Here is a 215,047-nt window from a genome sequence, read left to right on the forward strand (position 1 = left end):
ACAGCGGCGATCCGCGCCGCTTCACCCGCAGCTGGTTCGCCTGGGCCAATGGTCTGTTCGGCGAACTGATCATCGACATCGCCGCGCGCCGGCCCCGGCTTTTGGAGACGCCCCTGTGATCGACGGCCTTTCGCTCAGCCGCCGCGCCCTGCTCGCGGGCGTGGCGGGCGCCGCGCTGCTGCCGCGCGCCGGCCTCGCCCGCGCCCAGGCCGCGCCGGCGCGTGTGGCGCCCAATCTGTTCGTCGGAACGGGCGGCCACGGCCATACCTATCCCGGCCCGAGCCTGCCCTTCGGCATGGTGCAGCTGGGGCCGGACACCGATGTCGAGCGCTGGGACGCCTGCTCCGGCTATCATGCCGATGACGGCTCGATCATGGGCTTCAGCCACACGCATCTGTCCGGCACCGGCTGCGGCGACATGCTGGACGTGCTGGTGGTGCCGGCGCGCGGCCCGGTGCGGCTGCTGCCCGGCGATCGCGCTCATCCCGAAAGCGGCTATCGCCAGCGCTACAGCGACGAACAGGCCCGCCCCGGCGCCTATCAGGTGCGGCTGGAAAACGGCGTCTCGGCCGAGCTGACGGTGACGGCGCGGACCGGCTGGCACCGCTACCGCTTTCCCGCCGGCCCCGGCCATGTGCTGATCGACCTCTCGCATCTCGAAGCCGATACGCCGGGCGCGCAGCCGCTGATCGACGAGGCGCTGCTCGCGCTGGACGCGGACGGCACGCTCACCGGCAGCCGCCGCGTGTTCCGTTGGGCGATGGGCCGCCGCATCCATTTCGCGCTCCAGCTCTCGCGGGCGCCGGACCGGGTGACCTTCTATGGCGATGGCGACGCCGAACAGCCGGCCGGGACGCGCCGGGTCGCGGGCAAGCGGCTCAAGGCCGTGTTCCACTATGACGATGCCGGCGCGGCGCCGATCCTGATCCGCTGCGGCATCTCGGCGGTGGATATCGCCGGCGCGCGCGCCAATCTCGCCGCCGAGGCGCCGCACTGGCGCTTCGACTCGATCCGCGCGGCGGCGGCCGAGGCGTGGCGCGGCGCGCTCGAGGCGGTGACGGCGGAGGGCGGCAGCGCCGATCAGCGCGTGGTGCTGGCGAGCGCGCTCTACCATGCCCAGCTCGCGCCCAGCCTCTTGTCCGACCGCGACGGCCGCTATCCGGGGCTGGACGGACAGATCCACAGCGCGCCCGCCGGGGCGAGCGCCTATAGCGCCTATTCGCTGTGGGACACCTATCGCGCGCTGCATCCGCTGCTCACGCTGATCGCGCCCGACCGCGCGCAGGCGCTCGTCGCCGACCTGATCCGGCAGACGCAGCAAAGCCCTTATGGCCCGCCGGTCTGGCCGCTCCAGGGCAAGGAAACGGGAACGATGATCGGCTGGCACGCGGTGCCGGTGCTCGCCGAGGCGCAGGCCAAGGGCATCAAGGCCGACTATGCCGCCGCCTGGCCCGCCATCGCGCGGCGCTCCTTCGATTTCAACGCGCCCGATCTCGCCAGTTCGCGCGGCCGCGATCTGTACGACGCGCGCGGCTATATTCCGGCCGATCTCTGCAACGAAAGCGTCAGCCGGACGCAGGAATATGCCTATGACGATTGGGCCTCGGCCCATATCGCGCGCGCCGCAGGCGATGGCGCGGCGGCGGACCGGCTGCTGCGGCGCGCGGGCAATTGGCGCAACGTGATCGATCCCGCGATCGGCTTCGCCCGGCCGCGCTTCGCCGACGGGCATTGGTGGAGCCCCTATGATCCGATCCAGCTCGGCCATGATCCCAAGCGCTGGCGCGATTATACCGAGGCCAATGGCTGGCAGGCGACGGTGCTGAATCAGCACGATATCTACGGCCTGATCGCGCATCTGGGCGGCGATGCCGCGTTCGAGGCGAAGCTCGACGCGCTCTTCACCGCGCCCTCCACCCTGCCCGCCGACGCGCCTCCGGATATCTCCGGCCTGGTCGGCCAATATGCTCATGGCAACGAGCCGGACCAGCACGCCGCCTATCTCTACGCCTATTGCGGCGCGCCGTGGAAAACCCAGGCGATGGTGCGCCGGCTCTGCACCGAAATGTACAAGAATGACCCCGACGGCATCATCGGAAACGATGATTGCGGCCAGATGAGCGCCTGGTTCATCTTCTCCGCGCTCGGCTTCTACCCGGTCGATCCGGTGGAAGCCGTCTATGTGCTGGGCGCGCCGCTGTTCGAGCGCGCGCGCATGCGGCTCGGCGGCGGCCGCCATCTGGAGGTGCTCGCCCCCGGCAACCGGCCCGATACGCCCTATGTGCAGTCGGTGCGCTGGAATGGCCGGCCCTGGGCGCGGGGCTGGATCGGTCACGCCACGCTCGCGCGCGGCGGCCGGCTGGAATTCACCATGGGGGCGGCGCCCAACCGCGCTTTCGCCAGTGCCCCCGCCGCGCGGCCGCCCTCGTTCGGCCGCCGCCCCGCCTGATCGAGGAGACCGCCATGACCGCCATCAGCCGCCGCCATCTGATCGGCGCCAGCCTCGCCGCGGGCGCGATGCCCGGTTTCGCGCGCGCCGGCGCCGACAGCGCGCCGCCCCGGCCCTGGGGCGCCACGCCCTCGCCCCGCCAGCGCATCTGGCACCGCCGCCAGGCCTATGCCTTCGTCCACTTCTCCATCAACACCTTCACCGGGCGCGAATGGGGCTATGGCGACGAGAGCCCGGCGCTGTTCAACCCCACCGATTTCGATCCCGACCAGATCGTCGGCGCCGCCAAGGCCGCCGGGCTCAGCGGCATCATCCTCACCGCCAAGCATCATGACGGCTTCTGCCTCTGGCCGACGCGGCTCACCGAGCATTGCATCCGCAACAGCCCCTACAAGAATGGGCGGGGCGATGTGGTGCGCGAGATGGAGCAGGCCACGCGGCGCGCGGGCCTCGCCTTCGGCCTCTATCTCTCGCCCTGGGATCGCAACCATCCGGATTATGGCCGGCCTGGCTATATCGACTATTATCGCCGCCAGATCGTCGAGCTTTGCACCGGCTATGGCGAATTGTTCGAATTCTGGTTCGATGGCGCCAATGGCGGCGATGGCTATTATGGCGGCGCGCGCGAGACGCGGAAGATCGACGCGCCCGCCTATTACAACTGGCCCGCGCTGATCGCGCTGGTCCACCAGCACCAGCCCATGGCCTGCACCTTCGATCCGCTGGGCAGCGACATACGCTGGGTCGGCAATGAGGACGGGGTGGCGGGCGATCCCTGCTGGCCCACCATGCCCGATCATCCCTATGTGCAGGCGGAAGGCAATAGCGGGGTGCGCGGCGCGCCGCTCTGGTGGCCGGCCGAGACCGACGTGTCGATCCGTCCGGGCTGGTTCTACCATAAAGACGAGGACGCGCGGGTGAAGACGCCCGAGCAGCTGCTCGGCCTCTGGGATACGTCGGTCGGACGCGGCACCAATCTCAACCTCAACCTCCCGCCCGATCGGCGCGGGCGGCTGGCCGATCATGACGTGGCGGTGCTGCGCAGCTTCGGCGCCGCCCAGGCCGCCACCTACGGCCACGATCTCGCGCGGGGGGCACACGCCGCCGCTTCGGTCGAACGCGCCCCCCGCTTCGCCGCCGCCGCGGTGCTGGACGGGCGCGACGACAGCTACTGGTCCACGCCCGACACCGTCACCACGCCCAGCCTTACCCTGACCCTCGCCGATCCGGCCGCGCCCTTCGATCTGATCCGCCTGCGCGAATATCTGCCGCTGGGCGCGCGCGTCACCCGCTTCGCGGTCGAGGCCGAGCAGGCGGGCGGCTGGACGCGGCTGGCCGAGCATCAGGGCATCGGCGCGCAGCGGATCATCCGCCTGCCGCGCCCGATCACGGCGCGGCGCGTGCGGCTGCGCATCCTCGAGGCACCGGCCTGCCCCGCCATCCAGGAAGTGGCGCTGTTCCGCCAGGCGCGCCCCGCCGCCGTGCCCTTCGCCGCCACCGCCGATACCGGCATCATCGATCGCAAGGGCTGGCGCATCGTATCCGCCTCGTCGCCCGGCGCCGAGGCGCTGATCGACGGCGATCCGGCGAGCAGCTGGTCCGCGCCCGCGCCGACCGCGGCGGCCCCGGCGCGGGTGGTGCTGGATCTGGGCGAGGAACACCGCCTCGAGGGCTTCAGCCTCACCCCGCCCCGCACCGGCGCCCCCGGCACCGCCCCCCCGCGCGACTATCGCTGCGCCACCAGCCTCGACGGGACGATCTGGACCGAAGCCGGCGCCGGCGAATTCTCCAACATCGCCTATGCGCGCGCCACCCAGCGCTTCGGCTTCTCGTCGCCGCGTCGCGCGCGCTTCGTGCGGCTCGTCTTCACCGCCCCCGCCGTGCCGGCGGATCGGCTGACGGTCGCCGAGATCGGCTTCTTCACCGATCCCGCCGCGCGCTGACCGCCTGCCCAGGAGACGCTTCGACGATGATCCGCCCCGCCCTGGCCCTGTTGGCCCTCGCCGCGCCCGTGCTGGCCGCCGCCGCGCCGCCGGCGACGCTGCCGGCGCTCTTCCCCGCACCCGCCGCCGCGCGGCTGACCGGCGGGCAGGTGCGACCGGGCGCGGCGGCGGTGCTGGTCGCACCGCCCGGCGTCGACGAGGCGACGCTGTCGGTGGTGCGCGACGCGCTGGCGCGGGCGGGGGTGACGACGCTGCGCGTCGCCCGGCGCGCCCCCGCCCATGCCGCGACGGTGGTGACGCTCGCGATCGGCGCCGACCCGGCGACGACGCGCGCGCTGGCGGCGCTCGGCGCGCACCCGGTCGCCGCGCGCGAAGGCTATGCGCTGGCGATCGGATCGGCGGCGGGCGGCGTTCGGCTGCTGCTCGCGGGGGCGGACGCGGACGGGCTCTTCCACGCCGCGCAGACGCTCGCCCAGATCGCCACCGGCCCGGCGCTGCCGGCTCTCGCGGTGGAGGACCAGCCCGCCATGGCGATCCGCGGCACGATCGAGGGCTTTTACGGGGCGCCCTGGTCGCAGGACGATCGGCTGGCGCATCTCCGCTTCCTCGCCAGCGTCAAGGCCAACACCTATGTCTACAGCCCCAAGGACGATCCCTTCGCCCGCGCGCGCTGGCGCGAACCCTATCCGGCGGCCGAGCGGGCGTCGCTGGCCACGCTCATCACCGCCGCGCGCGCGGCGCATGTCCGCTTCACCTACGCGATCTCGCCGGGCCCCTCGATCTGCTATTCCGATCCGGCCGATTTCGCCGCGCTGACGCGCAAGTTCGACGATTTCCGCGCGCTGGGCGTGCGCGCCTTCTACATCGCCTTCGACGATATCGAATATACGCGGTGGAATTGCGCCGCCGACGCGGCCGCGCTGGGGCCGCCGGGCGAAGAGGCGGCCGGTCGCGCCCAGGCGATGCTCGTCAACCGCGTCTATGCCTGGCTCGCCGCGCGCGACGGCGCGGACGCCGAGCTGATGATCGTCCCCACCGAATATTACAACACCACCGAGAGCCCCTATAAGGCGGCGCTGCGCGCGGTGGATCCGCATGTGCTGGTGCAATGGACGGGCACCGATGTCGTCCCGCCCGCGATCGCGGTGCGCGATGCCCGCGCCGCGACCCAGGCGTTCGGCCGCAAGACGCTGCTGTGGGACAATTACCCCGTCAACGATTATGGCGAATCCACCGGCCGCCTGCTGATGGCGCCCTATCGCGATCGCGAGGCGGGCCTGTCGGACGCGCTGAGCGGCATTCTCGCCAATCCGATGAACCAGGAGGCGCCGAGCCGGGTGGCGGTGTTCGGCACCGCCGCCTTCGCCTGGAACGATCGCGCCTATGATCCCGATCGCGCCTGGACGGCGGCGGCGCGCCAGCTCGCCGGCGGCGATCCCGCCGTCACCGAGGCGCTGCTGACGCTGTTCGATCTCGAGCATCTCGCCCCCACCTTCGGCGCCCAGCCCTGGCAGCCCCAGGCGCCGCGGCTGAAGCCGGTGCTCGACGGGGTGGAGGATGCGCTCGCCTCGGGCACGGCGGCCGATCGGCGCGCGGCGCTGACCCGCCTCCACGCCGCCGCCCAGGCCATCGCCACCGCGCCCGACCGGATCCGCGCCGGCGTGCGCGATCCCGGCTTCCTCGCGCAATGCGCGCCGTGGCTGGCGGCGATGCAGCTGTGGGGGCGCGCGCTCGCGACCACCGCCGACGCGCTCGACGCCGCGCTTGCCGAGCGGCCCGACGCGGCCGGCGCCTTCGCCTATGCCGCGCGGTTGGCGGAGGAGGCCGGGCGGATCCAGACGCTGCCCAACACCACCCGCCCGCAGGGCGCGATCCGGCTGGGCGATGGCGTGCTCGACCGCTTCATCGCCACCGCGCCGACCTTGGTCGCGACTCCCGTTCCACCCCAGAGCGGGGCGGCGCAGGCCCGGCGCTGAGCGGGATCGCGCCGCGTCCATTCGCCTTTGGTACAATCTGCTCCGATCTGGTGTGTGCAAGCCCGGCGGCTCGGTTAAGATCGTCCGTCGGGAGGGAGCGGCGCGCGATGGGAGTGTCGAAGGGGTTCGGGCCGCTGCCGGACGATGGCGCCGGTCCGCTCTATCTGCAGCTTCAGGCGGTGCTGCGGAAGGCGATCGACGAGGGCGCGCTCGCGCCCGGCGACGCGCTGCCGAGCGAGCGTGATCTGTGCGAACATTATGGCATCTCGCGCATCACCATCCGGCGCGCGCTCGGCGGGCTGGTCGGCGAAGGCCGGCTTGTGCGCCGCCAGGGCGCGGGCACCTTCGTCAGCGATCGTCGCGCCGCGCCCGAGCGGGTCGAGAAAAGCTTCGCCAACCTCTCCTCCTTTTCCGAGGATATGGAATCGCGCGGACTGGTGCCCTCGAGCGAATGGCTGAGCCGCACGCGCGGGCTGGTGACGCCCGACGAGGCGCTGGCGCTGGCCTTGTCGCCCGGCTCGCCCGTCTACCGGCTGCATCGGCTGCGTCGGGCGGATGGCCGGCCGATGGCGATCGAGCACAGCACCATCCCGGCCTATTGCCTGCCCGAACCCGCGCTGGCCGAGCGCTCGCTCTATGTCGCGCTCGCCGCCCATGGCTATGCGCCGGACCGCGCGCTGCAACGGCTGCGCGCGGTCAATTTCGGCCCCGAGGAGGCGGCGCTGCTGGCGGTGGACGAAGGCGCCGCCGGCCTGCTAATCGAGCGGCGCAGCTTCCTGCGCGATGGCCGCGCGGTGGAGCTTACCCGCTCCTTCTACCGGGGCGACGCCTATGATTTTGTGGCCGAGCTGAGCACCGGCTGAGCGGCCGCCGCCGACAGGGCGACGGTGCCGACGGCATAGGCATAGGCGGTGGGCGGCGCGGTGAAGCGCAGGCAGAGATCGGCCCGTGCCCCGGCGGCGGGCAGATCCGCCTTGAGGGTGAAGCGGTTGGGCGCGGTGGCGGGATCGGGCAAGGCCAGGGTCGCCGCGATCGGCCCGTCGCAGCCCTTGACCCGCACGATCAACTCGCCCCAGGCCGTCGCCGCGAAGGGGCGCTGCACGCCCGCCTCGTCATGCGCGAGCGCGAAATTGCGCGCGAGCCGCGCGACATCCACGGTGAGCCGGCGCGGCACGGTGAGCGGCGCGGCCGGCGCGATCACGCAATGCTCGAACAGGTCGAGTGCATAGATGGGGCCGTCGCGCGCCTCGCTCGTCAGCGGCACGCGCAGGCCGAGCGCGCCCGGCGCGCACGCGGTGAAGGCGCCGCGATCCCAGGTCAGCAGCGCCTCGGCGCGCGTATCGAACCGCTGTGCGGGCGCGAGCGGCGCGCCATCCGGGCCGAAGGCGGCGGCGCGCACGACGCGCCCGAGCGGGACGCGGATCGGCGCCGTGTAGAGACGATCCTTCGGCCCCGGCGCGCGCCCGTCCAGCGTGTAGCGCAGCGTACCATAGCCGCTCTGGGTGGTGATGCGCAGCTGCGCCGCGCCGCTGGCGAGCGCGGTCGCGCGGTCCTGATCCAGCCGGATATCGGCGAGAAAGGCGCTGTCGGCCGCCGCCACGCCCTCGCGCCGCCACCGCTGGCGCTGCGGCTGGAGCCGCGCGAGGAAGCCCGGCCAGTCGCGCGCCGCCTTGGGCGACCAGCTCAGCTCCGCCAGCGCCGCGACGCGCGGGAAGAGCGCATGGTCCAGCGCGGCCGGGGTCACCAGATATTCGGAAAAGGCCGTCATCTCGGCGCCGAGCACATGGCCCGCCGCCGCGCCGTCCAGCGCCGCCGGCACCGGATCATAGCCATAGACCCTCTCGAGCGACATGACGGGCACGCGCCCCGGCCCCTCGTCCGCGCGCGCGCTTTGCAGGCTGTCGAGATAGAGGGTTGGCGCGGGTGCCAGCACCACATCATGGCCGCGCCCGGCGGCGGCGACGGCGCCGGCCTCGCCCCGCCACGACATGACCGCCGCCGAGGCGGGGATGCCGGCTCCCAGAATCTCGTCCCAGCCGATCAGCTGGCGGCCATGCGCGGACAGATAGGCGGCGAGCCGCCCGATTAGCCAGCCCTGCAGCGCATCCTCCGAGGCGAGCCCCAGCGCCTTGATCTGCGCCTGCACCTTGGGCGCGCGCTGCCACTGGTCCTTGATCGCCTCGTCGCCGCCGAGATGGATCATGCGCGAGGGGAAGATCGCCATCACCTCGTCGAGCACATGCTCGACAAAGGCGAGCCCCTGCTCGTCCGGGTCGATGAGATAGGGGTTGATGCCCCATGCGTTCGACACGGGGGGCCGATCGCCGAGCACGCCGCGCTCGGGATAGGCGGCGACCAGCGCCTGGGCATGGCCCGGCAGATCGATCTCGGGAACGATCGTCACGCCGCGCGCGGCGGCATAGGCGACCAGCGCGCGCAGTTCGTCCTGGCGATAGAAGCCGCCGACGGGCGCGGCCGCCGCCGTCTCCGCCGCGCCGCCTATGGCGGGCGGCGTGCGCCAGGCGCCGATCGTCGTGAGCTTGGGATAGCGTTTGATCTCCATCCGCCAGCCCTGATCGTCGCTGAGATGCAGGTGGAGCGTGTTGAGCTTGAGCGCGGCCATCTGGTCGATCACCGCGCGGATCGCCGGCAGCGGCAGGAAGTGCCGCGCCGTATCCAGCATCACGCCGCGCCAGGCGAAACGCGGCGCGTCCGCGATGGCGAGCGCGGGCAGCGTCGCCGCGCCGGATCCGGCATCCCGCGTGGCGAGCTGGGCGAGCGTCATCACGCCATAGAGAAGGCCGGAATCGCCCGAGGCGCGGATCTCCACCCCGTCCGCCGCGACGCGCAGCCGATAGGCCTCGGCGCCCGCCACGGCGGGATCGCGGACGAAGCGGATCGCCGCCGGCCCGGCGCCGTCGCCCACCGCCAGCGTCAACGCGCGATCGGTGCGGAGCTTGGCGAGGAGCAGCGCCGCCGCCCCGGCGGCCCCGCCGTCCCCGGCGGGCACCGCGATGCGCGCGCCCGGCGCGAGCCGGAACGCGCCCTGCCCGGGCGTGATCGCCGCCGGCAGCGGGAGAAGCGGCAGCGGCGCCGCCGGCAGCGCCGCGCCCGCGCCCGCGCCCAGGCCGGCCAGCACCCCCGCCAGCGCGATCCGCCACGCCCCCGCCGCCACGTTCCGCATCGCCCCGCCCCTCCGATCAGCCAAATTGGTATGAGACCATTGCGTCGCCGCGGCTGTAAAGCGAAAAGGCGGGCGCACCGGCAGGGACGGCGGGATGACACTGGAAATCTGCGTGGAGGATGCCGCCGGGCTGGCGGCAGCGCTGGCCGGCGGCGCGGATCGGATCGAGCTGTGCGCCGCCTTGGACACGGGCGGGGTCACCGCCTCGGCGGGGCTGATGCGCGCGGCGGCGGCGCTGCCGCTGCCGGTGGTGGCGCTGATCCGTCCGAGGGTCGGCGATTTCGTCTATGATGCCGCCGAGGCCGCGATGATGGCGGCGGACATCCGGATGGCGGCCGAGGCCGGGCTGGCGGGGGTGGCGATCGGCGCGCTGCACGGCGAGACGCCGCGCCTCGACGAAGACCTGCTGGCGGCGCTGATCGGCCATGCGCGCGCCGCCTTCGGCGCGACCCCGCCGCTGCTCACGCTGCACCGCGCCGCCGATCTCTGCGCCGATCCGGACGCGCTGGTGGAGGCGGCGGTGGCGCTCGGCTTCCAGCGCATCCTCACCTCGGGCGGGGCGCTGCGCGCGATCGACGGGCTCGCCCGGCTGCGGCGCATGGCCGCGCGCGCCGGGCCCCGGCTGGTGCTGCTCCCCGCCGCCGGGATCGATGCCGATGGCGTGGCGCCGATCGTCCATGCCGCGCGGACCGGCGAGGTCCACGCCTCGGCGCGCAGCCCCCGGCGTGCGCCCGCCCCGCTCGGCTTCGCCGCCGCCACCGGCCGGACCGACGCGGGCAAGGTGGCCGCGCTGAAGGCCGCGCTGGCCGAGGCGACGCGCCGCTGACCAGGCCCTGCGGCGATCGATCGCGCGCCGCCGGCGCCGCGCTCAGCCGTCGAGATGCGGCGCGGGATAGACGCGGGTGCGGCCTTCGGCATCGGTCACGGCATAGGTGAAGCCCGGCAGCAGCGCATGGGCGCCGACCGTGCCATCCGGCGCCAGCGCCAGGAAGCCGACCTGCACCTCCTTGATCTTGGGGCCGCGCAGCCGCCGGATATGCTCCACCGCCTCGCGGCAGGCGGCACCCGGCGACAGGCCCATCCGCATCGAGGCGACGACGCGCGCGGTGCCGGCGATCCGCACCACCTCCTCGCCCAGCCCGCTCGAGGTCGCCGCGCCGACGCCGCGCTCGACGAACAGGCCGCATCCCGCCAGCGGCGAATCCCCCACGCGGCCGCGCATCTTGAACGCCATGCCCGAGGTGGTGCAGGCGCCCGCCAGCCGGCCCCCGGCATCGCGCGCGAGCAGGCCCAGCGTGTCATGGTTGCGGATCGACCCCAGCGGCTCCGAGCCCGCCGGCCCGACCTGGTTCTCGCTGTTGGCGACGGGCCGATATTGCGCCGTCTTCAGCCATTCGCGCCACGCCGTCTCGGCTTCGGGGGTCAGCATCTTGGTTTGCGGGAAGCCCTGGTCGCGCGCGAAGCGGGTGGCACCCTCGCCCACCAGCAGCACATGCGGCGTATGCTCCATCACCGCGCGCGCCACCGAGATGGCGTGGATCACATTCTCCAGCGCCGCGACCGCGCCGACATTGCCGGCATCGTCCATGATGACCGCATCGAGCGTGACATGGCCGTCCCGATCGGGATAGCCGCCATAGCCGACCGAATGGTTGCTGGCGTCAAGCTCGGGCACATGCGCGCCCGCCTCCACCATGTCGATCAGCGAGCCCCCCGCGCGGCCACGCGCAAAGGCGGCCTGGTTGGCGGCGGCGCCGAAATCCCAGGTGGAGACGATCATCGCCGGTGCCTGCGCCGCCGGCGCGGCGCGCGCCCCCGCCGCCGCCGCCATGCTTCCCGTGGCCAGCACCGCCCGCCGCGTCACGCCCTCGCTCATTCTGCCCCGCCCCGCCTGTTCCGTGAAGAGGCCCTGCAGGCTAGCGGCCGCGCGCGGGACCGCAAGCGCCGCTTCGTCTTTCCCCGCGCGCGATCCGCGCCTAGCGTGGCGCCATGATCGCGCGACTCCCCCTGCTGCTGCTCGCCGCCGGCGCCCTGGCCGGCGCCCAGCTTCCACCCGCCGCCCCGGCGCCCGCGCCACCCGCGCCGCCGCCGGGGCCGCCGCCGACGCTCGTCACCCTGGTCACCGATCAGGGCCCGGTGGTGATCGCGCTGGACAGCAGCAAGGCGCCCGTCACCAGCGCCAATTTCCTCCGCTATGTCGATCAGCACCGGTTCGACGGCAGCAGCTTCTACCGCGCCGTCAAGGTCGCGCCGGGCTATGGGCTGGTGCAGGGGGGCGTGCGCAACGCACCCAAGAAGGTGCTCCCGCCGATCCGGCACGAGCCGACCAGCACCACCGGCCTCACCCATAAGGATGGCACCATCTCGATGGCGCGCGCCGCGCCCGGCACCGCCAGCGGAGACTTTTTCATCGTCATCGGCGACATTCCCTCGATGGACGCGGATCCGTCCAAGCCGGGCGACAATCAGGGCTTCGCCGCCTTCGGCCAGGTCGTGCAGGGCATGGATCTGATGCGCCATCTGCTGGACGCGCCGGTCAGCGCCGATGGGCCGGCGGGCATGAAGGGCGAGATGCTCGCGCAGCCGGTGAAGATCCTGTCCGCGCGGCGTGGCGGCGGCTGATCCGCTGACCCCGGCGGTGCGCGCGGGGCTGGCGGCGGCGGCGCGGCTGCTCTCCCCGGCGCGCGCGCCCTGGTGGGTGATCGGCAGCGCCGCCGTCGCCCTGCACGGCGCCGACCCCGGCGCAATCGCCGATATCGACATTCTGCTCGATCCGGACGATGCCGCGCGGCTGCTGCCCCCGGCGGGCATCGCGCTCGCCGCCGGCACGGCGGACGGATTGTTCCGCTCCGCCCTGTTCGGCCGCTGGACCGAGGCTCCGTTGCCCGTGGAGTTCATGGCCGGGCTGGCGGTGCGCACCGGAACGGGCTGGCATCCGGTCCGGCTCGATCCGCCGGTGCGGATCGCGCTGGGCAACACCGAGCTGCCGCTCCCCGGTCGGGCGGCGCTGCACGCGCTGCTGCGCCTGTTCGGCCGGCCCAAGGATCATCGGCGCGCGGCGGCGCTCGCCGCCACCGCCGGTCCGCCCGTCGCGTCGTCCGGAACCCCGCCGCACGCCTCCGGTTGAGCCGCGGGCGGTAGGTCTCCGGGAGAGGTACGATGGACTATATCAAGCTCGGGAACACCGGCCTCGACATTTCGCGCCTGTGCCTGGGCTGCATGACCTTCGGCGATCCGGACCGGGGCAATCATGGCTGGACGCTCGACGAGGCGGCGAGCCGGCCGCTGATCCGCCAGGCGGTGGAGGCGGGCATCACCTTCTTCGACACCGCCAACGTCTATTCCGATGGCAGTTCGGAGGAGATTGTCGGCCGCGCGCTCAAGGAATTTGCGTCGCGCGACAGCATCGTCATCGCCACCAAGGTGTATAACCGGATGCGGCGCGGCCCCAATGGCGCCGGCCTCAGCCGCAAGGCGATCCTGGCGGAGATCGACGCCAGCCTGAAGCGGCTCGGCACCGACTATGTCGACCTCTACCAGATCCACCGCTTCGATCACGAGACGCCGATCGAGGAGACGCTGGAGGCGCTCCACGATGTCGTGAAGGCCGGCAAGGCCCGCTATATCGGTGCCTCGTCCATGTACGCCTGGCAGTTCGCCACCATGCTCCATGTCGCGGAGGCCAATGGCTGGACGCGCTTCGTCAGCATGCAGAATTATCTCAACCTCCTCTATCGCGAGGAGCAGCGCGAGATGCTGCCGCTGTGCGCGGCCGAGGGGATCGGCGTGATCCCGTGGAGCCCGCTGGCGCGCGGCCGGCTCGCGCGGGACTGGCGCGAGACCACGCGGCGCGGTGAGACGGACCAGTTCGCCAAGACGCTGTTCGCCGCCACCGAGGAGGCGGATCGCCGCGTGATCGATGCGGTGGCCCGCGTCGCCGAGGCGCGGGGCGTGCCGCGCGCGCAGATCGCGCTCGCCTGGGTGCTGGCGCAGCCCGAGGTCTCGGCGCCGATCGTCGGCGCGTCGCGGCCCGGCCATCTCGACGACGCCATCGCCGCGCTCGCGATCAGCCTCGAGCCCGATGAGATCGCCGCGCTCGAGGCGGCCTATGTGCCGCACGCCGTGGTCGGGTTCGGCTAGAGCCCGGCGCGGCGGCGCTCAGCGCGGCAGCGGCGCGGGCGTCTCGGTACGGGCGATGCCGAGATAGGCGCTCGCCACCAGCACGCTGCCGCCCAGCACATTGCCGAGCGTCACCCACAGGAGATTGTGCGCCGCGCCCGCGAGATCGACGGGATGATCGGGCGAGAGGCCGGCCAGGGTGAAGAGCGTCATGTTCGCGACCGAATGCTCGAAGCCCGAGGCGACGAAGGCGAGCAGGCACCAGGCGAGCGCGAGAATCTTCCCGGCTTCGCTCCGGATCCGCGCCGGCGTCCAGATCGCGAGGCAGACCAGCCAGTTGCAGAGGCTCGCCCGGGCCACCAGCGCGCCCGCGCCGACATGCACCTTGTGCGCCACATAATCGTGCAGGAAGGGCTCGGGCGCGGCGAACACCGCGCCGCCGCCGCCGGTGGCGAAGACCCAGGCGAGGATCATCGATCCGATGAGATTGCCAAGCCAGACCCAGAGCAGCATCACCAGCACCGAGGGCAGCCGCACCGTGCCGCGCGCAAGGCCGAAGGCGGCGTACATCACCGATCCGGTGAACAACTCCGCCCCCGCGAAGGAGACGAGCAGCAGGCCCAGGCCGAACACGCTGCCGGCGGCGAGCGGGCGCACGCCGGCGGGGAGGCCGGAACTCACGGTCAGCGCCAGCACCAGGGCGATGCCGATATAGGCGCCGCCGAGCATGGCGGCGATGGTGAAGCCGAGCGGGGACCGCCGCATCGCGGCGATCTTGTGCGCGCCGGTTTGGCTGAACCAGGTGCAGGTTTCGTCAACGGTCACGGCAGGCCCCTCTATGGCGAAGCCTCCTCCTTCCCGCGCGCGGCGGTGCGTGTCGAGCGGTTTGGCTCGATCGGAGGCGGCAAGATTTTCAATCAGTAAGGCGAAAGCGGCCGGGGATGCGCGCCCGGCAGGCCCGGCCGGGCGTTCGCGCCGGCGATGATCCTCCGCTCTCTGCCCGCCGCCGCGCTCCTCGCCCTCGCCGGCTGCGCCCCGCACGAACCGCTGCCCGCGCTGCACAGCCCCGCGCCGCTGTTCGATCCCACCCGCTTCTTCGCTGGCGCCTCCAGGGGCGAGGCCGAGCTGCACATCCTCTTCCACGCGCCCCGCGCGGTGCGGGTGGAGAGCCGGGGGCATTGGCAGGACGGCACGCTCTTCCTGCTCGATCAGCGCATCCGCGCCGCGGGATCGCCCGCGCGCGATCGCCAGTGGCGCCTCCGCCGCACGGATGCGCGCCACTTCACGGGGACGCTCAGCGATGCCGCCGGCCCGGTTCGCGCCGAGGTGGACGGCAACCGGCTGACCATCGCCTTCAAGATGCCGCACGGCCTCTCGGCGCGCCAATATCTCTACCTCGCCGCCGATGGCCGAAGCGCCGAGAACCGCATGATAGTGCGCAAATGGGGCGTGACGGTCGCCACGCTCGACGAGCATATCCGCCGCGACTAGCGCTCAGGCGCAGGGATTGCCGCCCGCCATGGCATCGGCGATGCGCGCGTCGAGCGGTCCGCGCAGATCGGCCTGTTCCTGCGCGCCCATCGTCTTGAAGGCATCGCTCGCCAGCAGCTTGGCGAGTGCCGCGCGGCTTTCCTGAAGGCTCTGGCAGGCGGCCGCCCGGTGCGCGGCCGCCTCGGCGGGCGCGGGCGCGGGCGCCGGCCCGGCGGCGGGCGGTTCGGTGGGCGCGGCGGCGGCCAGCAGCACCATCATCAGCTTCTCACCAGCCACCTTCGGCTCCCTGCTTAGGACAGGCGCTTGTACGGCCGGTGCGTGCGAAGTAAAATAAACTACGGCAGCCCATCAGAAATCTTCCGCAAGACGGGCGGCGCGCGCGGCACGCGGGCGGCCTGTGCCGCCCCACTCCCACGCCGGTGCGGGGTGCGCCCGCCGCCTTGGCGCTTCCCCTTGGTTACGCACTCGCAAACCCGGCCAGGGGACTATCCACAAGTTGCGACGAGCAACGGGCTTCTTCTACAAACACAACGTCAAATCCGTCGGCCCGTATCTCGGACTTGCCCTATGCCTTGGCTGCGCCCGATCGATTGCTGGCTCCTGCAGGAAATCCTCCCCCATGAGCCACGGCTGCTCGATCAGGCGCGTCGCTGGGTCGGACGCGAGGAGGAGGCGCGCGCGCTGGTGCAGCAGGTCTATCTTCATCTTCTTACCCTGCCTTACTGGGCCAGCATCGTGGATCCGGCCGCCCATGCCAGCCGGGCGTTACGCAGCGCCGCGCTGGCGCGGATGCGGCGGCAGCGGATCGTCTCGATCGCGCAATGGACCGCCTGCGAGGCGGAGGCGCCGGTCGACGACGCATCCGCAAGCCCCGCACAGACCGACGGCTGGGAGGAACTGCGCCGGCTCGAGGCGGCGCTTTCAGCGCTGCCGCTCGCCTGCCGCCATGTCCTGACGCTGCGCAAGATCAAGCGCCTGTCCTGCGCGCAGATCGCAGCGCAGCTCGGCCGCAGCCAGGCGCGTGTGGAAAAGCAGCTGGCGCGCGGGCTGGTGCGGCTCGCCGCCGCGCTTGCCCGCGCGCGAGCCGGCGCAGCCGCGCCTCCCGATCCGGCGCCGGGCCGCCTCGCGCGATGAGCGCGACCCCGCCCGCCCCGGCCCGCTGGCGGCCGATCCGAGCGCGCTGAGCATGTGCGCGATGCGCCCGCTCGTGCTGCCGCATCTCGATCTGCCCGAAACTGTGAGCGCGCCCGCCGCCGCCTGGCTCGTCGCGCTCGAGACCGGCGCCGGCGCGGCCGCCGCTTTCCACCGCTGGCGCGCGGCCAGCCCGCTGCACGCGCTCGCCTTTGCGCGCGCGGTCGCGCTGTGGCGCGCGCTCGATCATCTCGAGCGGCCAGCCGGCGCGGCGGCGGGCGATGACGGGCGGGATCAGGGCGCCGCGCCCGCCGCGCGCGACGGCCGGGTGTGGCGCCGGCACCTGCTCCTTCTGGCCGCCTCCGCGGCCGCCGCCGCGCTCGCGCCCTTGGGGCTGTGGCGCGCCGCCGCGCACGCCCAGCGGCTGCAGACCGAAATCGGCGAGCGCCGCCGCTGGAGCGTGGCGGGGATCGCGGTCGAACTCGACACCGCGACGCGCCTCGTCTGCCGCCCGACGCGACGCGGCTGGACGCTGGAGCTGCTGCGCGGCGCAGTGGCGGTGACGCGCGACGCCGGCGCGCCGCGGTGCCGCCTCACCGTCGCCGGCGCCCGCATCGCGCTCGCGCCCGGCCGCTATGATGCCCGGCACGAGGGAGAGGCGGGCCTCCGCCTCGCCAGCCTGCGCGGCGGCGCCGAGATCAAGACGCGCGGATCGCGCACCCTGCGGCTCGCCGCGGGCTATCAACTCGCGCTCGCGGGCGAGACCGCGCGGGTCCGGCCCCTGTCCGCGGCCGAGCGGCGCGCGCTCGCCGCCTGGCCCGAGGGCGAGCTTGTCTTCGAGGACGCGCCGCTGGCGCGCATCGTCGGCGAATATAATCGCTATCTCCGCACGCCGCTGCGCCTGCTCGGCAGCGATCTCGGCACGCTGCGGCTGGGCGGACGCTTCCTCAGCCGCGATCCCACCGTGCTGCTGCGCGAACTGGCGCTCAACTTCGAGATCCAGTGCGCGGCCGTGGACGGCGCCCTGCTGCTCTATCGCGCGCGCGCCGGCGCGCCGCCGCTCGAGGCGTCCTGACGCGCGCGCGACCCGCCGCGCTTTACTTGGCCCAGGCGGCTTTCTATGCGGCGGATCGGCACCGGGGGGCGCCGTTCAGCGAGCCGGCGCCGCCGGCGGAAGGATCCTGATGACCAGATGGCCCGCGCGCGCCGCCCTGCTCGCCGCCGCTCTCGCCGCCCCCGTTCACGGCCAGACCAGCATCCCCAATGATCCCTATGCCGACGATCCCACCGGCATCACCGACACGCCGTGCCGCGCCCATCCCAAGCCGGGCGACGCGGCCGGCGGCGCCATGTGGAACCTGCACATGATCGCGCGCGATTTCGGCCAGCTCTGCCGCTATGCCGAGGCCAATCGCGCGCTGCGCGCCACGGGCGAGCGGCCGCGCGTCGTCTTCATGGGCGATTCGATCACCGACAATTGGATCAACCTGGATCCCGGCTTCTGGAGCGAGGGCCGGGTGGATCGCGGCGTGAGCGGGCAGACCACGGCGCAGATGCTGGTGCGCTTCCGTCAGGATGTGATCGATCTCAAGCCGCGCGCGGTGCACATCATGGCGGGCACCAACGATATCGCCGGCAATACCGGCGCCGCCACGTTGGAGACGGTGGAGGAACGGATCGAGACGATGGCGGAGCTGGCGCGCCTCCACGGCATCACCGTGATCCTCGCCTCGGTGCCGCCCGCGGCCGCCTTTCCGTGGAGCCCGGACAAGCAGCCGGTGCCCGAGATCCTCGCGCTCAACCGCTGGCTGCGCGGCTATGCCAAGGCCAACCGCTTCACCTATGTCGATTATTACGCCGCGCTCGCGACCGCCGACGGCGCGATGCGGCCGGGCCTGGCGAGCGACGGCGTGCACCCCACCGCCGCCGGCTATGCGGTGATGGCGCCGCTCGCGCGCGCCGCCATCGCCCGCGCGCTGGGCCGCTGAGGCGGGGCCGGGCTCAGCGCGCCCGGCCCGTCACCACCCGCAGCAGCACGGGGTGCGCGGTGAAGGTCAGGCCATAATCGGTCTGGTCCCCGTTCCACACCCGATCCATCACGAAGCGACCCTGCACCAGCCGCCCCTCCTCGACGCGCAGGATCATCAGACCCTGCGGCGCGCCGGCGCGCGGCGCGAAATCGAAGCGGACATGATCGCCCGCGACATAATAGGTATCGGGCGCGACCTGCGCGACGACGCCGCCGCCCACCGCCTGATCGGCCCAGGCGGGCGGCTCGGACTTGATCCAGGTGTCGCTGCGATGGCCGAACTGCCACTCGCCATAGGAGGCGGTGATCGTCCAATCGCCCATGGTGGTGGTTTGCGGCGCGCCATCGTCCGGCTTGGCGGCGCCCCAGGTGGGATGGTGGAGCGCGATCGCGGCCCAATCGCGCGCCATCGGCGCGAACAGGGCATATTTGGCGCCAAAGGCGTCCAGCGTGGCGGCGTCGAGCGTCTTGGCGCCGAGCGGATAGTTGACGTAATCGGTATCATCCATGCCGAAGGGCGAGAAGCCGATCGCCCCGCGCCCGATCGCCGCCCAGAAATAGCGCGCATATTCGGCGGCGTTGCCGATTTCGGGCACGGCCAGCGCATTGTCCGGCCGGCGAAAGGCATCGAGATAGGCAAAGACGCTGGCGCTCTTGCGCTCGTAGATGTCGGGCGCGGCATAATCGATGGCGGGCGCCGCCGCCTTCCAGATATCCAGAACGTCCTGCTGCGGGCCGCCGCTTGCCACCGCCGTCGGCGCGGGCGTCTTGAACGGGTCGGCGAGCGCTGCGTTGACATACATGGGCAGCGGCTTGATGCGCTTGCCTGCCTCGGCCAGGGCGTTGCAGTAGCGCGCGACATACCAGCTGTTGAAGGCGCGGTCGGCCTGATCGCCAAAGGCTTGGGCCCAGTTGCCGCGCCGATGCAGCGCCGCCGGCACGGGCGCCTCGAACAGCTTTTGCGCCGCCGCGCCAAAATCGCGCGGGCTGCGATAGCTGCCCGTCTCATTCTCGACCTGGACGAGGATCACGCTGTTCTGCGGATCATGATCACGCAGATAGGTCATCAGCTGGACAAAGGCGCGCCTGTCCGCCTCCAGCGTGGCGGCGCCATGCGGAGAGAGGACATAATGATCCGCGCCGGTGCGCGTCTTCATCGGCGGAAAGCGCTTCGGGTCGAGCTTCACCCAGTCGGGCGCATAGCCGGGCCCGGTATTCTTATAGGCGCCGAACCAGAGCAGGACGATGCGCTTGTCATGCGCGCGCGCGCCATCGAGCAGCGCCTGCACCCAGCTGAAGTCGAACTGGCCCTCGCGCGGCTCGAGCTGCTGCCAGGCGACCGGCGCCTCCACCGTATTGGCGTGGATGCGGTCCAGCATCGGCCAGATGCGGGGGAGCGCGGCGGGATAGTTGCTCGAATTGTTGACCTGGCCGCCCAGCATCAGAAAGGGCTGGCCATCGACGATCAGGGCGTGGCGTCCGGCCTCGGCGACGAGATGCGGGACGCCGCTCGTGGCGCCCGGTTGCGCGCCGGCGGCGCCCGCCAGCAAGAGCGTGGCGGCGGCCGCCAGGCTGGTCTTCCTCATATGTGTCTCTCCCGAACCCGATCCCCGGTCCGGGCCCAAAGTCGCCCTTGCCGAGACGCTTGCATCTATGAATGTTTAGATCATATGGAAACAGCCTTCTTCTCCGGCCAGGGCCGGAGCACCACCGGTCCGGCTCTCAAAGCGGGGCGAAATCAACGATGTGCGGGGCCATCCGGCGCCCGCCGGACGCGGGAGACGAATGGGATGGGCATGCGCAGGATCGCGGCGCTGGCGATGGGGGTCGCCACCGCGACGCTGGCGGGGCAGGCCGCATGGGCGGCGCCGATCGCCACGCTGGATCGCAATGGCAGCATCGTCTCGATCGAGCCCTATGCGCCCAATATCGTCCATGTCACGATCGCGATGGACAAGGCCGAGGCGGCCCAGCCCGCCGGCCCCGGAATCAGCGGAACGGCGGATTCGAGCGGCTGGCAGCACAGCCAGGCCGCCGAGGGCGATGTGTTCCGCTCCTCGGCGCTGAGCGTGACGGTCGCGGCGCAGCCCTGGCCCGCCGCGCCCACGCAGATGCAGCGCTATTTCGCCCCCGCGCTGCCGCCGGTGGCGATCGCCATTGCCGGGGCGGACGGGCGGCCGATCACCCGCATGACCGGCTGGGAGATGGCGCCGCAGACGGTCGCCGGCGAAAAGACCTTCCGCGTCGGCGCCAGCTTCGCCGATACGCCGGACACACATTATTACGGTCTGGGCCAGAACCAGGAGGGGATACTCGATCTGCGCGGGCGCACGATCGACTGCCGCCATTATTACGACGCCCCCGCCGGCGAGCAGGTGTGCGTGCCCTTCCTCGTCACCGACAAAGGCTATGGCATCGTCTGGGACAATCCCTCCGCCACGCTGGTCTCCCCCGGCCTCAACAATGCCACGCATTTCCAGAGCCAGGTGGGCGAGCGCGTTTCCTTCTTCCTCATCACCGGCGCGACCGCAGACGATCTCTACGCCGGCTATCGCCGCCTCACCGGCGTCACCCCGCTGCCGCCCAAGGCGGCGTTCGGGCTGATCCAGTCCAAGGCGCGCTACGAAAGCCAGGACGAGCTGCTCGGCATCGCCGATGGCTATCGCCGGCGCGGCTATCCGCTGGATATCATGGTGCTCGACTGGTTCTACTGGACGCGCATGGGCCAGCTCGACATCGACCATCGCTATTTTCCCGATCCCAAGGCGATGAACGAGAAGCTCCACGCCATGGGCATGCGCTCGATCATCAGCGTCTGGCCGCGCTTCGAGCGGGAATCGCGCTACTATAACGAACTCGCCGCCAAGGGCTGGCTGCTGCGCGACAAGGACGGTCAGGTGGTGGACGGCCTGCCCTTCCGCTCCGACCGCGCCGGCGCGCTGATCGATTCCACCAATCCCAAGGCACGGGAATGGCTGTGGGATCATGTCCGCGACAATATCCTCAGCCAGGGCTTCGACTATCTCTGGCTCGACGAGACCGAGCCCGATCTCGTGCCCGATGGCTATTTCTATTCGATCGGCTCGGGCGATCGCTACCATAACCTCTTCCCGCTGGTGCATACCGCAGCCGCGGCCGAGGGTTCGGCGCGCGACCGGCCCGGCTTCCGCAACCTCATCCTCGCGCGGGCCGCCTATCTCGGGGCACAGGCCAATGGCGCGATCTTCTGGTCGTCCGATGTCAACGCCACCTGGGAGACGCTGAAGCGTCAGGTGCCGACCGGGCTGGACATGACCGCCTCGGGAATCGCCTATTGGTCCAGCGATACCGGCGGCTGGCAATATCCGAGCGGGCCCAAGGCGGCGCATCCCCCGCTGGTGGATCCCGCCGGGGCGACCGCGATGGGCGCCGATTACCCGGATTATCCCGAGCTGTTCGTCCGCTGGTTCCAGTACAACACGCTCACCCCGACGCTGCGCATCCATGGCCAGCGCCCGGCCACCGCGATCTGGGACTATGGCAAGGCCGCCGAGCCGATCCTCGCGCAATGGCTGCGGCTGCGCTACGCGCTGGTGCCCTATCTCTACGCGCTCGGCCATCGCACCTACGAGACCGGCGCGCCCTTCATGCGCGCGCTGTGGATGGATTTCCCGGCGGACGCGGCGGTGCGGAGCATCGGCGATCAATATATGCTCGGGCCGGCGCTGCTCGTCGCTCCGGTGACCGAGCAGGGCGCCACCCATCGGCGCGTCTATCTGCCCGCGGGCACCGACTGGTATGATTGGTGGAGCGGCCAGCGCCTCGCCGGCGGCCAGAGCATCGACGCGCCCGCGCCGATCGATCGCATCCCCGTCTATGTGCGGGCCGGATCGATCGTGCCGATCGGCGCGCAGGTGCCGAGCACGGCGACCGCGCAGAAGCTGGAGAGCATCCGCGTCTATCCCGGCCGCGACGCCAGCTTCACCCTGTACGACGATGACGGCACCACCAACGCCTATCGCACGCAAGGCGGCCGCAGCGCCACGCTACGCTGGGATCAGGCGAGCGGACGGCTGACCGCCTCGGGCAAATTGCCGAGCGGGCAGGATGTGGCGGGGCTGGTGACGGTGATCGGACGATGAGCGACACGGCCGCGCCCACCCGCCGCGCGGCGCTGATCGGCGCCGCCGGCCTGCTCGCCGCCGGGGCCGCACGCGCGCAGATCGCGCCGGGCGACGAGCAGGTACGGCTCTGGCCCGGTCGCCCGCCCGGCGACACGGGCGCGCGCATCGTCCGGCGCGTCGACGATCAGTCCAAGACACCGGGTCATCCCGATCGCTGGGTGCGCGGCATCGCCGATCCGGTGCTGGTGGTGCGCCGCCCCGCCCGCCCCAATGGCGCCGCCGTGCTGGTGATGCCGGGCGGCGGCTATGGCTTCCTCTCCTATGACAATGAGGGTCTGAGCCAGGCGGCATGGCTGAACGCGCGCGGCGTCACCGCCTTCATCCTCCTCTATCGCCTGCCCGGCGAGGGCTGGAACGAGCGCGCGCTGGTGCCGCTGCAGGATGCGCAGCGCGCGATGCGGCTGATCCGCGCCGGGGCGTCGCGCTTCGGCATCGATCCGCGGCGCGTGGCGGTGCTGGGCTTCTCGGCGGGGGGTCATCTCGCCGGATCGCTGGCCACCCGCCATGGCGAGCGCGTCTATGCGCCGGTCGACGCGGCCGATCGCCTATCCGCCCGGCCCGATCTGGCCGGCCTGCTCTACCCGGTGGTAACGATGGTCGCGCCCTTCACCCATGAGGGCTCGCGCGATGCCCTGCTCGGGCCGGACTCGTCCGAGGCCGCGCGCCGTGCCGCCTCGGTGGAGCTGCGCGTGGACGCGACGACGCCGCCCTGCTTCCTGGCGCATTGCGGCGATGACGGGCTGGTGCCCGTCGCCAACAGCCTCAGCCTCTATTCCGCGCTTCAGGGCGCGGGACGCCCGGCCGAATTGGCGGTGTTCGACGAGGGCGGCCACGGCTTCGGCGTGCGCCTGCCGGCCGCCATGCCGGCCGCGATCTGGCCGAGCCTGTTCGCCCGCTTCGCGGCGCGGCGCGGCCTCTTCCCCGAAGCGGCCGCGTCCACCTGACCGATCAGCGGCGCGGCAGCGGGCCGTTCGCCACCGGCTCGCCGAAATCGGGCACGCCCTCCGCCGTATAGCCGAAGGGCTGGACGCGCGTGTGGCGATTGGGATCGAACAGCGGATCGCCCTTGATCTCGGCATAGTCGCGCGCGTGGTAGACGAGCATGTCGCGGCCCCGCCCATCCACTGTGAAGCTGTTGTGCCCCGGCCCGAACACATGGTGACGCGGCGAGGATGCGAAGACCGGCTCGGGCGATTTGGTCCAGGCGGCCGGATCCATGATGTCGGCATCGTCGCGCACGCTCAGCATGCCCATGCAATAGCGCGCGTCGGTCGCGCTCGCCGAATAGGTGAGGAAGAGGCGGCCGTTGCGCGCCAGCACGGCGGGCGCCTCGTTGACCTTGAAGCCGCGTGTCTCCCAGGGCAGCGTCGGCACCGACAGGCGGCTCGGCTTGGCGGCGAGCGTGAGCGGCGAGGCCATCGGCGCGATATAGAGGTTGGAGTTGGTGTCGATGCCGGGCTCGCGCTGCGCCCAGGCGAAATACCGCTGCCCGCGATGCACGAAACTGGTCGAATCCAGGTTGAAACTGTCCCAGGCCATGCGGAATTGGCCCAGAATCGACCAGTGGCCGGTCATCGGATCGTCGCCGTCGCACACCACGGCATGGGTGCGGATGCGGAATACATCCTCGCCCCCGCCGCTCGGCCCGGCGGCGAAATACATGATCCAGCGATCACCGATCCGGTGCAGCTCGGGCGCCCAGAGAAAGCCCGAAAGCGGCCCCTTGTCGAGGTGCCGCCACAAGACCCGCTCCGCCGCGGTGGACAGGCCCGCCAGCGTCCGCGCGCGGCGCAGCACCAGCCTATCATATTCGGGCACCGATCCCGTCATGTAATACCAGCCGTCGCTGTGCCGGAAGATCTGCGCGTCGGCGCGCTGGCGCACCAGCGGGTTGAAGATCAGGCCCGTGTCTATCGCCATGCCGGCGCCAGAGGCGCGGCCGGACAGCGCCGGCAGCGAAGCCGCTCCGGCCAGAAACAGGCGGCGATCCAGCAGCGACATGATCCTCTCCCTCGTCATATGTAGGACAAATGCTTAGAGGTCTTGCTCGCGGATCACAACCGGCGCCGCGCGCGCGGTGGACAAGCCCCGCCGATCGGGCCAGAGCGGCAGCCTGGCAGCAGGGCGATGCGACATGGCGTTCACGGCGAAGCTTCTTCTTCTCGGATCGGGCGAATTGGGGCGGGAATTCACCATCTCGGCCAAGCGCCTGGGCTGCGAGGTGATCGCGTGCGACAGCTATGCCGGCGCGCCGGCGATGCAGGTCGCCGATGCGAGCGAAGTCTTCTCGATGCTGGATGGCGATCGGCTGCGCGCGGCGATCCGGCGCCACCGACCCGACTTCGTCGTGCCCGAGGTGGAGGCGATCCGCACCGAGGTGCTGGCCGAGCTTGAGGCCGAAGGAGTCGCGATCGTGCCCTCGGCGCGCGCGACGGTGATGACCATGAACCGCGACGGCATTCGCGACGTCGCCGCCGACGCGCTCGGGCTGCGCACGTCGCGGTATCGCTATGCGGAAAGCCTTGATGCGGTGCAGGCGGCGGCGGGCGAAATCGGCCTGCCGCTGGTGATCAAGCCCGTCATGTCCTCCTCGGGCAAGGGCCAGAGCCTGGTGCGCGACGCGGAGGGCCTGGCCGCCGCCTGGGATCATGCGGTGTCCGCGATGCGGGGCGATCGCCGCCGCGTGATCCTCGAGGAGTTCATCGACTTCGATTACGAGATCACGCTGCTGACGATCCGCACGCGCACGGGCGTGCTGTTCTGCCCGCCGATCGGGCACCGCCAGGAGCGCGGCGACTATCAGGAAAGCTGGCAGCCGGCCGCCATGTCTCCGGCCGCGATCGCCGCCGCCGAGGCGATGGCGCGGACCGTGGTCGATGATCTGGGCGGCTATGGCCTGTTCGGCGTGGAATTCTTCGTCCACGGCGAGGAGGTGATCTTCTCCGAACTGTCGCCGCGCCCGCACGATACCGGGATGGTGACGCTGATCTCGCAATCGCTGAGCGAGTTCGATCTCCACGCCCGCGCCATTCTCGGCCTGCCGATCCCCGCGATCGCGCAGCGCGGGCCTTCGGCCTCGGCGGTGATCCTCGCCGATCGCGCGTCCGACACGCTCCGCTATGCGGGGCTGGCGGAGGCGCTGGCGGTGCCCGGCGGCGAGGTGGATGTGCGCCTGTTCGGCAAGCCCAGCGCGCGGCCCTCTCGACGCATGGGCGTGGCGCTGGCCCGCGCGGAAAGCATCGAGGCGGCGCGCCGGCTCGCGGCCGAGGCGGCGGGCCGTATCCGCATCCACTATGGCGATGCGGCGGTGGCGGGGACAGACGGCGACGCCTGAGCGCGGCGCCCGCCCCCACCGGAGCGGGCTCAGGCCTCGGCGGCCTCGGCCTCTTCCTTGGTCTTGTGGTGCACGCCTTCCTCTTCGGCGGGCGGCGAATAGACGGTGAAGAGCTTGAGCGGCTCCTCGCCCTTGTTGATGATATTGTGCTTGGCACCCTTGGGGATGATGACCATGTGGTTCGCCGTTACCTTGGTGCGGCTGCCATCGACCACGGCCTGACCCTCGCCGGCGACGAAGAAGGTCGTCTGGTCGGCGTCATGGGTTTCCTCGCCAATGTCCTCGCCGGGTTCGATGCTCATCAGCACCACCTGGCAGTTCTCGTCATAATAGACTTCCTTCTGGAAGTCTTTGTTCTTGGTGGCGAGATCGATGATGTCCTTGTTGAATACAGCCATTGTACATCCTCACGTCGTGGTGAAATCCGCGCGGACAGAACGTCCGGTCACCCGAATGGCTCCGCCCGGTCGCCCTCCGGCAGCATCGCGCGGCGCCATGCGACAAGACGGAGCAAAGGCCAGAATTCGGCGTTCATCCGCGCCGGCGCTGTGCGTCCGGCGCCTGTCCGGTAGGGGGACAGATCAGGAGGAGGACCGCGACAAGCCATGACATCATTCAAGCAGCGCGTTGATAATACTGGCCTTTTCCTGTTTCTCGCGGCGATCACCATTGGCCTGGTGCTGGTCGTGTGGAGCTTTCTCGGCGCGCTGCTCTGGGCGAGCCTGGCGGCTTTGCTGTTCCAGCCCCTGTTCCAGCGGCTGCTCGATCGCTGGCCGGACCGGCGCAACGCCGCCGCCGCGGTCACCATCCTCATCATCACCGTCGCGGTCGTCATTCCGCTGCTGGTGCTGGCCAGCCTCGTGGTGGAGCAGGCGGCCGGGGTCTATACTCAGCTGCACGATGGCCAGATCAACATCGCTGTCTACTTCCAGCAGGTCCACGACGCGCTGCCGGAGCGGCTCCAGCGGCTGATCGACCGCGCTGGCTTCGACAGTTTCGAGCAGGCGCAGGCGCGGCTGTCACAGGCGGTGGCGAGCAGCGCCAGCCAGCTTGCGCGGCGCGCCCTGTCGATCGGCGCGAACGCCGCCGCCTTCCTGCTGGCCTTCGGCGTGGGCCTCTACGTCACCTTCTTCCTGCTCCGCGACGGCGATCGGATCGGGCCGGCGGTGGTGCGCGCGCTGCCGCTCGATCCGCAGGTCGCGCAACGGCTCACGGACAAGTTCGTCACCGTCGTCCGCGCCACGATCAAGGGATCGGGCGTGGTGGCGCTGGCGCAGGGCGGGCTGGGCGCCATCACCTTCTGGATCGTGGGCCTGCCGGCGGCGCTGCTCTGGGGCATGCTGATGGCGATCGCGGCGCTGCTGCCGGCGGTGGGGCCGGCGATCATCTGGGCGCCGGTGGCCCTGTATCTGGGCGCGACCGGCGCGATCTGGCAGGCGCTGGTTGTGGTGGGCTCGGGCGTGCTGGTGATCGGGCTGGCGGACAATATCCTGCGCCCGATCCTGGTGGGGCGCGATACCGGCCTGCCCGACTGGATGGTGCTCGTCACCACGCTCGGCGGCATCGATCTGCTCGGGCTGAGCGGTATCGTGGTGGGTCCGCTGGTCGGCGCGCTGTTCCTGACGGGATGGCGTATCCTCACCGAACAGCGCGGCGCCGAGCACCAGCCGGTGCACCTGCCCGCCGAGGGCGCCGACCCCGACTGAGCGGCGCCGGCGCCCACCCTCACCACTCGATGCCGACCTTGCCGAAATGTTCGCCGGACTGCTGATGCGCGAAGGCATCCGCCAGGAGATCCAGCGGGAAGCGCCGGTCGATCACGGGGCGGATGCCGGTGGCCTCCAGCGCGCGCACAAAATCGATCTGCATCGCCCGGCTGCCCACGATCAGCCCCTGTAGCCGCGCCTGCTTTGCCATAAGCGCGGCGGTCGGCACGTCGCCCGCCACCCCGGTCAGCACGCCGATCAGCGCGATATGGCCATCCACGCGCACCGCGGTGATCGATTGGGCGAGCGTCGCCGGGCCGCCGACCTCGACGACATGATCCACGCCGCCGCCGCTCCACTCGGCCACCGCCGCGCCCCATTCTGGGTGGCGGCGATAGTTGATCGTCCATTCGGCGCCCAGCGCGCGCGCCTGTTCGAGCTTGGCGTCGGAGGAGGAGGTGATCGCCACCCGCGCGCCCATGGCGCGGGCGAGCTGAAGCGCCCAGATCGATACGCCGCCGGTGCCGAGCAGCAGCACCGTGTCGCCCGGCTTGAGCCCGCCTTCCACCACCAGCGCGCGCCAGGCGGTGAGGCCGGCGGTGGTGATGGTCGCCGCCTCGACCGCGTCATAGCCCTTCGGCGCGCGGGTGAAGGCGTCGGCGGGACGCACCGCGAACTCGGCCGCGAAGCCGTCCACGCCGTCGCCTGGCGTGTGCGCGAAATCGGGGATGTGCGGCGGCCCGTCCTGCCAGGGCGGGAAGAAGCAGGACACCACCAGATCGCCCGGCGCCAGCGCGGTCACGCCCTCGCCCACCGCCTCGACGATCCCGGCGCCGTCCGCCAGGGGCACGCGGCCATCGGCGCTCGGCATATTGCCCGTAACGATGCCGAGATCATGATAGTTGAGCGAGCTGCCATGCAGCGCGACGCGGATCATGCCCGGCCCCGGCGCGCCCGGATCGAGGCGCTCCTCCATCGTCAGCCGGTCCAGCCCACCCGGGGCCTTCAGCGCCATCACCTTCATCGTCGCCTCCATTCTAGCCCGCCGCCAACGCGCGGGAGCCATGATCCTCTCCCTTGCGCCTGTGACCGGCTAAGACTTTGAGGCCCGCGCCTTTTTCGATCCGGCGCCGGAGCGGGCCGGTCAGCCGCGGCGCGGCAGCAGGCGCGCGGCGAGCCAGCGCCGCGCCGGCTCGTCATAAAGCTTGAGGCAGGCATAGGCGAAGAGCAGCGCCGCCACGAAGGTGGCCACCCCCACCAGCGCGCCCTGGGCGGGCGGGATCTTCCGGTCCACCACCCAGCCGGTGAAGATGTAGATCAGCGGATAATGGGTAATGTAGAGCGGATAGGAGAGCCGGCCGAAAAAGCGCGCCAGCCGGATCGAGGGGCCGTCCACCGCCTGCTCCCCCGCGCCGATCGCGACGATCACCGGGAAGAGCAGGATGATGCAGGCGGATTCGTACAGGCCGTTCACCCATAGCCGCTCCGGTCCGCCCATGCGGGGCAGCGCCAGCGCCAGCACCAGCAGCGCGCTGCTGACCGCGAAGCTGTGCGGCACGCGGATGCGCCCGCCGATCCGCATCAGCAGCACGCCCGCGAAGAAGGGAAAGAGCACGCGGCTGAGGCCGATGCGGATGCCCGTCGAATCCAGTGCCCAGCCGCCGATCACATCGCCGCGCGGCCCCCAGACAAGAAGATGGACGAGCGCGGCGCCGAACAGCGCCACCAGCAGCGCCAGCGCGCCGTTGGGCAGGCGGCGCAGGCCCAGCGCGTAGAGCGCGTTGGCGACATATTCGTAGAAGAGCGACCAGGCCGGCCCGTTGAGCGGATAGATCTCGTCCCAGCCGCGCAGATCGGCGCTCTTGGGCAGCGGGATCATCAGGCAGCCGAGCAGCATCACCAGCAGCACATAGGCCGGCGTCGCCGTGCCGGCCTTGGGATAGATGGAATAATGCTGGAAGGCGAAGAGCGCCGCGCCGAACAGGCTGCCCACCACCACCATCGGCTGGAGCCGCACCACGCGGCGCAGGAAGAAACCGCCGACCGACAGCCGATCCCACCGGTCGTCATAGGCATAGGCCAGCACGAAGCCGGACAGGAGGAAGAAGAAGTCCACGGCCATGTAGCCATGGTTGATGATCTGCTTCTGCGGATCGTTGGCGGCATAGGCCTCGAACAGGTGGAAGGCCACCACCATCAGCGACGCGACCCCGCGCAGACCATCGAGCAGGACGAAGTGGCTTTTCGGGGGGCCGGCGACGGGGGGGAGCGGATCGGTCATGCGGCCTGTCTGTGCCGGGTGCGGCCAGGGGTGGCAAGACCCGCCCCGCCCGCGCGCCCCCGGGGCACGCGCCCCGGGAGCGGCCTGTGATCAGAAGCGCGTCGTCGCCGAGATCGCGATCTGGCGGCCGAGCGAGTCGTACCGCTGCGGGAAGGTGTTGGCGTAGGAGAGGCTGTAGCCGTAGGAATTCGGCACCAGCGGCGGCTTGCGGTCGAACAGATTGTTCGCCGCGATCTGGATCGAATAGCCCTTCTTGAAGTGAATCCCGAGCGCGAGATCGAAATAATCGTAGGACGGGATGCGATAGTAGCTGCTCCGCGCCGTATCCGCCGTTCCGCCCAGCGCCGGATCGTTCGAGTTGCTCACGTTCGTCATCGAACTCAGATGGCGCCAGTTGAACGACGCGCTGAAGAGCTGGTCGCGCGTGGTGTAGGTGGTGCGGAGGCTGTGCGTCCATTTCGGGATGAGCTGGCCGCAGCTGCCGCCATAATAGCCGGCGCAATTGTAGCGCGGCAGGATCGGCGAATCCTGCCCGCCGGCGAGCGTGGTGAGCGAGCCCGAAAAGTCGAAGTCGAGCCGGCCCAGCTCGCGCAGCCGCAGCGTATATTGGCCCTGCAGATCCCAGCCATAGGATTTGCTCTTGTAGTAATTGGTCGTGCCCTGGCGGATGAAGCCCGTGCCCGGATTGCTCGCCGGATCGCTGTACAGCGTGCCATCGGGATTGCGGACGAACATGTCGCAGAAAAAGGCACTACCGGTGGCCGCGCAGCCATTGGAGAAATAGCTGGTGTCGTTGTAGCCGATCGAATCGTTCAGATCGATCATGAAGCGATCCACCGAGACGCTCAGCCCCGGCAGGAAGCGCGGCCGCAGCACGACGCCGAACGTCTTGGTATACGCCGTTTCCGGATTCACCGTGAAGCCGCCGCTGCGATAGGTGCAGCCGACATCGGTGGGACAGAGCAGGGTCGGGCTGCCATAAAGATTGGCGGCGAGCCCCGTCGCCGCGCAGGCCGCCGCCGACGCCGCCGGCGCGCCATAGACGTTGGACTGCTGGCCCGTGCGCGGATCGACCGTGGTGCCGACGATGCTGGGCGCGCAGATATCGTTGTAGGTGTTGGTGATGCGGCCATAGCCGATATTCTTGCCCTGGAACGCTTCCACCACCGTGGGCGCGCGCTGCGCGCGGTTGATCGAGGCGCGGAAGGTGATGTCGCGCACCGGCGCCCACAGGGCCTCGGCCTTCCAGGTCGAGAATGTGTCGGGATTGCTACTATATTTGGAGGCGCGATAGGCGCCGTTCACCTGGAGCAGCTCGGCATAGGGGCGATGTTCGATGATCGGCGCCTGCACCTCGAGCCCGCCCTCCCAGGCGTGCTGCGCAAGGCTCTGGTTGCTGCCCCCCGCCAGCGCGATCCAGTTCTGGTCGACAAAGCTTTGCAGCGAATCCCGGCGATATTCGCCGGTCAGCGCGACGGCGACACCCTGCTCGGCCCAGGGGCTCTTGATGCCATAGGTGCCGAGATCGCCCTGCACCGTGGCGAGCACGTCGTACAGCTTGTTGACGGTGATCTGGTGGCCATAGGTGCCGTTCAGGATATAATCGAACAGCGCCTGGTTGTTGGTGCTGGAATAGGCGCTGAAGGGATCCAGCGGCACGCAGCCATTGGCGGTGTCGTTGACGCAGCTGATCGTGCCGTTGGTGCTGACGCTGTTCAGCGCGTTGTTGATGCGGTCGATGCTCGGGCGCGCCCAGGCATATTCCTGACGGTTGCGCGCATAGACGCCGCCCACGTCATAGCGCCAGCCCTTGGCGAATTCGCCCCGCACGCCGCTCGATATGCGCAGGCCGTTGTTGAGATAGCGATCCTCCTGGTCGCGCACGCCGGTGAGGCGGTAGCGCAGATCGACGGGCACGGTGGTGGCGGTGCCGGCGGCCGCCCCGCAAATGGCCTGTGCCTGGCTGGCGGAGAGATAGGGATTGTTGCAGCCGACCGAATAGACGCCGTTGGTGTAGTTGGCGGAACTCAGGATCCGCGCCGGGAAGTAGTTCTGCGACTTGTCGCGGAACCACATGACGTTGGAATAAAGCTCGGCGGCGTCCGAGATCTTGAACGAGGCGAAGCTGCCCGCATTCCAGCGCTCGTCGGCGCGCTGGAAGGAGATGGTGCTGTAATAATTGTCCGCCAGCGCGTCCGAATAGGGCACGAAGCCGCGGCTGCCATCGGGATTGTTGATGAAGCCCGCGCCGGCGTTCGGCCCGGCCTGCGGCGAGACATAGCCGGTGGCGGTGTACATGGTGGTGGAGCAGCCGAGCGGCCCGTCTTTCACCGTCTGCGTCAGATTGCAGCCCGAGGTCTCGCGCGCGGAGAGCGGCACATATTGGATCTTGCGATAATCGACATAGGCCGAGATGTGGAAGCGGTCGTCCAGCAGCTTCTTGCCGACCGTCAGCGTCAGATCGGAGCGGCCGCCATCGGCGGTGTCGCCACGCGCCGGCTGCGCGAAGCCATATTGGCTGGCGACCTGCGAGACGAGGCCGGGCGAGTTCTTGTGCGCGTAGAAATTATAGTTGCCGTCGATCCTGATGCCCTGGAAATCATCGTCCATCACGAAGTTGACGACGCCCGCGATCGCGTCCGATCCATAGACGGCGGAGGCGCCGCCGGTCAGCACGTCGATCCGCTTCAGCAGCGTGGTGGGGATCATGTTGACGTCTTCGCCATTCATCGATCCCAGGCGCTTGCCGTCGACCAGCACGAGCGTGCGCTCGAAGCCGAGGTTGCGCAGCTTGATCCGCTGTCGTCCGTCCGAATCCTGATAGTTTTGCTGGCTGTCCGGCGCGATCTGCGGCACGCGGTTGAGCACATCCTCGACGTTGACGGCGGCCTGCGCCCGGATCGCCTCCGATGTCACCGAGGTGATCGGCGCGGCGGCGGTGGCGTTGGGTCGCGTGATGCGCGAGCCGGTGACGACGATCGATCCCGCGTCATTGCTGTCGCTGACGCCGCGCGCCTGGCTGGTGGCGCCCTCGGGCGCGATCGGCGCGCCGCTGGGATTGGACTGGCCCTGGGCCAGCGCCGGCGCGGCCATGACGGTGGAAACGCATACGCCGGCAAGCAACATGGTTTTGGTACGCAGCATACTGGGCCCCCTTCTAACCCTGAGAACCGATCACACGCGGCACGGCCTTGCGGTGCCCCGAGATGAGCGCGCCGCCCTAACCGGGCGGTGTCGATTGGCGGCGGTGCCGGAGCATCGCCGCGCCACGAGTTTGTCACAGGAATAGGCCCAGTTCAATACAAAGGCTTGATTGGTATTGAAAGAAAGCTGCGCGACGTGGATTTCCGCCACGTGCCGCCGCCGCCAAGCCATGGCCCGCGGCGGCGCGCGCGATCAGGAGGCGCCGTGCGCGCTGTCGCCGCCGGTCACGCCGAAGGTGCCGCCACTGATCATCCGCGCGGCATCGGAGGCGAGGAAGACGACCATCGGCGCGACATCCTCCGGATCGATCCAGGGCACGCCGAGCGGGGTCTTGGCGAGCATCGACTCGCGGGCGGTCGCTTCGTCTTGCGCGGGATTGCCGCTCGGCGTCTTGCCGCTCTCCTGGATCGCCTGGGCATAGCGATCCTCATGGCGCGTCAGCACCGTGTCGATCAGGCCGGGGATCAGCGCGTTGACGGTGATGCCATGGGCGCCGAACTCGAGCGCGGCGGATTTCACCACGCCGATCAGGCCCCATTTGGAGCCCGAATAGGCCGCGCCGAACTTGGTCCCATGTTGGCCTTGCGTGGAGCTGGTGACGATGATGCGCCCCTGCCGCGTCTTCTCGGCCCGCGTCTTGATCAGCGGTGCGAAGGCGCGCAGCACATTCATCGTGCCGGTGAGATTGACGTCGATCTGATCGTGCCAATCCGCATCCTCCATCTCGAGGATCGGACGGAAGGCCTGGATGCCGGCATTGGCGAAGAGGATGTCGCAGCCCCCGTATTCGGCGCGCACCTGATCGGCGGCGGCGCGCAGTGCGCCGAGATCGCGCTGATCGAGCTGGATCGCCAGCCAGCGTCGTCCCGCCGCCGCCACCGCCGCGCCGGTCGCCTCCAGGTCCGCCGGTCGGGCGGGGGCGAAATCCAAAATGGCGCTGACCGGGCCGGCGATGTCGATCCCGACAATGTCGGCGCCGGCCTGCGCCAGCGCGACCGCCGCCGCGCGGCCGATGCCGCGTGCCGCGCCCGTCACCACCGCCACCTTGCCCGACAGCGCCGCCGCCGCCGCGCCGCTCATGCGCCCCGCTCCCGGCCGGGCGCATGATCCCTTTGTGCATCGCTTCGCATCGCCTGCTCCTGTCCCACGCGCGCATCGTGCCGCGCGAGGGTCGGAACAAGCGGCGGCCGCCCGGCTTTCCGCCTCGGCTGCGCCCGGCGGGCCAGGATGGTGCAGCGCTGCGGCGACACCCGGGCGGCGGCGACGGCCGCCCGCCCGCCCCGCCTTACAGGCCGCGCAACTCCCAGCGCCCGGCCTCGCTCTTCGGATCGAAGCGCGCCAGCGTCGGCGTGCTGGCGCCGGCCGCCACCAGCGCGAGCGGCGCCGCGCCGCGCGCCTGGCGCGGCATGATGCGATAGCGGCCATCGGTGAGCTGATCGATCCGCCACAGCTGCGCCGGGGCGCCGGTGAAGGCGGGCACGGTCGTCACCTCCCCCGCCTCGGTCGCCGCGAGCGCGCGATCGGTGCCGGCGATCAGGATGCGGTAATAGGGCGCGCCAAAGGCGCCGCCGGCCTCGGGCACGGGCTCGATCCGCCAGCGCTGGTGCGGCCGCACCATGAAATCGCCGAGATCGACCGGCGCCGCGCCCTTGGGCCAGGTCGCTTCATTGTCCGCCAGGCTCTGATTGGGCAGCGGGGCGACGGGCGCGTCGGGCGGCGCGAAGAAGCTGCGGCGCACATCGAAGGGGATGCGCACCGCGTCCACCGCCAGCTCGAGCGCGCCACCGCTGCGCGCGGAGCGGATCTCGTAGCTGCCGGCCTTCACCGTCTCGCCGGCCACGGGCCAGCCATCCTGCCAGAGCAGCGGCTCGATGCCGAGCACGCTGCGCCCGCTGCGATCCATATCGGCCTCATAGTGCAGCGACATTTTCTCGACGCCATCGCCCAGATCGAGCAGGCCGAAATGACCGGCGCCGATGGAGCGGCCGTGCGCGCCGATCACCAGCGTGCCGCCGCCGCGCAGCAGCGGCACGCCCATGCGATCCACATAGGGGCCGGTCGGCGCGCGCGATCGGCCGACGCGGATATTGTAGGTGGAATTGGGCCCGTCGCAGCAGGTGCCGTGCGTGCCGAGCAGATAATACCAGCCGTCGCGGTAGAGCAGCGCGGTTGCCTCCATATCGATCGCAACATTGACGGGCTGGTTGCCGAGCTTGCGCGCGCCCGTCGCCGGATCCAGCTCCACCATCCGGATGAAGCCGAAATAGGTGCCATAGCTCAGCCACAAATGGCCATCGGCGAGGAGGAAGGCGGGGTCGATCGCGTCGCAATCCTCGATCCCGTCGCTGCGCGCCACGGTGCCGACCTCGTGATAGCCGAAATCGGGCGCGGCGGGATCCAGGCTCTTGGTCCACATCACCTTGATGTCGCTCGCATGGCCTCCGTTCATGCCGCCGCCGCCCACGGCATAGGCGACATAATAGCGATCGCCGATATGGATCACGTCGGGGGCGACGCCGCCGCCGGGGCGCACCCCGCCGGGCTGCCAGGTCCAGCCATCCTCCGAGACGAGCCCGCCCTTGCCGGTGCCAAAGGTCCAGTAGCGGCCGTTGGAGAAGGCGATCGTCGAGGGATCGTGGATGAAGGGCCGGCCGGCGAGCTGGGCCGTCGCCGGACCGGGCAGCGCCAGCAGCGCGGCGAGGCCGGCGGTGAGAAGGGCGGAACAGCGCATCATGTCTCCGGGGTCAGGAGGAAGGCGGGATGGGCGGCTCAGAGCGTCCGGCTGGCGAGGCCGGGCACGGGCCGGCCCTGCTCGTCGAGGAAGCGCACGCAGAAATCGCTGAGCCCGGGGCCGTTGATCACCGCGCCGCGAAGAATGTTGCGGCCCTTGCGCAGCGTCAGCCGGGGCGAGACGACATCGTCCGCCACCATGCGCCGGTCCCCGAACAGGCCGGCCGCCTCGACGCCGTTGAGCCACCATATCGACGCCGCGTTGGAACCGACCGCGAGCCGCACGTCGCGCATCGCGCGCGGGCTCTCGACGATCGTCTCCACCCAGAAGATCACGCCATAGGTCGGTTTGGCGAAATCCTGCGCGAAATTGAACAATTTTACGTCGAAATCGCGCGCATCCAGCGCATGCCAGCGCTGCGGACCGCCCGCTTCGCGCACCACATCGCCCGCGCGCGCCATATAACTCGCGCCGCCGAGCGAAGCGGGCGGCACCAGCGCCGCGCGAACATAGCTGGGCGTGAAGCCGGCATTGCTGCGATTGGGCTTGAGGATCGGCTCCAGCAGCAGCCACCGCCGCAGAAAGCCATCCTCGTCGGCGGGCAGCGCGCCCGCCGCCGCCGGCTGGAACCAGGCGCCGGGCGCCGCGCCGGCGGGCGTGGCGGCCAGCGCGGCCACCGTCAGAAACCAGCGCGATACCGGGCGCCAGCGGGACTTTGGCCGGATCATCCTCATCTCCTCGGGCCGGGGGCGAAGGCCGGCGGGGCGTGCACCCCGCCGGCATCGGGCTAGAAGCGGTAGTGCGCGCCGAAGACGAAGCGACGGCCATAATCGAACACGTCCAGCAGCTGGTTCTTGAACCGGCCATGCGTGCTCTGCTGGTTGTTATTGACGTTCTGGATCTCGCCGAACACGCTGAAATGCTTGTTGATGTCGTAGCTGGACGTGAGATCGAGCTGGAGGCTCGCATTGACGAAGGTCGGCTCCGATCCGAACTGGCCGGTATTCTGGTTCTGGCCGAACTGGAGCAGATACTCGTCGCGCCAGTTGAGCGCCGCGCGGAACTGGAAGCCATATTTGTCATAGAAGCCGACGAAATTGGCGGAATTCGCAAGCCCGGTCACGGCGAAGCCGGTCTGCGAGATATTTGCCTTGTCGTAAGGCTTGTTGGTGGTGACGAAGGTGGCGTTGGCCTGGAAGCCGAAGCCGGTATCGCCGAACACCTGCTGCCAGGCCAGCTCCACCCCCTTCACCGTGGCGTCGGGGCCGTTGATCTGCTGCGAGACGGCGAAGCTCGCCGGCTGGCCGGTGGTGGGATCGACCACGCCGTTGATCTGCTGCCGCGTCACGCCGCCGACGATGAAGTTGCTGACGTTCTTCAGGAAGAAGTCGACCGACAGATAGGAGTTGCGCTTGTAGTACCATTCCGCCGCGGCATCGAAATTGTCGGCGAGATAGGGCTTGAGATTGGGGTTGCCGCCCGATGCGGTGAGCGCGTTGACGCGCTGGCCGCTGCCGACGCTCACCACCGGCGTCAACAGGCTCAGCCCCGGCCGCGTCAGCGTGCGCGACGCATCGAAGCGGAGCTGGAGCCGGTCCGTCACCTCGAGCCGCGCATCGACGCTGGGCAGCAGATAGGAGTAATTGCTCTTGGCGGTGATCGTGCTGGTCGGTCCGAAGCTGACCGAGAGCAGGGTCGGATCGGCGCTGCTCGTCGCGATCGACACGGGGAGCCGGCCCTGGCCGCCGGAACGCAGATGCGTGTTCTCGTTGCGCAGCCCCGCCGCGAAGTGGAAGGGCATGCCGCCGATCTCGGTAGTGTAGGCGACACTCATATAGAGCGACCAGGTCCGTTCGCGGATATCCTGGATGCTGCCCGGATCCACCATCTGGTCGAAGCTGCCGGTGAAGCCCGGAATATTGTTGAAGCCCGGGATGTTGGTGGTTTGCGGGTTGCCCAGGCCGGAGAGGAAATTCTGATAGTCGATCGGGCTGTAGCGGATCAGCGACGGGGGCAGCGCGCCCTTGAAGCCGGGGATGAAATTGTTGAGGCTGATCGTCCCCTGATACAGGCTGGCGGGCAGCGGCGCGATGCCCGTGGTGCGGCCCGAAGGCGCGCCATAGCCCGCATAGGCCTGCCAGAAATTGTTGGTGAAGGTGCTGGTGTTCAGCAGCTTGAACCGATCCTCATAATATTGGCCGCCGATCTTGACGGTGAGATCGTCCTGCTTCCACGACGCGGTGAGGCGCGCCTGCTTCAGCGCATCGGTGTTGCGCTGCGTCTGATTGACGGTGACGTGCGATCCGATCAGCGCGGTATTGGTATAGTCGGCGGCGCTGCCATTGGGGCCATAGGTGGTCAGCGTGGGGAAGCTGCTCGAGCTGTTCCCGTTGATTTGCAGGCCGGTGACGTTGCTCAGCGATCCGCCATAGCCGATATCGCCATTCTGGCTGCCGATATTGCCGTTGGGATTGAGCCAGCTCTTGGCATAGCTGACATCGCCTTCGACATGCAGCCGCTCGGTCGGATCCCATTTGAGATTGCCGCCGATCTGATTGGTCTGCAGAACCTGCGTGTTGATCGCCGAGGTAAAGTCGGTCGGCGAGCCGGCCTGGGTGAAGTTGAGCACCTGGCCGTTGCTGTCGAGCTGGACGTTGCGCAGATCGCCCTGATTGAACCAGACGCCGACGCCATAGATGTCGGTCACGATCTTCTGGCGCGAGTAATTATCGTCCACCGTCAGCATCAGCGCGTCGGACGGGTGCCATTGCAGCGCGATCCGTCCGTCGATGCGACGATCCTTGGTGAATTCCTGGTCTACGACATATTGCTGCGGATACCAGCCGACGATCGTCTGCTTCTGATCGGCCGGCGCGTTGGCGGCGCTGGTGGGTGTGCAGGTGGCGGCGGTGCTGCCCTGCAGCTGGCACGGCGCGTAGAAGCCGCCCGGCCAGCCCGACACCGAGACGCGGTTGCTGGTGGTATCGCGATGCGTGTAGATCACGTCGGCGAGAACGCCGATCGTATCGTCGGCGAATGTGTCGCTCAGCAGCAGCCCGGCGGTGGGCACCACCTTGCCGGAGCGGTCCTGCACCGAGCCCGACGCGCTGGCCGCCATGCGGAAGCCCGGATGATCGAAGGGCTTGGGAAAGCCGATATCGACGGTGGCGCCGATCGAGCTGGAGCTTAACGTCACGTCCGGGGTCTTGAGCACGCTCAGCTGACCGATGAAGTCGGAGCCGACCGTGGAAAAGTCGATCTGGCGGCCGCCGGTGCCGGTGGAGATGCGGCGACCGTCGTAGAGGGTGGTGTTGAAATCGCCTCCGAAGCCGCGCACGGTGATGCCCGTCGCCTCGCCGCGATTGCCAGAGCGCTGGATCGAGACACCCGGCAGCCGCTGGAGCGAGGCCGCGACGTTCGAGTCCGGGAATTTGCCGATATCCTCGGCGGAGATGGCGTCGATCACGCCGACCGAAGAGCGCTTGATATCGAGGTTGCGCTGGAGCGAGCCGCGCAGGCCGGTGACCACGATCTCGCCATTGCCGCCGCCCGCGGGCAGCGTGTTGGCCTTGTTGCTGTCAGGCGCCGTCGCCTCGTCCTGGGGCTGGCCCGCCTCCTGCGCGCCGATGCTGTTGGCCGTGCTCGGCACCGCCGGCTGGACGCCGGGCGCCGGCTGGCTCTCGCTGTTCTGCGCGCTGCTCGGATCGGCGCTCTGGCCATGGGCCGGCATCGCGATCGCAAGCGCGGCAAAGCTGCACGCGGCCGCCAGTCCTATTCTTGCGCGATTGTTGCGATGTTTTGCAGACGAGTTTCTACGATCGTGCACTGCCATGCCCGTCATCCTTCTCCCTGCTCCGGAAAACCCGGAGTTTCATTATCTACCGGTAGGTGAAGGCCGATGCGGCGCACGGCTAAGCGCGCGCGGGACTGCCCCCATCTCCAATAGTTAGCGCTACCTTATCCGGCACATGACGATCCTGCAATATTGAATTGTAGGGGTAATGGGAAAGCCTTTGCCAAAGCCGGTGCGCGGGCTATGAGCTTGGCCAAGCGCAGGCGCGATCCGGCCACAAAGCCGCCGGAACAAGGGGACGAGGATGGGCACGTGGCAGATGCTGGATTCGCGCCTTCATGCTGGCCTGCGCATGCGGCGCCCGACAGCCGAAGGGCGGCATTTCGTTCAAGTCGTCCCCGCTGAATTCGACTCGATCGCCGCGCGCTGCCCCCTTCTCCTCACCAAGAGCCCCGATACGGGGCAGTTCTACTTCGGCGCCGTCTTCGGTTTCACCGCCGGCGAGAATCTCCTGATCGACGAGTCGGGCGCGCTCGACGCGGCCATGCCGCTCGACTTGGTGCGCGAGGGATTTTTCGTCGGTGACGGCGCTGTCGTCATCGATCGCGATCATCCGCGCTTTGTGTCGGATCGCGGCGTGGCGCTGTTCGATGAAAATGGCGCGCCGACCGATGGCCTGCGCGAGGCGCAGCGTGCGCTCGCCCTGATGGACGCCGGGCTGCGCCAGAGCGAGGCGCTGATCCAGCGGCTGCTGGCGCTGCGTCTGGTCGAACAAATCGACATCAATCTTGCGTTCGACAGCGGCGAGGCGATCACGCTCGAGGGGCTTTACACGATCAGCCGCGACGCGCTCGCCGCGCTCGATCCCGGCGAGATCGCGACGCTGTTCGAGACCGGCGCCCTACAGTCCATCTATGCCCTGCTCGGCTCGCTCAGCCAGATCGGCCTGCTCGCGCAACGCCGCAACCGACGGCTCTAGCGGCACGCGCCAGGCGCAAGGAGAGACGCGGTGGATCAGGGCACGGTCAGCCGACGGATGTTTCTGGGCAGCGCGGCCGGCCTTGCCTGCGGCCCCGGCATCGCCCGGGCCGGGGCCGACGCAGCGCCCGATCGCGACACGATGCTCTGGTATGATCGACCCGCCTCGGTCTGGACCGAGGCACTGCCGATCGGCAATGGCCGGCTCGGGGCGATGGTCTTCGGCGGCACGGCGCAGGAGCGGGTGCAGCTCAACGACTCGAGCCTGTGGAGCGGCGGCCCCTATGATCCCGTCAATCCGGAGGCGCGCGCCGCCCTGCCCAAGGTGCGCCGGCTGATCGCGGCCGGCCGCTATGCCGAGGCCGAGGCGCTCGCCAATGCGCGCCTGATGGCGCGTCCCTTGCAGCAAATGTCGTATCAGCCGGTCGGCGATCTTCGGCTCGCCATGCCGGGCCTTCCGCCGGTGACGCCCGGCAGCTATCGCCGTGCGCTCGATCTCGACAGCGCGCGCGCCACCACAGACTTCACCGCCGGCGGCGTCCGTTTCCAGCGTGTCATGCTCGCCTCGCCCGGCGATGAACTGATCGGGATCGAACTCCGTGCCGACCGGCCCGACGCGATCGATCTCGATGTCGCGCTCGAGTCGTCGCATCCGGCCACCATCGCCGCCGCGGGCGACGCGATCCATCTGGCGGGCCGCGCGCCGGCCGAACATGGGGTGGCCGGGGCCTTGCGCTTCGCGGCCGAACTGCGTGTGCGGGCGAGCGGCGGACAGATGCTCGCGGGGCCGGACGGGCTGCGCGTGCGCGGCGCCGATCGCGTCACCATGATCCTGGCGATGGCGACCAGCTATCGCCGCTTCGACGATACCACAGGCGATCCCGAAGCCGCCGTCCGCGCCACGCTGGACAAGGCCGCGTCGCGAAGCTTCGCACGCATCGCCGAGGACGCGACGCGGGCGCATCGCCGGCTGTTCCGCCGGGTGCGGCTCGATCTCGGCCGCGGCGCCGCCGCCGACCGGCCGACCGACGCGCGCATCCGGGCCGACAATGCCGCGGGCGATCCGGGCCTCGCCGCGCTCTACTTCCATTATGGCCGCTATCTGCTGATCGCCGCCTCGCGCCCCGGCGGCCAGCCGGCGACGCTGCAGGGGCTCTGGAACGACAGCGTGAAGCCGCCCTGGGGCTCCAAATACACGATCAACATCAACACCGAGATGAACTACTGGCCGGCCGAGTGCACCGCCCTGCCGGAATGCACCGAGCCGCTGATCGCGATGGTGCGCACGCTCGCCATCACGGGCGCGCGCACGGCGCGGGACATGTATGGCGCGCGCGGATGGGTGGCGCATCACAATAGCGACGCCTGGCGCGCCACCGCGCCGATCGACGGGGCGCAGTTCGGGCTGTGGCCGATGGGCGGGGCCTGGCTCTGCACGCATCTCTGGGATCGCTACGATTATGGCCGCGATCCCGAAACGCTGCGCGCCATCTATCCGCTGATGCGCGGCGCGGCGCTGTTCTTTCTCGATACGCTCCAGACCAACGCCGCCGGCCATCTGGTGACCAGCCCCTCGCTCTCGCCCGAGAATGTTCATCCCGGCGGCGCCTCGCTCTGCGCCGGGCCGGCGATGGACCAGCAGATCCTGCGTGACCTCTTCGCCCAGACCGAACGCGCCGCCACCCTGCTCGGCATCGACGCGGCCTTCGCCGCGAGCCTAAGCGCGGCGCGCGCGCGGCTTGCGCCCGATCAGATCGGACGGCTCGGCCAGTTGCAGGAATGGCAGGAGGATTGGGACGGCGCCGCGCCGGAGCCGCATCACCGCCATGTCTCGCATCTCTACGGCCTGTTTCCGAGCGGCCAGATCGATCCGCTGCGCACCCCCGCGCTGGCGGCGGCGGCGCGCCGCTCGCTGGAGCTGCGCGGCGACGAGAGCACCGGCTGGGCGACCGCCTGGCGCGCCAATCTCTGGGCGCGGCTGGGCGCGGGCGATCACGCGCACCGCATCCTCGCCTTTCTGCTCGGCCCGGAGCGTACCTATCCCAACATGTTCGACGCGCATCCACCGTTCCAGATCGACGGCAATTTCGGGGGCACCCGCGCCATCGCCGAGATGCTGATGCAAAGCATCGAGGACGAGATCAGGCTGCTTCCCGCCCTGCCCGCCGCCTGGCCCGAGGGCCGGGTGACGGGCTTGCGCGCGCGTGGCGGTTGCGGCGTGGACCTGGCGTGGCGGGACGGCCGCCTGACCGAGGCCGTGCTGCGTCCGGACCGGCCGCTCGACATCCTCGTGCGCGCCGGACCCATTGCGGCGCGCCACCATCTCCAATCCGGCCGGCCGCTGCGGCTGCTCGGCCCCGCGCTGCGGAAGGCCTGACGATGACGAAATTCTGGCGCGCGCCGCTGGCGGCGATGCTGGCGATGCTGGCGGCGGCGCCCGCCGGAACGGCGCCCCCGCCCGCCCCGCTCGCCACCGAGATCCAGGTCGATCCCGCGCGCACCATCGCCGCGCTGCCGCCGATCTGGCGCTTCTTCGGCGCCGACGAACCCAATTACGCGACCCGCCCCGATGGCGATCATCTGCTCGCCGAACTGGGCGCGCTTCGGCCCGGCCAGATCTATTTCCGCGCGCACAATCTGCTCACCAGCGGCGACGGCACCCCCGATTTCAAATGGGGCAGCACCAACGCGCTCACCATGCGCGGCGGCAAGCCCGTCTATGACTGGCATATCGTCGATGGCATTCTCGATCGCTACCGCGCGCGCGGCATCCATCCCTATCTAGAAATCGGCTTCATGCCCGCGGCCCTGACCTCGGCGCCGGCGGGCGTACCCTATCGGCGCCCCTGGCACCCCGGCAACAGCTATGCCGGCATCACCGCCGGCTGGTCCTATCCGCCCACCAAGTACGAGCAATGGGCCGAGCTGATCTACCAATGGACCCGGCACAATGTGGCGCGCTACGGCCGCGCCGAGGTGGAGCGCTGGTATTTCGAGGTCTGGAACGAGCCCAATCTCGATTTCTACTGGTCCGGCGACGTGGAGCAATTCCTCAGGCTGCACGATACCGCAATCGCCGCCGTGCGCCGCGCGCTGCCGACGGCGCGGGTGGGCGGCCCGGACGTGGCCGGCGCGGGCGGCGCCTTCATGGACCGCTTCCTCCACCATGTGACACAAGACACCAACTACGCCAACGGCGCGCGGGGCACGCCCACCGATTTCCTCTCCTTCCACGCCAAGGGGCAGCCCGTGCTCGTGGACGGCCATGTCCGCATGGGCATCGCCGACCAGCTCCGCACCGCCGACCAGGGCTTCGCCAAGATCGCCGCCATCCCCGCGCTGGCCGCCAAGCCGATCGTGATTGGCGAGAATGATCCGGAAGGCTGCGCCGCCTGCCCCGGCCCGGCGAACGCCTATCGCAACGGGCCGCTCTATGCGAGCTATACGGCGGCCAGCTACGCGCGGCTCTGGGAATTGGCGCGGAGGCGCGGCGTGACGCTCGACGGCGCGCTCTCCTGGTCCTTCACCTTTGTCGGCCAGCCCTGGTTCGCCGGCTATCGGCAGCTGGCGAGCAATGGCGTCGATCTGGCGGTGCTGAACGTGTTCCGCCTCTTCGCCCGGCTCGGTCCGCGCCAGATCGCCGCCAGCAGCGATCGCGCGGTGCCGCTCGATACGCTGTTGCAGGCGGGGGTGCGCGCCGCGCCGGACGTGGGGGTGCTGGCGACCCGCACCGCCACCGGCGGCAGCGCGATCCTGCTCTGGCATTATCATGATGACGATGTGCCCGGCCCAGAGGCGGCGATCCGGCTGCGGGTGGCGGGCCGCCACGGCTTGGCGCGCGCGCGGCTCTGGCGCGTCGATGCCACCCACGCCAACAGCTTCGGCGCATGGCAGGCGATGGGCAGCCCGGCGCGGCCGGATCGCGCGCAGATCGAGCGGCTCAAGGCGGCGTCGCGGCTGCGGCCCGAGGCGCTTCCGATGGTGGACGGCACCGCCACGCTGCGCCTGCCACGCCAGGGCGTCGCCCTGATCGAAATCGGCGCCTGAGCGCCCCTATTATAGCGAGGAACACGCATGGTCCCGATGTCCCGCCGTTCGCGCACCCTGCCCGCGCTCTTCCTGACCGGACTGGCGCTCGCGCTGGCCGCGCCGGCGCTTGGCCAGGCGATCACCGACACGCCCCCCGCGCTTGCCAACGCGCCCGCGCTCACCATTGAGCGGCGTCTCGTCCATGGCGCCGCGCTGGAAGGCAGTTTGGAGGGAGATTCGGCGGATCGCACCGTCTTCGTGGTGCTGCCGCCCAGCTATGCCCGCCAGCCGCACCGCCGCTACCCGGTGCTGTACGCGCTGCACGGCTATTCCATCGGCGCCGAGCAATGGATGAAGGAGATCCATGCCGAGCGGGCCATCGGCAACGCCTATGCCCGCGGTTTGCCCGAGATGATCATCGTCTTCCCAGATGCCAAAACCAAGCATAACGGCTCGCTCTATTCAAGCTCGGTCACCACGGGCGATTACGAGACCTTCATCGCCCGCGATCTCGTCGTCTATATCGACCGCAGCTACCGGACCCTGCCCCATCGGGAGAGCCGCGGTCTCGCCGGCCATTCCATGGGCGGCTATGGCACGGCGCGCATCGGCATGAAGCATCCCGACATGTTCGGCGCGCTCTACATGATGAGCCCCTGCTGCCTCGCGCCGCGCACCGCCGACCAGATCGATATCGCCTCGGCCGCGCAGCTGGAAAAGGTCGTCACCGAGGCGGATTCGGCGCGCCTGCCCTTTTTGCTGCGCGCCCAGCTCGCCAGCGCGGCGGCCTGGTCGCCCAATCCGCGCAAGCCGCCGCTCTACAGCGATTTGCCGGTGGAGCATGGCGTGGTGCAGCCGGACGTGCTCGCCAAATGGGCGGCCAACGCGCCGCTCGCCTTTGTCGATCAATATGTCGGCAACCTACGGCGCTACGCGGCGATCGCCATCGATGTCGGCGATCAGGACGGGCTTCGCGACGACGCGCGGCGCCTGCATCAGCGGCTCGACGCCTACGGCATCGCCAACAGCTTCGAAATCTATCCGGGTACGCATGTCAGCCATGTCGCCTTCCGGTTCGAGGACGCGCTGCTGCCCTTTTTCGGCCGGGCGCTGCGCCACTGACCGCGCGCGGGCGGCGGCTCAGCGCGTCTCGCGCACCGCCAGCACCGTCACCGCATGCGCCGGCATCCGCAGCGTCAGCACGCCCCCGCGCGCCGTTGCCGCGAACGGCGTCGGGCGCACGAGATCCGGCGCGGCGAAGCTGTTGAACGCATCCACCCGCGGCGCGGTGAGGATCTGGCCCGCGGCATCGGCCGCGCGCAGGCCTTCGAGGCGAATCTCGGCCGGCGCGGCGGGATCGAGATTGGTCACCGCCAGCCACAGCCGGCCCGCCGCATCGCGCGCCGCCACCGCATCGACGCGCGGAATGGCGGGATTCGCGGCCAGGCGCGGCTGGCCCTGGACGGCCACCGGCACCAGCCGCGCGTCCTGGAAGGGCACGAACATCTTGTAGACGTGATAGGTGGGGGTGAGCACCATCCGGGGCCCGTCGGTCAGCACCATCGACTGGAGCACATTGGCCATCTGCGCGATATTGGCCATCCGCACGCGGTCGGCGTGGCGGATGAAGATGGCCAGCGTCTCCGCCGCGAGCAGCGCGTCGCGCAACGAGTTCTGCTGCTGGAGAAAGCCCGGATTGCTGCCGGCATTGGGCTTGAGCCAGGCGCCCCATTCATCGACCACCAGCGCCAGCTTCTTTTCGGGGTCGTAGCGATCCATGATCGCGCTCTGCTTTGCGATCTTGCCGTCCATCGCCATGCCGTCCGCGAGCAGGCTGAGATAGTCGCCCTCGCCAAAATCGCTGCTGGCGAGATGCGGCGGCCAGCCGCCGGTCGCGTAATTGTGGAGCGAGACGCCATCGATGTCCCAGCTCCAGGCCTTGCTCTTCCAGGCCTTCATCACGGCTTCGGTATAGTCCGCGTCGAGCCCGTCCCAGCCGACCGCGATGCGGCGCATCGCCTCGCCTTTGGGCCGGGCGGTATCGAGATCGCGGGCGTAATGGGCATATTGCTTCATCTGCTCGACATAATGATCGGCGGACATGGCGCCGCCGCAGCCCCAATTCTCATTGCCCAGCCCCAGATATTTGACGCGATAGGGTGCGGGATGGCCGTTCGCGGCGCGCAGCGCGGCGAGGCTGGTGGGCTTGTCCGCCGTCATATAGTCGAGCCAGTCGGCGGCCTCCTTGGGGCTGCCGGAGCCGATATTGACCGAGACATAGGCGTCGGCGCCGATCTGCTGCAGGAAATCCATATATTCATCAGTGCCGAAGGCGTTGGGCTCGATCACGCCGCCCCAGCTGGCGTTGAGCGTGCGGGTCCGCCCCGCCGCCGGGCCGATCCCGTCGCGCCAATGATATTCATCGGCATAGCAGCCGCCGGGCCAGCGAACATTGGGTACGCGGAGCGCGCGCAGCGCCGCCACCACGTCGCTGCGGATGCCGCGCACATTGGGAATGGGCGATTTCGGGCCGACCCAGACGCCGCCATAAATGCCGGTGCCGAGATGCTCGGCGAACTGGCCGAAGATATCGCGCGCGATCACCGGCCCCGGCGCGTCCCGCGCGATGCGCAGCGTCACCACGGGCTCGGCCAGACCGGGCGCGGCGACGGCGAGCGCCAGCGCCGCGACGACCAAGCGTCGCAGGCGGCCGCCCCGATTTGGCCGGGTGTCCGAGATCGCCGCCATTCCATCCTCCTCGCGCCGCGGCCCGCGTGGCGCGGCGTTCAGCCTGTCTTAGGGGAAGGCGCGCGTGGCGAAAGGAAAATCATGTCCGGTCAGACGCTTCGGTTCAGGCGGCGACGCGGGCGCGAAGCAGCGCGTGGAATAGGCGTTCGTAGCGGGTTCCGGCGTCGTCGATCTGGAAGCGGTCGACCAGCGCGGCCAAGTGCGCGGGCGGCGGCGGGGGCGCCGCGAGCAGCGCCTCGATCCCGGCCGCGAGCGCCGCGCAATCCTCGATCGGCACCGCCCGGCCCGCCAGCGGATCGCGCAGCAGTTCCTCCGCCGCCGGCGTCGCCCGGGTCGCCACCACCGGCCGGCCGGCGGCCAGCGCCTCCACCACGACCGCGCCATAGCCCTCGAAGCGCGAGGGCAGCACCAGCAGCCGCGCACGATCGAGCCAGGCGCGCGTGTCCCCGGTGTAGCCTGGCAGGCTGACATCGGCGCCGATCCCCAGGCGCGCGATCTGCGCCTCGAGCGCCGGCCGCGCCGGCCCCTCGCCCAGGATCACCAAGCGCGCGCCGTGTCGCGCACGCAGCGCGGCAAAGGCATCGAGAAGCAGATCGAATCCCTTTTCGGGCACCAGCCGACCGATGGCGAGCAGCAGCGGCGGCGCCCCCTCGGGCACGGGCGCGGGGGCCGGCCTTTCCTCGTCGAGCGCGGGCAGCGGGATCGTCACGCAGGTCGCGTGGCGAAGGATGCGCATCGCCTCGGCCTGGGCGGAGGCGCACAGGGTGATGACGGCATCCGCGCGGCGGAGCAGATGGCGCATCCGCCACTCATAGCCGATCTGCCGCACCGGGCCGCGCTGCGGCTTGCTGAGCGGCGCGCTCACCTGCACCGCGATGCGCGGCCGCACCTCTGCCGGCAACCGGCCCAGCGCCGCAGCAATCGGCCAGTGGTAATTGCCGGGCACGAAGCAGAGATCGACCGGAAAGCGCGCGAAATAGCGCGCCGCCGCCGCCGCCAGGCGCGGCATCGAGCCGGGCCCGCGCGGGATCGCCACGGCCGGCTCGACCAGATCGAGCCGCGGGTCCAGCAGTGGCTCCAGCGGGCCCTGCGCCGCGCCGGCGAACAGCGTCACCGCAGCGCCGCGCTGCGCCCAGTGCCGCGCGAGCCGCAGCGCGATCCGCTCGGTTCCGCCCAGGGCGAAATCCTGCAGCGCCACGCCGATCCGCAGACCGGATGGCCCGCTGACATAGGCCGATCCATGATGAAGCCGATCGTGCATCCCCCCGCTCCCCCCAAGCTTGGATCAAGCTCGATAGCGGGATTTCAGGATATTTCACCTCCGATATAGTCCTGACATGATCGGGTCCGACTGCAACATTCATGCTCGACGGCGAGAATGGTCGTCGATGGGGCTGAAAGCCGGCGCGCCGATCGTCCTCAGCCCGCGGCGGCACGCTTCGGCGCGATCCGGGCGAGCAGTTCGTCGGCGGGCACCGGGCGGCCGATATGCCAGCCCTGCGCCGTGTCGCAGCCAAAGCCGGACAGCATCCGCAGCACGGCCTCGGTTTCCACGCCCTCCGCCACCACCTTGAAGCCCAGCTCATGAGCCAGTTCGATGGTTGAGCGCACCATCGCCTGGTCGCTCCGGCTCTTCTCGAGCGTGAGGACGAAGCTCTTGTCGATCTTGATCTCGCGTGCCGGCAGCCGCTTCAGATAGCTGAGCGTCGACTGGCCGGTGCCGTAATCGTCGATCGACAGCGCCACGCCCAGCGCGGCGAGCCGGTGCAGCGCCTCCACCGCGCGCTCCGGATCGGTCATCGCCGCGCTTTCGGTGACTTCGAGCGTGAGGTGCGGCACCGCGTCCCGATGGCGGCGCAGCACCGCTTCGAGCCGCAGGACGAAGGCGGGATCGGAGGGCAGAAGCGCGGAGAGATTCACCGCCACCGCCAGCGGCGCGCCTGCCGCCGCCCAGGCTTCGCGATCGGCCAGCGCGCGTTCCAGAACGAAGAGGGTGAGATCGGCGATGCGTCCGCTCTCCTCCAGCGCCGGGATGAAGGCATCGGGCGGGATCATGCCGCGTTCGGGGTGACGCCAGCGCACCAGCGCCTCGGCGGCGGTGATGCGGGCGGCGCCGATATCGAGCTTGGGCTGATAGGCGACCCAGATATCGCCCGCCGCCATCGCCTGATCGAGCTCGGTGGCGAGCCCGAGCCGCCACGCGCTCTCCTTCTCCATATCGGCGGTGTAGCGCATCCAGCGCACGCCGCGCGCCACCGCCTGATCGGCCGCCTTGCCGGCGCGGGTGAGCGCGTCGCGATCTTCCGCCGGCGCGAGCCCGAAGCCGTGCTGCAGCTCCACCTGGCGCCCGGCGAGATCGAAGGGCAGGCGCAGCATGGCGGCGGCGGCATCGATCCGCTCGATTTCTTCTTCGGCGTCGCCGGCCAGACACAGCCAGGCGAGCATCGTCTCGTCGCTTCGATGGACCGGCGAATCGCCCGCCTGGGCAAGCCGCTCGGCGATGCGCGTCACGAACTCGACCGCCCGTTCGCGCCCCAGCACATTGGCCACGTCCGCAAAATTGGTGAGCCGCAGCGCCACCACCTTGGCCCCCGGCGTGGCGGCGACCAGCTCCTGGAGCGAGCGGCCATTGGCCAGACCCGTTTCCGCGTCGAAATGACGCGCCTCGCGCGCGGCGCGCAGCGCGCCGTGGAAGAGCAGCGCCGCGCCACCGCCGAACAGGGCGAGCAGCGCAGGCGCGATCCGGAAGGTGCCGAGCCGCGCCGCCTCCCCGGCGAGCGGCAGGAGGAGGATCAGCACGGCCGCGATGCCTGGCGCGAAGGCACGGCGCAGCGGGCCGCCGCGCACCATCAGCGCCACCGCCACGACCGCGACCAGCAGCGGAAGCGCCGGCCCATGATCGGTCGGAATCGAATTCTGGCGCAGCGTCTCGGCGGCGAGCAGCTGGATCACCGGGCCGGGGATGATGCCGCGTCCCGGCACCGAATAGCGGTCGCCCAGTTCGATCGCGGAGGCGCCGATCAGCACGCTCCGTCCCGCCAGCTGCGCCGCCGGGACGCGCCCGGCGAGCAGATCGAGAATGCTGACATGCGGGATGGTGGCGGGATCGATCCAGCCATCGATCGGAAAGCCGCCGCCCGCGCGACCCGGCGCATCGGCGAGCATCGCGCCGATCGACGGACGCGGCACGCCCGCCGTGATCACGCCATAGAGATAGGAGCGCACCACCCCGTCGGGATCGGCGAAGATGTTGACGGCGGCGAGCTGGGCCTTGTCGCGCAGGATCGGGATGGGCAGATTCTCCACCTCCCGGCGCGATCCCTCGGAACTCGCCTGGCGGAAGGTGGGCAGCAGCACCGGCGCGCGCGAACGCGCGATGGCCTGCGCCAAAGCCGCATCCTGCGCCGGCTGCGAGGGCGAGGAGAAATCCACGTCGAAGGCGATGGTCTGCACGCCGGCGCGGTTCAGCCGCGCGATCGTCTCGACATAGCGGTCGCGCGGCCAGGGCCAGTGGCCGAAGGCGGCGAGCGAGCGCGCGTCGATATCCACGAAGACGAGCGCGCCCGAGGCGGCGCGGGGCCGCAGCCCGGCGCGCCAGCCGCTCAAGCCGCGCTCGAGATCATGGCCGATCGCCAGCCCCCAGGCGCAAAGCCCGATCACCAGCGCGACGAGCACCGGCAACCAGCGATCCACGCGGCGCCAGTCCGCCAAGAAGCCGGGCCGGCGGACGCGCGCCGGTCCGCCAGACGCGCGGCCCATCACTTCGCGCCTTTGAGACCCTTCAGGCCGGCAGCGGCAGCGTCCTCGCCAGCGCCAACGACCTTGCCGACCAGCCCGGGCGGACCGTTGCCGTCGGGACCCTTGCCCTTGCCCGGCCCGCCGCCCGCCTGGCCCGGCGGGCCATTGCCGTCGGGGCCGTTACCCTTGCCCGGGCCGCCGGCCGCCTGGCCCGGCGGGCCATTGCCGTCGGGCCCATTGCCTTTGCCGGGGCCGGCGTTCGCCGACGCGCCGGTATCGACCGCGGCGCCATTGCCCTTGCCATTGCCGCCCGCATTGCTGTTGGCTGCGCCATTGCCGTTGCCGCCTGCGTTGCTGGTGGCCGCGCCATTGCCACCGGCGTTGCCGTTGGCGGCGCCATTGCCGTTGCCGCCTGCGTTGCTGTTGGCGGCGCCATTGCCGTTGCCACCCGCGTTGCTGGTGGCGGCGCCATTGCCATTGCCACCGGCGTTGCTCGTGGCCGCGCCATTACTATTGCCACCGGCGTTGCTCGTGGCCGCGCCATTGCCGTTGCCACCGGCATTGCTGGTGGCGGCGCCGTTGCCGTTGCCGCCGGCGTTGCTCGTGGCCGCGCCATTGCCGTTGCCGGTCACGGCGCCAGTGCCGGCGCCCGCCGCGTTGCCGGTCGCGGCGCCGTTGCCATTGCCGCCGGCGTTGCTCGTGGCCGCGCCATTGCCGCTGGTCGACGCGCCCGCGCCCGTCGCACTATTGCCAGCCGCGTTCCCCGCCGCGCCGGCGCCATTTCCGCCCGACAGACCCGCCCCGCCACCCGTCGCCACCACGGCGGCGGGCTTCTGCGTCGCCACCGCGACCGCGAGATCCGCGCCCGAGGACGAGGCGGTGGCGACCGCCACCTGCATCGCGCTCTGGCCGGTGACGAGGCCGCCGGTGAGATTGGCGAGCGGCGCCGGCCCCTCTTCCACCGCCGCGATGGCGCTGGGCTTGGCGGCGTTCCCCATCACGCCCGTGCTCACCGAACCGGTCTCGGTCCGCTCGGCGCTGGCCGGGATCGCGGCGACGGGCGCGGGGCTGATCGTCGCCGGGATCGCGGCGATGGCGGCGACGGGCGCCACCGGCGCGGCGGCGCGCGCCGTCGGGGCCGCGGCGGTGGTCCGCGCCGGCGCGGGCGCGTTCGGCGAGCGGATGGTGCGCGTGGTGCTGCCCTGGATCGTCAGCGCGCCGACATCGCCCGCGCCGACCGAGGCGATCGCGCCGGGGCGGAGCATCTCGCGCGCGCCGCCATCGCGCGTCGCCACCTCGACCGCGCCTTCGACCACCTGCACCGACGCGCCGGCATCGTTGACCGTGACGCTGAACGTCGTGCCCTTCACCACCGCCGCGAGATAGGGTGTCTGCACCCCGAAATGCGGGTTGGTCATCTTCTTCACGCTATAGACGACGTTGCCGATCTTCTCGAGAAACTGGGTGAGCCCGCCGGTCGCCGCCGGATCGGCCACCTGCAGCCGCGAATTGGGCGCGACCACGGCATATTCCTCGCCCCGCACCAGCACGGCGCGGGCGTTGGGGCCCGTGGTGACGACATCGCCGATCTCGGCGCGGCCACCCCGCGCGGCGGCCTTCACCAGCCCGGCATGGCTTATCATCACCCCGGGCGAGGCTTCGGAGATGATCCAGATCGGCGTGCCGGCGCGGGCGGCCCCGGCCAGCGCGGTGGCAGTCAACAGGCCCAGCAGCGCGCGTCGCATCCTCACTCCTCTAACCCGACGCCGAAGCCTTAAGGGGTCGGTCCGTCGCGGCCATCTAAGCGGCGCTTCGTAAAAGCTTTCTCAACAACCGTGCCGCTAAGCCGCTGACCTGAAATCAGGAAAGGGGCTTTGTGCGGACTCGTTGGATGCTTTGGCCGGCGCTGGCCCTCTGTGCCCCCGCGGCCGCGGCGGTGCAGGTCCCGCTCGACCTCACCGATCCCGCGCTGGCCGCCAAAGTCGCGCCCGCCGCGCCCTTGGCCGCGCCCCCGCGCCCGACGCTCGCGCCCGGCGCGGCGGTGGGATCGGGCGGGCTGGTGCTGCCCGGCGTGGCCGTCGCGTCGATTCGCGTCGCCGGCGGCGAGGATCTGCCCAAGGCCATGCTCGACGCCGCCATCGCCCCCTTTGTCGGCCACCGGCTGACGGTCGACGATATGCGCGATCTGCTCGCCGCCGTTTCGGGCGTGGCGCGCGCGCAGGGCTATGTCTTCGCGCGCTCGACCGCGCCGGCGCAGACGCTTCCCGCGGGCCTGCTCACCATCGCGCTCGACAAGGGCCATATCGACGACGTGCGCCTCACCGGCGCGCGCAACGCCGCCGCCCAGGCCATTCTCGATCGGTTGCGCGGCCATGCGCCCAAGCGCGCCGAGCTGGAGCGGGCTTTGATGCTGGCGCAGGATCTGCCGGGCGTCCGGCTCGGCGAGGCGCGGTTCGCGCGCGAGGGCGACAGGGGCGTGCTGATCGTGCCGATCGCCTATGATCGCGTCGCGGGCCATGCCTGGACGGACAATTGGGGCAATCACGCGCTCGGCCCGCTGCGCGCCTCGGTCGCCTTCGACTTCAACGGCGTGTTCGACGATCGCGATCAGCTCAGCGTCTCGGATCTCGCCACCCCCGCGCAGCCGCGCGAATTGAACGTGATCTGGGCGCGCTATGCGCACCAGCTCAACGCCAGCGGCACCGAGCTTGCGGTGTTCGGCGCCTATGGCCGCACCCGCACGGGCGGCATCTGGCGGCAATATGATGCCAATGGCCGCTCGATCACGACGGGCGCCTCGCTCGCCCAGCCGCTGGTGCGCGGGCGCAGCGTTTCGCTCTGGCTGAACGGCGAGTTCGATTATCTCGCGGTGGACCAATGGTTCGCCGGCGCCAAGGTGCGTCGCGACCGGCTCGCCACCGTCAATGTCTCGATCAACGGCTTCGCCCCGCTGGCCGGCGGCCGGATACGGGCAGGGCTGGGCGTGATCCAGGGGCTGGACGTGTTCGGCGCGACGGATCGCGGCGATCCGCTCGCCTCCCGCCCCGACGCCGGCGGCCGCTTCACCACCGCATCGCTCTGGAGCAATTGGACAGGCGACATCGCCGGACCGTTCAGCGCGCGCCTCGCGGTCGCGGCCCAGCTTTCGACACGGCCGCTGCTCGCCGTGGAGCAGCTTTCGATCGGCGGCCCGAGCTTCGGCCGCGCCTTCGATTTCAGCGAGCGCTCGGGCGATCGCGGCGTGCTCGGCTCGGCCGAACTCCAGGCCAAGCTGGTGGATCGCACGCACGGGCTGCTGCGCTGGGCGCAGCTCTATGGCTTCGCCGATGCGGGAACGGTCGGCAATCTGCGCAACGCCTATGGCACCGGCACGCTCTATTCGGCCGGGCTCGGCGCGCGCGCGCTGGTCTCCCGCTCGCTCCGGCTCGGTTTCGAGGCGGCCTTCCCGATCGGAACCACGCGCTACGAAACCGGCGATCGCACGCCCCGCCTCTCGGGAAGCGCCTCGATCAGCTTCTGACGGGCGCGCCCGGCAGAGATGACGCCGCGCGCGCGGTCACGCGGTCTGCGGCTGGAGCGGCCAATAGGTCGCGTAGCGTTCGTGCGCGATGCGGTGATAGGGGATCAGCCGGATCGGCTGCCCGTCCGCCGCGCGCAGGGTAAACTCCAGCGGTTGCGCGGTCGGGCGGATGGCGGCGGCCAGCGTCGCCGCATCGCCGGACAGGGCCGGCGGCGTGAAGGGCGTATCGTTATAGCCGCCATAGTTGCGCTCGTTCACGACGAGATCCGCGCCCGGCGCCAGCCCTGCCCGGCCCAGCGCGCCGGCCAGCACCAGCGGCCCATAGGTGAAGGCGACGATATCGGGCGATGCGGGCGCCTGCGACAGACCGACATGCATCGCCATCCGCATCTCGATCAGGTCGCCGTCCCGCCAAGTGCGGGCCAGCGTCAGATAGGAGCCGGGCGCGGACGAGCGCGCGACGCGCGCGTCATTCACCCATAGTTCGAGCTGCGGGCTCCAACGGGGATGGCGGAGCTTGAGCGTCAGCGCGGTGGGGCGCTTGAGCGTCCAGCGCAGCCGCGTCACGGGCTCGTCCGGAAAGCGGGTGGTCTGGGCGAGCACCGCGTCCTGCGCCGTCCAGCGCAGCGTGGAGGGGATGAACAGATTCACCCACAGCGTCTCAGCACCATCGTGGAAATATATGGAATCTCGGTATTTGACATGGTTTTCCATGCCCGTTCCGGTGCAGCACCAGAAGGAATGTTCGGGCGTGTGGTAGAGCTTCATATAGCCCGGCCGCGCGCCCTGGAAATAGGTGGCCATGCCCGTGTCCGGATCCTGCGAGGCGAGGATGCCGTTGTAGAGGGTGCGCTCGTAGAAATCGGCATAGGCCGCCTGCGGATCCTGCAGGAAGAGCGCGCGGGTGAGCTTGAGCATGTTGTGCTGGCCGCAGGTTTCCGACCCCTTGGCCGAAAAGACGTGGCGGCCGAAATCCGCCATGGGGAAGAAATGCTCGTTGTCGCCATGGCCGCCCGTGGCGAAGGAGCGGGTGAGCGCCACCGTCTTCCAGAAAAAGCCGGCCGCGTCGCGGTAGCGCGTGTCGCCGGTCGCCGCATAGACGCGCTCGAAGCCGATCACCTTCGGGATCTGCGTATTGGCGTGGAGGCCGTCGAGCCGATCCTGCCCCGCCGCCAGCGGAACGAGCAGCGCCTTGTGCGAGAAGCGCCCGGCGAGCGTGCGATACGCCTCGTTCCCCGTCATCAGATAGAGATCGGCCAGCACCTCGTTCATGCCGCCATGCTCGGTCTCGAGCATTGTCTCGAAGGCGGCGTCGGAGAGCGGCCTCGTCGCCACCACCGCCCAGTCCGCGAGCCGGATCAGGACGGCGCGCGCGGTGTCGCTGTCCGCCAGCGTCGCGCCGTCGCGCAGGCCGGCGAAGATCTTGTGCAGCGTGTACCAAGGCACGCCGCCGATCGGCTCGCCGCGCAGATGCGCCGCGATCAGCGCGGGGCCTTTGGGAAAGGCGCAGACCAGGCCGGTACCCGACGCCGCCTGACAGGCGGCCAGTTCCTGCGCGATATAGTCGACCCGATCGCGGTAGCGGGGATCGTGGGTGGACCGCCAGGCGAGCGCGCAGGCCGAGAGATAATGGCCCAGCGTATGGCCCTGGCAGGCGATATCCTCCCAGAGCGGCTCCGATTCCCACCCGCCATAGACGGGGGCCTTGGGCGGCAGCCCGGCATTGACCCGGAAATTGTGGAGCATTCGATCGGGCTCCAGCCGCAGCAGATAGGCCTCGGTCCGGCGCTGCGCATGGAGGAAGGGACTCTCGTCGAGCGTCACCTCCGCCAGATCGAAGGGCTGGAGCGGTGGCGCCGCCGCCGCCCGGCCGGGCGCCGCGCGCGCGGCCGAGCCCCAGGCGATCGGCGCGGTGCCCGCCGCGATCAGCGCCGCCGCCGAGCCCAACAGCGCGCGGCGGCTATGGGCGACCCCAAAAACCCGCTCGGTCACTCGCCTCTTCTCCCTCTCCGCGTCGCCATCTTCCACCGGCACCGCCATCGATCAACCATTAACGTGCGCGCGGGCGGCGCGCCGGCCCGTCGGCCCGGCCCCGCTCAGTCGCGGAACAGGAGCGGCGCCATCTCGTGCAGACTGCGCCGCCAGGTGAGGAATTCATGGGCGGTGTCGGGCGAGACATAGAAGACGCTGTTGATGCCCGCCGCCTTGAGCGCCGCCGCATTGGCGCGCGGATCGCTGGGCGGGGCACCGGGCGGCAGCATCGTCCTGCCCCGATCCAGCTCGCGGCTGCCGAAGCTGACAAAGACGAGCCGGACCTTGTCCTTGAAACCGGGCCAGCGCGCGACATCGTCCATCGAGATGGTCCCGCCGCTCAGAAGGCCGATGGCGCCGAAGCGGTCGAGATGCGTCGGCGCGATCAGCTTGGTTTCGAAGCCGCCCATGGAGAGCCCCGCCATGGCCCGGTGCCGCGCATCGGCCAGCGTGCGGAAGTGGCTGTCGACATAGGGGATGAGTTCGTCCAGCAGCACCGTCTGGAAGGGCTTGATGTCGAAGCTGGCGAGGCCGCCGGGCTGGCCGGGATGGACGGTGTTGGTCATCCCATAGGTCATCACGATCAGGAAAGGCCGCGCCTTCCCCGCCGCGATCAGATTGTCGAGGATGAGATTGGCATGGCCCTGGTTGGACCAGGCCGTCTCGTCCTCGCCCCAGCCATGCTGGAGATAGAGCACGGGGTAGCGGGTCGCCTTGTTCGCGTCATAGCCGGGCGGCGTATAAACAAAGGCGCGGCGCTGCGTGCCCGTGCTGGGCGAGTTGAACAGGATCTGCTGCACCTGGCCGTGCGGCACGGGCTTAAGCGCGTAGAAATCGGCGTCGCTGGCCGGGATCTCGATCCCGCTCTCCCACCGCGTCGATCCGTAGAAATTGAGCGTGCCGGGATCGTTGAAGGTGCCTCCGTCCACGCTGAGATGGTAATAGTGAAAGCCCTGATCGAGCGGCCCTTCCGATGTGCCCATCCAGCTGCCGTCGGCAGTTTTGGTCAGCGTGGTGCCGCCCCGCCCGCCCAGGCCCAGGCTCACCGTCACCGACTTCGCCTCGGGCGCGACGACGCGAAAGCGCGCATAGCCCTGCGAATTGACCTGCGGATAGTCCTGGCCCGGCTGGTTGAGCGAGGAGGGCTTGAAATCCTCCGCCACCGCTCCGTTCGCGGGCTGGGCGGCGAGCGGCGTGGCGATCAGGCTGGCGGCGACCAGCGCGTACAGGCTTGTCTTCATCTCAGGCATCCTCCCAAAGGCCGCCGCGACCCTTGGTGGGAGCGCTAACGCCGTTGCGTTAGCGTTATCGCACCGCCTCCGCCGTCCCGCAACGAGGATCCGCGCCAGGCGCGTCGCTAGGTCATCAGCTGTTCGGGCCGGATCGGCAGATCGCGCAGCCGCACACCGGTGGCGTTGAACACGGCGTTCGCCACCGCCGCGGCGACCCCGATAATGCCCAGCTCGCCCAGCCCTTTCACGCCTTCGGGATTCACCGCCGGATCGTCGTCGGGCACCAGCACCACCTGCTGGCCCTGGATGTCGGCGGCGCACGGCACCAGATATTCGGCGAGGTCGCGATTGACATAGGCGCCGGTACGCGGGTCGATCTCGGTCTTCTCGAACAGGGCGGAGCCGAGGCCCCAGGCCATGCCGCCCAGATATTGGCTGCGCGCGGCGAGCGGATTGAGGACGCGCCCCGCCGCGAACGCCCCGACATGGCGCACCACGCGAAGCGCGCCGGTCGCCTGATGGACGTGCAGCTCGATCATGTGCGCGCCAAAGGCCCAGCCGATCCGATCGCCCGGCGCGGTAGCGAGCGTGATATGGCCCTGCGCCAGATCCTCCAGCACCGTCCCCTCGCTTCCGGGCGGCCGATAGCGCACCACCGTCTCCCGCGCGCCGGGCGGCTGGGCGACCAGGGCGGCGCAGGCCTCGCCCAGCGCGTTGGCGAGGCTGGTGGTGGTGGAGGATCCGCCCGAGATGCCGGCGGCCGGCAAAAGGGTGTCGCCCAGCGCCACCGTCACCCGGCCGATCGGCACACCCAGCCGCTCGGACGCGATCATGGCGAGCAGCGTATAGAGGCCGTTGCCGATCTCGTGATGCGCCGTCTCGATCCGCACCGCGCCCGCTTCGTCCTGGCGCAGGCGGAGCATCACCGGGCTGATCTTCACCGGCCGCGCGGCCGAGGCGCAGCCAAAGCCGATCCACCAGCCATCGCGCGCCAGCGTGCGGGGGCGGCTCGGCCGGCGCGACCAGTCGAACGCCTCGGCGGCGGCGTCGAAGCAGCGGAGCAGCGGACGCGTGGTGAAGGCCTGGCCGGTGACGGGATCGACCGCCGTCTCGTTCCGTCGCCGCAGCGCGATCGGATCGCACGCGAGCGCATGCGCCAATTCGTCCATCGCGCTCTCCAGCGCGAAGAGAAAAGGCACTTCGGGCGGCGCGCGCATCGGCCCCGGCGTATTGCGATCGACCCGGCCGAGCCGCTCCTGCGCCGCCACCGCCTCGGCGCCATAGAGCGCGGTGGAGACATCGCTGCCCTCCATCACGAAGCGATCGAAGCGCGAGCTGACCGAGGCCGCGTCATGGCCGATCCCGAGCAGCCGACCGTCCGCCGCCGCGGCGAGCCGCACGCGGTGCGCGGTTTCGCTGCGATGATTGGCGATGCTGAACTGGTCGCGGCGGCTGATCTCCAGCCGCACTGGCCGCCCGAGCCTGCGCGCCGCCAGCGCGCAGAGGGCGCTGTGCTGCGACAGAGCGAGCTTGGAGCCGAAATGGCCGCCGAGAAAATGGGCGACCACCCGCACCTGCGCCGGCGCGAGGCCAAGCTGCGCCGCCAGCCCGTGCTGCGCGGCCACGATGTGGCGGCTGGGCTCGAACACGGTCAGCTGGTCGCCCGCCCACACACAGGTGGTGCTGGGCAGTTCGATGGGATTATGGTGCTGGACGGGCGTGGTGTAGCGGCTGTCGATCGACACCGCGGCGGCGGCGAGCGCGGCCTCCAGATCGCCCCGGCGGCGATCATGATGCGCGGGATCCAGCGACGCCAGCGGCCTCGTCTCGCAGCGCGGATCCTCGAGATGCGGCACCGGCGGCCGGCTGGCGTAGCGGATGCGCAGCGCCGCGGCGGCCGCGCCCGCCGCCTCGCGCGTGTCGGCCACCACCAGCGCCACGATCTGGCCGGCATAGCGTATTTCCGGCGACGCCAGCGGCCGCCAGCTGCTGTTCGCCCAGCCGCCCGCCATGAGGTGATCCACCGGCCGGATCGCCTCCCCCACATCCTCGTGCGTCAGGATCAGGCGCAGGCCAGGCACCGCCATCGCCGCGTCGCGCGTGATCGACAGGATCTCGGCATTGGCCATGGGGCTGAGCACCACCACCGCATGCGCGACGCCCTCGGGATAGACATCGCCGGGATAGGCCGCCGTGCCGCACACCTTGAGCGGGCCGTCAATGCGGGTCTGCGGCGTGCCGAGCCGCACCACCGCCGCGTCGCGCGGCGCGGTGACGTCAAAGGGAGAAGCCGCGATCCGCCCGTCCATCCGCGTCTCCCTCCGGCCTCGGCTGGCCACCGGCCCTCAACGCGCGGACGCTACGGACCGCTCCACCTAAAGCATTGTTTCTGAGGCGCTTGCCGGCGGGGACTGATGCAAGCCTCGGCGCCCGAGCAATGTGCGCCGACGCGAGACGGCGCCAGGCGGCCGGGGAACAAGCATCCCGCCCGCGCGCTGCGGGCGCAGGATCGGCATGTCGGCGAGATCCGGCGGGCCGACCCGCTCTTGGACAAGGTGGGGCGCTTGGAAGACACGATTTTACTGCTGGTCGTCGGCGTCGCCGTGGCAGGCGTGTTCGGACAGTGGCTCGGCTGGCGGCTGAAGCTGCCCGCCATCATCCCGCTGCTCGTGATCGGCGCGATCGCGGGGCCGATCGCCGGCATCGTCAAGCCCTCCGACGCGCTGGGCGAGGTGATGCGGCCGGCGATCGGCATGGCGGTGGCGATCATCGTGTTCGAGGGCGGGCTCAACCTCAATCTCCGCGAGCTGCGCTCGGCCGGATCGGGCGTGTTGCGGCTGGTAGCGGTGGCGCTTCCGCTCAACTGGCTGTTCGGCACGCTGGCGGCGCATTATGTGGCCGGCCTGTCCTGGCCCGTCGCCATCCTGGTCGGCGCGATTCTGGTGGTGACCGGCCCGACCGTCATCATGCCGCTGCTGCGCCAGGCCCGGCTCGAGCCCCGCTCCGCCGCCTTCCTGAAGTGGGAAGCGATCGTCAACGATCCGATCGGCGCCACCATCACGCTCCTCGTGCTGAGCTTCCTCACGCTGTCCACGACGATGAGCAGCGGCGACGCGGCGCTCCAGCTGGCCTGGCGGACGCTGCTGGGCGGCGGCATCGCGGCGGCACTGGGCCTGGCGGTGCCGATCGGCATCCGCACCCTGTTCCGCCGCGATCTGGCGCCCGAATATCTCAAGACGCCGATCCTGCTCGCCGGCGCGCTCGGCGTCTATGCGGCGGGCGAGGCGATCCAGCCGGAAACCGGGCTGGTCGGCGCCACGCTGTTCGGCGTGGTGCTGGCCAATATCGACGTCACCGGGCTGCAGGAACTGCGCCGCTTCAAGGAATCGCTCACCGTCTTTCTCGTCTCGGGCCTGTTCATCCTGCTCACCGCCAATATCGATCGCGAGACGGTGATGATGCTGAGCTGGCCGATCGCGGCCACCACGGCGGCGATCCTGTTCATTGCCCGTCCGCTCGCGATCGGCCTCGCCACGCTTGGCGCGCGGGTCAGCTGGGCGGAGCGCCTGCTGGTGGGCTGGATCGGGCCGCGCGGCGTGGTCGCCGCCGCCATCGCGGGCGTGGCCGGCGAGCGGCTGGCCAAGGCCGGCTATCCGGATGCGCGGCTGGTGCTGCCGCTCGTCTTCGCGGTGATCGCCTCCACCGTGCTGCTCCACGGCCTGTCGCTCGCCCCGCTGGCGCGTCGGCTCAAACTCGCCAGCGGCGGCCGCGGCGGTCTGCTGATCGTCGGCGCCTCGGCCTGGACGATCGGCCTCGGCGAGGCGCTGCAAGGCAGCGGCATTCCGGTGCTGATGGTGGACCGCTCCGCCAATGCGCTGCGCGCGGCGCGGCTCGCCGGCCTGCCGACGCTGCGGGTGGAGGTGCTGTCGCTGGTGGGCGAGGAGGTGATCGACCTGCGCGAGTTCGAGCATCTGCTCGCCGCGACCCCGGACGACGCCTATAACGCGCTGGTCTGCACCCGCTTCGCCCCCGAACTGGGGCGCGAGCGCGTGTATCAGATCGCGCCCGACGAAAGCACCGGCCGCCACGCCGCCGCGCGCGAGTGGCGCGGCAAGATCGCGATCGGCTTCGATATGGTGCATCAGCGCCTGTCCGATCTGATGCAGGGCGGCGCCGCCTTCCTGGTCGAGCGCGCCGACCAGCGCGCGGTGTCCGAGGAGCCGAGCTGGCCGATCGCCAGCATCAGCGCCGGCGGCGAGTTCGCGATCGTCAGCCCCGAGCAGGATATGGCGCTGCCCAGCGAGGGCGCGATCATCGTGCTGCACCAGCCGGTGCTCGCCTCGGCGGCGCCCCGCTCGCGGCGCGGGCTCGCCCGCCTCCGCTGGCCGCGCCTCAAGGCTCGCGCCTGACACCGCCCGCGCACCGCGCAGCCGCCCATCCCATCGCCGGAGAGAGACAGGATGACCGATTTCGACCGCAGCGATAACCAGCACCGCCCGCCGCTGGCGCCGACCCAGCCCGCCCCGGCCACGCCGCTAATCGTGACGCCCACCTTTGTCAGCCGCGTCGACGACACGCCGCACGCGGCGCGGCCGCACGATCGCGGCGCGTCCAAGAGCCGGCACGGGCACGAGGTCCATTTTCCCGATTGGCACGCGGGCGCGCTGGCGCTGGAGGGCGATCCGAACCTCGCCTTCGAGCATTGGGACGAATATTGGCGCAAGGTGCATGGGCCCAAATTCGCGTGGGACGAGCCCGGCTCCTCCTCCGCGCGGGTGCTGCGCTACGATCAGGTGCATCGGATCGCGTCCGGCCCCTCCTCCGCCTTTCCGCCGCCCTATCGCGCCATGATCGACGAGACGGGGCATCTGCCCGCCGATCCCTGGCGGCGCGTGCCCGCCTTCAAGCGGCCGCGCTGGGACGGCCTCGCCTATATCGCCTATGCCGATGAGGCGGCGCTGCGGGAGACGCTGGCCCAGGACAAGTTCGCCCAGCGCATCATCGCCGACGAGCAGACCGCCTTCCGCATGGTGACCCGCGAGATCACGCGCGAGTTCATCCTGATCCCGAGCGCGCGCCATCGCGATCCGATCAGCCTCGTGCTCATCCACCAGCGCCGCCCCGAACACGCGCGCGAGGCCTTTCAGGAGCAGCTGCTGCACGTCCATGCCCCGCTGGTGATGGCGCAGGAGGCGACCCGATCGCTGGTGCGCCGCTATGCGCAGCTGCACACGATCGGGTCCACCCAGGCGGACCCGGAAGGCGCGAAGATCGACGCGGTGTCGATCCTGGCCTTCGCCTGCATGAACGATGTCGAGGATTATCTCGTCAGCGCGGATCACCGCGCGATCGCGGCCTCGCAGGATGCGCTCTGCGGGCCGGGATCGGAATGGTGGACCGCGATCAACTACAGCGTCATCAATCGCTTGGCGCCCGAAGTTGCGACCCCGCTCGGCTGACGCGGCGAAGCGCGCCCCGCACAGTCCGCGCGGACCCGCATGTCGGTTTGCGGAGTTTCGGTCAGGTCTGGCGGGTGCGACACCGCCGCATGAGGCGCTGGTGGCAGATTCCCCTTCCGATTTGGTGCGCCCAATCCGGGCCGGTTCGAGCGCGATCGAGCGACCGCGCGGCCGCTGGCGGCGGCGCGCCTGCGCGCCGTTGGCGCTGGCCCCGCTGCTCGGCGGCTGCGCGGCGCTGCGGCTGGGCGTGGTGAACCATGCCGGCCCCGTCGCGGCCGAGCAATGGCATCTCTACCTCATCGTCGCGGCGGTGCTGGTGTTCGTCGCCGGTCCGGTGCTGATCCTCGTGCCGCTCTTCGCCTGGCATTATCGGCTCTCCAACCGGCCCAACGCCTACCGGCCGGACTGGGGCTTTTCCTGGCCGCTGGAAATCCTGATCTGGGTTCCACCGCTCGGCATCGTCATCGGGCTGGGCTTCCTGCTCTGGTTCTCCACGCATCGGCTCGATCCGTACCGGCCGCTGCCCTCCACCCAGCCCCCGCTGGAGGTGCAGGCGGTCGCGCTCGATTGGAAATGGCTGTTCATCTATCCCGACCAGCGGATCGCGACCGTGAACCAGCTCGCCATCCCGGTGGGGCGCCCCGTCCATCTCAGCCTGACCAGCGGCACCGTCATGCAATCGCTGCTCATTCCCCAGCTGGCGGGCCAAATCTATGCGATGGCGGGGATGCGCACGCAGCTCAACCTCGCGGCCAGCCGCGCCGGCGTGTTCCGCGGCGAGAATACCCAGTTCAACGGGGAGGGATTTCAGGATGAAAGGTTCGACGTGCTGGCGCTGAGCCCCGAGGGCTATGCGCGCTGGATCGCCCACGCCCGCGCCGTGGGGCGTCCGCTGGACGAAGACGCGCTGCGACGGCTGCGGCAGCGCGCGGTCGAGCCCCGGCCCCGCGCCTTTTCGGCGGTGCCGCCGGATCTGTTCCGGCGCATGATGATCGCCAGCACCCGGGCGCCCCAGCCATGAGCGCGCCCGTTTGGCCGGCGCTGCTCGGTCGCTTCAGCTGGGACGCGCTGCCCTTCGTGCGCGCCTGGGCGCATCCCGACGCCAACGAGATCATCGGCGCCGGCGCCGGGGGGATGGTGGTGGCGGGCGCGCTGTTCGCGGTGGCGCTGCTCACCTATCTCGGCCGCTGGCGCTGGCTCTGGCGCGAATGGATCACCAGCCTCGATCACAAGAAGATCGGGATCATGTATGTGGTGCTGGCCTTCATCATGCTGGCGCGCGCGCTGATCGAGGCCAATCTGATGCGGCTTCAGCAGGCGAGCGCGATCAACGCGCCGGGCTTCGTGGCGCCGGAGCATTTCGCCGAGCTGTTCAGCACCCATGGCTCGATCATGATCTTCTTCATGGCGATGCCCTTTCTCACCGGGCTGATGAACTATCTCGTCCCGCTCCAGATCGGCAGCCGCGACGTGGCCTTCCCGCTGGTCAACGCGATCGGCCTGTGGCTGACCGCCGCCGGCGCGGCGCTGATGATGGCCAGCCTCGTGATCGGCCGCTTCTCCACCGGCGGATGGAGCGGCTATCCGCCCTATACCGAGCTGGCCTTCAGCCCCGGCACCGGCCCCGATTACTGGATCTGGGCGGTGACGCTGGGATCGGTCGCGTCGACACTCGCGGGGCTCAACATCGCCGTCACCCTCTACAAGATGCGATGCCCGGGCATGAAGCTGATGCGCATGCCGCTCTTCTGTTGGACGAGCCTGTGCACCGCGATCCTGATGGTGTTCGCCATGCCGCCGCTGACCGTGGCGACCGCGCTGCTCGCCCTCGACCGCTATCTCGGCTTCCATTTCTTCACCAACACGCTTGGCGGCAATATGATGAACTACGCCAACCTGTTCTGGATGTTCGGCCATCCGGAGGTGTATATCGTCATCCTGCCCGCCTTCGGCATCTATTCGGAAGTGGTCTCCACCTTCTCCGGCAAGGAGCTGTACGGCTATATCTCGCTCGTGATCGCGACCATGGCGATCGCCGTCCTCTCCTTCACGGTGTGGCTGCATCATTTCTTCACCATGGGGCAGAGCGCCGACATCAACGCCATTTTCGGCATCGCGACGATGACGATCGGCGTGCCGACCGGGGTCAAGATCTATAATTGGATCTGGACCATGTTTCGCGGCGAGGTGCGCTTCACCACGCCGATGCTCTACGCGCTTGCCTTCATGATGACCTTCGTGCTCGGCGGCCTCACCGGCATCATCCTCGCCTTTCCGCCGCTCGATTATCTGGTGCACAATACGCTGTTCCTGGTGGCGCATTTCCACAATATGCTGATCCCGGGCACGCTGTACGGGCTGGTCGCCGCCTACACCTTCTGGTTTCCCAAAGCCTTCGGCTTCCGCCTCAACGAGTTTTGGGGCCGGGTGGCGGTGGCGTGCTGGGTGATCGGCTTCTATCTCGCCTTCATGCCGCTCTACGTGCTGGGCGCGGCGGGGATGACGCGGCGCACCCAGGCGGTGCACGAAGCCGCCTACCGGCCGTGGCTCTACATCGCCGAGGTCGGCGCGGTGATCCTGTTCTGCGGGCTCGCGGCGCTGATCGTCCAGCTTTGGGTGAGCATCCGCGATCGCGATGCCAACCGCGTTCCGGTCGGCGATCCCTGGGATGGGCGGACGCTCGAATGGTCGATCGCGGCGCCCCCGCCCGAGTATAATTTCGCCCACATTCCGCATGTGGAGCGGCTCGACGCCTTCTACCACGACAAGCGCAGCCACGCGCCCTATGCCGCGCCGCCGCACTACAGCGCCATCGAGATGCCGCGCAACAGCCGCACCGCGCCGGTCCTCGGCCTGGCCGGCGCCGCCACGGGGTTCGCGCTGGTCTGGTATATGTGGTGGCTCGCCGCGGTCGGGGCGGTGGCGATGGTGGTGACGGTGATCGCGCGCAGCTTCGTCCGCGACACCGAGCGGACCATAACCGCCGAGGAGATCGAGCGGACCGAGCGCGCCTGGCTGGCGGAGGTCGCACGCGCCCGGCCGATCCCGCGCGAGATCGAAAACAGCACGGCCAATCAGGGCCTCGCCAAGGTGCACGCATGAGCATGGACGCGACCCGACACGCGGGACTGCCCGTGGATCATGGCGACGCCGAGGCGGAGATGGACGCTTCGCGCGATCTGTTCGGCTTCTGGGTGTTCCTGATGAGCGACGCGGTTATCTTCGCGCTGCTCTTCGCCACCTATGGCGTCATGCTCCCCGCCACCGCCGGCGGCCCGACGCCGGCGAGCGAATATAAGATCGGCCCGACCTTTCTGGAGACGCTGGTGCTGCTGACGAGCAGCCTCACCTTCGGCATGGCGACGGTGGCGCTGAAGCACGCAGCGCAGCGCCGGGCGTTGCTGGCCTGGATGGCGGTGACGCTGGCGCTCGGCCTGCTCTTTCTCGGGCTCGAGCTGCACGACTTCGCCGATATGGCCGCGCATGGCGCGGTGCCGGCGCGCAGCGGCTTTCTCTCGGCCTTTTTCGGGCTGGTGCCGCTGCACGGGCTGCACGTGCTGGCGGGCTGCCTGTGGATCCTGGTGATGATGGCGCAGCTCCTGATCTTCGGGCCGGATCCGCGCGTGCGGATCAACATCCAGAGGCTCGGCCTGTTCTGGCATTTCCTCGACATCATCTGGATCGCCATCTTCTCGACCGTCTATCTGCCGGGGCTGATCCGATGAGCGCGCCCGACGCGGCAAAGCGGCGGGCGATCCGCACCTATCTGATCGGCTATGGCGCCGCGCTGCTGCTGACCGGGGCCGCCTTCGCCGCCGTGCACTGGCCGGTGGTGGGGCCCCGCGCCAGCTTCGCGCTGATCCTGGCGCTGGCGCTGGTGCAGATCATCGTCCAGTTCCGCTGCTTCCTCCATATCCGGCTGAACCGCACGTCGCGGGACGATCTCCAGCTGATCCTCTTCTCGGCGCTGATCGTGGCGCTGATGGTGGGCGGCACGCTCGTCATCCTGTTCAATCTGCGCGGCCGGATGATGTAGCCGCCTGCGGCATCGAACCGGGGCCCCCTGCGTTTAGGCCTAAGCCTTTCAGGTGAGGACAGGATCATGGCCGAGCGGCACGAACTCAAGGGCAGCACCCATCCGGCGCCACGCGGCATGCGGCCCGTGGGCAAGGTGGCCGGCGACGAGAAAATCACCGTCAGCCTCTATCTCAAGCCCCGGAGCGACGCCGCGCCGGCGGGCGACGGAGTGGCGCCGCGCGCGGCGATCCGCCAAGCGCGCGAGGCCGCGCATGCCGAGGATTGCGCGGCGATCCGCGCATTCGCCGCCGAGGCCGGTCTCGCGGTGGTGGAGGAAAGCGCGGCACGGCGCCTCGTTAAGCTGAGCGGCCCGGCGGCCGCGCTGGAACAGGCCTTCGGCACCGAGCTTCGCTGCTATGAGGGCGACGGGCAATCGGTGCGCGGGCGCGAGGGCCCGCTGCACCTGCCTGCGTCGCTCGCCGATCGCGTGATCGCGGTGCTCGGGCTCGATACCACGCCGGCGGCAACCCCCAAGATCGTCCCGCATCGCGGGCCCACGCCGCCCTCCGGCTTTCTGCCGAGCGAGGTCGCCAGCCTGTACGGCTTCGCCGGAGCCGAGGCCAAGGGGCGGTGCATCGCGCTGATCGAGCTGGGCGGCGGCTTCACCCAGGCCGATAACGAAGCCGCCTTCCGCGCCATGGGGCTTGCGCCGCCGGAGATCGTCGCGGTCGGGGTCGATGGCGGAACCAATGCTCCGGGCGACGGGAGCGGCGCCGATGGCGAGGTGGCGCTGGACATTCAGGTCGCGGGCGCGGTCGCGCCGGGCGCGCGCATCGCCGTCTATTTCGCGCCGAACACCAGCCAGGGCTTTGTCGACGCGATCAGCCAGGCCGTGCATGACGAGCAGAACAAGCCCGACGTGCTGTCGATCAGCTGGGGGTCGCCCGAGGATGGCTGGAGCGGACAGGCGATCGCAGCCATGTCCGCCGCCTTCAAGGATGCGGTCAGCCTCGGCGTGACGGTGACGGCGGCCTCGGGCGATTCGCTCGCCACCGACGGCGAGACGGACGGCCAGCCCCATGTCGATTATCCCGCCTCGGATCCGAGCGTGCTCGGCTGTGGCGGCACGCGGATCACCGCCTCGGGCGATGCGATCGGCGAGGAAGTGGTGTGGAAGAGCAATGGCGGCGGCACCGGCGGCGGCGTGAGCACGCTGTTCGCGCGGCCCGATTATCAGTCCGGCGTCACCATTCCCGCGCCGGCTTCGGCCAAGGGCGGGCGCGGCGTGCCCGATGTCGCCGGCAATGCCGATCCCGATAGCGGCTATCGCATCGTAACGGGCGGACAGACCGGCATCATCGGCGGCACCAGCGCGGTGGCGCCGCTCTGGGCCGGCATCGTCGCCGTGCTCAAGGCGCGGAGCGGCCGCGCGCTCGGCCAGCCCCATGCCCGGCTCTATGCCAGTCCGGACGCGCTGCGCGACATTGTGCGCGGCGACAACAAGTCCGGCGCGATCGGCTATGCCGCCGGGCCCGGCTGGGATGCCTGCACCGGCCTCGGATCGCCCGACGGCGCGAAGCTCGCCAGCCTGTTCGGGGGCGATGCCGCTTCGGCCCGTCCGGGCCCCGCGGCGCGCGCCGCGCTGCTGACGGTGACCGGCCTCGATGGCAGCGCGATGCTGATCGACCCGGCTTCGATCTTCCGCATCCGCGCCTCGATCCCCAGCGAGGGGCCGACCGCGACGCGGATCGAGTATGGCGCGGGCTATCTCTTCACCCCCGAAGCGATCGACGCGCTGCTCGCCCGCATCGGAGCGGCGGCGCATTTCGTGCCGCTGACGACACGCGCGGGCACGCCCGTCTATCTCAACGCGGCGGCGATCTCGTCGGTCCGTCCGGCGCTGCCGGCCAATGGCCCGGGCACGGAGATCATCATCGCCGGCCAGTATCAGCATGTCACCGAGAGCGTGGCCGCCGTGCAGGCGCTGCTCGCCTGACCGCGCGATCCGCGATGCACCCCGCCTCCCTCCTCGCCGTCATCAGCGTCTTCGCGCTCGTGCTCAGCGGTCTCAACTGGCTCCTCTTCGTGCTGATCACCTTCCTCTACGACCTGCCCGCGCTGGCCAGGGCGACCGCGCGGGCCGACGAGGAGGGCGTGGCGGCGCCGCGCGGGCTGGCCGAGGGCGCCCGGCTCCTGGAGGGCGCGGGCGTGCTGGCCGGCGCCTTCCGCCGCGCGGGAGCCGGCCCGACGGCCGCCGCCATGTCGCTGCTCTGTCTTGTGCTTGCGGCGGTGGCCGCGGGCATTGCGAAATTCTGACGCCGCCGCCGATCTCGCCCGTGCGTGTGGAGACTTATCGCCGGGGCGCAGCGCCGCGCGGATAAACCCTGATTGCGGAGCGGCCCCGACTAAGCCAGACTGCGCAAGGCAGCGCGCGTTAGAGGCGCAAGGGAGAGACGATGCGACCAAAATTGAGCGTTACGCGCGGCCCCGCCTTCCTCCTGCTGCTCCTTGCCGCGCTGGCGCTCATCCCGACGCACCGTGCCTCGGCGGCCCCGGTCGAGGCGGGAGCGCCCTTCCTCATCGAGCGCGAGGGTCGCACCATCGCGGTGGAGCCCTATGGCCCCAACATCGTCCGCATCACGCTCAGCACCCGCCGCGCCGACGCGCTCGGCGCGCCTGGCTACGGCTTCACCGGCCGTCCCTCCGCCAGCGGCTGGAGCCAGGCGACGGACGCGAACGGCTATACGGTGCTGCGCTCGGACCGGATGGTGGTGCGCCTCGCCCCGGAGGCGCTCTCGCGTCCCGAGCCGATGCCGCTCGATCCGCTCAACCAGGCGCTGCGCAACACCTATTTCGGCGGCCCGCCGAGCCCCGGCCGCTTCACCGACATGCTCGCCATCGAGACCGCCGCGGGCAAGCCCTTGCTGACGATGCACCGCTGGTCGATGATCGCCAACGCCGCCGCCAACCCCGCCGCTAACCCCGCCGCCGGCGGCGCGGCGCCGGCGGGCGATGCCGGCTATCGCGTCGCCGCCACCTTCGATGCGCCCGCCGACGAGCATGTTTTCGGCCTCGGCCAGCACCAGGCGGGGCTGCTCGATCTGCGCGGGCATCAGATCCATTGCTGGCACGATTATGGCGCCATCGGCGGCGAGACGGTGTGCGTGCCCTTCGTGGTCTCGACGCGCGGCTATGGGCTGATCTGGGACAATCCATCCAAGACCACGGTCGATCTGGCGATCAACCAGCAGAGCCAATGGTCGTCTGACATTGGCGAGCGCGTCTCCTTCTTCGTCATCGCCGGCGCGCGCAGCGACGAGATCTACCAGGGCTATCGCCAGCTCACCGGCGCCACGCCGCTGCTCCCGCGCGGCGGCTATGGCTATATCCAGAGCAAGGCGATCTACCCCACCCAGGATCAAGCGCTGGCCGTGGCCAAGGGCTATCGCGACCGCGCGCTGCCGCTCGACACGCTGGTGGTCGATTTTCTGAACGCCACCCGCCAGGGCGAGCTGGATCTCGATCCCGCCCGCTGGCCCGATCCGGCGGGGATGAACCGGACGCTCCACGCCATGGGGGTGCGCTCGATGCTGAGCGTGTGGCCGCATTTCGCGCCCGGCACGCGCTATTACGACATGCTGCTCCAGAAGGGCTGGCTGATCCGCGACGTGAACGGCGTGCCCGATCATGGCGGCTACAAGCCGGACGCCATCGGCCCCAATATCGACACCACCAACCCCGACGCGGCGCGCTGGTGGTGGGAGGCGATCCGGGATCGCTACATCAAGCCCTATGGCTTCGACGACATCTGGCTCGACGAGACCGAGCCCGACATCGATCCCGCGAACGATATCTTCTCCATCGGATCCGGCAAACGCTATTACAATGTCTATCCGCTGTTCCACACGGCGTCCGTCTATGAGGGCAATCGCCGCGACTTTGGCGACAGCCGCCGCATCATGATCCTGGCGCGCGCCGCCTATCTGGGCGCGCAGCGCAATGGCACCGTCTTCTGGTCGAGCGACATCGTTTCCAACTGGGATATGCTCAAGCGCTCGATCCCGGCCGGTCTCAACTTCTCGGCGAGCGGCATGCCCTATTGGGATACCGATATCGCCGGCTTCTTCTCCCCCTCGCTGCCCGCCACCTACCGCCCCGAGCATCCGCCGCTCATCGATCCCTCGGACGTGCGCGACAATGTTGGCCGCTTCACCGACTATCCCGAGCTGTTCGTGCGCTGGTTCGAGTGGGGCAGCTTCCAGCCGATCATGCGCGCCCATGGCGAGCGGATGCACAATGAAGTCTGGTCCTATGGCAAGCAGGCGGAGCCCATCCTCTCGTCCTATCTGCGGCTGCGCTACCGGCTGCTGCCCTATATCTATTCGCTCGGCTACCGCACCTATCAGAGCGGCGCGCCGATCATGCGCGCGCTGTTCATGGATTTTCCGGAGGATCCGAATGCGCTCGACCTGAAGGACGAATATATGTTCGGACCGGCCTTTCTGGTGGCGCCGGTGGTGGAACAGGGCGCGACCAGCCGCAAAGTATATCTGCCCGCCGGGGCCGACTGGTATGATTACTGGACGAACAGGCGCTTCTCGGGCGGCCAGTGGATCGAGGCGGCGGCGCCGATCGAGACCATCCCGCTGTTCGTCCGCGCGGGCTCGATCGTGCCGCTGGGCTCGGCGATCACCGGCGCGAGCAAGGACCAGGTGATCGAAACGCTCCGGGTCTATCCGGGCGCCGACGCGGCCTTCACCCTCTTCTCCGACGACGGCACCTCCTACCGCTATGAACATGGGGCCGGATCGGTCACCACGGTGCAATGGGACGATCGCGCGCAAAAGCTGCGCTATTCGGGCACGCTGCGCCAGCCCAAGCAGCCCAAGGTCGAGGTGGTAAGCCACTGAGCCGGCGGCGCGCCGGCGTGCCGCTTCAGGCGAGCGCGTCGGCGTCCGTCGACACGCGGCGCGCGCGCGCATCCTCGCGATAGCGTTCGATCCAGGCCAGGCTTTCCGCGTTCGACAGCTTGGCCAGCGCGGGCGCGACGACGCGGGCTTCGGGAAAGCCCAGGAAATCGAGCACGACGCGCATCACCTCCTCGTAGCGTTCGGACAGGATCTCGTACCAGATCGTCAGCGCCGGAACCCGGTGCCGCCTGAGATAGCCGTCCCATTGCCGCTCGTAGCGCAGGCAGAGCCGCCGCAGCCGGTCGATCTCGGCGAAATCATAGGCGATGCGCGCCTCGGCGTCGGGCGTGCCCGCCGGCGCCGCCACGCGCCGATGCCACACGCGCGATCGCGAGGCGCGATAGAGCGACACCGCCTGCGCCACCTTGTCGCGGCGCCGCAGCCACAGGCAGCGCGCCGGGCCGAGCAGCGCCAGCCGATAGTCCTCCCGATCGCCCGCCCCCGCACCGGCGGCGGCATGGCTGGCGACCACCATCCGCTCGAACACGGGCAGCTGGTGCCAGTGGATCTTGAAGCCGGCGATGCCGTTCGCCGTGGTCGCGGCCGCGATGGCGCGATCGAGATAGTCGACATCGTCGGCCGCCCCCAGCGCCGCCTTGTAGCGGGCATCGACCTGTGGGCGATCGTCGAACCGCTCGATCGGGCGCCCCACGACGCCGGTGCGGCCAAGGCCGTCGCACAGCAGCGTGCTGCCGGTGCGCGGGCTGGCGCAGACGAAATAGCTGGCGCGCGGGCGCGGCGGCGCCGCCGCCACCTCAGTCGCCCCCCTTCACGGTCACGCCCGAGACGAGATCGCTGCCGGGTGCCTTGCGCAGCGCCAGCGCGACCTGGGGCACGCTTTCCGCCGCCGCGCGCGACTGGCCGATGGTGACGCCGAACACGCGATGCGCCTCGTCATCGACCATGAAGGAGAGCGGCAGCGGATCATAGCTCGCTTCGTCATGCGATCCGTTCCAGCGGCGCGGAGGCCCATAGGCGCGGATCATCGCGGCGAGCGGCGTGCCGATCCCGAAGCCGCGCGCGGCGAAATCGGGCACCAGCCCGGTGCCGGCGGTGAGCGCCATGCCCGCCACCTTGCCCTGCCGATAGGCGATGACCAATTCGCTGTGGCGCAGCGCCGCCGCCTTGACCGGCCTGCGCGCGAGCGCCGCGTCGAGATGGCGCGGGAAGAGATAGGCGGCGGCGCCGCCATCGGCGCTGCGATAGTCCGGCGCGCCGAGCGCGGTCTGCACCGCCGCCGCGCTCATCCCGAGCGCGACCGGCCCGATCCGCCGGCAGGCCTCCGGCAGGCTCTGCGCGCCGGGCGCGAGCGCCGCCGCGCATGAGGGCGCCGGCTGCGCCGCGACGGGGACGGCCGCCATCAGCAGCAGCGGCACCAGGAGAGCGACCCTCTTCATCCTTCCTCCGGAAGCTGATCGAACCAACGGATCAGGCCGGGCTCAGTGGCCCGGCTTGAAGCCTTCCTCCTTGCCATAGGCCTGGATGAAGCTGTCCCGCTGCGCGCCCGTCAGCGCGCTCCAATGATCGTCGGCCCCAAGGCCCGAACTGGCGGTGATGTCGCCGATCATCCGCTGCGTGGGGTTCTCGCTCGGTGGCGACCAGGTGCTGATCAGATCCGACAGCGTGGCGTTGCCGCCATAGCTGCTCGAATTGTTGATCCGGTTCATATTGTCCTCGGCCGCCTTAAAGCCGTCATCGGGATTGGCGAAAATCGCGAAGCCCTTGTCGCCGCCGATCGCGCCGTGATTGTCGGCGAAGCTGCCGGAGCGGATGTTGAGCGGGTTATTGTCCCGATTGGGATGGGTGCCGGTCTTGGTCGTGTCGCCATCCGGCCCGTGATAGGTGACGGTGTTGCCATTGGCGTCGGCCGAGGTCGGCTTGCTGCCGCCGGTGCCGCCACTGCTGCCGAAGCTCCCGCTCGAGCCATCGCCGCCGCTCGAGCCCCAGCTGCCCGAGCCGAGACCGCCACTCGATCCGCCGCTGCCGCCGATCGAGCCGCCGCTGCCGCCGATCGAGCCGCCGCTGCCGCCCGAGCCGCCACCGGAGCCACCGCCCGAGCCATAGCCGCCCGAACCGCCGCCGGAGCCGCCACCCGAGCCATAGCCGCCCGAGCCACCACCGGAGCCACCGCCCGACCCAAAGCCGCCGGAACCGCCGCCCGAGCCGAAGCCGCCCGAGCCGCCGCCGCCGCCATCCTCGACCGGGCTGATTTCCTCATCGGGCTGCGCTGAAGGGATCGTCTGATACGAACGCGAAACAACCGCATCGGCCATACGTACCTCCCACAAGAGTGAGACATCGTCACTATCTGGCAAGCACCGCCTAACAGCATCGGACACACTCGAGAAATAGTCTGCGATGGAATGAGCCTGAGTGCCGGTGAAAGCTATTGCGGGAGCATGGCCTTATTAGAATATCGAAGACGGGCTTTTCTTTTGTTGCGAGGCGTGACCATGGCCGAGTCGGATTTTCTTGAGGCCGGCGGCGGCGCGGCGCCGGCGCCCGGAGAAGAGCTTGCGGGCCTGCGCGACTGGATCCGCACCCATTGCCTCATCTCCGGCAAGGACGAGCCCCTGCGCGATTCGCGCGGGCGGCCGCAGGGCTGGGCCTTCGATCTGCGGATCGCGTTGCTCGAGCCCTGGATCGCGGTGCGGATCGCCGAGCATTTCTGGGACGCCACGGCCGATCTCGGCGCGTTCCAGCCGGCCGCGGTGGAGCTTGCCGGCGTGTCGCTGCTCGGCGCGATCCTCGCGGTCGGGCGCGCGCGCGGCCGCGAGGTCGGCGGCCTCATCGTCCGCCGCGAGCGCAAGACGCATGGCCGCGCCCGCGCGATCGAGGGCCGCGTCGCCGGGCTTCCCGTCGTCCTGATCGACGACATGCTCAACAGCGGCGGCACGCTGCTGCGCGCGGCGGTCACGCTTCAGGAGGAAGGCGTGGCGCTGGCCGGGCTGTTCACCGTGCTCGATTTCGGATCGCCGCTCGGCCGCGCCCAGGTGGAAGCGCTGGGGTTCCGGGCCACCTCCATGTTCCGGCTCGAGGAATTCGGCCTGGATATCGCCGTTCCGGATCGCACCCCGCCCGCCGCCGCGCCGCTTGCGGTGCGCTGGCGCTTCATGCCCGGCGAGCGGCGCTTCACCCATGTCGCCCGCAAGAGCGCGCCGGTGGTCGCGGGCGATCTGGTGCTGCACGCCAGCGAGGATGGCTGGCTGCACGCGATCGAAACCGGCAATGGCGCGATCCGCTGGGGCGTGGAGCTGAGCCGCCACAGCCGCAAGGGCATATGGTCGACGCCGCTGGTCGCCGATGGCCATGTCTTTGTCGGCAGCTATGATGGCGCGCTGCTCAAGCTGCGGCTGGCGGACGGCGCCACCGTCTGGCGGTTCGACGGTGCCGAATGGATCGGCTCCTCGCCCTGCCTCGATGCGGCCGCGGGCGCGATCTATATCGGGCTCGAATGGGGCCATGAGGGTGGCCGCGGCGCGATCGCCCGGATCGATGCCGCGACCGGCGCGCTCGTCTGGGCGTGCGAGGTGCCGGCGACCGTCCACGCCTCGCCGGCGCTGCTCGCCGGCGGCGACATCGTCTGCGGCGCCAATGACGGGCTGGTCCGACGGATCGGCGCCGATGGCGCGCTGCGCTGGGCGGCCGCGGCGGATGGCGAGATCAAGGGCGGCGTCGCGATCGCGGAGGATGGCGGCACGCTGTTCGTAGCCGCCGGCGACGGCGTGACGGCGCTGGCGGCGGAAAGCGGCGCCCGACGCTGGCGGCTGCCGCTACGCGGTTTCGCCTTCGGCGCGCCGGTCCCGCGTGATGGCCACCTCGCCATCACCGCCACCGACGGCATGGTCCGCGTCGTCACCCAGGCCGAGGGCAGGCTTGTCGCGGAACGCAGCCTGCGCGGCAAGATCTTCGCCAGCCCGGTCTTCGTGGCGGGCGATCTGGTGATCGGCGCCGCCAATGGCCGGCTCGCGCGGCTGAGCTGGCCCATGCTCGCGCCGATCGAGACGCATCAGTTCGCCGAGCGCATCGTCTCCGAGATCGGCGCCGATGCCACGACGCTGTTCGTGCCGACCTATGACGGTCAATTGTTCGCGGTGGAGCGGCGCTGACGCTCACTCGATCATGTGGAGCGGCATGGCCCGGCGCGCCTCGGCGCCGCGCCGGGCGAGCACCCGCGCCGCCTTCTCCTCGCGATAGCGCTCCGCCCATTCGGCCGAGCGCGCGCCCGACAGACGGTTGAGCCCGGGCGGATGGATCACCGCATCGGGGAGCCCGAGATGATCGAACACGCCGCGCATCGTCGTTTCATAAGCAGCGACGAAATCCTCGTACCACAGCACCAGCGCGCCGATGCCATGCGTGCGGAGATAGCGCGACCAGGACTGGTCGTAGCGGAAGCAGGCATGGACCAGCCGGTCGATCGCGCCGAAGTCATAGGGCACCTCGTCATCCTCGGTGCGGCGCGGCTTGGCGGCGGGATGATGCCAGACATGCGAGCGCGAGGCGCGGTAAAGCGACACCGCCTGCGCCACCTTGTCGCGCCGCCGCTGCCACAGCCAGCATACCGGCCCGAACAGGCTCCGCTGATAGGCGTCGAAGGTCAGATCGGGGGTGTCGCGGAGGCGCGCGGCATGGCCGGCGCGGAGGATCCGCTCCAGCGTGCCCAGCTGATGCCAATGCACCTTGAGGCCGCGCATGCCGTTGGCGCCCTGCGCGCGCCGCAGCACTTCGGCGAGATAGCCGCTATCGTCGTCGGCGGCGATGCCGAGCTGCGCCTTGTAAGCCTGGTCCACCTCGGCGCGATCATCGAAATTCTCGCGCGGAAAACCGGCCAGCCCGCTGCGGATCAGCCCGTTGCACAGCAGCGTGCTGCCCGTGCGGGGGCTGGCGCAGATGACATAGGTGCGGGGCGCCGGCGCCTCGCTCATGACGCGCGCAGCGCCGCGAGACAGGCATCGCGCGCCGGGGCCAGCGCCGGATCGCTGACGCGATGCAGCGCCGCCTGCGTATCGTGCGTGAAGCGGCGGACCTGGTCCCCGCTCGGCTCGATCGCGCGATCATGGCACACATCGGCGGCCCGCACGCCCTGGCCGAAGGTGCGCAGCACACCCGCCGGATTGCGCGCGATCGCTTCGCTGAGCGCGCCGTCCAGCGCCTCGCTGTCGCCGGCGTCGCTGCCCCGGCGGAGCCGCGCGGCAAGCGCGAGCCAGCGCGCGTCGCCGCTGCCGATGCGGCTGAGCGTGGCGTCCCATTGATGCCGGGCGGCCAGCGTGCGCACCGCTTCGGCGGGGCCGCGCTGGTCGATCGTGCGCGCGATCGCGTCGGGGCTGGGCGCCTCGGCCGCCCGCACGGCCCCGGCCGCCGCCGGCACGCAGAGCGTCAGGCCGATGATAAGCGCTGCTCGCATAGTCTGAACCTCCAGTTCGTGGTTCGTCATGAATTGGGAGCTAACGAGGTCATGGTAAGAAATTCGCCGATGAGCGGCAAGCCGGGCCGGATCGTGATAAATTCTGGAGTAGATTTACCTCGGGAGAAGGTGGAATCCTCCAGAATATCGACGCTCAACAAGGGTCTTCCATTTCGGGGCCGTATTTTCTGACCATATTGTAATCTTTTCGACTCGCCCGCATCGCGGAACGCCTCGCCGCTGTCACCTATCCAGCCATTCGCGAAGTCGGCACGTCTGTATCCGCAAGTTCACTACCTTTCATCGACTCGATTCGGAGGTAATTGTGGCGAGCGCTTCAGTCTTCACATCACCCTCTTCAGTCCCGGCGGTCCGCTCGGACGAAGAAATCAGTCCCGTCGAGGATGGCGGCGGCGGTGGCGGCTCCGGCGGCTATGGCGGTTCGGGTGGCTATGGCGGATCGGGCGGTGGCTCGGGCGGCTATGGTGGATCGGGCGGCGGGTCCGGCGGCTATGGCGGATCGGGCGGCGGCTCCGGCGGCGGATCAGGCGGCGGCTCCGGTGGCGTAGGATCGGGCGGTTCCGGTGGCTCCGGCGGCTCGGCCGGCGGTTCCGGCGGTGGCCTGGGCGATGGCAATAGCGGCAGCGGCTATGGCTCGGGGTCCTACGGCAGCGGCAGCAGCTTCGCGAGTTCGGGCGGCACCCCCAGTTCGGGCGGAACGCCGAACACGCCGCAACATCCCTCCACCGGCGACACCAGCCATCCCTATGGCAACGACGCCCAGCACTATGAATATAGCCAGTCCACCGGTCAGCTGAAGCTGGTCGACGACACGACGGGGCAAAGCACCGTGGTGGGCACCGGCTATGCCGGCAAGGATAGCGGAATCAACAATCCCGATGCGCAGGGCCAATCAAATGTCGGCCCAATCCCGCAGGGCACCTATTCGATCGGCCAGGCCGCCGATGGCGGGCATCTCGGCGCCGAACATATGAGCCTGACACCCCAGGCCGGCACCGACATGCAGGGCCGGTCCGGCTTCTACATGCACGGCGACAATTCGGCCGGCAATTTCACCGCGTCCAATGGCTGCATCATCATGGATCGCGCGGTGCGGGATTCGGTCTCCTCCTCGGGCGTCACGACGCTGACCGTCACACACTGAGGCGAAGCAGGCGCCATCTCCGCCCGGCTGGCGATCGCCGGCACGGGCGGGGATGGACGGCCCGAACCATCGGGGGCGCATGGATCAAATCGTCGGTGATCCGCCGGTCGGCGCGCGCCGCCCGGTGTTCCAGAGCGGCGCCCTGTGGGCGCTTGCCCGCGTCGCGCGCTACCATCGCCGCGCCGCCGATCCCGCCGTGCTGGCGCACGAGCTGGCGGTGGGCCGCCGTCCCGCCGCCGGTCGCGATATCGTGCGTGGCGCGCGGCTGCTGGGGCTGCGCGCGCGCGTGCTGAACGGCCAGACGGCGGCGCGGCTCGAGGCGGCGCCGCGTCCGCTCGTCATCGGCCTGCGCAACGGCCGCTACGGCGTGCTGCGGCGGATCCGCGGCGAGGATGCGCTGGCGCTGCCCGGCGGCGGCGGCCCGAAGCGGATCGGCAGCGCCGCGCTCGCCGAGATCTGGTCGGGCGAGATGATCCTGATCGCGCCCGAACGCGAACCGCTGGAGCCGGGCGATCGGGTGGACTGGCGTTGGTTCGGCGGAACGGTATGGCGCTATCGCAGGCCGCTGGCGCAGGTGCTCGTCGCCTCGCTGTTCGTCCAGCTGTTCGCGCTGGTCACGCCCCTCTTCTTCCAGATCATCATCGACAAGGTGCTGGTCCACAAGGCGTATGACACGCTCATGTTGGTCGGCGGCGCGCTCGTGGTGATCAATGTCTTCGATGTGCTGCTGCAATGGCTGCGCAGCTATGTGCTGACGCACACGTCGAGCCGCATCGATGTGGAGCTTGGCAGCCAGCTCTACCGCAAGCTGCTGCGGCTGCCGCTCGGCTATTTCGAACAGCGGCCGACCGGGCAGACGGTGGCGCGGGTGCGCGAGATCGAGAATATCCGGAGCTTCCTCACCGGCCAGGGCCTGACCTCGCTGATCGACTGCCTCTTCACCATCATCTTCCTCGCCGTGCTCTTCCTCTATTCGGTGAAGCTCGGGATCATCGTGACGGTGATGGTGCCGGCCTATATGCTGGTGGTGATGCTGATCCGGCCCTGGCTGCGGCGGCGCGTCAACGAGCGCTTCAACCGCAGCGCCGAGAGCCAGCAATTCCTGGTGGAATCGATCGTCGGCGCGGCCACGCTCAAGGCGGCGGCGGTGGAGCCCTTCGCCGCGCAGCAATGGGAGGAGCGGCTGGCCCTTTATGTCGGCGCGGCCTTCCGCACCCAGATGCTCGGCACCACCGGGCAGATGCTGATCCAGTATCTCACCAAGCTCTCGACCGTGCTGATCCTCTTCTTCGGCGCGCAGGAGGTGATCGAAGGACGGCTGACGGTCGGCGGCCTGATCGCGTTCAACATGATCGCCAACCAGATGACCGCGCCGGTCCTGCGACTGGCCAATCTCTGGCAGGATTTCCAGCAGGTGCAGGTCTCGGTCGAGCGGCTGGGCGATATTCTGAACACGCCGGCCGAGCCCGAGGGCGGCACCGCCGGCCAGACGCCGCCGCCGCTCAAGGGCGCGATCGCATTTCGCGGCGTCACCTTTCGCTACGCGCCCGAGACCAAGCCCGTGCTGCGCGACATCGATCTTGCGATCGCGCCCGGCGAGGTGATCGGCGTGGTGGGCCCCTCGGGCTCGGGCAAGTCCACGCTCGCCAAGCTCATCCAGCGCCTCTACCTGCCCGAGGCGGGGCAGATCCGGCTCGATGGGCGCCCCGCCGAGGATGTCCACACCGCCTGGCTGCGGCGCCAGATCGGCGTGGTGCTGCAGGAGAATCTGCTCTTCAACCGCACGGTGCACGAGAATATCGCGCTCGCCGCGCCAAAGATGCCGCGCGCCAAGGTGATCGCGATGGCACGGCTGGCGGGCGCCGACGAATTCATCCGCGCGCTGCCGGAGGGCTATGACACGCGCATCGTCGAGCGCGGGGCCAATCTTTCGGGCGGCCAGCGCCAGCGCCTCGCCATCGCCCGGGCGCTCGCGCGCGATCCCCGCATCCTCATCTTCGACGAGGCGACCAGCGCGCTCGACTTCGAGACCGAGGCGATCATCCAGGCCAATATGAAGCAGATCGTGGCCGGTCGCACGGTCATCATCGTCGCCCATCGGCTGGCGGCGGTGCGCGACTGCGATCGCATCATCGGCCTGCGCGACGGCCGCATCGTCGAAAGCGGAAGCCATGCCGAGCTGCTCGCGGCGGGCGGGCTCTATGCCGGGCTGTGGGCGTTGCAGGTGCAGGGGGCGGCGGCGTGAGGCTGACCGATCCGGCGCTGCGCGCGCGGCAGCGGCGCGCGCGCGACGTGCGGCTCGATCGCGAATTCCTCGCCCCCGCGCAGGAGATCCTCGCCTCCCCGGCCTCGCCGCTCGGCCATGTCGTGGCGGGCGCGATCTGCGCGCTGTTCGCGATCGCGCTCCTCATCGCCGCCCTCACCCATATCGACATCTACGCCGTGGCTTCGGGTCGCATCCAGCCGCTGGGCCGCAGCAAGGTGATCCAGCCGCTCGATACCGGCCGGGTGGTGGCGGTGCACGTCGCCAATGGCAGCGCGGTGCGGCGCGGCCAGCTGCTCGTCGAACTCGATCGCACCGAACCCTCCGCCAATGTCGTCGCCGCGCGCGACCAGCTCGCCGCGCTCACCGCCGAGATCGCGCGGCGCCGGATCGAGATCGCGGCGGTGGCCGCGGGCCGGCCGACGCCGATCCCGCGCTTGCCGGCCGCCGGGCTCGATCCCGCGCACCGGGCGGATCAGCAGGCGGTGCTGGCGGGCGATCTGGCCACCCTCGCCGCCACGCTCGCCGGGCTGCGCGCGCGGATCGCCGAGAATGACGCGCAGCAGCGCGCCGCGACGCTCGCCGCCGGCGCCTCGCACGGCGTGATCGGCACGCTGCGGCAGCGCGTGGCGATGCGGCAGTCGCTGCTCGCCCAAGGTTGGGAATCGCGCGCCAATGTGATGGACGCCTCGGAGGATCTGCTCAAGGAACAGTCGGTGCTGGCGCAGGCGCAGGGCGCGCTGCTGCAATCGCGCGCGGCGCGCGGGACGCTGGAGAGCCAGATCCGCGAGACCACCGCCAAATTCATCGACGATGATGTGCAGGCGCTGAGCACGGCGCGCGAGAAGCAGGCGCAGGTGGCGCAGCAGCTCGTCAAGGCGGCCGCGTCCGAGCGCCACACGCGGATCGTCGCGCCGCTCGATGGCACGGTGCAGGAACTCGATGTCACCACGCTCGGCCAGGTGGTGAGCACCGGCCAGCAGCTGATGACGGTGGTGCCCCGCCACGCCCCGCTCGAAATCGAGGCGATGGTCGCCAATCAGGATATCGGCTTTGTCGCGGTCGGCCAGCGCGCGGTGATCAAGCTCGATGCCTTTCCCTTCACCCGCTACGGGACCGTCGCGGGCGAGGTGACGCGCGTCTCCCGCGATGCGGTGGCGAGCAGCGAGGCGGTGCAGGAGACCGACGCCACCGCCCAGCCCATCCCCGCCCACGCCGCCGCCGCCTCGCCCGATCCCAAGACGCGCAACCTCGTCTTCCCGGTGACGGTGCGGCTCGATACCGACAGCATCGCGGTGGACGGCCGGCCGGTGCCGCTCAGCGCCGGGCTGAGCGCCACCGTGGAGATCCGCACCGGCGCGCGGCGGGTGCTGGAATATATCCTGTCGCCGCTGTTCGAGGTGTTCGCCAATGCCGGCCATGAGCGCTAGGGCCGCGATCCGCGCGGCGGTGCTGGCGCTGGCGCCGCTGCCGCTTGCCGCGCCCGCGCATGGCCAGGCGCTGCGCGACGCGCTGGCCGCCGCCTATCGCACCAGCCCCGATCTCGTCGCCGAACGGGCGCGGCTGCGCGAGACGGACGAGCGCGTGCCCCAGGCGCTGGCAAACACGCGGCCGGTGCTCCAGGCGTTCGGCAGCGGCGGGCTTTCGCACCAGAACACCAATCTGCCGGTCAACAGCGTCTCCAATGTCGCGGTCGGCAGCGAGGGCGGCACGCTCACCGTGCCGATCAACCTGTCCCGCCTCACCTATGGCGTCTCGATCTCGGAGCCGCTGTTTCGCGGCGGCCGCACCCGCGCGGAGCTGCGTGAGGCGCGCGATCTGGTCGCGGCCGGGCGCTGGCGTCTGCTCTCGGTAGAGGCGCGGGTGCTGCTGGACGCGGCCACCGACTATGCCGAGCTTGCACGCGCGCAGAGCCAGATGGCGCTGGTCGGCGATCGCGAGGCGACGCTCGCGGCGCAGCTGCGCCAGGCGACCGGCCGGTTCGCGGCGGGCGCGCTGGTGCGCACCGACCTGCTCGCGACCGACGCCGCGCACGATGAAGCGGTGGCCGCGGTGGCGACGGCGCGCGCGCAGCTGGCGGCGGCGCGGTCGGCCTTCGCGCGGGACATCGGCACCGCCCCGCCCGCGCGGGCGACGCTCGAGGAGGTGCCGCCCCCGCCCCCGCCCAGCCTTGCCGACGCGCAGGAGCTGGCGATCGCCCGCAATCCGCAAATATTGAGCGCGCAGAAGCTGGTCGAGGCGAGCCGCCAGCGGGTGCGCGACGTGTTCGGGGAAGGCCTCCCCAATGTCGCGCTCCAGGGCGTGGCGCAGCACGAGGATGGCGTCGATTTCCGCGGCGAGCATGCCGATAGCCAGGCGCTCCTCGTGTCGGTGCGGGTGCCGATCTATACCGGCGGCGTGCTCTCGTCGCGCGTGCGCGCGGCGCGCGACGAGGTGGAGGTGCAGGCGGCGACGCTGGATCGCCTCCACGCCGAGATCCGCGCCTTTGTCGAGAGCAGCTGGGAAGCCTATGCGGCCGCGCGCGAAGCGGTGCGCCTCTATGCGCGCGAGGCCGCCACCGATCGGCTCGCGCTCACCGGCGTGCGCGCCCAGGCCGCCGGCGGCGAGCGGACGCAGCAGGACGTGCTCGCGGCACAGGATCTCGTCGTGGTCGCCGAGGCGCATCGGCTGGCGGCCGAGCGCGACGCGCTGGTCGCCGCCTATACGCTGCTCGCCGCGACCGGCGGCCTCAGCGCCACGCGGCTGGCGCTCGACGTTCCCCGCTATGATCCCGAAATCGCCTATCGCCGCGTCCATTACGGGCCGGGACGGTGACGGCGCCCGGACAGGAGCGACGCCTGATGAGAAAACGTCCCCTTCTCGGCCTTTTCCTGATGCTCGCGGCAGCGCCGCTGCCGGCGGCCGCCGGGCTGCGGCTGGTGCGTCCGTCCGCCGCCGATCCCGGCGTCATCCGCTTCGATGATCCCAATGTCGTGATCGCCGAGGGCGCGGCCGATCGCGGCGCGCCGCTGCTCGTCTTCCTCCCCGGCACCGATGGACGGCCGCAAAATGTGGTGCCGCTGCTGCGCGTCGCGGCGGCGCAGGGCTATCGTGTGATCGGCCTCAGCTATGATGATGTCCCCGCGGTCGAGCAGCGCTGTCCGGGGGATCCCGATCCGGGCTGCGCCGCCCGCTTCCGCGCCGCGCGGCTGTTCGGCGCGCCGGGTGGCCCCGTCGCCAATCCGCCCGCCGAGGCGATCGTGCCCCGGCTCACGGCGCTGCTGCGCCTGCTCGCGGCGGAGCGGCCCGATCAGGGATGGCAGGATTATCTCGACCCCGCCGGCGCGCCGCGCTGGCCGATGATCGCGCTTTCGGGCTTTTCGCAAGGGGCCGGCATGGCGGCTTTTCTCGCCAAGCGCGTGGCGGTCCGGCGGGTGGTGCTGTTCTCGAGTCCCTGGGACACGACCGGCCCGGAGCGCCGGCCCGCCCCCTGGCTCGCGACGCCGTCCGCCACGCCGCCCGATCGCTGGTGGGCCGAACGGCACCGGCGCGAGCGCACCACCACGCTGCTCCGCGCCGCCTATGCGACGCTCGGCATTCCCGAGCGGCAGATCCTGCTGATCGACACCGAACCCCGCGGGCCCGGGCGTGGGCCCAATCCCTATCACGGCTCCACCGTCGCCAATCCCGACAATGAAGACGCCTGGCGAATCCTGTTCGGCCGCGCCTCGCCCTCGTGACGCGCGCGCGCCGGCTCCCACCGGCCCAAGGCTTGACGCGCGGGGCCGATCGGCCTTTCGGCTGGTGCGGGCAGAGGAAGGATCGGAGCAGCGGATGAGCATGAACGAACGGTCGCTGCGCCTGGAGGCGCGCAGCCTGGCCTCGCCCGTCTCCATCAGCGCCGAGGCGCGCGCCGCGCTGGAGCGGCTGATCGGGCCCGACGGCGTTCCGCTCAATGCGCTTTTCACCCTGCCGGCGCATGACGACGTGGCCGGGTGGGAGGCGGTGAAAGGGGCGGCGGACGCCAATTACGCGCGCATGCTCGCGGCCGCGTCCCAAGCGCCCCGCGCGGCGGTGACGACGACGCGGTTCGCCGACGCGACGGTCCATGTCGCGACGCCGGACGCAGCCAGGGTGGCGGACGCGGTCTATCTGGACCTGCACGGCGGCGCGCTGGTGTTCGGCGGCGGCGCGGCCTGCCGGCACGGCGCGGGCGTCCAGGCCGATCAGCTCGGCATGACGGTCTGGAGCATAGATTACCGCCTGCCGCCCGCGCACCCCTATCCGGCGGCGCTCGATGATTGCCTCGCCGTCTATCGCAGCGCGCTCGCCGCGCATGCCGCGGACCGGATCGTCATCGGCGGCCGCTCGGCGGGGGGTAATCTCGCGGCGGCCATGCTGGTGCGCGCGCGGGACGAAGGCCTGCCGATGCCCGCCGGGCTGGCTTTGCTCTCGCCCGAGGTCGATCTGACCGAAAGCGGCGACAGCTTCGCCGTCAATGCCGGGGTCGATGCGATGCTGCCGGGATCGCTGATGGCGCCGAACAGGCTCTATGCCGGCGGCGCGGATCTGGCCCATCCCTATCTCTCCCCGCTTTTCGCCGATCTGGCAGGGTTTCCGCCGAGTCTCCTGCTGACGGGCACGCGCGACCTGTTCCTGTCGAACACCGTGCGCATGCACCGCCGGCTGCTGGCGGCACGTGTTCTGGCCGAGCTTCATGTGTTCGAGGCCATGCCCCATGGCGGCTTTGGCGGCGCCCCCGAGGATCGCGAAGCCGCCGCCGAGGTGACCCGCTTCGTCCATGCGCGGCTCGGCCGACAGGCGGGCTGATGCGCGGCGCCGCCGGGGCGGCAGTGGCCCTCTCAGGTCGCGACAGCGCCCAGATAGATTGCCGTCATGGCGAAGCCGTCGAGCAGCGCGTGCAGGATGATCCCCGCCCAAAGCGTGCGGCCCGCGAGGAGCCATGTCAGCCCCAGCGCGAGCCCGGTCGCGCCCGCGACGATCATCCCGCCGGCGCCCTGGTAGAAATGGAGCGCGCCGAAGATCAGCGCCTGCAGGACGAGCGCGGCCATGATCGCCGCGGTCGCTGATCCGCCGATCAGCCGTTGCAGCGCGTCCATGACAAAGCCTCTGAAGAGCAGCTCCTCGCCCAGCGCGGCGGTGCCGAGCGTGACGGGTAGCGCCCAGAACAGATATTCGCCGAGCCGGCCCCGGATCGGCGCGAAGGCCGCATAATCCGGCGCCGGAAGCCCCAGGCTCAGAATGACGGCGCGGGCGACCGGCGAGACCAGCATGACCATCGCCAAGCCCGCCGCGAGCGCGATCACCAAGCGGCGGCCGTCCGGGCGGCGCAGCCCGACGTCGGACCAGCCCCGCCCCTGCGCGCGCAGCATGCCGTGCGCCAGCCCGACAAGCGCCACCACGCGCGCGAGGAACAGCAGCTTGATCCAGGCACCGCCGGAGACGGCGTCGGCCGGGGTCACGGCCGGGAGGAGGAGCGCCGCCGCGACCAGGAAAAGGGCGAGCTGGATGGCGATCGAGGCCCGCGTCCCCCGCGCTTGTCCTGATGGCATCACGATCCGATCGACCCTCCCCGTCCCCGCGCAAGCGCAGCCCGACGCTGTGTTATCGGATTGATACACCTGTGGCTAGCGCGAAAGACGAGGGTCCGCCCTATCGCGGCAGGTCAGGCCGCGAGCTGGCGCGCCGCCTCCCGCGCCGAGGCGATCGCGGTGTTCCGCACTTCGGGCAGGTTGAGCCCTTCGGCCACAATTGTTTCGATCTCGGTCACGCCGATAAAGCCGAGCAGCGTGCGCAACAGCGCCTCGGCATGTTCGAGTCCCGCAAGCGGCGTTCCGGCGGCATAGACACCCCCACGCGCCACCGCGAGGATGACCCGCTTGCCGCCGACCAGCCCGATGGGACCGGTGTCGCCCTTGCGGAAGGTCGTCCCCGGCACGATCAGCCGATCGACCCACGCCTTGAGCGCCGAGGGAATGGTGAAATTATACATCGGCACGCCGATCACGATGATGTCGGCGGCGAGGAATTCGGCGAGGATCGCGTCGCTGGTCGCGCGCTGCGACTGCTGCGCCTCGTCGAGCGCGGGCGCCGCCTGCGCCAGCGGATGCGCCGATGGCGCGGTCGCCGCCGTCAGATGCGGCAGGGCGTCGGCGGCCAGATCGCGGTAGGTCACGTCCTGCGCGCCGGCGGCGACGAGCCGCTCGACGACCAGCGCGGAAAGCTCGCGCGAGACGGAGTGCGCGCCGGTGATGCTGCTGTCGATGTGAAGGAGTTTCATGGGACCAGTTCCGATTATTGCCTCGGTTATGCTATGTGCCTGCCCAGGATGCCCCGCAAGAACGCACAAATTTGATACCGAAGGCACATGGATGTGACCGAGATTGCCGCCGACCGCCCCTCGGGGCGCCACGACATGCGCTCCTGCCTCAAGGTCACGCAGGTGCTTAGCCGCATCGGCGACAAATGGACGGTGCTGATCATCATCCTGCTGCAAGAGCGCGGCTACCGCTTCAACGAGCTGAAGCGCGGGATCGACGGCATCTCGCAGCGCATGCTCACCCTGACCCTGCGCAATATGGAGCGCGACGGCCTGGTGACGCGCACCGTGACTCCCTCGATCCCGCCGCGCGTCGACTATGAGCTGACCGACGTCGGCCGCTCGCTCGCGGGCCCCGTCAAGCAGCTGGGCGACTGGGCGTTCGAGCATCTCGAACGGATCGGTGCGGCTCAGGCCATGTTCGACGCCAAGACAACCGACTATTGAAGGCGTCGGTGCGAAGGCGTCGGCGTTCCGGGCGGCGCGGGGCCTGCCCGGAACGGACCGATGCACGCCAAGGCGCGCGGCCCGGCGCGGCCGGGGGCCGATCGGCCTAGCTGGTCGCGCGATAGGCCTCCGGTATGACGAAGACCTCGTCGGCGCGGCCATAGCCGCCATCCGGCACCTCCTCGATTAGCACCATCGTGTGCGGCCGCGCCGCTTCGCTCAGATATTCGACGAGAAGATCGGTCATGCGGTGGATGATCTCGGCCTTCTGCGCGGTGGACAGCGCGGCCTGCGGAACCTTGATGTTGACAAAAGGCATGGTCGTTCTCCGGAACAATCGGCGGAGCGAAGCCCGCTCAGCCCTCGCGCGCCTTGGCCGCGAATTCGTTGACCTGACGGAGCGTCTCGTCGAAGCGCCCTTCGGCCTCGGCGCGGCGAAGAAAGCCGACCCGCTCCACCAATATTTCAGGCGGAGTCGGGACGTGCGACAGCAGCGCCATCACCTCGTCGGCGAAGGCGTCGAGCGGCTGGTAGCCGGGGCGGGTCTCCTGGCCGGGGGTGAGCCCCGTCTGCACCGCCGGCGGGGCAAGCTCGATCACCTCGACGCGGCCGCGCAGGGCCTCGCGCAGCGCGATGGTGTAGGAGTGGATCGCCGCCTTGGTGGCATTGTAAGTGGGCGTGACCAGCAGCGGCACGAAGGCCAGCCCGGAAGTCACGTTGATCACGGCGGCATGGGGCTGCTGCACGAGATGATCGATCAGCGCGTTGGTCAGCCGGATCGGGCCGAGCAAATTGGTGGCGATCGTCGCTTCCGCGTCGGCCAGATCCCGCGCGCGATCCAGCGCCTCGAAGCGCATGATCCCGGCATTGTTGACGAGTATGTTGACGCTCGGATGCTCGGCCAGCAGCCGTCGCGCGAAATCGGTGACGCCGTCCGCGCTTTCGACGTCCAGCTCGAGCGCGTGCATGTTGGCGCGCCCGGCAATGGCCTTTTCCAGCGCGTCGCGGCGCCGTCCCGCCACGATGAGCGTGTTGCCCGCATCGTGGAGCCGGTGCGCGAGCGCCTCGCCAATGCCCGAGCCGCCGCCGGTGATGAGGATCGTGTTTCCGCTTGTCTTCATGGGTCTGCTCCCGCTTGGAGCCGCTGATCTAAAGCGTTAGGCTCGAACAGAAAGAAGGCACCGGAAATATCCATAGTTACCGGAAGGAAAGTGACCCGTGTCGAGCCTGCCGTTCAGCGATGCCACCATCCGCAAGACGCGCCGCATCGCCGAGACACCGCCGCCGGACGATTGCGATCCCAAGGTGGAGGCCTTGGTCAACGAGCTGATCGGCCGGGTGGCGGACAAATGGACCATGATCATCCTCGAGGTGCTGGCCGAACATGGCGAGCTGCGCTTCACCCAGCTCGCGCGGCTGGTGCGCGGGGTCAGTCAGAAGATGCTGACGCAGACGCTGCGCCAGATGGAGCGCGACGGCATGGTGACGCGCACCGTGCATCCCGTGGTGCCGCCACGGGTCGAGTACCGGCTGACCGATCTCGGTGCGAGCCTGGGCGCCGCCTTTTGCGGTGTCTGGCTATGGGCGGAGGATAATCTCGCGCGTGTCGAAGCCGCGCGGACACGGTTCGACAGCCGGTAAGACCCCTGCCGGCCCGATCGACCTGCGGCCTCGTCGATCTGCGCGCCAGCGGCTCAGCCCGCTTCCTCGACCAGCCAGTCGCGGAGCGCCACGATCGTCGGTTCGTCCGCATCCTGGGGTCGGCAGACGACATGATAGGCGAGCGGACAGGCGAGTTCGGGGCCGAACGGACACACCAGCCGCCCCTCGCGCAGATCGTCCGCCACCAAGGTCGTCCGCCCCATGGCGACACCATCGCCCGCGATCGCCATGCGATAGGCGGCGGCGGAGTCGTTGATCCGTAGCCCCTGCCCGCTGGCCGCAGGATCCAGACCGGCGGCTTCGTACCATGTGCGCCAGCTGGGAAAGGCGGGTGTCGCCGCCATCGACGTGTCATGGATCAAGGCGTGCTGCTTGAGATCCTCCGGTCTCCGCAAGCCGTGCGGACCCGAGACAAGCGCCGGGCTGCACACGGGAAAGAAGGCATCGCGCGCGAATGGAACGGCGACGAGCCCCGGCCAGGATCCCGCGCCGTAGCGGATGCCGACATCGACAGCGCGGGCCGTGAAATCGACCAGCGCCGTGCTGGTGTCGATCTGGAGCGCGCACTCGGCATGGCGCCGGTAGAAACGGGCGAGCCGCGGCAGCAGCCATTTGTCCGCGAACGCCATCGGCACGGTGACCGAAAGCGCCGGACGCATCCGCGCGCCCCGCAGCCGGTCCATCGCCGCCGCGAGGGAGGCAAAGCCTGCCCGTAGGTCGGCCATCGCCGCTGTCGCCGCCTCGGTCGCCACGAGCCGCGCCGGCCCCGCCTGGGCGCGGTGGAACAGCGCGACGCCGAGCGTCTCCTCCAGCCGCCGCACGAGCTGGCCTATCGCCGCCGGGGTGACGTTCAGCTCCTTGGCGGCGAGCGCGAAGCTCTGGTGCCGCGCGGCGGCTTCGACCGCGCGTAACGCATTGAGATGATCGGGCGCGCGCATCCGCTAAACACTATCTATTCCGGCGGCCGAGATCATCCCATTTGTGCGCGCGCCACGCCCCCGCCATATCGCGCTCACGGAACGCGCGCTCCGACGATCCCCCTCACGGTACGTCAGGAGAAAGACAATGAAGCTCAACGGCCAGATCGCCCTCGTCACGGGCGGGACCTCCGGCATCGGCTTGGCCGCCGCCGATCTCTTCCGGCGCGAGGGCGCTCGGGTGATCGTGGTCGGCACGGACGCGGAGCGGCTCGCCGCGGCCGAGGCGCGGCTCGAAGGCGGCGGCTTCGCCATTGCCGCGAACCTGCGCCGCGCCGAAGACATTGATCGCGTGATGACGGCGGTACGCGCGCGCTACGGGAAGATCGACATTCTCTACGCCAATGCCGGCCTCGGCCGCGCCGCCCCGCTCGAGGCGGTGACCGAGGACCAGATCGACGAGCAGTTCGAGGTCAATTTTAAGGGCCTGTTCCTCACGATCCAGAAGGCGGTGCCGCTGATGGCGCGGGGCGGCGCGATCGTGCTCACCACCTCCTTCCTCAACAGCAAGGGCACGCCCGGTCTGTCGATCCTGTCGGCGACCAAGGCGGCGGTGCGCTCGCTCGCGCGGACGCTCGGCGCCGAGCTGGCCCCGCGCGGCATCCGCATCAACGCCGTCAGCCCCGGCCCGATCAGCACGCCCTTCGCCGGCAAGCTCGGGCTCAGCGAGCCGGAGCTGAAGGCCTTTGCGGACGGCGTGGCGGGCCAGGTGCCGCTCCAGCGCTTCGGCGAAGCGGACGAGATCGCGCGCGCCGCGCTGTTCCTCGCCAGTTCCGACAGCGGCTATGTGACCGGGACGGAAATCGTGGTCGATGGCGGGCTGTCGCAATTCTGAGGCGGGCCGAGCACGGCCCCGGTCGGATCCGGCGACCGGGGCCACGCAAAGTTTCTCAAGCGCAGAACGGCGAGACGGATCCGCCGCCGCCCGACCGAAGACCCGCCCATCTCCCGATCAGTCGTGAAACTCCAGCGCGGCGTAGAAGGCGTATCGTCCCGTCGCGGCGCGATGCTCGATCAGCGGGCCGCCCGAGCCGATCAGCGACCATTTCGGCGCGAACTGCCAGCTTGCCCCGAGGTCCAGGCCGGTGCTCGAGCGGGCATCGAAGGTATCGGCGGTCTGGTGGTAGATTTCGGTGCCGAGCGAAAGCGACGGCGTCACCGCGCGCGTGACGGCCAGCCCGCCGAAGCCGTAATCGCGGTTGCCCAGACCGGGGTTGCGCGTCCAGCCGCCGCCACCGAACAGCGACCAGGCGCCGATATCCTTCTGCGCCCAGATCGGAATGGAGAAGCCGGCCCTGCCCGAACCGAAGCGCCGCCCGGCGGTGGGCAGCTCGATCTTGGGGAAGAGGCTGATATCGGGCAGCCAGCTTCCCGCGCGTTGATGGACCAGGCGGTATTTGGCGCCTAGTTCGGTGTCCGCCACGCCGACATGCGTTCCGGCGCCCGTCTGGCGAGCATAGGCGAGCGACACCACGGCGCTGAGCTGGAGATCCTTCGCACCGCCATAATTGATGTCGAACCCGCTGCCGCCCTGCTCGCCGCCGCGCACTATCGTGCCCGATACGAAGGCATAGCTTTCCCACTTGCCGCGGTCGGTGGGCTCAGGATCGTCCGTGACATAGGGCGGCCCGGCCCGTGCGGGGACACAGGCCGAAACGGCCAGGGCGACCGCGCCGAGACGCTTCAGGCGTATCGGCACGCGCCTGATCGACGGACAGGCGCCCCCCTGTCCGGACCGCCCGGGCCCGGGCCCATAAGGGACTGAACCCACCCGATCTCTCCGCATCACCCGCCGGCACCGCCCGATTTCGACCTAGCGCGGCCGGCTACAAGATTTCGCAAGGCCATGCCACCACGCATGGAATGGCGCGCGTTCACAAGACGTTGGCGCCGGCCTTCTGACATCAATCTGTCACGCAAGGCGACAAAGAAGCGGTCGAAGGGATCGCCACCCATGCACGTGCTCATCGTCGAAGACGATCAGGTCATCGCGGACCATATCGTATCGGGTCTCGGCCATGTCGGCTACCAGGCCACGCTGGCGCGCAGCGGGGCGGAGGCGATCAAGGCCTGGGCCGCCGGATCGCATCAGGCCGTGGTGCTCGATCGCATGCTGCCCGACATCGACGGCATGGCGGTGATCGATCATCTGCGCGCCGGCGGCGCCGACGTGCCGGTGCTGATGCTGAGCGCGCTGGGATCGGTCAAGAACCGGATCGAGGGGCTGCGGCGCGGCGCCGACGATTACCTCGCCAAGCCCTTCAGCATCGACGAGCTTGCCGCGCGGCTCGAGGCGATCGTCCGGCGCGCGTCGCAGCGGGGCGGCCGGAGCGGCCTCAGCATCGGGATGCTCGCGCTCGATGCCAGCAGCCTGCGCGCCACCTATCGAGGCGCCGCCGCGACGCTCAACCGCAAGCAATATTCGCTGCTCGCGCATCTCATGGGGCATGCCGACACGATCGTCACGCGCGCGATGCTGCTCGAAGCCGTCTGGTCCTATTCCTTCTCGACCGCGACCAACATCGTCGAGAGCAATATGAGCCGGCTGCGCACGGCCCTGCAGGAGATCGGCTGCGATCCCATCGAGACACGGCGCGGCGCCGGGTATGTGTTGCGCTCGGATCGATGCGCCTGACCCGTGGAGGCGCGCTGCCGCAGGCACCGCTCGGTCGGCTGGCGATCCAGTTCGGCTTCGCCTTCGCCGCCGCGATGATCGCGATCGGCCTGATCGGCTTCGGCGTCGCGGACCATTGGGTGTCGCGCCGGATCGACCGGTCGCTCGCCTATCACGCCGACAAATATGTCTCGCGGGTCCGGAACGATCCGGCGGCGGACCAGCATCTGCGCGCCGCGATCGACGAATGGCAGCATCGCAAGGTGCTCAGCGAGCGGACCTATGTGCTGTTCGATCGGCACGGCCGACGGATCGCCGGGCGGTTGGACATCGCCCCGCCCCCACCCGGCTTCTCCTCCGTCCGCTTCACGGGCGGCGGCCGTCATCTCGAGGAAGGGCGCGCGCTCGCCAAGACGCTGCCCGGCGGCGGGCTGTTCGTCGTCGTCCAGCACAGCGAGGCCGCCGAGGGGCTGCACGCGATCCTGCCGACGGCGGTGGTGGCGATCTGCCTCGTGGCGCTGCTGCTCGGCGTCTCGGCGACGCTGTTGTTCGCGCGGCTGACCGCACGCCGCCTCGCCGAGACCCAGGCGGCCGCGTCGGCGATCGCGGCCGGCGATCTGAGCCGCCGGATCGCGACCGACCGGCTCGACGGGATGTTCGCCGTCCAGGCCGAGAGCCTGAACCGAATGCTCGATCACATGGAGGATCTGGTGCGCGCGCAGCAGCTCTTCTCGAGCAACCTCGCGCATGATCTGCGCACGCCGCTGATGCGGCTGCGCAGCCTGCTGGACGCGGCCTCGCGCGACGACCGGGCGGCCATCGCCCCCTTGGTGGAGCGGGCGGAGCGCGAATGTTCGTCGATCATCGCGATCTTCGACGCGCTGCTCCGGCTCGCCGAGATCGAGACCGGGCAGCATCCGACCGCCATGGCCCCCGTGGCGCTCCGCCCGCTGCTGGAGGATATCGCCGATACGATGGAGCCGGTCCTCGCCGATCGCGGCGGCGGGCTCGACATCGGGCATATGGCCCCTGTCACCGTCATCGGCGACCCCGATCTTCTCTCCCAGCTGCTCATCAATCTGCTCGAAAATGTGGCGACGCACACGCCGCCCGGAACGCGGGTCACGCTGTCGCTCGAACGCGGCGGCGAGGATGCCGTCATCACCGTGCGGGATGACGGACCCGGCATGGCGTCGGTCGAGTTCGCGCGCGTGACGCGCCCCTTCGAGCGCGGCGCCGCCGCCTCCGACCGGAGGGGCAGCGGCCTCGGCCTGGCGATCGCCAGCGCCATCGCGCGCTTCCACCAAGGCCATCTGACACTCGTCGACGCGGCACCCGGTCTGGCGGTGCGGATCAGCCTTCCCGCCGTAGAGCCCTCCGTGCGTCGCGACGCCATGGCAGCGCTGCAGACCGCCTGATCGCACGCGCCCAACATTACGGATTGGCAACCTCGCAGCCGTGCAATGTTGGCGGCGCTTTTCCACCACAAATGTCACGTGCCGTTCCTACCGCCAGGCCAACAGCTAACGGACTGTCAGGGGAACTCACAAGATGACGGCCTTTACCGGGCAGCGGCCCGTCCGCCTCTTCGCGTCCGCGCTCGCCATGGCGGTTGCGCTCTCCAGCGCGGCGCACGCCGCCGACGCGCCGCCCGCGGCGCCGGACAATGGCATCGCCGAGGGTTCGGATATTCTGGTGACCGCGACCAAGGCGAACCAGATCGCCCCCGTCACCGCCTCGCTTCAGGAAACGCAGCCGGCCTCGATCGTGTCGCGCTCCTTCATCGAGGATTCGCTGCCCGCCAGCGCGGACTTCAACCAGATCGCGCTGATCGCGCCCTCGGTGAGCAATTCGGGGGCGACGAACGGCGTCGGCCTCAACGAATCCAAGACGCAGATCCGCGGCTTCCAGGACGGCGAATACAACATCACCTATGATGGCGTGCCGTTCGGCGACACCAACGATCCGACGCACCATTCCAACACCTTCTTTCCCTCGAACACGATCGAGACGCTGGTGGTGGATCGCGGCCCCGGCAATGCCAGCCAGCTCGGCCAGGCGACGTTCGGCGGCAACATCAACATGTTCTCGCGCGAAACGCGCGCCGATCCGTCGCTGGAGCTGAAGGGCAATTACGGCAGCTTCAACACCTATCTGCTCCGCGGCGTCGCCCAGTCCGGCGCGATCAACCAGCTGGGTGGTGCCGAATTCGCCCTGTCCGGCCAGTATATCAAGACGGATGGGCGGCTGACCTATTCGGGCTACAACCAGAAGAATATCTTCGGCAAGGCGGTGGTCCCCATCGGATCGAGCGTCAAGCTCACGCTATTGTCCACCTACAACAAGAACCATTTCAACCAGCCCGATAAGGATGGCTCGACCCTGCAGGAGGTCGCGGCGTTCGGCAAGAACTACAGCCTGAACAACGATCCGACGAACCTCAGCTACTATAAATACAACGTCACCACCAAAACGACCGATTTCGAGATCGCCAAGCTGGATGCGGAGATCGCACCCAATTCGGTCTTCACCAATACGGCCTATACCTATTATTACGACAATGAGACGCTGAGCGGCGCCAATGCCACGACGCTGCCGACCGGGGTGGTGAACCCGACCGGCGTCGTCCTCGCCGACGGCAAGACCAAGGCGCCCGGCGTGCCCGGCTACACCAAGACCAACAAATATCGCGTCTGGGGCGACATTCCGAAGATCCGGCTGGACTTCGGCTTCGGCGCGCTGACCGCCGGCATCTGGCTGGAGCATAGCGATACCTTTCGCCAGCAGACCGACGTGAACCTGCTCAGCGGCGCGTTCAACTATTCGGAGAAGGTCGTCACCAACCCGGTGACCAAGGCCAAGACGCCGCAATATGTCAAGTTCAACCAGAATTCGCAGGGCAACCACAGCGAGGAATTTGTGGAGCTTGATCTGCGCCCGATCGAGGGCCTGACGATCACGCCCGGCTTCAAGCATGTCGATTTCGAGCGCAAGGTGGATGCGCTCTACAACCAGACGACGCGCTACGCCGAGAATTTCGGGCACGACTACCGGAAGAACCTGCCGTTCGCGACGATCAACTATGCGGTGACGCCGCAGGTCTCGGTCTATGGCGAATATGCCAAGGGCTTCCTCGCGCCGTCGCTGACCGTGCTCTACGTCGCCAGCCCCAACAATTCCACGGTGAAGCCGCAGACCTCGACCAACTACCAGGCCGGCGCGGTCTTCCACGGCTCGCGCCTCAGCCTCGATGCCGATGCCTATTACATCGACTTCAACAACAAGTTCCAGAGCCAGACGGTGACGCTGGCCGACGGCACCACCGACACCGCCTGGTACAATCAGGGTGGCGTCATCTACAAGGGCGTGGAGGGGCAGGCGACCTATGTCCTCGGGCACGGCTTTGCCCTGTTCGCCAATGGCTCGCTCAATTACGCCAAGGAAAAGACCACGCATATCCAGGTCGCCAACGCGCCCAAGGGCACGGCGGCCGGCGGCATCCTCTACAAGGCCGGCCCGATCCGCTTCTCGCTGATCGATAAGTGGACGGGGCCGCAATATGCGATCGCCGAGACCTTCAATCCGGCGACCGGGCTCAACTCTCTGGATCGGCAGGTCAAGATCTCTTCGTACAATACCGCGATCGTGGCGGCGAGCTATGAGTGGCGCAACCTGCGTGTCGGCGTGCAGGTGACGGACCTGTTCAACTCGACCAAGATCACCAATCTCGGCCTCTCCGGGGCGGGCCCGACGGCGACCAGCCTGAACGCCAATGCCGATCAGCTCTATTTCCAGCCCGGCCGCCAGATCAGCGGCGACATCACGGTGCGCTTCTGATGCGTCGCCTCCTGCTCGTCGCCGCGGCCACGATGCTGGTCGCGGCGAAGCATGCACCGGACGGGCCGCTGCTGCTCGGCCCCGCCACGCTCGATCCGGCCTTGCTGCTGCCGCCCGCGCCGCGCGACGACAGCGCGGCCGGCCGCGCGGAGCTGGCCATGCTCCACCAGATCGACCGGACCCGCACGCCGGAGGAGATCGCGCACGCGAAGGCGGATGGCGAGACCAAGAATGTCACCATCTTCGCCGCGGTGATGGGGCCGGGCTTCGATCCCGAGCGGCTGCCCGCGACCAAGGCGCTGTTCCACACGGTGCGCGAGGAGGAGAAGGCGGCGGTCGACCGCGCCAAGGATCATTTCCGGCGCAACCGGCCGTGGATCACCGATAGCACCCTCCATCCCTGTTCCACCAACGACGAGCCGCAGAGCAGCTATCCGAGCGGCCATACCTCGATGGGCTATGCGATGGCGGCGATCCTGGCCCGTCTCGAACCTTCCAAAGCGCCCGCGATCCTGGCGCGCGCCGCCGATTATGCGCACAGCCGGCTCGTCTGCGAGGTGCATTTCCCCGGCGATATCGCGGCGGGGCAGGCCTATGGTATGATGATCGCCGAGCGGCTGATGGCGCAGCCCGCCTTCCGCGCCTCCTTCCAGGCCGCGCAGGCCGAACTGCGCGCCGCGGGCCTCTAAGACGGCATCGGCGGGGTCATCGGCGCGGTGAAAATCGGATCATGGACGCGGCTCGGCGTCGCGGCGTTCGCGCTCATGTCGAGCCAGGCGGTGGCCGCGCCGCAGCCGGCGCACCACCATGCGAAGCGCGATTGCGACGATGACGACGATGGCTGCCCGGCGGCCGCCCGGCCGCCGCAGCCGCGCAGGGCGCGTTCCTCGGCCGCGCCGCAGCCGGCGCATCCTCAGCCGAAACCCGATTGCGACGATGACGACGATGATTGCCCGGTGGCCGCCCGGCCGCCGCAGCCGCGCGAGACGCCGGCCGCCACCCCGGCGCCCGCGCCGCGCGGGGCGGACGCGGCGCTCCCATCGGGTCTGACGCCGCCGGCCATCGTCGCGCCGATCGCCAATCCGCCGGCCGTCGCCGTCAAACCCGCCAAGGACGATGACGATGACGACGAGGGCGATGGAGACGACCGCGCACGGACCGGCGCCATCACCGTCACCGCGCGCCGGCTGGACAGCGCGCGCGCCAGCGTCAACCCGAGCCTCGGCGCGTCGAGCTATGCGCTCAGCAACGATGCCATCGAGAAGCGCCCGGGTGGCGAGGCGGCGAGCCTCGCCAGCGTGCTGGTCCAGATGCCCGGCGTCACCCAGGCCGGCGCGGGCGAAATCCGCGTGCGCGGGCAAAGCGCGCTGCAATATCGCATCAACAACGTCATCGTTCCCGACGGCTTCAGCGATCTGGCGGACACGCTGCGCGCGCGCTTCGCCGATCGGGTCGAGCTCGTCACCGGCGCGCTGCCCGCGCAATATGGCCTCCAGACGGGCGGCGTCATCAACGTCACGACCAAGAGCGGCGCCTATGGCAAGGGCGGCGAGGCGGAGCTGTACGGCGGCACCCAGGGCCGCTTCGAGCCCGCCTTCGATGCGATGGGCGCGATCGGCCGCACCAACTATTATCTTTCCGGCTCCTACCAGCGCGGCGACGCGGCGACGGGCGGGGCCGACGCCTCGGCCAATCCGCTTCACGATCATGGCGAGCAGCTGGATGGCTTCGCCTATTTCGATCGCATCCTCGACGCGCAGTCGCGCCTGTCGCTGATCCTCGGCGCCTTCGACGATCGGCTCGATCTGCCCCATGCGCGCGGGCTCAACGCGGCCAGCTATCGCGACGATGCGCCTTTCGAGCGCCCGCTCACGGTGGCGGGGATCTCCTCCTATCCGAGCGAGGCCTGGGGCGGCCATCAGCGGCTTGGCAGCGACTATGGCCTCCTCTCCTACCAGCATGGCAGCGGCGCGCTGACGATGCAGCTATCGGGCTTTCTGCGCCGCTCCTCGCTGGCGCTGAGGGCGGACCCGATCGGCGATCTGCTGTTCACCGGCCTCGCCAGCTCGGTCACGAGCCGCAGCCTGGCCGGCGGCGTTCAGGCCGAAGCGCTCTATGCCGCCGCTCCGCGCCACCAGATCCGCGCGGGGGTCACCGCCGACTGGTCGCGCGACCGCAGCCGCAGCGCCTATGCCGTGCTTCCCCTCGACGGCGCCGGGCGGCCCGTGTCCGACACTCCGCTGGTCGTGCCCGCCATCGAGCGCGACCGGCGACGCGAGCAGGGGCTGTTCGTCGAGGATGAATGGCGGCCGGCGGACCGGCTCAGCGTCAATGCCGGGCTGCGCTTCGATCATGTCGCGGGGCCGGGCGGCGGCCACGCGCTCGGCCCGCGGATCAATAGCGTGTGGCGGCCCGCGGACGAGACCAGCCTGCATATCGGCTATGCGCGCTATTTCGTGCCCGCGCCCGAAGCGGTGGGGATAGCCTCGGCGCGCGCGCTGACGGGCACGACCGGGAGCTGGCCCACCACGACGGAGACTGCGCCCAAGCCCGAGCGTGACGACTATCTCGACGCTGGCGTGGAGCAGAGGCTAAATCGGCTGACGATCGGGCTCGACGCCTATTGGCGCCGCGCGCGCGATCTGCTGGACGCCGTGCGGATCGGCGCGACCGTGCTGGCGCGGCCCTTTAATTACCGGATCGGACGGGCCTGGGGCGTGGAAACGCGCGCGATCTACGCGGCCGGGCCGGTTTCGGCCTGGGCGAACCTGACGGTCGCCAGCCTGCGCGGGCGCGCGATCGTCACGGGCCAGGCGCCGTTCACCGCGGCCCAGCTCGCCTGGAGCGCGGCGCACTCGATCCGCGCGAACAGCGATCAGCGTCTTTCGGGTTCGCTCGGGCTGACCTGGCGGCACGGACGCCTCCAATTGTCCGGGGACGGCGTGTTCGGCAGCGGCCTGCCCAGACGCTCCGGCGACCTCACGCCCAATGGCGCCAGCGTGCCGGCCTATGCCCAGGCCAATGTCGCGGCGGTCTACCGCCTCGACGGCCTTGGCCGCCGCCCGCTGAGCGCGCGCCTCGATCTGCTCAACATTTTCGACAATCGCAGTGCCCTGCAGGACGGCACGTCGCTTGCGGACGGCACCGCGCAATGGCGCGCGCCGCGCAGCCTGTTCGTCGGTCTGGAGCAGGCATTCTGACCTTCCCCTCCAATATTGGCGTTTGCCAACTTGCCAGCCTCCCGTGGCCGGGCCTACGCCGCGTGCAGCCACGTGCAACCGCAGGAGCAACGGCGATGCGTCTCTTCTCCCGGAAGCTTGGATTGATGGCGCTCTGCCTGACGCTCGCGCTCGAAAGCGCGGCCGCGCCGCCGCGCCCGGCCTTCGTCAAGGCCGGGATCCTCCATGCCGCCGATGATGGCTGGGATATTGCGAGCTGGGATCGGCCGCACGGACGGCTGCTCATCGCCCATGGCAAGGACGTGCTGGTGATCGATCCCGCCCGCCAGGGGCAGGTGCGCGCGATCGGGCGGATCGACCATGCCCATGGCGTGGCGGCCATTCCCGGCACCGACACGCTCCTCGTCAGCAGCGCACGCGATAATACGGTGCGCATCCTGGACGAGAGCAACGGCGCCGAGCTGGCGCGCATTCCGGTGGGTGCCGATCCCGACGCCACGATCCTATCCGCCGACGGCGCCACGGCCTATGTGATGGACTCCGATGGTGGCGCGGTCTCGGAGATCGATCTCAGGCGCCGCGTCGAGCGCCGCCGCATTCCGCTCAAGCCGGGTCTCGAATTCCCCGTGCTCGCCTCCCCCGCCCTGCTCGCCGTCAACAACGAGACCGCCAGCGAGATCGATCTGGTCGACCTCGCCGCGGGACAGGCCGCCGGCCGCATCCCCTTGCCTGGCTGCGAGGGTCCGACGGGGATGGCCTATGATCCCGAGGCCGGGCTGGCGCTCAGCGCCTGCGGCAATGGCAAGGCCGCGCTGGTCGATCTCGAGGCCAGGCGCGTGGTGCGCCTTCTCCCGATCGGGCTCGGCCCGGACACCGCGATCTGGGACGAGGCACACCACCGTTTTCTCATCCCCTGCGGCAAGAGCGGGACGCTCTCGATCATCGACATGGCGGGGCGCACGCCGACCGAAGAACCGGCGATCATGACCGAGCCGAGCGCGCGCACCGCCGCGCTCGATCCGGACACGGGCCGCCTCTATATGCCCGCGGCGCAATTCGGTCCGGCCGTGCCGCCGGCGCGCCACGGGCCGATCGTGCCCGGCAGCTTCCATATCCTCGTGATGGCACCGGGCGCATGACGCGAAAGAGTCTGGGGTGAACGAATGATGGACGACGCGCGCAACACCATGGCCAAGGTTCCGGCGGTCACGCTCGGCTTCTGGATCATCAAGATCCTGTGCACCACGCTGGGCGAAACCGGCGGCGATGCGGTGACGATGAGCTGGCTGGGCGAAACCACGCCGGCGGCCCAGCAGAGCTGGTTCAACGGCTATCTCGTCGGCACCACGCTGTTCGGCGTGCTGCTCGCGGTGCTCGTCTGGCTGCAGGTACGCGCGCGCCGATTCCATCCATGGCTCTACTGGGCGACGATCGTCGCGTCGACGACGGCGGGCACGACGCTGGCGGACTTTGCCGACCGGTCGCTCGGCATCGGTTATCCGGGCGGCAGTCTGCTGCTGCTCGCCTGCGTGCTGGGCACGCTTCTCGCATGGCACCGGACGCTGGGAACCGTATCGGTCGCCTCGGTCCGCGAGCCGCGCGCGGAGCTGTTCTACTGGCTGACGATCACCTTCTCCCAGACCCTCGGCACCGCGCTGGGCGACTGGATCGCCGATGCCGGCCTCGGCTATTCCGGCGGCGCGCTGGTCTTCGGCGCGGCGCTGCTGGTGCTGCTCGCGCTCTATGTCTGGACCGGCGTCAGCCGCGTCGCTCTGTTCTGGGGCGCCTTCATCCTGACGCGGCCGCTCGGCGCCACCGTGGGCGATTTCCTCGACAAGCCCCTCGCGAGCGGCGGTCTCGATGTCAGCCGCCCGATCGCCACGCTCGTGCTCGCCGCCGCGATCATCCTGCTGATCGCGCTGCTCCCGCAACGCGCCGGCGGCCATCCCGGCGATCATGCCCGCTCGGACCTCTGAGGCAGGGGGTCACAGTCTCGGGAGGCGCGCGGCGACACGCGCGCCGTGGCCAGGCGCGCGGGCGGGGATGGTGCGCGACGCGGCGGCGCTGATCCGCTCGAACGTGCAAAGCGCGCGCACGGTGTTCGGGAGCGTGGCGGACGGCGTCTGTCCATGACCCGAGCCCGGCAAGATGGTCACGCTAAGCTATAAAGCCGCCAAGGAATTTACCTCCGAGACACGCTCGAACACCGGCTATGCCCGGCACGGCGCGGTCAAGATCTCGCGCGCCTAGGCGGTGAACGGCCTCACCAATATAGCGCGGTCGGCGCCAACGCGCCGAGCTTCCTCTCGGGCGGCGACCAGCTGGTCGCCGAATATGACGCATCGGGCGCGATGCTCCGGCGCTATGTGCATGGCAGTGATGAGGACGATCCGCTGGTCTGGTACGAGGGCAGCGGCCTTGGCGTCCGTCGCTTTCTCCACGCCGATCACCAGGGCTCGATCGTCGCGATCAGCACACCCGCCGGCGCGCTCGCGATCAACACCTATGACGAATATGGCATCCCAGGCCTCACCAGTCGCGGCCGCTTTCGCCACACCGGGCAAGCCTGGATCCCTGAGCTCGGCCTCTACCACTATAAGGCGCGCGCCTACTCGCCTACGCTCGGCCGCTTCTTGCAGACGGACCCGATCGGTATAAGGATCAGCTTAATCTTTATGCGTATGTCGCAAATGATCCGGTCAATAAGAATGATCCCACGGGCCAGTCGTGGCAACAGGTCTGGGATGTCGTTGCCGGAACGGGCGAAGTCGCTGCTGGCGCTGTCGGCGGTGTTGTAGGTGGGATCGGTCTAGCCGGTAGTGGCATCGCTGAGATCGGTAGCGGCGGTCTGTCTACTCCGATCTCGATACCTGGCGCTGCCGGCTCGATCGGACTGATCACTATCTCAGCAGGAGCTGCTAGTGATGGCGCGCGGCGCATTGAAGGCGCCCTTACCGGCAGTGGAAAACCTTCCACGCTGGAGCCTGGCCCTCATGCCGGAGCGTCGATCCCTGCGAGAGGCCCGGATCGGAATTTCACGCCAGGAGAGCGAGAGCAAATCAACCAGATTGGTCGCGATACCGGTTGTCACTTGTGTGGTTCGAAAGACCCTGGAACACGGTCTGGCAATTTCGTGCCTGACCAGGCGCCGCCATCTGCAACAGCAGCGCCAGGGCAGTCGCAGAATCTATATCCTCACTGCATAAGCTGTAGCCGTCAGCAAGGCGGCGAAGTGAGGCAGCAGCAACCAATTAGGAAGCCGGAAGATGCAAACTGAAATCTCCATTCAGCCAGCTAATTCGATAATATTTATCTCTGACATCGAGTTTATGAACGAGGTTCCTGGCGATCCATCTGGCAATGTCATCACGGCTTCGAAAAAAGCTATTTCGGTATGGACGATGCCGGATATTGACGGACCGACTAAGGTGGGAATCTATAATTTAGATGAAATCGATGATTGTGAATTTGATGGCGAGATTCTTTCTCCATCAGGTGAAATAGTTGTTTCGAGTTCGGAGAAGGAAATCTTCCTTCGGAAGATTGTTGATCAGAATTGGGCTAGAATAAAGATTAAACTAAATGATAAAAAAGAGCCGGATTATATTCGCATAGCCATAGGATAATGCATGATATCCGAATATTATTCGGATCTCATGCGACATTTACAGAATTGTTGACGATAATCATCGTGTTATCTGTGTATTTGTTTTGATCGTGTGCCCGCGTCTCGTCGAGCGCCCCGGCCTGGCTGCCGTCACGCAGCCCGAGGGCCTCGATGAGGCTGGGTCGGCTGTCGGTGTAGAGTGTGGCGCCTGATCGCGCCCTGCTGATCGCGACATAGGCGGAGGTGGCATCGACGGTATTGACGCGGAAGCTCTCCAGATGCGCCATGACCCGATCGGCCGTGGCGCCTTGAGCGCTGTGGATGGTCTGGAGCCAGCCCGGCCGGATGTGGCGATCGGCGAGGCGTCGCAGGTCGAGCGCCTGGGTGGCGCCGTCGGGCATGGCGATCGTCATGCCGGCGCGCTCGGGATCGACGCCGAGCACAGTCGCGACCATGCTGTTGAGCCGCTCGGCCTTGCGGTTGTTGCGGGCGAACTGAACTCGATCGCCGGCCCGAAACTCCACCTGCGTCTCGGTGAACGCCTCGGCATGATCGGCGCCCCATCGGAAGGGGGACCAGAGGACGGCCTTGCCCTTGGGGCCGCGGAGGCGGACGTGGTGCTGGCCGACCTGATCGACAGTGTAGCCGGTGCCGGGCATGATCCCGAGCCGCTTCGATTGCTGTCGAAAGCTGCAACCGCCGCCCCATTCAGCTCCCCGGCGACCTGTACCGGATGCTGGCGTTCGCGGAGAGGTTGTACGCCAGACGCACGGAAGCCCCAGGCCATGAGGTCTGGGGCTTTGGTGGATTTGGTTGCGGGGGCCTGCACTGGACGGCGTAACACTGTTTTCGCCATAGACATATGAGGGGCCTGCTCCGGTGCGGGCCCCCTCACGTCCAGCGTCTCCTACGCTCCACAAATACGGGGCCGGGGGACAGGATGGCAAACTGTCCCTTAACCAGAATCCGCCTTTTCCATGCTGAATGCATGATTGTGCACGAGAATGAGGAGGGAAAATGAGAGAAGTAGCAGGAACGCGCAGCATGCGCGAAGCAGGCTCAGCTGTGGCCCGAAAAGCTCAGGGTGTGATGGAAGTTGGGAAAGTCTGCGCGGCTTAACGGATTGGTAAGCCTTGTCCGGTACTCGCTTTAGCGAAGCTCTTCTTTTTTTCCTCCCTCCTGCCCTGCTCAATCCTGGTTCTTGCAGGCAGAGCTCGCACCGGCGTTACGCCGGTGCGAGCGAGGGGCGCCTGCGACCCGTTCAGGGTCGCAACACGACGACATCGCGCGTGGCCGGCTCGGTAGCCGCGCTCCGAGCCAGCTCCTGCAGGCGGGCGCGAGCGCGCCTGAGGCCAGGCCGCGGGTCCTTCGCGACCTTGCCCGCGCTGTGGGCAAGTTCGTCACGATCGAACCGGATGAACCCGCGACCGCCCTGCCGGTCGACGATGGCGCCAACGCCGTCATCCTCGGGCGCCCAGAGGGCGCCGTTGAGGCGGACGTGAACCATGGGTCCGCGAGGAAAGACGCATTGGACGCCGGTCGGCCCTGCAGCGAGATCGCTGCCGAAAGCCAGATAGACGATGTCGAGGTCAGCAGCACGGGCGGCGCGCCCAAGATCGGCGAACTGCTCCAGGCGCAGGCTGGGTCCTGCGAGGATGGCGAGCTCAGGCGCGGTCTCGCCGCCGGTCAGCAGCTGACGGGCGGCGGCGATGAAGAGCGGCATCGTGGTCATCTTTGTTCCTTCCTTGTTTTCCCTTCACTCCGAAGGGCACTTCCTCTCCTTTCTGATCCTCTGGCTCGGCCGGCGGCGGGTCCGCTGGGCGGGGCGCCTGCAGCGGTTTGTCGGCTGTGATCCGAACAAGGCGGCGAGTGCGCTGCAGTCGGGGTACGCAGGCGCAAAACTGCCGACCCGGTATGGGCTGGTCGCGGCCGCCTGCATGTCGGCTGGAAGGCGGGACAGCCACTGGCTGTGCAGCTGCTCCGTCATGGCCGGCCCGCACCAGTTGGCGACCGTCCGGCCATGGCTGGCGGTATGCCGCCACTGGCGCGTGGTCAGCAGCAGATGCGCGTGCGGCGGAGGTGCCACAGCCTGCCCCTCTGGCGAGGCGTGGATGGCCCATGCGACTGCTGGTCCGTGGCGTGCCACGGCGGCGGCATAGCCGCGCACCATGGTGATCCACTCGGCAGTGGAGGCCTCCGCCGGCAGCGTGACGACGACATGCCAGGCCCGGATCTGATCGTCGCCAAGCTGCTGCGTCGCCTCATCGAGCTCGCGCCACACCCTTCCCTCCTCCTCCGCCCAGGCGGGATGGTTGGAGGGCAGCGCCAGGCCATGGGCGACAAGGTCGGTGCGGTGGCGGTAGTCGACAGGCCCCCGTGCGTCTGTGCCGGCGCTGCGGATGATGTAGAGATAGTTGGCGGTCGCACTGCGATGCGTGCCGCGGCGATCTCCTGGCATGGCCCGCCAGCCCCGCACCGAGATGGGACGAATGGACACGGGGCGGCGGAAATGGAGAGGCAGAGTGTCGGTCATGTTGATGCTTTCAAGACGCGGCAGGCCGAACAAGGCGGCGCACGGGATCAAGGCCGATGCACGCGCGTGCATCGGCGTGGCGATCTGGAAGGAGTGGGTCGTCAGCCGGGAGAGGTTCCGGTCCGCGCCTGCTGCTGGGCGAGCGCCTTCAGCGCGCGTGAAGCGGGCTGGGCATCGTCATCAAAGGCACCAAAGCCGCGAGCCCAGGCCGTCCAGCCTCGTGCCGCTTCGTCGATCAGCTGCCGTTCGGTCAGCTCCGGCTGCGGCATGACGCATGCGAGGAGGCTCGGCACACAGTCCTGCATCTTTCCCTGAGGGCAGAGGCAGGGCATCGCCTGTGCCACGGCTTGGCGGAGGTGCCAGGTCTGCCATCTTGGAAGATCGCGCCAGCGCCCGTTCGTGTCGGCAGCGGCGCCAGCAAGGTTGGGGTAGAGATCAGGCCGGGCGATGGCGGAGAGGCGCTTCGGCACGCTGCCCCAATTGTCGTAGCTGACGATCGCGCCATGGTCGGCCAGGCGCGCCTCAAGCCAGTCGAGCAGGCATTCGGGCAGTTCGCCTTCTCGCAGGGCTCGTGCTTCGCCATCGAAGCGGAAGCCGGCTCCATCGGGCGTCACGTGGAAGAGGCCGATGCCGATGAAGGCGCGCGTGTCCGGGCGAAACTGCATCGCGTAACATGCGCCCATGGTACGGACGGCAATGGCCGTGGCGCGCGGCTCGAAGCCGCGCGGGTCGGTGGTGTCGATGAACATTGAGGTTTCCCGTCAGGATGGAAGCCGGCCGCCACCGGGCGATCAGCTTCGGTTCGTGCGATGTTGGGCGTGTGACAGCGCGCCTCAGGCGCGGGACTGTTCGATGCTGGCGAGGTGGAGGCGGGCTGCGGGGAAGCGCGCGTCGCGAAGCCAGGTGGCGAGATGGCCTTCGATGATCGTGTTGACCTCGCCGCCGAGCGACGAGCGGCATGCGACGCCAAGCATAGCCAGCCGCCACGTGCTGATGACGTCGGTCTCGAGCGTCTGGAGGATCGCGCCGGGGCGACCGGTGCACCAGGCGGTGAAGTGCTCGGTCTCGCCGGATTGCGAGACCGGCATGCCCGCGCCGGCGCACGCAGCGCCGAAGCCAAGTCCACCCCCGCCCCGCTTCCGGGCCGCTATGTCGATGCGCATGCGACCATCGCCACCCTTCAGCGCCCGCACGCCTGCCGACCACGGCGCCATCTCCATGGTCTCGAGGAGGTGACACGTGTCGCCCAGACGATATCCGGCGATGGTGGTGCGGTCGCCGGCAAAGCGGTCGTCGAGCCAGCGCAACAGCCTGTCGTTCGGATCGCTGGCTTGAAGGACCGAGGCGTCGAGCGTGAAGGCGACATGGTCGCCATCGACATGGCCGGTAAAGGTCGCGGCACCGACGATCCTGCGCCGGCTCTCGCCGATGCGGCGACCTATGTCGATGGTGCAGAAGGTGATGGCAGTGATGATCTGGTAGGGCTGCATGGGCAATTCTCATGGAAAGCGCCCGCCCCGCGCCCGGCCCGCGAGACGCGAGACGAGGCAGGTGGTGGACGGGCTTGGGCTGGGATGCACTCCGGACTGCGGAGTGGCGGCACCCGGTGCGTTTCGGCACCGGTGATGAACCTTTGGGCGAGGCTGGCTCTCGCCAACCCCTTTTTCCCATCCTTCGGGTTCATCACTTCTGCACCCTTGATCCTGTTTGCCGGACGGATGACCGGCACCTGCTTTTCCTGCACCCCTTCAAGGAAGGCGCGAACGCGGGTGCGACTGATGAGAGCGTCGCTCATCGCAGCTTTCCTTTCTTGACGTGCTCCCCAAAGCTCCTCCAGTCATAACTGGAGTCCGGGGTTGTCATGGTGCCCGTCGGGGCGGTGTTGCACAACCCGCCCGGCAGCATCGGCGGGCGTCAGCCCGCCTATCCCGCTATGCGGCCGCACATGGTTGTAGTCGTCGCGCCAGAGCCGCAGCACCGAGCGAGCATGGCCGAGCGAGACGAACAGCGTCTCGTTGAGGCATTCGTCGCGCAGGCGGCCGTTGAAGCTCTCGACGTAGCCGTTCTGCTGCGGCTTGCCGGGCGCGATGTAGTGCCATTCGATAGGGCGCTCCTGCGTCCACTTCAGGATCGCCAGACTGGTCAGCTCGGTGCCGTTGTCGCTGACGATCATCAGCGGCGGTGCGCCTCTCACCGCGATGATGGCGTCGAGCTCACGGGCGACCCGCGCGCCTGACAGCGAGGTGTTGACCACGAGCGCCAGGCACTCGCGCGTGAAGTCGTCGACCACCGCCAGGATGCGGATGCGCCGGCCGCTGATCAGCGTGTCGCTGACGAAGTCGAGGCTCCAGCGCTGGTTCGGTCCCTGGGGCAGCGTCATGGGCGCCCGCGTGCCCATGGCTCGCTTGCGACCGCGCCGGCGCCGCACGCGCAGGTTCTCCTCGCGGTACAGCCGCAGCAGCTTCTTGTGGTTCATGACCAGGCCCTCGCGAGCCAGCATGATCCCCAGCCGCCGGTACCCGAAGCGGCGACGCTCGGCCGCGATCTCCCGCAGCCGCGACCGCAGGTCGCCATCATCAGATCGCCGATGCGCATAGCGCATCGACGTCCGATCCACGCCGAAGATGGTACAGGCCCGACGCTCGCTGATGCCGAACACCTGTCGAGCATGCTCGACAGCCTTCCGCTGAACGGCAGGCCCTACCAGTTTTTTGCTGCCGCCTCCTTGAGCACGACATTGTCGAGCATCGCGTCCGCTAGCAGCCGCTTCAGCCGGGCGTTCTCTTCCTCCAGCACCTTCAGCTTGCGCGCCTGCGACACGTCCATGCCGCCGTACTTCGCCTTCCACGCGTACAGCGTCGCGCTGCTGATACCGTGCTTCCGGCACACGTCGGCGGTCTTCATTCCGCCCTACTGCTCACGCAGCACCGCGATGATCTGCTCCTCGCTGAACCTGGTCTTCTTCACGTCCGTCTCCTCACGAAGGCGGACTCTAGCTCAGACTGGCGGAGTTTCAGGGGAGCACGTCAGGCATAGCTGGGGCGGGGCCGTCATCACGGAAGTCGGCGACCACGAGAAGGTCAAGGCACTCGATTATGTCGCCGCCTTCGCCCCGGCAGCCGGCGAGACCCTCGGCGAGCTCGTCAACGCCCATCCCACGCCCCCGGCCCTGGCTGAAATCCGGGACGACGGGACCGGAAATCTCAAGCTCAGTGTCGAAGGTTGGATTAAGGACGTCGCCCAAGACCTCCCCGAAGCCGAGGCGCGGCTGCTTGCAGTTCTTCAGCCTCCCTTGCCAGGCAGTACCTTCGCCGAACCGATCAAGACGGCGGCATGGGAAAGCCGCCCGAGCTGGTACATCGTCTCTCACCAAGATCGAGTAGTGAGCGTTGATCTTGAGCGTATGTTCGCGCAGCGAATGAACGCCCAAACGAGCGAGCTTGAGGCCGGTCACCTGTCGCTGCTGTCTCAACCCGAGGCCGTGGCAGCGGTGATCGTTCAGGCGGCGGAGAATGTTCCGGCCGGCTGAACGGGAGCACTGGCGAGCTAATGTGCCGCCGCGCGCGCTTCGCCGATACCGCTCACCACAGCAGTTGCGGTGGGTGCATGCTCGTTTCGGTTAGTCGGGATAGGCGACGCGCGCGGGGACGATGAGCTTTATCAGCGTTCCCGCGGGTGACCGGCTTCCGATTTCGAGCGATCCCGCCAGCTGCATCGCGCGCTCGCGCATGCCAACCAACCCGAAATGGCCGACCCGTCGTCCCGCCGCCCTGATGCTATCAGGGATACCTTGGCCGTCATCCTCGACCGTGATCGACAGCCGGTCGGCTCCAAAGCTAATGCCAACCTCCAGGAGCTGGGCGTTGGCATGCCTCGCCACGTTCGCCACCGCTTCAGCTACCACCCGGCTGATTTCATCAGCCACGGGCGCGCAAACCTTACGCTCCTGACCGACACGTCTGACGTTCCACTGAATCGCGGGAGGGACCAGTTGCTCCACCGTGGCAGTCAGGATTGCTGCCAGATCGAGCGGTTCCACATCCCGGCGCAACTCGCGGATTCGGTCCCGGCCTTCGACAAGGACGTCATCAGCTCGTTCGAGTGCGCTTTCAATTGCCGTATGAGCTCGAGTTCCGGGCGTCAGCAGGTTGGCTGCGGACTGGAACCGCAGCACAACGCCTTGGAACCCCTGCATCAATGTGTCGTGCAGCTCGCGTGCGATGCGCTCCCGCTCAGCCAAACGCGCCTCGAACTGACCGCGGGTACGAAGGGCAATGGTTCTCAGACGCCAGCGGTAGAGCAGCCAGATGAGAGTACCAAGAAGGGCGAGACATGCAGCCAAGAACCACCGAGTCTGGTAGAACCTTGGCGCGATGGTGAAGGTCAGGCCTGCTGCCCGACGCGTCCAGACGCCGTCGTTGTTTGAGCCAATCACCTCGAAGCGGTACGTGCCGGGTCCGAGATTTATATAAAGCGCCTGGCGTTCAGCGCCGCTATCGACCCAATCACGGTCTGCTCCGAGAAGGCGGTAGCGAAACCGGTTTTGCTTCGCGTCAGTGAGGCTGAGAGCTGTAAAGGCGATCTGCACCCGCTGAGTCCCCGCCTTGAGCCGGATCGGCTTATCGAAGGATGTGGCGTTTACTGGCCCGGAGGTGAGGTTCAAAAGGACTACGTTCGGAGCCATCCCATTGTGAGCGACATGATCTCTGTCGATCCAGGCGACGCCACGGTTCGTGGCGAACCAAATCCTGCCTGTGCTGTCTTCGACGATATCGTTCGTATCAAGGATATTCGATCGCGCCCGAAAGCCCTCTTCGTACCCGAACCGGCGGTACGGAAGCGGCCGCCCGGGGCTCCGGAAGGCCGCGTCCAGATCGGCGGTGGATACGCGGGCAATCCCAGTAGCCCCGATCAGCCATGTTGAGCCGTCTGACGACGAATGGACTCCCGTGACCCCGGCGAGGATCGGGTAGTTTCGTTCGCTGAGCTGCAGGTGACGATGGCCGTCCCACAACCCGAGCCCTTTCTGCGCCCCTTGGTAGATGCGCTTTCCAGCGGTCACAAAAAGATTGGTCGCTCCGATCCTCCCTTCCTCGGCTCGCCACAACACTTGGCTGCGATCGCCATTGACCTGCTGGACGCCAAATAGCGACCGCCCAGCGATGAGGCCGCCACCTGCGTCCGCCTTCAAGTGAGCGAGGTTGCCGTCATACTTTCCAGTCGACCAGGGCGCGTCGACCTTCTGCAGCTTGTCGCCGTTGAGCCGATAAGCCTCCTTAATCGAAGCCCAGAAGGTGCCTGCCGCGTCCAGGGTGCACGTGATAAGTAGGGGGCCGCCAACGTCGCGCGCGGACGCCACCCGTCCAGAAGGCGAGACGCTAAGGAGCGTGTTGTCGTCCATGCTGATCGCGAGGAGGCGGCGCCCGTCCCCGCACAGCACTCCAAGCGAACGCTTGGGATAGATAAGCTCGGGCTCGCTCATGCCGCGAGCCATCCGGAAGACGCCTTCGACCCCGCCGAAAAACACCTGATCGGACCTCGGGTCGCCGGCGAACCCTGTCACCATCGCTCCGCTGTTATGCGGCTGGATCACGTTGCTGGCAGAGAAGCGATCGAGGCCGGACTCGGTGCCGACCCAAATATTGCCCTCTCGATCTTCGAAGAGGGACATCGCGACCGGCCCGGTCAGACCGTTCCGCTCGCTGAATCTGTCGGGCGGTCCAACCACTCTGCCATCGCGGAAGACGGCTCGCACCAGGCCGTCATCCTGACCCGCGATCCACAATGCGCCGTCACGATCAAAGCGCAGGTGACGCTGTAGAAACGGCGTGGTCACTCCGGCGAGCGGAACGCGCGATCCTCCTCCGAGCCGGCGCAGCCCGTTATTGTCAGCAAGCCACAAGCGACCGTCGCGATCGCGCGCCAAATCTGCGAAATTCGTCAACGTCTCCGACCAGGGGGCGAAGCGGGTTGAACCTGGCGCCTTTCGCAACGGCGTCGAGCCGAGAGCTGGCGTCGTTGGAGACAGGATGTTGATGGAACCGTCCGGCAACGGCACGACCGAGCCGGCCTGCACTCCACCGACTCCCTGCTGCGGTCCAAACTGCGACCACCGGCCTCTTGCCAGGCGGGAAAGCATGATCTTGCCGTTGCCGTCGGCCGCTACCCAGATTGTGCCGTCCGCATCTTCTACGATCTGGTACACACCGCCAAGGGCTTTGAACGGATTAGCACCGCGGAGATGCCCACCCCGCAGCAAACCGATCCCACCATAGTCATAGCCAACCCAGAGATCGCCATTTTTGGCCACGAGCAATGCCGTCACCTGAAGCGATCGCTTCGGGTCGTCGTCGTCGGGGACTATGCGTTCGAATCGGATACCGTCGAAACGGAAGAGGCCGGTCGAAGTGCCGAGCCATAGGAAACCATCGCGTCCTTGCGCGATCGCGCGAACGTTGCCGGGCGCTCCGTCGCCAAGCGTCCAACGGGTATGCCTGAATTGGTCGATCCTTCGGTCGGGATCGAGCGCGCGAGCGGGCGTGATAGCGAGGAGCGAGACCGCTAGGATCAGCGATCCAAAAGCCACTAACCTCGCGGCCGGTCGAATAGCAGTTGCAAGGCGAGACACAGATTTCAATCACCACCCCGACCGGCTCCGCGGCCGTCCGCGCGCCATTTCCTCCGATCATCCAAGTGCCTGAGGGTGAGTGGAGAGCCTCACCGATGCAACCGGAATTTGCGTAGCCCCTCGATCATCCTCACCCGTTACGGTGCCGCGTCAGCTGTCGGCTCAAAGCGTGATCATGCCACGTCGCGCGGCGATGGTGACGGCATGGGTCCGATCGGATGCACCCAGCTTGGAGTAGATGACCTTCATGTATCCCTTGATCGTGTCCTCGGAGAGTCCGAGGCGGCTAGCGATCTGCTTGTTTGAATTACCGCCGGCTGCAAGCGTCAATACCTCCACTTCGCGACGAGAAAGCGCATCCCCCGCAGCATGGAGAGCGATACCCGTGGCCACCTCCGCGGTGAGATGCCGCCCGCCGGCATGAACGGAGCGAACCGTATCGAGCAGTTCCTTGCGCATCGCACTTTTCAGCAAGTAACCGGCCGCTCCGGCACGAAGCGCCTGCATGGCCTGCGCGTCTCCGGAGTAAGTCGTTAAGACGACGATGCGTGCATTCGGGTATGCTCCGCGTAGGGCCTCGATGGCGGCAACGCCGCCCATGCCGGGCATCTGGAGGTCCATCAGCACCACGTCGGGCCGATGGTGCTCAAACATCGTGATCGCCGCTTCACCGCTCTCCGCCTCCGCCGCAATGGCAAGGTCCGGCTGAGTCTCGATCACTGCGCGGACACCTTCACGGAGCATGGGGTGGTCGTCCACAACCAAGATGCGGATCTTGTCGGGATGAGCCATCGGAGTACCCGTTCCTCCTTCAGCAAATGGGAGATGTGCTGCCTATAGCGCGGTTGAAAGCAGTCCTGAAGGTTTCAGCGAACCGGTCCAAATCGGCTGCTCGGCTAAGGAACGACCACCGTCGCACGTGTTGCCGAGTCCGCAGCACGCCTTCGATGCCCGCAATGGCGGCCCAGAGGTGCGGCATCGCGCTAGCGGAAGCGCCGGCACCATCCTCGCTACCGCACGCCGACGCGACGTTCTTCACCTGAATACGCGCGGCCTGGTCGGCCGCGACATGTGCCGCACGACGCATTGTCTCCGCCGAGACGGATTCTGCTTGACCAAGCCCCAGAATAAGCACGGCTCCGGCCCGGATTGGTTTAGGCGGCTTGGAAAGGAGCAGCGTCTCGCCGAGCCTACCCGAGAGTACGCCGGCTCCTCGTAGTCCCGTGAAGCCACCTCCGAGCGCTCGCTCAAGGCCGCTCAACACGGCCGGGGAAGGGTCTTCCGCATGAATTCCAGCCACCGCTAGGTCGGTCTCAACATGCCAAAGGCTGTCGGAGAGGACGTCCAATATGCAACCGTGAAGCAGGCCGATTGGCCGAACATCGCCGGAGTGATGGGGGGCCGCCGTCATAACTAACCCTGTTCCATCGAACGCAACTCCCGCCCCGATTTTGGGCTCGAAATCAAACACGAACGCCTGGTCGTCGCCTTGGACATGAAGGGCGGTTCTTGGACGGAGTTGTCGCATCGGCGAGTCCAACGGCACGATATCCTTCTCCAGCCGCGAACGCCGATCGGGGCTCGAACCCGCCATGAATGGCCGAGCAGACCCGAGACGACAGCGGATGGAAGCAAGAAGATGACGGCGACGTGCGAGCATTCCAACCAGATCACCATCCGCAGATGTCCCCCAACGCTCGTGGGTGCGAGGAATACCTATGGTCGGCGGTGCTTGGGCACACTCGCGCCTCTGCCGCTTACTCCAGGCTCGCTCCGAGCCTGCGTCCATATTGCACGATCGCCTGTCCTACCCGGCTGCGCTCGGCATCATAACGTCGCAGTGCTGCATTCACCGGCTCGCGCCGGAGCGCATCGGCAAGCGCCATTGCGTCGCCGGCCGCCTTCGCAACGCCCATCGCAGTATGCGGGCGCGCGATGAAGGCAGCGTCGCCGAGGAGCGCCAGCCGCCCGTTGGTCATCCGCGGCACCTCCAGGTCGAAGATGGCCTGCACGAACGGCTCCGGCTCCGCCTCGACTACCGCCGCGAATGGCGGAGGCAACAGAGCGTATGCATCGCGGACCAGCCGATCGCGCACATCGGCCGGCACGGACCCGCGTGGAAGCGAGTAGAGGTGGGGCTCCCCCCGGCAATTCACGAGCAATCCCGGGAGGTCCGCGACTCGGCGATACCAGACGCAATTGTAGCGTCGTCGTCCCGGCTCGATCTCGCCCCGGGGACCGGCGACGAGGTAGCCGAGCGCCTGCCCGCCGGTCATGTGGTAGAAGGCGAACCGTTCGGACAGCGCGGCGACGGAGATTGGCGCGAGATCGGGCTCGGGCAGCAGGAAGCGCCATGCGACATAGCCGGCGTAATGCGGCTCGACCTCGCGCGACGCGAACATGGACCCGCGCACGACCGAGCCGATGCCGTCGGCACCGATGACGATGTCCGCCCCCACGCTCCCGCCATCGGCGGTGCGCAGCCACGCGCGGTCGCCATCGCTGCCCGCCGCATCCACCGCCGCGCCGATGCGATAGCAGCCGTCCGGCATGAGGTCGCGCACGGCCAAGTAGAGCGCGTCCCAGGAGATCTGCATCTGCGAACGGGCGTCCCGGTGCGCAACCCCGCCAGCCCGGTCGAGCGTGATCCGTTCGTGTGCCGTCACGCCCGTCGTCGCGACCTCAGGTCGGCCCAGTGCGCGCAGGATGGCGAACACCTCCTCCTGCGCGACGAGGCCGGCGCCGCGACCGTCCAGGCCGCTCGCAGATCGCTCAAGGATCGTCACCTCGTGGCCGTCCCGCCGAAGGAGCGCGCCGGCGAACAGTCCGCCGAGCGATCCTCCGGCGATGGCAACGCGCACGGGCTCAGCCCCGCTTCGCCAGGCTGCGCGCCTGGATCAGCACGCCCAACAGCGCCAGCACCGAGCCTAGCACGGAGACCGCCACCCAACCGCCGCCGTTCCAGGCCGCCGTCGCGGCCGCCGAGCCACCGGCACCGCCCAGAAACATCGCACCCATGAAGATGGTGTTCAACCGTCCCCGCGCCTCGGGCCGGAGAGCATAGACGACATGCTGGTTCGACACGAGAGCGCTTTGGACCGCAAAGTCGAGCAGGATGACGCCGACGACCAGTCCGGCCAGAGACTGCCACACGGCGAAGAGCAGCCAGGAAGCCAGCGTCAGCGCGGCACCAAGCGCGATCACGCGGTGCGGTCCACGGCGATCTGCGTAACGGCCCGCGATCGGCGCCGCGAAGATCCCGACCGCACCCACGATGCCGAACAGCCCGGCAACGTCCGCGCCCAGATGAAAGCGCGGTTCCTCGAGACGGAGCGCGAGGATCGTCCAGAAGGCCGTGAACGCCGCGAACAGGAGCGCCTGCGTGACCGCGGCGATGCGCAACTCCGCGAACTCCGACCAGAGGTGGCGAAGCGAGGCGAGGAGCGCGCCGTAGCGCAAGTCGCTGTCCGGGCGGCTGCTCGGCAGCGCGACCGCCATCAGCGCGCCGGCACCAAGCGCCATCGGCACGCCGAGCCAGAACATCTCGCGCCAGCCCGCGTGCGTGGCGACGAAGCCCGCCAGCGTCCGGCTGAGCAGGATACCGCACAGCACACCCGACATCACTGACCCGACCGTCGCCCCCCGCTTCTCCGGCGCGGCGAGATGCGCCGCAAACGGCACGATCTGCTGCGCCACAGTGGCGGACACGCCAACCAGCAGCGATGCGGCGAGGACAAGCCAGGCGCTTGGCGCCGCGGCGGCGGCCACTAGCGCGGCGGCAAGCACCATGAATTGAATAACGATCAGCCGCTTGCGCTCGATCAGGTCGCCGAGCGGTACCAGAAGGAACAAGCCTGCCGCATAGCCGAACTGCGTGGCGGTCGGGATCAGGCCGGTGACGCCGCCCGGCAGGTCTCGCTCCATAACTCCCAGCATCGGCTGGTTGTAGTAGATGTTGGCGACGGCAACGCCGGCCGCCATTGCCATCGCGAAGATCAGACCGCGTCCAAGCACGGGCGCGACCTCCGCGCTTCGCGGGCCGGCCTGAGTGAGCGTGTTCATGCAAACCTCCTTCGGGACAAAGCCGGTCAATGTCGCGACGAAGGTAGATTGCTTCTCCGAGAGATATTAGATGCGGTATTCGCACTTCTTGTATATCCGGAACAGATAGAATGAACGTGTCGGACGTCTCGGTCTTCGTCGAGGCCGTCAAGGCGAACAGCCTTGCCGGAGCCGCCCGGCGGCTCGGCATCGCGCCGATGCTCGCCTCACGCCGCCTCGCCGCGCTGGAGGACGAACTCGGCGTCCGGCTGCTCCAGCGCACCACGCGCGCTCTGTCGCTGACACCCGAGGGCGAGGCCTTCCTCCCGCACGCACAGGCGATGCTGGAGGCGCTCGGAGACGGCCTCGGCGCGATCCGGCCGTCCGACGCGGGCGCATCGGGCATGCTGCGAGTCACCGCCTCCGTCCCGTTCGGACGGCAGGTGGTTGCGCCCTTCGTCGCCAGCTTCCTCCGGGCCAATCCGGAGGCGCAGATCGATCTTCTGCTGACCGACGCGATGGTCGACATCGTCGGTCAGGGGATCGACCTTGCCATCCGGATCGCGCGTCTGCGCGACAGTGGCCTCATCGCGCGCAGGCTCGCGCCCAATCCGCTGGAGCTCTACGCCTCGCCCGACTACCTGCGGGAACGTGCCGCGCCCCGCCGGATCGCCGACCTCGCCACGCACGAGTGTCTGGCGATCACGGGCGTGCGCCATTGGTCCTTCCTGGGAACCGGCGGAAGGACAACTCGGCAGCGGATCGGCGGCCGCTTTACCGCCAGTTCGCCGGAGGCGTTGCGTGAGGCGTGCGTTGGCGGTGCGGGGATCGGGCAGCTGTCCGGCTGGATGACGGTCGACGACATCGGCGCAGGCCGGCTTGTGGCGGTCACGCTGGAGGACGGCGCGCCGGAGCCGCTCGATATCTGGGCGGTCCACCCCAGCGCGCGTCTGATGCCGGCCAAGACGCGACTCTTTATCGAAGGGTTGGCGGCACATCTCGCCTCCCGGTGAGTACACGAGGCCTACCCCGCCCATCCGATCGCCGCCTTCAGCTTCTCGGGCGTCAGCGGCATGTCGCGCAGGCGCGCGCCGGTCGCGTCCGCGATCGCGTTGGCGAGCGCCGCCGAGGTTGGCCCCTGCGCCGTCTCGCCCGCGCCGAGGAACGGCAGACCGGGGCGGTCGATGATGTGTACGTTCACCTGCCCCGGCACGTCCTCGAAGCGCATGATCGGATAGGTGCCCCAGTCGAAGCTGGTGCGCTTGCTCTCGTCGAATGTCACCGCCTCGAAAAGGGCCCAGCTCAAGGATTGCAGAATACCTCCCTCCGCCTGGTTGCGGATGCCGTCGGGGTTCGCGGGCTGCCCGGCGTCGATCGCTGCCTGGACGCGGTGCACGGCGACGGCACCGGTCTCGCGCTCCACCTCGACCTCCATCGCGATCGCGCAATAGGCACCGATGTTCTTGTATCGCGCGAACGCCATTCCACAGCCGCGGCGCCCATCGCCCCTCGGACGGCGTTCCCAGCCGAAGCGGCTTGTCGCCTCGATCATCACCGCCCGTGCGCGCTCATCCTGCATGTGCGCGAGCCTGAAGGAGAGCGGGTCGACGTGGGCGGCATGCGCCAGTTCATCGAGCATGCTCTCGATCGTGAAAACGTTCAGGTGCGCGCCGAGCGAGCGCAGCGCCGACACGCGGAGCGGCATCTCCGGCACGAAGTGGTAGCGAACGTCCATGTTGGGAAAGACGTAGAGAGGGTTGGCGTTCCGATCCCCGTCACCTTCGGGCATCGGGATCGGCTTCGCCTCTTGGGGTGCGAACGGCGTGGCAACCTCCTGCGCCACGGCATAGCCGCCCGCCTTGACCGGACGGGTGTTGTGCGAGTTGCTCCAAACCTCGTAGTTCCAGTGGGCGATGCGCCTGTCAGACCCGACCGCGGCTTCGACCTGCGTCACCATCCCGCAGCCGCACGGCTCCCATCCGAACTCCTGCTCGCGCATCCATTGCAGCCGGATCGGTCGCCCCGGCACCCGCATCGCGATCAAGGCCGCCTCCGCGGTCACGTCGTCCGCGCCGTTCTGGCCGTAACAGCCCGAGCCCGGCACGTGGACGACGCGCACCTTCTCAGGCGGCAGGCCGACCAGCTCGGCGGTGGCCCGGTGCATGTCGAACACGCCCTGGCTGTGCGACCAGATGGTGAGTTCGCCCTTCCTGAAGACGGCAACGGCGCAGGAAGGTCCGATCGACCCGTGAGCATACCAGGGTCGGCTGTAGGAAGCCTCGATGCGGTGCGCCGCCGCCCGTGCGCCGTCATGCGTGTCGAGCACCTGGATCTCGCGGGTGGGCAGCGTCCTCAGATGCCGTGGCCCATCCGCAACTGGCAGGCGCGGCACGGTGCGGACGTAATCGGACGCCTGCGCCACCCGCATCGCCCGGATCGCCTGCCATTCCCGCGTTGCCACCACAGCCGCGAACTCGCCATCCTGGATCACCGCGACAACCCCCGGCATCCGACGGGCGTCGTCCAAACGGGCGCGCACGAGCAGAGTCCCATGGCTAGGCCCGCGCACAACGCGGGCATGAAGCATGCCGGGCAGACGCATGTCGTGCACATACGCTTCGCCGCCCACCAGCTTAGCGGGAATGTCCACGCGCGGCAGGCTGCGCCCCATCGTGCGGTATCCGCGCGGGTCGCGGCGCGGAGCTTGTGGGACCGCTTCGACGTGCATGTCCAGCGCGGCCGCGAGCTGGCCGTAGCCGATGCGGCGCCCGCCCGGCCCAATCACTTGGCCCTTGCCGTCTGTGGTGAGCGTCGCCGCATCGGCGCGCCAGGTGCGGGCGGCCTGCCGGAGCAACAGCATCCGAACGTTCGCGCCGGCATTGGCGAGCGCCATGCCACCGTCTTGCATAGAATGGCTACCGGCCGTCAGCCCCTCGTCGGGCGTGCGCGCGGTGTCGGCGGTGATGAACTCGATCTCCGCGGGCGGCAGGTCCAGCTCCTCCGCGGCGACCTGGAGGAGCGCGGTGCGGATGCCCTGCCCCAGTTCCGCCTTGCCGGAGAAGACGGTGGTGCGGCCGTCCGGTGCGATCCGGATCCACGCGTCAAGCTCCGGCGTCATCTTCAGGCTGCCTACCAGGTCGGGGCGCCTGACCGGTGGCCCAGCGCTGCCCTCCCCGCCCCCGGCCAGCTGCGCCAGCGCCTTCGCGCCGAAGCCGAAGGCGACCACCAGACCGCCGCTCGCCAGCATCTCACGCCGCGTCACCCCGCTCATGCCGCGCCGCCTTCCGCCGGGCGGCCGGCGGCACGGCGGATCGCCCGCAGGATGCGCATGTGCGTGCCGCAGCGGCATAGGTTGGGCTGCATGTGCCGCCGGATCGTCGCCTCGTCCGGCGCCGGCTCCTCGTCGAGCAGCGCCTGCGCCCGCATGATCATGCCCGCTATGCAGTAGCCGCACTGCGCCGCCTGCTCGTGCAGGAACGCCTCCTGAAGACGGTTCATACGCCCTAGGGGCGCGAGACCTTCGACCGTCCGCACGGCGCGTCCGGCCACGGCTCCGACCGGGGTGATGCAGGAGAAGGCGGCTTTGCCGTCGATCTGCACGGTGCAGGCGCCGCACTGGCCGAGACCGCAGCCATACTTGGCGCCGTTCAGTCTCAGGTCCTCGCGCAGGACGTAGAGCAGAGGAGTGTCAGGGCTTGCGTCGACGCGGTGGTCGGCGCCGTTGACGTTCACGGTCAGTGTCATGGCTGGGCGCTCTCCTTGCGTGCGTGCGCGACCTTGCGGTCCAGCTTTCGCCACGCCGGGCGATCGGTGAAGCGCGTGCGGGCGTAGGACAGCACCTCCGCCACTTGCTCGTCGGTCAGCGCGTCGGCGAATCCCGGCATCAGCGGCCCGCGCCGCCCGACCGGCGGCTGGATGCCGCGCAGCACCGCTTGGATCGCGCTCGTGGGATCCTGGTCGCGCAGGTTGGTGGCGAGGCCGAGCGCCGGACGCCCCTGCCCCATCATCGGCGCGCCGCCGCCATGGCAGCCCGCACACGCCCCCGCGAAAAGGGTGGCGCCCAGCGGATATGCCTGCGCGGCACGCCCCGGCACGTCGATGGGCCGTGTCGGCGTGCGTCCGCCCTCGTTGCCCATGCCAGATGCGATGTAGGTCGCGATCGCCCGCACGTCCCCCTCAGGCACCCGCGACAGGCTCTCCACGACCGGTCCCATCGGGCCGCCGGCGGCGCTGTGATCCGGTGAGATCCCGGTGGAGAGATACTGCTGGAGCGCCTGCACCGTCCACGTGCGCGCCGCCGGGTTGGTCGCGTCCAGCGGCGGTGCGCGCCAGCCCTCTGCGGCGCCGCCGGCAAGCGCTTGGCCGCGCTTCTCGCCGCCCGCCAGGTTGCGCGGCGTGTGGCACCCTCCGCAATGCCCCAAGCCTTCAACTAGGTACCTGCCGCGGTTCCAATCCGCCGAGCGGTCCGGGTCCGGAGCGATCGGCCCTTTGTGCAGGAACAGCATCTTCCACCCAGCCAGCAGCGGACGGAAGCCGAGCGGGAAGATCAGGCGGTTGGGCGGCGCCTCCTGCCGAACCGGGCGCCGGGACATGAGGAAGGCATACAGCGCATCGAGGTCGCCGTCGGAGACGTGGGTGAAATGCTCGTAGGGAAGAGCCGGGTATAGGTGGCTACCGGTGCGGCTCACACCGTCCCGCATGGCGCGCCGGAAGGCGGCAAGGGACCAGCGGCCTATCCCCGTCTCAGGGTCTGGCGTGATGTTGTCGGAATAGAGTGTGCCGAACGGCGTTTCTAATGGCCGCGCTCCGGCGAGAGGGCGACCACCATCGGCTGTATGGCAGACGGCGCAGTCACCCAGCCTGGCCAACACCGCGCCACGCGCGACCGCGGCGGCCGGAAACGACGAAGCGGCGGGAGGCGCGACCTCCGCGATCGACGGGCGCCAAGTGAGCGCGAGGGCGAACAGGCCGATCGCGACGGCAAGCGCGAGCACTCCCGGTGTCAATCGTCGTCGAAGCATGGTCCACACCCGGTCGCAACCTCCATCCCCGGCCACAGGAAGGCGGGCCTGCCGCCTGCGGCGTTGGGTATGCGGCCATCGTAGGCGGCGTGCTCGCACAGGCCTTGTAGAAAGCGCGCAAGAAAGTCGCGGGCACCACGGCGGGCGCACCGATCCGACAAGAACCGCGAGCAAGGGGGTGACACGGCTAATCGAACAGCGCTTCGGATCGGCATGCGTCGCCGGCGGCGCGCCACGAGGAGGAAATACGATGAAGCTCGCACGCATAGGTCCGGCCGGTCACGAGCGCCCGGTACTCCTAGACCCGAGAGGGCGGCTCCGGGGTCTCGACGACGTCATCGGCGACTTGAACGCTGCCGCGATCTCGCAGGAAGGCCTATCGCGCCTCACGAAGCTCGACCCGGAACTGCTTCCCATCATTGATCCGGACGGCGTCCGGTTCGGGCCGCCCGTCGCTGACATCGGCAAGATCGTCTGCATCGGCCTGAATTACACCGATCACGCCGCAGAGGTTGGACTGCCGGTGCCCACCGAGCCAACCATCTTTCTCAAGGGATGCCGTCCCACCGGGGCGAACGATGACGTCCGTCTCCCCCGTGATGCCATCAAGGGCGCCTGGGAGGTGGAGCTCGGCATCGTGATCGGCGAAGGGGGCCTCTACATCGACGAGGCCGACGCCGATGCGCACATCGCCGGCTACTGCCTGTTCAACGACCTGTCCGAGCGTGCCTATCAGATGGAGCGTGGCGGGCAGTGGACAAAGGGCAAGAGCTTTCCCGGCTTCGCGCCGACAGGGCCGTGGCTCGTCACCCGCGATGAGATTGCCGACCCGCAGGCGCTCGCCATCTGGTTGGAGGTGAACGGCCATCGCTACCAGGAGGGCAGCACGGCCAATCTCGTCTTCGGCGTACGCCACGTCGTCGCCTACGTGTCGCAGTTTCTGGCGCTCGAGGCCGGCGATCTGATCGTCACGGGAACCCCCGCCGGCGTGGGACTGGGTCAGGATCCGCCGGTCTTCCTGCGCGATGGCGATACCATCCGGCTCGGCATCGATGGTCTCGGCGAGCAGCGGCAGCAGGTGTTCGCCTGGAAGGACTGAGCGGGTCGAGGACGGACGCCGTGTGCTGCGTCCGCTCCCATCCCGCGCGGTTCAGGCGGCGCGCCAGGTGCGGCGCCACGCCAGCGGCGTGTCATTTACGAAGCGACGGAACAGGCGAGTCAGGTGCGCCTGATCGGTCAGCCCGCAGGCGCAGGCGATCTGGCTGAGCGAGTCCTGCGTGCTCAGCATCATCCGCTGCGCCCTGCGGATGCGCTGGCGCACGACGTAGCCATGCGGCGTATCACCGGTGCTCGCCTTGAACGCGCGGCAGAAGTGGCCGGGGCTGAGCTTCGCCACGCCGGAGAGATCCTCGACCAGGATCGTGCCGTCGAGGTTTGCCTCCACGTGGTCGCGGACCCGCCGGAGCTGCCAAGCGGCGAGTCCGCCCTTGGCCGGCGCGTCGCCAGAAGTCGGAACCGCGCCCGGGAGCAGGATCCGGTCGAGCGGGTCGTCCCGCTCGCCTGCCAGGAGACCACGCACCTCGTCGAGGTAGCGGCGTGTGAGCGCCGGATCGACCTCAATGGCACGCTCGGCCCGGCCGATCAGGTCGAGCAGATAAGGCGGCGCCTGATGGGATGCCGGCGTCGTGCTGGCCGTGGCGTTAGGTGACATCGCATACCTCCCGTGTCCGTTGCACGGATCGGTATCGACCGTCGGAGCGCACGCCTGAATCGAACGACGGATATCAACGCACCCAACCTTGGACGCGCGGACCCCAAACGAAGGTTTAATCGGACCTGGAACCGCCCTGACACGGTTACAGACTGATGATGCCTCGACGTGCCGCTATGGTCACGGCGTGCGTCCGGTCGGACGCACCGAGCTTCGCGTAGATGACCTTCATGTAGCCCTTGATGGTGTCCTCCGAGAGACCCAGCCGGCTCCCGATGAGCTTGTTCGAATTTCCACCCGCGGCCAGCGTCAGCACCTCCGCCTCGCGTGCGGACAGCGTCTCCTCCGCCGCGTGAAGGGCGATGCCGGTCGCCACTTCCGGCGTGAGATGCCTACCGCCCGCTTGGACCGACCGGATGGTGTCGAGCAGTTCCTTGCGCATCGCGCTCTTCAGCAGGTAGCCGGCCGCTCCCGCACGCAACGCGCGCATCGCCTGCGCGTCTCCCGCGTAGGTCGTCAGCACGATGATACGCGCATTGGGGTAGCTGCCGCGCAGGCTCTCGATCGCCGCCACGCCGCCCATCCCGGGCATCTGCAGGTCCATGAGCACGATATCGGGACGATGTCGCTCGAAGAGCGCGATCGCCTCCTCTCCGCTCTCCGCCTCGGCGACGACGCTGAGATCGGCATGCGCCTCAACGACGGCGCGCACGCCCTCGCGAAGCATCGGGTGGTCGTCCACGAGAAGTATCGCAATCGGCTTGACCATCGTCACTGCGTCCGGTCCTGCTCCCAGCTGCCAGGGCTGCGCATCATAGCTCGCGCCCGCCGGAAGGCGAACCGGAAGCGCTCGAAAAATGCTCGATCCGCTCGGTCCTGGAGACGAAGGTCCAGCGCTTCGTGCCGCCGGGCTCCGCTTCCAGTATACCGGCGATCCCAACCAGAGCGGCGGCCATCAGCGCCGACGCATCCCGGTCAGCGTGCCACAGAGCTCCGTCGCAATCGGATGCCACTTGTCGGCACCCAAGGCGCTGGGCCTGCATGGCAGCAACGTGCGCCGCCCGGCGCACCGAGGCCAATGATCCGCGCACGCCCACTCCGACCAGCAGCGCACCGCCGGCCGCGATCGACATCACTCCCGGCAGCAGCAACGTCTCGCCGGGCCTCCCCCGGAAGACCTCCGCCACCCGCAGCTGACCGAGTCCCCCGGGCGGAGAGGCCTCCCAGGCCGTCCAGAAGCACCGATGCGCCGTCCCGGTCGCGAACGCAGGCGATGGCGACATCGACCCGAAGCGACCAAAGATCCGATGCGACGACCTCGATGGCGCAGCCGTGGATGCGGCCGATCAAGTGGGCCTGCCCCCCGGACGACGCGTCACCAAGCATGCGATCGCCTACCCATTCGACCCCGTCTCCGCCGATCATGCGCAGGTCATCACAGGTCAGCCTCCGCGACTTGGACGAAGGGTGCGCGGTTTGGACGCATGTGCGACACAACGGGGCGGTGCTTGGCTCCGCGCTTCCAGCCTGCGTCCCGTGCATCTACCCTGCCGGCGGCAGAGGCTCGTCCTCGCCAGAGATGAGGAGCCGATGATGGGGTTCAGGTGCGGACACGTCAGCGATGCCACGGTGCGAACCGTCACCCCCAGCGCGCGCGGCTGCGAGGAGTGCCTGAGGATCGGCAGCCCGTGGGTGCATCTGCGGCTCTGCCGCGAATGCGGTCACGTCGGATGCTGCGACGACTCGCCGCATCGGCACGCGCGAGGGCACTTCGAGCGGACCGGCCATCCCATCATCGAAGGCTACGACCCACCCGAAGGCTGGGGCTGGTGCTATGTCGACGAGGTGGCGCTCCGCCTTCCGGACAGGACGCCGCAGCTCGGGCCAATACCGCGCTTCGTCTGACCACGGCTCGAGAAGTGCGGAGCCGCCTGGGAGCGACCCCGCACCCGAGCGTCATGCGGCCGCCGACACCCCTGCGCCGAGCATGGGATAGTCGACGTAGCCCCGTGCGGTCCCGCCAAAGAAGCTGGCAGGATCGGGCGTGTTCAGTCCAGCGTTCCGCGCGAAGCGCGCTGGCAGATCCGGGTTGGCGATGAACAGCTTACCGAAGGCGATCACGTCGCCGCGCCCCTCTGCCAGCGCCCGCTCGGCGGTCGCGCGGGTGTATCCTCCAGCGAGCATCAGCACGCCGGCGAACCGTTCGCGCATGATGCGGACCATGCCGTCCCAGCGCGGATCCCAATCGGCATCGGTGTCGATGCCGAGCGTGGAGGGCTCCACGACGTGGAGGTAGGCGAGTCCCCGCCCGTTCAGCTCCTCGGCGATCCTGCCGAAGGTCTCCTCCGGGGTGTCGTCACCCATGCCCATGAAACGTCCCATTGGGGTGAGCCGGACCGCCACGCGCGAGGCGCCGACCGCTGACGTGACCGCGTCCACCACCTCCAACAGCAGACGGATGCGATTGCCGATCGAACCGCCGTAGCGGTCGGTGCGGATGTTGCTGGCGGAGTTGATGAATTGATCGAGCAGGTAGCCGTTCGCGGCATGGATCTCGACACCGTCCACGCCGGCGGCGATGGCATTGCGCGCAGCCTGGGCGTAGTCCGCGACGATCCGCTCGATGCCGTCGACGGTGAGCGCCTGCGGAACGGGCACCTCGGCCCACACGCCTTCACCCTGCTCGTCGATGATGAAGGTCTTGCCGGGCACCGGCAGCGCGCTCGGGGCGACCGGCAGCGCGCCATTCGGCTGGAAGACGGGATGAGATATGCGGCCGACGTGCCACAGCTGCATGAAGATGCGGCCACTTTCGGCGTGCACCGCGTCGGCGACCCTGCGCCAGCCGGCGATTTGGGCCTCGTCGTGAATGCCCGGCGTCCAGGCGTAGCCCTGTCCCTGCTGGGAGATCTGGGTCGCCTCGGTGATGATGAGCGCCGCGCCGGCGCGCTGGCGATAGTATTCCACCGCCGTGTCCGTGGGCACGTTGCCGGGACCCGCACGGGAACGGGTGAGCGGCGCCATGGCGATGCGGTGGGGTAGCGTCATATTACCGACGCTGATCGGATCGAATAGAGACGAGAGCATTTTTGTTCCTCCTGCGGGTTACCGCCGCGTTGATGCGTGACCGCCTGCCGCTCGTATTGTCGTGTGCTCGCGAAGCTGGGAGAACCGGATCGCGTCGGAAATCACCGTTGCGTCGGACGCAACGGCGTATGACCCGTCAGCCGCGGGCAGCGTCCTCCACTATTCGCCCGCCTGAAGCTCAAATCCACCCTCGTCATCTCCACGGTCCTCGTTCGAAGCGAGCTGAGAGATGTTCGATGAAGGCCCGAACCCTCGCGGAGCTGCGTCGATCGGGTTGGAAGAGTGCGAACACGCCCGCCGGTGAGGCGCCCTCCGGAACCACCCTGCCGATCTCCGCGCGCGAGCCGGCGAGCACCTGGATCAACCGTCCTGCCGCCAGATCTTCCCCCACGAGCCATGTGGGAAGGAGGACCAGGCCCACGCCCGCGACTGCGGCACTCCTCAGCGTCTCGGAATCGGTGCTCGTCAGCGGTCCACGCACACGCACAAGCTCCTCGGCTCCTTCGTGCTCGAAGCGCCAGGCGCGGTCGCCATCACCGTAGACGAAGGTGAGACACGGGCGGTCGACAAGATCTGAGGGTTGCTCGGGCGCGCCGAAGCGCTCGACATACTGCGGGCTGGCACATACGACTCGGCGAGGGCCGCCCAGGCGTCTGGCCACCAAGGTCGAAGACGGAAGGCTGCCGAGCCTGATCGCGACGTCGATCCGCTCCTCCACCATGTTGACGATCCTGTCCGTGGTTACGAGTTCGAGTTCCACCTCCGGGCAGGCGCGCAGGAACCCGGGTAAGATCGGCGCGACGTGGAGACGCGCGAAGGCGACCGGCAGACTCACCCGCAACAGTCCCCGCGGCGCTCCATCGCGATCGCCGACGCTGCGTCCGGCATCCGCCACGTCCGCTAGGATGCGGCGTGCGCGCTCCAGATAGTCCTCGCCCGCGGGCGTAAGCGTCAGTCCGCGTGTCGAGCGGTTGAGGAGCGACGCGCCAATGTTCGCCTCCAGCGCGTCGACCTGCCGGGTCAGGGACGAGGTGGCGACCCCCGCCTTGCGCGCGGCCGCCGCGAAGCCGCCGCTGCGGCGACGGCCACGAAGGCCTCCATGGCGGCGAACATGTCCAAATCCCTAAATTCTCCATCTTCATACCGAGATCATCGTGCACCGCGCCCGTCCGGCCGATGCGGCGGTCTGCTCATCAGACCTCGTTGAGTCAGCAGCGCCGCGACGGGGCGGTCGCGGCGCTGCGCTCGGCGGTCGTGGCGAGGGGCGAGGTCGACGACCGCTCGGGAACTGCGCCGGCGGGGACCGGAGCGCAGACGGGGACCTCAGCTTCGCAGGAACGCCAGCAGATCAGCGTTGTAGCGGTCCTTGTGCGTGGTCGTGAGCGCGTGCGGAGCGCCCTCGTATACCTTCAGTTCGGAATGCGGAATGAGGCGATGCGCCTGCTGGGCGGTGGGGGCGATCGGCACCACCTGGTCGGCGTCCCCGTGGATGATTAGCGTCGGCATGGTGAACGCCGCCATGTCGGGCCGGAAGTTCGATTCCGAGAAGGCGCCGACGCAGTCGTAGGTGCCCTTGATCCCGCTCGTCAGGGCGATCTGCAGCGTCTGCCTGAGGATGCCGTCCGACACCACGCCGGGGTTCTTGTTGGTGCCGTAAAAAAGCGCGTTGAAGTCATCGAGGAACTGCGGACGGTCCTTCAGCAGACCTTCGCGGATGCCGTCGAAAATTTCGGGCGGCGCCCCGTCGGGATTGTCGTTCGCCTTCATGAAGAACGGCGTGACCGCCGACGTGAGGCAGGCCTTCGTCACGCGGGCGCCGCTGTAGCGCGAGATGTAGCGCGCAACGTCGCCGCCGCCCATCGAGAAGCCGACCAGCGCGACGTCCTCGACCCCCGCCGTCTCGAGCACCAGCGCGATGTCGTCGGCGAAGGTGTCATAGTCGTAGCCGCTCCAGGGCTGGCTGGATCGGCCGAAGCCGCGCCGATCGTGCGCCAGGACGCGGAAGCCCTGTGCGCCGAAGAACATCATCTGCTGCTCCCACATGTCGGCGCTGAGCGGCCAACCGTGGCTGAAGAAAATGGCCGGGCCACTGCCCCAGTCCTTGTAGTAGATTTCGGCACCATCCTTGGCAGTGACGTAGGGCATTGGTAAAACTCCTGGGCGAGGCACGTGAACGATCGCGAGCCATGACCACCTCCTGGACTTCACAAGCAATCGAGGATTGTATGGACGGCACCCGTTTTGCGCGATCGGCACCGGAGGACGAGGCGAGCGCAACGAGCGCCCCTCTCGTCATCATTGTCGACGACGACCCGCTCGTGCGCTCGGCGCTGGACAGCTTGTTCCGCTCGGTCGGCTTCGCCACCCGCACCCATGCCAACGCTCGCGAGGCGCTCGAGGTGGAAGCAGACGGTCGCCTCGCCTGTGTGGTGACCGACGTGCGTATGCCCGAGGTCGGCGGCTTCGAGTTTCAGTCTGCGCTGACCGCTCGCGGCTCCATCCTGCCGGTGGTCTTCATGACCGGACACGGCGACATTCCGATGAGCGTTCGCGCTATGAAGGCCGGCGCGGTGGACTTCCTGAGCAAGCCCTTTCGCGACCAGGACATGCTCGATGCGGTGAACGCGGCCATGGAGCGTGCAAGAGAGGACCGCGCGTCAAGCCGGGATGCCGCGGATGCGCAGGCTCGGTACGACGCGCTGACGCCTCGCGAACGCGAGGTGATGGCCGGCGTCGTGCGTGGCCTCCTCAACAAGCAGATCGCCGGCGAGCTCGGCATCGCAGAGATCACGGTCAAGCTGCACCGTTCGAGCCTGATGCGGAAGCTCGGGGTCCGCCGGGTTCCGGATCTCGTCCGCCTGGCCGACCAGCTCGGAGGCTGACGCCGACACACCTAAACCATGGTATAGCCTCGCCATGCCGGGGAGCGCATCCTAGGTGGGTGGGATGATGCGCACCGCGCCTGGCGACCCGACTCCGGTCGGAGGTCTTGTCGCCATCGTCGATGACGAGCAGCTCGTGCGCTCGGCGACGTCCAGCCTCCTTCGCTCGCTCGGCTTCGAGTGCCGGATGTTCGACTCCGCAGAGGCGCTGCTCGCACAGGATCTCTGCTCGTTTGCCTGCGTGCTGAGCGACATCCAGATGCCGGGCATGTCCGGCGTGGGGCTCGCCCAGCGCATCGTCGAGCGCAGCGACCATCCGCCCGTGGTTCTGATGAGCGCATACCCGAACGAGCAGGCGCTGGATCTTCGCGACCGGCGCGTCATCGCCGCTCTACTGGACAAGCCCGTCGACAGCGACTTGCTCCACCTGACCATCGCCGACGCCGTCCGCAACGCTCGGACCAGCGCCGGCTAAAGGCAACCGCACCTCCACGAGAGCGCCACCACCGGGCGCGCGTCCCAGCGCGATCGAGCCGCCGTGCCGCTCGACGGTCGTCCTGCTGATCGAGAGGCCCAGCCCCATTCCGGCAGGCTTTGTAGTGTAGAAGCTGCCGAACACCTTCTCCTCGGCATCTTCCCAGCCCGGGCCACGATCCGCCACCCTCACCAGCGCCGTCGCGCCGTCCTCCACGTCGATCTTGACGGTAACGGTGCGGCATTCGGGAGGCACCTCCGCCATGGCCTGGATTGCGTTGGTGACTAGATTGACGAACACCTGCTTGAGCAGGATGCGGTCCCCGCTAACCGCGAGGTCGCGCCAGCGCCCCCGCATCAGCACCAGCCGTGTCGATGTCTCCGCGGCGTCCGCCCGCATCAGCGTCACCGTGGTGGATAGAAGTTCGCCCAAATCGATGTCGGCTGACCGGATCCGGGCGTTGCCGACCAGCGACCGCACTCGGTGCATGACGGTCCTCGCGTGGCCAATTGCCTGGGAGAGGCCGGTCAGCGCCGCCATCGCCTCGTGCATGTCCGGGGGCATGCGCGCCATCCAGCGGCGCGCCGCGTCGGCGTAGCTGTGGATCGCCGACAGGGGCTGGTTCAGCTCGTGCGCGATCGACGCGGACATCGCCGCGAGCGCGCCCGAGCGCTGCGCCTCGGCCAACTCCTCGCGCGTGCGCAGCACCTGCGCCTCGAGCGCCTTGCGGTCGGTGACGTCGAGAATGCTGCCGGGCACCTTGTCGAGGCAGGCCTCCGGTCCGAGGCTGAAGGTAACGAAGATGTCGCGGCGGGAACCCGCTAGCGTGTACACCGTCGTCTCCGTCTCGAAGAGGGATCGCCGCTCATCGAGCGCGACGATGCAGTCCGCGAAGCTCTCGTCCGTCTCGGGCAGCAGTTCGCTCAATCGGGAGTGGAAGGCTTCTTTCGAGGGCACCCCCATCAACGCCAGCCCGGTCGCGTTCACGTCGGTGATGCGGACGAGTCGCCGCATTTCCGCCACGAACTCGGGATGCTCCACCACGTAGCGTCTCAGATCCTCCACACCGCTCGCGCGCAACCTGCTGATCGCGTCCACCACCTCCGTGAAGTCGTGCTCCCATATCGCGGAGGCGAGCGTGTCGAAGATGCTGCGGTAGCGACGCTCGCCGCGCTCCACCGCCGAACTCATGGCCTGCGTGCGGAGCAGCAGCAACGTCATGACGAGGAGGACGACGAGGCTGATACCGAGATGAGCGAACGCGAGCGGAGGCGCCCCCCGAGCCTGGAAGATCAGGAAGCCGGCTATGGCAAGACCGGCGCAGGCAGTCGACCAGCCCAGGACGGCACGGCGCCGGCCGCCGCCGCCGCTCGCCGCAATCAGCGGCACCAGCACGTAGAGGCCGGCGACGGCGAGATCGTCACGCGTGAACGCGTCAAGGCAGAAGATCGCACACGCGAGCAGGGCGGCCCCGGCACTCTGTGGCCGATCGAACAGGTTCAATTCGAGACGACGCGTCCGCTCCGGACGGGAGCGGGAGGCTGCTGAGAGGACAGGCCCGCGTGACATGCGGGCAGTCTACACCGCCTTGCGACCTCCACAGCCCCCGATGGAGTCCGCCGCCGACACCCGAAAGGGTGGCCGGGACGGAACAGGCGACTCGACGCTCACGGCCGCCCTCCCTGACCGCCCGGCACCGGAACCGCAAAGCCATTGAGGGTCATCGACACGAAGCAGTAGTGCCCGACGAGGTAGATCAGCTCGTTCGTCCCGGCCTGACCGAACCTCCCCTGCGCCTGCGCGTAGAGCGGGTCTGGCAACTCGCCACCGCGCAGCAGCGCCTTCGCGACGTCGTGCGCTGCCGCCTCGTCGTCGTCGAGATCCTCCGGCCGCTCGCCGGCCGCGAGGGTGGCAATCTGCCGGTCGGTCATGCCGTGCGCGGCGCCAGCGACCGCGCCATGGGCGTAGATCTCGTAGGCCGCCCCAAAGTGCGCGCCAACAACGAGAATCGCCACCTGTCGCGCCGCATCCGGGATTCGGCGGGCCCGGGTCATTGCCTGCGTCACCGTCCAGAAGGCGGCGCCCAGTTCGGGATCGTGAAGCCAGGCGTTCCACGGCCCGAGCATGGCGCCGTCCTCGCGGTGCGTGACAAAGCCGCAATACTTAGCCGCGACGCCCTTCCTCATTTCGTTGAAGAGCGGCCTCTGCTCGGCGGTGAGATCGTCGGGCGCAATGGGCGGAAGTCGCATGTGAACTCTCCATCAGAGGCTGACCGGTGGCAATCCCTCGAAGTAGCCGTGGACGGCTTGGACCACGACGGAGCCCTCGCCTACGCCGGAGGCGACCCGCTTGACGGATCCCGCACGCACGTCGCCCACCGCGTAGATGCCGGGCTTGCAGGTTGCATAGGGCGCCGACAGCGGCAGCCCGCCCTCATCCTGTCCTGTGATGACGAAGCCGCTCTCGTCGAGCGGCAGGCAGTCGAGCAGCCAATCGGTATTTGGTTCGGCGCCGATCATCACGAACAGGGCGCCGCATCCAATGCGGGTGGGCTCGCCGGTCCGCACGTCGCGCCACTCAACCTCCTCGAGCACGTGTTCCCCGCCCAGCGCGCTCACTTCGCTGAACGGGTGCAACGTGATGCGCGGGGACCCGTTGATCCGCTGCACGAGATAGTCCGACATGGTGGCCGCGAGCCCCTCCTTGCGGACGAGGACGTGAACATGTCCGACGAGCCTGGACAGGAACACCGCGGCCTGGCCCGCGGAGTTGCCGCCGCCCACCACGACGACGTGCTGCCCCTCGCATAAAGCCGCCTCCATCGCCGTCGCTGCATACTGGATGCCAGCGCCCTCGAGCCGTTCGTAGCCGGGCACCGAGAGCCGACGGTAGCGCGCGCCCGTCGCGATCACGACCGACGACGCCGTCACCACCTGCCCATCCTCCAGTTCAAGCCGGAACGGATGGGTCGAGCAGTCAAGCGAAGTGACCATGCGGGATACGGCAATCCGGGCACCGAATTTCTGCGCCTGCACCTGCGCGCGACCGGCGAGCGCCTGACCGGAGATGCCGGTTGGGAATCCGAGATAGTTCTCGATTCGGCTATCCGTGCCCGCCTGCCCGCCCGGCGCCAGCGCCTCGATCACCACCGTCTTGAGGCCTTCGGACGCCGCATAGGTGGCGGCGGCCAGGCCCGCCGGCCCCGCACCCACGACCGCCACGTCCCAGCGCTCGTCCTCGGCAAAGCGCTCCGTCAGACCCAGACGATCCGCGAACTCGGCGGTCCCCGGATTGCGCAGGATCGAGCGATCGGGCGCGACCACTGCCGGCAGGTCGCGCAGCTCGAGACCGAGCTCCGCCAGCATGTCGATGGCCAACGGGTCGCCGGCTGTGTCCATCAGGCGCAGCGGATAGCCGTTGCGAATGGCGAACCGCTCCAGCCGCTGCGTGTCGGCGGAAGCCGCCGGGCCGATCAGCGTGATGCCAGCCTCGCCGTGATGCAAGAACCCCATGCGCCTGAGAATGAAGGCGCGCATGACCAGTTCGCCCACGTCCGGCTCGCCGGACAGGAGCTTGCGGAAGTCCGCCGACGCGACGCGGACCAGGCGCGCCGCGGTCAGCGCGCGAGCGGTGACGAGCAGCGCGCGGGCGCTCACATGGTCGAGCTCGCCGGTGAACTGCCCGTGCCGGTGCACGGTCAGCAGCCGCTCCTCGTCGTCAGCCTCGCCCGAATGGAAGATGCCGACCTCGCCCGCGACCACGAGGAAGAAGTCGGCATGCCTGTCGCCCCGCGCGAACAGCGTCGTTCCGGCCGGGACCCTCTCCTCCCGGCCGTGACCGCGCACCCTTGCGATCATCTCGGCGGGCATCACAGGGTAGATCTGCGCTGTGCGCGCATACGGATCATCGACGGTGGTGGCGGCGGCGGCGACCATCAGCCGTTCCAGCCGTCGAGGAAGTCGAGCAACAGCGCGTTCACCGCCTCGGGCCGCTCCTCGTGTGGCAGATGGCCGCAGCGCTCGATCGGCACCGCGCGAAGGTTCTCCGCCATCTCCGCCCAGACCTTGGGCATGTCGAACAACTCCCCGACCGCCCCGAAGTTTGCGCCCCACAGCGCGAGCGTCGGACAGGCGATCTTGACGTCCGCATCGGCCTGGTCCTGCGCCACGTCCTCTGCGTTGGCACGGTAGTCCGCCATCGCACCCCGGACGGCACCTGGCGCACGATAGGCGCGGACGTAGGTGTCGAACGCCTCCCCTGTGATCGCGGCCGGATCATAGGCCCAATCCGAGAAGAACCAGCGAAGCCACTGTTCCTCCTTGCCCGCGATCAGCGTCTCCGGGAGATCGGGCACGAGGTGGAAGAGGAAGAACCAGTAGGCCTTGGCGATCTTCGCATCGAGGTCGCGTGCGGCGATGCGGGTCGGCACGTTGTCCATGACGACCAGTCGGTCGACCCGGTCGGGGAAGTCCTTGGCGAAGCGGGTCGCGACCCGGGCACCACGATCGTGACCCACCAACGCAATCTTTTCGATCCCGAGGGTGTCAAGCAGCGCCGCTAGGTCTCCGGCCATGGTCCTCTTGTCGTAACCGGCGGCCGGCTTCTCCGTCTCGCCGTAGCCCCGCAGGTCGGGCGCGATGACGCGGTACAACTCGCCAAGCACCGGCACCTGATGTCGCCACGCGTAGTTGGTCTCGGGGAAGCCGTGCAGCAGCACCACGGGTGCGCCCGTGCCCGCATCGATATAGTTCTGGCGAATGCCGTTGGCCTTCACCGTGTGATTGGCGATCGCGATCATGGGTGATCCCTGTTCAGCGTGTAGTTGACGGGGAGCCATTCATACCTGCCCTTCCCCTCCGCGCGGATATGCCCGATTCCGGGAAAGGAGATGTGCGCTCCCGCGACTAGCCAGCCGCCCGCCGCCGCCCGGTCCAGCAGCATCCTGCGGGAGGCGACCGCGATAGGCACGTTCCAGTCGTAGCGGATCGACACCTCGGGGTGCGGAAATTGGACGGGTGCGATGTGCACCGTGTCGCCCCAGAACAGCATTGACTGGCCGGCGTCCTGCAGCAGGTAAACTGAGTGCCCTGGTGTGTGCCCCGGCGCTGCGATGGGGGTTAAACCCGGCAGCAGCGCAGCGCCCTCATCAAACAGCGCGAGGCGATCCGCCTTCTGGTATGGTGCGACCACCTTCTGCACCGCTGGAAAGAAGGGTTTGAGCAGGTCGTTGACACTCGCCTGGTTGCGACTGTCCAGCCAGAAGGCCGCCTCCTTGCGGGCGACATGGACCACCGCATTGGCGAACAGCGGCTTGCCGTCCAGCACCAGCCCGCCTGCATGATCCTCATGCAAATGGGTGATGAACACGTCGTCGACATCCTCCGGCGTGTAGCCGGCAGCGATGATTGCTCTCTTCAGCCCGCCACCTTCGGTCCCGTAGAGGTTCCCGGCACCCGCGTCGATCAAGACCAGCCGACGGTCCATGTTGACGAGGAAGGCGTTAATCATCCCCTCGTAGCGGAGCGGCAGGAAGGCCGCCTTTAGCGCTCCCGTCACCTCATCCACACTCGCGCCCACTGCGACCTTATCGGAAGGAAACGGGTGGGTGCCATCGAGCAGCGCGGTCACCTCGAACCGGCCGACGAACAGCCGGTAGTAGCCCGGTGCCTGGCCGCCGACCTGCGGCGTCGCAGGATGCGCGGTCTGATGAGCGTCCTGCGCCTGCGCGGGGCCCGCAGCGACCAGCCCCAACACCGCGGCAAGGAGAAAGCGCCGCCTCACTTCGGGGCGGCGATCGATGCAACCGCCTCCGCGATCACCCTGGCGACCTCGACGGGGTGGGAGAGCAGCGAAACATGACTTGAGGCGAGCACCGTCGTCCTCGCCTTCATCTGCGCCGCAAGATCGCGCTCCATTTGCGGCGAGATCACGCGATCGTTCCCGGACACGATGTACCACGAGGGCACCGTCCGCCATGCCACGCGCGTCACCTTGTCGCCGAAGGTGCTCGCCGCGAGCGGCCCCTGCGTCACGAAAAGCGTGCGCGCCTCGGCGCGGGGCAGATCCGGCGCGAAGTTGTCGATCATGCCTTGCTCGGTCTGGCGCAGGAAGCCGTGCCCGTCATCCCACACGGTGCCGAGCGCCGGCGACTTCGGATAGGCACCGACGAGGTCGCCGCCGCTCTGTCCTTCCTTGTTCGCGAAAGCGGCGACGTAGACCAGCGCCTTGACCTTCGGGTCGTTGCCCGCCTCGGTGATGACCGTGCCCGCCCAGCTGTGGCCGACGAGCACGACCGGCCCCTCGATGTCGGCGAGCACCCGCTGCGTCGCGGTGACATCGTCTGCCAGCGAGGTGAGCGGATTCTGCACGCCCATGACGCGGATGCCCTTGGCCTGCAGCAGCGGAATAACCTTCGACCAGCTCGAGCCGTCCGCCCAGGCGCCATGGACGAGAACGACAGTGGGGGTGCCGCCGGTCGCCGGCGACGCGCTCGCGCGGGCGGCCTGCGCGGCCGCGGCCATCGGTGCGAAGGAGAGGGCGGTGGTGGCCAGAACGGCCGCAAGCATGGTTCGCATCATCATCGTCCGTCTCCTGATCGTCTCTTGGCCGCTGACTGCACGGGCGCACGCGCGCGTGATTGTATGCTGGGGCTGCGACTTGGACGGCGGGCGCGCGACCCGCCGCAGCCATCAGCCCTTGATGAAGCTCAGGATGTCGGGATTGATGACGTCGCCGTTGATCGTCAGCATGCCGTGCGAGAAGCCGGGATAGATCTTCAGCCTGTTGTCCGGCACCAGCTTGGCCTGGAGCAGCGACGCGTCCTTGTAGGGCACGATCTGGTCATCATCGCCCTGCAGGATCAGCGTCGGCACGTTCATGGCCTTCAAGTCTTCGGTCTGGTCGGTTTCCGAGAAGGCGGCGATGCCCAGGTAGTGCGCATTGGCACCGCCCATCATGCCCTGACGCCACCAGTTCAGCCGCACGCCGTCGACCACCGACTTGCCAGGCCGGTTGAACCCGTAGAACGGGATCGGCACCTGCCAGTAGAAGTCGGCACGATTGGCGGCGAGCTGCGAGCGGAAGCCGTCGAACACCGACTTGGGAAGCCCGCCGGGATTAGCCGCGGTCTTCAGCATCAGCGGCGGCACCGCGCTCACCAGCACCGCCTTGGCCACGCGTCCCGCGCCGTGGCGTGCGACGTAGCGCGCGACCTCGCCGCCACCGGTCGAATGGCCGATGTGGATGGCATTGCGCAGGTCCAGCTTCCTCACCACCGCGTCGACGTCGGCGGCGTAGGTGCTCATGTCGTGGCCGCCGGACGCCTGCCCGGACCGGCCATGCCCTCGCCGGTCCATCGCGACTACGCGATAGCCCTGAGCGAGGAAGTATAGCATCTGCCCATCCCAGTCGTCCGCGCTGAGCGGCCAGCCGTGATGGAAGAAGATCGGCTGCCCGCGACCCCAATCTTTGTAGTAGAGGCGCGTGCCGTCGGCAGCCGTGGCGAAGCCCTCGCCGGTACCACTCGAGCCGGCCGGCTGGGCGGAGGCAGGCGTCGCCCCCATGCTCGACAACGTGGCGGCGCCTGCCACCAGTCCCGCTCCCGCGAGCATGCCGCGTCGGCTGAAGCTTTCGAGCGCCCGATCTTCCTGGTTCGTCGTCATGACCGTATCCTCCTGTTTCGGCGGACGGTCTGAGGCACCCGCAACGGCGCGGATTGTATCAAGGCGGGGCGATTGGCACGCGACGCGCGCGATCACCTCGCCGGTCGCGTCAATAGGGAGGCGCTACGAGCTCGCGCTGCCGCAGGGCGGCATCGGCCCACCACGCGAGTTCATCCGCGAAGCGGTTGAAGTTGTGCTCGAGCGCGGAACCGCCGTCTCCCCTCGGAACGCCCTCGTTGTCCAGCGTCGAGCCGATCGGGCCGACGGCGAGGGCGCTCGGGATGACGACCATGCCCAACTCGGCGAGCGTCGGGTGCCAGCCGTAGCCGGCCCGCGCGCCGGCGAAGCGGCCAGCGGAGTAGGTCGCCAGCGCCGCCGGACGCCAGAACCACTTCTCTAGGAAGTGGTCCGTCAGGTTCTTGAGGCCGGGCTGCACGCCCCAGTTGTATTCGCCCGCCACGAACAGGAAGGCGTCCGAACCGACGATCTTCCCGGCGAGTTCCTCCATCGCCGGCGGCGCCGTGCCGGGTTCGTATTCCTTGTACATCCGGTCCAGCATCGGCAGTCTCACGCACTTGGCGTCGATCAGCTCGGCATCGACGCCGCGCTCGCGGAACCGGCGGACCAGATACTCGGCGAGCCGTATGCCGGCGCGCTCGGACCGGTAGGAGCCGTAGAGGATCAGGAGGCGTCTCACCGACCGAAGTCGCCGGTCGCCGGCGGGTCGCTTGCGGGAAAGCTCTCCTCCTCCGCCTCGTCCAGAAGCTCGTCCAGTTCCTCGTCGAACTCGTCGGGGTCCGGTCCCATGTGCGCCTCCATACCTTGATCTCGTCCGTGCATCGTGGAGCGCACGAGCGTCTTGGATGCGGCGCGCGGCACTTGCACGAAGAGGACGGGCGACACGCGCCGCCCGTCCCCGATCACATGCAGAATGCAGCGTTTCAGCGCCGCGCATCCAGGCTCCAGACACCGCCGCCCAGCGCGATCACGTTCAGCAAGCCGCCCGCGATCGCAACGTTATTGAAGAAGTGGATGAACTGGTTCTGGTCGCCCAAGTCGAAGTGGAAGGCGAAGGCAGTCACGACCGAGAAAGCCGCGAGGATGCCGGCGACAAGACGCGTGCGGTAGCCGAGGATAAGGGCCAGGCCGCCGATGAGTTCGATCAGCAGGGCGATCGCGAGCCCCAGCTGCGGCAGCGGAAGGCCCGCGGACTGGATGTAGGCGATCGTGCCGGCAGGTGCCGCCAGCTTTGACAGTCCGCTCAGCACGAAGATCGCGGCAATGCCGATGCGGCCGACGAGGGGAAGCGCTGCATTTGCTGGCGCGGAGGTGTTGGTCGCACCGAGAGGAAGGGTAGCCATCGAAGTTCTCCTGTTGGCGGCGAACCTTCGCTGCCATTGGCCGCAGAGATGAGCGTGGGGAGACAGCCGCAACAGTCGAATAAGTTCGTTTCAGATGTTCGACGGATCAGTAAAGCCCTGCGCCGTACATCATACATGGGGCTGTTCAGGACGGCACGCGCGTCCAATCCCCATCCGAATGCGCCAGCTATCGTCCGGCTGAGCGACGATAGACCTTTTCGAAAGTCTCGAACGCTCCGTCCGACTTTGTTCGGCTGTCGCTGCAAGTCGAGCCGCGCCACCTTCCAGGCGCACCATGAGGAGGTCCGCCGTGCCCGCACCGTCCGTCCAACCCGTCCTTTCCGGCTCCGAATGGGCCGCCGTATCGGTCGCCCTCAAGGATGCGCAGCGCTGCGGCTGCGCCACCGAGGCAGCGAACACCCGACCGGGCGCGCTGCGGCGCGCCGTGCGCTTCGTCTTCGGATCGCGCCGGCCCACCCCGCTGGCCGATCCGCGGCTGGAGGCAATTCGGCGGTTTGTCTGCGCCAGCAGCCGGCGCCGCGGTCCGGTCGACGGCCTCGCCGCCCCGCTGGCCGAGCACGGCTTCTCGGCGGCGCAGATCGACGCGCTCCATCTCCTCTCCCGCTGAGGACACCTCATGACACTCCGCTCCAGCACCATCGACGCCGTCGAAGCGATCATCCTGCCGCCCGTCCGCGACCTCGGCGATGGCTTCCAGGTCCGCCGGGCGCTGCCGAGCCCGCACCGTCGTATGGTCGGGCCCTTCATCTTCTACGACCAGATGGGACCAGCCGCCTTTCGCTCGGGCGAAGGCCTCGACGTGCGCCCCCACCCACATCGGCCTGGCGACCGTCACATACCTGCTCGAAGGCGAGATCCTGCACCGCGACAGCGTCGGCTCGGTGCAGGCGATCCGCCCCGGTGAGGTGAACTGGATGACCGCCGGTTCCGGCATAACCCACTCCGAGCGCACCGGCCCCGAGATGCGCGCGTCGGGCGGTGGACTGTTCGGCCTGCAGGCCTGGGTCGCCCTGCCGACCAGCCACGAGGAGACCACCCCCGCCTTCGGTCACTACACGGCGGACGCGATCCCGAACGCGGAGGACGATGGCGTCCGTCTGACGCTGATCGCAGGTCGCCACGACGGCCTCGTGTCACCCGTCAGGACCTTGTCGGACATGGTCTACGGCGACCTCTCGCTGGCGCCCGGCGCCCGGCGCCCGCTACCAGCTCCGCGCCGAGCACGTCGAGCGGGCGATCTACGTCGTGGAGGGAGAGGTCGCGACCGGCGGTCAGACCGGCACCTTCGCCTCCGGCGAGCTGATCGTGTTCAAGCCCGGCGCGGAGATCATCCTGTCGAGCGAGCGGGGCGCACGCCTCATGCTGATCGGTGGCGAACCATTCCCCGAGCGCCGCCACATCTACTGGAACTTCGTCTCGAGCCGACAGGAGCGGATCGAGCAGGCGAAGGAGGACTGGCGCGCCCGCCGCTTCGCCGACGTGCCGGAGGAATCCGACTTCATCCCGCTGCCGGACGAGCCCGCGCCCGTCCGCTATCCCTGAGGAGACGAGGCATGGCCAAGGCGACGGCCCATATCGGCCCGGACGACTACCGGGTCGACATCGAGAGCGGCGCGCACCGGCTGGTCGCCGACGAGCCGGCGAGCCGCGGCGGTGAGGACGTCGGCCCGGCTCCCTACGACCTGCTGCTGGCGGCACTCGGCGCGTGCACCGCGATCACGCTGCGCATGTATGCCGACCGGCACGACTGGGCGATCCGGTCGCTCGACGTCGACCTGCGGATCGTCGGCACGCCGGAGGGCAACCGCATCCGGCGCGTGCTGAGGATCGACGGTCCGGACGCGGCTGCCAGGGCGAGGCTGGCGGACATCGCGGAGCGAACGCCCGTCACCCTCACCGTCAAGAACGGCATGCCGGTCGAGACCACGCTCGCGGAGGACCGCCATGACTGAGGCCTCCGCAGCGCTCGACGGCGCCGTGGCCGAGGACACCGGCGCAGGCGCGTTCCAGGCGCGCATCCGCACGGCCGGCGTGGAGATCCTCGCCGACGAGCCCGTCGCCGTCGGGGGACTCGGGTCGGGGCCGAGCCCCTACCAGCTCCTCGCATCGACGCTGGCGAGCTGCACGACGATGACGGTGCGCCTCTATGCCACCCGCAAGGACTGGCCGGTGCGGCGCATCCGGACCTCGGTCGGGCACATGCGGGATGCAGACGTCACGCCTCCCGACCGGTTCACCCGGAGGATCGAAATCGAGGGGGACCTCGACGACATGCAGCGCGCACGGCTGATCGAGATCGCCGACCGCTGTCCGGTCCACCGCACGTTGTCGGCAGGCGCCCGCATCGAGACCGTGGACGCCAGAGGCAGCCCGGCCGCCGGCGCCGCATCGGACCACGTCGTGGACATGGAGGCGCTGATCGCCGTCGGGCGCGGCTCCTTCGACTTCACGCAATGAGACCGGTCCTGCGCAACGGCACGAACCTCGTACGACGGGCGGGGCGACGGAGCGGCGTTGCCGCCTCGCATTTGGTGCTGGCCGCGGCGCTCCTCGGCATCGGGCTGCTGACGGGGATCTGTGCGCTGCGCCTACTTGAGGATCCGCTCGTCAGCGCTCTCGCCGCGCTGATGGCGATGCTGGTGCTGATCTCGCTCCGGCAGCCGTCCGGGCGCAGCCCTGGCGGCTGACGGGCAAGCCCCGTCCACATCGGGTCACGAACGTCCAAGACCCGAAGCGACACGACCACCAGAACACGACCCGAAGACACCCGCGAAGCCCGCGGAACGGACCACGACATCGTTCGATCGGCGGGGCACAGCCTTAACGCTACGGAAGGAAGACACCATGCCGATCACCGCCACCGCAACGCCGGGCAAGTCGCTCATCAGCCCCACCGACCACACCCTCATCCTGATCGACTTCCAGTCGCAGATGGCGTTCGCCACCAAGTCGATCCCGACCGAGGTGCTGCGCAACAACGCCGCGCTCGTGGCGAACGCCGCCGCGTCGTTCGGTGTCACCACCATCCTGACCACGGTCGCTGAGAAAAGCTTCTCCGGGCCGATGTTCGAGGAGATCACCGCGCCCTTCCCCGGCCAGAAGATGTTCGACCGCACGTCAATGAACACCTGGGAGGACGAGGCGGTGATCCAGGAGGTCAACCGTATCGGCAAGGAGCGGGTCGTGTTCGCCGGCCTGTGGACCGGCGTCTGCATCGTCGGTCCGATCGCCTCGGCGATTGACCAGGGTTACGACTGCTATTTCATTTCGGACGCATGCGGCGACGTCTCGCCCGAGGCGCACGAGCGCGCCTGCCAGCGGATGATGCAGCTCGGCGCCAAGCCGATGACCTCGCTCCAGTATCTGCTCGAGATGCAGCGTGACTGGGCGCGCACCGAGACCTACGATTCGACCACTGGCGTCGCGAAGAAGTTCGGCGGCGGCTACGGCCTCGGCATCACCTACGCCAAGACGATGTTCGGCGCGTCCGAAGGCGGTCACTGAGCGATGCGACCGTACCTCATCTCGCTCGCGGCCGGCCTGCTGGTCGGCGTGATCTACGCGCTGCTCAAGGTACGGTCGCCCGCCCCACCGGCGATCGCGCTGGTGGGGCTGCTCGGCATCCTCCTCGGCGAGCAGGTGGTGCCGATCATCAAGAGCTACTTCGTCTCCCGGGCGGAAGCGCGGACGATGCGCCTGTCGTGCACGGAGCACGTGCTCGGCCGCATGCCGGCGAACAGTGAAGCGGCGGAGCGCGCGTCGTGACGCTCACCCGCCGCGACGTCGTCGTCGGCATGCGGCGCTCGCGGCCCTGCCGCTGCTGTCAGCCAACAGGAAGCCACCCATGACCGACCTCATCCTCATCAACGCCAAGGTGACGACGCTCGATCGCGAGAACCCCCAGGCCGAGGCGGTTACGATCCGCGACGGCAGGTTCCTCGTCGCCGGAAGCGAATGCGAGGCGCGCGCGGCGGCCAAGGCGGATGCGACCGTGATCGACGTCGGCGGGCGCCGCGTGATCCCCGGTCTGATCGACAGCCACATGCACATCATCCGCGGCGGGCTGAACTACAACATGGAGCTGCGCTGGGACGGCGTGCCGAGCCTCGCCGAAGCGATGGCGATGCTGAAGCGCCAGGTCGACAACACTCCCGCCCCGCAGTGGGTGCGCGTCGTCGGTGGCTTCACCGAGCACCAGTTCGCCGAAAAGCGGCTGCCGACGATCGCCGAGCTAAACGCGGCGGCGCCGGACACGCCCGTCTTCATCCTCCACCTCTACGACCGCGCGCTGCTCAACGCCGCGGCGCTGCGCGTGGTCGGCTACACCAAGGATACCCCCGACCCGCCCGGCGGCGAGATCGTGCGCGACGCGGCTGGTAACCCGACTGGGCTTCTGCTCGCCCAGCCCAACGCCACCATCCTCTATTCGACGCTGGCCAAGGGACCGAAGCTCCCGCCGGAATACCAGATCAACTCGACCCGCCACTTCATGCGCGAGATGAACGGGCTCGGCGTCACCGGCGTGATCGACGCCGGCGGCGGTTTCCAGAACTATCCGGACGACTACCAGATCATCGAGAAGCTGCACGCCGACGGACAGCTGACGCTGCGCATCAGCTACAATCTGTTCACGCAAAAGCCGAAGGAGGAACTGGCCGACTTCTCCGGCTGGGTGAAGCAGGTTTCGCCCGGCCAGGGGGACGACACCTATCGCCACAACGGCGCGGGCGAGATGCTCGTCTATTCCGCCGCCGACTTCGAGGACTTCCGCGTCGAGCGGCCGGACATGCCGCCCAGCATGGAGGGTGATCTGGAACCCGTCATCCGCCTGCTGGCGGAGCATCGCTGGCCGTGGCGTCTCCACGCTACCTACGACCAGACGATCGGCCGCGCGCTCGACGTCTACGAGAAGGTGAACCGCGATATCCCGCTCACCGGCATCAACTGGTTCTTCGACCATGCCGAGACGATCAGCGACCGCAACGTCGACCGGATCGCGGCGCTCGGCGGCGGGATCGCGGTGCAGCATCGCATGGCCTATCAGGGCGAGTATTTCGTGGAGCGTTACGGCGCACGCGCGGCCGAGCGGACGCCGCCGATCGCGAAGATGCTCGCGGCGGGCATTCCCGTCGGTGCCGGCACCGACGCGACGCGCGTTGCCAGCTACAATCCCTGGGTGTCGCTCAACTGGCTCGTGACCGGCCGCACGGTCGGCGGCCTCTCGCTCTACCCGGGCGCGAACCGCGTCAGCCGCGAGAAGGCGCTGCGCATGTGGACGCATGAGAACACCTGGTTCTCGAACGAGGTCGGCAAGAAGGGCCAGATCAAGGCCGGCCAGCTCGCCGACCTTGCGGTGCTGTCGGGCGACTATTTCAGCGTGCCCGAGAGCGACATCCCGCACCTGCGCTCGGTGCTGACGATCCTCGGCGGAGCCGTGGTGCATGGCGATGGCGACCTCGCCAAGCTGGCGCCCGAGCTCCCCCGACCGATGCCCGACTGGTCGCCGGTAGCGACGTTCGGCGGCTACCACCGCACATCGGAAGCGCGCGCCAAGCTCGCCAGCGCCTGCGGCTGTGCGCACGGCTGCGCCGTCCACGGCCACGATCACGCGGCGGCGCTCGGCGCGGAGGTGCCGACTGCCGACGTCCAGACCTTCTGGGGTGCCTTCGGCTGCGGCTGCTGGGCCGTCTGAGGAGAGAAATCCATGAAACGCTTCGCGATCGCCTTCGCCAGCCTCCTGCTGCTCGGCGGCACGCCCCAGCCAGCCCTTGCGCGCGAGCCCGTCGCTGCGGCGGCGGCAGACCAGTCGGTCGGTCCGCAGTACGACACCACGCACGTCTACGTCGCTCCGGAGGACTTCGACCGCTTCGTCCAAAGCCTGGTGGCGACGTTCGGCGGCAAAACCTCGAAGAAGGGGGTGTTCCAGGTCACCCCGACGCCGAGCCAGACCATGTCCCAGCTAGTGCTGACTCCCGTCGGGACGCTCTCCGTCTTCGGATTCACGACGCCCGTACCTTATCCATTCGGAGCCGAGCGCACCGGCTATCTCGTCAAGGACATGGACGCCGCCGTCGCGTCCGCGGTCCGCCACGGGGCGACACGGCTGCTCACCGACTTTCCCGACCCGATCGGGCGCGACGTCGTCGTGCAATGGCCGGGCGGCGTGAACATGCAGCTCTACTGGCACACTGCCAAGCCGGACTATCCGGCGCTGACGCACGTGCCGGAGAACCGCGTCTATCTGACCGCCGACGCCGCCGACACGTTCCTGAAGCGCTGGCTCGCCTTCTCGCATGGCCGCGTCACGCGGGACGTACCGGCAGCATCGGGCGCCGACATCGGCCAGCCCGGCAAGACCTACCGCCGCGTAGAGCTCACGTCGGGATACGGCCGCATGCTGGTGATCGTCTCCGATGGCCAGCTGCCCTGGCCCTACGGCCGGGACATGACCGGATACGAGGTCGACGACTTGTCGGCCACGCTGTCGCGCGCACAGGCGGCCGACGTCGAGACGCTGGTGGCGCCGCACGACGAGGGCGGACGCAGCTCGGCGCTGGTCCGCTTCCCGGGCGGTTACGTCGCCGAGATCCACCAGACGGCGCGCTGAGCCATGCGCAGCACCTCTCAGGTGAGAACCGGCGAGCCGCGCTTCGTCGACGCCGTCCTCGACTGGCGTCCGACATGGTTCCTCGCGCGTCTGATGCTCGTCGGCGCCTACCTGCTGGGCGGCGTCGCCAAGGCAAGCGACTGGACCGCCGCCGTGGCGGAGCAGGCGCATTTCGGGATGAACCCGCCGGCGCTCTGGGCCACGCTGACCATCGCCGTCGAGATCGTCGGTCCGCTCCTGATCCTCTCGGGGCGGCTCGTCTGGCTGGGCGCGGGCATGCTGGGCGTCTTCACCCTGCTGGCCGCCATCACCGCCAACGCCTTCTGGGCGATGCCGCCGGGCCAGGAGCGGTTCATGGCCACCAACGCCTTCTTCGAGCACATCGGACTGATCGGCGGGTTCGTCCTCGCGGCGCTCGTCGCCGAACTCGAAACCCGCCGCCGAACCTTACCCCGTGCGTAGGGTGCTTCTCGCCTGCGTCGCGATCGCCGGGCCTGCGGCTGGCCAGACTTCCGAGTCCCGGAGCGTCGAGCCTTGGCAGCCGCCGACGCTCACGACCACCCGCTACGACGAGGACTGGTCGCGCCTTGCGGACCCTGACGAGCGCACCGGTCGCTGGACCGAGCAGTTCAAGTACTTGCCCCTCGGACCCGACGTCTTCGCGACGACGGGCGTCGAGCTGCGGGTCCGCAACGAGAGCCTTCGCGACAACCTCTGGGGGGGCGGCGACGCGCCGGACGACAGCTACCAGTGGGTGCGTTTCGTGCCCCACGTCGACGTGCACGCGGGCCGGCTGCGGGCGTTCGTGCAGCCGATCGCGGCCTATGCCATCGGCGTCGCACCGGCGGCCGGACCGATCGACCAGACCAAGGTCGATCTCCTTCAGGGCTTCGCCGACCTGCGCCTTGGCGACGCCCGCACGGGTGACGCGGCGGGGACCGGCGTCACGCTGCGGGCCGGGCGGCAGATGATCTCGCTGGGCACCGAACGCCTCGTCGGCACGCGCTACGGCCCCAACGTGCCGCTCGCCTTCGACGGCTTCCGCGCGCTGGCCTCGCTCGACGGGGCGACCCTGAGCCTCTTCGCGGTGCGTCCCGTGGAGCCCGGCTCCGGCTCGTTCGACGACCGGCGATCCCGGAGCCGCTCGCTGTGGGGCGCCTATGCCAGCCGCCACGGGATCGACCTCTACTATCTGGGCTACCGGAACACCGGCGCGCGCTTCGGAGGCGAGACCGGCCGCGAGCTGCGCCACAGCGTCGGCGCCCGCGTCTTCGGCTCGCGCGAGGGCTGGCACTGGAATGCCGAGGGCGTCTACCAATTCGGACGCTTCGCCGGACGGGACATCTCCGCATGGACGCTGGCCGCGGAGACGGGCCACCGCTTCGCGCAGGCGAGGTGGGCGCCGGACGCCACGGTCCGGTTCAACATCGCGAGCGGTGACCGGCACCCGGGCGACGGGCGCCTCGGCACGTTCAACGCGCTCTTCCCCAAGGGCAAGTATTTCGGCGAACTCTCGCCCGTCGGACCCTACAACATCGTCTCGGTCAATCCGCGGGTCGCGGCATCGTTCGGCGGCGACGTGACGGGCAGCCTCGCCGCCATGGGCTATTGGCGCTTCTCGAAGGCCGATGGCGTCTACGGCATTCCCGGCAACCTCATCCGACCGGCGGGAGACGCCACCGCGCGCTTCATCGGCGCGGAGGTCGAGGGCACCGTCGAGTGGCAGGCGACCCCGGAACTCAACCTCTCCGCCTCACTGTCCGCCTTCGCGCCCGGCGAATTCATCCGGCAGACCGGCTCCGCCCGCACCACCCTCATGCTCGGCCTCGAGGCCAACTTCCGCTTCTGAGGAGACCACCATGGCGATCGACACCTCCCGACATCAACAGCCGCCCTCCCCGCTCCCGTGGCTACTGCTGCTGCTATCCGCGACGACGGGGCTCGTCGACGCGGTCAGCGTGCTCGGCCTCGGAAAGGTCTTCACGGCCAACATGACCGGCAACGTCGTGTTCCTCGGCTTCGCCGCCGCCGGAACGCCGGGCTTCAGCTGGCCTCCCTACGTGGTGGCGATCCTGACGTTCATGCTTGGCGCCCTCGTCGCCGGCCGCTTGGCGAAGCGGCGCTCGGCCGGGCCGCTCGCCGGATGGCTCGTGCGGGCGGCGGTGGTCGAGGGCGCGCTGCTCTGGGCGGCCGCGCTCGTGGCGCTCGGCTTCGATCCGGCGACCCCCGACCCGCTCCGCACCTTCGCCATCATCGCGCTCACCGCGATCGCGATGGGATTTCGCAACGCCACCATCCGCCAGCTGAAGGTGCCGGACCTCACGACCACGGTCCTCACGTTGACGATCACCGGCATCGCCGCCGACTCCACCGCCGCCGGCGGCGCCAACCCGAACTGGGCGCGGCGACTGGGCGCGGTGGCGTCGATCTTCGCCGGCGCGCTGTTCGGCGCGGTGCTGGTTAGGACGACCGGCCTTACGCCGCCGCTCGCGCTCGCCGGCGCGGCCGTCGTCGCGGGGACGATCGGCGCCGCGCGCTCGCTACAGGCGGCTCATCTGTCGGCCGAGAACTGAAGCAGAAGGGAGGTCGACCCGGTCGTCAGCCGCGCGAGGCTCCAGGTCGGGTTACCTGACTTGCCCAGTCGCCAAGTCCGAGCCGCGTCGGGAGATCACGGAGGACCTGATCCAGCGCATGCCCGGGACCGCCCGTGCACCCAATCCGATGTGTGGCAACGGACCTTCTGGCCGCCGCGTCGATCCAGGTGATGGTGTAGCTCGACGTATCGGAGATCGCGGCGTCGCACGCCACGACGCCCTCCGTACCAGGGGCAGGTTGGAACGGCGCGAGATCGTCCGCAAGCGTGCGATAGGTCTCCGGACCCGCCGAACGCCTGCGCTCGCCGATAACGGCTGTGTGCCGCTCGCCGTCGAAGACGATCAACCCATCGGCCCTGACGCGCACCTCGTACACTGGGCAGAAGCCGAAGCAGGGTCCCACGGAGATCCCGATAACCCCGCCCGCGGCCGGCGCCGAGACGCCCTCTCGCCCGCTACCCGCCGCGCAACCGCTCAGGGCGGCAGCAGCGGTCAGTACTACGACGGAACGCCCCATTACCCCGCGTAGCTCCGGAGCTCGCGGGGGAGCATGTTCACCGGACAGTAGCGAAACGTGCTCGTGTGACCACGGGTGCGCATCATAAACGTGAGGGCATCGGCCACCGTCACCGTCTGCCGCTCGGTCGATCGCGGACCCGGTCCGGCACCCGTGTCGATGCACGACTGGGCGACCGTGAAGGTCGATCCCCTGCGGGAGAGGACGCGCGCAAGGCAGGCGTGCGTATGCGCACCGCTGATGCCCCGCCCATCGTAGCGACGAAGCGCAACATTCGGCGGAGACGCGCAGTCAACGCCCTTTTGCACGTAGATGCCGGGCTTCAGCCTGTAGATCCCGCCTGGCGGGGGCGAACGGTCCACGCTGGCCGCAGCGGGCACCGCCCCGGTCGCCAGAAGCACGAGGGCTGACAACATCCTCCTCAACATCTTCTCCTTCGTGCTCCGGCGATGCATCGCGTATCCGCGATGAACACAGCTTTGCGGCATGTCGGACGCCGCGTGCGAACCGGAGCCCGGCAGGCACGGGAGCCGCGACGTGGCAAGGCGCAGCCAGTTACTATCCACGGCTCAGACACCGCATGCACCCCCCTTTCGTGTGTCGTTGCGCGCCTCTTTCGGGGGACGTGTCCCGGGCGCGATGCGGCTAGGTTTGGGGTACGCGGGGGCGGGAGAATTGTTGATGCCAGTGCTAGATCTGAGGGACGGGACGCGCCTTTATTACAAAGACTGGGGCAGCGGCGACCCTGTCGTCTTCGCGCACGGCTGGCCCCTGAACTCCGACATGTGGGAGCACCAGATGATGTTCCTGGCGTCGCACGGCCACCGCGTCGTCGCCCACGACCGACGCGGCTTCGGGCGCTCCGACCAGCCGTGGAACGGCTACGATCACGACACCTTCGCCGACGACCTCGCACAGCTGCTCGAGGCGCTCGATCTCCGCGGCGTCACGCTGGTGGGCTACGCAATGGGCGGAGGCGAGGTCACGCGCTACGTCGGCCGGCATGGCTCGGAGCGCGTGGCACGCGTCGTCCTGATTGGAGCGACCACGCCGAAGCTGGGGCAGAGCGAGGACTACCCATGTGGCGTCCCGCAGGTCGTGTTCGACAACGTGCGCAGCGGGCTGATGGAGGATCGCCCCGAGTTCCTGCGCGGCTTCGCCCGCCTCTTCTTCGCCACCGGCAGCGACGCGGACGACGTGTCCGAAGGCCGTCTGGCGCACATCCATCAGATGGCGCTCCAGGCTTCGCTGAAGGCGACGCACGACGCGGTGACCGCCTGCGCGACCACCGACTACCGCGACGAGATCGCCCGCTTCGACGTGCCCGTTCTGGTGATCCACGGCGAACGCGACGCCTTCGTGCCGTTCGATGCCACCGGGCGCCAAGCGGCCGAGCTGTTCCCGAACGCGACGCTGAAGGTCTACGAGGGGGCGCCGCACGGCGTGCTGTTCACGCACAAGGACCGGCTCAACCAGGACCTGCTCGACTTCATCGCGGGCTGAGCGGCGTGGAGGGCCATAGATTCACAGGAACGGCGCTGGCCGCGGAGGCGATGGAACTCGCACTCGGCCGCGCCGACGTGACCGACGCGCTGCCGCTGCTTCGCGAGCTCGACGCGGGCCACCTCTCCGACATCCGACGGCAGGACCTGCTCCGACGTGTCCTAGGCTCGGCCAAGATCACGGAGCTGAACTGCCGGGCGGCCCGGATGCTGGCGATCGACGCTTGCCAACTGCCGGTGCCCTTCTCCGAAGTTTGGCCCTTCGCTGAGGCGGGGCTGCTCCTGCAGTCGCTCGCGGTGGCACAGACTTCAGCGGCCAGAGCCCATGCAGAGGTCGCGTTCAAGACCGCCGATGGTCCGGTGCACGTCCGCTTCATCACGTGGCGAGAACCCGGTTCCGTAGCGGGCGCTCTTTCGCTTGGAATGACCGACATCACCGGACAGGTCACGGCGGAAAAGGACCTCGTCGCTTTGCGGGCGCAGATGGCGCATGCGGACCGACTGTCTACGTTGGGGATCATGACCGCGACCATCACGCACGAGGTGCGTCAGCCGGTCGCCGCGATGATGACGGCAGCGCAGGCGGCGCTGCGGTGGCTCGCCCGTTCCCCGCCGGACCTGGATCAGGTGACGCAATGCCTCGAAACGGTCGTCGCCGGCGCTACCAAGGTGGAGGAGACGGTCGCGCGGCTGCGGCAGATGGCGTCGAACAGGGCCGGCGCGCGCAATCTCTGCGCGATCTCGACGCTGATCGAGGATACGGCCGAATTCCTGCGCCCGGAACTCGCGAATCGTCGGGCCACGCTGACACTCGATCTGGCCCAAGATCTTCCGCTGGTCCAGGCCGACTGCGTGCAGATCCGGCAGGTGATCACCAATCTCATGATCAATGCCGCGCAGGCCATGGCGGACGCGCAATGCTGGAATCGCGCGCTGAGGGTGCGCGCACGGCACGGTGACGCGTTCGTAGTCGTCGAGGTGGACGACAGCGGCCCCGGCGTCGCCGAGGCCGACCGGCGGCGCCTGTTCGACGGCTTCTATACGACAAAGAGCACAGGACTTGGCCTCGGCCTGAAGATCTGCCGGCAGATCATTGAGGACCATGGCGGCACGCTGGATCACGCGCCGAAGGCCGGAGCGGGCGCGCTCTTCCGGTTTTCGCTGCCCGCTCTTTAATCAAACCTTCGCCGATCCTCAGACGCCGCCCGGGAGCGGTGCCGAATGGTTGACCAGCCCGGCATCGCGCAAATCGCGCCAGAACTTGGCGGGCACCTCCTCCTCGAAGGCAGCGCGGTCCTCTGCAATGCGCTCGGGCCGGCTGGCGCCCGGAATTATAGCCGCCACGCCCGGGTGCGCGAGCGAGAACTGGAGGCCCGCCGCCTTCATGCTCACGCCATGCCGGGCGGCGATCGCCTGGATCCGCGCGACCTTGTCGAGGATCGCGGGTGTAGCGGGCGCGTATTCGAAGTTCGGCCCACCGACGAGCGCACCCGAGCTGTAGGGACCGCCAACGACGATCCCCAGTCCGCGCTCCACCACCTTGGGCATCAGCCGCTCCAGCGCCTTGTCGTGATCAAGCAGCGTGTAACGTCCGGCCAACAGCGATCCGTCCGGGCGCGGCTCCTCCAGATCGAGCAGCAGCTCCACCGCCTCGGCGCGGTTCACGCCCAGCCCCCACGCGCCGATCACGCCTTCGTCGCGCAGCCGGTCGAGCGCGCGAAACGTGCCGGTGCGCGCCTCCTCGAAGCGGCCGATCCACTCGTCTTTGTAGAAGTCCTGCGCCAGATCGTGCACCCAAACCATTTCGACATGGTCGGTCTGCAGACGCTTCAGGCTGTCCTCGATCGAGCGCAACGTTGCATCTGCGGAGTAGTCGTTCACGACCTTGTTGGGGCGTCCGTTAGCGAATACCTCTCGCGTGTCGCCGGTTGAGCGGCGGCCCTGCTCCTCCACCTCGTCGAGCACGATCCGGCCGACCTTGGTGCTGATGACGTACTCGTCTCGCGGCTTGCCCTTGAGCGCCTCGCCCATGCGAATCTCGGCGAGGCCGGCGCCGTAGAAGGGCGCGTTGTCGAAGTAGCGGATGCCGTCGTTCCACGCCGCCTCGATGGTGGCGAGCGCCTCGTCCTCATGAATTGCGCGGAACATGTTGCCGAGCGGCGCCGCTCCAAAACCAAGCCGGGTGTTGAGGATGTCCTTGAGCGCCATGGATGGGTGTCCTTGACAGATTGATGTAAGCTGTGAGCGGTGCCCGTCGTTCCACGCCGCAGCGCGCGAACAGTCCCGCTGTTCGGCACGAGCGAGAGGCGGATCATCACAAAGTAGAGAGCGATAGCCGCTCCGAACCCACAGGCCGCCATATGCTCTACCCGGCGCGACACGAACGCTTCCTGAAGTAGCCTCTACCGCATCCTGCAGCCACTCAGCCCGAGCGCCTGAGCAGGTAGGTGTGCTGACCGGACAGGACGAGCTCTCCGTCCTGGTTGTGGACCGTCACCTCGGTCGTGACCTCGCCCATGTCCCCGCGCGGCTCGAGGGACAGGATCTCCAGCGCCGAGAAGAGCGTATCGCCTGCATGCACCTCCTTCAGAAACCTGACGGAGAGGCCGGTGAAGGCCACGAAGATTGATCCGAAGTTGTGCGGCAGCAGGGTGGCGCCAGGTGCGGTGAACGCCAGCACCTGCAGGCCGTGCACGACCGGTGCGGGATGGCCAAACCGCTTCGCGTAGCCGACGTCGTAGTGGATGGGATGGTTGTCGCACGACACCGCCTGGAACGCGGACGCGTGCGCGTCGGTCAGCGTCCGGCTGGGCGCGCGAAACACCTCGCCGACCTTCAGTTCGTCAAAGGAACGCTCGGGGACGACGTGCCAATCTTTGGGGTCGAAGGCGAAGGCCATCGCACTCTCCTCACGCTGGGTGGATCATGTCGCGCGCGTAGTCCAGACCGATGCCGTAGCCGCCGCCATGGTCGACGACGATCGACCGCGCGGCCTCGTAGGTTTCGTGCCGCGTCCAGTCGCGCTGCAGCTCCAGGAGCCACTGGAGCCAGGATGTCATGACGGCTCCCGCTTGCTCCATGCGACGGAGCGCCGCTTCGTGGCTCGCCGGCGTGAGTCCGCCGCACGCGTCGGCGACGACCCGGACGTCGTAAGTCTCGCCGATCGCGGAAAGGACGGGGAACGACACGCAGGCCTCAGTCAGGAGCCCGGCGAAGACGAGCGTCCGCCGGCCAGTGCCAAGCACGGCCGCCCGCGCGGCGTCGTCCTCCCACAGGTTCATGTTGCGACGCTCGATCGGCGTGACACCGGGCAGGGCATCACGGAGGGGCTTCATCAGCGGACCGCTGTAGACCTTCGAGGCCGAGGTGCTCACTACCACCGGCACTCCGAAGGCGACCGCGGTACGTGCCAGCGCGACCGCGTTGCCGCGCAGCACCTGCCGGTCGGCCGACCCTGCGGCGAACGCGAGACCTGCCTGCTCGTCGACGAGGACGAGCGCGCAGTCTTCGGGAGCAAGCAGCGTCTGAGCGGACATGTCCAAACTCCATCTGGATCGGGACATGCATGGCGGGAAATGACCCGTAAATCTTGGGCGGGCCTTCGCATTCTTGGATGGGCGTGCGGGAAGCGGATAAGCCGGCGGCTCCGGGCCGCGGAGCTCGATTTGCGCTCCTGCTACTCGAACTGCCGGGCTATGCGCCGGTCCGGCACCAGCCAGATCGCCACGACGGCTACATAGAGCGCGATGGCGATCCGACGGCTTACGTAGCTCAGCGGCACCGCCGCCGCGTAGATCGCTATGCTGCCGCGGCCCTTCCAGTCCCGGCCGACCGCGCGCGCCACCGCCGACTGCGGCCCGTTGCAGGCGACGATCGCCCGCTCCGTCATTTGGTAGCCCACAGCGGCTAAGCCCAGCACGATGCCGTAGGCCGCCGTAGCACCCGGCGCGAAGCCCGTATCGTCCTGCCAGCGGATCACGAACGGCACGAGGCTGAGCCAGAACAGCAGGAACAGGTTCGCCCACAGCACGCGACCGTCAATCCGGTCGGTCGCGTGCAGCATATGGTGGTGGTTGTTCCAGTACAGGCCGACGTTCACGAAGCTGAGCGCATAGGCGAACAGCACCGGCGCGCTGCCGGCGAGGTCACGCAGATCTCCGCCGGACGGCACCTTCAGCTCGAGCACCATGATGGTGATGATGATCGCGACGACGCCGTCGGTGAATGCCTCCAGCCGCGCGGTTCCCATGCCGGCACGCCGCCTCGTCGCGGGCTGATCAGACATCGCCTGCTCCCGCCATGTTCGCGTCGGCATGGCCCAACTCGACCATGTGCTCCAGCAGCCAGGACGCGGCAGGCCCCGGCGGGCGGTCACGCCGCCAGATGCCGCAGAAGCGGTACATGCCGCCGGGATCGTCCGGCATGACGAGGCGCTTGAGCGTGCCCGCGACCAAGTCCGGCTCGATCAGCGGCAGCGGCATGTTGCCCCAGCCGATCCCTTCGCGCAGCAGCTGGTGCTTGGCGCCGAGGTCGGCGAGCCGCCAGGTGCGCGGCGACAGCACCGCAAAGTCGCGGCCCTCCGTAAGCGGCGAGCGGTCGGTGAGCACAAGCTGGACGTGATCGCGGCCAGCGCCCGCCGGGATGAGCTCGTGACGCGCGAGCGGATGGTCGGGTGCCGCCACCGGCACCATCGCCACGCTACCAGCGCCCGTCGAGTTGAGACCATCGATGCCACTCGCGAGCGGACCGGAAAGACCGACCACGGCCTTTCCCTCAAGCACGAGCGCCGCGATGGCGCCGAGCGCCTCGACGTGGAGTCGGAGCGTCACCGTGGGGTAGCGGGCAGCGAAGGCGCGCAGCACCTCGCCCAGCCGACGCGCCGGCAGCATCACGTCGACGGCCAGATTCACCTCGGCCTCGAGCCCGTCGAGCAGCCCCTTCACCTTGACCTTCAGTCCGTCGATGCCACCCGCCACCGTCCGCGCCTCGGCGAGCACGGCATGTCCCGCCCCAGTCAGCTTCGGGCGGCGCGTGCCCTCGCGTTCGAACAGCGTGACGCCGAGCTGCGCCTCCAGGTTCGTGATGCCGTAGCTGATCACCGACACGGCGCGGTTAAGCCTACGCCCAGCGGCCGCGAAGCTACCCGCGTCCACCACCGCCAGGAAGGTACGCAGCTGGTCGAAGGTCAGCGTGCCCGGCTCGCTCATTTCAACTTCCTCGAACGATCCGCACCAGTTTATCCGGCTGATGCGCAAAGTCGACGACGCCTATCTCCCGTCCATCGGCCGACGATACGACAGCCGGCCAGGGAGACAGGAAATGATCGAACTTCGCCCGTTCAGCAGCCTCGGCGGCGCCAACCATGGCTGGCTCGACGCCAAGCACCATTTCTCGTTCGCCAACTACTACGATCCCGCCCGGACCAGCTGGGGCAATCTGCGCGTCTGGAACGACGACACCATCGCGCCGCAGTCCGGCTTCCCGCCGCACCCGCACCGCGACATGGAGATCATCACCTACGTCCGCGAGGGCGCGATCACCCACCAGGATAACCTCGGCAACTCCGGCCGTACCGAGGCCGGCGACGTCCAGGTGATGAGCGCGGGCACCGGCATCGCCCATGCCGAATACAACAAGGAGGATGTGACCACCAAGATCTTCCAGATCTGGATCCAGCCGACCCGCACCGGCGAAAAGCCCGGCTGGGGCGCCCGCCCCTTCCCCAAAGGCGACCGCGCCGGCCAGTTTGTGACGCTCGCGTCGGGCTTCGACAACGACAACGACGCGCTGCCCATCCGTACCGACGCCCGCGTCGTCGGCGCCACGCTGAAGGCGGGTGAGACCGCCGAGTATCCGATCGGCAGGGATCGCCGCGCCTATCTCGTGCCGGCCACCGGAGCGGTCGAGATCGACGGTATCATCGTCAACGCCCGCGACGGTGCCGCCATCAGTGACCAGGACGTGATCCGGGTGCGCGCGATCGAGGACAGCGAGCTGGTGCTGGTCGACGCCGCCTGACAAAGACCGGGCACAGGCCCACGCGAGGGAAGGGCGAGCCGCATGGTTCGCCCTTTCCGGCTTCACCGCGGTGGGCGCGCTCGTCATGCGACGGGAAGCTGCCCCCTGATCCGGAACGTCGTGCCGACCTCCGGCTCCAGGTAACCTCCTTCTGCCCGAAGGCGTCGCGCCATCAGATCGACGATGCGGGATCCGAGACCGTTCCCGGTCGCACCGACTTCGGCAGAACGCGTGCTGCGGCCGACGCCTCGGTCCCGCACCTCCAGCGAGAACCCGTTTCCGACGGTGATCGCGAAGGCGATGTCGACGTCGCCCGGCTCGTCCGAAGCATAGGCGTACTTGCAAGCGTTTATGACGAGCTCGGTGACGATCACGCCTAGCGTGGTCGCGAAGTCGGGGGTGACCGGCAGCTGCTCCACGTCAAGGTGCAGGCGACGGCGGCCCGCCCCCTCGTGGAAGCTGGCCTGCAGCCCGTCGACGAGATCGACCAGGTAGGTCGCGATGTCCACGGCGCGCGTGGCGCAGGCGCGGTGGAGCTGCCGATGGACGCTGGCGACCGCGTCGATCCGGTGCACCGACATGTCCAGCGCCGAGCGCGCGACGGGATCCGTGACCTCCCGCCCCTGCGACGACAGCAGCGCCGAGATCAGCTGCAGGCTGTTAGCGATGCGGTGGTTCGCCTCAACGTGCTCCGCGACGTCGTCGATGACGAACGGCACCGGTGGCACGGCCAACCGCATCGGTTCGCAGTCTCGATGTTCGAGGGTCATGCATGCTCCTCCCATGACCGACTTGTCCCGCATCGATCAGAGCGGCGAAACCATACGTAGGTTTGTGTGTGTCTGCTCTTTGGGCGCGGGGGTGCCGTTCGCTGCTGAGCAGCAGAGCTTCGGTAGCAGTTGGATGACCTACAATCGAACGCCGATTGACGTGCTCCCCAAAGCTCCTCCAGTCATAACTGGAGTCCGGGGTTGTCATGGTGCCCGTCGGGGCGGTGTTGCACAACCCGCCCGGCAGCATCGGCGGGCGTCAGCCCGCCTATCCCGCTATGCGGCCGCACATGGTTGTAGTCGTCGCGCCAGAGCCGCAGCACCGAGCGAGCATGGCCGAGCGAGACGAACAGCGTCTCGTTGAGGCATTCGTCGCGCAGGCGGCCGTTGAAGCTCTCGACGTAGCCGTTCTGCTGCGGCTTGCCGGGCGCGATGTAGTGCCATTCGATAGGGCGCTCCTGCGTCCACTTCAGGATCGCCAGACTGGTCAGCTCGGTGCCGTTGTCGCTGACGATCATCAGCGGCGGTGCGCCTCTCACCGCGATGATGGCGTCGAGCTCACGGGCGACCCGCGCGCCTGACAGCGAGGTGTTGACCACGAGCGCCAGGCACTCGCGCGTGAAGTCGTCGACCACCGCCAGGATGCGGATGCGCCGGCCGCTGATCAGCGTGTCGCTGACGAAGTCGAGGCTCCAGCGCTGGTTCGGTCCCTGGGGCAGCGTCATGGGCGCCCGCGTGCCCATGGCTCGCTTGCGACCGCGCCGGCGCCGCACGCGCAGGTTCTCCTCGCGGTACAGCCGCAGCAGCTTCTTGTGGTTCATGACCAGGCCCTCGCGAGCCAGCATGATCCCCAGCCGCCGGTACCCGAAGCGGCGACGCTCGGCCGCGATCTCCCGCAGCCGCGACCGCAGGTCGCCATCATCAGATCGCCGATGCGCATAGCGCATCGACGTCCGATCCACGCCGAAGATGGTACAGGCCCGACGCTCGCTGATGCCGAACACCTGTCGAGCATGCTCGACAGCCTTCCGCTGAACGGCAGGCCCTACCAGTTTTTTGCTGCCGCCTCCTTGAGCACGACATTGTCGAGCATCGCGTCCGCTAGCAGCCGCTTCAGCCGGGCGTTCTCTTCCTCCAGCACCTTCAGCTTGCGCGCCTGCGACACGTCCATGCCGCCGTACTTCGCCTTCCACGCGTACAGCGTCGCGCTGCTGATACCGTGCTTCCGGCACACGTCGGCGGTCTTCATTCCGCCCTACTGCTCACGCAGCACCGCGATGATCTGCTCCTCGCTGAACCTGGTCTTCTTCACGTCCGTCTCCTCACGAAGGCGGACTCTAGCTCAGACTGGCGGAGTTTCAGGGGAGCACGTCAACGTTTGAACCCTTTGGCCGCTGTCTGCACGAAGATTCGGGTGCCGACTTCGCCAGCTTGGAAGCATCTCTCCCGTGCATCTGAAAGGCGTTAGGCGCGTGGCCCCAGAAACTAGCTGCTCCACTTTCGCTGCCCGGATAAACGGCTGCTTCCGCCGTCGCCCGTCGGAAGCGAACGGACGAGGCTTGCACGCCCAGCCCGGCCCCCCACGCTCACCGCAGCATCGACTGCGACGCGCTCGCACGTTTGAGCAACTGGTTCCTGGCGGTCGCCTGCTGGCGAAGTTCGATGACCCATCGATACCCCTCGGCTTCAAGCTCGCTCAGATAGGTGCGGGCAGTCCGGTCCTGCATGACACGCAGCGCCAGCGTGCGCGCCTCGTTCAGCGCCTCCGGTGCACGCCGCCGCTGATCGATCCACGCGTCAATGAGCGGGTTCTCGGCATAGGCATCGGCGTACATGTCGCGTTCGGCCGATGTGACTGGAGCTCGTGGTGAAGGCGCCTCAATGTCCGACAGTGTCGAGACCGTAATCGGCCGCTGCTCGATCCGCACGGCTGCTTTGGAAGGTATCGTCTCGTCGCCCGATCCTCCCGAATTTTTCTGCGCTGCCGTAAGGCCGGAAGGTCTCTGGCGCTCCAGCTTGCGTTTCGCGTCCGCCTCACGGCGCGCGCGCTCCGCAGCGATCGCTTCTCGGAGTGCCTTGCCGTCGATGTCGGTCCAGCCCTCGTCGACAATGATCGCGGCAGCGGCTGCAAGGAAGGCGTCGCTGCCCGTGAGCGTCACCCTGCCCCACCGCTCGCGTCCGAGCACGATCGCGGCGCGGACGACCTGTCGCTCGTCACGATCGACCGAGATGAGATCACCATGGTCCGTGAAGACGGTCCGACCATGGCCATCCAGGTACGCGATGCTGCGGCCCTGGGGGCGAGCCGAGAAGCCTGGCACCCTCTGCCCACGCGGTGCATCGGGCGCGGTCGCGAGGAGCAAGCCACCCGACGGCGTCGGGATCGAGGGCGGCTGCACACCGTCATTCCAGGCGGCAAACGAGGGAAAGCTGCTGGCGAGGCGCAATGCCGCAACATCAGCCCCGAGGCTGGCCTCCACCGCCGCAATCTGGCGCGCGGTCTCGCCGGCGATCAGGCTTCGTGCGAAGTTCAGCCCCTCGCGGTTGCCACGCCAGTCAAGCGCATCCACTCTGATGAGGCTTGCCTGCCGCCACGACGTGATCCTCGTCAGCGCGTCGTGCTTGGCGGCAAGAAGCGTATTCGTGTGGCGGGCGATGGCCGCCCGGTGTTGGGAACGGGCGTCGTGATAGGCGGCGCGCTTCTCTCCATCTGGCAGGACACGTGGCTGTCGTGAGCGGATGACGATCTCGCGGCCTCTCGGCTCGAAGGGACCGAACCGCGCCTCGAGCGCCTGGCGCGATGCACCCCGCCCTGCCCGGCTTGCCGGGATGCCGCGCTTGCCTTCGGTGATGTGTGCGCCCGACCGATGAAGTTCGATCCCGAGACCGTGCTCGGCGAGCCTGCGGTGGAGAGCATCCCAGCCGTTCGCCTCCTCGACCGCTCCGGGCACGATCTCGCGCACCTCCCGCTCGAACGAGGCTTGTCCAGTGCGGCGCTCGAACATCTGCGCACCCGGCGACAAGGGCCGCTCACGAGACCCATCCTCGCGTCGCCCCCGCCTCTCCCGCTTCAGCGCCCGCCCTTCGGCATCACGCACACGCCTGCCGGTCGCACGCTCCCGCACGCCGTCCGGCCCACCCACGAACTGCGCCTTTTCCTCGCTCGCCCATCCCTGGCGATGCTCGATCAGCGCGACTGCCTGATGGATCGCGTCGACTTCCCAGTCATCGCCTGCGGCAATGCGGCGGAAGGTCTCTGGATGAACGCGGTTCACAGCGACATGAACATGATAATGCTCGGTGTTGGCGTGCGCGGCGTAGATCGTCTGGTTCTCCTCGAGCCCGAGCACGTGGACCAGCGTGTCGACCGCGTCTGTCACCTGCGCGTGGGTCGGCTGTTCTCCTGTTCTCCAGCTCAGCACATAATGCTCGAGCGGATCGATGCCCGGCGACCGCGCCATGGTGGCAAGGATCTGGCGCTGTGCGTCTTCGAAGTCCGTGCCATGGATGTTGCGGAAGCCGATAAGGTCGACCTTCTCACCGACTTCGATCCCGCTCCGCTTGTGCTGATCTTGCGCGTCGGCAACATAGCGAAGCAGCTCGTGGCCAGGCGTACCGACGAGGCCAAGCGGCTTCAGCGCCTTTGCGTGCGCATCGCGCAGATAGTTGGTGAGCAGCGTCGCGTGATGGCGGATACGTTCCGGCGTGGCGGCCCGTCTTGCGTCTATCCCATGTCGCCGGCGGTTGGCCGCTACCCGACGTCGGTTCAGCCGGCTGATCGACTTGCCGATCATTTTACGTCCGTGCCTGCCAGGCGCGACAAGCGGCTCACCAACCGCTCGACGTCACCGATCATCCGCTGCAGCTCGACCGCCTGTTCCGCACGCATCTCGTGGCAGTGCGCGAGAAGAGCTATGGCTTCTGCAAGGAGAGGCTCGAACGGGCGGAATGCGATGGTGCGGCCGAGCAGCGCACGACGGCAAAAGTCGGAACGGCTCAAGCCAGACGCAGTGAGCGCAAGATCGAGCCTCTCCCACTCAAGGTCAGTGAGGCGGGCCGAGACCATGCGGGTCGCGGCCCGCCCCTTCTTCCTGGGCGGCCCCGCCGTCATGGCCGGCACCCCTGCCGGCCGCCCCGCCGTGACAAGCGAAGCGCGGAATGGCGAACACCGGCCCGGTATACCGGGCCCATCCTGCCTCCAATCCTACCCACTCCCTTAGACGGCTGACCCCGCGTAGAATTGCAGGAGGGCTGACGGGCAAGTGCAACGGCATTGCCATCGCGCCCGAGAGGCGAGCGACGATCAGCGACCATAATCCTGCCCGCGTGAGTGACACGCCGCGATCCACCGCGCCATAATGCGTGCATCACGGCTGCGGCTCCGCGGACCCCTGGTCATCGGCCTTGGTGGCGTGGTCCGAGACCTGCGGGAGCGCCGGTCGGGCGTCGATAGCCGACGGTGTCGCGGCACGCGCGGCCTTCCGCAACACCGGGATCGCGGCTCCGCATCCCATCGCTCTGGCGAAGTCGCCCGAGAGCGCGAAGTCGAGCAGCGTGCGCGCGAGCAAGGCCGCATCCAGCGCGGCGCCCGGAGGCGGGTTCAGGATGACGTCGCTCATCAACCCGCGAGACTGCTCGAGCAGGCGCAGCTGCCCGGGCTCGATATGGGCCAGCCGGTGGAGGAGAAAGCCGGGCGGCGTCACCCCGGGCGCTTCGGGCCTGGCGGCGATCTCGATGAGATGGACCTCGGCGTAGCGGGAGAAGCCGACCGCGGCGCGCAGCGTCTCCTCCGGAACCTCTACCGCGCCGGGCTTCAGCACCATCTTCATGACGGTCTTCCAGCCCCGGCTGCGCGCCGTCTCGAAGGTGCGGAGCTGATTGTCGAACGTGCCGCCGCCAAAGAGCCTGTCACCTCCGACGTCGAGGGCGATGAGGCCAATGCCATTGCCCTCAGCCTCGTCGAGGATCGTTCGGGCGAAGCTCGCGTCGCGACGCTCCGGCATCGGCCGGATGGCGTACTGCTCATGATCGAGCCTTCCGCTGAAGGCGTCGAGAGCCGGGCCCGCGCCAACCAGCATGACGTGGTTGCCAGCGAGCCGGTGGAGCGAGGCTTCCGCCATGGTCACCTCGGTCATGCCGGGGATACGACCATGAGAAAAAATGGCGGAGCAGATGCGGGGCGTATTGCTCCTGAAGGGCAGAATGTTGGACATGCAGACGGCTCCCGCCGGGACGCGAACCATGTGGCTCAGCGTCATGATGAGAATGGAAGAAGGCCTGAGGGTCCGGCGCCCTTCAGCGCCGGAGCTTCCGTCAGCTTTCGCGCGGCTCCAGCAGGTCACCGAAGCCGGTGTCGGCAGCGGACGTGGTGCCAGGCGCTTCGACGGGGGCCGCGGCGGCCTCGGCCGCATCAGCCGTCCCGACCGCATCGGACTGCCGCCGGCGCCCGAGATTGGCCTCGGAGAGCAGGCGTGAGATCTCGCGCGCGAAGGCGGGCGGCTTCACGCGGTCGTCAAGGCGCTGCACCGCGAGCACCACCGCTTTGACCGTGAGGCGCGGGTCGGACCTGAATTCGACCAGCACATCGTCGCGCCACTCGGCCGCGATGTCGGCCTGGGTCGGCTGCCGCTGTTCGGCGCGGATCGCGCCAAGAGCCTCGCTGAGCCGCGACACCACTTTGGGAGCCCCGCGCTTGTCGGCCTTGTTCGACGAGGACATCAGAACTGCCCTCCACGATCAGCGGAGGTGAAGTGGCTCCGAATGGAAGCCAGACGGACGGTATAGGATATGAGCATTGCACGGACTCCAGACGCCAGCTGCCGCGCCAACATGATGGCGGGCGAAGGTTGGTGTGTGTGGAGCCGGGGCGAGCTCCTCGTCTGTGCTATGCGATCTGACTCTGCCTTGCGGGCGCCCGAGATCCGTCATTCCGAATGCCTGTTGAGCATCCGTATCGGCACTGCTCCACGCATGGAAGAGAAGCGCCGACGCATATCGCACCTCTACCGATGCGACAGCGTCATCTAGGAAAAAGAGTTACAGGATGTCAAGCCCGAAGTAGGATGAACGCTGCGCCGCCGGATGAGTGTCGGTGGCGCAGCGCGTTGGATACGACACGATCTGGACCGTGGCCAAATCGTGTCCGGCGGGTCGGCACCGCAGGTGCTCAGGCCGCTTGCAGCTCCTCCCACACACGACCCTCGACGACGTCGACGAAGAACAGGCGCTGCTGCAGCGTATAGAGACAGCTTCCGCCCCACGGACGGACAGCCGTGATGCGCATGCCGGCATAGAGATCATCGGGGCAGACCTGCCCGACCGGACCGCCGAGCTCCGGCAGCGGCACGCTGCTCGCCCCCTCCCCCTCCGCCTGGAGCTGGTCATAATTCCAGACGAAGGCCGGATCGTCTATGATGGAGGACACAATCGTGCCGGCATCGTTCCTGAGGCTGCCCCGTAAGCGTGACCAAGCCGCATCGATTGTAAGTGCACCCACTCTTACGGCGGCGCCCTAATCAGCGTTCTTTAAGGCATCCGTTGGTTGCGAATGCAGCTGCGGCGGAACGCCTGTCGCCCCCGCCCATGCAATCCTTTTGAATCAGCCGCCGCGGAGCAGGCGAGCGACGCCGGCGTGCGACCACCGCCCTGAGCCGGGCCGGCTGAGCCAGGCGTTGCCGCGGGCGTCGATGCAGCGGCCGCCGCCGGAAGGGCCACGTCCGCGAGCGCCTGGTTCAGAACCAGCCCAAGCCTGACTCCGGCGCGCTCGAGCTGAACGGCGGCCGCAGCCTGCGCTTTTAGGTCATAGCCGGCCGGTAGCGTTATCGGGGCGGGATCCTGGGAACATGCTGCCGGTGAGCCGGCCGAGTAGGCAAGCGAGCGTGCGATGCCATAGGCCTCCTGTGCCCAGCTGGCTGCGTCGCCCTTCTGCCACTGTGTCCGAAGAGCCGGCGTGATGCGAGCGCGCAGCATCGCGGCGACCTGAGCCGGGTCGGAGCCGAGCGCCTGGACGACATTGGTGTCCCAATAAGCATGGAGGTTCTGCGTGCGCGACCCGCCCAATGAGAGGAGAATGCAATTACCGCCCCGGTCATGCTTATCCGACGCGTGCAGAGGCTGGTGCTCGTCGCCAATGAAGTGGAGCAGGAATTTAAGGGCGAACAGCCGTTCCTGCGGAGCCGTGCCCGGCGCGGCAAGCTCGGCGGCAAATTCCCTGATCTTGTCCACCACGCAGTCCTGGGCCGGCCCTGTGCTTGCCGGCTGATCGGGGGCGGGATGGCCAAAACAGGCGGCGTCCTGGTCCACACTGCCGTCAATTTCTGTGTCGACGAAGTGCCAGCTGCCCGTCTCCCGATGGCCACGGCTGCGATAGACGTCCGCCCAAGTTGCTTCGGACGCCATATCGTGGGCAGTGAGGGCGTCGCCGTCGTTCGCCAGGATAGCGTCAACCTTCGCACGCACCGCCGGAGTGAGCTCAGCACGAGCTATCTCAGCAACGATCCTATGCCCTTGAAAGCCCCAGGCGAAAGCGGGCAACGGAACCGCACCAGAGACAGCCGCGAGCAGGATGGCGAAGCGCTTCATGCTTGTCTGCGTGGCACCGACGTATGACGGCCGCAAGTCTGGGCCGAGTTTTCGTCGCTGCCCAGCCGCTCGGCACGCGACGCGCCTAAGCGGCCGAGATCGTGGCGGGCGAGCGCGAGACGGCAAACCGCAGCTCGAAGCTGGGGGATGGTGGCGACGCGGTAATCAGGTTCCGGCAAACGAGTCCGAGGTTAAGGGCTATTTAGCTGCACGAGCGAGGGCTCGAGCAGGTAGATTAGAGGCTCTGCCGAGCGCGGGCATGCTGTTGTCGATGCCTGAGGGGAAGGCTGGCAATGCTCCGGCGGAAGAGACGCTCCGATCGGTGGAGGGCTGCTCGCAACAGCCGCCGTGCTTAGCTGGATGAGGCCGCAAGACTGACCTTTCCGGTGCGGGCGCCGAGGAAGCGACGCGAGGCCTACGCAGCGTGCGCCGGCTATCGTGACCCACCCCCCATTCGTTCCGGACGCCGTCTTTGCTTTTCAGAACCTGCCCTTCGTTCACTTGCGTGAGCGGCCTGCTTGTGTGACCGCAAGACGCTCACCTGACTGGTACCCGCCCGATGACGAGCACCCATTAGTATTGTAGGATCAGTGCCATCGGATCGCCCGGGATCGGCTGGCGGTCACAAGGTGATGGTGTGGCTGAAGAGAACACTACCGTGCTGCCGGCGTTCGGCGTGGACTCGCGCCATGGCTCCTCGCAGGTTCTGCTCGCGAGCGAACGGCTGGCGGCTGCACGGTCGATTGAGGACGTCGTTGAAATGTTGCGCAACACCGCGCGAGCTGCCGTCGGGGCAGCGGGTATCGCCGTGATCCTGAATCAAGGTGGGCGGTGCGTCTACGTCGCAGAGGATGCCGTTTCACCGCTCTGGCAGGGACAACACTTTCCAAATGAGGCTTGCATCTCCGGGTGGGCGATGCGGCATCGTCAGACGGTCGCGATCAGCGACGTCCGCCTCGACACCCGCATCCCGCAAGAGGCTTATGCACCGACGTTCGTGCGCAGCCTGATCATGGTGCCGATCGGAAGTCCCGACCCGATCGCGGCGCTCGGCGCCTACTGGCCGGAGGTCGTCGAGCACGAAGTGGCTACCATCGAGCGAATGGAGAGCCTGGCCAGGCTTGCGACCATCGCGATCGAGAACGCGCGGCTTACCTATGCACGGGATCGCGCAGCATCGCTTGGAGCTGCGCAGAACCGCATCCTGCAGGCAGGGGTGGTAGAGGCGCCGCTTGCCGTTTCACTCGAAGCGATCGTCCGAGAAGTGGAGCAGCTCTCCACGACAGGGGTACTGGCCAGCATCCTCATTCTCGACGCCGACGGCAAACGTCTGCGGCACGGCGCGGCGCCAAGCCTGCCAAAGGCACATAATGATGCGATTGATGGTCTCGCAATCGGTCCCGACGTTGGCTCGTGCGGCGCTGCGATCTTCCGCAACGAGCCGGTTTTCGTCGCTAACATTGCCACCGACGTGCTCTGGAAAGACTTTCGCGATCTGGCGGTTGAGTACGACCTCGGTGCTTGCTGGTCGATGCCAATCCGCTCGTCCAAGGGTGAAGTGCTCGGCACCTTCGAGATGTATCACCGCGAGCCCCGCGAGCCACAGCCTGAGGACCTCGAGATCGTCGATTTCGTCCTGGGAACGGCCGGGCTGGTGATCGAGCGCGCGAGCGCAGAGCAACGCCTGCGTCGCAGCGAGGCGCGGTACCGGCAGATCGTGGAAGGAGTGGAGGACTTCGCGATCGTCACTTTCGATGCCGAGGGCATGGTCACCGGATGGAACAGCGGCGCCGTTCGGGTCGTCGGCTACCGGACCGAGGACGCCATCGGTCGCAGGGGCGACTTCTTCTATACCGCCGAGGATCAGGCTGAAGGCGTCTTCGAGCGGGAGATCGGCAAGGCGCGCAAGGAGGGGCGAGCGGTCAACGAGCGCTGGCACATGCGGGCGCAGGGCTCGCGGTTCTGGGGCTCCGGTCTGCTGATGCCGCTGGCGCTGGATCATGGAGGGTTCGTCAAGATCTTCCGCGACCGCACCACCGAGCACGAAGCAGAGGCCGCACTGCACGAGAGTGAGGCACGGCTCCGCTTCTTCGAGACGCTTGACAGCCGCCTGATGCGTGCCCGTCGCGCAGAGGACGCCATGCAGGCCGCGACCGAGGTCCTGGGGCTGGAGCTCGGAGCATCACGCTGCGCCTATGCCGACGTGCATGAGGACATGGACCGTTTCTGGATCCGCAGCGACTTCAGCGCGCCGGGGATCGCCAGCTCCGTCGGCGCCTACAGCCTGGACCTGTTCGGTCCACGCGCCGCAGCCGAAATGCGCGCCGGGCAGGTGCTGATCGTTCGCAATGTCAGGCAGGAGCTGGCGCCCGGCGAAGGACGCGAGATGTTTCTGTCGATCGGGATCGACGCGATCGTCTGTTGCCCTCTGATCAAGGACGGGCGCCTCGCCGCGATGATGGCGGTGCACCAGGATCGTCCCCGCGACTGGACCGCAGCGGAGATCGCCCTCGTCCGCGAGGTGGTCGAGCGCTGCTGGGCCCATGTCGAGCGCGTGGGGGCGGAGGCCAGACTGCGGGAGAGCGAGGAGCGCCTGCGGCTCGCTGTCGAAGGTGCCGATATCGGCTTCTGGGACGTGGACATCGTCAACGACATCCTGATCTGGCCGGCCCGGACCAAGGCGATGTTCGGCATTTCGCCGGACGTACCGGTCACCATGGATGACTTCTACGGCGGTCTACACCCGGACGACCTCGAGGCCACAAGCGCAGCATTCGCCGCCGCGGCAGATCCGACGAAACGCGCGATCTACGACGTCGACTATCGCACGATCGGCAAGGAAGATGGGATCGTGCGCTGGATCGCGGCCAAGGGCCGCGGCGTGTTCGACGAGGCGGGCCGCTGCCTTCGCGTCGCGGGCACGGTCGTGGAGATCACCGCCCGCAAGGAGGCGGAAGAGGCGCTGCGCGAGCTCAACGCGACGTTGGAGGCACGTGTGGCGGAGGCGGTAGCCGACCGCGAGGCGGCGCAGGAGGCGCTGCGCCAGAGCCAGAAGATGGAAGCGATGGGGCAGCTCACGGGCGGCGTGGCCCACGACTTCAACAACCTGCTGACGCCCATCGTAGGCGCGCTCGACCTCCTGCAGCGCAAGGCGCTTGGTGGCGAGCGTGAGCAGCGCCTGATCGCTGGAGCGGCGCAATCGGCAGAGCGTGCGAAGACACTCGTACAGCGCCTCCTCGCCTTCGCGCGGCGTCAACCGCTTCAGGCAGTGCCTGTCGATGTCGCCGGCCTAGTGAGGGACATGGGCGAGCTGATCGGCAGCACCACCGGCCCGCAGATCAATGTGGTGGTCGAGGCCCCCGATGGACTCCCCGCCGCCACTGCTGACCCGAATCAGTTGGAGATGGCCATCTTGAATCTGGCCGTGAACGCGCGCGATGCCATGCCGGAGGGCGGTGCGCTTCGCATCACCGCATCGGCGGAGCTGGTAGCGTCGGGTCATCGCTCGAAGCTCCCAGCTGGGCAATATATCTGCCTGTCGGTCGCGGACACGGGCACTGGTATGGACGAGCGCACGCTGGCGCGCGCAGTCGAGCCGTTCTTCTCCACCAAGGGTGTGGGCAAAGGTACCGGCCTTGGGCTGTCGATGGTGCATGGGCTCGCATCTCAGCTGAACGGTTCGCTGACGATCCGCAGCCGGCTCGGGGCTGGAACCAACGTAGAGCTCTGGCTTCCGCGGAGCATGGCGGTGCCGGCGATGGCCGCGGATGAACCTTCGACGTCCTTGTCGATGATCGCCAGAGGAACCGCTCTTCTCGTCGACGACGAAGAGCTGGTGCGGGCAAGCACGGCCGACATGCTTCACGACCTGGGCTACACCGTCATTGAGGCCGCGTGTGGCGAGGAGGCCGTGCAGATTCTGGAAGCAGGGGTACGACCGGATCTGGTCGTCACCGATCACCTTATGCCTGGGATCAGTGGCACCGACCTCGGCCGGCTGATCCATGCATCCCGTCCTGGCACCCCGGTGCTGCTTGTGTCCGGCTACGCCGAGCGCAAAGGGCTTGGCCCCGAACTGCCGCGGCTCATCAAGCCCTTTCGAAAGGACGAACTCGCGGCGAGCTTGGCGCGGCTTGTGAAGTGAAGTGAGCCGGTATCGGCTTCTCCGGCGAGCGCCTGTATGACCCAGCTCCGGGTACAGAAGGCTGTAAAGGTGCTTCTTGAAACCAGCCGCTCGTTCATATGGCTCTGAGATGAAGTCGCTCACGCTCGGCCTTGCCCTTCTAGGCGCTCCTGCCACGGCGACCGACCTCGCCATTACTGACGTAACGGTGGTCGACACGCGCACGGGCGAGTTGGCGCCGCACATGACGGTTGTGGTGCATGACAACCGCATCGCCTCGGTTGGTACCGGGCCGACACCGCGCGGCGCGGCGGTGCTGCGCGGCACGGGCAGGTTCCTGATCCCCGGCTTATGGGACTTCGTCACTCACCTGAGCTGGACGCGGGCGAGCGCATTGCCGGTGTTCGTCGCCAACGGCATCACTGCCGTGCGCGACCAGGGCGGCGATCTCGCGGAGACGGCGGTCTGGGCCGAGGGGGTCAGGACCGGCCGGCTTGTCGGGCCAACGATCTTCCAGGTCGGGCCGATGCTCAACGGCAAGAGCTTCAACAGGTATCAGTTCGCCCTCGGCAACCCCGATCAGGCACGCGGCGCGGTGCGACTGCTCAAGGCGGAAGGCGTCGATGGGCTGGAGATCGAGCGCCGCGTGCCGCGCGACGTGTATGCTGCGCTCATGGCCGAAGCGAAGGCGGCGACGCTGCCGGTTGGCGGCAAGGTGCCGATGGAACTGACGCCGGCCGAAGCGTCGGACGCGGGCCAGGCCACAATCGACAATCTGGAGACCATCTACGACGGCAAGTTCGCTGCGGCCAATGAGGAGGATCTGATTGGCGGGATCGACCGGTTCCTCACGCCCGGCGGTGGCGGCGACGCGCTGTTCGCTACTCTCGCGCGCAACCGCACCGCCGTCACGCCTAGTCTCTACGCCGTGGCCTATGCGCTCAAGCACAATGATCCCGCCCTGCCGCGCGACGCCAATTATCGCTACGTCGCTCGCTCGCAGCGCGTGCCGATCAAGCCTGTCTCACCAGCTGAGCTGGCGCTGTTCCAAGCCATGCTGCCACGGCTCCAAGCGACCACGCTGCGTCTTCAGAAGGCGGGTGTGACGCTGCTCGCCGGCACCGACGTCGCCGCCGACCGGGTGCCCGGCTTTTCGTTACATGAGGAGCTCGATCTATTAGAGGCAGCGGGACTGACGCCCCTGCAGGTTCTGCAAACCGCGACGCTCAACCCAGCGAAGGCGATGGGCAAGGAAGCCGATTATGGGACGGTTGAGCCTGGCAAGGTAGCCGACCTCGTCCTGGTCGGCGGCGATCCGACGCGAGGCGCCGCGGCGCTACAACATATTAAGGCGGTGGTGCTTCATGGCCGTCTACTAGGCCGGCGGAACCTGGACCAGCAGCTCCGCGGAGCCGAGGCCATGGCCGCCCGCGACTGAGAACCGATTCGATCCACTCAGTTGCGGCCACCGGGGGCAAGGCCGCCCCTCCCCAGAAGCAGACGAACGTACAAATTGCGCCAAGATGAAGTTGCTCGCGCTGAGCCTTTCCTTTTGTAAGCGTGGCGAGCAGGCCGCCTTGCCGTGCCGACCATAGGCGGGATGCTTGTCGTCTTTGACGAGGGCGGCGGTGGTGCGGGAAGTTTTCGGGTCTGAGATGGGTCATACGAGCACTCGTATGACTGGTCGCATGGAGGTGGTCGGCCGGGTGTCGGGCCGGCGCCGGTGGTCGGACGCGGAGAAACTGGAGATCCTCGCCGAGGCATTTCAGCCGAGCGTGCGGGTCCGAGATGTCATCGCGCGACGCGAGGTATCGAGCAGCCTCATCTACACATGGCGAAAGCAGATGCGGGCGGGCAAGCTGGGCGGTGCCGTGGCCGCATTGCCAGCGTTCGCAGAGGTGCAGGTCGCAGAGCCGGTCGCGCCGGCCTCCTGCGTTTCGGGCCTCATCCATATCGACCTGCCGGGTGGCGTGCGGGTGAGTGTCGACGCCGACGTGGACAGGGGCGCGCTGGCGCGCGTGTTGTCGGTGCTACGGTGAATCCGGCCCCGCTGCCGACACGGGTGTTTCTGGCCTGTGGCGTGACCGACATGCGCAAAGGCTTCGACGGTCTGGCGGTTCTGGTTCAGCAGGCGCTGGCTCAGAATCCGCATTCCGGCGCGTTGTTCGCGTTCCGGGGCAAGCGCGGTCACCTGGTCAAGCTGCTGTGGTTCGATGGTCAGGGCCTGTGCCTGTTTTCGAAGCGGCTGGACCGGGGGCGTTTCGTCTGGCCGGTGACCGCGACGGGCACGGTGACATTGACGCCGGCGCAATTGTCGATGCTGCTGGAAGGGATCGACTGGCGGCGCCCCGAGCGGACGTTCACGCCGACGCTGGCGGGCTGAAAACGCCGGATCCTCGCCGCTTTTGCTCGTGCACGCAGGGCCGATCTGCTATGAAAAGGGTCATGTCGGAAGCGCCCGTTTCCCCAGACGATGCGACCGCGCGGATCGCCGCGCTGGAGGCTTCGCTCGCCCGGGCCCACGCCGCGCTCGCCGCTCGCGACCTGCTCATCGACACGCTGCGTGGCCAGATCGCCCGGCTGCGGCGGATGCAGTTCGGCGCCTCGTCCGAGAAGCTGAGCCGCGAGATCGAGCAGCTCGAACTGGCGCTGGAGGAGCTGGAGACGGAGCGCGATACGCCAGCCACCGAAACGGCCGCACCGGGGGATACGGCGCGACCGGCGCCGGTGCGCAGCCTGCCCGGCCATCTGCCGCGCGAGGAGGTCGTCCACGAGCCGCCCTCTGGTGCCTGCACCTGTCCGGACTGCGGCGGTGCGCTGCGGCGGCTGGGCGTGGATGCCCATGAGATGCTCGACATCGTGCCGGTGCGCTGGCGGGTCGTGCGTGCCGTCCGTCCGAAATATAGCTGCCGGGTGTGCGAGAAGATCGTGCAGGCGCGCGCACCCGTCCATGCGGTTGCTCGCGGCAAGGCGACCTTCGCGACCCTGGCGCATGTCGTGGTCTCAAAATTCGACCACCACCTGCCGCTCTATCGTCAGGCCGAGATGATGGCTTCGCAAGGGCTCGACATCGACCGCTCGACGCTCGCCGGCTGGACGGGGCAGGCCGCCGCGCTCCTCGACCCCATCGTCAGCCGCATCCGTGATGCGGTGCTCAAGGCCGACAAGATCCATGCCGACGATACGCCGGTGCCCGTCCTCGAACCAGGCCGGGGCAAGACCGCGACGGGCAGGCTGTGGGTTTACGCAACCGACGACCAGGCCTCGGGCAGCACCGCCCCGCGCGCGGCATGGTATCGCTTCACCCCTGATCGCACCGGCGCACATCCGCAGGCGCATCTCGCCGGCTTCCGTGGCTTCCTCCAGGCCGATGCCTATGCCGGTTATGACGGGCTGTATCGGAAGGGCGTGACCGAGGTGGCGTGCTGGGCACATGCCCGGCGCAAGATCTTCGACCTGCATGAGCGCTCGCCTACGCCGCTGACCACGGATATCCTCGAGCGGATCGGTGCGCTCTATGCCGTGGAGGCCGAGGTGCGCGGGCAGCCGCCGGATAGCCGCCATCGTGCCCGACAGAAACGAAGCCGCCCGCTGGTCGATGCCTTGCGCGACGTGCTCGAGGGCGCGCTGCGTCGCCTGTCGCCCAAGTCGGACATGGCCAAGGCCATCGCCTACGCGACGAAGCGGTGGGCGGCCTTGTCCTGTTTCCTCGATGACGGACGCCTGGAGATCGACAACAACATCGCCGAGCGCGCGTTGCGCGGCGTCGCCGTCGGCCGCCGCAACTGGCTGTTCGCCGGTTCACGCGCAGGTGGCGAGCGGGCCGCCGCCATCTACACCCTCATCCAGACCTGCAAGGCCAACAACGTCGATCCGCAGGTCTATATCGCCGATGTCATCGCCAAGATTGCCGACGACTGGCCAGCCGGCCGCTGGGACGAACTCATGCCGTGGAACTGGGAAGCCCCGGTGGATCAACCGACCGCGCAAGCCGCATAATCTGCGGCCGTCAGGCCACGCTTACTTCCTTTTCAGCTCTCATGCCGCAGCTATCGCTCTTGCCATCACCGCCGTGACCCAGTCGACACGCGCACGGTGGCATTGGCGCTGCACCGGACCGTGTCGGTTCAGGACGGCCACATCGCCTTGATCGGCAGGGCCGGCGCCGCGCGGCGCAGCCGTCCTGCGGGGTACGAGCAGGTTCCTGATATCCGGCCTGTGAGACTTCGTCACACATGTCAGCTGGACGCGAGCGAGCGCGCTGCTCGTGTTCGTGGTCATCGGCATCACCGCCGTGCTCGATAAAAGTCGCGATCTGGCGGTGGCGGCGATCTGGGCTGACGGAGTCAAGAGCGGCCGTCTGGTTGGTCCGACGATCTTCCAGGCCAAGCCGAACCTCAACGAAAAGAGCTTCAACAAATACCGGTTTGCGCTCGCCTCACCGGAAACCAGTGGTAGATGGACAGCAGACTGACTCCCCTATGGAAAAGCTGACCATCACCCGCCTAGCGGTGCTCGCAAGCTGCTCGCTGCCGGTATCAATACGCCAGGATAGCGATGGTGCCGAAGAACGAATGATCGGCGCCATAGCCTCACTTTGCGCTAGCAGCCGAGCCCGTGCGCAAACGTGCTTACCCTAGTCGCCATTGCTTTAACCTGGGTCGCGTATGAAGATGCACACTGTGAAGCAAGATGCGGCGACAGAGACAGTGACCCACGACACGAGGACAGTGGCAGACTGGCTGGCGCTTCTTGACCAGCCCTCATGCGACCGCCTTGCCGCTCTGCGCAGCGGCGCCGAAGCGGGATTGGTCGAGGCGCAGGTTCGTTACGGGGAGGCGTTGCTAGCCGGGCACGGTTGCGATGCGGACTCGGTCGAGGCCTTGCGCTGGTTCATTCTGGCGTCGCACGCGGATCATCCGGCGGCGATCAACATGGTCGGTCGCTGCCACGAGAATGGCTGGGGCGTCGCTCAGGACCTCGCAATCGCTGCCCGCTGCTTCGCCCGGGCGGCTGCGGCAGGCTATAATTGGGGTATGTACAACTATGCCGGTGCGCTCGGCCGCGGTGCCGGCATCGCGCAGGACGAGGCAGCGGCGCTCCGCTGGTTCCGGCGCGCGGCAGATCTCGGCCACGTGAAATCAATCGGCATCCTCGGCGCGCTGGCTGAAGAGGGGCGGCTCGTGCCCCGCGACTTTGCGGAGGCGGACCGATGCTACCGGATCGCCGCGGACGGCGGCGACTTCCGCAGTCAGTTCCACCTCGCGCGCCGGCTCGCGCAGAGCGGCGCTCATGATCAGGCAGCTAGGTGGCTAGAGCGGGCCTGGAGCGGTGCTCATGACGCATATCGCGCCAAAATGCGGGAGGAACTCGCTGGCGATCCGGAGCCGATGGTCCGTAGGCTGGTGGGGCTGCTGCCGGCGGATTAGGTCGATGCAATCTCCGTCATGCCACGCGCCCGTGCGGCGGCGCGCCGGCGGCGGCCAAGGCCGCGCCACCACATCAGAGTTCCGGTAACCCCGAGCACGGCCGGCGCCAGGCCGATGAGAATCATCGCGAACCGCCACGGCGTGCCGAGCGTGTCGCCCTGGTGCCACCTTCGCGCGGCCTGCGGGAAGCCGCCGCCGCGCGGTTGCGCCCGCCTCGCTTCGCCGGTGTCGTCCTCGACCTCGACGTCAACCGGACCGCGCAGGGTCGCGAGCGAAATACGCCAGCGCGGTTCCCTGCCGCTCGGCCAGGCGATCGCGCGGACTCCACCGGGCACGATGACGCGAGCCTTCGCCAGCGCCTCGTCAGGACCGAGATGGGGATGGGCTAGCGGCGGTACGCGGCCCGGACCTCCTAATGACGATGCCGAGCTAATCCCGATGAACGCGGTCATCTGCGGCCACGCGATGGCAGCGCCCGTAAAGGCTTGCACGGCGAGCGGCAGCGCGATCCAGAAACCGGCGCTGTGGTGGAGGCTGGTGTCGAGGCGCTTGTCTTCCCGGCGCCACCGCAACGCGCGCCGCCATGACCCGGAAAGCGGCCACCATAGCCAAAGTCCGCTCGCTGCGAGCAGGAACATTTCGATACCCAGCATACCTACCAGCGCTCGACCGATGCCAGGCACGAAAAGGCTTCCGTGAAAGGCATGTGCGACCGAGACCAGGCTCTGGTTGCCTCGAGCGACGTCGAGCACGCGCGCGTTCGATGGATCGAGCCAGACTGTGACGCGAGGCTTCCCCCCGCCGCCCGGGCGCGTTGCAGGTACGACGCTCGCGATGGCTGGGCCTGCGCCACTGGGGTAGCGAAGCATCGTCACGCGGCCAGCAGGGATCGCCGCAGCTACTGCCGCCGCGAGATTAGATGGGGGCAAGGTCGCGATACTTTCTACAGCATAGCGCTGAGGTTCGAGCACGTGGTCGATCGCATCGTCCCAGGTAAGCACTATCCCGCTCAACCCGAGCGGGATGAGCAAGACGATGGGCGCCAATGCCAGATATTGGTGGAGGCGCCACCAGAGCCGCCGAACAGCGACGCTATCAGCCATTGAACATGCTCCTCACACGTCCGCCCAGCGGCGCAGCAGGTTGTGGTACAGACCCGTCAAGCGCACGACCGCCGGATCGGCCTGCCCTAGGCGTGTTGCGACTTCCTGCACCGCGCCGTCGAGCTCTAGGAGGTGGCGGCGCGCCTCGCCGTCGCGGACCATCGACTGGACCCAGAACACGCATGCGACACGCACGCCACGCGTCACCGGCGCGACATGATGGACGCTGGACGAAGGATAGAGGATGAGGCTGCCGGCACCGAGCTTCACGCGGCGCGTCTCGAACGCGTCGTCAATTACGAGTTCGCCGCCGTCATAATCGTCAGGCTCTGAGAGAAAGAGCGTTGCCGAGAGGTCGGTACGCAGGCGAAAGTCCGTGCCACGCCGCATCCTGATGGCGTTGTCGATATGCGGACCGAACGCCTCGCCGCTCTCGTAGCGGCTAAAAAGCGGCGGGAACACCTTGGCCGGCAGCGCCGACGCCACGAAGGTAGCGTTCGCGCCAAGCGCGTCGAGCACGATGCTGCCTGCCTTCACCGCCGCCGCCGAGCCTTCGGCGAGCTGGCGGTTGCGCTTGGCTATGGCGGACTGCGCGCCCGACGTCGCGTTGCCGTCCACCCACTCGCCGGCGTCAACAAGGGCGCGGACACCCGCCACCAACTCGGGGTCGAGCACGCTTGGGATCGGGATCATCGCGCCAAGCCCTCCGCTTGTCAGATTCGGTAGGACAGCGAGAAAACCACCGACCGGGTTGCACCGGGGACCGCCCACCCGTTGTTGCGCGCGGCTGTGTAGTAGTGCGTGTTCGAAACGTTCTGGATGTTGACCTGGCCGGTAAGGCGATGCGCGAATGTGTAGGACGCGTAGAGCCGGTGAAGCCAATAGTCCTTTACTCGCGGGAACTCGCCGGCGATGAGCGCCGACGGATTGGTCGCAACTGCGAACGCACCCTGGTAGGTGAGGCCGTAGCCGACCTCCAGCCCGAACGGCAGCGCGTAGGTGGTAAAGAGGCTACCGGAATTCTTCGGCGTCTGCTGAAGCGGGCCGCCGACCAGCGGTGCCGCGAGAAAGAGCGCGTTGCACCCGCTCGCGACGTTGGTCGGGTTTGCCCGGCACCGTTCAGGCAGGCTCTGCATCACCTTGCTCTTGAGGTAGTTATAGTTGGCAAAGACGTGCCACGCCCGCGTGATCCCGCCGTCAGCGCCGAGCGCGATGCCATCCACCCGCGAGCGGCCGTCCGGGACTTGGAGTGAGACGTTGCCGAGCGCCGGGTCGTTGGATGAAATTCGGAAGTTGCCTCGTTCATTGCGGAACACGGCGGCGGTGAGCTGGAGATGGTGATGGAAGAGGTCCGCCTTGGCGCCGACCTCGTATGTTCTGGCGGTCTCGGGCTTGAAGCTGCAGAAGTCGACGAAGGAGGACGTGCCAGACGTGCCCGTGGTGCAGCCGCCATTAACCGTCGAAATCGACGGCGTTCGGGAATTTCCATAGGAGAAGTAGACGCTGGTCGCCTCCGTAGGCTTTAGGACGATGCCGCCGCGGTACGAGAACAGGTTCTGGCCGTTGGTTTGGGTGCCGCCGACCGTGATTTGGCCGAGCGTCGCGCCCGCCGTGCCCACCGTGTCAGCGCGGAAGCGGCCGACGGTGCGCTCGTATCGGACGCCAAAATTCAGTTCCACGAAGCGACCGATGCGCGTCGTGTCGAAGGCGTAAGCGGCATAGTCTGTCCGCTCGCCGTGCGACAGGCCAGACCGGATATAGTTGATCGGTCCGGTGTAGACATTGCTGCCATATGCAAGCGTCCGCCCGCCGACCACCGCTGGTCCGGCCGTGACAGTCGACGGATCGCTGATCGCGATAAGCGGCAGGCCATTCGGCGCGAATGGATTGCTGCCATCAGCGTTGAGGAACAGGCGTCCGGTGTCGAGGTCGTATTTCTCCCAAGTCGCCGATCCGCCAATGACTGCGACATGGTGGAGGATGCCGGTTTCAAGGTCCGCCCGCAGATCGACTTGGTCGTAGGCGAGCTGGTTGCGGGTTTCGCGCAGCAGTCCGCGAGGACCGCCGGGAAGGTAGTAGCCCTCGGGCACGATCACCGTGTTGGCCGGCGCGCCTGCGGCGGCGATGTTGACGCTGCAGGATCCATCCGGTCGTGCCGCCGTCACGCCGCTGTTAGACAGGCATTGACCGTTGAGCGCGTAGACACCGCCCTGTGGCGGATCGACGACGGTGCGCTGACGGATGTTCTCGTAGCGGGTGAGGTTACGCAGCGAGAGGCGGTGACTGAAATCATGCGCGACGACCATGTTGAACTGGTCGAGCGTCGAAGTCTGCCTATCGAGGTTTCGGTAGCCGAAATAGCCGCTGTAGGGCACCCCGTCAGGGGGGCCACCGGCGGCAGGATAATAGGGTATGCCGAACTGCGGAACGTTATCATCGTGCTGGTGGACGTAGCCGAGCGTGAGGCGCGTCGGCCCGGCGATTCCAAACGTCGCTGACGGCGCCACGCCCCAGCGACGGAAGCGGTCAACGTCACGCCCGGGCACGTCATTGTGGTGGTAGAACGCGTTAAGCCGCACCGCCAGGAGCTCGTTGACGCGGACGTTCGAGTCCACCGTCGCGCGCTCGTAATTAGCTGTTCCGAGGCCGCCGCTGATGATCGTCTCGGAACGGCCGCGCGGCTGCTTCTGGACGAGATTTATGGTGCCGCCTACGGATCCCGATCCGTTGAACGCCGAGTTGGCACCGTTGTAGACCTCGATCTGCTCGAGGTTGAAAGTGTCAGATCGGCTGTACTGCGCGCTGTCGCGCACACCATCGATGGTGATGTCGGTGTTTGCCGAGTAGCCGCGCAAATTGATGCTGTCGCCGAAGCCGCCCCCGCCCTCGCCCGCGCCGAAGGTGATGCCGGGCAGGGTAGAGAGCGCGTCGCGCAGCGTCAGCAGGTTCTCCTTCTGGAGCACGTCTTTATCGATGACATTGATCGTCTGCGGCGTATCGAGCAGCGGCGCTGTCGCCTTTGACGAGGCGACGTCTGGGCGCGCGTAGGTGCCCCGCACGAGGATTCCATCGCTCCCCTCGCCCAAGCCGACTGTCGCACCGCTGTCGGAAGCGTCGGGCGCCGCCTCCGGCACCGCGGCCATGACGCCGTGCGGACAGAGGACAGAGCCAAAGCAGCCGAGAGCGAGCGACGCGCCTAGCAGGCGCGGCGGGAGATCGACATCCAAGACACTAACCCCTTTTACTTGCTATCGCTTCTGAGAGTGATTCGCATCGTTGTCAAGGTTGAGAGGCTGGGGCCTTCTGGCGCCGCAATGGGTCTGGCGGAATAGGGCGAGCTTCGAACCAGATCTCGAGGTCAAGGTTGAAATCGCAACGCGGCAGCATATCGCGAGGCATTGATGTCACTGATTTGATCGATAGTCTCTAAAGCTCTGCTTGTGCAGAGATGAGTCTTGAGTGTTTAAGCCTGTCCCTCTTGTACAGGTTCTCAATTACCTGCCACATCGGAAGCAGTTTGAAGTCGGAGTGCGTTGGTGGTACTCAAGCGAATCACCCAAAGCTAATCTCTTCATTCAGCCGTTCGAACCCACAGCCGGTCGTGCACCGCGATCTTCGTACTCCCTCAATCCCCCAATGCTTCAGATCGACCGGACCTCGCGTTCTGTCGAGGTGAAGGCCCTCCCGGCTATGCCAGAGGTCGATGCAGCCAAGCCGCAACCAACCCTTGCCGGAGTGCATTCTCTGATTGACCTGAACAGCGTGCCATTTTGGAGCAATCGATGACGACTGCGGCGGCGATGCAGAACCGAACTGCCGATGACCGCGGCAAGCACGCGAACACTCCGACTGAAATACCCGCAAAGGGCTGGAGAGACGTGCTAGTGCGGGCTTGGAAGGAGGGTTCGGCCGACAACATCAGCTTGGTGGCATCGGGCGTCGCCTTCTGCGCGGTTTTGGCGCTGGTGCCGATGCTCGGAGCCGTCGTGCTATCCTACGGGCTCGTCGCCAGCCCGGAGTCCGTCATTCATAACGTTCAGGCGATGACCTCGGTCATGCCTGGCGAAGCCGCCAAGCTCATCGGCGAGCAGTTGATGAATGTCGTCACCACCTCTGGTGGCAAAAAGGGCTTCGGCCTTCTCGTGGCGCTGCTAATCTCGCTCTATGGCGCGATGAAGGGTGCCGGTGCGATCATCACCGCGCTCAATATCGCCTATGATGAGGAGGAAACGCGCGGGTTCGTCCGGGTCCAGCTAGTCACGCTCGCGATCACGGTGGGTGCGGTGCTGCTGGCGATCGTTGCGACTGTCGCGATCGCGGCTCTTGGACATCTCGATACGCTGCTGCCCGGGGCGCCTGGCTGGGTACTCGTCCTCGCCAAGTTGGCGACCTATGTCGTCATGGCAGGGGGCGGCGCTGCTGCTGCGGCGACACTCTACCGGTATGCTCCGAACCGCGATGAAGCCGAATGGAAGTGGCTAAGTGCCGGCTCGGTCGGCGCCACGCTCGCGTGGCTCGCCGCGACGACCGCATTCGGGATCTACGTCGCCAATTTCGGTAGCTACGACGCAACCTACGGCTCGTTGGGCGCGGCGGTAGTATTGCTGACTTGGCTGTACCTGTCCGCCTACATCCTGCTGCTCGGCGCTGAGGTAAACTGCGAGCTTGAGCGACAGACGGCGAAGGACACCACTGTCGGCGTGGAGCAGCCGCTCGGCACGCGGGGCGCCCACGCGGCCGACACCGTGGCGGGCGAGCGCGAGACCGCAAACCGCAACTCGGGACTGGAGGATGGTGGCGGCGTCGGGAGTCAGGTTCCGGCCGACGGGCTTGAGCTCAGGAATTATTTGACTGCGCGAGCGAGCGGTCGAGCAGCTAGGTTGGCGGGTCTGCCGAAGGTAGGCATGCTATCGTCAGTGCTCGCGACGGGCGGCCTGGCAATGCTCCGGCAGAAGGGAAGCGCTCGGATCGGTGGAGCGTTGCTCGCAACAGCCGCCGTTCTCAGCTGGGTGAGGCGGCAAGACTGACCTTCATCGTGCTGACGCTCAGGACGCGAGGCGAGGCTGACGGAGTGTGCGCCGTCTATCTTGACCCATATCCAGTCATTCGCAGCCTCTTTTTGGCTCCCCACCTTCAGCCATTCATTCATGCACGCAGCGGAGGAGGTGCTGAGCCTCAGCCCCGCCCGCGGCCTGCCAACTTTCCCGAAAAGGATGGGAGACCGTCCGAAAACGCGATCCTGATTCCCGAGTGCATCCGGGCGGTGTAATCTGCATGCATGGCGTACATTGAGGGACATGCTCGTGATCAGGCGCTGCTGCTGCCAGCGTCGGTCGAGGACTATGTGGCAGCAGACAACCCGGTGCGGTTCATCGACGCCTTCGTCGATGATCTTGATCTGGGCAGTGCCGGCTTCGTGCGGTCGCGACCCAAGGCGACGGGACGGCCCGGTTACGATCCGGCCGACATGCTCAAGCTCTACCTGTACGGCTATCTCAACCGGGTGCGGTCGAGCCGGCGTCTGGCGGCAGAGGCGGCGCGCAATCTCGAGCTGATTTGGCTGCTGCGCGGGGTGCGTCCGGACTTCCGGACCATCGCCGACTTCCGGCGCGACAACCGGGCCGCGTTCAAGGCGGTGTTCCGCGCGTTCGTGATGCTGTGCCGCAAGCTGGACCTGTTCGGGCGCGAGTTGCTGGCGGTGGACGGCACGCGGCTGAAAGCGGTGAACAGCCGGTCGCGCAATTTCAGCCGTGAGCGCCTGGCGACGTATCTCGCCGCGGTGGATGCGCGACTGGACCGCTATCTGGCGGAGCTGGACCAGATCGACCGCGGTGAGGATGCTGCCGGCACCGGTCGCGGCGATACCCTGGCGACGAAGATCGCCAAGCTGCGCGAACAGCGTCAGGCCAGTGCGGCGCTGCTGGGTCAGTTGGAGGACAGCGGCGAAGGACAGATATCGCTCACCGATCCCGACGCCCGCCTGATGGTCGCGCATTCGAAGGTCACGGTCGGCTACAATGCCCAGGTGGCGGTCGACGCCAAACACAGCCTGATCGTCGAGCAGCACGTCACCAACGCCTGCAATGACATGAGCCTGCTGGCGCCCACCGCCGGTGCCGCCATGGATGCACTCGGGGTAGAGCGGATCGATGCGGTCGCCGACATGGGATATCACTCGGGCGACGACATCGTCGCATGCGAGGCGGCCGGCATCACGCCTTATATTCCCCGCCCGCATCGTGGCACCGCCGTCGGCAACGGCCTCTTTCCCAAGGAGCGGTTCCGCTACGATCCCCAGGCCGACGTCTATCATTGTCCCGGCGGCCAGGTGCTCGACATCCGCTACGCGTCCGTGACGCGCGGGCATCTGTCGGTCCAGTATTCCAGCCCCGCCGCCTGCGCGGGCTGCCAGATCAAGGCGCGCTGCACCAAGGGACGCTGGCGACGCATCAATCGCGGCGAGCACGAGGCCGTCATCGAGCGCATGGCTGCACGCCTCGCGGAACGCCCCGACATCCTCGTCATCCGTAAATCCACGGTCGAACACCCGTTCGGCTCGATCAAGCAATGGATGAACCAGGGCGCGTTCCTGATGCGTGGGCTGGACAAGGTCCGCGCCGAGTTCAGCCTGACGGCACTGGCCTACAATCTCAGGCGGGCCATCACCCTCATAGGCGTGCCCGGGCTGATCCGGGCAGTGCAGGCTTGATCCAAGCGGCCATATTCTCCGTCACAACCGTGGGAATGACCGTCCCAGAGCCGATTTGGCCGTCACCAGGGCAGAAGACGGCAAATATCCGAATATTCTCCTGCGTACCTGCACGCCCAACCATCCCGCCTCGCGTTTTCGGACGGTCTCGATGGTCAATCGGGAAAGCGCACGATCTGTCCGGCGACATTCGTGCCACGCAGCCGTTGTAGAAGGGCTGCCTTCATCGAGTGAAAGTGGTTTATATGTCGGCTGCTTGGTGACCGGCCGTCCTGGTCCTGAGACCAGGTAGGGACCGAAGATGGATGTGAACGATCAGGGCAATGACGGCAGGGGTGGCGATCTCCGTAGCCTGACGGACGCTTGTGACTGGTCGGCGACGTCTCTGGGCGCTCGCGAGAGTTGGCCGCGCTCGCTCGAAACCATCCTGGACATGATGCTGTCGTCGCAATTCGCCATGTGCGTCGGCTGGGGGCCGGAGCTGACGCTCTTCTACAACGACGCTTATGTGCCATTCCTCGGTTCACGGCACCCCTCCGCCTTGGGGAAGCCCTTGAGCGAGGTTTGGGCGGAAGTCTGGGACGACATCGAGCCCCTCGCCGCGTCGGCCATGGCCGGCACGCCGGTCGGGCATGAAGACCTGCCCCTCACCATGACACGGCACGGCTATCCGGAGGAAACATGGTGGACCTTCGCCTACAGCCCGTTGCGCGACGATCAGGGCGCAATTGCCGGCTTTCTCAACATCGCGACCGAGACAACCACTAAGATCGTCCACGAGCGCGAACTCGCGGCGCGCGAGGCCGAGTTGCGGGCGCTCAACAGCGACCTTGAAGCGCAGATCGTCGCGCGCGCACGCGAGCGGGCGACGACGTGGACGGTCACGTCGGAACTGCTGTCCGTCATCGATCTGCGCACGGGCTGCTTCGACCGCGTCAATCCGGCCTGGACAATAGCGCTCGGATGGACGGCACAGGAGCTGGAAGGATCGCCGTTCTCCGACTTTTTGATGCCGGACGACGAGCTTGCCAGTGCCGCGGCCTTCGAAGAGGTGCGCGACGGCAATCCGGTGATGCGGTTCGACAATCGCTACCGGACGAAGGACGGTGAAATTCGCTGGCTGTCGTGGGTCGCCGTGCCGTTCGAGGGAAAGCTGTACTCCAGCGCCCGCGATATCACCGGTGAACGCGCCCAGACGGACAGACTGGCGCTGGCGGAAGATTCATTACGCCAGGCCCAGAAAATGGAAGCGGTCGGCCAGCTCACCGGCGGCGTCGCACACGACTTCAACAACCTGCTGACCGTCATCCGTGGCTCGGTCGATCTCCTTCGCCGCCCCGACCTCAGCGACGATCGCCGTGCGAAATATATCGACGCAATCGGCGACACCGCGGACCGCGCGGCCAAACTGACCGGACAGCTGCTCGCCTTTGCGCGAAGGCAGGCGCTCAAGCCCGAGACGTTCGATTGCGGTCAGAGTATCGCTGACCTGGTATCGATGGTCCGGACGCTCACCGGCTCGCGCATCGTCATCAACACGGTCGTGCCCGAAGAACCCTGCTACGTCCTGGCCGACAAGGGGCAGTTCGACACCGCCATCGTCAACATGAGCATTAACGCGCGCGATGCGATGGACGGCGAGGGAGATCTCACCATCGTCGTCGGTCCCGTGTCGGGTATCCCGGAGATCCGGCTGCATCCGCCGATTGCCGGCGACTATGTCGCGGTGACAATCAGTGACACTGGCAGCGGCATTTCGCCCGAGAACGTGGCGCGCATCTTCGAGCCGTTCTTCACCACCAAGGGCGTCGGCAAGGGCACGGGCCTGGGCCTCTCCCAGGTGATCGGCTTTGCCAAGCAGTCGGACGGAGACATCCGGGTCGAAAGCGGCGAGCGTGGCGGCACCACCTTCACCCTCTACCTGCCCCGCGTCGCGGTTGATGGCAGTCGCGCGACGGAGGAGGAGGACGAACCCGTCGCCGCCACAGGTGACGGCGTATGCGTCCTGGTCGTCGAGGATAACAGCAGCGTCGGCGAGTTCGCGACGCAGGCGCTGCGCGAGCTGGGATACGACACGATCCTGGCGCTCAACGCCGATGAGGCGCTGGCCGAACTGGAGAAGGATAGCAGCCGTTTCCACATCGTCTTCTCGGACGTGGTGATGCCCGGCATGTCGGGTCTCGAACTGGCGCAGGAGCTCCGCCGGCGCCATCCGCGGCTGCCGGTGATCCTGACCAGCGGCTACAGCCATGTGCTTGCGCAGAATGGCCGCCATGGCTTCGAGCTGCTGCACAAACCCTATTCGATCGAGCAGCTCTCCCGCGTGTTCCGCAAGGCGATCTCCTGGCAGACCCGGCGGTAACGAGGCGCGTGTCGGCCAGCGTCGTCGAACGACGCTGTTGCATCGGCCCCGCCAAAAACTTGGTTTTGATTGAGTGGGTCGGTAATCTGCAGAAACAGGATGGCACGAAGCCATGCCGAGCATGGATGACGGCCAGCGTGACGACCCACGGATCAGACGCGAAAAGCCCGTACCTCGTCGATACGCCTTCTCTGATGCCAGACCTTACCCGAGCCACCGACTGGGCCTCGACACCGCTTGGGCCCGTCGACCATTGGCCGCAGAGCCTGCGCACGGCGGTCGACATGATGCTGGGGTCCGGCCATGCGATGTGCATCGCATGGGGCAAGGACCGCACCCTGCTCTACAACGATGCCTATGCGCCGATTCTGGGGAGCCGCCACCCGCAGGCGCTTGGCAAGCCTTTCGCAGAAGTCTGGCCGGAGATCTGGCCCGAGATCGAACCGCTGGTCGAGCGTACCTTTGCGGGCGAGACATGCACGTTCGAGGACCTGCCGCTGCTGATGACCCGCAACGGCTATGCGGAGGACACCTGGTGGTCGTTCTCCTATTCGCCGATCCATGATGAGCAGGGGCGTGTCGCCGGCCTGCTGAACGTGACGCTTGAGACAACCGGCCGGGTGCTGGTCGAAAGACAGCGTGACTCCGCCATCGCTGACCTGCGGGCCAGCGAAGCGCGATACAGGGCCATCTTTGAGAATATCGATGCCGGCTTCTGCATCAGCGAGGTCAAATTCGATGCGACCGGCGCACCGGTGGATCACCGGGTCGTCGAAGCCAATCCTGCGTTCGAGCGTCACACGGGACTGAGCGATGCCGTTGGACGCTGGGCCAACGAGGTCGCACCCGGCATCGAGCAGCATTGGCATGATGCCTATGGACATGTCGCCAGGACCGGCGAGCCGGTGCGGTTTGAAGGCGAGGCGAAGCCGCTCGGGCGCTGGTACGACGCGCACCTGTTTCCCGTCGCCGATGGCCGTGTCGCGATGCTCATCGCCGACACGACCGAGCGTCGCCGAACCGAGGACGCCGTCGCCCGCAACGAGGCGAAGTGGCGCACCATTTTTGAGACGCTGCGCGAGGGCTTCATCCTCGGCGAGCTTGTCCGCGACGAGACAGGCCGGGTCGTCGACTGGCGATATGACGAGGTCAACAATGCCTGGTACGACCTTGTCGGTATCGAGCGGGGTTGCGCGGTCGGGCGGACGATCCGGGAGGTCTTTCCTGGCATCGAGGACGCCTGGGTTTTCGAACCTGTGACTGCGGTCGAAACGGGCGAACCCGTCCGCTTCACGCGCCAGGTCGGGACGCTCGGCCGCTGGTATGACGGGGTGATGCAGCACGCCGGCGACGATCATTTCACGATCATCTTCACCGAAGTCACCGACCGTGTGCTGCGCGAACGGCGACAGGTGGCCCTTATCCGCCTCAGTGACCGTTTACTGGACGAGGAACCAACCGAGGATCTGGGCCCGTTGGCGAGTGCCGTGCTTGGGGAGACGCTGGGCGTCGAGCTCGTCGGTTATGGCGACATCGATCCCTTGGCCGAAACGATCACGGTCGAACGCGATTGGACAGCGGAACCTGCCCTCAGCCTGAGCGGAACGCTACGCCTTCGCGACTATGGTTCGTTCATCGATGATCTGAAAGCCGGAGAGATGGTTGTCGTTCGCGACTGTCGCTCCGATGCCCGTACGCGCGATCAGGCCGCTGCGCTGGAAGCGCGCGGCGCGCGCGCCTTCGTCAATATCCCCATGATGCAGCAAGGCGCCTGCGTGGCAATGCTCTACGTCTGCACCGTCGCAGCCCGTGATTGGACCAGTGATGAGGTGCAGTTCGTCCGAGACGTCGCCTACCGCGTCCATGTCGCGATCGAACAGGGCCGGGCACGGGCGCAGGAGGCGCTGCTCAACGGCGAGCTGGCGCACCGGGTCAAGAACACGCTGAGCGTGGTGCAGGCGATCGCCAACGCGACGCTGGCGCGTACCGCGAGCGATGCCGCGGCGACCGAGTTCGGCAACCGAATGAAGGCGCTGGCATCGGCACACGACGTACTGCTGGCACGATCCTGGTCAGCGGCAGGGTTTCGACAGATCGCAGAGGCGGCACTGGCGTCCTTCGACATTGCCCGCATCACCATCTCTGGACCGGAGGTCAGGATCGGCTCGCGCACCGCCATGTCGCTGTCGCTGCTGCTGCATGAGCTGGCGACCAACGCCGCCAAGCACGGTGCGCTGAGCGTGCCCGACGGCCGCGTCACGCTGAGCTGGACGATCTCTCGCACCGACGACGTCGATATTCTCGACATGCGTTGGGCGGAACGAGGCGGTCCGCCGGCGATTGAACCATCCCACCGTGGTTTTGGATCGCGCATCATCCGCATGGGTCTTACCGGGTCGGGAGGCGTTAAGCTTCACTATGATATCGAGGGGCTGACAGCAGATATGAGTGCGCCGCTTCACCAGATCATCCAGGGTTAAGTCGATCAGCCACATTATGGGTCAGTCACAACCGATCGGGCCTTTGCCTGTTCTCATCATCGAGGATCAGCCGGTGCTCCGCATCGAGGTCGCCGATATGGTCGAACGGGCGGGTTTCATTCCCGTCGAGGCAACCAGCGTCGATGAGGCGATCAGCATCCTTGAGACCCGCACGGACATCCGGATCGTCTATATCGATCTCGACATGCCACGAGGCGTTAAGGGGATCGAGATCGCCGCTGCGATCCGCAATCGATGGCCGCCGATCGAGATCATCCTGACCGCTGCCACCTTGGCCAAAGCCGACCTCGACCTACCGGTCCGGGCGGAATTCTATTCCAAGCCCATCCATCATGGTGATGTGATCGCTGCCATGCGCCGTATGGCGGCCGAGTCGGATTGTAGAGGCTGCGAACGACTGGCTTGACCCATTTGCGGTCATTCGCGGCTGGTTTGCGGCTCCCCGACTTCGGCCGCTCGTTCATCTCTGCGGGGCGTTGATCTCGATCGGCGGCCTAAAGTTACGTTTCTCAGATCGCACGAGCTTCACACGAACAGCTCGCGCTCCTGCTCGAACATTGCACCGATCTCATCCGCTACGATCCTGACTGACGCATTCTTCCGATCGCGGCTACGCGTCAGCAGGAACACCTCCGTGTTCGGCGGCACCGCACCGAGATCGCAGCGTCGCAGAAGCGGGTCGGCACGGCCGATGAAATGCGGGATAAGCGCCAGGCCCGCCCCTGTTCGCGCGGCGATCGACTGGAGGAACTGGTCCTTGGCGCGGAACGCGACGCGCGCTCGGGGAAAATGCTTCGTCAGCCATGCGGCCCCGGACAGGTAGGCGTCGGCCTCGTTGAAGCTTATGAAGACCGGATCACCGCCAGCTTTGGTCGAGGCACAGGCCTCCTGCGTCCCATAGAAGCCGTAGCCAACGGTCGTCAGCGGGCGGGCAATTACATCGCCGTCCTTGGGCTTTTCGAAGCGGATGGCGATGTCCGCTTCGTGGCGTTCGAGGCTGATCGAGCGCAGCGCGGGAGCGAGATCGATGTCGAGCCTAGGATAGCGGCCGGCGAGTGTCGGCAGGCGTGACATGAGGAAGCCGGCGGACAGCCCTGGCGAGGCGTTGATCCGGACAAGACCGCTGGGTGTGCCGTCCGCCATGCCGCGGCCGAGGATCTGGGCCGCCTGCTCCATGTCGGTCGCCGCCTCGAGCGCATGGGCACCCGCCGGCGTCAGCACATAACCTTCAGGGCGGCGCTCGACGAGTTTCTCGCCTAGGCTTTCTTCCAGCGAATGGAGCCGGCGCGCAATGGTCGCGTGATTGACCGAGAGCATCCGGGCGGCGGCCGACAGACTGCCGTGCCGAGCGAGCGCTACGAAGATGCGAACGTCCTGCCAGTCGAGCTCTGTGCGTTTTTGATCAGCCATTGATCGGAGATAGCGAATTTTCGGGTGTTCGACACCGCCATACATGCCGGTCATCAACCAAGCATGAGGCCAATCGCTATGTCGGACATCAAGAAAATCGCCATCGTCACTGGGGCCTCGCAGGGCCTGGGCGAAGGCATCGTCAACGGGTTCCGCGCCCGCGGCTACGGTGTCGTCGCGACCTCGCGCTCGATCCAGCCCTCGACCGACCCCGATCTGGTGACCGTCGCCGGCGACATCGGCGATCCCGAGACGGGCAAGCGGCTGGTCGCGGCGGCGCTGGAGCGGTTCGGCCGCATCGACACGCTGGTCAACAATGCCGGGATATTCATCGGCAAGGCGTTCACCGACTATACCGAGGAGGATTACCGGCTGAAGCTGAAGACCAACCTCGACGGCTTCTTCTTCACCACCCAGGCAGTCGTCCCGGTCATGCTGGAGCGGGGCCAGGGCCACATCGTCCAGATCACCGCCTCGACGGCGGAGTTCGCGAGTTCGCGTTCGCCCGCCTTCATCGCCATGCTGACCAAGGGCGGCATGAACGCTGCGACCAAGAGTCTCGCGATCGAATATGCCACGCGCGGCATCCGCGTTAACGCGGTTGCTCCCGGCGTGATCCGCACCCCGATGCACGATCCCAAGATCGTCGAGCAGCTCGGCGCCTTTCACCCGATGCACAAGCTCGGCGAGGTCGAGGATATCGTCCGCGCGGTGCTCTACCTCGAGGATGCCGTCTTCTCGACCGGCGAGATCCTGCACGTCGACGGCGGCCTGATCGCCGGTCGCTGATCCACCGTCGGGAGACCAACCATGCCGATCGTCAACATCCTGGTGACCCGCGAAGGCACCGCGCCGGGCGCGGACCGAACCACCGCAAAGCAGAAGGCCGCCATCTACCACGGCATCGCCGACCTGCTGTTCGATGTGATGGGCAAGCCGCGCGAGGACACCACCGTGATCTTCCACGAACACGAGATGGAGGATCTCGGCCAGGGCGGGCTGCCGCTGACCGACTACCGCGCCCGGCGGGCGCAGGAACGTCAAGCCAGCGCCTGACGCCAGCCATCACCGACCACCGACCGCACCATCCAGCGAGGAGCCTGCTCGTCGCTGCCCATCAGAGAAGGTAACACCCATGAACAAGATCGTCGCGAACCTCTCCGCCGCCGCTCTGTCGCTGGCCGTCGCGGGCACCGCTCACGCCGCCCCTGCCCGCAACGTCGTGCTAGTCCATGGCGCGTTCACCGACCAGACGAGCTGGGACAAGGTCGCCAAGCTGCTGCGCCGCAAGGGCTTTCACGTCACGGAAGTCGCGAACCCGATGACCTCGCTTGAGGCCGACGTGGCCGCCACCCGCGCGGCGCTGGCCGAGCAGAAGGGCCCCACCGTGCTGGTCGGGCACAGCTGGGGCGGCGTGGTGATCGGCGAGGCGGGGAACGATCCCAAGGTGTCTGCGCTGGTCTATGTCGCCGCCTACGCTCCTGATCGCGGCGAAAGCCTGAAGTCGCTGTCCGAAGGTGCGCCGCCCTCGCCGGGGAAGAAGGCGCTGGGTCTGGATGCGCGCGGCTATCTGTCTCTCGACCCCGCCGCGTTCCCAAGCTTGTTCGTGGGCGACGTGCCGGCCGCCGAGGGCAAGGCGCTGGTCGCGCACCAGATCCCACTCAACAGCGCCGTGTTCGGCGAGGAGGCGACAGTCGCGGCTTGGCACGACAAGCCGACCTTCTACGCCATCTCGGCTAACGACCAGATGATCCCGCCCGCGGCCGAAGCGATGTTCGCCAAGCGGATGAACGCCAGGACGGTGACGCTTCCGTCGAGCCACGCGTCGCCCGTCTCGCACCCGGCCGAAGTCGCCGCGCTGATCGAGCGCGCCGCCCGCTGATCACGCGCGGGGGCGCTGCTCCCCGGCGCAGCCCCGCCGCCTACCGCCACCTTCTTGCTCAGGAGTACCTTCCGATGAACACCGCCCATGTTGACGACTATTTCGCGGCCCTCGCCAACCGGGACAGCTTGCGGATCGTGCCGCACCTCGCCGAGAACATCGTCCTGCTCGGCCCCATCTTTCCCGAACCGACCATCGGCAAGGATGCCGTGGTGGAGGTTCTCTCAGGCTTCCTCGAGACGATCGACAGCCTCGAGGTGAACCTGCGCTTCGCTCAGGACCACGACGTCGCCGTCTTCTTCAGCTTCACCTGCAACGGCCTGACCGTGAAGGGCAACGAGCACCTGCACCTGAACGACGACGGCCTGATCGACGGCATCGAGGTGGCATGGCGCCCGCTTCCCGCGACCGTGGCGGTACAGGAGGTGTTCGCCAGTAAGCTCGGCTTCCCGGCCATGCGCCTCGTGCCGGCGGCCGACGCCTGACGCGAGCCCACGCCAGTGCCGCAGCCCCGGCTTCGCGGCACGGCAGCCTGACCCAGCACTGAGCGTCGATCGACCCCGTTCTATCCCACCCTGAGCGGACTTGACGCTCCAATCTCGAAGAGGGATGTCATGTCGCAATCCATCATGATCATCGGTGCCGGCCCGGCCATCGGCCGCGGCGTTGCGGAAAGGTTCGGCGAGGCCGGCTGGTCTGTCGTGCTTACCGCGCGCGACCCGGATCGCCTGGTCGAAGAAGCGGCCGCACTTTCGACGAAGGGCATCGCTGTACACACGGTGCCGGCGGATGCGACCGACCCGGTGGCGCTTCGCGCAGCGATCGCGAAGGGCGATGAGCTGACCGGAGGCCTGACCGTGGTTCACTTCAATGCAGCCGTTGTCCGGATCCAGGACCTTTTCAGCATGACGGACGCGGAGGTGACGAGAGATCTCGCGATCAACGTCGCGGCGGGATTGCACACGATCCGCGCCGCCGTCAGCCTGTTCGGCGATCGCGGAGGCACGATCCTCATCACCGGCGGCGGAATTGCGACGGCTCCGAACCCGAACGCGGTGAGCCTGGGCGTGGGCAAGGTCGCCATGCGCCATGCCGTCCAGGCGCTCGTCAAGCCGCTCGCGGAGCGTGGCATCCGCATCGCAACCGCGACGGTTCGTGAAAGGATTTTACCCGACTCAGCCGAGTCGGCGGGCGTCGCCGATCTTATGTGGCGACTGGCGACCGATCGGGAGGCGCCTTGGGAGCTCGACTACCGGGCGCCATGATACTGTCAGGTCAACATTCGTGTCAGGAGGGCCATCGCCGCCGAAGTACAGTTGTCCGCTCGGACCCATTCCCGGCCATTCAGCGCCTGCGAGTCGCCTCCCGAAACCAGCCGCTCGTTAATGTGAGTGGAAGACCGCCCTGGTCGGGCGCAGCCAGACGCTAAAACCGCCTAGGTGGGCAAAGCTGTTGCTGGCGGGCCGCACAGCTAACGACACCTTCCGGCACCAGCGGTCATTCGCGAAGCTTCAGGCATGCAGCCGGACTTTCCGTGCTGCTCCTCGTAGCGTAAGGCGGGGCTGTAACCAGCCCTGCGGAGGCGATCCGCATGGGTGGCAGCAATCACCAAGGCGAGAGACGACGTTGAACCGACTGGCCGCAGAGAGTGACGGGATAGTGTTCGGCTTCACGTCGCGCAATGCGCGCACTTACAAGTCGATGAACTATCATCGTCACAGGATCAAAAAGGACAAGACGCTTTGGTCGTCCGCAGTGGCGGTCACGGAAGAAGCGGATTTCTTTGACATCAGTGACGACAGTGCCTGGTCATGCAATGCCGGAAACTACTGGTGGGTATCCGTGGATGGGGTTCGGATCGTAGGGCAGCTTGGTGAACGTGTCGCGTTCTTCCCGCGGTGCGGCAATCACCCGGGGCCATGGCACGGCTACCCCGTGTCAGTGACGAACGACGAGCATTACGAAGTTCCCGAGGAGGTCATCTCCAAATGGGAGTCGGGGAAAAACCCACGCATCGATGACCTCGTGGCCGGTCGAATGCGGAAATTTAAGATATGAGGCGCATTTCTCTACGATTACACGGCGCTTACGTGGAGGCCTATCTATACTTCGATTTCGCGTGGCTGATATCAAAAGACGGACTCATCCACGCATTCGACATCGATGAATATTGTAGTAAACGCCTCAATGGTAGCGGAAGCGCCGCTAGCAAGCTTTTTGCGAACAATCAGCGCCTTACGTTAGGAAAACCAGACCCTGAGGTTGATCGTTTACTAGAAACACAGACTTCAATTGATATTAGTGAAACCGATCTCGAGCGTTTTTCTTACACATTTAAAAGTCTAGTCGACTTTAAGTCTGTCTTAGACTTGCGCTTCTACTACGGTCGCGCGTTCTATAGTACTGAGAAGAGCATTCAACAATTCACCGCGCAAGGCCGCGATGATCTGGAGTCCAACGGCATCGGCCGCACGGTCAAGCAACCCTTGCACGAACGTCACGTCTCGGATTCCGCATGCCGCCAATTTCAATGTCGGTATGGCGCCGTCAGCGCCGCCTGCGGACGAGAAGGCGGTCTAATTGGCTTAGGAGCGAGCAGTGACGAAAGCAACTGGGAGATCGATTTCCGAAAGTTTGCACCTCAGTCTTACGGCATCGAATTAAATCCCGACGCGATCTCAAACCTTCGTACGCCGACCCAGGTCGAGTTTTACCATGCCCAGTCACGCGCGACGGCTGGCGTCAGCGACAGGTTGCAAAGCGAGGAGGGCCGCCCGGACAAGCTGGAACTCACAACCGTGGATGGGCCCAGCTACGAACAGCAGACGAAGCTGATAGCAGATCTGGTCAAGCAGGTCGATCAGGCGCCGAAGCGCTTTTTTCTGTTTAAAAGCACATTGTGGATTGAGTTTGAGAACGGCACGATGCGTCGGGTGCTCGCGACGGAAGCAGATAAACTCAGCAATAATCCCACGATCACGCCAAGCTTCGCAGCGCCTAGTCGCGTGCTCGCGACAAGCCTTACCAGCATCGGCGTGATCGCCGAGGGTGACGATCAGGTATTTTTACGGCAGAAGAACCGGTGGCACGTGCTCGTTGACGACCAAGTGCATTCGGTGAGAGGCTATATGAACTCGCGTCGCTATCGACACGTAGTGACCGCCGTGCGCCGTGATCAAGTCGAGCTGATCTCACTGTTGAACTGAGAGGTCGCGCGTTGCGCCTGCTTGCTGTTCACGCGCGACATACGCATCGCCGCCGAATTGCAGGCGACCACGGGGTTTCACTCAGCCGTCGCAAACGACTGCCTTTGAGGATGAGTGACAAACGCCCGCAGTGCCCCACAATCGGTCACTCACGGGCGGCTAGGCGCTTGCTGAAGCCGGACGCTTACTCATCTTGATATCTGCGCCTTATATGATGTAATATTGGAAGGCGACTATTTAGCGCCGAAAGGCGACGCGATGGCAGCCAATCGCCACGCCTCGCTTGAGGTTCGCCCCTTCCTCGCCGACGCTGCTGCGCTGGCATCGCGAGCACCGAAACTTGGAGGGTTGATGCCCGGGATAGCGACTGATTAAATCATCCAACTTGACCGAACATCGTATCGCGCCCTCCTCTAAGCGCGGCAATATACCACAGGGAGTTTGTTGGTTGCCGAGGCGTGGGGGGAAGGATTGGGGCCAGCGCGACAGGAGCAGCCTGATCGCGGATGCGGGCCGCGCGAAAGGGGAGCGCATTCGTTCGCTTCTGGAGACCCGGGCCAACGCTAACCGGCCGCTCGGGCTTGTCTCGCGACCGGGCGTCGGCACGGCCACCGTTACGCGCTACACGACGACGGCTAATCCGGCCGGCTGGGCGCCGCTCTCCGCTGGCGGCGTCGCCGTCGACACGGTCATTGACGCGATCGGCGACGGTCGCGACCGCGTGCTACTCGGGTGGCCCGAGCGGCCGGGCAACGGCTTTACACTGGCCGCGCTCGCCATGCGCGAGGCCCGTGCCGGCGGTCGCCTGGCTTCCGCCACGATCGGCGTCTGGCCATGGCGCGGCGGACTGGCGCGCGCGGCGCGTTCAGCGCTGGTCCATCCGGAGGATGTCGCGCAGGCGGCCAGGTTGGCGCTGAACGAGGTCGAGGGCGGCGCGGCCTGGTCGAAGGACGGCCTCGGTCATCGGTCGCTGGGGATGGTCGAGCTGAGATTGAAGGACCTGGTCCTGAAGAACGCTCCGGCGCGCGTGGCCAGGGGCCGCCAGCGGCTCGAGATCCTAGTCCGCAGCCCTAGCCTTCTCGAGACCACCGCGGTGTTCGCGCCCGACTCGGGTCGATACGCCGCCGATGCCGAGCAGGTTCTGAAGCGCGTCCGGAACCATACCTTCCTGGGTGAGGCCGGGGCAGGCATGCCGAGACAGCGTGCCGATGTCGGCTCCCCGGACACGAGCCCGTTCGCGCTGTTCGGCCTTCCCGCCGAGCGGAGCTCCCCCCGGCTTAGTCGCCTCATGGCGACCGACCGCTTCGCCGCCCGCGGCCTGGACGCTGTCGTCGTCGACCTGACTGGCCAGTCCCGCGCAGAGCTGGGCGACCATTGGGAGCAGGGCCTGACGGTGCTGCTGGAGGCGCTTGATGCCGCCCCCGGGCGTCGACCGCCTGTCGTCGCTGTCTGCGAGGACCCATTCGCCCTGAGGGGGGCGACGCGCGCGCTTCGCTCGCATGCAGTGCGCCTCAGGCCCCGGCGGCAGGCGCCCGTGGAGGTTGGCGTCTATCTCTCGCAACCGGGGTTCCTCGCCGCCGCGTCGACCTTGCCCGAGCGCTTGCCTGACGTCTCGTTCACCGCCGATATCAAGGACGCGGAGCTCGTCTCGATCCGCGAAAAGCTCGTGACGCTCGGCCGGCGGCTGCGCGAAGGCGGCGATGGCATCGGTGCGCGCGGCGTGTCGCGCGCCCTCGGGTTCCTTCGCCGCGTCGCCAGCCTGCCGTTGGGTATCGAGGAGGCGCGTGTGACCGCCGACACCCTCTTCGACGCCGACGATGAAGTTGACAGCGCAATCAGGGCCATGCTTAGACCCAAGATGGCGCTCGGACAGCTCGCCGAGATCGCGGCCACCTCCCCCGACGGCGCGTTAGCCAAGGATGCGATCGCGTCGATCGAGGCGAGGACTGAGAAGTGGTTGGCGGAGACGCCCGTCTCCTCCAAACTCGCTGACATGCTGGCGCGCGACGGCTGGAACGCTGCGACAACGTTGGTTGCGGTGCCGGAGCGGCGGATCGCCGAGGTGCTGATGGCCTCCGACTGCGGCGTCTCCTGGCGCTGCGGCATCGTCGACCATGCGGAACTCGGCGCGGCGCTCGCCAAGGGCGGCCTCGACCGCGTCATCGTCACCGGACCCAGCGCCACCGCTGTCCGCGCCCTTCTCACCAGCCCCTCGACCCCCGCGGAGGTCGTGCTGCTCGGCGACGCCTCGGGGTCTGCCCTGCTAGCTGGCGAGCTAGGGCCGCTCGCGCGTTTGCCCGGGTTCGCTCCGATCGCGGCGCGTGCTGCTGCCATGCAGCAGGCGCTTAAACGCGGTGGCCTCGACGAGCGGCTGGATGCCGGGGAGAGCGAGTTCAGGATCCTCCCCATCGCTGAATCGCGGGATATCGATCTGACGCGCGAAGGTGGCGCCTACATCGGCGAACGGGTCGTGATCTCGACCGGCAGCCATCGCATCGCCTACCGCCCATCGAGCGACGTGCTCGTCTTCACCGCAGGCGAGGCCCGACCCTTCGAGAAGGTCGACGCTCGCGAAGTGGAGGTCGGGGACCAGATCCTGGTCCTGAACGAAGACGCTCGCGAACGCATCCGGCAAGCGCTCGCGACGTCCCGGACGAGCCTTGACCAGCTAAAGATGTATCACGACCGTATCGAGCAGATCAGAGCGACCGTGCCGGGCGGCACCGACGTCGGCAAGGCTCGCGAGGTGCTCCGCCGCATGCGCGAAACCGATCCCTCCCTTCCGAACAGCGAACTCGGCAACATCCAGCGCTGGCTTACCGCCGATCGGGCGGCGCCAGCCGAGGATGGCGCCCGCCAGCCCCGCGCCGCCCGGGACTGGTCCCGGTTCAAGCTCTTCATGCAGGCGAACGGCGTCTCCGAAATGTTGGCCAAAACGTTCTGGCGGTTCGCGATCGTGCCCACACGATCCTATCGCGTCCAGGAGGGCTTCCAGTTCAACCAGCGTGTGGTCCAATTCGTGCTGGATCCGGAAAGCTTCACCCGGGGCCGGACCGACGGGGAGCTTCGCGGCCTGTGGCTGTCGCTGCTGGACGCCGTGGACGACGTGGAGCGCGTCGAGCGCGACAAGGGGGTGAATCGTGACTGAGCCAGCTGCGCTGATCGGGATGGACGCGGACGAGCGCCAGCTCCTGAAGGAGGCGGTTTGCGATGCCATCCTCGAACGCACCCGCAGGACGATATCCGGTGACGGCGAGATCGGGAGGACGATCCTTGGCGACAAGCCGTCGAGGGTGCTCGGAAGTGGCTTCATTCTGCCTCGCGTCGACGAGGACGGAGACGACGAGTCGAGCGACATCCGCCTAGCGAGCCATGGGTTGGACCTGCGCCTCCGGGACGCGGAGGGCGTCCTGCGGGTGATCCCTTCGTTGGCCGTCTACATGAGAATACTGCCGAGCGCAGAGGACCTGTTCGCCCGGGGGGGTAGGCTGATCCCCCGCGCCGAGCTGTCCACCGCCGCCTCGCAGCAGGCCAGGGCCGAGATCGCGCGTCGCCTCGATCAGCAGGCAGCCGGCGCAAGCGCGCGCGAGCGGCGCGAGATGCGCACCGCGATCGTGGAGCAGGTCTATCGTGAGATGGGCGTGGTCGTCCCGGAAGGGGCCATCGTCCCTCAGGGGACCGAAACCGATCTGCCCGAGGGGTCCGACCGGCCTGCGAGCGAGGGATTTCTCAGGCTCCGCATACCCAACGCGATCGCGCGGCAATACTCCGTCCCGCTCAAATGGCGTCGAGTGGACGTGCCTGCGCCAGTGCTAGAGCTCCTCCTGCCCGCCGGGGCGGACGGCTGGTCGGCCCCGCTCGCCGACTACAATCAACACCTGCAGGTCGCAATCCAGGATGCTTGCTTGGCTTTCCTCGCCACCGAGGAGGGTCGGAATTGGGCTTGGCGGCGGCGACGGCCGGAGTCGGAGGACTTCTGGTCGCGCGAAGCGTGGGAGCGTTTTCTCGTGCGGGCGCGGGGTGACGCGTCGGTGCCGGCGGACGTCGTGCCGCAGATCAGCATGCAGCTCCTCGTCCAAGCGTTGCCCGATCCAACGGCCGAGGGCTGCCAGTCGGTCCGAGCGGCCTTGGAGAACTTGCGCGAAAGTGACGCCGACATGGAGTGCGGCCTGTTCAACGTCTCGCTCCGCCTGGAGCTGCCGGAGGCGGCGCTCGCCCCCATGCGCCTCGAGCGCGTCCGGCGCAGCTACCATCTTGCCGGGTTCATGACGATGCCGGGGATCGGCGTGAACGGAGGGGTGGACGATCTGGGCGTCGAGGACGGTGTCCGCCGATTGAGGACCACCTGGATGCCGCGGTACGTACTGCCGCGCCTGAGGGCCCGTTCGGTGGCTGCGGTGCCTACCGCCTACGCTCGGCTGTCCGACCCGAATGAGGAAGTGGCCCCGCTCTCCGCGCTTGTTGCGGCTATGGACGCTTGGCGTGCCGAGATCGCCTTGTCGACCGACCTGGTCCTGCACCCTGACGAGGGCGACGTCCTCGACGAGCAGCGTCAGCGCGAGCAGTTCCAAGCCGATCTAGGCGCCTGGGAATACGAGGCGCGGCGCGTCGAGCTCGGCATCGACCTGCTGTCGCGCTCGCGCGACGCTTGGCGGCAGGACCCGGCGTCGGAGGCCGCCATCCCCTACCGCGCATGGCTCCTCCTCAACTTAGCGTTTCATCGCGCGAACCCGCAGCGGGACGGCGAAGCCCCGGGCTGGAGACTGTTCCAGCTGGCGTTCATCCTAGCGCACGTGCCAACCCTGGCGGCGCGCGTGCCGTCGTTCGAAGCGGACTTCCGGGCTGACTTTGACGAGGACGCAGCCAGCCTCCTCTACATGTCGACTGGCGGCGGCAAAACCGAGGCGTTCTTCGGCACTGTGGTGTTCGGCCTTTTTCTAGACCGTCTGAGGGGCAAGCGCCGCGGCGTCACGGCGATGATGCATTATCCGCTGCGGCTCCTGACTGTGCAGCAGGCGCAGCGTCTCGCCAGATTGCTGGCGCACGCGGAAATGGTCCGGCGCTCCGAGCGGGTCCGGGGGGCGCCGTTCGAGATCGGCTTCTGGGTGGGCGGCGGCAACACACCCAACCGAACGGAAACACGCCCAGGCCGGCTGCATGACGACCTTCTGCCGATCCCCGCCTGGAATGACCAGCGCGCCGGGGACGAACAGGCGCTCCTGGACGGTACGGCGGGAGGGGAGCGCGGCTACGCGGCCGCGCGCGCCGCCTGGAACAAGCTGCCGACTTGCCCATTCTGCCGATCGGAGACCGAGACCGCGCTGCGGCTCTTCCCGGAGGAGCGCAACCGGCTCGGCATTGTCTGCCTTAACCGTCGGTGCGATTGGAACGAGGAGCACCGCGGGGCGGGCAGGCCCGTGCCCCTCCCCTTTCTCCTGGCCGACTCAGACATTTACCGGCGCGCCCCTTCGGTTCTGCTTGGGACGATCGACAAGCTGGCGCTAATCGGCCAGAGCACCCGTACGATCGACGACATAGCCGGCATGCTGGGCCTCGCGCGCACTCTCGAGGGCGGCGCGGACGGCATGCTGAACCAGCCGAGCGGGCAGGACTTGGCAGCGGCGGGAGGCGGCGGCCTCGAACGCGTCGCGCCCGCCTTCGACGGCGGCATCGAGCTGTTCCATGACCCCTTCCCGTGCCTGATTGTCCAGGACGAGATGCACCTGCTCGAGGAAAGCCTGGGAACCTTCGGCGGCATATTCGAGACCGGCCTGTTCGCCTGGCTGCGACGGCTGGCGCCGTTGCTTGGGAGCCGCGCGGCGCGCGTCCCTGGCGCGCCCGACCGTCCGCGGCTGCCGCACGTCGTGGGCGCGACCGCGACGGTGTCCGACGCCGCCAAGCACGCCCGCGCGCTCTACCAGCTCGGGGTCCGGCAGTTTCCGCACCCGGGGCCCGCCCTGCACTCGACATTCTACAGCGACATGGCGAGCTTCAACCCCGCCGGCCCCGCCGCCGACCGGGCGGCCGTGCTCGACGATGGAGGCGCTTCGCCACGGGCGCGCGAGGCCGCGGCGCCCTGGGGTCGGCTGCACGCGAGCATCATGACCAACGGCCGCCTCCACACGGTCACCACGATCGCGGTGCTCGCGGCCCACGCCGCGACCATCACCCGGTGGGAGAGGGATCTGGCGTCAGCTGATCAGGCCCGTCGCGATCGGGCGGCGACTGAGATGGAGGAGTGCGTCTCCGATGCGCCGTTCTCGGCAGGGAGGAGGGCCGCGGTCGCTGCGGTCCGGGAAGGGGCGCGTCACGACCGTCTCGCCGCGCTGGTCGATCTCCATCGCATCGAGCTCACCTACGTCACCAACAAGAAGGGCGGCGACCAGATCCTCTCCGCGTTGGGACCCGAGGCCTTGGAGGCGCACGCCGCGATGGGTGAGCCGTATCGATTGTCTGCCTTCATGACCGAGCTGATTTCAGGCGGCGTCGACATCGCCGGCATACAGCGGGTGATCCGCGCCGCCGAGACGCCATTCGATCCGCTCGCTGACGATATCGCGCATGCGCTGCGCGTGATTGTCGCCACCAGCGCCATATCCCACGGCGTCGACGTTGAAGCGTTCAACGCCATGGCGTTCGCCGGCATGCCGGCCGATGTCGCCGAATACATCCAGGCGTCCTCGCGCGTCGGCCGCACGCATGTCGGCTTCTCGCTCCTCGTACCGACTCCGCAGACGCGCCGGGACCGGTTCGTCGTCGAAGTGCACGAGTCCTTCCACCGGCTGCTCGAGCGCATGATCGTGCCGCCCGCCATCGAGCGCTGGGCGGATCGCGCCGTCGCCCGCACCGTGCCTTCGCTCGTCCAGACCTGGCTGGCGGGTGTCCACTTCCAGCGCCGAGTCGTCGAGGCCTCCGAAGGGAGCAAGGCCGGCGTCCCTTTGCCCGCCACCGTGGAGCAGCTCGCGCGCATCCTCTCGAGTGCCGCCGCGCTCGACGACTGCGCGGCGTTCGTGCGGGAGGCGATAGGCATCCACGGCGTGGAGGGCCGGCCCGCCAATCCGAGCTACTACGCTGATCTGGTCCGAGAAGAGCTGCGCAGAATCGAGGTAGTCGCCGGATCGGACAACTTCACGGGGCGACTGGCCGACTTTTGGAGCAATCCGTTGAGCGGGTTGCAGCGTCCGATGATGAGCCTCCGCGACGTCGACGCCGCCGGGATCATCCGGGCGTCACGGGTCGACATCCAGAACCGGCCTTTGGATGGCGAGGCGCTCGACCTCGCAATGGCGTTTCTACGCAATCGGGGCGGCCGCCGCGCCGCCGCCAGCGAACTCGACCGTGAGGCGTGAGATGAGAAAGCCGAAGCCGCCCGCGATGCAACGTTCGCGCAACCAGATCGCGACCGCTTACGCCCCCCACAGCCTGTTCACGTTCGAAGGGGGTCGCGGCGCCTGCATGGCGCTGCCCTGGAGCAACAATCGCCCCATCGATCTCCCCCAGGTTACCATCCGGACGATCGGCGAGCAGGTGCAGGAGTATTTCGCGGCCTGGGCCGAGCGAGCGCGGCGGGGGAATGGGCTCCAGCACGCGGTGCCGCCCGAGCTTTCTGTCGACCGCCGCGTCCTCGTCGATGACGCCGTGCGAGTCAGGCTCGGGGAGTTCGCCTTCCAGATACCCGACAACGCCGGGTACGTGCCGTTCCCCCTCGCGTTCGCCTGCGGTCGCTGCGGCCTGCACCGCGTCTGCCGGGACGTCAGCACACTTGAGCGCGATGCCGAGAGGTTTCGCGAACAGTGCCCCACCGGTGCTTCAAGCTGCGCCGACGACTGGGAGCAGCTCGACGTGGTGCTGACCCACTGGTCGGGCGAGGTCGAGCCGGTGACGCCCGCGTATCGCCGCTGGTCGAGCGAGCGCAACGACGTCGTCGAGCTGGATCGCTGTACGAATTGCAACGAGGATCGCTTCTATCTGCGCAGGCCGCCCGGGCCGCTCGCGGGGTGGCATTTCGAATGCGTGCGATGCCGCTTCCCGCGCCAGCTGCTGCAGCGGGACAAGCCGACACTCCGCGCGCTCGGCCCGCTCCTGGACGGCGGCACGGCGCTACCCGCCGAGATCAACATGGAGCCGATCTCTTACCGCGCGTCGGCGGCCTACTACGTCCACGGCGATCGGCTACTGGTCTTCCACGACGACCAGCACCTCGGGCTGCTGGCGAACACTCAAATCCCGGCGCTTGAGCGGCTGATCTCGGCGCGCTTCGGCTATCCACCCTCCGACCTCTCGGACGCTGACAAGGAGCGGCTGCTCATCGCGGCAGGTCGCGGCGACGAGTGGCGGAACCAGGCCGATCTAATCGCGATCCTACGGATGCTCGAGGGCCAGAACGTGCCCGAGCAGATGCTGGATGCGCAGCGACGGACCATCGCCGAGAACGAGGCGGGTTGGGCACGAACCGTATTTGCGGCCCACGGCCAGGCCGTGCCCGGCATCGCCGCCGCGTGCCGAGGGCGCGCCGACTACATACGCAAGCATGACCCGCTCCGGATGGCGGTGGAGCATCTGACCTTCGAGGAGGAGAAGCTGCGGGGCGGGCAGATGGCGGACGGCAAGGAGGTCTCGGTCGACGTCACCATCCTAGACCCGTTCCTGCGGCCCGACGGCCTCGACGAGGCGGACCTGCAACGCCAGCGGTCCGCGTCGTCCACGCGTCTGCGCTTGCTCGGCATCGAGGAGATGCGTCTCATCCGCGACGTGCGAATGTGCGAATACAGCTTCGCCTACACCAGGACTTCCTCGGCACCGACGGTGCAGCGGGACAAGGCTGGCGCGGCCGAGATGCCCGTCCGCCTGCGGCTTTTCGAGCGCGTTGAGGTCGCTGACGCGGCCAAGCATCCAATCCTATGCTCGCTCCAGTCCAACGAAGGCTTCTACCTGCGGCTGGACGAGGCGGTGGTGCGGTCCTGGCTCGGCGAGAACGGCATCCTGCTTCCGGCAGCTGACGCGGGAGTGCGCATCGGCGGCCAGCTTATCGAAGATTTCGAGGGGCTGCAGCGCGATCCCGACACCCGCTTCTCCCGCTTCCTGGACGAGTATCGCCGGGAGGGCGCGTTGACCCGCCGCGCGTACCCGTTCGTCTACACGTTGCTCCATACGATGGCGCATCACCTGATCGACACCTGCTCCGCGATGTCAGGTCTGGACCTTGGTTCCTTCGGCGAGCACCTGTTCGTCCCCGATCTCGCGATCCTGGTCTACCGCCGGGGCGCAACCATGGATCTCGGCAACCTGTCCTCCATGTGGCGCGACCAGGGGGATCCCGACGTCGGCAACCAGGTGCTCGAGCGAATGCTCAACCCCTCAAGCCTCAGGTGCGGGTCGGAGAGCGTCTGCAACCGGCGCGGAGGCGCGTGCCCGGACTGCGTGCTAATCCCCGAGAACGCATGCCTGACCAGGAACGAGTTGCTCTCGCGCTCGGCCCTCGTGGGGCGCGGTCGTCCCCGCTTCGACGCGCCGGCGGCCGACTTGGTCGGCTATCTGCAAGTTGCGAACCGACCGTGACGCGGCAACACGGCATCGGGGCGGCGATGGCGAGATCGCTCGTGGAGCGGCTGGGCGCCGACTGCGCCGCAGCCACCGCGCTGGCGGAGCGGCTGAGTTCGGGCATGGCGACGCTCGCCCGAGGAGCCACGATCGGCGGTTTCGGCGCAGCCGCCGTCTCCCGGGCGGCGACCGACTTCGTGGATCGGGGCTGGCTGTCCGAGGATGCGGCCGGATGGCGTCGAACGCTCGAGCCGCTTCCCGCAGGCTTGGCAGCCTTCCTCGCGGGCGCCGAGGCAATGCGGTCCGTCAGCGCGGCCCGCATGGACGCGGTCGCGTCCGCGGTCGTGACGCTTCCGGCCGCGCCGAGCGCGATCGCGGGCGCATTGCCTCTGCAAGGCCCGATCCACGCCAGCCTAGAGAAGACCGAGGAGATGCTCGGCGCGCTGGCGCGTGCCGCTGTAGCGTCCTTCACCGTGATGAGTCCGTTCGTAAACCATGATGGCGCGCAATTCGCCATGCGATTGTTCGAGGACTGCCGCGCGCCGAAAAAGACGCTGATCACGCGACTGGCGGGTTCGACCCGAGTGGTGGTCGACGAGCTGCTGCCCACGCTGCGGACAACGCGTGTCCGCGTGCTCGATTACCTATTGCTGGCGGGGGGCGGATACGAGACATTCCATGCCAAGGTCGTCATCGCCGATGCCGACCAGGCGTATGTCGGAAGCGCCAACATGACGCGTTACGCCCGGCATTCAATGGAACTCGGCGTGATGCTCACGGGACGTCAGGCGCGGGCGGTCGCGGCCGTCGTGCGCGCGGTCGAGGGCATCTCCAGATCCGTTCTGCCGGGCTGATGCTCACGCATCCCGACATCGAGGCCTTCGCAGCCGAGGATCGCGTCGCGCGCATCGTCAGCTTCTACAGGCGACGCCCCGCGCTAAACGCGTCGTCGAGCGTGGACGCCATCCTAGCAGATCGCGCGCCGGCTGAGGTGGCTGGGCTCCTCGCGGAGCTCAGCCCCGCCTGGTTCGACCACGCCGTCGCGAGCGTCTACGCCGCGCTGATGGGGAGGCGGCGGCGCAAGGCGCTTGGCGCCTACTTCACCCCTCCTGGCCTTGTTCGCCATCTTGTCGGGCGCGCCCAGAGCTTCGGTGTCGACCTCGCTAACGCCCGCGTCCGGGATCCCGCCGCCGGCGGCGCCGCGTTCATCGTCCCGATCGCACGCGAGATGGTGGCGCTCTGGCGTGCGGATGGGATCGCCGACGTCGTCATCGTCGAACGTCTCCGCGAGCGGCTCGTCGGCCGGGAGATCGAACCGGGGCTCGCGCGGCTGGCCAACGCTCTGATGCGACGCTGCCTCGTCCGCGAACACGGCATCAACGCGGCGGTCGCGGAAACGCTGGACGTGATCCGCGAAGGCGACTCGCTCAAGGTGCAGGATCACGACGGTGCCGATCATGAGATCGGCAACCCTCCCTTCCTCCGGCTGGCCTCGCATGCCGGCCAGGCGGACGCGGAACGGTTTCGCGACATCAGCTCCGGACGGCTCAACCTCTACTCGATCTTCGTGCGGCGCGGGCTGGCCGCGCTTCCTGCCGAAGGCATCCTGGCCTATATCATCCCCGCCTCCTTCATCGGCGGACCGGAGTTCGCGCGCTTCCGAGTTCGCGTGAGGCAGCTCGCCGAGGTGCTCGCGGTGGACATGATCAAGGGCAGGTCGACCGTGTTCATGGACGTGGTGCAGGACACCTGCATCCTGGTCTTGCGCCGACGCGATGCCGAACTGGCGGACTTGCCCTCGGCGGAGGCGGCGTGCATCACGGTCGGAGGAGACGGCTTCCCGATCTCGGAGGGCGTGGTGCAGCTGCCGCCCGGCGATGGCCCGTGGCTACTGCCGGGTGACAACCACGATCTGCCGTCGACGCTGGAGGAGTGGGGTTATTCCGCTCGGATCGGCTACCTGGTCGCCAACCGCCAGGCTGACCGGCTGCACGAGAGCCCTGCGCCCGGTCGGGTTCCGCTTATTTGGGCCAAGGCGATCGGCCAGGACGGAACCTTCGACTTCGAACGCGGCAAGCGCTTCCGCGCCAAGAGCTGGGTCGAGGCGCCGTCGGACGCTCCTTACCTCTCCCGCGTCGGCTGCGTCGCTGTGCAGCGCACGTCCGCGCGGGGTCAGCGTCGGCGAATTGCGGCTGCCGAGATCCCGGCCGGTTTTGTCAAGGAGTATGGCGGCGTTGTCGCCGAGAACCACGTCATCCTGCTCCTGCCTTCGCGTCCTGATGCTGCGTCGCCGGCGGCGCTTGCGGACGCGCTTAATCGGCCCGAGGTCGGTGATCAGCTCGACCGGATGTGCGGATCAGCGTCTATTCCGGCGAGGCTGCTTGAGCGGGTGCCGATGCCAATGCCTTAGATCATACAACGTTCAGCCAGGGTCGATTGAGCTGCGGGTGGAGGCCAGAAACCTTCCCGCGCCGGCAACCCTTAAGCTTCCGCTCCGACTCTCGATCGACACAAAGCGCGCAAGCTGGTCGGCCAGCTCGGGCGTGCGGCGTCCGGGCAGGGACGGCTCTAATTCCGGTCATCTAGCTGAGCTGGGCGCGCGCGGCTGAGGTTGGTGGTCGGGCTGCACGTGTGCGGAGGAAGTGGAACGCTGGCCCGTGCTCGCCTGAGCAGCGAGCGGCACGATCGCACCGCCTGTGGCCGTCGGCGTTGTGATTCGATCCCTTGACGGCTGAGCTGACGCGGGAGCCGCAGCCTCGACCCCCGCGTGTGGCGGCTGACCAGACACTGGGGTTCCAGTGAAATCGGGCAGCGGCGACGCTTTGACGCCGAAGGCGAGGATCGCCGACAGCAGGACGATGCCTGCAGCGATAATCCCGTAGAACCAGTCCATCTTGTGCTTGGAACGCACCTTGCGCCCGCGCACCTCGAACGGGCTCGCGCGGCTGATCTCTGCACCGAGATCGACCGTAAGCCCAAGTTCGCGCAGCCGCGTCTCGACCGGAGTCGCCGCTTTCACCGCGCCGTCGAGCAGCCGATGATACCAGAGCCGGTCCATCAGGTAGAAGGCGAGCAGCGGCAGCAGCGAGCAGGACACCACAAGCCCGGCCACCGAGATGTGGAACCCCAACACTCGCGCGAACCCGCCATCCTTGATCGCGTATCCGCCGAGACCGATGAAGGCGCCGGTGACGATCAATGCAAAGTTGCGGATGCGGAGCTCGAGATCGTTGAAGTGCTGCTGCACGTCAATGATCTTCTTCCAGACCTCGACTTGGGCGGGCAGCTCGCTCATGCCGCCTCCAGTACGATCGGGACGATCTCGGCGAAGGCTTTCGTCAGCACATGCGTGGGCGTGATCGCCCCCGGCTGCAATGCCGCGTTCTCGCGCGCCACCATCTCAGGTGTCCAGTGAGTCACCTTCTTCAGTAGATCATATTGCTCGGCGCGATGCTGCGCCGCCCCATAAGCCGCGTGGATGTCGAGCACGCCAGCCTGCTGCGCCATGTGAACATCCTTCAGCTTGTTATCGCCAACATATGCGACGTCGCGCTTCTCGAACCCGAGTTCAGCGATGATGGCCGTGAGGATATGAGGGTTTGGTTTCACCTCGCCGTCAGGGGTGAAGCGATGAACCGTTGCCTTCAGCTCGTAACTGGCGGCCTCATATCTGCGGATCGCCCCCGTATCGAACGGTACATCATGATCCGCCGGCGAGTATAAGACGTCGATCAGCCCATCGAGGCCGAGCTTACGAAAACGATAGTTGGTGTAGAACGCCTTGGATTCGGTGAATGCCGCGATGATCATGCCGGCGGATTTGAGCCGTTGAAGCGTATCCAGCACGCTTGGGTAAAGCTGGAGATGCCGCCGCCGCGCAGCGCGATAATCGTCGATCGCCGGCTGCATTTGCTCGAGCAGCTCGGCGCCAAAGGTTTCGCGCAAGCTCGGAAGCTCCGACAGGACAAACGCATATTCGCTTGTCCCGTGCCGCTGGTGAACCGCCCTGCATTCGGCATAGAAGCGCGCGGGGTCGACGCCCGAGATTTCGAGGACACGGCTTGCCATCGCCGAGAACGTCTCGAACCACAGATGCTGCCAGTCGAGCAGCGTGTTGTCGACATCGGTGATCAACAGCTTCTTCACGCACCGCCCGCCAGTTTAGCCTTCCCTCATTCATATCGGGTTTGAGGTCGACTGTCGCCACATAGCTGCCCCCAGCCTGCGCCTCGTGGCCGCTCGACGCTCGGGGGCGCACCAGCTAGCGCGTCAGCGCGGCCTCATCGCCGCTCACGGGACGTCACGACGAGCGGAGCACGGCGTCTCGCACGCTCGATCCATTGTCGATTGCCGACCTGGGTGAAGAAGGTAGGGGAGCGATCGCCGGTCAGTACCAGCCGCACGATCCCGCGCAGGCGCGCGAGCTGATCCGGCGTGATCGGCTCCCCACCATGGAGCAGCGCGCTTCTCCCGCGGTAAGCGTCTCGCGCCTGCTTGCGCAGTGCTTCGCTTTCCTCGTCGCTGCACCCGGCACGCTGCGCGCTCTCGACGACGAGCCGACCCATGGCAGTGCCGATCGACTCGGCGCGCATCAGCTTGAGCGCCTCGGCTAGATCTTGGCGGTCCGCCTTAGCGGCCTCGTCTGTCCAGCGGGCGATCCGCTCCAAGGCGTCGCCATCACGGTCCCGACGCTCGGCGAGCAGCTCCAAAATTGTCGACAGCAGAACGTAGCGGCTCTCGTCCGACGCCTCGAAATCGACGTCAACGAAGATGCGTGCCGCGCGCTCGATGCCACGCGACCACGGCGCGTGCGCCAGCGCGTCGCTCAGCACCGCAACATCCATCTCAAAGGCGACACTCTCATCGCCGGCCATCACATGAGGCATCTCGCCGGCCGGGAACACATAGGAAAAATCGAGATCGGCACGCTCACCCGACACGAGCTCAAGCAGCTCGCCGTCATTTGCCCGGATCGATACGTCCAGCATTATCGACGCGCGCGCGAGGCGCCGCCGCAACTCCGGCAGTTCGGCCTCGATCGCAGAGCGCGGCTTGGTCAGCCGAATGAGGAAGTAGCGTTTGCCGCCGCACACGTGAAAGGAAGCATCGTAATCGCCAAAGGCGAACGCTGCCTCACCATTGAAGGCGCGAGGCCCGCGGCCCGACCGGCCCGTGAACCCAGCTTCCGCCGGCATCTCGATCGGCAGCAACAGGTCGAACAGCTTGCTCTCGTCACCCCCCCCCACTGCCTATCCTCTCGAGGTCGCGAAAACCTACGACTACGCGCCGACAGGCTACACCATCACCTTCGCTCAGGGTATCCCGCTGCTTGAATGAGGGTCTGCTTTTCGCAATTACTGCCCGAAAGCAGCCATTCTGCTTCCCCCCCATTTCGGACGTTGGTGGCCGAGCGGCTGCGCTGGCCTCTGACAAGGTGACGCCTGAAAGCCGTTTCAGATGCAAAGCCTGGCGTGACGTCGCGGATGCCCTGTCGCCAATCTAAAGCGGTCGACGGCACAGTTGGGCGAGCCTTGGGTTGAGGATCACGAGCTCCGGCGTGGTGTGGCCGTCGGCGGGCTGCTGGAAGCGGAACACGCTTGAGGTGGCAAGCTGCCCGCGTTCGAGCCGCGACAGGGTCGCGACCGAAATGGCGGCCTCGCGGGCTACCTGTGCAAGGGTCAGCTTCCGGCGCGTCCTGGCCGCCCGGAGCTGCTCGCCGAATGCCGCGATCTGGTCGCCCTCCCGACCCTCGAGGAACCTCCGGTAGCGCCCCGGTGCCGCCGCTTTGGGTACGGGCCGCAGCCGGCCTCCCCCTGGCATGTCGTCGACAAAGAGGCGGGGGTCGGCCTCGCTTTCGACCGGGTGTGCGACATGCTCCCAGCCGAGGTCCAAAGTGTCGAGGAGCGCATCGAGCGTGGCGGGTCCTGGCCATGCCGCCCCGCGCTCGATGTTGGAGAGCGTCTGCCGCGATATGCCGACGCGCGCCGCCACCTGGGCCTGGGTCCCGAACGCCTCGCCGTCGAGCAGCCCCTGCCGGCGGCGTTTCAGAAAGGCGCCGAGATCCGCACGCAGGCGCCCGGCGCCGCGCGGCAGCAACATCCGGCTGGGACGATCCACGTATCGCATCTGCGACAATCATAGCGGCGGTCTGGACCTTCAGAAAGCCCAATGTCGCGTTTTTGCAAGGCTGGCCGCCGCTGCATCCTAGAAGACCGGCATGTCCGCTCCCGGCATCTTCCGCGAACCGCCGGCTGAGGAACGGCATGCGCCGACGCAGAGGCGGGACCAGCTCGCCTTGCTCGAGGAGGTGTTGCTGTCGCTCATTGCAAAGCGGCTGGTCGCCGCGTTGGGCCGAGAGACAGAGATGTCCGCTTCAAGCGGAGAGATCGCGGCGGCGGTTGAAATCTGACCGCTGCATCCGCATCCTTGCCGATTCACGCACGCGAGACCCACAATGACCGAATTTGCCGTCGCTTACGGACGCAAGAGCTTCGACGACCCGGACGACCGTACCTCATCCGTCGACGACCAGCGGCTCTTTGCGCTGGGCTATGCCGAAAGACATGGCTTCGAGGTGGTCGCCTTCCACGGCGATGACGGCATCACGGGCGCGACCATGGAAAGGCCGGGCCTCCAGAAGGTGCTGGCGCTCATCGCCAATGGTCAGGTCCGCGCCCTCATCATCGAGGATGTCGACCGGCTGAGCCGTGACGCCGAGCATCTCCTCTACATGGTCAAGCTGTTCCGGCTGCACCGGGTCGCGGTGCATACGGTGGCGGCGGGCAAGGTCGATGACCTCGTCCTCGCCTTCAAGGGCATCATCGGCGAGCAGCAGCGTATGCGTATCGCCTATACGACCAGGCGCGGCCTGCGCGGCAAGGCGACGCGGGGTGGGGCCACCGGAGGCCGTGTGCTCGGCTATCGGCGCGAGATCATCGGCGACGACGCACAAGGCCGCGAGACAGACCGCCTCGCCATTGACGGTCCCCAGGCAGCGCTCGTGCTGCGCATCTTCACCCTCTATGCGGACGGCTGGAGCCTGAAGCGCATCTGCACCACGCTCAACGCCGAAGGGATCCCCTCCCCGCGTGCTCGCGAACGCGGACGCTATAATGGCGGCATCTGGAACCCGTCGACCCTGTCGGGTGACGTGGCGCTGGGTGAGGGCATCCTCAACAACCAGCTTTATATCGGGCGCCGCATCTTCAACCGCCGCACCTGGGTGGAGGTGCCGAACGACCGGCGCGGCTTCTCGCGCCGGCCGCGGCTCAACCCGGAAGCGGAATGGATCATCCGCGACGAGCCGCAGCTGCGCATCGTGCCCCAGGCGCTTTGGGACAGCGTCAAGGCTCGCCAGGCTGATGCGCGAAAAGCCCGTGACGCGCACTTCAAGCGCACCGCCAATCCGCTTGCCGGCGCGAAGCGACCGACACACCTGCTGTCCGGGCTGGTGCGGTGCGGCCTTTGCGATGAGCCATATCTTGCATCCGGCGGCGGCCGGTGGCGGTGCAAGGGACAGCGCACCGGCCGGTGCGCGAACGGCTCCATCACCGTGCAGGAACTCGAGGCGCGCGCCTTGTCAGGGATCCGCGAGCGGCTACTGACGCCAGACACCGTCAAACGGTTCGCCGCCACGCTCCAGCAGGCGCTTATGGAAACGGCACAGCTGGGCAACGCGGAACGCACCAGGATCGAGGGCGAACTCGCAGACACACGCATGCGCATGGCCAAGATCGTCACGCGCATCGAAGAGGATGGCGACGCGCCCCGGGCGCTGACAAGCCGCCTTCGTGATCTGGAGCGAGACGCGAATCGCCTCGAGCAGGCACTTTCCGAGCTCCCGGCCGCTCAGGTCGTGCGGCTCCCGGCGAACTATGAGAAGCTCTACCGTCGCGCGATCGCCGAGCTCGAGACGCATCTGGCGTCCAGCGAGGGTACTGCCGCTCGCGAGGTCATCCGCCCGCTCATCGAGAAGATCGTGGTGCAGCCAGGCAGCGCGCGCAGCAGCAAACGCCGCCCCATTCAGCTCCACGGCGACCTGTACCGGATGCTGGCGTTCGCGGAGGGCGCCTGTACGCCAGACGCAAAAAAGCCCCAGACCGTGAGGTCTGGGGCTTTTGTGACACAGTTGGTTGCGGGGGCAGGATTTGAACCTGCGGCCTTCAGGTTATGAGCCTGACGAGCTACCGGGCTGCTCCACCCCGCGCCGGGAGTTTTATTGGGGTGTGAATGGGTTTTTTCCGTCTCGCGCCGGTCGCAAAGCCTGGCGGCGTCCTACTCTTCCATCGCTTAAGCGATAGTACCATTGGCGCAGTCCGGTTTCACGGCCGAGTTCGGGATGGGATCGGGTGGGTCACGGACGCTATGGCCACCAAGCTATGGGGCCGGCGCGGGGACGGAGTGTGTTTTGAGATCGGTGCGTGTGTCATGCTGGGCGTTTGCGCATCACCAGGCTTTAGGGTGATGGCGGGGCTCATCAAGCGCGAATAGAGCAATTAGGACCGGTTAGCTTCACACGTTACCGTGCGTCCACATCCGGCCTATCGAGGTCGTGGTCTTCGACCGCTCTAAGATATCTTATCTCGAGGGAGGCTTCCCGCTTAGATGCTTTCAGCGGTTATCCCGTCCATGCATAGCTACCCTGCTGCACCGTTGGCACGATGACAGGTCCACCAGAGGCATGTTCAACCCGGTCCTCTCGTACTAGGGTCAACTCCTCTCAAATATCGACGCCCACGGCAGATAGGGACCAAACTGTCTCGCGACGTTCTGAACCCAGCTCACGTACCACTTTAATTGGCGAACAGCCAAACCCTTGGGACCTGCTCCAGCCCCAGGATGTGATGAGCCGACATCGAGGTGCCAAACAACCCCGTCGATATGAGCTCTTGGGGGTTATCAGCCTGTTATCCCCGGCGTACCTTTTATCCGTTGAGCGATGGCCCTTCCACGAGGGACCACCGGATCACTATGACCGACTTTCGTCTCTGCTCGACTTGTCAGTCTCGCAGTCAGGCTGGCTTATGCCATTGCACTCTAACAGCCGGTTTCCAACCGGCCTGAGCCAACCATCGCGCGCCTCCGTTACTCTTTGGGAGGCGACCGCCCCAGTCAAACTACCCGCCACAGAGGGTCCCTCACCCGGCTAACGGGTGCAGGTTAGACATCAGAAAACAACAGGGTGGTATTTCACCTATGGCTCCACCAGGGCTGGCGCCCTGGCTTCAAAGCCTCCCACCTATGCTACACAGTTCTTTCCTAATGCCACTCTGAAGCTGCAGTAAAGGTGCACGGGGTCTTTCCGTCTAACCGCGGGTACTCCGCATCTTCACGGAGAATTCAATTTCGCTGAGCATGTGCTGGAGACAGTGGGGAAGTCGTTACGCCATTCGTGCAGGTCGGAACTTACCCGACAAGGAATTTCGCTACCTTAGGACCGTTATAGTTACGGCCGCCGTTTACCTGGGCTTCATTTCGATGCTTGCACATCTCCACTTAACCTTCAGGCACCGGGCAGGCGTCAGACCCTATACGTCGTCTTGAAGCCGACTTAGCAGAGCCCTGTGTTTTTGCTAAACAGTCGCTACCCCCTGGCCTGTGCCCCCTGGCAGTGCTTGCGCATAGCCAGGGCCTCCTTCTTCCGAAGGTACGGAGGCAATTTGCCGAGTTCCTTCAGCACACTTCTCTCAAGCGCCTTGGTATACTCTACCTGACCACCTGTGTCGGTTTCGGGTACGGTCTGTATGGGGAGGCTATTTCCTGGAACCGCTTCGAAGCACGGCCAATCCGATAAGGCCGTACAACTGCCACGATCCGTCACTCATCCCCAGGCCATGGAATATTAACCATGTTCCCATCGACTACGCCCTTCGGCCTCGTCTTAGGGGCCGGCTCACCCTGCGCGGATTAGCCTTGCGCAGGAACCCTTGGTCTTTCGGCGACAGGGCATCTCACCCTGTTTATCGCTACTCATGTCTGCATTCGCACTTCCGATACCTCCACGGCCCATTACCAGGCCGCTTCGCAGGCGTACGGAACGCTCCGCTACCGCGTGGATAAATCCACACCCTAAGCTTCGGTGCACGTCTTGAGCCCCGGTACATCTTCGCCGCAGGAACCCTTGATTAGACCAGTGAGCTGTTACGCTTTCTTTAAAGGATGGCTGCTTCTAAGCCAACCTCCTGGTTGTTTTGGGATTCCCACATGCTTTCCCACTTAGACGTGACTTGGGGACCTTAGCTGTAGGTCAGGGCTGTTTCCCTCTTGACGACGGACCTTAGCACCCGCCGTCTGTCTCCCGGATATCACTCTTGGGTATTCGGAGTTTGGTTAGGTTTGGTAGATCTCGCGACCCCCTAGCCCATCCAGTGCTCTACCCCCCAAGGTGTTCGTCCGAGGCACTACCTCAATAGTTTTCGCGGAGAACCAGCTATTTCCCGGCTTGATTGGCCTTTCACCCCTAAACACAACTCATCCGGTACCTTTTCAACGGTAATCGGTTCGGCCCTCCAGTGGGTGTTACCCCACCTTCAGCCTGGTCATGCCTAGATCGCCGGGTTTCGGGTCTAATGCATCGAACTCAGTCGCCCTATTCAGACTCGCTTTCGCTGCGCCTACACCTAACGGCTTAAGCTTGCTCGATACATTAAGTCACAGACCCATTATGCAAGAGGTACGCGGTCAGGGCTTAAAACCCCTCCCACTGCTTGTAGGCATTCGGTTTCAGGTACTGTTTCACTCCCCTCATCGGGGTGCTTTTCACCTTTCCCTCACGGTACTTGTTCGCTATCGGTCATGCACGAGTATTTAGGCTTGGAGGGTGGTCCCCCCATGTTCAGACAGGATTACACGTGTCCCGCCCTACTCAAGGCCTGAATGCGTCCTTTCGCATACGGGGCTGTCACCCGCTATGGCCGACCTTTCCAGATCGTTCTGCTAGTCTACATCCAGGCACTGGCCTGGTCCGCTTTCGCTCGCCACTACTTACGGAATCTCGGTTGATGTCTTTTCCTCCGGGTACTGAGATGTTTCAGTTCTCCGGGTTCGCTTCACCAAAGCCTATATATTCAGCTTAGTGATACCTTCCCCATTAAACACCGACCGTCCTCGCGAACGCGCCGATGTTTAATGGTGAGGGTGGGTTCCCCCATTCGGAAATCTGCGGGTCAAAGGTTGCTCACACCTCACCGCAGCTTATCGCAGCGTGCCACGTCCTTCATCGCCTGTGCATGCCAAGGCATCCACCAAATGCCCTTACCTCACGCTTGAGAGCCCGCACCATCAACCTAAAGGCTGACGATGCGCTTAATTTGCTCAGCATGAAACCATATCACGAACCAAAACGCCGATCGCCACGGCCAAAGCCGTGCCCATCGACGCCGGTCCGCGGCATCGATCTCAAAAACCCATTCACAATGTCAAAGACAGGTCGGATGACCCTACCGCGTGTCGCCACGCGGATCCGGTTCCCATTATCACTGGACATAGTCAGAAGCGTCGTGCGCCCCCGCAGCCTCGCACTCCCGCGCCGCCTTTCGGCGGCTTAGGAATTTTCCCGCAAAACCATGCGCCGCATGGTTCGCGAACTCCGCACTCCCGCGCCGCCTTTCGGCGGCTTGGGAATTTTCGCGCAAAACCATGCCCCGCATGGTTTCGCAGCGAAAATTGGTGGAGCCTGTCGGGATCGAACCGACGACCTCAAGCTTGCAAAGCTAGCGCTCTCCCAACTGAGCTAAGGCCCCGACAGGATGCGCCGCCCGACGGCTCGAGCGGCCTTGCGGCCCCTGCGCCGCCTCTCGGCGGCCGCGCAGATCGGCGTTGCGCCACCGGCGCCGCCTCTCGGCGGCTTGGGAATTTTTTCGCAAAACCATGCCCCGCATGGTTTGGCTGAAAAAATTGGTGGGCCGAGGAGGACTCGAACCTCCGACCTTACGCTTATCAGGCGTACGCTCTAACCACCTGAGCTACCGGCCCAAATCTGCCCGGGCCAGAAAGCGGCGCACCCCGCCGCGGGAAAACCCCGCGTGGGCGCGCCACCCT

At 68.1% G+C, this 215,047-nt stretch carries 176 protein-coding genes, 3 tRNA genes, 2 rRNA genes and 5 pseudogenes (1 of these 186 cut by a window edge); 97 read left to right on the forward strand and 89 right to left on the reverse strand.

Going from position 1 to position 215,047, the window contains the following annotated elements:
* The 5 genes from LHA26_RS15915 to LHA26_RS15935 all read left to right on the forward strand — a co-directional run.
* Positions 1-119 carry the end of a glycoside hydrolase family 125 protein gene (locus tag LHA26_RS15915; protein WP_252166550.1) on the forward strand. 1,315 nt of this gene lie to the left of the window's left edge, so the window shows 119 of its 1,434 coding nt (coding positions 1,316-1,434); the start codon falls outside the window, past its left edge; the stop codon is at positions 117-119.
* A complete protein-coding gene (locus tag LHA26_RS15920; protein WP_252166551.1) occupies positions 116-2,449 on the forward strand; it encodes a GH92 family glycosyl hydrolase in 2,334 nt (777 codons plus the stop codon). The genes LHA26_RS15915 and LHA26_RS15920 overlap by 4 nt, the downstream gene beginning before the upstream one ends.
* Positions 2,450-2,463: 14 nt before the next feature.
* A complete protein-coding gene (locus tag LHA26_RS15925) occupies positions 2,464-4,392 on the forward strand; it encodes an alpha-L-fucosidase (protein ID WP_252166552.1) in 1,929 nt (642 codons plus the stop codon).
* A gap of 26 nt (positions 4,393-4,418) precedes the next feature.
* Positions 4,419-6,368 carry a glycoside hydrolase family 84 protein gene (locus tag LHA26_RS15930; RefSeq protein ID WP_252166553.1) on the forward strand — a complete coding sequence of 650 codons (1,950 nt, stop codon included), beginning with the start codon at positions 4,419-4,421 and terminating at the stop codon, positions 6,366-6,368.
* Positions 6,369-6,475: 107 nt separating this feature from the next.
* On the forward strand, positions 6,476-7,231 hold the full coding sequence (locus LHA26_RS15935; protein ID WP_252166554.1) for a GntR family transcriptional regulator: 756 nt from the start codon (positions 6,476-6,478) through the stop codon (positions 7,229-7,231).
* On the opposite strand, the gene LHA26_RS15940 is transcribed toward LHA26_RS15935, so the two are convergent.
* Positions 7,198-9,552 (reverse strand): beta-N-acetylhexosaminidase, encoded by a 2,355-nt coding sequence (locus LHA26_RS15940; protein WP_252166555.1) that lies wholly within the window; start codon positions 9,550-9,552, stop codon positions 7,198-7,200. The two genes, LHA26_RS15935 and LHA26_RS15940, sit on opposite strands and share 34 nt — an antisense overlap.
* Positions 9,553-9,646: 94 nt before the next feature.
* Here LHA26_RS15940 and LHA26_RS15945 point away from each other — a divergent pair, with 94 nt between their 5' ends.
* Positions 9,647-10,378, forward strand: a complete 732-nt coding sequence (locus LHA26_RS15945) for a copper homeostasis protein CutC (protein ID WP_252166556.1) — start codon at positions 9,647-9,649, stop codon at positions 10,376-10,378.
* 42 nt (positions 10,379-10,420) lie between these two features.
* Here LHA26_RS15945 and LHA26_RS15950 read toward each other — a convergent pair whose 3' ends face one another.
* A complete protein-coding gene (locus LHA26_RS15950; protein ID WP_252166557.1) occupies positions 10,421-11,428 on the reverse strand; it encodes a glycosylasparaginase in 1,008 nt (335 codons plus the stop codon).
* A 113-nt stretch (positions 11,429-11,541) separates the two neighbouring features.
* Between LHA26_RS15950 and LHA26_RS15955 the strand changes: the two genes are divergently transcribed.
* The 3 genes from LHA26_RS15955 to LHA26_RS15965 are packed head-to-tail and all read left to right on the forward strand — an operon-like array spanning position 11,542 to position 13,692.
* Positions 11,542-12,174 (forward strand): peptidylprolyl isomerase, encoded by a 633-nt coding sequence (locus LHA26_RS15955; RefSeq protein ID WP_252166558.1) that lies wholly within the window; start codon positions 11,542-11,544, stop codon positions 12,172-12,174.
* A complete protein-coding gene (locus tag LHA26_RS15960; protein ID WP_252166559.1) occupies positions 12,161-12,679 on the forward strand; it encodes a hypothetical protein in 519 nt (172 codons plus the stop codon). The genes LHA26_RS15955 and LHA26_RS15960 overlap by 14 nt, the downstream gene beginning before the upstream one ends.
* Positions 12,680-12,711: 32 nt before the next feature.
* A complete protein-coding gene (locus LHA26_RS15965) occupies positions 12,712-13,692 on the forward strand; it encodes an aldo/keto reductase (protein ID WP_252166560.1) in 981 nt (326 codons plus the stop codon).
* Between the two features lie 18 nt (positions 13,693-13,710).
* On the opposite strand, the gene LHA26_RS15970 is transcribed toward LHA26_RS15965, so the two are convergent.
* Complete coding sequence (locus tag LHA26_RS15970) at positions 13,711-14,496, reverse strand: formate/nitrite transporter family protein (protein ID WP_252166561.1); 786 nt, start codon at positions 14,494-14,496, stop codon at positions 13,711-13,713.
* 156 nt (positions 14,497-14,652) lie between these two features.
* On the opposite strand from LHA26_RS15970, the gene LHA26_RS15975 reads away from it, so the two are divergent.
* Positions 14,653-15,162: a DUF3833 family protein gene (locus LHA26_RS15975; RefSeq protein ID WP_252166562.1), complete on the forward strand. Its 510-nt coding sequence runs from the start codon at positions 14,653-14,655 to the stop codon at positions 15,160-15,162.
* A gap of 3 nt (positions 15,163-15,165) precedes the next feature.
* Here the strand turns inward: LHA26_RS15975 and LHA26_RS15980 are convergent, their stop codons facing one another.
* Positions 15,166-15,438 (reverse strand): hypothetical protein, encoded by a 273-nt coding sequence (locus LHA26_RS15980; protein WP_252166563.1) that lies wholly within the window; start codon positions 15,436-15,438, stop codon positions 15,166-15,168.
* Between the two features lie 291 nt (positions 15,439-15,729).
* On the opposite strand from LHA26_RS15980, the gene LHA26_RS15985 reads away from it, so the two are divergent.
* From LHA26_RS15985 to LHA26_RS15995, 3 genes are all read left to right on the forward strand, one after another.
* Positions 15,730-16,296 (forward strand): RNA polymerase sigma factor, encoded by a 567-nt coding sequence (locus tag LHA26_RS15985; RefSeq protein WP_252166564.1) that lies wholly within the window; start codon positions 15,730-15,732, stop codon positions 16,294-16,296.
* 61 nt (positions 16,297-16,357) lie between these two features.
* The gene (locus LHA26_RS15990; RefSeq protein WP_252166565.1) at positions 16,358-17,368 is read left to right on the forward strand and encodes a FecR family protein; all 1,011 of its coding nucleotides are present in this window, start codon (positions 16,358-16,360) and stop codon (positions 17,366-17,368) included.
* 109 nt (positions 17,369-17,477) lie between these two features.
* Positions 17,478-18,281, forward strand: a complete 804-nt coding sequence (locus LHA26_RS15995) for an SGNH/GDSL hydrolase family protein (protein ID WP_252166566.1) — start codon at positions 17,478-17,480, stop codon at positions 18,279-18,281.
* 13 nt (positions 18,282-18,294) lie between these two features.
* On the opposite strand, the gene LHA26_RS16000 is transcribed toward LHA26_RS15995, so the two are convergent.
* Entirely contained in the window at positions 18,295-19,908 is a 1,614-nt protein-coding gene (locus LHA26_RS16000) for a DUF5597 domain-containing protein (protein WP_252166567.1), read from the reverse strand.
* A 234-nt stretch (positions 19,909-20,142) separates the two neighbouring features.
* Here LHA26_RS16000 and LHA26_RS16005 point away from each other — a divergent pair, with 234 nt between their 5' ends.
* Both LHA26_RS16005 and LHA26_RS16010 read left to right on the forward strand, forming a co-directional pair.
* Complete coding sequence (locus LHA26_RS16005) at positions 20,143-22,443, forward strand: glycoside hydrolase family 31 protein (RefSeq protein WP_437441264.1); 2,301 nt, start codon at positions 20,143-20,145, stop codon at positions 22,441-22,443.
* Positions 22,440-23,429 (forward strand): alpha/beta hydrolase, encoded by a 990-nt coding sequence (locus tag LHA26_RS16010; RefSeq protein ID WP_252166569.1) that lies wholly within the window; start codon positions 22,440-22,442, stop codon positions 23,427-23,429. The genes LHA26_RS16005 and LHA26_RS16010 overlap by 4 nt, the downstream gene beginning before the upstream one ends.
* Positions 23,430-23,436: 7 nt before the next feature.
* Here LHA26_RS16010 and LHA26_RS16015 read toward each other — a convergent pair.
* Positions 23,437-24,486: pseudogene (locus LHA26_RS16015) on the reverse strand (glycoside hydrolase family 43 protein); the annotation flags it as partial.
* A gap of 133 nt (positions 24,487-24,619) precedes the next feature.
* On the opposite strand from LHA26_RS16015, the gene purT reads away from it, so the two are divergent.
* Complete coding sequence (gene purT / locus LHA26_RS16020; RefSeq protein WP_252166570.1) at positions 24,620-25,819, forward strand: formate-dependent phosphoribosylglycinamide formyltransferase; 1,200 nt, start codon at positions 24,620-24,622, stop codon at positions 25,817-25,819.
* A 29-nt stretch (positions 25,820-25,848) separates the two neighbouring features.
* Here the strand turns inward: purT and LHA26_RS16025 are convergent, their stop codons facing one another.
* A complete protein-coding gene (locus tag LHA26_RS16025; protein ID WP_252166571.1) occupies positions 25,849-26,217 on the reverse strand; it encodes a cupin domain-containing protein in 369 nt (122 codons plus the stop codon).
* A 207-nt stretch (positions 26,218-26,424) separates the two neighbouring features.
* Here LHA26_RS16025 and LHA26_RS16030 point away from each other — a divergent pair, with 207 nt between their 5' ends.
* Complete coding sequence (locus LHA26_RS16030; protein ID WP_252166572.1) at positions 26,425-27,525, forward strand: AI-2E family transporter; 1,101 nt, start codon at positions 26,425-26,427, stop codon at positions 27,523-27,525.
* A 19-nt stretch (positions 27,526-27,544) separates the two neighbouring features.
* On the opposite strand, the gene LHA26_RS16035 is transcribed toward LHA26_RS16030, so the two are convergent.
* The 7 genes from LHA26_RS16035 to LHA26_RS16065 all read right to left on the reverse strand — a co-directional run bounded on the left by LHA26_RS16035 (position 27,545) and on the right by LHA26_RS16065 (position 39,573).
* Complete coding sequence (locus tag LHA26_RS16035; protein ID WP_252166573.1) at positions 27,545-28,549, reverse strand: zinc-dependent alcohol dehydrogenase family protein; 1,005 nt, start codon at positions 28,547-28,549, stop codon at positions 27,545-27,547.
* Between the two features lie 120 nt (positions 28,550-28,669).
* Positions 28,670-29,806 carry an acyltransferase family protein gene (locus LHA26_RS16040; RefSeq protein WP_252166574.1) on the reverse strand — a complete coding sequence of 379 codons (1,137 nt, stop codon included), beginning with the start codon at positions 29,804-29,806 and terminating at the stop codon, positions 28,670-28,672.
* Between the two features lie 90 nt (positions 29,807-29,896).
* The gene (locus tag LHA26_RS16045; RefSeq protein WP_252166575.1) at positions 29,897-32,950 is read right to left on the reverse strand and encodes a TonB-dependent receptor domain-containing protein; all 3,054 of its coding nucleotides are present in this window, start codon (positions 32,948-32,950) and stop codon (positions 29,897-29,899) included.
* A gap of 252 nt (positions 32,951-33,202) precedes the next feature.
* Positions 33,203-34,090 (reverse strand): SDR family NAD(P)-dependent oxidoreductase, encoded by an 888-nt coding sequence (locus tag LHA26_RS16050; RefSeq protein WP_252166576.1) that lies wholly within the window; start codon positions 34,088-34,090, stop codon positions 33,203-33,205.
* Between the two features lie 205 nt (positions 34,091-34,295).
* On the reverse strand, positions 34,296-35,744 hold the full coding sequence (locus LHA26_RS16055) for a family 43 glycosylhydrolase (RefSeq protein WP_252166577.1): 1,449 nt from the start codon (positions 35,742-35,744) through the stop codon (positions 34,296-34,298).
* A 35-nt stretch (positions 35,745-35,779) separates the two neighbouring features.
* Positions 35,780-36,469, reverse strand: a complete 690-nt coding sequence (locus LHA26_RS16060) for an acetylxylan esterase (RefSeq protein ID WP_252166578.1) — start codon at positions 36,467-36,469, stop codon at positions 35,780-35,782.
* Positions 36,470-36,528: 59 nt separating this feature from the next.
* Positions 36,529-39,573 carry a TonB-dependent receptor gene (locus LHA26_RS16065; RefSeq protein WP_437441224.1) on the reverse strand — a complete coding sequence of 1,015 codons (3,045 nt, stop codon included), beginning with the start codon at positions 39,571-39,573 and terminating at the stop codon, positions 36,529-36,531.
* A 280-nt stretch (positions 39,574-39,853) separates the two neighbouring features.
* Here LHA26_RS16065 and LHA26_RS16070 point away from each other — a divergent pair, with 280 nt between their 5' ends.
* The 4 genes from LHA26_RS16070 to LHA26_RS16085 are packed head-to-tail and all read left to right on the forward strand — an operon-like array spanning position 39,854 to position 45,663.
* Entirely contained in the window at positions 39,854-40,513 is a 660-nt protein-coding gene (locus LHA26_RS16070; RefSeq protein ID WP_302898079.1) for a SapC family protein, read from the forward strand.
* Between the two features lie 30 nt (positions 40,514-40,543).
* Positions 40,544-42,889, forward strand: coding sequence for a glycoside hydrolase family 95 protein (locus LHA26_RS16075; RefSeq protein ID WP_252166580.1), 2,346 nt, complete (start codon positions 40,544-40,546; stop codon positions 42,887-42,889).
* Between the two features lie 2 nt (positions 42,890-42,891).
* On the forward strand, positions 42,892-44,559 hold the full coding sequence (locus LHA26_RS16080; RefSeq protein WP_252166581.1) for a GH39 family glycosyl hydrolase: 1,668 nt from the start codon (positions 42,892-42,894) through the stop codon (positions 44,557-44,559).
* A 36-nt stretch (positions 44,560-44,595) separates the two neighbouring features.
* Positions 44,596-45,663: an alpha/beta hydrolase gene (locus LHA26_RS16085; RefSeq protein ID WP_252166582.1), complete on the forward strand. Its 1,068-nt coding sequence runs from the start codon at positions 44,596-44,598 to the stop codon at positions 45,661-45,663.
* Between the two features lie 18 nt (positions 45,664-45,681).
* On the opposite strand, the gene LHA26_RS16090 is transcribed toward LHA26_RS16085, so the two are convergent.
* The 4 genes from LHA26_RS16090 to LHA26_RS16105 all read right to left on the reverse strand — a co-directional run bounded on the left by LHA26_RS16090 (position 45,682) and on the right by LHA26_RS16105 (position 52,772).
* Positions 45,682-47,289 (reverse strand): alpha-N-arabinofuranosidase, encoded by a 1,608-nt coding sequence (locus LHA26_RS16090; RefSeq protein ID WP_252166583.1) that lies wholly within the window; start codon positions 47,287-47,289, stop codon positions 45,682-45,684.
* A gap of 103 nt (positions 47,290-47,392) precedes the next feature.
* Complete coding sequence (locus LHA26_RS16095) at positions 47,393-48,550, reverse strand: glycosyltransferase (RefSeq protein WP_252166584.1); 1,158 nt, start codon at positions 48,548-48,550, stop codon at positions 47,393-47,395.
* A gap of 158 nt (positions 48,551-48,708) precedes the next feature.
* Positions 48,709-51,048, reverse strand: a complete 2,340-nt coding sequence (locus LHA26_RS16100) for a putative bifunctional diguanylate cyclase/phosphodiesterase (RefSeq protein ID WP_252166585.1) — start codon at positions 51,046-51,048, stop codon at positions 48,709-48,711.
* Entirely contained in the window at positions 51,048-52,772 is a 1,725-nt protein-coding gene (locus LHA26_RS16105; RefSeq protein ID WP_252166586.1) for a FecR domain-containing protein, read from the reverse strand. Before LHA26_RS16105 ends, LHA26_RS16100 begins: the two co-directional genes overlap by 1 nt.
* Before the next feature lie 191 nt (positions 52,773-52,963).
* Between LHA26_RS16105 and LHA26_RS16110 the strand changes: the two genes are divergently transcribed.
* Positions 52,964-54,547, forward strand: a complete 1,584-nt coding sequence (locus tag LHA26_RS16110) for a ShlB/FhaC/HecB family hemolysin secretion/activation protein (protein WP_252166587.1) — start codon at positions 52,964-52,966, stop codon at positions 54,545-54,547.
* Positions 54,548-54,583: 36 nt separating this feature from the next.
* On the opposite strand, the gene LHA26_RS16115 is transcribed toward LHA26_RS16110, so the two are convergent.
* The 3 genes from LHA26_RS16115 to LHA26_RS16125 all read right to left on the reverse strand — a co-directional run bounded on the left by LHA26_RS16115 (position 54,584) and on the right by LHA26_RS16125 (position 60,119).
* The gene (locus tag LHA26_RS16115; RefSeq protein ID WP_252166588.1) at positions 54,584-56,539 is read right to left on the reverse strand and encodes a glycoside hydrolase family 127 protein; all 1,956 of its coding nucleotides are present in this window, start codon (positions 56,537-56,539) and stop codon (positions 54,584-54,586) included.
* A 104-nt stretch (positions 56,540-56,643) separates the two neighbouring features.
* Positions 56,644-57,819: an alpha/beta hydrolase-fold protein gene (locus LHA26_RS16120; RefSeq protein ID WP_252166589.1), complete on the reverse strand. Its 1,176-nt coding sequence runs from the start codon at positions 57,817-57,819 to the stop codon at positions 56,644-56,646.
* A gap of 116 nt (positions 57,820-57,935) precedes the next feature.
* The gene (locus LHA26_RS16125) at positions 57,936-60,119 is read right to left on the reverse strand and encodes a xanthine dehydrogenase family protein molybdopterin-binding subunit (RefSeq protein ID WP_252166590.1); all 2,184 of its coding nucleotides are present in this window, start codon (positions 60,117-60,119) and stop codon (positions 57,936-57,938) included.
* A gap of 255 nt (positions 60,120-60,374) precedes the next feature.
* On the opposite strand from LHA26_RS16125, the gene LHA26_RS16130 reads away from it, so the two are divergent.
* From LHA26_RS16130 to LHA26_RS16170, 9 genes are all read left to right on the forward strand, one after another.
* Positions 60,375-62,219, forward strand: coding sequence for a cation:proton antiporter (locus LHA26_RS16130; RefSeq protein ID WP_252166591.1), 1,845 nt, complete (start codon positions 60,375-60,377; stop codon positions 62,217-62,219).
* Between the two features lie 51 nt (positions 62,220-62,270).
* The gene (locus LHA26_RS16135) at positions 62,271-63,269 is read left to right on the forward strand and encodes a hypothetical protein (RefSeq protein WP_252166592.1); all 999 of its coding nucleotides are present in this window, start codon (positions 62,271-62,273) and stop codon (positions 63,267-63,269) included.
* Between the two features lie 100 nt (positions 63,270-63,369).
* Positions 63,370-64,290, forward strand: coding sequence for a cytochrome ubiquinol oxidase subunit II family protein (locus LHA26_RS16140; protein WP_252166593.1), 921 nt, complete (start codon positions 63,370-63,372; stop codon positions 64,288-64,290).
* Entirely contained in the window at positions 64,287-66,371 is a 2,085-nt protein-coding gene (locus LHA26_RS16145; protein ID WP_252166594.1) for a cbb3-type cytochrome c oxidase subunit I, read from the forward strand. The genes LHA26_RS16140 and LHA26_RS16145 overlap by 4 nt, the downstream gene beginning before the upstream one ends.
* Positions 66,368-66,994, forward strand: coding sequence for a cytochrome c oxidase subunit 3 (locus LHA26_RS16150; protein WP_252166595.1), 627 nt, complete (start codon positions 66,368-66,370; stop codon positions 66,992-66,994). Before LHA26_RS16145 ends, LHA26_RS16150 begins: the two co-directional genes overlap by 4 nt.
* Positions 66,991-67,305 carry a cytochrome o ubiquinol oxidase subunit IV gene (locus LHA26_RS16155; protein WP_252166596.1) on the forward strand — a complete coding sequence of 105 codons (315 nt, stop codon included), beginning with the start codon at positions 66,991-66,993 and terminating at the stop codon, positions 67,303-67,305. The genes LHA26_RS16150 and LHA26_RS16155 overlap by 4 nt, the downstream gene beginning before the upstream one ends.
* A 66-nt stretch (positions 67,306-67,371) precedes the next feature.
* Entirely contained in the window at positions 67,372-69,282 is a 1,911-nt protein-coding gene (locus tag LHA26_RS16160) for a S53 family peptidase (protein ID WP_252166597.1), read from the forward strand.
* 14 nt (positions 69,283-69,296) lie between these two features.
* On the forward strand, positions 69,297-69,602 hold the full coding sequence (locus LHA26_RS16165; protein ID WP_252166598.1) for a hypothetical protein: 306 nt from the start codon (positions 69,297-69,299) through the stop codon (positions 69,600-69,602).
* Between the two features lie 140 nt (positions 69,603-69,742).
* Positions 69,743-72,196: a glycoside hydrolase family 31 protein gene (locus LHA26_RS16170; protein ID WP_252166599.1), complete on the forward strand. Its 2,454-nt coding sequence runs from the start codon at positions 69,743-69,745 to the stop codon at positions 72,194-72,196.
* A 25-nt stretch (positions 72,197-72,221) separates the two neighbouring features.
* On the opposite strand, the gene LHA26_RS16175 is transcribed toward LHA26_RS16170, so the two are convergent.
* From LHA26_RS16175 to LHA26_RS16185, 3 genes are read right to left on the reverse strand one after another with little or no spacing between them, the layout of a single operon-like run.
* Complete coding sequence (locus tag LHA26_RS16175; RefSeq protein WP_252166600.1) at positions 72,222-73,010, reverse strand: Stf0 family sulfotransferase; 789 nt, start codon at positions 73,008-73,010, stop codon at positions 72,222-72,224.
* A gap of 1 nt (position 73,011) precedes the next feature.
* The gene (locus LHA26_RS16180) at positions 73,012-73,653 is read right to left on the reverse strand and encodes a hypothetical protein (RefSeq protein WP_252166601.1); all 642 of its coding nucleotides are present in this window, start codon (positions 73,651-73,653) and stop codon (positions 73,012-73,014) included.
* Positions 73,654-73,695: 42 nt separating this feature from the next.
* Positions 73,696-74,529: a hypothetical protein gene (locus LHA26_RS16185; protein ID WP_252166602.1), complete on the reverse strand. Its 834-nt coding sequence runs from the start codon at positions 74,527-74,529 to the stop codon at positions 73,696-73,698.
* A 180-nt stretch (positions 74,530-74,709) separates the two neighbouring features.
* On the opposite strand from LHA26_RS16185, the gene LHA26_RS16190 reads away from it, so the two are divergent.
* Positions 74,710-76,365, forward strand: coding sequence for an outer membrane protein assembly factor BamB family protein (locus LHA26_RS16190; protein ID WP_252166603.1), 1,656 nt, complete (start codon positions 74,710-74,712; stop codon positions 76,363-76,365).
* 3 nt (positions 76,366-76,368) lie between these two features.
* Here the strand turns inward: LHA26_RS16190 and LHA26_RS16195 are convergent, their stop codons facing one another.
* Both LHA26_RS16195 and LHA26_RS16200 read right to left on the reverse strand, forming a co-directional pair.
* Positions 76,369-77,184: a Stf0 family sulfotransferase gene (locus LHA26_RS16195; protein ID WP_252166604.1), complete on the reverse strand. Its 816-nt coding sequence runs from the start codon at positions 77,182-77,184 to the stop codon at positions 76,369-76,371.
* On the reverse strand, positions 77,181-77,663 hold the full coding sequence (locus LHA26_RS16200; RefSeq protein WP_252166605.1) for a hypothetical protein: 483 nt from the start codon (positions 77,661-77,663) through the stop codon (positions 77,181-77,183). Before LHA26_RS16200 ends, LHA26_RS16195 begins: the two co-directional genes overlap by 4 nt.
* Positions 77,664-77,988: 325 nt before the next feature.
* On the opposite strand from LHA26_RS16200, the gene LHA26_RS16205 reads away from it, so the two are divergent.
* The 6 genes from LHA26_RS16205 to LHA26_RS16230 all read left to right on the forward strand — a co-directional run bounded on the left by LHA26_RS16205 (position 77,989) and on the right by LHA26_RS16230 (position 85,900).
* The gene (locus LHA26_RS16205) at positions 77,989-78,828 is read left to right on the forward strand and encodes a tlde1 domain-containing protein (RefSeq protein WP_252166606.1); all 840 of its coding nucleotides are present in this window, start codon (positions 77,989-77,991) and stop codon (positions 78,826-78,828) included.
* A gap of 79 nt (positions 78,829-78,907) precedes the next feature.
* Positions 78,908-81,073 (forward strand): peptidase domain-containing ABC transporter, encoded by a 2,166-nt coding sequence (locus tag LHA26_RS16210; protein ID WP_252166607.1) that lies wholly within the window; start codon positions 78,908-78,910, stop codon positions 81,071-81,073.
* Entirely contained in the window at positions 81,070-82,521 is a 1,452-nt protein-coding gene (locus LHA26_RS16215; protein WP_252166608.1) for an HlyD family type I secretion periplasmic adaptor subunit, read from the forward strand. Before LHA26_RS16210 ends, LHA26_RS16215 begins: the two co-directional genes overlap by 4 nt.
* Complete coding sequence (locus LHA26_RS16220; protein ID WP_252166609.1) at positions 82,511-83,905, forward strand: TolC family protein; 1,395 nt, start codon at positions 82,511-82,513, stop codon at positions 83,903-83,905. The genes LHA26_RS16215 and LHA26_RS16220 overlap by 11 nt, the downstream gene beginning before the upstream one ends.
* A 26-nt stretch (positions 83,906-83,931) precedes the next feature.
* A complete protein-coding gene (locus LHA26_RS16225) occupies positions 83,932-84,810 on the forward strand; it encodes a BPSS1187 family protein (protein ID WP_252166610.1) in 879 nt (292 codons plus the stop codon).
* Positions 84,811-84,904: 94 nt separating this feature from the next.
* A complete protein-coding gene (locus tag LHA26_RS16230; RefSeq protein ID WP_302898022.1) occupies positions 84,905-85,900 on the forward strand; it encodes an alpha/beta hydrolase in 996 nt (331 codons plus the stop codon).
* Between the two features lie 32 nt (positions 85,901-85,932).
* Here the strand turns inward: LHA26_RS16230 and LHA26_RS16235 are convergent, their stop codons facing one another.
* Together LHA26_RS16235 and LHA26_RS16240 are read right to left on the reverse strand one after the other, a co-directional pair.
* Positions 85,933-86,643: a CPBP family intramembrane glutamic endopeptidase gene (locus LHA26_RS16235; protein WP_252166611.1), complete on the reverse strand. Its 711-nt coding sequence runs from the start codon at positions 86,641-86,643 to the stop codon at positions 85,933-85,935.
* A 113-nt stretch (positions 86,644-86,756) separates the two neighbouring features.
* The gene (locus LHA26_RS16240) at positions 86,757-87,371 is read right to left on the reverse strand and encodes an FMN-dependent NADH-azoreductase (RefSeq protein ID WP_252166612.1); all 615 of its coding nucleotides are present in this window, start codon (positions 87,369-87,371) and stop codon (positions 86,757-86,759) included.
* 87 nt (positions 87,372-87,458) lie between these two features.
* Here LHA26_RS16240 and LHA26_RS16245 point away from each other — a divergent pair, with 87 nt between their 5' ends.
* Positions 87,459-87,857, forward strand: coding sequence for a winged helix-turn-helix transcriptional regulator (locus LHA26_RS16245; protein ID WP_252166613.1), 399 nt, complete (start codon positions 87,459-87,461; stop codon positions 87,855-87,857).
* 106 nt (positions 87,858-87,963) lie between these two features.
* Here the strand turns inward: LHA26_RS16245 and LHA26_RS16250 are convergent, their stop codons facing one another.
* Complete coding sequence (locus LHA26_RS16250) at positions 87,964-88,176, reverse strand: tautomerase family protein (protein ID WP_252166614.1); 213 nt, start codon at positions 88,174-88,176, stop codon at positions 87,964-87,966.
* A 37-nt stretch (positions 88,177-88,213) separates the two neighbouring features.
* Positions 88,214-88,978 carry an SDR family oxidoreductase gene (locus LHA26_RS16255; RefSeq protein WP_252166615.1) on the reverse strand — a complete coding sequence of 255 codons (765 nt, stop codon included), beginning with the start codon at positions 88,976-88,978 and terminating at the stop codon, positions 88,214-88,216.
* A 145-nt stretch (positions 88,979-89,123) separates the two neighbouring features.
* On the opposite strand from LHA26_RS16255, the gene LHA26_RS16260 reads away from it, so the two are divergent.
* Complete coding sequence (locus LHA26_RS16260; RefSeq protein WP_252168426.1) at positions 89,124-89,498, forward strand: winged helix-turn-helix transcriptional regulator; 375 nt, start codon at positions 89,124-89,126, stop codon at positions 89,496-89,498.
* 53 nt (positions 89,499-89,551) lie between these two features.
* On the opposite strand, the gene LHA26_RS16265 is transcribed toward LHA26_RS16260, so the two are convergent.
* Positions 89,552-90,457, reverse strand: a complete 906-nt coding sequence (locus LHA26_RS16265) for a LysR substrate-binding domain-containing protein (protein ID WP_252166616.1) — start codon at positions 90,455-90,457, stop codon at positions 89,552-89,554.
* Between the two features lie 127 nt (positions 90,458-90,584).
* On the opposite strand from LHA26_RS16265, the gene LHA26_RS16270 reads away from it, so the two are divergent.
* Positions 90,585-91,331, forward strand: a complete 747-nt coding sequence (locus LHA26_RS16270; RefSeq protein ID WP_252166617.1) for an SDR family oxidoreductase — start codon at positions 90,585-90,587, stop codon at positions 91,329-91,331.
* Between the two features lie 117 nt (positions 91,332-91,448).
* On the opposite strand, the gene LHA26_RS16275 is transcribed toward LHA26_RS16270, so the two are convergent.
* The gene (locus tag LHA26_RS16275; protein ID WP_252166618.1) at positions 91,449-92,195 is read right to left on the reverse strand and encodes a hypothetical protein; all 747 of its coding nucleotides are present in this window, start codon (positions 92,193-92,195) and stop codon (positions 91,449-91,451) included.
* A 255-nt stretch (positions 92,196-92,450) separates the two neighbouring features.
* Here LHA26_RS16275 and LHA26_RS16280 point away from each other — a divergent pair, with 255 nt between their 5' ends.
* The 9 genes from LHA26_RS16280 to LHA26_RS16320 all read left to right on the forward strand — a co-directional run bounded on the left by LHA26_RS16280 (position 92,451) and on the right by LHA26_RS16320 (position 103,752).
* Positions 92,451-93,131, forward strand: a complete 681-nt coding sequence (locus tag LHA26_RS16280) for a response regulator transcription factor (protein ID WP_252166619.1) — start codon at positions 92,451-92,453, stop codon at positions 93,129-93,131.
* The gene (locus LHA26_RS16285) at positions 93,122-94,528 is read left to right on the forward strand and encodes a sensor histidine kinase (protein WP_252166620.1); all 1,407 of its coding nucleotides are present in this window, start codon (positions 93,122-93,124) and stop codon (positions 94,526-94,528) included. Before LHA26_RS16280 ends, LHA26_RS16285 begins: the two co-directional genes overlap by 10 nt.
* 133 nt (positions 94,529-94,661) lie before the next feature.
* Positions 94,662-96,947, forward strand: coding sequence for a TonB-dependent receptor (locus tag LHA26_RS16290; RefSeq protein ID WP_252166621.1), 2,286 nt, complete (start codon positions 94,662-94,664; stop codon positions 96,945-96,947).
* Positions 96,947-97,636, forward strand: coding sequence for an acid phosphatase (locus tag LHA26_RS16295; RefSeq protein ID WP_252166622.1), 690 nt, complete (start codon positions 96,947-96,949; stop codon positions 97,634-97,636). The genes LHA26_RS16290 and LHA26_RS16295 overlap by 1 nt, the downstream gene beginning before the upstream one ends.
* A 27-nt stretch (positions 97,637-97,663) precedes the next feature.
* The gene (locus tag LHA26_RS16300) at positions 97,664-100,147 is read left to right on the forward strand and encodes a TonB-dependent receptor domain-containing protein (RefSeq protein ID WP_252166623.1); all 2,484 of its coding nucleotides are present in this window, start codon (positions 97,664-97,666) and stop codon (positions 100,145-100,147) included.
* Between the two features lie 95 nt (positions 100,148-100,242).
* A complete protein-coding gene (locus LHA26_RS16305; protein ID WP_252166624.1) occupies positions 100,243-101,265 on the forward strand; it encodes a YncE family protein in 1,023 nt (340 codons plus the stop codon).
* Positions 101,266-101,289: 24 nt separating this feature from the next.
* Positions 101,290-102,102, forward strand: coding sequence for a COG4705 family protein (locus LHA26_RS16310; protein WP_252166625.1), 813 nt, complete (start codon positions 101,290-101,292; stop codon positions 102,100-102,102).
* Positions 102,103-102,477: 375 nt separating this feature from the next.
* Positions 102,478-102,924 carry an RHS repeat domain-containing protein gene (locus tag LHA26_RS16315; RefSeq protein ID WP_252166626.1) on the forward strand — a complete coding sequence of 149 codons (447 nt, stop codon included), beginning with the start codon at positions 102,478-102,480 and terminating at the stop codon, positions 102,922-102,924.
* A gap of 468 nt (positions 102,925-103,392) precedes the next feature.
* Positions 103,393-103,752, forward strand: coding sequence for a hypothetical protein (locus LHA26_RS16320; RefSeq protein WP_252166627.1), 360 nt, complete (start codon positions 103,393-103,395; stop codon positions 103,750-103,752).
* A 28-nt stretch (positions 103,753-103,780) separates the two neighbouring features.
* Here the strand turns inward: LHA26_RS16320 and LHA26_RS16325 are convergent, their stop codons facing one another.
* The 6 genes and pseudogenes from LHA26_RS16325 to LHA26_RS16350 form a co-directional block, all read right to left on the reverse strand.
* Positions 103,781-104,392: a hypothetical protein gene (locus LHA26_RS16325; protein ID WP_252166628.1), complete on the reverse strand. Its 612-nt coding sequence runs from the start codon at positions 104,390-104,392 to the stop codon at positions 103,781-103,783.
* A 602-nt stretch (positions 104,393-104,994) separates the two neighbouring features.
* On the reverse strand, positions 104,995-105,465 hold the full coding sequence (locus tag LHA26_RS16330) for a hypothetical protein (protein WP_252166629.1): 471 nt from the start codon (positions 105,463-105,465) through the stop codon (positions 104,995-104,997).
* A 24-nt stretch (positions 105,466-105,489) separates the two neighbouring features.
* The gene (locus LHA26_RS16335; RefSeq protein WP_252166630.1) at positions 105,490-106,338 is read right to left on the reverse strand and encodes a MobA/MobL family protein; all 849 of its coding nucleotides are present in this window, start codon (positions 106,336-106,338) and stop codon (positions 105,490-105,492) included.
* A gap of 29 nt (positions 106,339-106,367) precedes the next feature.
* Complete coding sequence (locus LHA26_RS16340; RefSeq protein ID WP_252166631.1) at positions 106,368-107,015, reverse strand: hypothetical protein; 648 nt, start codon at positions 107,013-107,015, stop codon at positions 106,368-106,370.
* A gap of 84 nt (positions 107,016-107,099) precedes the next feature.
* Positions 107,100-107,756 carry a hypothetical protein gene (locus LHA26_RS16345; protein WP_252166632.1) on the reverse strand — a complete coding sequence of 219 codons (657 nt, stop codon included), beginning with the start codon at positions 107,754-107,756 and terminating at the stop codon, positions 107,100-107,102.
* A 347-nt stretch (positions 107,757-108,103) separates the two neighbouring features.
* Positions 108,104-109,233, reverse strand: a pseudogene (locus LHA26_RS16350) (IS3 family transposase).
* Here LHA26_RS16350 and LHA26_RS16355 point away from each other — a divergent pair.
* Positions 109,199-109,795, forward strand: coding sequence for an alpha/beta hydrolase (locus LHA26_RS16355; RefSeq protein WP_252166633.1), 597 nt, complete (start codon positions 109,199-109,201; stop codon positions 109,793-109,795). The pseudogene LHA26_RS16350 and the gene LHA26_RS16355 overlap by 35 nt on opposite strands.
* Before the next feature lie 90 nt (positions 109,796-109,885).
* Here the strand turns inward: LHA26_RS16355 and LHA26_RS16360 are convergent, their stop codons facing one another.
* From LHA26_RS16360 to LHA26_RS16375, 5 genes are all read right to left on the reverse strand, one after another.
* The gene (locus LHA26_RS16360) at positions 109,886-112,852 is read right to left on the reverse strand and encodes a sensor histidine kinase (RefSeq protein ID WP_252166634.1); all 2,967 of its coding nucleotides are present in this window, start codon (positions 112,850-112,852) and stop codon (positions 109,886-109,888) included.
* Between the two features lie 204 nt (positions 112,853-113,056).
* Positions 113,057-113,686 (reverse strand): response regulator transcription factor, encoded by a 630-nt coding sequence (locus LHA26_RS16365; protein ID WP_252166635.1) that lies wholly within the window; start codon positions 113,684-113,686, stop codon positions 113,057-113,059.
* A gap of 19 nt (positions 113,687-113,705) precedes the next feature.
* Positions 113,706-114,683, reverse strand: coding sequence for a M17 family peptidase N-terminal domain-containing protein (locus LHA26_RS20195; protein ID WP_367890729.1), 978 nt, complete (start codon positions 114,681-114,683; stop codon positions 113,706-113,708).
* Positions 114,652-115,755, reverse strand: a complete 1,104-nt coding sequence (locus tag LHA26_RS16370) for an FAD binding domain-containing protein (protein WP_252166636.1) — start codon at positions 115,753-115,755, stop codon at positions 114,652-114,654. Before LHA26_RS16370 ends, LHA26_RS20195 begins: the two co-directional genes overlap by 32 nt.
* 4 nt (positions 115,756-115,759) lie before the next feature.
* Positions 115,760-116,956: an MFS transporter gene (locus tag LHA26_RS16375; RefSeq protein ID WP_252166637.1), complete on the reverse strand. Its 1,197-nt coding sequence runs from the start codon at positions 116,954-116,956 to the stop codon at positions 115,760-115,762.
* Between the two features lie 110 nt (positions 116,957-117,066).
* Between LHA26_RS16375 and LHA26_RS16380 the strand changes: the two genes are divergently transcribed.
* Positions 117,067-117,948: a LysR family transcriptional regulator gene (locus LHA26_RS16380; RefSeq protein ID WP_252166638.1), complete on the forward strand. Its 882-nt coding sequence runs from the start codon at positions 117,067-117,069 to the stop codon at positions 117,946-117,948.
* Between the two features lie 11 nt (positions 117,949-117,959).
* Here the strand turns inward: LHA26_RS16380 and LHA26_RS16385 are convergent, their stop codons facing one another.
* Genes LHA26_RS16385 through LHA26_RS16395 form a run of 3 tightly spaced genes read right to left on the reverse strand, consistent with a single transcriptional unit; the run spans position 117,960 to position 121,929 of the window.
* The gene (locus tag LHA26_RS16385) at positions 117,960-120,206 is read right to left on the reverse strand and encodes a xanthine dehydrogenase family protein molybdopterin-binding subunit (RefSeq protein WP_252166639.1); all 2,247 of its coding nucleotides are present in this window, start codon (positions 120,204-120,206) and stop codon (positions 117,960-117,962) included.
* The gene (locus LHA26_RS16390; protein ID WP_252166640.1) at positions 120,203-120,679 is read right to left on the reverse strand and encodes a (2Fe-2S)-binding protein; all 477 of its coding nucleotides are present in this window, start codon (positions 120,677-120,679) and stop codon (positions 120,203-120,205) included. The genes LHA26_RS16385 and LHA26_RS16390 overlap by 4 nt, the downstream gene beginning before the upstream one ends.
* Positions 120,676-121,929, reverse strand: a complete 1,254-nt coding sequence (locus tag LHA26_RS16395) for a c-type cytochrome (protein ID WP_252166641.1) — start codon at positions 121,927-121,929, stop codon at positions 120,676-120,678. Before LHA26_RS16395 ends, LHA26_RS16390 begins: the two co-directional genes overlap by 4 nt.
* Positions 121,930-122,206: 277 nt before the next feature.
* Here LHA26_RS16395 and LHA26_RS16400 point away from each other — a divergent pair, with 277 nt between their 5' ends.
* Positions 122,207-123,055 carry a fumarylacetoacetate hydrolase family protein gene (locus LHA26_RS16400; protein ID WP_252166642.1) on the forward strand — a complete coding sequence of 283 codons (849 nt, stop codon included), beginning with the start codon at positions 122,207-122,209 and terminating at the stop codon, positions 123,053-123,055.
* Between the two features lie 51 nt (positions 123,056-123,106).
* On the opposite strand, the gene LHA26_RS16405 is transcribed toward LHA26_RS16400, so the two are convergent.
* The 3 genes from LHA26_RS16405 to LHA26_RS16415 form a co-directional block, all read right to left on the reverse strand.
* The gene (locus tag LHA26_RS16405) at positions 123,107-123,667 is read right to left on the reverse strand and encodes a helix-turn-helix domain-containing protein (protein WP_252166643.1); all 561 of its coding nucleotides are present in this window, start codon (positions 123,665-123,667) and stop codon (positions 123,107-123,109) included.
* 145 nt (positions 123,668-123,812) lie between these two features.
* A complete protein-coding gene (locus LHA26_RS16410) occupies positions 123,813-124,436 on the reverse strand; it encodes a response regulator transcription factor (protein ID WP_252168427.1) in 624 nt (207 codons plus the stop codon).
* A gap of 43 nt (positions 124,437-124,479) precedes the next feature.
* The gene (locus LHA26_RS16415) at positions 124,480-124,950 is read right to left on the reverse strand and encodes a M17 family peptidase N-terminal domain-containing protein (RefSeq protein ID WP_302898023.1); all 471 of its coding nucleotides are present in this window, start codon (positions 124,948-124,950) and stop codon (positions 124,480-124,482) included.
* Positions 124,951-125,257: 307 nt separating this feature from the next.
* Between LHA26_RS16415 and LHA26_RS16420 the strand changes: the two genes are divergently transcribed.
* Positions 125,258-125,572: a UBP-type zinc finger domain-containing protein gene (locus LHA26_RS16420; RefSeq protein WP_252166645.1), complete on the forward strand. Its 315-nt coding sequence runs from the start codon at positions 125,258-125,260 to the stop codon at positions 125,570-125,572.
* 51 nt (positions 125,573-125,623) lie between these two features.
* Here LHA26_RS16420 and LHA26_RS16425 read toward each other — a convergent pair whose 3' ends face one another.
* From LHA26_RS16425 to LHA26_RS16435, 3 genes are all read right to left on the reverse strand, one after another.
* Positions 125,624-126,754, reverse strand: coding sequence for an alkene reductase (locus LHA26_RS16425; RefSeq protein WP_252166646.1), 1,131 nt, complete (start codon positions 126,752-126,754; stop codon positions 125,624-125,626).
* Between the two features lie 193 nt (positions 126,755-126,947).
* Positions 126,948-127,589 carry a substrate binding domain-containing protein gene (locus LHA26_RS16430; protein WP_252166647.1) on the reverse strand — a complete coding sequence of 214 codons (642 nt, stop codon included), beginning with the start codon at positions 127,587-127,589 and terminating at the stop codon, positions 126,948-126,950.
* A 488-nt stretch (positions 127,590-128,077) separates the two neighbouring features.
* Entirely contained in the window at positions 128,078-128,899 is an 822-nt protein-coding gene (locus LHA26_RS16435; RefSeq protein WP_252166648.1) for an alpha/beta fold hydrolase, read from the reverse strand.
* 41 nt (positions 128,900-128,940) lie between these two features.
* Here LHA26_RS16435 and LHA26_RS16440 point away from each other — a divergent pair, with 41 nt between their 5' ends.
* Positions 128,941-129,636 (forward strand): response regulator transcription factor, encoded by a 696-nt coding sequence (locus tag LHA26_RS16440; RefSeq protein ID WP_252166649.1) that lies wholly within the window; start codon positions 128,941-128,943, stop codon positions 129,634-129,636.
* Between the two features lie 64 nt (positions 129,637-129,700).
* Positions 129,701-130,111, forward strand: coding sequence for a response regulator transcription factor (locus LHA26_RS16445; protein ID WP_252166650.1), 411 nt, complete (start codon positions 129,701-129,703; stop codon positions 130,109-130,111).
* Here the strand turns inward: LHA26_RS16445 and LHA26_RS16450 are convergent.
* From LHA26_RS16450 to LHA26_RS16490, 9 genes are all read right to left on the reverse strand, one after another.
* Complete coding sequence (locus tag LHA26_RS16450) at positions 130,028-131,614, reverse strand: sensor histidine kinase (protein WP_252166651.1); 1,587 nt, start codon at positions 131,612-131,614, stop codon at positions 130,028-130,030. The two genes, LHA26_RS16445 and LHA26_RS16450, sit on opposite strands and share 84 nt — an antisense overlap.
* A gap of 164 nt (positions 131,615-131,778) precedes the next feature.
* Complete coding sequence (locus tag LHA26_RS16455) at positions 131,779-132,360, reverse strand: carboxymuconolactone decarboxylase family protein (protein ID WP_252166652.1); 582 nt, start codon at positions 132,358-132,360, stop codon at positions 131,779-131,781.
* A 12-nt stretch (positions 132,361-132,372) separates the two neighbouring features.
* Complete coding sequence (locus LHA26_RS16460) at positions 132,373-134,046, reverse strand: FAD-dependent oxidoreductase (protein ID WP_252166653.1); 1,674 nt, start codon at positions 134,044-134,046, stop codon at positions 132,373-132,375.
* Entirely contained in the window at positions 134,046-134,909 is an 864-nt protein-coding gene (locus tag LHA26_RS16465) for an alpha/beta fold hydrolase (protein WP_252166654.1), read from the reverse strand. Before LHA26_RS16465 ends, LHA26_RS16460 begins: the two co-directional genes overlap by 1 nt.
* Positions 134,906-135,892 (reverse strand): MBL fold metallo-hydrolase, encoded by a 987-nt coding sequence (locus tag LHA26_RS16470; RefSeq protein WP_252166655.1) that lies wholly within the window; start codon positions 135,890-135,892, stop codon positions 134,906-134,908. Before LHA26_RS16470 ends, LHA26_RS16465 begins: the two co-directional genes overlap by 4 nt.
* Positions 135,889-136,692: an alpha/beta fold hydrolase gene (locus LHA26_RS16475; protein ID WP_252166656.1), complete on the reverse strand. Its 804-nt coding sequence runs from the start codon at positions 136,690-136,692 to the stop codon at positions 135,889-135,891. The genes LHA26_RS16470 and LHA26_RS16475 overlap by 4 nt, the downstream gene beginning before the upstream one ends.
* A 108-nt stretch (positions 136,693-136,800) precedes the next feature.
* Positions 136,801-137,673 (reverse strand): alpha/beta fold hydrolase, encoded by an 873-nt coding sequence (locus LHA26_RS16480; protein ID WP_437441265.1) that lies wholly within the window; start codon positions 137,671-137,673, stop codon positions 136,801-136,803.
* Between the two features lie 208 nt (positions 137,674-137,881).
* Positions 137,882-138,469, reverse strand: coding sequence for an NADPH-dependent FMN reductase (locus LHA26_RS16485; protein ID WP_252166658.1), 588 nt, complete (start codon positions 138,467-138,469; stop codon positions 137,882-137,884).
* 244 nt (positions 138,470-138,713) lie between these two features.
* Positions 138,714-139,133, reverse strand: a complete 420-nt coding sequence (locus LHA26_RS16490; RefSeq protein ID WP_252166659.1) for a DoxX family protein — start codon at positions 139,131-139,133, stop codon at positions 138,714-138,716.
* Between the two features lie 310 nt (positions 139,134-139,443).
* On the opposite strand from LHA26_RS16490, the gene LHA26_RS16495 reads away from it, so the two are divergent.
* The 12 genes and pseudogenes from LHA26_RS16495 (at position 139,444) to LHA26_RS16550 (ending at position 148,334) form a co-directional block, all read left to right on the forward strand.
* Positions 139,444-139,761 carry a hypothetical protein gene (locus LHA26_RS16495; protein ID WP_252166660.1) on the forward strand — a complete coding sequence of 106 codons (318 nt, stop codon included), beginning with the start codon at positions 139,444-139,446 and terminating at the stop codon, positions 139,759-139,761.
* Between the two features lie 9 nt (positions 139,762-139,770).
* Positions 139,771-140,696: pseudogene (locus tag LHA26_RS16500) on the forward strand (pirin family protein).
* A gap of 11 nt (positions 140,697-140,707) precedes the next feature.
* The gene (locus tag LHA26_RS16505) at positions 140,708-141,106 is read left to right on the forward strand and encodes an OsmC family protein (protein WP_252166661.1); all 399 of its coding nucleotides are present in this window, start codon (positions 140,708-140,710) and stop codon (positions 141,104-141,106) included.
* On the forward strand, positions 141,099-141,611 hold the full coding sequence (locus tag LHA26_RS16510; protein WP_252166662.1) for an OsmC family protein: 513 nt from the start codon (positions 141,099-141,101) through the stop codon (positions 141,609-141,611). The genes LHA26_RS16505 and LHA26_RS16510 overlap by 8 nt, the downstream gene beginning before the upstream one ends.
* Positions 141,608-141,841, forward strand: coding sequence for a hypothetical protein (locus tag LHA26_RS16515; protein WP_252166663.1), 234 nt, complete (start codon positions 141,608-141,610; stop codon positions 141,839-141,841). The genes LHA26_RS16510 and LHA26_RS16515 overlap by 4 nt, the downstream gene beginning before the upstream one ends.
* Before the next feature lie 157 nt (positions 141,842-141,998).
* Positions 141,999-142,658: an isochorismatase family protein gene (locus LHA26_RS16520; protein WP_252166664.1), complete on the forward strand. Its 660-nt coding sequence runs from the start codon at positions 141,999-142,001 to the stop codon at positions 142,656-142,658.
* Positions 142,659-142,661: 3 nt separating this feature from the next.
* Positions 142,662-142,919, forward strand: a complete 258-nt coding sequence (locus LHA26_RS16525) for a DUF1427 family protein (protein ID WP_252166665.1) — start codon at positions 142,662-142,664, stop codon at positions 142,917-142,919.
* Positions 142,920-142,998: 79 nt separating this feature from the next.
* Positions 142,999-144,846, forward strand: coding sequence for an amidohydrolase (locus tag LHA26_RS16530; protein WP_252168428.1), 1,848 nt, complete (start codon positions 142,999-143,001; stop codon positions 144,844-144,846).
* 12 nt (positions 144,847-144,858) lie between these two features.
* Complete coding sequence (locus LHA26_RS16535; RefSeq protein ID WP_252166666.1) at positions 144,859-145,761, forward strand: VOC family protein; 903 nt, start codon at positions 144,859-144,861, stop codon at positions 145,759-145,761.
* Positions 145,762-145,764: 3 nt separating this feature from the next.
* The gene (locus tag LHA26_RS16540) at positions 145,765-146,223 is read left to right on the forward strand and encodes a DoxX family protein (protein ID WP_252166667.1); all 459 of its coding nucleotides are present in this window, start codon (positions 145,765-145,767) and stop codon (positions 146,221-146,223) included.
* Positions 146,216-147,610, forward strand: coding sequence for an alginate export family protein (locus LHA26_RS16545; RefSeq protein WP_252166668.1), 1,395 nt, complete (start codon positions 146,216-146,218; stop codon positions 147,608-147,610). Before LHA26_RS16540 ends, LHA26_RS16545 begins: the two co-directional genes overlap by 8 nt.
* A gap of 10 nt (positions 147,611-147,620) precedes the next feature.
* Positions 147,621-148,334, forward strand: a complete 714-nt coding sequence (locus LHA26_RS16550; protein WP_252166669.1) for a YoaK family protein — start codon at positions 147,621-147,623, stop codon at positions 148,332-148,334.
* A gap of 25 nt (positions 148,335-148,359) precedes the next feature.
* On the opposite strand, the gene LHA26_RS16555 is transcribed toward LHA26_RS16550, so the two are convergent.
* On the reverse strand, positions 148,360-148,872 hold the full coding sequence (locus tag LHA26_RS16555; RefSeq protein ID WP_252166670.1) for a DUF6438 domain-containing protein: 513 nt from the start codon (positions 148,870-148,872) through the stop codon (positions 148,360-148,362).
* Positions 148,873-149,553: 681 nt separating this feature from the next.
* Here LHA26_RS16555 and LHA26_RS16560 point away from each other — a divergent pair.
* Positions 149,554-150,375 carry an alpha/beta fold hydrolase gene (locus tag LHA26_RS16560; RefSeq protein ID WP_302898024.1) on the forward strand — a complete coding sequence of 274 codons (822 nt, stop codon included), beginning with the start codon at positions 149,554-149,556 and terminating at the stop codon, positions 150,373-150,375.
* 50 nt (positions 150,376-150,425) lie between these two features.
* The gene (locus LHA26_RS16565) at positions 150,426-151,550 is read left to right on the forward strand and encodes a sensor histidine kinase (RefSeq protein WP_252166672.1); all 1,125 of its coding nucleotides are present in this window, start codon (positions 150,426-150,428) and stop codon (positions 151,548-151,550) included.
* Between the two features lie 18 nt (positions 151,551-151,568).
* Here LHA26_RS16565 and LHA26_RS16570 read toward each other — a convergent pair whose 3' ends face one another.
* From LHA26_RS16570 to LHA26_RS16590, 5 genes are all read right to left on the reverse strand, one after another.
* Positions 151,569-152,582, reverse strand: a complete 1,014-nt coding sequence (locus LHA26_RS16570; protein WP_252166673.1) for an aldo/keto reductase — start codon at positions 152,580-152,582, stop codon at positions 151,569-151,571.
* Between the two features lie 214 nt (positions 152,583-152,796).
* A complete protein-coding gene (locus LHA26_RS16575) occupies positions 152,797-153,273 on the reverse strand; it encodes a MaoC family dehydratase (RefSeq protein WP_252166674.1) in 477 nt (158 codons plus the stop codon).
* Positions 153,274-153,283: 10 nt separating this feature from the next.
* The gene (locus tag LHA26_RS16580; RefSeq protein ID WP_252166675.1) at positions 153,284-153,910 is read right to left on the reverse strand and encodes a hydrolase; all 627 of its coding nucleotides are present in this window, start codon (positions 153,908-153,910) and stop codon (positions 153,284-153,286) included.
* 140 nt (positions 153,911-154,050) lie between these two features.
* A complete protein-coding gene (locus tag LHA26_RS16585) occupies positions 154,051-154,659 on the reverse strand; it encodes a TMEM175 family protein (protein WP_252166676.1) in 609 nt (202 codons plus the stop codon).
* A complete protein-coding gene (locus LHA26_RS16590) occupies positions 154,652-155,581 on the reverse strand; it encodes a LysR family transcriptional regulator (RefSeq protein WP_252166677.1) in 930 nt (309 codons plus the stop codon). Before LHA26_RS16590 ends, LHA26_RS16585 begins: the two co-directional genes overlap by 8 nt.
* 112 nt (positions 155,582-155,693) lie before the next feature.
* On the opposite strand from LHA26_RS16590, the gene LHA26_RS16595 reads away from it, so the two are divergent.
* Positions 155,694-156,392 (forward strand): pirin family protein, encoded by a 699-nt coding sequence (locus LHA26_RS16595; protein ID WP_252166678.1) that lies wholly within the window; start codon positions 155,694-155,696, stop codon positions 156,390-156,392.
* Positions 156,393-156,475: 83 nt separating this feature from the next.
* Here the strand turns inward: LHA26_RS16595 and LHA26_RS16600 are convergent, their stop codons facing one another.
* The 8 genes and pseudogenes from LHA26_RS16600 to LHA26_RS16635 form a co-directional block, all read right to left on the reverse strand.
* Positions 156,476-157,162, reverse strand: coding sequence for a sensor histidine kinase (locus tag LHA26_RS16600; protein WP_252166679.1), 687 nt, complete (start codon positions 157,160-157,162; stop codon positions 156,476-156,478).
* A gap of 182 nt (positions 157,163-157,344) precedes the next feature.
* Positions 157,345-158,474: pseudogene (locus LHA26_RS16605) on the reverse strand (IS3 family transposase).
* Between the two features lie 274 nt (positions 158,475-158,748).
* On the reverse strand, positions 158,749-160,956 hold the full coding sequence (locus tag LHA26_RS16610) for a relaxase/mobilization nuclease domain-containing protein (RefSeq protein WP_252166680.1): 2,208 nt from the start codon (positions 160,954-160,956) through the stop codon (positions 158,749-158,751).
* Complete coding sequence (locus LHA26_RS16615) at positions 160,953-161,273, reverse strand: plasmid mobilization protein (RefSeq protein WP_252166681.1); 321 nt, start codon at positions 161,271-161,273, stop codon at positions 160,953-160,955. Before LHA26_RS16615 ends, LHA26_RS16610 begins: the two co-directional genes overlap by 4 nt.
* 256 nt (positions 161,274-161,529) lie before the next feature.
* Positions 161,530-162,375, reverse strand: coding sequence for a hypothetical protein (locus tag LHA26_RS16620; RefSeq protein ID WP_252166682.1), 846 nt, complete (start codon positions 162,373-162,375; stop codon positions 161,530-161,532).
* 100 nt (positions 162,376-162,475) lie between these two features.
* Positions 162,476-162,880 carry a hypothetical protein gene (locus tag LHA26_RS16625; RefSeq protein WP_252166683.1) on the reverse strand — a complete coding sequence of 135 codons (405 nt, stop codon included), beginning with the start codon at positions 162,878-162,880 and terminating at the stop codon, positions 162,476-162,478.
* 448 nt (positions 162,881-163,328) lie between these two features.
* A complete protein-coding gene (locus tag LHA26_RS16630; RefSeq protein ID WP_252166684.1) occupies positions 163,329-163,586 on the reverse strand; it encodes a hypothetical protein in 258 nt (85 codons plus the stop codon).
* 101 nt (positions 163,587-163,687) lie between these two features.
* Positions 163,688-164,743, reverse strand: a complete 1,056-nt coding sequence (locus tag LHA26_RS16635; RefSeq protein ID WP_252166685.1) for a S1/P1 nuclease — start codon at positions 164,741-164,743, stop codon at positions 163,688-163,690.
* A 637-nt stretch (positions 164,744-165,380) separates the two neighbouring features.
* Between LHA26_RS16635 and LHA26_RS16640 the strand changes: the two genes are divergently transcribed.
* The 7 genes from LHA26_RS16640 (at position 165,381) to LHA26_RS16670 (ending at position 174,295) form a co-directional block, all read left to right on the forward strand.
* Positions 165,381-168,887, forward strand: coding sequence for a GAF domain-containing protein (locus tag LHA26_RS16640; protein ID WP_252166686.1), 3,507 nt, complete (start codon positions 165,381-165,383; stop codon positions 168,885-168,887).
* A gap of 109 nt (positions 168,888-168,996) precedes the next feature.
* Positions 168,997-170,304 (forward strand): amidohydrolase family protein, encoded by a 1,308-nt coding sequence (locus LHA26_RS16645; RefSeq protein ID WP_252166687.1) that lies wholly within the window; start codon positions 168,997-168,999, stop codon positions 170,302-170,304.
* A gap of 250 nt (positions 170,305-170,554) precedes the next feature.
* Complete coding sequence (gene tnpA, locus LHA26_RS16650; protein WP_252166688.1) at positions 170,555-170,905, forward strand: IS66-like element accessory protein TnpA; 351 nt, start codon at positions 170,555-170,557, stop codon at positions 170,903-170,905.
* Positions 170,902-171,249, forward strand: a complete 348-nt coding sequence (tnpB, locus tag LHA26_RS16655; protein ID WP_302898025.1) for an IS66 family insertion sequence element accessory protein TnpB — start codon at positions 170,902-170,904, stop codon at positions 171,247-171,249. The genes tnpA and tnpB overlap by 4 nt, the downstream gene beginning before the upstream one ends.
* 62 nt (positions 171,250-171,311) lie before the next feature.
* Entirely contained in the window at positions 171,312-172,865 is a 1,554-nt protein-coding gene (tnpC, locus tag LHA26_RS16660) for an IS66 family transposase (RefSeq protein ID WP_252166689.1), read from the forward strand.
* A gap of 268 nt (positions 172,866-173,133) precedes the next feature.
* A complete protein-coding gene (locus LHA26_RS16665; RefSeq protein WP_252166690.1) occupies positions 173,134-173,340 on the forward strand; it encodes a hypothetical protein in 207 nt (68 codons plus the stop codon).
* 256 nt (positions 173,341-173,596) lie between these two features.
* The gene (locus LHA26_RS16670; RefSeq protein WP_252166691.1) at positions 173,597-174,295 is read left to right on the forward strand and encodes a tetratricopeptide repeat protein; all 699 of its coding nucleotides are present in this window, start codon (positions 173,597-173,599) and stop codon (positions 174,293-174,295) included.
* Here the strand turns inward: LHA26_RS16670 and LHA26_RS16675 are convergent.
* Genes LHA26_RS16675 through LHA26_RS16685 form a run of 3 tightly spaced genes read right to left on the reverse strand, consistent with a single transcriptional unit; the run spans position 174,292 to position 178,625 of the window.
* A complete protein-coding gene (locus tag LHA26_RS16675; protein WP_252166692.1) occupies positions 174,292-175,398 on the reverse strand; it encodes a PepSY-associated TM helix domain-containing protein in 1,107 nt (368 codons plus the stop codon). The two genes, LHA26_RS16670 and LHA26_RS16675, sit on opposite strands and share 4 nt — an antisense overlap.
* A gap of 12 nt (positions 175,399-175,410) precedes the next feature.
* Positions 175,411-176,091, reverse strand: a complete 681-nt coding sequence (locus tag LHA26_RS16680; RefSeq protein WP_252166693.1) for a Fe2+-dependent dioxygenase — start codon at positions 176,089-176,091, stop codon at positions 175,411-175,413.
* Positions 176,092-176,111: 20 nt separating this feature from the next.
* Entirely contained in the window at positions 176,112-178,625 is a 2,514-nt protein-coding gene (locus LHA26_RS16685) for a TonB-dependent receptor (RefSeq protein ID WP_252166694.1), read from the reverse strand.
* Between the two features lie 555 nt (positions 178,626-179,180).
* Between LHA26_RS16685 and LHA26_RS16690 the strand changes: the two genes are divergently transcribed.
* From LHA26_RS16690 to LHA26_RS16710, 5 genes are all read left to right on the forward strand, one after another.
* Positions 179,181-180,425: a YihY/virulence factor BrkB family protein gene (locus LHA26_RS16690; RefSeq protein WP_252166695.1), complete on the forward strand. Its 1,245-nt coding sequence runs from the start codon at positions 179,181-179,183 to the stop codon at positions 180,423-180,425.
* 251 nt (positions 180,426-180,676) lie between these two features.
* Positions 180,677-182,107, forward strand: coding sequence for an IS1182 family transposase (locus LHA26_RS16695; RefSeq protein ID WP_252166696.1), 1,431 nt, complete (start codon positions 180,677-180,679; stop codon positions 182,105-182,107).
* A gap of 301 nt (positions 182,108-182,408) precedes the next feature.
* On the forward strand, positions 182,409-184,469 hold the full coding sequence (locus LHA26_RS16700; protein ID WP_252166697.1) for a hybrid sensor histidine kinase/response regulator: 2,061 nt from the start codon (positions 182,409-182,411) through the stop codon (positions 184,467-184,469).
* An 8-nt stretch (positions 184,470-184,477) separates the two neighbouring features.
* Positions 184,478-186,949 carry a PAS domain-containing protein gene (locus LHA26_RS16705; RefSeq protein WP_252166698.1) on the forward strand — a complete coding sequence of 824 codons (2,472 nt, stop codon included), beginning with the start codon at positions 184,478-184,480 and terminating at the stop codon, positions 186,947-186,949.
* Positions 186,918-187,376 (forward strand): response regulator, encoded by a 459-nt coding sequence (locus tag LHA26_RS16710; RefSeq protein ID WP_252166699.1) that lies wholly within the window; start codon positions 186,918-186,920, stop codon positions 187,374-187,376. Before LHA26_RS16705 ends, LHA26_RS16710 begins: the two co-directional genes overlap by 32 nt.
* 119 nt (positions 187,377-187,495) lie before the next feature.
* On the opposite strand, the gene LHA26_RS16715 is transcribed toward LHA26_RS16710, so the two are convergent.
* Entirely contained in the window at positions 187,496-188,434 is a 939-nt protein-coding gene (locus tag LHA26_RS16715; RefSeq protein WP_252166700.1) for a LysR family transcriptional regulator, read from the reverse strand.
* 24 nt (positions 188,435-188,458) lie between these two features.
* On the opposite strand from LHA26_RS16715, the gene LHA26_RS16720 reads away from it, so the two are divergent.
* The 12 genes from LHA26_RS16720 to LHA26_RS16775 all read left to right on the forward strand — a co-directional run bounded on the left by LHA26_RS16720 (position 188,459) and on the right by LHA26_RS16775 (position 205,418).
* Complete coding sequence (locus LHA26_RS16720; RefSeq protein WP_252166701.1) at positions 188,459-189,169, forward strand: SDR family NAD(P)-dependent oxidoreductase; 711 nt, start codon at positions 188,459-188,461, stop codon at positions 189,167-189,169.
* A gap of 21 nt (positions 189,170-189,190) precedes the next feature.
* Entirely contained in the window at positions 189,191-189,436 is a 246-nt protein-coding gene (locus LHA26_RS16725) for a tautomerase family protein (protein ID WP_252166702.1), read from the forward strand.
* 79 nt (positions 189,437-189,515) lie between these two features.
* Entirely contained in the window at positions 189,516-190,262 is a 747-nt protein-coding gene (locus LHA26_RS16730) for an alpha/beta fold hydrolase (RefSeq protein WP_252166703.1), read from the forward strand.
* Between the two features lie 74 nt (positions 190,263-190,336).
* Positions 190,337-190,747, forward strand: a complete 411-nt coding sequence (locus LHA26_RS16735; protein ID WP_252166704.1) for a nuclear transport factor 2 family protein — start codon at positions 190,337-190,339, stop codon at positions 190,745-190,747.
* A 129-nt stretch (positions 190,748-190,876) separates the two neighbouring features.
* The gene (locus tag LHA26_RS16740) at positions 190,877-191,527 is read left to right on the forward strand and encodes an SDR family NAD(P)-dependent oxidoreductase (protein WP_252166705.1); all 651 of its coding nucleotides are present in this window, start codon (positions 190,877-190,879) and stop codon (positions 191,525-191,527) included.
* A 361-nt stretch (positions 191,528-191,888) separates the two neighbouring features.
* Positions 191,889-192,320 carry a hypothetical protein gene (locus LHA26_RS16745; protein ID WP_252166706.1) on the forward strand — a complete coding sequence of 144 codons (432 nt, stop codon included), beginning with the start codon at positions 191,889-191,891 and terminating at the stop codon, positions 192,318-192,320.
* A 32-nt stretch (positions 192,321-192,352) separates the two neighbouring features.
* Positions 192,353-193,468: a hypothetical protein gene (locus tag LHA26_RS16750; protein WP_252166707.1), complete on the forward strand. Its 1,116-nt coding sequence runs from the start codon at positions 192,353-192,355 to the stop codon at positions 193,466-193,468.
* Between the two features lie 385 nt (positions 193,469-193,853).
* On the forward strand, positions 193,854-196,616 hold the full coding sequence (locus LHA26_RS16755) for a hypothetical protein (RefSeq protein ID WP_252166708.1): 2,763 nt from the start codon (positions 193,854-193,856) through the stop codon (positions 196,614-196,616).
* Positions 196,609-200,817, forward strand: a complete 4,209-nt coding sequence (locus LHA26_RS16760; protein WP_252166709.1) for a DEAD/DEAH box helicase family protein — start codon at positions 196,609-196,611, stop codon at positions 200,815-200,817. Before LHA26_RS16755 ends, LHA26_RS16760 begins: the two co-directional genes overlap by 8 nt.
* Before the next feature lies 1 nt (position 200,818).
* Positions 200,819-203,026, forward strand: coding sequence for a DUF8724 domain-containing protein (locus tag LHA26_RS16765; protein ID WP_252166710.1), 2,208 nt, complete (start codon positions 200,819-200,821; stop codon positions 203,024-203,026).
* Positions 203,027-203,052: 26 nt separating this feature from the next.
* Positions 203,053-203,862 carry a phospholipase D-like domain-containing protein gene (locus LHA26_RS16770; RefSeq protein WP_252166711.1) on the forward strand — a complete coding sequence of 270 codons (810 nt, stop codon included), beginning with the start codon at positions 203,053-203,055 and terminating at the stop codon, positions 203,860-203,862.
* The gene (locus LHA26_RS16775) at positions 203,862-205,418 is read left to right on the forward strand and encodes an Eco57I restriction-modification methylase domain-containing protein (protein ID WP_252166712.1); all 1,557 of its coding nucleotides are present in this window, start codon (positions 203,862-203,864) and stop codon (positions 205,416-205,418) included. The genes LHA26_RS16770 and LHA26_RS16775 overlap by 1 nt, the downstream gene beginning before the upstream one ends.
* 168 nt (positions 205,419-205,586) lie before the next feature.
* Here LHA26_RS16775 and LHA26_RS16780 read toward each other — a convergent pair whose 3' ends face one another.
* From LHA26_RS16780 to LHA26_RS16795, 4 genes are all read right to left on the reverse strand, one after another.
* Entirely contained in the window at positions 205,587-206,303 is a 717-nt protein-coding gene (locus LHA26_RS16780) for a hypothetical protein (RefSeq protein WP_252166713.1), read from the reverse strand.
* Positions 206,300-207,154: an HAD family hydrolase gene (locus tag LHA26_RS16785; RefSeq protein ID WP_252166714.1), complete on the reverse strand. Its 855-nt coding sequence runs from the start codon at positions 207,152-207,154 to the stop codon at positions 206,300-206,302. Before LHA26_RS16785 ends, LHA26_RS16780 begins: the two co-directional genes overlap by 4 nt.
* 134 nt (positions 207,155-207,288) lie before the next feature.
* Entirely contained in the window at positions 207,289-208,254 is a 966-nt protein-coding gene (locus LHA26_RS16790; RefSeq protein ID WP_252166715.1) for a hypothetical protein, read from the reverse strand.
* A gap of 253 nt (positions 208,255-208,507) precedes the next feature.
* The gene (locus LHA26_RS16795) at positions 208,508-209,125 is read right to left on the reverse strand and encodes a helix-turn-helix transcriptional regulator (RefSeq protein WP_252166716.1); all 618 of its coding nucleotides are present in this window, start codon (positions 209,123-209,125) and stop codon (positions 208,508-208,510) included.
* Between the two features lie 100 nt (positions 209,126-209,225).
* Between LHA26_RS16795 and LHA26_RS16800 the strand changes: the two genes are divergently transcribed.
* Both LHA26_RS16800 and LHA26_RS20200 read left to right on the forward strand, forming a co-directional pair.
* Positions 209,226-209,417: a hypothetical protein gene (locus LHA26_RS16800; protein WP_252166717.1), complete on the forward strand. Its 192-nt coding sequence runs from the start codon at positions 209,226-209,228 to the stop codon at positions 209,415-209,417.
* Between the two features lie 45 nt (positions 209,418-209,462).
* Positions 209,463-210,578: pseudogene (locus LHA26_RS20200) on the forward strand (recombinase family protein); the annotation flags it as partial.
* Between the two features lie 27 nt (positions 210,579-210,605).
* On the opposite strand, the gene LHA26_RS16810 reads toward LHA26_RS20200, so the two are convergent.
* From LHA26_RS16810 to LHA26_RS16835, 6 genes are all read right to left on the reverse strand, one after another.
* Complete coding sequence (locus tag LHA26_RS16810) at positions 210,606-211,040, reverse strand: hypothetical protein (protein WP_252166719.1); 435 nt, start codon at positions 211,038-211,040, stop codon at positions 210,606-210,608.
* Positions 211,041-211,137: 97 nt separating this feature from the next.
* A tRNA-Met gene (locus LHA26_RS16815) sits at positions 211,138-211,214 on the reverse strand.
* A gap of 55 nt (positions 211,215-211,269) precedes the next feature.
* Positions 211,270-211,384: ribosomal RNA gene (gene rrf, locus LHA26_RS16820) — 5S ribosomal RNA — on the reverse strand.
* 99 nt (positions 211,385-211,483) lie between these two features.
* Positions 211,484-214,275 (reverse strand): 23S ribosomal RNA (locus LHA26_RS16825).
* 398 nt (positions 214,276-214,673) lie between these two features.
* Positions 214,674-214,749, reverse strand: a tRNA-Ala gene (locus LHA26_RS16830).
* A gap of 155 nt (positions 214,750-214,904) precedes the next feature.
* A tRNA-Ile gene (locus LHA26_RS16835) sits at positions 214,905-214,981 on the reverse strand.
* Between the last annotated feature and the right edge of the window lie 66 nt (positions 214,982-215,047).

It is taken from the genome of Sphingomonas morindae, from assembly GCF_023822065.1.
GTDB lineage: Bacteria > Pseudomonadota > Alphaproteobacteria > Sphingomonadales > Sphingomonadaceae > Solisphingomonas > Solisphingomonas morindae.

Bases quoted from the DNA above. Each gene is read 5' to 3' on its own strand.
- LHA26_RS15925 (WP_252166552.1), top strand. From the start codon at position 2,464: ATGACCGCCATCAGCCGCCGCCATCTGATCGGCGCCAGCCTCGCCGCG.
- LHA26_RS15930 (WP_252166553.1), top strand. From the start codon at position 4,419: ATGATCCGCCCCGCCCTGGCCCTGTTGGCCCTCGCCGCGCCCGTGCTG.
- LHA26_RS15935 (WP_252166554.1), top strand. From the start codon at position 6,476: ATGGGAGTGTCGAAGGGGTTCGGGCCGCTGCCGGACGATGGCGCCGGT.
- LHA26_RS15940 (WP_252166555.1), bottom strand. From the start codon at position 9,552: ATGCGGAACGTGGCGGCGGGGGCGTGGCGGATCGCGCTGGCGGGGGTG.
- LHA26_RS15945 (WP_252166556.1), top strand. From the start codon at position 9,647: ATGACACTGGAAATCTGCGTGGAGGATGCCGCCGGGCTGGCGGCAGCG.
- LHA26_RS15950 (WP_252166557.1), bottom strand. From the start codon at position 11,428: ATGAGCGAGGGCGTGACGCGGCGGGCGGTGCTGGCCACGGGAAGCATG.
- LHA26_RS15955 (WP_252166558.1), top strand. From the start codon at position 11,542: ATGATCGCGCGACTCCCCCTGCTGCTGCTCGCCGCCGGCGCCCTGGCC.
- LHA26_RS15965 (WP_252166560.1), top strand. From the start codon at position 12,712: ATGGACTATATCAAGCTCGGGAACACCGGCCTCGACATTTCGCGCCTG.
- LHA26_RS15975 (WP_252166562.1), top strand. From the start codon at position 14,653: ATGATCCTCCGCTCTCTGCCCGCCGCCGCGCTCCTCGCCCTCGCCGGC.
- LHA26_RS15985 (WP_252166564.1), top strand. From the start codon at position 15,730: ATGCCTTGGCTGCGCCCGATCGATTGCTGGCTCCTGCAGGAAATCCTC.
- LHA26_RS15990 (WP_252166565.1), top strand. From the start codon at position 16,358: ATGCGCCCGCTCGTGCTGCCGCATCTCGATCTGCCCGAAACTGTGAGC.
- LHA26_RS15995 (WP_252166566.1), top strand. From the start codon at position 17,478: ATGACCAGATGGCCCGCGCGCGCCGCCCTGCTCGCCGCCGCTCTCGCC.
- LHA26_RS16000 (WP_252166567.1), bottom strand. From the start codon at position 19,908: ATGAGGAAGACCAGCCTGGCGGCCGCCGCCACGCTCTTGCTGGCGGGC.
- LHA26_RS16005 (WP_437441264.1), top strand. From the start codon at position 20,143: ATGGGGGTCGCCACCGCGACGCTGGCGGGGCAGGCCGCATGGGCGGCG.
- LHA26_RS16010 (WP_252166569.1), top strand. From the start codon at position 22,440: ATGAGCGACACGGCCGCGCCCACCCGCCGCGCGGCGCTGATCGGCGCC.
- purT (WP_252166570.1), top strand. From the start codon at position 24,620: ATGGCGTTCACGGCGAAGCTTCTTCTTCTCGGATCGGGCGAATTGGGG.
- LHA26_RS16025 (WP_252166571.1), bottom strand. From the start codon at position 26,217: ATGGCTGTATTCAACAAGGACATCATCGATCTCGCCACCAAGAACAAA.
- LHA26_RS16030 (WP_252166572.1), top strand. From the start codon at position 26,425: ATGACATCATTCAAGCAGCGCGTTGATAATACTGGCCTTTTCCTGTTT.
- LHA26_RS16035 (WP_252166573.1), bottom strand. From the start codon at position 28,549: ATGAAGGTGATGGCGCTGAAGGCCCCGGGTGGGCTGGACCGGCTGACG.
- LHA26_RS16040 (WP_252166574.1), bottom strand. From the start codon at position 29,806: ATGACCGATCCGCTCCCCCCCGTCGCCGGCCCCCCGAAAAGCCACTTC.
- LHA26_RS16045 (WP_252166575.1), bottom strand. From the start codon at position 32,950: ATGCTGCGTACCAAAACCATGTTGCTTGCCGGCGTATGCGTTTCCACC.
- LHA26_RS16050 (WP_252166576.1), bottom strand. From the start codon at position 34,090: ATGAGCGGCGCGGCGGCGGCGGCGCTGTCGGGCAAGGTGGCGGTGGTG.
- LHA26_RS16055 (WP_252166577.1), bottom strand. From the start codon at position 35,744: ATGATGCGCTGTTCCGCCCTTCTCACCGCCGGCCTCGCCGCGCTGCTG.
- LHA26_RS16060 (WP_252166578.1), bottom strand. From the start codon at position 36,469: ATGATCCGGCCAAAGTCCCGCTGGCGCCCGGTATCGCGCTGGTTTCTG.
- LHA26_RS16065 (WP_437441224.1), bottom strand. From the start codon at position 39,573: ATGGCAGTGCACGATCGTAGAAACTCGTCTGCAAAACATCGCAACAAT.
- LHA26_RS16070 (WP_302898079.1), top strand. From the start codon at position 39,854: ATGCTGGATTCGCGCCTTCATGCTGGCCTGCGCATGCGGCGCCCGACA.
- LHA26_RS16080 (WP_252166581.1), top strand. From the start codon at position 42,892: ATGACGAAATTCTGGCGCGCGCCGCTGGCGGCGATGCTGGCGATGCTG.
- LHA26_RS16085 (WP_252166582.1), top strand. From the start codon at position 44,596: ATGTCCCGCCGTTCGCGCACCCTGCCCGCGCTCTTCCTGACCGGACTG.
- LHA26_RS16090 (WP_252166583.1), bottom strand. From the start codon at position 47,289: ATGGCGGCGATCTCGGACACCCGGCCAAATCGGGGCGGCCGCCTGCGA.
- LHA26_RS16095 (WP_252166584.1), bottom strand. From the start codon at position 48,550: ATGCACGATCGGCTTCATCATGGATCGGCCTATGTCAGCGGGCCATCC.
- LHA26_RS16100 (WP_252166585.1), bottom strand. From the start codon at position 51,048: ATGGGCCGCGCGTCTGGCGGACCGGCGCGCGTCCGCCGGCCCGGCTTC.
- LHA26_RS16105 (WP_252166586.1), bottom strand. From the start codon at position 52,772: ATGCGACGCGCGCTGCTGGGCCTGTTGACTGCCACCGCGCTGGCCGGG.
- LHA26_RS16120 (WP_252166589.1), bottom strand. From the start codon at position 57,819: ATGAAGACAAGCCTGTACGCGCTGGTCGCCGCCAGCCTGATCGCCACG.
- LHA26_RS16125 (WP_252166590.1), bottom strand. From the start codon at position 60,119: ATGGACGGGCGGATCGCGGCTTCTCCCTTTGACGTCACCGCGCCGCGC.
- LHA26_RS16135 (WP_252166592.1), top strand. From the start codon at position 62,271: ATGACCGATTTCGACCGCAGCGATAACCAGCACCGCCCGCCGCTGGCG.
- LHA26_RS16145 (WP_252166594.1), top strand. From the start codon at position 64,287: ATGAGCGCGCCCGTTTGGCCGGCGCTGCTCGGTCGCTTCAGCTGGGAC.
- LHA26_RS16150 (WP_252166595.1), top strand. From the start codon at position 66,368: ATGAGCATGGACGCGACCCGACACGCGGGACTGCCCGTGGATCATGGC.
- LHA26_RS16155 (WP_252166596.1), top strand. From the start codon at position 66,991: ATGAGCGCGCCCGACGCGGCAAAGCGGCGGGCGATCCGCACCTATCTG.
- LHA26_RS16160 (WP_252166597.1), top strand. From the start codon at position 67,372: ATGGCCGAGCGGCACGAACTCAAGGGCAGCACCCATCCGGCGCCACGC.
- LHA26_RS16165 (WP_252166598.1), top strand. From the start codon at position 69,297: ATGCACCCCGCCTCCCTCCTCGCCGTCATCAGCGTCTTCGCGCTCGTG.
- LHA26_RS16170 (WP_252166599.1), top strand. From the start codon at position 69,743: ATGCGACCAAAATTGAGCGTTACGCGCGGCCCCGCCTTCCTCCTGCTG.
- LHA26_RS16180 (WP_252166601.1), bottom strand. From the start codon at position 73,653: ATGAAGAGGGTCGCTCTCCTGGTGCCGCTGCTGCTGATGGCGGCCGTC.
- LHA26_RS16185 (WP_252166602.1), bottom strand. From the start codon at position 74,529: ATGGCCGATGCGGTTGTTTCGCGTTCGTATCAGACGATCCCTTCAGCG.
- LHA26_RS16190 (WP_252166603.1), top strand. From the start codon at position 74,710: ATGGCCGAGTCGGATTTTCTTGAGGCCGGCGGCGGCGCGGCGCCGGCG.
- LHA26_RS16195 (WP_252166604.1), bottom strand. From the start codon at position 77,184: ATGAGCGAGGCGCCGGCGCCCCGCACCTATGTCATCTGCGCCAGCCCC.
- LHA26_RS16200 (WP_252166605.1), bottom strand. From the start codon at position 77,663: ATGCGAGCAGCGCTTATCATCGGCCTGACGCTCTGCGTGCCGGCGGCG.
- LHA26_RS16210 (WP_252166607.1), top strand. From the start codon at position 78,908: ATGGATCAAATCGTCGGTGATCCGCCGGTCGGCGCGCGCCGCCCGGTG.
- LHA26_RS16220 (WP_252166609.1), top strand. From the start codon at position 82,511: ATGAGCGCTAGGGCCGCGATCCGCGCGGCGGTGCTGGCGCTGGCGCCG.
- LHA26_RS16225 (WP_252166610.1), top strand. From the start codon at position 83,932: ATGAGAAAACGTCCCCTTCTCGGCCTTTTCCTGATGCTCGCGGCAGCG.
- LHA26_RS16230 (WP_302898022.1), top strand. From the start codon at position 84,905: ATGAGCATGAACGAACGGTCGCTGCGCCTGGAGGCGCGCAGCCTGGCC.
- LHA26_RS16235 (WP_252166611.1), bottom strand. From the start codon at position 86,643: ATGCCATCAGGACAAGCGCGGGGGACGCGGGCCTCGATCGCCATCCAG.
- LHA26_RS16240 (WP_252166612.1), bottom strand. From the start codon at position 87,371: ATGAAACTCCTTCACATCGACAGCAGCATCACCGGCGCGCACTCCGTC.
- LHA26_RS16245 (WP_252166613.1), top strand. From the start codon at position 87,459: ATGGATGTGACCGAGATTGCCGCCGACCGCCCCTCGGGGCGCCACGAC.
- LHA26_RS16250 (WP_252166614.1), bottom strand. From the start codon at position 88,176: ATGCCTTTTGTCAACATCAAGGTTCCGCAGGCCGCGCTGTCCACCGCG.
- LHA26_RS16255 (WP_252166615.1), bottom strand. From the start codon at position 88,978: ATGAAGACAAGCGGAAACACGATCCTCATCACCGGCGGCGGCTCGGGC.
- LHA26_RS16265 (WP_252166616.1), bottom strand. From the start codon at position 90,457: ATGCGCGCGCCCGATCATCTCAATGCGTTACGCGCGGTCGAAGCCGCC.
- LHA26_RS16270 (WP_252166617.1), top strand. From the start codon at position 90,585: ATGAAGCTCAACGGCCAGATCGCCCTCGTCACGGGCGGGACCTCCGGC.
- LHA26_RS16280 (WP_252166619.1), top strand. From the start codon at position 92,451: ATGCACGTGCTCATCGTCGAAGACGATCAGGTCATCGCGGACCATATC.
- LHA26_RS16285 (WP_252166620.1), top strand. From the start codon at position 93,122: ATGCGCCTGACCCGTGGAGGCGCGCTGCCGCAGGCACCGCTCGGTCGG.
- LHA26_RS16290 (WP_252166621.1), top strand. From the start codon at position 94,662: ATGACGGCCTTTACCGGGCAGCGGCCCGTCCGCCTCTTCGCGTCCGCG.
- LHA26_RS16295 (WP_252166622.1), top strand. From the start codon at position 96,947: ATGCGTCGCCTCCTGCTCGTCGCCGCGGCCACGATGCTGGTCGCGGCG.
- LHA26_RS16305 (WP_252166624.1), top strand. From the start codon at position 100,243: ATGCGTCTCTTCTCCCGGAAGCTTGGATTGATGGCGCTCTGCCTGACG.
- LHA26_RS16310 (WP_252166625.1), top strand. From the start codon at position 101,290: ATGATGGACGACGCGCGCAACACCATGGCCAAGGTTCCGGCGGTCACG.
- LHA26_RS16315 (WP_252166626.1), top strand. From the start codon at position 102,478: ATGCTCCGGCGCTATGTGCATGGCAGTGATGAGGACGATCCGCTGGTC.
- LHA26_RS16320 (WP_252166627.1), top strand. From the start codon at position 103,393: ATGCAAACTGAAATCTCCATTCAGCCAGCTAATTCGATAATATTTATC.
- LHA26_RS16325 (WP_252166628.1), bottom strand. From the start codon at position 104,392: ATGCCCGGCACCGGCTACACTGTCGATCAGGTCGGCCAGCACCACGTC.
- LHA26_RS16330 (WP_252166629.1), bottom strand. From the start codon at position 105,465: ATGACCACGATGCCGCTCTTCATCGCCGCCGCCCGTCAGCTGCTGACC.
- LHA26_RS16335 (WP_252166630.1), bottom strand. From the start codon at position 106,338: ATGCACGCGCGTGCATCGGCCTTGATCCCGTGCGCCGCCTTGTTCGGC.
- LHA26_RS16340 (WP_252166631.1), bottom strand. From the start codon at position 107,015: ATGTTCATCGACACCACCGACCCGCGCGGCTTCGAGCCGCGCGCCACG.
- LHA26_RS16345 (WP_252166632.1), bottom strand. From the start codon at position 107,756: ATGCAGCCCTACCAGATCATCACTGCCATCACCTTCTGCACCATCGAC.
- LHA26_RS16355 (WP_252166633.1), top strand. From the start codon at position 109,199: ATGATCTGCTCCTCGCTGAACCTGGTCTTCTTCACGTCCGTCTCCTCA.
- LHA26_RS16365 (WP_252166635.1), bottom strand. From the start codon at position 113,686: ATGGCTCATCCCGACAAGATCCGCATCTTGGTTGTGGACGACCACCCC.
- LHA26_RS20195 (WP_367890729.1), bottom strand. From the start codon at position 114,683: ATGGACGCAGGCTCGGAGCGAGCCTGGAGTAAGCGGCAGAGGCGCGAG.
- LHA26_RS16375 (WP_252166637.1), bottom strand. From the start codon at position 116,956: ATGAACACGCTCACTCAGGCCGGCCCGCGAAGCGCGGAGGTCGCGCCC.
- LHA26_RS16380 (WP_252166638.1), top strand. From the start codon at position 117,067: ATGAACGTGTCGGACGTCTCGGTCTTCGTCGAGGCCGTCAAGGCGAAC.
- LHA26_RS16385 (WP_252166639.1), bottom strand. From the start codon at position 120,206: ATGAGCGGGGTGACGCGGCGTGAGATGCTGGCGAGCGGCGGTCTGGTG.
- LHA26_RS16390 (WP_252166640.1), bottom strand. From the start codon at position 120,679: ATGACACTGACCGTGAACGTCAACGGCGCCGACCACCGCGTCGACGCA.
- LHA26_RS16400 (WP_252166642.1), top strand. From the start codon at position 122,207: ATGAAGCTCGCACGCATAGGTCCGGCCGGTCACGAGCGCCCGGTACTC.
- LHA26_RS16405 (WP_252166643.1), bottom strand. From the start codon at position 123,667: ATGTCACCTAACGCCACGGCCAGCACGACGCCGGCATCCCATCAGGCG.
- LHA26_RS16410 (WP_252168427.1), bottom strand. From the start codon at position 124,436: ATGGTCAAGCCGATTGCGATACTTCTCGTGGACGACCACCCGATGCTT.
- LHA26_RS16415 (WP_302898023.1), bottom strand. From the start codon at position 124,950: ATGTCGCCATCGCCTGCGTTCGCGACCGGGACGGCGCATCGGTGCTTC.
- LHA26_RS16420 (WP_252166645.1), top strand. From the start codon at position 125,258: ATGATGGGGTTCAGGTGCGGACACGTCAGCGATGCCACGGTGCGAACC.
- LHA26_RS16425 (WP_252166646.1), bottom strand. From the start codon at position 126,754: ATGCTCTCGTCTCTATTCGATCCGATCAGCGTCGGTAATATGACGCTA.
- LHA26_RS16435 (WP_252166648.1), bottom strand. From the start codon at position 128,899: ATGCCCTACGTCACTGCCAAGGATGGTGCCGAAATCTACTACAAGGAC.
- LHA26_RS16440 (WP_252166649.1), top strand. From the start codon at position 128,941: ATGACCACCTCCTGGACTTCACAAGCAATCGAGGATTGTATGGACGGC.
- LHA26_RS16445 (WP_252166650.1), top strand. From the start codon at position 129,701: ATGATGCGCACCGCGCCTGGCGACCCGACTCCGGTCGGAGGTCTTGTC.
- LHA26_RS16455 (WP_252166652.1), bottom strand. From the start codon at position 132,360: ATGCGACTTCCGCCCATTGCGCCCGACGATCTCACCGCCGAGCAGAGG.
- LHA26_RS16460 (WP_252166653.1), bottom strand. From the start codon at position 134,046: ATGGTCGCCGCCGCCGCCACCACCGTCGATGATCCGTATGCGCGCACA.
- LHA26_RS16465 (WP_252166654.1), bottom strand. From the start codon at position 134,909: ATGATCGCGATCGCCAATCACACGGTGAAGGCCAACGGCATTCGCCAG.
- LHA26_RS16475 (WP_252166656.1), bottom strand. From the start codon at position 136,692: ATGATGATGCGAACCATGCTTGCGGCCGTTCTGGCCACCACCGCCCTC.
- LHA26_RS16480 (WP_437441265.1), bottom strand. From the start codon at position 137,673: ATGGGGGCGACGCCTGCCTCCGCCCAGCCGGCCGGCTCGAGTGGTACC.
- LHA26_RS16490 (WP_252166659.1), bottom strand. From the start codon at position 139,133: ATGGCTACCCTTCCTCTCGGTGCGACCAACACCTCCGCGCCAGCAAAT.
- LHA26_RS16505 (WP_252166661.1), top strand. From the start codon at position 140,708: ATGGCCAAGGCGACGGCCCATATCGGCCCGGACGACTACCGGGTCGAC.
- LHA26_RS16510 (WP_252166662.1), top strand. From the start codon at position 141,099: ATGACTGAGGCCTCCGCAGCGCTCGACGGCGCCGTGGCCGAGGACACC.
- LHA26_RS16515 (WP_252166663.1), top strand. From the start codon at position 141,608: ATGAGACCGGTCCTGCGCAACGGCACGAACCTCGTACGACGGGCGGGG.
- LHA26_RS16520 (WP_252166664.1), top strand. From the start codon at position 141,999: ATGCCGATCACCGCCACCGCAACGCCGGGCAAGTCGCTCATCAGCCCC.
- LHA26_RS16525 (WP_252166665.1), top strand. From the start codon at position 142,662: ATGCGACCGTACCTCATCTCGCTCGCGGCCGGCCTGCTGGTCGGCGTG.
- LHA26_RS16530 (WP_252168428.1), top strand. From the start codon at position 142,999: ATGACCGACCTCATCCTCATCAACGCCAAGGTGACGACGCTCGATCGC.
- LHA26_RS16535 (WP_252166666.1), top strand. From the start codon at position 144,859: ATGAAACGCTTCGCGATCGCCTTCGCCAGCCTCCTGCTGCTCGGCGGC.
- LHA26_RS16540 (WP_252166667.1), top strand. From the start codon at position 145,765: ATGCGCAGCACCTCTCAGGTGAGAACCGGCGAGCCGCGCTTCGTCGAC.
- LHA26_RS16550 (WP_252166669.1), top strand. From the start codon at position 147,621: ATGGCGATCGACACCTCCCGACATCAACAGCCGCCCTCCCCGCTCCCG.
- LHA26_RS16555 (WP_252166670.1), bottom strand. From the start codon at position 148,872: ATGGGGCGTTCCGTCGTAGTACTGACCGCTGCTGCCGCCCTGAGCGGT.
- LHA26_RS16560 (WP_302898024.1), top strand. From the start codon at position 149,554: ATGCCAGTGCTAGATCTGAGGGACGGGACGCGCCTTTATTACAAAGAC.
- LHA26_RS16565 (WP_252166672.1), top strand. From the start codon at position 150,426: ATGGAACTCGCACTCGGCCGCGCCGACGTGACCGACGCGCTGCCGCTG.
- LHA26_RS16570 (WP_252166673.1), bottom strand. From the start codon at position 152,582: ATGGCGCTCAAGGACATCCTCAACACCCGGCTTGGTTTTGGAGCGGCG.
- LHA26_RS16575 (WP_252166674.1), bottom strand. From the start codon at position 153,273: ATGGCCTTCGCCTTCGACCCCAAAGATTGGCACGTCGTCCCCGAGCGT.
- LHA26_RS16580 (WP_252166675.1), bottom strand. From the start codon at position 153,910: ATGTCCGCTCAGACGCTGCTTGCTCCCGAAGACTGCGCGCTCGTCCTC.
- LHA26_RS16585 (WP_252166676.1), bottom strand. From the start codon at position 154,659: ATGTCTGATCAGCCCGCGACGAGGCGGCGTGCCGGCATGGGAACCGCG.
- LHA26_RS16590 (WP_252166677.1), bottom strand. From the start codon at position 155,581: ATGAGCGAGCCGGGCACGCTGACCTTCGACCAGCTGCGTACCTTCCTG.
- LHA26_RS16595 (WP_252166678.1), top strand. From the start codon at position 155,694: ATGATCGAACTTCGCCCGTTCAGCAGCCTCGGCGGCGCCAACCATGGC.
- LHA26_RS16600 (WP_252166679.1), bottom strand. From the start codon at position 157,162: ATGACCCTCGAACATCGAGACTGCGAACCGATGCGGTTGGCCGTGCCA.
- LHA26_RS16610 (WP_252166680.1), bottom strand. From the start codon at position 160,956: ATGATCGGCAAGTCGATCAGCCGGCTGAACCGACGTCGGGTAGCGGCC.
- LHA26_RS16615 (WP_252166681.1), bottom strand. From the start codon at position 161,273: ATGACGGCGGGGCCGCCCAGGAAGAAGGGGCGGGCCGCGACCCGCATG.
- LHA26_RS16620 (WP_252166682.1), bottom strand. From the start codon at position 162,375: ATGTCCAACATTCTGCCCTTCAGGAGCAATACGCCCCGCATCTGCTCC.
- LHA26_RS16625 (WP_252166683.1), bottom strand. From the start codon at position 162,880: ATGTCCTCGTCGAACAAGGCCGACAAGCGCGGGGCTCCCAAAGTGGTG.
- LHA26_RS16635 (WP_252166685.1), bottom strand. From the start codon at position 164,743: ATGAAGCGCTTCGCCATCCTGCTCGCGGCTGTCTCTGGTGCGGTTCCG.
- LHA26_RS16645 (WP_252166687.1), top strand. From the start codon at position 168,997: ATGAAGTCGCTCACGCTCGGCCTTGCCCTTCTAGGCGCTCCTGCCACG.
- tnpA (WP_252166688.1), top strand. From the start codon at position 170,555: ATGGAGGTGGTCGGCCGGGTGTCGGGCCGGCGCCGGTGGTCGGACGCG.
- tnpC (WP_252166689.1), top strand. From the start codon at position 171,312: ATGTCGGAAGCGCCCGTTTCCCCAGACGATGCGACCGCGCGGATCGCC.
- LHA26_RS16675 (WP_252166692.1), bottom strand. From the start codon at position 175,398: ATGGCTGATAGCGTCGCTGTTCGGCGGCTCTGGTGGCGCCTCCACCAA.
- LHA26_RS16680 (WP_252166693.1), bottom strand. From the start codon at position 176,091: ATGATCCCGATCCCAAGCGTGCTCGACCCCGAGTTGGTGGCGGGTGTC.
- LHA26_RS16690 (WP_252166695.1), top strand. From the start codon at position 179,181: ATGACGACTGCGGCGGCGATGCAGAACCGAACTGCCGATGACCGCGGC.
- LHA26_RS16695 (WP_252166696.1), top strand. From the start codon at position 180,677: ATGGCGTACATTGAGGGACATGCTCGTGATCAGGCGCTGCTGCTGCCA.
- LHA26_RS16700 (WP_252166697.1), top strand. From the start codon at position 182,409: ATGGATGTGAACGATCAGGGCAATGACGGCAGGGGTGGCGATCTCCGT.
- LHA26_RS16715 (WP_252166700.1), bottom strand. From the start codon at position 188,434: ATGACCGGCATGTATGGCGGTGTCGAACACCCGAAAATTCGCTATCTC.
- LHA26_RS16720 (WP_252166701.1), top strand. From the start codon at position 188,459: ATGTCGGACATCAAGAAAATCGCCATCGTCACTGGGGCCTCGCAGGGC.
- LHA26_RS16725 (WP_252166702.1), top strand. From the start codon at position 189,191: ATGCCGATCGTCAACATCCTGGTGACCCGCGAAGGCACCGCGCCGGGC.
- LHA26_RS16730 (WP_252166703.1), top strand. From the start codon at position 189,516: ATGAACAAGATCGTCGCGAACCTCTCCGCCGCCGCTCTGTCGCTGGCC.
- LHA26_RS16735 (WP_252166704.1), top strand. From the start codon at position 190,337: ATGAACACCGCCCATGTTGACGACTATTTCGCGGCCCTCGCCAACCGG.
- LHA26_RS16740 (WP_252166705.1), top strand. From the start codon at position 190,877: ATGTCGCAATCCATCATGATCATCGGTGCCGGCCCGGCCATCGGCCGC.
- LHA26_RS16765 (WP_252166710.1), top strand. From the start codon at position 200,819: ATGAGAAAGCCGAAGCCGCCCGCGATGCAACGTTCGCGCAACCAGATC.
- LHA26_RS16770 (WP_252166711.1), top strand. From the start codon at position 203,053: ATGGCGAGATCGCTCGTGGAGCGGCTGGGCGCCGACTGCGCCGCAGCC.
- LHA26_RS16775 (WP_252166712.1), top strand. From the start codon at position 203,862: ATGCTCACGCATCCCGACATCGAGGCCTTCGCAGCCGAGGATCGCGTC.
- LHA26_RS16780 (WP_252166713.1), bottom strand. From the start codon at position 206,303: ATGAGCGAGCTGCCCGCCCAAGTCGAGGTCTGGAAGAAGATCATTGAC.
- LHA26_RS16800 (WP_252166717.1), top strand. From the start codon at position 209,226: ATGTCCGCTCCCGGCATCTTCCGCGAACCGCCGGCTGAGGAACGGCAT.